We start from the raw sequence: 223,613 nt of genomic DNA, 5'->3' as shown, positions 1-223,613 counted from the left end.
AGTAGCGCTCGCATGGTCGTGCCTCGTCCGAGTGCAAGTTGAGAAACCTCCCGTGCGGTACCCCTCTCCCGCAAGGGGAGAGGGAACCCTTCCGCCGATGCGTCCCTCACGCGAGGGCAAGAACAACGCCTGCCGATTGGGTGAGGTGAGCACGCTAGTCAGGCTCCCTCCCCCCTTGGGGGGGAGGGCTGGGGAGAGGGGTAAGCCCCGGGCGGATTGATCGATGTGTGCGTCGTTCTCGCAACTCCGGTCATGCCTGCGAAAAATCTTGTCGCGATCTGTCGGCCCCGTACTCCGCCGTTCGTCATGAAGGCAGAGAGCATCACCAAGCGATACGGAGCCTGTCATGCCGACGATCGTCGACACCGAAGTCTCAAAGCCCGCCTGCATCACCGGTCGCGTCATGAGCGGCGTGGTCGTCCTGTTCCTGCTGTTCGACGGCGCGATCAAGCTGGTGCCGCTGTCGGTCGTCACCGAGACCATGGACAGGATGGGCTTCGGCGCGAGCGATGCGCTGGCGCGCAGCCTCGGCATCATCACCATCGTCTGCACGCTGCTCTACTCGGTGCCGCCGACCTCGATCCTCGGCGCCATCCTGCTCACCGGCTATCTCGGCGGCGCGATCGCATCGCATGTGCGGATCGGCAGCCCGCTGTTCACCCACACGCTGTTCGGGCTCTATCTCGGGCTGATGCTGTGGGGCGGGCTCTATCTGCGCGACGGCAATCTGCGCGCAATGCTTCCGTTTCGCCGGTGAGGTATTGTTCAATCCATTCTTGTGGAGACCGTCATGTTGGAGACCATTGCCGTCATCGCGATTGTCCTCGTCGTCGCGATTGCCGTCATCCTTGTCCTCGCGGCGACCAAGCCGGGCACGTTCCGCGTCACGCGTGCGACCAGCATCAACGCGCCGGCCGAGCGGATCTTTCCATTGATCGACGATTTCCATCAGTGGACGGCCTGGTCGCCCTACGAGAACCGGGATCCGGCCATGAAGCGGATCTATGGCGGCGCCGGGCGCGGCCAGGGTGCGGTCTATGCCTGGGACGGCAACAAGAATGTCGGCGCCGGCCGCATGGAGATCCTGCAATCCTCCGCGCCGTCGAAGGTCGTCATCAAGCTCGACTTCATCAAGCCGTTCGAGGGTCACAACACCGCCGAGTTCACAATGCTGCCGCAGGGAGATGCGACCAGCGTCACATGGACCATGTATGGTCCGGCCGTCTTCATGTCGAAGGTGATGCAGGTGTTCATGAACCTGGATCACATGATCGGCAAGGATTTCGAGGCCGGTCTCGCCAATCTGAAGAAGCTGACGGAAAAATAGCGCGTTTTCGCGCGAAGTGGTTTAACGGATCGCGCCGAGAAAACGTGTCAAGATAACAATCCAGAGCCCTCGCTCCGATACCACCGGGACGAGGCTCGAATGACCCAAGGGAGCATGCGATGCAGGTCAACCCCTATCTCTCCTACGACGGAAATTGCGGCGCCGCGCTGAACTTCTACCAGAAGGTTCTCGGTGCGCGAATCGAGGAAACCTTCCCCTACGGCGAGGGCAGTGCGGAGATGCAGACGCCGCCCGGCTGGAAAGACAAGATCATGCACGCCCGTCTCGCGATCGACGGCGAGATCATCATGGCCTCCGACGCCCCGCCCGGCCACTTTCAGAAGCCGCAGGGTTTTCACGTCGCGCTGCAGGTCGAGGATCCCACGGAGGCCGAACGCCGCTTCAAGGCGTTGTCCGAAGGCGGCACGGTGACGATGCCGTTCGGCAAGACCTTTTTCTCCAACGGCTTCGGCATGTGCGTCGATCAGTTCGGCATCCCCTGGATGGTGAACTGTCCGCAGGGGATGTAGGTTGGCGGCCTATTCCGCCGAACTCATTCCCTACCCGTCATGCTGAGGAGGCCGCGTAGCGGCGGTCGCGAAGCACGACGGCCCGGCTGGTGGCCGTTGATCCTTCGAGGCTCGCCCAGCGGCGCAAATGCGCCGCAAGACTCGCACCGCGGAATGACGGGATGGGAGCCGTAGTCCGGATGGAGCGCAGCGAAATCCGGGGCACCCAATCCGCGCAAGGAGTCCCCCGGATTGCGCTTCGCATCATCCGGGCTACGACACTCTACAGACTGCAAATCTCACCTGCACCGCGGATAGATCGCCGCGAGCTCGCGGCCGCGCAGCAGCAGCAGGCGCGAGGTCAGGCCGCCGCGGCGGACGATCCAGCCGCGCACCGGTGCCGGATAGGCTTGCAACACCGCCACGGACGCTTCCGGCTCTGCATAGGTGCGGCCGCGCTGGTCGATCGAGCGTGCGGCGTGGAAGCCGAGCACGGCGCGCCGCGTCACGCAGATGCGGTCGCCCGGCACCATCGACAGCACCAGGGTGCAGGCCGACAGGCAGGGCCCGTCGATCACGACGCGCTCGCCCGATTCGCGCACCTTGTCGAACAGTTCGATGAACGGGCCGACCTGCCCGCCGGGGCTGGCGAGGATACGAACATCGGCCTCGGCGCTGGAGATATTGGCGCAAAGCGCCGCCGCCAATCCCAAGATCGTCCAAATCGCCCCGATGCGCATGCGGCGGTTCCTTCGGTTGATGGCGTCCCGGTATGTGCCAAACGCTAGTTAGGCTAGCGCATGCGGCGACAGTTTGTCAGTCCGCGCCGGAGACGCCGGCCTCGGCAAAGGTCGCCATGCCGCCATGACAGGCGAGTGCCGCGCGCAACAAAAGGATCGCGACCCCCGCGCCGGAGCCTTCGCCGAGCCGCATGTTAAGATCGAGCAAGGGGGCGAGTTCGAGCTCGCGCAGCAATTCGCGGTGGCCGAGCTCGGCCGACACATGTCCGGCGCGGCAATGCGCGAGGCTGTTGGGTTGAAGGCGCGCCAGCGGCAGCACCGCTGCGGTCGCCACGAAGCCGTCGAGCAGCACCGGAATGCAGCGTGCGCGCGCCGCCAGCACAGCGCCCGCGATCGCCGCGAGCTCGCGTCCGCCGAGCGACGTCGCGGTGACGAGCGGATCGTCGATCACGCCGCGATGCAGCTTGAGCGCCGCATCGATCGTCGTGCGCTTGCGTATAAGGCCGGCATCGTCGACGCCGGTGCCGCGGCCGGCCCAGCGTACGCCGCGCCCGCCCATCAAGGCCGCGCACAGCGTCGCGGCGACCGTGGTGTTGGCGATGCCCATCTCGCCGACCACGAGCAAATCGCATTGCTCGGGCACCGCGCGCCAGCCGGTATCGAGCGCGACGAGGAAATCGGCGGCGTCCATCGCCGGCCCGGTCGTGAAATCGCGGGTCGGGCGCGCCAGCTCGAGCGGCTCGACGCGCAGCTCCGCACCGGCAAGCTTGGCGATCTGGTTGATCGCAGCGCCGCCGGCGGCGAAGTTCGCCACCATCTGCGCGGTGACCTCGGAGGGATAGGCTGAAACGCCGCGCTCGGCGATGCCGTGATTGCCGGCGAACACGGCGATCGTGACGTGGTCGAGCCGGGGCATCTCGCGCCGCTGCCAGCGCGCCAGCCAGATCGCAACCTCCTCCAGGCGGCCGAGGCTGCCCGGCGGCTTGGTCAGGTTCTGCTGGCGCTGCGCGGCGGCCGCGGCACTGGCCGCGTCGCCCTGCGGCAGGTCGCGACAAAAGCCGCGGATGTCGTCTAGAGTACTGAACTGCATGCGATTCCCTCGTCGAGCGGGCCGCAAGCTAGTGCATGATCCGGAAAAGTGTGAAGCGGTTTTCCCTCGCGACAAATGCGTAGCATTTGCGCGGAGATCATGCCCTAACAAGAAGCCAAAGCGCGATGAGATCGAGCCCGATCCCGTCGCGCTTTAGCCCAATTTCCAGGCCTTCACCATGAATCAATGGCTCGACGATCTCCGGACCGCGACCGCCTTCCTGACCCGCCTGCCGATGCCGCATCCGGACGGCGCGCGGACGGAGAGCTTTGCCCGGGCGCAGCGGCTGTTTCCCCTGGTCGGGGCCGCCATCGGGGCGGCGATCGGCCTGTTTTGCCTGCTGCTGCGGGCGATCGGTGTGCCGGATCTCGCCGCCGCCGCGCTCGCGCTCGGCGGCAGCGCGCTGCTCACCGGCGCGCTGCATGAGGACGGGCTCGCCGATGTCGCCGACGGGTTCGGTGGCGGCCGCGATATCGCGGCCAAGCTCGAGATCATGCGCGACAGCCGGCTCGGCACCTATGGCGCGCTGGCGCTGGTGGTGAGCTTTGCCGCCAAGCTTGGGGCTCTCGCGACAATTCCGAGTGGTCTTGTGGTGCAGAGCCTGATATCTGCGCACGCGCTGGGCCGCGGCGTGCTGCCATGGATCGCGATCAGCCTGCCCTATGCGCGCAAGGATGGGCTCGCCGCCAATGCCGGAAAGCCCGATGGTGCGATCGCGGCGGTCGCGGCCGGCCTGGCGCTGCTGATCGCAGTCCTCGCCTTGCCGTTCGGCAGCGCGCTGCTTGCGGCGATTGCGGCCGGTGCGAGCGCACTGATCATGGCGCTCGTGGCAAAGCGGCAGATCGGCGGCCAGACCGGCGACGTGCTGGGCGGCGCCGAACAGGTCGCGGAAACCGCGATCCTGGTGCTGCTCGCGGCGCGGTTGGGTTAGAGCGAGCGCTTTCGAGCGAAGTGGATACCGGTTCGGGTGAAGAAAACGCGTCAAAATGAAAGCGTGAGCGGAACATGGATCGCGAAACGCGTCTCTGGCTAATCCGTCATGCGCCGGTGGACGATCCGCGCAGCGTGATCCACGCGCCGGATGCGCCCGCCGACCTCAGCGATGCCGCGGCATTCGCGTCGTTGCAGGTGAGGCTGCCGGCTCACGCTCGCGCGGTCTGCAGTCCGGCGCGGCGCACCCGCGAGACCGCAGCAAAGCTTGGCCTGACGGCAGCGGAGGACGACGCCTTTCGCGAGCAGGATTTTGGCGATTGGACCGGCCGGCGCCACAGCGAGATCGAAGCCGAACTCGGCGCAGCCTATCGCGCATTCTGGCAATCGCCGGGCAACAACCGGCCGCCGGGCGGCGAAAGCTTTGCCGATCAGATCGCTCGGGCGCGGGCAGGGCTCGCGCGTCTGCCGGTCGGCGACGTCGTGCTGGTGGTGCATTCCGGCACTATCCGCGCGATCCTTGCCATCGCCCTCGAGCTTGCGCCGGAGCTCGCGCTGCGCTTCGTCATCGATCCGCTGTCGCTGACGCGGATCGACCGGCTGCCGAATGCCTGGCGCGTGGTCGCGGTGAACGGGCGGTAGACTTGTTTCGCCGAGTTTGAACCCGTCACCCTCTCAGGGTGACGGTGAAGGAGCAAGGCGGCTTCTGCAAAAATGCTCTACCCATTCCGCCGCGCGCCGCGCAGGGTCGGCAGGCCGATGCCGGCGGCGTCGAAGCCGCCGTCGACGGCGAGGATCTGTCCGGTGATGTAGCTGGCGCGATCCGAGCACAGGAAGAAGATCGCTTCCGCCAGCTCTTCCTCCAGCCCATAGCGGTTGAGCGGGATGGCGTCGTGATAGTCGGCGCGGATCTCCGGCGTGTGGACGGCCTTGGCCATCGCGGTGTCGACCGGGCCGGGCGCGACGCCGTTGACGCGGACGCCGAGCGAGGCGAGCTCGACCGCGAGCTGCTTGGTCAGATGCGCAAGCCCGGCCTTGCTGGTGCCGTAGGCCGAGCGCAGCGTCGAGGCACGCACCGCCGAGATCGAGGTGATGTTGACGATCGCACCGCCGCCATGCTCGCGCATCAGGGGCGCGGCCGCCTTGGTGCACAGGAACGGCCCGGTCAGGTTGACCGCCATGATCCGGCTCCAGTCGGCGTCCGAGGTCTCCAGCACCGGCGTGAACACGGCAATGCCGGCATTGTTGACCAGCGCGTCGAGCCGGCCGAACCGGTCCGTGATCGCAGAGATCGCGGCCGCTACACCAGCGGCGTCCGATACGTCGCAGGTGAGTGCCAGCGTGTCGTCGGGCTGCTTCAGCGCCGCAACCACCGCGTGCAGCAATTCGCCCTCGATATCGAGCAGCGCGACGCGCCAACCGTCGGCGAGAAAGCGTTTCGCCGCGGCAAGCCCGATGCCGCGCGCGGCGCCGGTCACGAGTGCGACTTTGGGGGAAGCGGAATTCATCGGATGGTCCGTCGGTTCGGGCAGGAAGTCCCGACCGTCTGCGACCTTTGTCTTGCGGTGTCAACCGCTGATGTGCGGCTTGCCCTCTCACCGTCATCCCGAGGTGCGAGCGGAGCGAGACCCCCGGGCCACTTGCCGCGTCGTGAAGAGCACGGGGCGCGTCTCGAAGGATGCACGGCCCCCAGCCCGGGCCGCCCATCCTTCGAGGATCGCACCGTGGCTTACGCTGCGAGTTCGGCAGAGGCGCGCTGCATGTTGGTGGACATGTCCTGCGTCACGATGCTCTGCTCCTCGACCGCGGCGGCGGTTGAGGTGATGTATTCGTTGACGCCGGCGATCGCCGCTTTGATTTCGGACAGCGAGCTCACCACTTCGGCGGCGATCGAGTTCAGCGCGTCGATTTCAGAGGAGATCGTGTCGGTCGCCTGCTTGGCCTGATTGGCGAGGCTCTTCACCTCGGAGGCGACCACCGCGAAGCCGCGGCCGGCTTCGCCGGCGCGCGCCGACTCGATCGTGGCGTTGAGCGCCAGCAGGTTGATCTGTCCGGTGATGCTCGAGATCATCTCGACGATGCCGCTCATCGCTTGAGCTGCGGCATTGAGCTTCTGCGCCTGCCCGTCCGCAGCCTCGACCCGGCCGGTGGCGACCGCGGCGTTCTGCTTCGACTTGGTCATGGTTTCCGAGATCTCTCGGATCGAGGCGCTCATCTCCTCGCTGCCGGCGGCGACCGCCTCGATCAGGCCGCGCGCGCTGTCGGCCTTCTTGCGGCCGATCGCCTGCGCGGTGATGTCGGTGGCGTACTTCACCACCTTGTAGGGCTTGCCGTTGAGATCGAGGATCGGGTTGTAGGAGGCCTGGATCCAGATCTCGCGGCCGCCCTTGGCGATGCGCTTGTATTCGGCGGCCTGGAATTCGCCGCGGTTCAGCGCCCCCCAGAACTCGCGGTAGCCGGCCGCGCCCGCTTCGGCGGGCTCGACGAACATGCTGTGATGCTTGCCCTGGATTTCGGCAAGCGAATAGCCCATCGCGGCGAGGAAGTTCGGGTTCGCGGTGCGGATCGTGCCGTCCATGTTGAACTCGATCACCGCCTGCGACTTGCCGATCGCATCGATCTGGCCGTCATTGTCGGCGGTTTTCACCTTCTGCTGCGTGATGTCGGTGGCGAACTTGACGATCTTGAACGGCTTGCCGCGGTCGTCGAGGATCGGGTTGTAAGTGGCGAGGATCCAGATTTCCTTGCCGCCCTTGCCGAGCCGCTTGAATTCGCCTGCCTCGAACGCGCCCCGGTTCAGCCGTGCCCAGAAGTCGCGATAGGCCACGCTGTCGCGGTCGGCCGGCGGCACGAACATGCTGTGGTGCTTGCCCTGGATCTCGGCGAGCGAATAGCCCAGCGCGCTTAGAAAATTCTCGTTGGCATTGACGATGGTGCCGTCCATGTTGAACTCGATCACCGCCTGCGCCCGGCCGATCGCGGCGATCTTGCCGGCATCCTCCATGCTGTGGATCTTCTGCGCGGTGATGTCGGTGGCGAACTTGATCACGCCGACCGGCTTGCCACCCTTGTCCAGGATCGGGTTGTAGGAGGCCTGGATCCAGATCTCGCGGCCGCCCTTGGCGATGCGCCTGTATTGCGCGGCCTGGAATTCGCCGCGGTTCAGGTTGGCCCAGAACGCGCGATAGTCCTGGCTGTCGCGAATGGCCGGATCGACGAACATGCTGTGGTGCTTGCCCTTGATCTCGTCGAGCGTGTAGCCCATCGCATTGAGGAAGTTCTCGTTGGCGTCGACGATGGTGCCGTCGAGCTTGAACTCGATCACCGCCTGCGACTTGCAGATCGCGGCAGTCTGTGCCAGCGCATTCTCGATCTTGGCCTTGTTGCTGAAACTGAACATCAGGGCTCCGTGAAGGTCCAAATGAAAGGGATGGGGAAAAGTGGATCGCGGCAACTCACGGAAAGGTTGCAGCGAGCCGTTTAGCATCGGTAAAGCTTGTTGCTCGCGCGCGCCTGGCACGAACTGCATAATGCGTCGATGCGCCCGCGCATCTATTTCAACTTGCGGCGTATTTTTTCAGTATGCACGTTATCATCCGTAGTCCGCATGCGATGTTCACCGTAATCTTACGGGCGAAAATCGAGGGCGACTTTGGTCTGATGCGGATGATCGCATCGCGTCCACTTCAGCAACGCTGATAGGCTCATTACGAAGTCTGATATCGCTGGCCGCTTCACCGATCGATCCCGCCCCTTTGATTCGTCTCCTCGATGAAGGCGCGTCACCTTCGATGCTTAAGCATCCGCTCACCGCGGTTGCAAAATAATCGTGGCACGAGATGTCGGGCGGGGCGTCTGCGCTTCGTCCTCCGTGCACTGGTTCCCATGATGGAGTTCCGATGTCGCTTACCCTGTATTACCACCCGCTGTCCTCGTTCTGCTGGAAGGCGCTGATTGCGCTCTACGAGAACGGCGCGCCTTTCAAGCCGAACATGGTCAATCTCGGCGATCCCGCCGAGCGCGCGGCGGTGCTCGCGCTGTCGCCGATCGGCCGCTTTCCCGTGCTCCGCGACGAGACGCGGGGTGAGACGGTGCCGGAATCGAGCATCGTCATCGAATATCTCGACCGGCACTATCCCGGTGCCGTCAGGCTGATCCCCGAGGATCCCGACTTCGCGCTCCAGACCCGGCTGCGCGACCGCTTCCTCGATCTCTATGTCCACCTGCCGATGCAGAAGGTCGTCGGCGACCGGTTGCGGCCTGCGGACAGCAAGGATCCGCATGGCGTCGCCGAGGCGCGGGCGCAGCTCCGCACCTCCTATGCGATCCTGGATCAGCAACTAATCCTGAATCAGCAACGCGCGCATGGCGGCTGGATGATGGGCGAGCATTTCTCGTTGGCCGATTGCGCGGCCGCGCCGACGATGTTCTACGGCAACAAGGTCGAGCCGTTCGCAGAAGACCATCGGCATCTGGCCGCCTATCTCGAGCGGCTGATGGCGCGACCGTCCTTCGCGCGCGTCCTGAGGGAGGCCGAGCCCTATTTCGGCATGTTCCCGCAGGAAACCTGAAGCAAGCCGGCCTCCGATCCGGTTCCAAAAAAATTGTGGCGTGATGTCGCTTTTGCGCCGTCCCGTTCGTCATCTCCTTGAGGCCCGGGTTCCCGGAGCGCTGGTCGCTCCGGAGGCCCGGCGATACGTATGGGAGACGACATGGCTGCAACTGGCCACAGGGCGGAGATCATCCGCTCCCTCTTCGCCGCATATCTCGCCAATGACCGCGCGAGCGTCGAGGCGGCGTTCGCGGAGGATTTCCGCTTCTCGACGCCCTATGGCGAGAACATCGACAAGCCGACCTATTTCGCGGAGTGCTGGCGCGACTCCGGCTGGATCGGCCGCCACGAGATCGAGCGCATCATGGTCGACGGCCTCGAGGCCTTCGTCACTTATCGCTGCGTCGCGCGCGACGGCAAGAGCTTTCGCAACACCGAGTTCTTCGTGTTCGACGGCGACAAGGTATCGCGCATCGACGTTTATTTCGGCCCGTCGCACCAGGACGGCGAGCTCATCAGGCAGGAGCGCTGAGGGGTGTGGCACGCGATCCAATGACCTCCGGAATAATTTCGCCTGGCCTGTCGGCGTGGCAAGCCCCGCGTCGTCCTTGAGACGAGCACCGGAGATACCGGCAAGGCAGCTGAGCAAACAACGGAGCAGGATGATGAAGTTCATGGTGATCGTGAAGGCGAGCAGGGATACCGAGGCCGGCGTGACGCCGAGCACCGAACTGCTCGCCGCGATGAGCAAGTTCAACGAGGAGATGGTCAAGGCCGGCGTGATGCAGGCCGGCGAGGGCCTGCACCCGACCAGCAAGGGCGCCCGGGTCAAATATGCCGGCGGGCAGAGCACCGTGTCGCGCGGCCCGTTCAGCCTGACCGGCGATCTCGTCTGCGGCTTCTGGCTGATCGAGACCAAGTCGCTCGATGAAGCGATCGACTGGATGAAGCGCGCGCCGTTCGACGGCGGCTCCGAGATCGAGATCCGCCAGGTGTTTGCCGCGGAGGATTTCGGCGAGGCGCTGACGCCCGAGCTGCGCGAGCGGGGAGAGCGCCTGCGCGCGCAGGTGGGCAGGAAATGACACCCGACGTCATTCCGCGATATCGCGCCGGCGATGCGCCCGGGATACATGATCACCGTCGCAAGTCGTGGATTCCGGGCCGGCGCCGTGTGGGGCTTCCCGGCATGACGAGGGGGAAGATTGTGAGTGATTCAACAGGCAAGGAAATCCGACCAATGCGTTTCATGATGCTGATGATCCCGCTCGGCTACGAGTCCGCGCCGGCCAAGCTCGAGCTCGACCCCGAACGGGTCGCCGCGATGATGCGGTACAATCAGGCGCTGAAGGACGCCGGCGTGCTGATCACGCTGGAAGGCTTGCATCCGCCGGCTACCGGCGCGCGGGTCAAGTTCGACACCGGCGTGCCGGTCGTGATCGACGGCCCGTTCACCGAGGCCAAGGAAGTGATCGGCGGCTTCTGGATGATCGAGGTCGCCTCGCGCGCCGAGGCAATCGAATGGGCCAGGAAGTGCCCGGCCACCGCGAACGAGATGATCGAGATCCGCCAGGTGCAGGAGATGGCCGATTTTTCCGAAGAGGTGCAGCAGGCGGCCGCCACCTTCGAGCATCCGCAGGGTGGCTGGGGCAAGGCGCTGCGCTGACACCGCATGACGGCGTCATCGCGCCAGCAAACGATCGTCAAACCAGCAACGACCACAATGGAGACGCAACATGAGCACCAACACCTTCCTCGCCGTCTATCTCGGCGGCGGCAAAACCGGCTCGCGGATGGCCGCCTGGAACGCGCTGCCCGAGGCCGAACGGCGCGCCAAGGAGCAGCAGGGCATGGCGGCCTGGGGCGCCTGGGTCGAGAAGCACCATGACGTGATCGTCGAGATGGGCGGACCGCTCGGCAAGACCAAGAAGGTCGGGCAAGGCGGCGTCACCGACATCGCCAATCTGATGACCGGCTTCACCGTGGTACGTGCGCCCTCGCATGAGGCTGCGGCAAAGCTGTTTGAGAACCACCCGCACTTTTCAATCTTCCCGGGCGAGGCCGTGGAGATCATGCCTGTGCTGCCGATCCCGGGGCGATAGTCAATCGTTTCGGGCCGCGGGCTCCCTGAACCTCTCTTGCTTGCGGGGGAGGTCGACGCGCGACGAGCGACGCGAAGCGTCGTCCGGAGCGAGGCGGGTGGGGGCTTTCTCAACGATACGACTCGCGGAGAGAGCCCCCATCGCAGCCCTTCCCCGCAAGCGGGAAAGGGGGCGCACCTCCTTCACGGCCATCGATGGCGCACAATTGTAGAGGCGGGAGCAGTCCGTTAATCTTGATTATCGCGCCGTCGCCGCGCTAGTGACCTTTACTGCCGGCTCATGTAAAAGCCGTTCACATGAGCTGGCGCAAGGACCAAGGCCGCGCCGAGCGCGGCTATCATCACGGCAATCTCAAAGAGGCGTTGCTGCAGGCAGCCCTCGACCTGATCTCGAAGAAGGGGCCGGCCGGCTTCACCTTCGCCGATGCCGCGCGGATGGCCGGCGTCAGCCCCGCCGCGCCGTACCGCCACTTCCGCGACCGCGACGAGCTGATCGCCAGCATTGCGCAGCGCGGCTTCGAGCAGTTCGAATCGCTGCTGACGCAGGCCTGGGACGACGGCCGTCCCGATACCGTCACGGCGTTCGAGCGGGTCGGCAAGGCCTATCTCGCGTTCGCCCGCGAGGAGCCGGCGTTCTATTCGGCGATGTTCGAATCCGGCCTGCCGATCGATTCCAATCCGACCCTGATGGCTGCAAGCGAGCGCGCCTTCGCGATCATCCGCGCCGCCGCCGAGCGGCTCGCCGCACTGGCGCCGCCCGGCATGCCGCGTCCGCCGGCGATGATGATGGCGTTGCACATCTGGGCGATGTCGCACGGCGTCGCCTCGCTGTTCGGCCGCGGCGATGCCGCGCGGCGCAAGCTGCCGATGTCGCCGGAGGACCTGCTCGAGGCCGAAGTGCTGATCTATCTGCGCGGCCTGGGCTTCCCGACCGATCGCAGGCCTGGAACCGCGGCCGCCGACGAAAAGCCGGCCGGTGACAGAACTGGTCCGTGGGGCAAGCCGAAATAAGGTTCAACGGCCAAGCCAAAAATAATCCGACGGGTGCGTCATCCGCGCTGCTTGACTTTCCCAAGGGATCGGCTACTCATGTAAATGTTATTTACATTCACAACGGCGTGATGCCGTGATGGAGAAGGAAATGGCCTACACCGCTGATGTCAATCGCTGGCGCGGCCCCGTCGAAGAGCCCTACCGTCCCTACTTCTACGCGACGCCGTGGCATCCCCTGAAGATCGCCGGGATCATCCTCGGCTTCATGATCTGGTGGCCGATCGGCCTCGCCCTTCTCTTTTTCACACTCGGGAGCAGAAAGATGGCCTGTTGGAGTCACAACGACATGGATCGCTGGCAGAACAAGATGGAGCGGATGCAGGACAAGATGGAGCGGATGAAGAGCCGCATGGAGCGCCGCGGCTTCCCGTTCGGCGGCTTCGGTCCGCCCTCCAGCGGCAACCGGGCCTTCGACGAGTACCGCCAGGATACGCTGCGCCGTCTCGAGGAGGAGCAGGTCGAGTTCAAGAACTTTCTCGATCGCCTGCGTCACGCCAAGGACAAGGAAGAGTTCGACGCCTTCATGGCGCAGCACAAGACCCGTCCGACCCCGCCGACCGACCAGCCGCCGCAGAGCTGATCACGCGAGGCAAGCACTGAGCCTTCAGGCGATGTGCCCCCATAGAACCTGATGGCCCTGAGCCGCCCGTTTGCGATGAGCAAGCGGGCGGTTTGCATTTTGGCCGGGCCGCGCCCACTCTATGGTTTGGGATCCGGACGATGAGGTGAAGACCATGGCGGGATCAGCGACTGTGACGGCTGGCGATCTCTGGCTTGCGATCCGGCGCGAAGCGGCAGCCGCGATCGCGGCTGATCCCTTCCTCGAAGCGTCGGCTGCCTTCATCCTCGATCAGGGCGACCTTGGCGGTGCGCTCGCCTTCCTGATCGGCCGGCATATCGGCCGCGCGGAAGAGGATCGCGCGCAGTTCATGCGCGCGGCCCGCGAAGCCTATGCGGCCGAGCCCGCATTGGTCGATGCCGCGGCCACTGATCTCACAGCCATCGTGCGCCGCGACCCGGCGATCACGGGCTTCCTGCCGCCCCTGCTCAACTTCAAGGGCTTCGTTGCGCTGGAAGCCTGGCGGGTGTCGAACTGGCTGTGGCGCGAGGACCGCCCCGACCTTGCGCTCATGATGCAAAGCGCGACGGCGGACCAGTTGCAGATCAGCATTCACCCGTCGGCCCGGATCGGAACCGCTGTTTTCCTCGATCACGGCACCGGCATCATCATCGGCGCGCTCGCCTCGGTCGGCGACGAGGTCACGATTTTGCAGAACGTCACCATCGCGCGGCATCAGGACGATCCGCGCCACGCGCCGACAATCGGCCACGGCGTGCTGCTCAGTGCCGGCGCCACGGTGATCGGACATCTTTCGATCGGCGATTTCGCCAGGATCGGTGCCGGGGCGCTGGTCACGACAGATGTGCCCGCCGGCTGCACCGCCGTCGGCGTTCCGGCGCGGCTGACGAATTGCGCGGTGGGAGCGTCAACGCTCTCGTGAGGTCAGCACTTTTGACCGCGTGAGGTGAGCACCGTCTCAGGCTCCCTCTCCCCTTGCGGGAGAGGGTGGGGAGAGGGGTGGCCCCGGGAGTGATGTCAGAAATTGGATGATGCTGTTGCATCAGCGCGCAAGAGGTGTCGCCGATTAAACTGAGAGCGGAGCAAGCGGTATCCCTCTCCCCCAACCCTCCCCCGCAAGGGGGAAGGGAGCTCGCGCGGGGTGCTCACCTCATTGCATGCGGCGACTGGACACCGTCTCACACATTCGACCCATGGATCGCGTCGATCACCGCGTCGGTGACTTCCTTGGTCGTCGCTTTGCCGCCGACGTCGGGCGTCAGCACGCCGGCCGCGCACACCTTCTCGACCGCGGCCATCAGGCGCGCCGCTGCGTCCTTCTCGCCGAGATGCTCCAGCATCTGCGCGCCGGTCCAGAAGGTTGCGACCGGGTTGGCGATGCCCTTGCCGGTGATGTCGAAGGCCGAGCCGTGGATCGGCTCGAACATCGAGGGGTAGCGGCGCTGCGGGTCGATGTTGCCGGTCGGCGCGACGCCGAGGCTGCCGGCCAGCGCGCCCGCGAGATCGGACAGGATGTCGGCGTGCAGGTTGGTCGCCACAATGGTGTCGAGGCTCTTCGGATTGAGCGTCATCCGCACCGTCATGGCGTCGACCAGCATCTTGTCCCAGGTGACATCGGGGAAGTCCTTCGCCACCTCGGCCGCGATCTCGTCCCACATCACCATGCCGTGGCGCTGCGCGTTCGACTTGGTCACCACGGTGAGGAATTTGCGCGGCCGCGACTGCGCCAGCTGGAACGCATAGCGCATGATCCGCGTGACGCCGACGCGGGTGAAGACAGCGACCTCGGTGCCGACTTCTTCCGGCAGGCCCCTGTGTGCGCGGCCGCCCATGCCGGCATATTCGCCTTCGGAATTCTCGCGCACGATCACCCAGTCGAGATCGCCGACGCCGACATTGCGCAGCGGCGAGGCGACGCCGGGCAGGATCTTTGTCGGCCGCACATTGGCGTACTGGTCAAAGCCCTGGCAGATCGGCAGCCGAAGGCCCCACAGCGTGATGTGGTCGGGCACATCGGGCGCGCCGACCGCGCCGAAATAGATCGCGTCGAAGTTCTTCAGCTCCGCGAGGCCGTCGGCCGGCATCATCACGCCGTGCTTCTTGTAATAGGCCGAGCCCCAGTCGAAGGTCTTGACATTGAAGCCGATGTCGCCGCTGCGCTTGGCCAGCGCCTCCAGTACGCGGACGCCCGCGGAGATCACTTCGGGGCCGATGCCGTCGGCGGGGATGGCGGCGATGGAATGGGTACGCATGGGTTGTCTCCGGATGAGTGATTAGCGGGTTCGCACGGGATTGGGTTGCGGTTCGGTTTGCGCGGGCGCGCTCTGCGCGCGCGACAGCAGCAGCGTGAGCACGGCCGAGAGCACCAGGAGGCCGGCGACGAAATAAAGGCCGCCGTCGAAACTGCCGGTGCGTTCCTTGATCCAGCCGATCACGGCAGGCCCGACGAAGCCGCCGAGATTGCCGATCGAGTTGATGGTGGCGATGCCGGCCGCCGCGGCCGAGCCGGACAGGAACATGGTCGGCATGCTCCACAGCGGCGGCTTCGATGAGGAGATGCCGATATTGACCAGCGTCAGCGCCGCGATCACGGCGGCAAGGCCGGTCCACAGCCCGGCAAGCGCAAGTCCCGCCGCGGCCATCAGGCAGGCCAGCACCACGTGCCAGGTGCGCTCGCCGGTGCGGTCGGAATGCCGCGCCCACAACACCATCGCGATCACGGCGATGGTCGCCGGTACCGCGTTGAGGAAGCCAACCTGGATTGACGACAGGCCGAACTGCTTGATGATCTGCGGCGCCCACACCCCAAGTGTGTAGAGCCCGGCCGAGGTGCCGAAATAGACCAGCGCCAGCGCCAGCACCCGCGGGTCGGCGAGGCCGCGCCAGATGCTGTGGCTTGCGGTCGTGGCCTTGCCGTCGTTCTCCGCCTTCATGGTCTTGACCAGCCAGGCGCGCTCGTCGTCGGCAAGCCATCTGGCCTGCTCCGGACGGTCGGTCAGGAAGCCCAGCACGACGAAGCCAAGCAGCACGGCGGGCACCGCCTCCAGCACGAACAGCCATTGCCAGCCTTTGAAGCCGAGCATTCCGTTCATCTCCAGCAGCGCGCCCGACACCGGCGAGCCGAGCACGGTCGACAGCGGCGCCGCGGCCATGAACAGCGCGGTGACGGCGGCGCGCTGCCGCGCCGGGAACCAGTAGGACAGATAGAGGATGATGCCGGGGAAGAAGCCGGCCTCCGCGGCGCCGAGCAGGAAGCGCAGCACGTAGAAGCTGGTCGCGCCCTGCACCAGCGCCATTGCCGCCGAGACCAGGCCCCAGGTGATCATCACCCGCGCGATCCAGATCCGCGCGCCGATCTTGTGCAGGATGATGTTGGAGGGCACCTCGAACAGGAAGTAGCCCCAGAAAAAGATACCGGCGCCGAAGCCATAGACGGTCGGCGACAGGCCGATGTCCTTGTTCATGGTCAGCGAGGCGAAGCCGATATTGACGCGGTCGATGAAGGCCACAAAGTACAGCAGCATGATGAACGGCACGATGCGCAGTGAGATCTTGCGCAATACGCGCGTGCCAAGCTGGCTTTCCATGGGCTTCTTCCCCGGGTTCGTCTTGTTTGTTGGGACGGCGCCTGTCGCGCGCCATCGGAAAGCCTAGAAGCTCGCGCCCTTTCGCTTCAACCCGCGCCGGTTTATACAAAAAAATGATATAATTGGACCCGGCCGCGTCATGCCCGGCCTTGTGCCGGGCATCCACGCCGTGGCGAAGGAAAAGACGTTTTGGCCGGGACAAGCCCGGCCTTGACGAACGCGGGCATAAGGAAGCGACGTCTTGGAACTGCACCAGCTTCGCTGCTTCGTCGCGGCTGCCGAGGAACTGCATTTCGGCCGCGCGGCGCAGCGCCTGCAGATGATGCCGTCGGCGCTGGGCCGCCACATCAAGCTCCTGGAAGAGGATCTCGGGGTGCGGCTGTTCGCGCGCACCACGCGCGCGGTGTCGTTGACCGAGGACGGCTCTGTGCTGCTGCGCGAGGGCCGCGCGCTGCTCGGCCGTGCCGAGGCGATCGAGAACGGCTTTCGCCGCCGGCTGCGCAAGCCACAGGCGCGGCGCTTCCGGATCGGCGCGATCGACAGCGCCGCGGCCGGTCTGCTGCCGCCGCTGCTGCGCGCCGTTCGCGCCGCCCATCCGGACGTCGCGGTGCAACTGCTCGAGGAGAAGACCATCCGCCTGCTGCCGAAGCTCTTGTCGGGCGCGCTCGACCTTGCGTTCGTGCGCCCGCCGGAGCGGCCCGACCGCCGCATCGAGTTTGTCCCGCTATTGCAGGAGACCGCCGTGGTGGCGTTGTCGCACAAGCATGCGCTGGCGCGGCGCAAGCAGATCGTGCTGCCTGACATCGCGGATCAGCCCTTGATCGTGCCGGAGCGCCGTTCGCGGCCGCACAGCCACGATCTGACGACAAAACTGTTCGACGAGGCCGGGCTGACGCCGCGTATCCAGGAGATCGCCGACGAGAAGCAGACCATCGTCAACATGGTGGCAGCGCGGCTCGGTGTTGCCATCGTGCCGCGCTGGACCGCGCGGATGGCGATCCCCGGCGTCCGCTTTGTGCCGCTCCGCCTGAAGCGCGGCAGCAGCGCCGGCCGCCTGCCGCTCGCCGCCGCCTGGCTGAAAGGCTCCCGCGATCCGGTCCGCGACCAGGTGATCGCGGTGCTCGAGGCAAGGTTGAAGAGTTACGCGCGCGAGGCGTGAGGCTGCCTCGTTGCGTGATGCCTCGACGGCCGACGAATGATTTTGGCCGGTTGACCTAAGTCAACGCGGCCCGCGCCGACCAGATGAGCCTGTCCGGCATGGCGAAGCGTCAGGACTGGGTCATGATCGCAGGGTGCGTGGCTACCGCTTTGGCGGTGGTGGCGCTCGTCGCCCTTTTCTCTGCCTGAGCCATGCCTCGTAGTGTTACGGGGATGCCGGGCTAGGGCCTGAGATAGCTCGCTAATTCCCAAAGCTCACATACCGCTGGCACAAACTGCACTGGCCTGCCGAGTTCCTCCCGGCATAGCTTCCCGTTCCAACGTAGGGCGGCGTTATGGGCAACCTACTTTACAGCGTGTTTGTCGTGCTGATGGGGCTAAGCCCGGTCATCCTCATGGCGATTGCCATGTTCATGTATTGAGGGCCGGAGCTGTGTCTTTCGGCGTGCCAACCACCAATCCATTCCGCTGGCGTGCCTAGTGGATAAATCCGCGATGCCTTAACTTGGTGAAAGGTTGGCGTCGGCGCGGACGTGTACGCTCGCGCCCATGAATCGGGACCTGCTGTATTTCCGTCTCTCGCTCGTCTGGATGGCGATCACCGCTGCCGTGCTGGTCTATGTGCTGGTCGCATAGGGCCTGTCTCTCCGTCGCCGAAGCCCTTCCGCCGGTATTTTCCTCACGCGCCAATCGAAAACATGCCGCGAGAATGCGAAGCTACGTCACCGCTAAAGCTGTCGTCGCCCGGCTCGATGTTTAGACCGGACAGATCACTGACAGGTGTTCGGAGACATAGCTAGCACGTCAAGATTGGCAGCTTTGGGTCTAGCTAGCTCACATAGACAAGCTGGTAGACAAACGACTTGCCCCCCCCCAATCCCCCGGTTTTGCGGATCGGCCATGAGTTCCTCGTTTGTAGACTCGCGTTATGTTATAATATAACAATCGTTCCATGGCGCATACGCACACCCACGACCACCACCATCGCGGCCACGCCCCCCACGGGCACGGCCACGGCCCGCACGCGCATCCGGCGCAGGCCGCGCACTGGTCGATCCTGCGCATGCCCGTGCCGGCCCGTCTGCTCGCGGCGCTCGCGGTCAGCGCCGGCCTGTGGGCGGTCGTCTGGCTGGCGATGAGGTGAGACCCGTGGCTGCTCTTGTTACCTTCCGCGACGTGACGCTCGGCTATGACCGCCACCCGGCGGTGCATCATCTCAATGGTGCCGTCGAGGCTGGTGCGCTGCTCGCCGTGATCGGCCCGAACGGCGCCGGCAAGTCGACCCTGCTGCGCGGCATCGCCGGCGTGCTCAAGCCGCTGTCCGGTGTGATCGATCTCGACGGGCTGGATCACCGCGACATCGCCTATCTGCCGCAGTCCGCCGACATCGACCGCAGCTTCCCGATCTCGGTGTTCGATTTCGTCGGCACCGGGCTGTGGCGCTCGACCGGCTTCTTCGGCGGCATCGGCAGGGCCGCGCGCAAGAAGATTTTGGCGGCGCTCGCTGCGGTCGGCCTCAACGGCTTCGAGAACCGCCCGATCGGCACGCTGTCCGGCGGCCAGACCCAGCGCATGCTGTTCGCACGCGTGCTGTTGCAGGACGCCCGCCTGATCGTGCTCGACGAGCCGTTCAACGCCATCGACGCCAAGACGTCAGCCGATTTGCTGGCGCTGGTGAAGCGCTGGAACGGCGAGGGGCGCACCGTGCTGGCGGCGCTGCACGACCTCGACATGGTGCGCAACAATTTCCCGGAGACGCTGCTGCTGGCACGCGGCCCGGTGGAATGGGGACCGACCGCCGAGGCGCTGACGGCCGACAATCTGATGGTCGCGATGCGGATGTGCGAGGCGTTCGACGACAGCGCCGCGGCTTGCGCCTCCGATCCACGCTCGCGGGCCGCCTGACGCCGATGCTATCCGACGCGCTGGTCACGCCCTTCACCGAATTCGAGTTCATGCGCCGCGCGCTGGCGGCGGTGATCGCACTGTCGCTCGGCGGTGCGCCGATCGGCGTGTTCCTGATGCTGCGGCGGATGAGCCTGGTCGGCGACGCCATGGCGCATGCGATCCTGCCGGGAGCGGCGATCGGCTTCTTGCTGTCCGGGCTCAACTTGTTCGCGATGACGACCGGCGGCCTGATCGCTGGCTTTGCCGTGGCGCTGCTCGCCGGCCTCGTCGCCCGCACCACCGAGCTGAAGGAGGACGCCTCGCTCGCGACCTTCTATCTGGTCTCGCTCGCGCTCGGCGTCACGATTATTTCGATCAAGGGCACCAATATCGACCTGCTGCATGTGCTGTTCGGCAACATCCTGGCGATGGACGACCAGACGCTGCTGGTGATCGCGTTCAACGCCACCCTCACGCTCTTGGTGCTCGCGGTGATCTATCGCCCGCTAGTGATCGAATGTGTCGATCCGGTCTTTTTGCGCACCGTGAGCCGGGCCGGCGCGCCGGCCCATCTCGCCTTCCTCGCGCTGGTCGTGGTCAACCTCGTCAACGGCTTCCACGCGCTCGGCACGCTGCTCGGCGTCGGGCTGATGATCCTGCCCGCGGGCATCGCGCGGTTCTGGTCGCGCGACATCACCACCATGATCTGCATCGCGGTGGCGAGCGCGATTGTGTCGGGCTATGCCGGGCTGGTGCTGTCGTACCAGACCCGGATTCCCTCCGGTCCCGCGATCATCCTGGTCGCGGCGGGGCTCTATATTGTGTCGCTGCTGTTCGGCAATGTCAGCGGCCTGGTGCGGCAGCTGTTTCCCGGCCGCCATCTCGAGGCGTGAGTACGATGCGGCGGTTGTTCGGCTTGATTGGTCTGGCGCTGCTGCTGGCGAGCGGACCGGCGCGCGCCGCGGAGCGCATCAACGTCGTCGCGAGCTTCTCGATCCTCGCCGACATGGTGCGCAATGTCGGCGGTAGTGATGTCGGCGTGACGGCGCTGGTCGGGCCCGACGGCGATGCGCATGTCTACGCGCCGACGCCGGCTGATGCCAGGAAGGTCGCCGACGCCAAGCTCGTGGTCATCAACGGCCTCGGCTTCGAAGGCTGGATGCCGCGGCTGCTGCAGGCCTCGGGCAGCAAGGCGTTGGTCGCGGTGGCGACCAAGGGGATCATGCCACGGAAAATGGGCGGCCATGACGACCCGCATGCCTGGCAATCCGTGGCCAATGCGAAGATCTATGTCGTCAATATTCGCGACGGTTTGATCGCCGCGGCCCCCGACCAGGCAGCCGTCTTCAAGGCCAATGCCGACGCCTATCTGGCCAAGCTCGAGGCGCTCGACCGCGAGGTGCACGAGGCGGTGGCGAAAGTGCCGGAGGCGCGGCGCAAGCTAATCTCGACCCATGGCGCCTTCGGTTATTTCGCCGATGCCTACGGGGTCACGTTCTTCTCGCCGCTCAGCGTGTCCACCGATTCCGAGCCCAGCGCGCGCGATATCGCCGCGATCATCGCCCAGATCAAGCTTGCGAAAATTCCGGCAGTTTTTCTCGAAAATATCAGCGATCCCCGCCTGATCGAGCGGATCGCGGCCGAGACCGGCGCCCGGGTCGGCGGCACCCTGTATTCGGACGGTTTGACGGCCGAAAAGGGCGATGCACCCACTTACATTGATATGGTCAGGCACAATATAAAGGCCCTGACCAGCGCGCTCGCCGAGTAGGGCAGGGGCCTCCCTGCCGGGATTGAGCGCGGACCTAAGTTCCTTCGGAGTTGTTATGGCTGAAGCTTCGCAAAAAATTCCTGTGACCGTGCTGACAGGCTATCTCGGCGCCGGCAAGACCACGCTGTTGAACCGCATCCTGTCGGAAAACCACGGCAAGAAATACGCCGTCATCGTCAACGAATTCGGCGAGATCGGCATCGACAACGACCTCATCATCGGCGCCGATGAGGAAGTGTTCGAGATGAACAATGGCTGCGTCTGCTGCACGGTGCGCGGCGACCTTGTCCGCATCATGGACGGCCTGATGAAGCGCAAGGGCAAGTTCGACGCCATCATCGTCGAGACCACCGGCCTTGCCGATCCGGCGCCGGTCGCGCAGACCTTCTTCGTCGACGAGGACGTGCAGAAGAACGCCCGGCTCGACGCGGTCGTGACCGTCGCCGACGCCAAATGGCTGAGCGACCGCCTCAAGGACGCGCCGGAAGCCAAGAACCAGATCGCGTTCGCCGACGTCATCGTGTTGAACAAGACCGACCTGGTCTCCAAGCCCGAGCTCGCCGAGGTCGAAGCCCGCATCCGCGGCATCAATCCCTATGCCAAGCTGCACCGCACCGAGCGTTGCCAGGTCGGGCTGACCGATGTGCTGGAGCGCGGCGCGTTCGATCTCGACCGCATCCTGGAGATCGAGCCCGATTTCCTCGAGGCCGCCGACGATCACGACCATGATCACGATCATCATCACCATGATCATGATCATCACCACCATGATCACGACAATGGCCATGGCGGGTTGAAGCATTATCACGACGAGGACATGCAGTCGCTGTCGCTGCGTTCGGACAAGCCGCTCGACCCGACCAAGTTCATGCCCTGGCTGCAGCAGCTCGTCGCTACCGAGGGCCAGAAGATCCTGCGCTCGAAGGGCATTCTCGCCTTCACCGGTGATGACGACCGCTATGTGTTCCAGGGCGTCCACATGATGCTGGAGGGCGACCATCAGCGGAAATGGAAGGATGGCGAGAAGCGCGAGAGCCGCGTCGTGTTCATCGGTCGCGAACTGCCCGAGCAGGCGATCCGCGACGGCTTCGAGCAGTGCATCACCACGTGATGAAAGAGTTCGATCCGGGCGAGGCCCCTTCTTCCATCGTTTCGATCACCGACCGCGTCAAGCCGCTGCCGCTCGGCGCGGCGGTGGGGTCGGTGCATTTCCTCGGCGACCGCGCGTTCTTCGTCGGCGCCGAGGAGGGTGTTGCGATCGCGACCGCCGACGGCGAAATCACACGGACGGAGACGCATTTCGGCGCCATCCTGTGCGCCGCCTCCGACGGCAAGCGGCTCGTCACCGGCGGTGACGACGGCAAGCTGATCGCGATCGACGCCAAGGGCGAGACCTCTGTCATTGCGACCGACGCCAAGCGGCGTTGGATCGACAATGTCGCGCTGCATGGCGACGGCACCGTGGCATGGTCGGCGGGCAAGACCGCCTTTGTGCGCAATCCCAAGGGCGAAGAGAAAACCTTCGAGGTGCCGTCGACCGTCGGCGGACTTGCCTTTGCGCCGAAGGGCCTTCGGCTTGCGATCGCGCATTACAATGGCGTGACCTTGTGGTTTCCCAACATGGCGGCCAATCCGGAGTTTCTGGAATGGGCCGGCTCGCATCTCGCCGTCATGTTCAGCCCGGACAACAAATTCCTCGTCACCGCGATGCACGAGCCGGCGATGCATGGCTGGCGGCTCGCCGACAACAGGCACATGCGGATGAGCGGCTATCCCGGCCGCGTCCGCTCGATGTCATGGAGCGTCGGCGGCAAGGGGCTCGCAACCTCGGGCGCCGATACCGTGATCGTCTGGCCGTTCACCAGCAAGGACGGTCCGATGGGCAAGGAGCCGGCGATGCTGGCGCCGATGCCGGCGCGGGTCGCGGTGGTCGCCTGCCATCCGAAGAACGACATTATGGCGGTCGGCTATGCCGACGGCACCGTGCTGATGGTCCGGCTCGAGGACGGCGCCGAGATCCTGGTTCGCCGGAACGCCGGCACGGCGGTGTCCGCGCTCGGATGGAATGCCAAGGGCACGTTGCTCGCCTTCGGCACGGAAGATGGTGACGCGGGCATCGTGGAAATGTAAGAGATCGCGGCAGACGAAGCGTTTTCGAGCGAAGTGGTTACCGGTTCGCGTGAAGAAAACGCGTCAAAAGACGAAGCTCGCGCCGGGGCCGCAGCGTCATGCGATTTCTCACCACGTTCCAGCTCGCCGACTTCATCGACACGCTGGTCAGCCTGACCACGGCCTTTGTGTTCGGCACCCTGATCGGCGCCGAGCGGCAGTACCGGCAGCGCACCGCGGGCCTGCGCACCAATGTGCTGGTCGCGGTCGGCGCTGCCGCCTTCGTCGACCTCGCGATGCATCTGGCCGGCGCCGACGGCGCGGTGCGGGTGATCGCCTATGTCGTGTCGGGGATCGGCTTCCTCGGCGCCGGCGTCATCATGAAGCAGGGGATGGACGTGCGCGGACTCAACACCGCGGCGACGCTGTGGGCCTCGGCCGCGGTCGGCTCCTGCGCCGGTGCTGACCTCGCGGCGCAGGCGGCGGCGCTGACCGTGTTCGTGATCGCCGGCAACACGCTGCTGCGTCCGCTGGTCAACGCCATCAACCGCATCCCGCTGAACGAGAAGGCCTCGGAGGCGACCTACTATTTCAAGCTCGCGGTGACTCCCGAGGCATTGCCCGGCATGCGCGACCGCTTGGTCGAGAAGCTGGAAGCAGCGAACTATCCGGTCGCCGATGTCGACGTGGTCGAGGCCGGCGACGACTTTCTCGAGATCGTGGCGACGCTGGTCTCGACCGCGGTCGAGCCCAACGAATTGAACGCGGTGGTGGTCGATCTGCAGCATCAACCCGGCGTGCGGCACGCGACCTGGGAGGTCAGCACCACCGATTGAACCGGGGTTCCCGCAGGCGCCGCTTCGGAACCATGCCGTGGCAGGATCGTTGACCTCGCGGACAAGGCGCAGGTGAACGAGATGGCTGCGGATCGGACCAGGCTGCGAATCGACATACTGATCGCCTCGACGCTGGTAGCAGCGGGCGTTGCGATCGCAGCGCTTTCGCTGCACGCGATCAATGCGACGCCGCCGCAGGAGATCGCGCAGGCGACCCAGCCGCTGCAACCGACGCCGACGCCCGAGCCGCAGAAGACGGCGCCGCCGGCCGAGTCGAAGCCGGGCGGCGAGCGGCCGACCACGCCGGCGCCACAGCCCGCGCGTCCCGACGACGAGGCTCAGAAGGCCGGCGCCAAGCCAATGCTGCCGCCCGCGCCCGCGGAGAAGACCGCGCCGCCGATCGAGAAAAAGTAAGCACGCCGCAGGCTCGCATTGTGACGCGGATTTGACGGACGCTGCCGATTATACGGTCTCGCCTCCGCCGCCGACGCCCTCCATAATCGGTCGTCTTGCCAACGACAGATGGGGCCTGCCATGAAGATCGAGGATATCAGGCGCACCGCCTATTCGATGCCGCTCACCAACCCGTCGTTTCCGCCGGGGCCCTACCGGTTCTTCGACCGCGAATATTTCATCATCACCTACAAGACCGACCCGGAAGCGCTTGCCGCCGTGGTGCCGGAGCCGCTCGAGGTCGCCGAGCCGGTGGTGAAGTACGAGTTCATCCGCATGCCGGACTCGACCGGCTTCGGCGACTACACCGAGACCGGGCAGGTGATCCCGGTTCGCTTCAGGGGCGAGGAGGGGGCCTACACCCACGCGATGTATCTCGACGACGAGGGTCCGATCGCCGGCGGCCGCGAGCTGTGGGGATTTCCGAAGAAGCTGGCAAGGCCCAGGATCGAGGTCGAGAGCGACGTGCTGGTCGGCTCGCTGCATTACGGCTCGGTGCTCTGCGCCTCCGCCACCATGGGCTACAAGCACCGCAAGGTCGATCACGACGCCGTCTTGAAGTCGATGACGGCGCCGAACTTCATTCTGAAAATCATCCCGCATGTCGACGGCGGCCCGCGGATCTGCGAGCTGGTGCGGTTTCATCTGGAAGACATCACGCTGAAGGAAGCCTGGACCGGTCCCGCCGCGCTCGGGCTGTTTCCGCACGCGCTGTGCGACGTCGCCCGCCTGCCGGTGCGCGAGGTGGTCTCGGCGCTGCATTTCAAGGCGGACCTGACGCTCGGCCTCGGCTCGGTCGCGTTCGACTACATGGCGAGATGACGAGTCAACCCGGGGAATCCCGCGCAACAATTTCGAGATCCCGGGTCCGCGCGCCTGGAGCATTTTCGGTTCTGATTGAATCAGAACCGAAGCTCTAGATTCTTGTTTTGAAGCGTTTTCTTCACGCGAACCGGTGTCCACTTCGCTCGAAAACGCTCTAAGCGCGCATCGGGATGACCCTTCGGGTCAGCGCACCAGAATATTCTTGAACTGCCAGGGATCGCTGGTGTCGATATCTTCCGGAAACAGTCCCGGACGATCCGTCAGCGGGGTCCAGTCGGTGTAGAAACCTTTCACCGGGCCGAGATACGGCAGCTGGATTTCCAAGAGACGATCGAAGTCCATCTCGTCGGCCTCGACGATACCTTCGTTCGGGTTTTCCAACGCCCACACCATGCCGCCGAGCACGGCGGACGTCACCTGCAGGCCGGTGGCGTTCTGATAGGGCGCGAGCTTGCGGGTCTCCTCGATGGAGAGCTGCGAGCCGTACCAGTAGGCATTGTTGTCATGGCCGAACAGCAGGACGCCGAGCTCGTCGATGCCATCGACGATCTCGTTCTCGTCGAGGATGTGATGCTTTTCCTGCATCTTCGCTGCGCGGCCGAACATTTCATGCAGCGACAGCACGGCGTCGTCGGCCGGGTGATAGGCATAGTGGCAGGTCGGCCGATAGATCGCCGTGCCCGATGCGTCACGCACCGTGAAGTAATCGGCGATCGAGATCGACTCGTTGTGGGTGACGAGGAAGCCATACTGCGCGCCGCGGGTCGGGCACCAGGTGCGCACGCGCGTGTTGGCGCCGGGCTGCATCAGATAGATGGCTGCGCCGCAGCCGGCTTCGTGGGTATGCGCATTCTCGGGCATCCATTTCTCATGGGTGCCCCAACCGAGTTCGGACGGCTGCACGCCTTCCGACAGGAAACCTTCCACCGACCAGGTGTTGACGAAGACGTCAGGCTCTTTCGGCGACTTGGAGCGCTGGGTGTCGCGTTCGGCGATGTGGATGCCCTTCACGCCGGCCTGCCGCATCAGGTCCGCCCATTCGGCCTTGGTCTTCGGCTTCGGGGCATTGAGCTTGAGATCCGCGGCGACATTGAGCAGCGCCTGCTTGACGAAGAACGAGACCATGCCGGGATTGGCGCCACAGCAGGAGACGGCGGTCGTCGAGCCCGCGGGGCGCGCCTTCTTGGCGGCCAGCGTCACTTCGCGAAGGGCGTAGTTGGAGCGCGCTTCCGGGCCCTTCGAGGAATCGAAATAGAAGCCGAGCCAGGGTTCGTTGACGGTGTCGATATAGAGAGCGCCGAGTTCGTTGCAGAGCTCCATGATGTCGGTCGAGCCGGTATCGACCGACAGATTGACGCAAAAGCCCTGGCCGCCGCCTTCAGTGAGCAGCGGGCTCAGCAGGTCGCGATAATTGTCCTTGGTCACCGCCTTCTGGATGAATTTGACGTTGTGCTTCTCGCAATGCGCCTTGCGGCCCTCGTCCTTCGGGTCGATCACGGTGACGCGCGACTTGTCGTAATCGAGATGCCGCTCGATCAAAGGCAGCGTGCCTTTGCCGATCGAGCCGAAGCCGATCATGACAATGGGACCTGTGATCTTCGCGTAGATCTGCGAGGCGGGGCTCATCATTTTCTCCAGGAGAGTGCCTAGCGGCGGATAGGGTGGATCAGGGGTTGCGACGCTTCGCGGTGACTTCGATCTCGACCTTCATCTCGGGCTTGTAGAGCCCCGCGACGATCAACATCGTTGCGGCCGGGCGGATGTCGCCGAGGACCTCGCCGCAGACCGCGAAATGGGCATCCACGTCACGGGCATCGGTGAGGTAGTAGGTCGCGCGGACGATGTCGGCCATCGCAAAGCCTCCCTCCTTGAGGGCGGCGTCGATGGTCTTGAAGCAGTTCCGTGACTGGCTCGTGACATCTGCCGGCATGGTCATCGTGGCGTAGTCATAACCGGTGGTTCCCGCGACGAAGGCGAAGTCGCCGTCAATCACGGCGCGGCTGTAACCGGCGGTCTTCTCGAAGGGCGAGCCGGTGGAAATCAGGCGGCGGGACATCTGGACCTCGACTGAAAATGGCTTTGCGCGGGGTTTACGGGCATTTTTGCCGCCCGCGCAACCCCTTGGTTCAGGCCTGGCGCGGCCGGCGTTAGTGGGACTGCAGCGTGGTGTCCGGCGGCGATGGCGGCGTGCCGGTCCAGCGCCGGACCAGGATATCCCTGACGATCATCACCGAGATCAGGATCAGCATGACCGTGGTGACGAGGCCGCGCCAACGCGGGCGCGCGCCATCGGTGATGGGAAGGTGCTCCGACATGACGACCCGCCTTACGCCGCGTGCGGCACGGCGAGCGGTGCCTTCCGGGTCCGGGACCGCGTCCGCGATGCCTTGGCCTCGGGCAGCGGCGCGCCGGTCGGCGTGATCATGCCCCAGGTGCCGTCGAGCGCGCCGGCGACAAGCTCGAGGCCGAGCAGCCGCTCGCGCTCGAACGTGCCCGGCAGCGACAGCTCGCCGGTCTTGGCGGCGGTGAAGCCGAAGCGGGCGTAGTAGGGCGCATCGCCAAGCAGGATCACGGCGCCGTGGCCGCGCGCCTTGGCGACCGCCAGCGCACGCTGCATCAGCGCGGCGCCGACGCCGAGGCCGCGGCAGTCGTCGTCGACTGCCAGCGGCCCCAGCATCAGCGCGCTGCGGCCCGCCGCGCTGACGTGCCACAACCGCACGGTTCCAACCAGCCGGCCGTCCTGGCGCACCGCCGCAAGGCTCAGGCCTGCGGCGGGCGCGCGTCCGTCGCGCAGGCGCTGGCAGGTGCGCGTATGGCGATTCGGGCCAAAGCAGGCATCCAGCAGCGCTTCGCGTGCGACGACGTCCGAGCCACGCTCCGCACGGATCGCGAACGGGGCGGCATCTCGGATGAGGGCAACGGGGGTGTTCCGTTTTGCAGTCATGGCACGTCAGTCCCCGCTTGCAACGGCATGTCGTACGCCGCGGCAAGCGTCATTCAGAAAACCAAAAATGATCGGGAAGGAGCCGGCGGGGCCGGCTCCCGGTTTATCAGGCCTCGAAAAGGAGGCGGGTCAGATGTGGTAAGTCTTCAGCGGCGGAATGCCGTTGAACGCCACCGACGAGTAGGTCGACGTATAGGCGCCGGTGCCTTCGATCAGCAGCTTGTCGCCGATCTCGAGCGTCACCGGGAGCGGATACGGCAGCTTCTCGTACAGCACGTCGGCGCTGTCGCAGGTCGGGCCCGCGAGCACGCACGGCGTCATGTCCGCCCCGTCATGCGGGGTGCGGATGGCGTAGCGGATCGACTCGTCCATCGTCTCGGCGAGACCGCCGAACTTGCCGATGTCGAGATAGACCCAGCGCACCTCGTCCTCGTCGCTCTTCTTCGAGATCAGAACGACTTCGGTCTCGATGATTCCGGCATTGCCGACCATGCCGCGGCCCGGCTCGATGATCGTCTCCGGGATCTGGTTGCCGAAATGCTTGCGCAGCGCGCGGAAGATCGACCGGCCATATTGCAGGACCGGCGGAACGTCCTTGAGATACTTGGTCGGGAAGCCGCCGCCCATGTTGACCATGGTGAGGTTGATCCCGCGCTCGGCGCAGTCACGGAACACGGTCGACGCCATCGCGAGCGCGCGGTCCCACGCCTTCACCTTGCGCTGCTGCGAACCGACATGGAACGAGATGCCGCACGGCTCCAGACCCAGGCGCTTGGCGAGGTCGAGCACCTCGACCGCCATCTCCGGGTCGCAGCCGAACTTGCGCGACAGCGGCCACTCGGCGCCGGCACAGTCATAGAGGATGCGGCAGAACACCTTGGCGCCGGGGGCGGCACGGGCGACCTTCTCGACCTCGGCGGCGCAGTCGACCGCGAACAGGCGAATGCCGAGCGCGAAGGCACGCGCGATGTCGCGCTCCTTCTTGATCGTGTTGCCATAGGAGATGCGGTCCGGCGTCGCACCGGCGGCCAGCGCCATCTCGATCTCCGCGACGGTCGCGGTGTCGAAGCAGGAGCCGAGCGAGGCCAGCAGCGACAGCACTTCGGGCGCAGGATTGGCCTTCACCGCGTAGAACACGCGGCTGTCCGGCAGCGCCTTCGCGAAGGTCTGGTAGTTGTCGCGCACGACTTCGAGGTCGACGACGAGGCACGGCTCGGTGTCGAGACCATCCTGGCGGCGGTTGCGCAGGAATTCCTGGATACGTTCAGTCATGGCACTCTCCAACGGCCCCAGCGACGGGATCCGCATCAACGTGACGTCGGGTAAGAGCGCTTCGGCCACATCGCGCGATGGAGGCGCGTTGAGGCCAAGAGACTCAAACCAGACTGTGCTGCCGTGGATTGGTTGGGAGAGTTTCCCGCCCGCTCACCTGGCAATGAAGGACAAGCCTTTTCAGTAGCCCGGGCCGGCGTTGGACCGCCGGTAGAGACCAAAAAAGCCCGATCCGTCGTTGCTTTAAGTCGCGTCCCCCGTTGAGAGCGGGGTGCGCCGGTTCGCCTCCGGCTGCCAGTCACGGTTGCAAAGAGTGGCGAGACCTTCAACGGCATCCCTGGAGAGAGATGCTGGCCGCCTCGTGTCCTGATGGACGTAAGCGACCCTCGGTTCTTCCACCCCTTGGCGGCTGTCCGGCCTCTTGTCCGGATACCTACCGACTGACACACGACCACAGGCACGTGCGAAATTGGGCAAGGCAGGAAATAAATCTTTTGACTTCGCGGCGCAAGAATTTTTTTGCGATAGCGACAAATTTCCCTAACGCGTGCCTGCGATGTCGCGCGCAGCAAGCGTCGGAGGCGCTGAAGATGAACGGCTGTTAAGAATGACTAACGAAGCGTGTGTGCGTTTTAGCCCTGTGCCGCAGTGCTTTCTTGAATCGCTCAAACTCACGCGCGACGCGTGAACGGCTCGACGCGTTGAGCTGCGCGGATGAAGGCGATCATGATCAAGACGCCGATGCCGAACAGCACCGCCTGCAGGATGTGCGCGGCGACATCGTCGAGCCCGAGCAGGATCGCGAGCGCCCAGCCGCCGGCGAACGCCGCGCCGAACACTTCCGCGCCGATCAGGATCGCCGCCGAGATCACGGTGATGACGCTCGGCCAGGCGATGGTGCGGTTGCCTGAGGTGGAGGGCTGCATGGTCATGGAATAGGTCCTGTTCAAGGGGCGCAATCTCTCCGAAAAGTGCCCATCTATCAAGCGCAAAAGGCCCAAAAATGCCGTATCGCGTGATATAGATTGGGCAGCATTTTCAAGGCGAAAAACGGGATATTCGATGTCAGGAACCAGCGCAGACGCTCACGCCAACCCCCTTCTGAAGGCATGGCAGACGCCGCTCGAGACGCCGCCCTTCGCCGAGATCAAGCCGGAGCATTTCCTGCCCGCCTTCGAGCAGGCGTTCGCCGACCATTCCGCGGAAGTGACTGCGATCACCCATGATCCGGCGCTGCCCGACTTCGACAACACCATCACGGCGCTGGAGCGCTCCGGCAAGCTGCTGTCGAAGGTCTCGGCGGTGTTCTACGACCTGGTCTCGGCGCATTCGAGCCCGGCGATCCTGGAGATCGACAAGGAAGTGTCGCCCCGGATGGCGCGGCACTGGAATCCGATCATGATGAACGCTGTGCTGTTTGGCCGCATCGCCATGCTGCACGAGAAGCGCGCCTCGCTCGGCCTGACCGGCGAGCAAATGCGGCTGTTGGAGCGCACCTACACCCGCTTCCGCCGCTCCGGCGCCGGGCTCGACGATGCGGCGAAGGCCCGCATGGCCGAGATCAACGAGCGCCTCGCCCATCTCGGCACCTCGTTCAGCCACCATCTGCTCGGCGACGAGCAGGAGTGGTTCATGGAGCTCGGCGAGGGAGACCGCGCCGGTCTCTCCGACACATTTGTGGCGGCTGCCAAGGCCGCAGCGGAAGAGCGCGGCATGCCCGGCAAGGCGATCGTGACGCTGTCGCGCTCCTCGGTCGAACCGTTCCTGCAGAGCTCGTCGCGGCGCGACCTGCGCGAGAAGGTCTACAAGGCCTTCACGGCGCGCGGCGACAATGGCAACGCCAACGACAACAACGCGACCATCGTGGAGATCCTCAGGCTGCGCGAGGAGACCGCCAAGATCCTGGGCTTCCCGACCTACGCCGCCTACCGCCTCGAGGATTCCATGGCGAAGACGCCGGAGGCCGTGCGAGGCCTGTTGGAGCGGGTCTGGAAGCCGGCGCGGGCCCGGGCGCTCGCCGACCGCGATGCGCTGCAGGCGCTGATCGCGGAGGAGGGCGGCAATTTCACCCTGGCGTCCTGGGACTGGCGCTACTACGCCGAGAAGCTGCGCCAGCGCCGCGCCAATTTCGACGATTCCGCAATCAAGCCCTATCTGGTGCTCGACCACATGATCGAGGCCGCGTTCGACTGCGCCACCCGCCTGTTCGGCGTCACCTTCGAGGAACGCAAGGACGTCCCGGTGTGGCATCCGGACGTCCGGGTCTGGGAGGTCAAGGGCCGCGACGGCCGGCACAAGGCGCTGTTCTACGGCGACTACTTCGCGCGGCCGTCAAAACGTTCCGGCGCCTGGATGACCTCGCTGCGCGACCAGCAGAAGCTCGACGGCGACGTCGCGCCGCTGGTCATCAATGTCTGTAACTTCGCCAAGGGCGCCGACGGCGCGCCGTCGCTGCTGTCGCCCGACGATGCGCGAACCCTGTTCCACGAGTTCGGCCATGGCCTGCACGGCATGCTGTCCAACGTGACCTATCCGTCGCTGTCCGGAACCAGCGTGTTCACCGACTTCGTCGAGCTGCCCTCGCAGCTCTATGAGCACTGGCAGGAGCGGCCCGAGGTGCTGCAGCGCTTCGCCCGCCACTACCAGACCGGGGAGGCGCTGCCGGACGATCTGCTCAAGCGCTTCCTCGCCGCGCGCAAGTTCAACCAGGGCTTTGCCACCGTGGAGTTCGTCTCCTCGGCGCTGGTCGACCTCGAATTCCACACCCAGCCGGCGGCGGCGAGCTGGGACGTCCGCGCCTTCGAACAGAAGGAGCTGGAGAAGATCGGCATGCCCGCCGAAATCTCGCTGCGGCACCGGCCGACCCAGTTCGGCCATATCTTCTCCGGCGACCACTATGCCTCCGGCTACTACAGCTACATGTGGTCGGAGGTGATGGACGCCGATGCCTTCGGCGCCTTCGAGGAGGCCGGCGACATCTTCGATCCGGCAACCGCCAAGCGGCTGCATGACGACATCTATTCGTCGGGCGGCTCGCGCGATCCGGAGGAGGCCTATGTCGCCTTCCGCGGCCGCGAGCCCGAGCCGGACGCGCTTTTGCGCCGTCGCGGCCTGCTCGAGACGCCTGAGGCGGCCTGAAGGTGCGGCCGTCGTTGAAGCGCCTGATCGGCTGGCTCGTGCTTGCGGTGTCCGTCGTGCTCGGCACGGCGGCCGCCGAGGCCCATCCGCATGTCTGGATCGTCGCCAAGAGCGAATTGATCTACGCGCGCGACGGCACCATCACCGGGGTCCGCCACGCCTGGACCTTTGACGACATGTTCTCGACCTATGCGCTGCAGGGTATCGAGACCAAGGTGAAGGGCGCCTACAGCCGCGAGGAGCTGGCGCCGCTGGCGCAGACCAATGTCGAGTCGCTGAAGGAATACGCCTACTTCACCTTCGCCAAGGGCGACGGCAAGAAGCAGAAGTTCACCGAGCCGGTCGACTACTTCCTCGAATACAAGGATTCGGCGCTGACGCTGCACTTCACTTTGCCGCTGAAGACGCCGTTCAAGGCGAGGCAGCTCTCGCTCGAAGTGTTCGATCCGACCTATTTCATCGACTTCCAGTATGCCGAGAAGGAGCCGGTCAAGCTGGTCGGCGCCGCGGCGGACTGCAAGATGCAGTTCGAACGGCCGAACAGTGACGGCACCGCCGCCGCGCAGAAGCTCGGCGAGCAGAACTTTCTCGACGGTGGCAACGGCAATTTCGGCATGATGTTCGCCAACAAGGTCTCGGTGGAGTGCCCATGACGCCGATCGCCTCCCGCATGATGCGCGGCCTCGCCGTGTCCGCTGCCGTGCTGGCGGCATTTGCGCTGCTCGACGGCGCCGTTCATGCGCTGCTGGCGCAGAATCCGTTCGGCGCGCCGCGCGCTCCCGAACCGCAGGGCGGGCTGGTCGGCTGGCTGTTGGCCAAACAGTCGGAGTTTTATCGCGAGATTTCCCAGACCATCCGCGCCGCGAAATCCGACGGCTCGGCGGTCTGGACGCTGCTTGTGATCTCCTTTGCCTACGGGATTTTCCATGCCGCCGGCCCCGGCCACGGCAAGGCGGTGATCTCATCCTACATGGTCGCCAACCGAGAGACCGCGCGGCGCGGCATCGTGCTGTCGTTCGCCTCCGCGCTGCTGCAGTCGCTGGTCGCGGTTCTCATCGTCGGCGTCTGCGCCTGGCTGCTCAACGCGACGGCGAAGACCATGTGCGGGGCGGAGAAGGCGATCGAGATCGCAAGCTACGCGCTGATCGCGGCGTTCGGCGCCCGGCTGGTCTGGGTCAAGGGCGGTGGCTTCTTCCGCGCGCTGCAGATGCCGCGCCCGGCGCTGGCGATGGCCGGCGCGCATCAGCACGATCACGACCATCATGATCACGATCACCATGACCACGGCCATGATCACCATGATCGTCACGCGCATGACGATCACGGGCATCATCATGACCATGGCCACGAGCACGGTCATGACGCGCATCACGTTCATGACGAGCATTGCGGCCATTCGCACGGGCCGACGCCGGCCGAGCTCGCCGGTCCTGGCGGCTGGCGGCGGGGGCTCGGCGCGATCCTCACGGTCGGGATCCGGCCCTGCTCGGGCGCGATCCTGGTGCTGGTGTTCGCGCTGGCGCAGGGCCTGTTCTGGGCCGGCATCGCCGCGACCTTCGTGATGGGGCTCGGCACCGCCATCACGGTGGCGGCGATCGCGCTCGTCGCGGTATCGGCGCGCGGCGTCGCGGAGCGGCTGAGCGCGGCGCGCGACGGCGGCGGCATGGCCATCATGCGCGGCCTGGAGTTCGCCGCCGCGGGCCTCGTGCTGCTGTTCGGGCTCGGGCTGCTGTTCGGCTACGTCGCGGCCGAGCGGGCGACGTGTTTGTAGGGCTCCCATTCCACGTGATCCGTCATCCCCGCACAAAGGCTTCGCCTTTGCGTGGGGATGACGGATCAGGGAGCAAACCGACGCTCAGCTCGTCAGATAACCCCTGATTGCCGGCAGCAGGAAGATCGCGATGTTGATCGCAAAGCCGATGCTCCAGAGGATCGAGCGCAGCGTCGGGCGGTTGCCGATATAGGTGAAGACGTAGGCGATCCGCACGATCAGGAACAGCACCGCGAGCTCGTCGATCAGCCGCAGCGGGCCGACGCGGAATTCGGCGAGCAGCACGGCGAAGGCGAAGAACGGAAAGGCCTCGATGCCGTTCTGGTGCGCGCCGAGCGCCCGCGAGCGGATCGGATCGTCGTAGAAGTCGGGATCGCGCGGCCTGGCATTGTCGAAGCTGCGGAAGCCGGTCCACTTCACAGATACGATCGTCAGCAGCGAGAGCATCAGCGTCCCGAAGACGCACCATTCGGCGATCGTCATGGTTCCCCCTTATTCCGCACGGGAACGTAGCCAACCCGCACTCGGCTTGACAAGGTTGGAGCAACGCGCGAAGCCCAAGAGCCCAAGCGAGGCACCCCAAGCGAAGGACGCAAGCGCAAGGCCATCATGAGCACGGTGATCCCCTTCGAGAGCGCGAAGCCTGCCGCGGCGCTGAAGCCGGAACGCGTCGGCGTGCTCCTGGTCAATCTCGGCACGCCCGATACGGCGGATGCCGCCGGCGTGCGGGTCTATCTCAAGGAATTCCTGTCCGATCCGCGGGTGATCGAGGACCAGGGCCTGCTCTGGAAGCTGATCCTCAACGGCATCATCCTGCGCGTCCGTCCGGCCCGCAAGGCGCGCGACTATCTGAAGATCTGGAACACCGAGAAGAACGAGTCGCCGCTGAAGACCATCACGCGCTCGCAGGCCGACAAGCTGGCGGAGGCGATCGCCGATCACGACCACGTCGTGGTCGACTGGGCGATGCGCTACGGCAACCCTTCGATCAAGGAGCGCATCGAGGCGCTGGCGGCGCAGGGCTGCGGCCGGCTCCTGGTGGTGCCGCTCTATCCGCAATATTCCGCCGCGACGTCCGCGACCGTCTGCGACGAGGCGTTTCGCGTGCTGGCCGGCATGCGCGCGCAGCCGATCCTGCGGGTGACGCCGCCTTACTACGACGACCCCGATTACATCGAGGCGCTCGCGGTCTCGATCAATGCGCATCTTGCGACCTTGCCGTTCCAGCCCGAGATCATCGTCGCCTCGTTCCACGGGATGCCGAAGGAATATGTCGACAAGGGCGATCCGTATCAGGCGCAATGCATCGCCACGACCAATGCGTTGCGCAAGCGGCTCGGGCTCGATGCCAACGAGCTGATCCTCACCTTCCAGTCGCGCTTCGGCAATGCCGAGTGGCTGCAGCCCTATACCGACAAGACGGTCGAGAAGCTGGCCAGGGACGGCGTGCGGCGCATTGCCGTGGTTACGCCCGGCTTCTCCGCCGATTGCCTGGAGACACTGGAGGAGATCGCGCAGGAGAATGCCGAGATATTCCGGCACAATGGCGGCGAACAGTTCACGGCGATCCCCTGCCTCAACGACAGCGACGGCGGCATGGACGTGATCCGCCAGCTCGTGCTGCGCGAGCTTCAGGGCTGGATCTGATTGTTAACGATCCGTGACGCCGGGTACAGGCATTCGTTGACATCTGGTCATCCGACAGCAGCTTCCTATGTGCTAGGGAGAACAACAGCCGGCTGAACCGGCGGAGCGGTCCTGCCGACCAATGCACGACCGTGACTGGCGACGGTCTCGCCGGCCCTGGAGGACTTTATGACTGGCTTCGACGTTTTCGCGATCGCGTTTGTTCTTCTCGTCATCGTTACGCTGTTCGCCGGGATCAAGACCGTTCCGCAGGGGTTTGACTGGACCATCGAGCGGTTCGGCAAATACACCCGCACGCTGTCGCCCGGCCTCAATCTGATCGTGCCCTACTTCGATCGCATCGGTCGCAAGATCAACATGATGGAGCAGGTGATCAACATCCCCGAGCAGGAGGTGATCACCAAGGACAACGCCACCGTGACGGTGGACGGCGTCGCGTTCTACCAGGTGTTCGATGCCGCCAAGGCGAGCTACGAGGTCGCCAATCTCAACCAGGCGATCACCGTCCTGACCATGACCAACATCCGCTCGGTGATGGGCTCGATGGATCTCGACCAGGTGCTGTCGCATCGCGACGAGATCAACGAGCGGCTGCTGCGCGTGGTCGACGCCGCGGTGTCGCCCTGGGGCGTCAAGGTCAACCGCATCGAGATCAAGGACATCGTGCCGCCGGCCGACCTCGTCGAGGCGATGGGCCGGCAGATGAAGGCCGAGCGCGTCAAGCGCGCCGACATCCTGCAGGCGGAGGGCCAGCGGCAATCCGAGATCCTGCGCGCCGAGGGCGCCAAGCAGGGGCAGATTCTGCAGGCCGAGGGCCGCCGCGAGGCCGCCTTCCGCGACGCAGAAGCGCGCGAGCGGCTCGCCGAGGCCGAGGCCAAGGCGACCCAGATGGTGTCGGAATCGATCGCCAAGGGCGACGTCGCCGCGCTGAACTATTTCATCGCCGACAAGTACATCAAGGCGTTCGGCCAGCTCGCGGAATCGCCGAACCAGAAGGTCTTGATGCTGCCGATCGAGACCTCCAGCGTGCTGGGTTCGCTGGCCGGCATCGGCGAGATCGCCCGCGCCACCTTTGGCGAGAGTGCGGCGTCCGCTACGGCCGCGGCGCGGCGTGGCGGCTCGGTCCCGCCGGCCGGCCCGACTGCGCCGCCGCCGGTGCCGCCGCAGCGGTGAGGGCGTGACGGCGTCGCGCCCGCAATGGTAGAGGTCGTGTCATGGCCGAGATGTTTTCGACATTGGGTACCTGGAACTGGCTGATCTTCGGCTTCATCCTGATGGCGCTGGAGCTTGCCGCGCCCGGGGTATTCCTGTTCTGGCTCGGGCTCGCGGCGCTCCTTGTGGGCCTGCTGTCGTTCGCTTTCACGCCGTCCTGGCAGATGCAGCTCTTGATGTTCGCAGTGTTCGCCGCGTTGGCGGTGCCGGCGTGGCGGCATTTTGCCAAGGGCGCGACGGCGGCAAGCAAGACCAATCCCTTCCTCAACCGCCGCAACGAAGCCCTGGTCGGCCGCGAATTCACGCTGGAGAGGCCGATCGTCGACGGATCGGGAACGGTGCGGATCGACGATACGGTGTGGCGCGTCGCCGGCCCCGATGCGCCGGCCGGCAGTCGGGTGAAGGTGGTCCGCGCCGATGGCGCCAGCCTGACGGTGGCCGCGGTCTAGCCGGCGTGCTGCTTGCTCCAGCGCTCGGCGAAGCGATGGAGTGGCGTGAAGGTCTGGAACAGCTCCCTCCCGAGCGCGGTGAGGCCGTAACCATCCTCCGATAGTTCGACGAAGCCGGCCTCGCGCAGCTCCGTCAATCTCGTCTGCAGGATCGTTGGCGAGGCCTCGTCGCACGCGGTGCGCAGCGCGCGCGAGGTCAGCGCGCCCTCGCGCAGCTCCCAGATGATGCGCAAGGTCCAGCGCCGTCCCAACAGATCGAGCAGCGCCATGATCGGGCGGCCGGTCCGCGAGCCGCGGACGCCGGGTCTTGTGACTGGGCCCTGCTTCGGCATGTCGCGAATTCCCATCGAATCCCTCTTGCGAGTCGCTACAGATATTGTAGCGTGTTGCTACATTAAATGTAGCAACGGGATCAGGCCATGTCACGCCTCGCGCCGCTCGATCCGCCCTATCCGGCGGACGTTCAACAGCATTTCGATCGCATCATGCGCGGCAAGCCGCCGCTGGTGCTGTTCCGCGTGATGGCGGGCCATCCGCGCGCCTGGGAAAAATTCCGCGGCGGCAGCCTGCTGGACCGCGGGCCGTTGTCGCTCAGGGAGCGGGAGATCGTGATCGACCGCACCTGCGCACTCAACGCCTGCGAATATGAATGGGGCGTCCATGTCACGGCGTTCGGCGCGGCCGCCGAGCTGACGGAGCAGCAGGTCGACGCCACCGTGCGCGGTGCGGCCGATGCCGCTTGCTGGTCGCCGGCCGAACAGGCGATGATCGCGGCGGTCGACGCGCTGCATGCGCGGGCGACGCTGGATGACGCGGAATTCGCGGCGCTGTCGGCGCATTACGATGAGGACCAGATCCTGGAGATCATCCTGCTGTGCGGCTTCTACCGAACGGTCTCCTACCTCGCCAACGCGCTGGCCCTGCCGCTGGAGGAAACGGCGGCGCGGTTTCCCCGTCAGCCACAGTCATTCCGGGGCGATGCGTAGCATCGAGCTATGGTGCGCAATTGCGCACCTGAGAATCTTGAGATTCCGGGTTCGCCGCTTCGCGGCGCCCCGGAATGACGGAAATTACGCTACACCCGCCCGCAGCAGATCGTGCAGATGGATGATGCCGACCGGCTTCTTGGCGTCGGTCACGATCAGCGTCGTGATCTTCGAGGCGTTGAGCAGCTCCAGCACCTCGCCGGCCAGCGTGTCGCGGCTGATCGTCTTCGGTGTCCTGGTCATGACCTCGTCGACCGACAGCGTCAAAAGGTCGGGACGCATCTGCCGGCGCAGATCGCCGTCGGTGACGATGCCGACGAGATGGCCGTGGCGGTCGACGATGCCGACGCAGCCAAAACCCTTCGAGGTCATCTCGACCAGCGCATCCGACATCTTGGTGCCGAGCGGCTTCAGCGGCAGTGCGTCGCCGCCATGCATCAGGTCGCGGGCATATTTCAGCAGCGCGCCGAGCTTGCCGCCCGGATGCAGCACGCTGAAATCGGTCGAGGTGAAACCGCGGCCCTCGAGCAGCGCGATCGCCAGCGCATCGCCGAGCGCCAGCATCATCAGCGAGGAAGTGGTCGGCGCCAGATTGTGCGGGCAGGCCTCGCGGGCCTTCGGCAGCGTCAGCTGCACGTCGGCGGCCTTGCTCAGCGTCGAATCCTTGTCGGCCGTCATCGCGATCAGCGGAATGCCGAAGCGGGCGGCATAGGCGATCAGATTGCGCATCTCCGGCTGCTCGCCGGACCATGACAGCGCCAGGATCACGTCGTCGATCGTGATCATGCCGAGGTCGCCATGGCTCGCTTCGGCGGCGTGCACGAAGAACGCCGGCGTGCCGGTCGAGGCAAAGGTCGCTGCGATCTTGCGCCCGACATGGCCGGACTTGCCGAGCCCGGTGACGATCAGCCGTCCCTTGGCGTTGCCGATCAGCTCGGACGCTGCCGCGAACGGCGCGCCGAGGTCGGCCTTCAGTGCGGCGGAAAGGGCTGCGACGCCGCTTGCTTCGGCATCGAGGGTGCGGAGCGCCGATTGAACGGCGCCGTCATCGGGGCCGGATGATTTGGTCATCAGCGGTTTCGGTTTGGCCATTTCGGATTCCAGGGGAGGGGTTTTGCACCCGGGCGTCTCCCTTAGCACGTTCGATTCCGCGATGCGACGCGCGGCGGCCGATCCTCAACGGCTCATTAACCATAATTGTTTTAACTCCATTAACGACGTTTTCCGCCGCCCGGCGGAGTGCGTCCGACAAGTGTATGAATTCGTTGGAGTATTTCCATCGTGTTGCGGCGGCCAGCAAGCGGCCCAGACCGGCGTGGATGCATTGTCCGCGCGGTCTTGCCATGCCTTGCCATGACTGCTGTGGCGCTGACCGCGGCCATCGGGCTCGCCGAGGCCCAGACCGTGACGCCCGATCTGTTCAGCCCTAATCGCCAGAGCCAGGTGATCACCCAGGATTCGCCGCTGCGCCGGACCACGGCCGACGCCATGGATCCGCTGAACGGCCTGAAGCTGCCCGACGCCGATCGCGATCGCCGTTCCTCCTCGTCGTCATCGACATCAACGACGACGCGGATCGGCCAGGTCCCGACCTACGGGCTCCCCGCGGCGAATGGCGCCTCGACGGCGGGCTATGACTCGCTGAACCGCAAACGCCAGAAGCCGAAATACTACCCGGGCCAGGCCAGGCCGAAGCCGCCGGCGGGACCCGGCTCGCCGCCGCCGACACCGCCGCCGCTGACCGCGACGGGCGAGTTACGGCTGTCGATCCCGCCGTCTGCGACCGCCAACAAGACGCCGCTGCCGCCGGCGATGGCCGGCACCATCGTCGGCCAGCCGCCGCGCAAGCGGCTCAAGATCGACGACGATCCGTTCGGCGCGGTCGGCGACTACGCCGGCTCGTTCATGGTCAAGACCGCGGTCGAGGTGATGGCCGGCTACGACACCAATCCGGGCCGGCTCTACTCGCCGCAGGGCAGGGCGTTCTACATGGTCGCGCCGGAATTCCTCGCGGTCTCCGACTGGGAGCGTCATGCCGTCGTCGCCGACCTGCGCGGCTCCTTCACCGGCTACGGCTCCGGGCTGACGCCGAATGCCGACGGCACGCCGCTGTCGGCGCCGCTCGACATCGACCGTCCGAACTTCACCGGTCATATCGACGGCCGTCTCGACGTCACGCGCGACACACGCCTGCTGGGCCAGGCTCGCCTGCTGGTCTCGACCGACAATCCCGGCAGCCCGAACGTGCAGGCCGGCCTCGCCAGATATCCGATCTACACAACGGTCGGCGGTACCTTCGGCGTCGACCAGAACTTCAACCGTCTGCAGGTCTCGCTCGGCGCCACCGTCGACCGCACCGATTATCAATGGTCGAAGCTGACCGACGGCACCTCGTCGTCGAACGACGACCGCAACTTCACGCAATATGGCGGCGTCGGCCGCGTCAGCTACGAGCTGAACCCGGCGGTGAAGCCGTTCGTCGAAGTGCAGGGCGACAGCCGCTTCCACGATCTCTATCTCGACCGCAATGGTTACGCGCGCAACTCCTCGGGCGGTTATGCCAAGGTCGGTACGTCGTTCGAGTTCACGCGGATTCTGTTCGGTGAAATCTCGATCGGCTACGCGGCGCGCGATTACGTCGACCCACGGCTCAACCGGCTGGAGGGGCTGCTCACCACGGCCTCGCTGACCTGGAATGCGACGCCGCTGACCACGGCCAAATTCTATTCCGACACCCAGATCGGCGAGACCACGCTGCCCGGCACCTCGGGCGTGCTGTCGCGCACTTACACCGTCGAGGTCGACCACGACTTCCGCCGCTGGCTGACCGGCATCGGCAAGTTCACCTACGGCACGCTCGATTACCAGGGCGACAACCGCAACGACACGATCTACTCGGTGTCTGCCGACCTGATCTACAAGATGACCCGCAGCCTCTGGATCAAGGGCACCGTGCGCCGCGACTGGCTGGATTCGAATTTGGCCGGACAGAGCTCGGCGTCCACGGTCGTGATGCTGGGTGTGCGGGTGCAGAATTAGTGATCAGACAGTGACGACGGCGAGCGGCGAAATTGTTTGCCGCGACTAAAGTAGTACCGGCTATCCCGCTAATTGCGCGGCGAGAAGAATCTACCTAGGATAATCAAAAGCTAACGGGGAACGGATGGCTCTGGAGAAAGAAATAGAAGATCTCTATTCACCGGTCGCTCGCAAGGCCGCACTTGCGTTACTGTACGCGCATTGGGAAGGACACGTTCTCTTCGTTGCAGAAACTTATCTACGGTTCATTGCAAAGAAGAAGCAGAAGTTCTCGCAGTTGATGCCAAGTCTGCAGGCGGTTAAACTTGCATCCTTCATTCAGGGTTGGCAGACGCAGCGCGATTCCATTTTATTGCGGCTGAAGATCGTCGATACCATCCGCGATATGGAAGTTGAGCAATTTAGGACTGTGCCGCCGAGCGCGATCAGTACAGGCGGAAATCTAAACTCGGACCGCTTCGAGAATATCTGCCAGATATTAATGCTCGACCACGATAAGATAGTTCCGGATCGAGATTACCTCGATGAATCGATTGTTGGCGCTAGAAATCGGATTGCTCACGGTGATTACTTTACAGTCTCAGACGACTACCTAATCAGAGCGATTGATTACGTATTGGAGATAATGAGGCAGTTCAGGACCGAGGTAGAAAACAGTGTCGCGACAAAGAAGTACCTTCGCGGCCTCCAATAGCCCTCGCTCCGCCTGAACGTAGCTGGACCGTCCGGCTGGATCCGCAAGGCGCGCGCCTTGTTCCCCATTGCTGTGCGCTCCTACGCCACATCATCTTTGATGAATCATCGCCCGCTTTCGCGGGCGATGACAGCTGAGTTTGTGTGATGCAGCGCGGCGTGCGGCCGGGGTCTCACCCCGGCAGGTCGGTCTTCCCCATCAGGAAGGTGTCGATCGAGCGCGCGCACTGGCGGCCTTCGCGGATCGCCCAGACCACGAGCGACTGGCCGCGGCGCATGTCGCCGGCGGAGAAAATCTTCGCGCGCGAGGTCTGGTAGTCGTGCAGGGAGGCGCGGACATTGCCGCGCTGGTCGAGCTCGACGCCCAGCGTCTTGAGCAGGCCCTCGTGCACCGGATGGACGAAGCCCATCGCCAGCAGCACGAGCTCGGCGTCGAGTGTGAACTCGGTGCCGGGCAGCGGCTTGAACTTGTCGTCGACCTTGACGCAATGCAGCTTCGTCACCTTGCCGTCGACGCCTTCGAACTTCGTCGTCAGCACCGCGAATTCGCGCACCGCGCCTTCGGCCTGGCTCGACGACGTGCGCATCTTCAGCGGCCAGTTCGGCCAGGTGACGCCCTTGTTCTCGTGCTCGGGCGGCGCCGGCATGATCTCGAGCTGGGTCACCGACTTTGCACCTTGCCGGAACGAGGTGCCGATGCAATCCGAACCGGTGTCGCCGCCGCCGATCACGACGACATGCTTGCCGCCGGCGAGGATGTCGGCGGCGCCGTTCAGCGGCTCGCCGGAGACGCGGCGGTTCTGCTGCGGCAGGAAGTCCATCGCGAAGTGGATGCCGGAGAGCTCGCGGCCGGGGATCGGCAGGTCGCGCGGGGCTTCCGCGCCGCCGGTCAGCGCCACGGCGTCGTACTGCTTGGCGAGCTCCTGCGGATCGATCGCGCCCGGCGTCGAGCCGCCGACGGCCTTGCCGCAATGGAAGGTGACGCCCTCGGCTTCCATCTGCGCCACGCGGCGGTCGATGACGCCCTTCTCCATCTTGAAGTCGGGAATGCCGTAGCGCAGCAGGCCGCCGGCCTTGGCGAACTTCTCGTAGACATGCACCTCGTGGCCGGCGCGCGCGAGCTGCTGCGCGGCGGCCATGCCGGCGGGACCCGAACCGATCACGGCGACCTTCTTGCCGGTCTTAACGGCTGCGATCTCCGGCTTCACCCAGCCATTGTCCCAGGCGCGGTCGACGATCGCGCATTCGATGGTCTTGATGGTGACCGGGTTGTCGTCGATGTTGAGCGTGCAGGACGCCTCGCACGGCGCCGGGCAGATGCGGCCGGTGAATTCGGGGAAATTGTTGGTCGAGTGCAGGTTGCGCGAGGCTTCTTCCCAGTTGCCCTGATAGACGAGGTCATTGAAATCGGGGATCTGGTTGTTGACCGGGCAGCCCGGTGTGCCCGGCGCGGTCGAGCCGGTGCCGTGGCAATAGGGGATGCCGCAGTTCATGCAGCGCGCAGCCTGGTCGCGCGTGTCCTTCTCGCTCAGCGGAATGACGAATTCCTTGAAGTTCTTGAGTCGATCGGCGACCGGCTCGTACTTGCGGTCATGCCGCTCGATCTCGAGAAAACCTGTGATCTTACCCATTGAAACCCGATGCCCCTGCATCATGTGTTCGTCTGTTCTGTTCGACCCTCATCCTGAGGAGCGGCGCGTGCGCCGCGTCTCGAAGGATGGAGGCCCGTGTGGCGGCCTCATGGTTCGAGACGGCGCTGCGCGCCTCCTCACCATGAGGGTCTTTCAGGCTTACGCGCCGATCGCGATCTTCGGCTCGGCGTCGGCGTTCGCCTTCATTTCCTTCAGCGCGCGGCGGTACTCCACCGGCATCACCTTGCGGAATTTCGGCAGCCAGCTCTTCCAGTCGGCGAGGATCTCCGCCGCCTTCTTCGAACCCGTCAGCTTGGCGTGACGCGTGATCAGGACGTGCAGCCGCTCCACATCGGAGTCGAGCAGGTTCTGGAACACGTCGACCCGGCCATGCGCCTCGAGATCGCCGGAGTGGTGGTAGGTGTCGGCGTTGATCATCTCCTCCGACAGCACCGGCTCGAGCTCGACCATCGAAAGGTTGCAGAGCTTGTCGAAGTCGCCGGCCTCGTCCAGCACATAGGCGATGCCGCCGGACATGCCGGCCGCGAAGTTGCGTCCGGTCTTGCCGAGCACCACGACGATGCCGCCGGTCATGTATTCGCAGCAATGATCGCCGGCGCCTTCGACGACCGCGACCGCCCCCGAGTTGCGCACCGCGAAGCGCTCGCCGGCGATGCCGCGGAAGTAGCACTCGCCCGCGATCGCGCCGTACATCACGGTGTTGCCGACGATGATCGACTCTTCCGGCACGATGCCTGAGATCTTCGGCGGCTTGACGATGATGCAGCCGCCCGAGAGGCCCTTGCCGACATAGTCGTTGCCTTCACCCTCGAGCTCGAAAGTGACGCCCTTGGCGAGCCAGGCCCCGAACGCCTGTCCTGCCGTGCCCTTCAGGCCGACATGGATGGTGTCGAGCGGCAGGCCGGCATGGCCGTAGATCTTGGCCACCGCGCCCGACAGCATCGCGCCGGCGGAACGGTCGGTGTTGTTGATCTCTTCCTCGATCTTGACCGGGGCGCCGCGATCGAGCGCGGCCTGCGCCTTCCCGATCAGCCGGCGGTCGAGCACGGCTTCCAGATGGTGGTTCTGGCTCTCCGAGTGATAGATCGTCTGGCCCTTCTCCTCCTTCTGCCGCACGAACAGCTTGGAGAAATCGAGGCCCTTGGCCTTCCAGTGCGAGACCAGCGCGGTCTGGTCCAGCATCTGGACCTGGCCGACCATCTCGTCGAACGTCTTGTAGCCGAGCTGCGCCATGATTTCGCGGACTTCCTCGGCGACGAAGAAGAAGTAGTTGATGACGTGCTCGGGCTGACCGGTGAAGCGCTTGCGCAGCACCGGATCCTGGGTCGCGACGCCGACCGGGCAGGTGTTGAGGTGGCACTTGCGCATCATGATGCAGCCCGCCGCGATCAGCGGGGCGGTGGCGAAGCCGAACTCGTCGGCCCCGAGCAGCGCGCCGATCACGACGTCACGGCCGGTGCGGAAGCCGCCGTCGACCTGAACCGCGATGCGGCTGCGCAGCCGCTGGCGCACCAGCGTCTGATGGGTCTCGGCAAGACCGATCTCCCACGGCGAGCCGGCATGCTTGATCGAGGTCAGCGGCGAGGCACCGGTGCCGCCCTCGAAGCCCGCGATGGTCACATGGTCGGCGCGCGCCTTGGCGACGCCGGCGGCAACCGTGCCGACGCCGACTTCGGACACCAGCTTCACCGAGACCTGGCCGTCCGGATTGACGTTCTTGAGATCGTAGATCAGCTGGGCGAGGTCTTCGATCGAGTAGATGTCGTGGTGCGGCGGCGGCGAGATCAGGCCGACGCCCGGCGTCGAATGCCGGACGCGGGCGATCGTCGCGTCGACCTTGTGGCCGGGCAGCTGGCCGCCTTCGCCGGGCTTGGCGCCCTGCGCCATCTTAATCTGCATCATATCGGAGTTGACGAGGTATTCCGTCGTCACGCCGAACCGGCCCGAGGCGACCTGCTTGATCGCCGAGCGCATGCTGTCGCCGTTGGGCAGCGGCTTGAAGCGGTCGGATTCCTCGCCGCCTTCGCCGGTGTTGGACTTGCCGCCGATCCGGTTCATCGCGATCGCGAGCGTGGTGTGCGCCTCGCGCGAGATCGATCCGAACGACATCGCGCCGGTCGAGAACCGCTTGACGATCTCCTTGGCCGGCTCGACATCCTCGAGCTTGACCGGCTTGCGCTTGTCGTCCTCGGCGCTCTTGATCCGGAACAGGCCGCGCAGCGTCAAGAGACGCTCGGACTGCTCGTTGAGGATCTTGGCGAACGCCCGGTAGCGCTCCTGCGAATTGCCGCGCACGGCATGCTGCAGCGTCGAGACCGATTCCGCGGTCCAGGCGTGGTCCTCGCCGCGGGTGCGGTAGGCATATTCGCCGCCGACGTCGAGCGCGCTCTTGTAGATCTGGCCGTCGCCGAACGCGTCGGTGTGGCGCCGTACGGTCTCCTCGGCGATCTCGCCGAGGCCGACGCCCTCGATCCTTGTGTGGGTGCCGGCGAAATACTTGGCGACGAAGTCAGCCTTCAGGCCGACCGCGTCGAAGATCTGCGCGCCGCAATAGGACTGGTAGGTCGAGATGCCCATCTTGGACATCACCTTGAGCAAGCCCTTGCCGATCGACTTGATGTAGCGCTTGACGATCTCGTAGTCGTCGAGCGCGCCGGGCAGCCGGTCCTTCATCGCGAGGATGGTTTCGAACGCGAGATAGGGGTTGATCGCTTCGGCGCCGTAGCCGGCGAGGCAGGCGAAGTGATGCACCTCGCGCGGCTCGCCGGATTCCACGACGAGACCGACCGAGGTGCGCAGGCCGGTGCGGATCAGGTGATGATGCACGGCGGCGCAGGCCAGCAGCGACGGGATCGGAATCCGGTCGGTGCCGGTCATGCGGTCCGACAGGATGATGATGTTGATGCCCTCGCGCACCGCGCCCTCGGCGCGCGCGCAGAGCTCGTCGAGCACCTGCTCCATGCCTGCCGCGCCGAAGCCGGCGTGGAAGGTTGTGTCGAGCGTGCGCGACTTGAAGTGGGTCTCGGCGACGTCGGAGATCGAGCGGATCTTTTCCAGATCCGCGTCGGTCAGGATCGGCTGCCGCACCTCGAGGCGCTTGGTCGAGGCGACGCCCTGCAGGTCGAACAGGTTCGGCCGCGGCCCGATGATCGAGACAAGGCTCATGACGATTTCCTCGCGGATCGGATCGATCGGCGGGTTCGTCACCTGCGCGAAGTTCTGCTTGAAGTAGGTGAACAGCTGCTTCGGCTTGTCGGACAGCGCCGAGATCGGCGTGTCGTTGCCCATCGAGCCGGCGGCTTCCTCGCCGGTGGCGGCCATCGGCGTCATCAGGACCGCGATGTCTTCCTGGCTGTAGCCGAACGCCTGCTGGCGATCGAGCAGCGGCAGGTTGGAGCGCACGCCCTTGGCCGGCGCATCCGGCAGCTCCTCGAGCTGGATCTGGGTGCGATGCAGCCAGTCGCTGTAGGGATGGCTCTTGGCGAGGTCGGCCTTGATCTCGTCGTCGGGAATCAGGCGGCCCTGCTCGAGGTCGACGAGCAGCATCTTGCCGGGCTGCAGCCGCCACTTGGTGACGATCTGGTCCTCCGGAATCTTCAGCACGCCCATTTCGGACGCCATCACGATGCGGTCGTCCTTGGTGACGAGGTAGCGCGCCGGGCGCAGGCCGTTGCGATCGAGCGTGGCGCCGATCTTGCGGCCGTCGGTGAAGGCGATCGCGGCCGGGCCGTCCCACGGCTCCATCAGCGCGGCGTGATATTCGTAGAAGGCGCGGCGCTGCTCATCCATCAGAGGATTGCCGGCCCACGCTTCCGGAATCATCATCATCACGGCGTGGGGCAGCGAGTAACCGCCCTGCACCAGGAATTCGAGCGCGTTGTCGAAGCAGGCGGTGTCGCTCTGGCCTTCATAGGAGATCGGCCAGAGGCGGCTGATGTCCTTGCCGTAGAGCTCCGAATGCACGGAAGCCTGCCGCGCCGCCATCCAGTTGACGTTGCCGCGCAGCGTGTTGATTTCGCCGTTATGGGCGATCATCCGGTAGGGATGCGCCAGCGACCAGGTCGGGAAGGTGTTGGTCGAGAAGCGTTGATGCACCAGCGCCAGCGCGCTGTCGAAGTCGGCCTCGTGCAGGTCGGGATAGTACTTGCCGAGCTGGTCGGCCAGGAACATGCCCTTGTAGATCACGGTGCGGCACGACAGCGAGCACGGATAGTAGCCGGCCATGCCGCGGTCCCGGCGCTGATAGATCGCCTGCGAGATCGACTTGCGCAGGATGTAGAGGTGGCGCTCGAAATCGTCCTCGGTCTTGGCCGCACCATTGCGGCCGATGAAGACCTGCATGTGGTAGGGCTCGGTCGGCTTCACGGTGACGCCGAGCGAGGAATTGTCACTGGGCACGTCGCGCCAGCCGAGCAGCTTGAAGCCCTCGTTCTTGATCTCGTCGGCGATGATGCTCTTGATCACGTTACGCCATGCGGCATCGCGCGGCATGAACAGCGCGCCGATGGCGTATTCGCCGGGCTGCGGCAGCTTGAAGCCGAGCTCCGCGGTCTTGCGCGCGAAGAAGGCGTGCGGGATCTGCACCAGGATGCCGGCGCCGTCACCGGCGCGCGGGTCGGCGCCGACGGCGCCGCGATGCTCGAGGTTGCACAGGATGTTCAGCGCGTCGGAGACGATCTGGTGCGACTTCTGGCCCTTGATGTTGGCGATGAAGCCGACGCCGCAGGAATCCTTTTCCAGGCTCGGATCAAACAGGCCTTCGGCTTGCGGGCGCCAAGTATGCAGTTCGGGCGTGTGCAACTCACGCGCGGGCTCGGCGGCTTTCGAGTCCGCGGTCGCCGACAGCGTTCCTGCCACGATGTTTTCGCGCTCGAATTCCGACCCGCTCATGTGTCCTCTCCCTTTCGTAAGGGCCCCACCATATTTGGCGCACCTTGGACGTTGCGGCACCCACCGGGCCACCGCTCGTCCGCCGCGAGCCGCATTTTCCTAAATTCAGACGACGGGCGTTTCAACGTCCCCTGAGGGACGGCCCTGCCTGCAGCATTCTCGGAGCTCGGGGCGCCGAGGTCTCGTTGCAATCCCTATGCCGGGATGGCCGCGAAATTGAGACAGCTTTGCTGTCCTAACTACGACCTTGCCAAATTTTTGTCTATCACACAAGCGCGAGGAAGTCCTCGCCCGCATGCTCGGATCGAACGGCTCGGCGGGCCGCGCCGCGCCCCTGATTCGAAGCAAACACGCCGTGATCTGGCCCAAGGAGCGACCAAGGACCGCCGAATTTGAAACTGAAATTTTGCTCCGGGGCAAGCCGGGAAGAGAGCGGGAACGCTCCCAAGGGCGGGGCAGACAGGAGTTACGGCGATGAAGTTGTTCACAGGTTCGGTTGCGGCCGCGGCCCTCGCGCTCAGCGCAGCCGCGGCCGAGGCCCAGCTGGCGACGCCCGCCCGGATCGGCAGCCCGCTTTTGGTCAGGGTATCCGACATGGACGGGCCCTATGCCGCCATGCCCGAGGTTCCGCCGCCGCCGCGCTACGGCCGTGTGCCGAGCCTGTTGCCGCCGGTCGAGGTCTACACCGTGCTCCGCGAGAACGGCTATCTGCCGCTTGGCGCGCCCCGGCAGCGCGGGTTCGTCTACACGATCTCGGTGATCGACCAGGGCGGCGACGATGGCCGGCTGGTGATCGATGCCCGCGACGGCCACATCATCCGCTTCACGCCGGCCTCTCGACTCGGCGACAATTATGAAGAGGAAATGAGCGCGACCGACGGTCCCATCGGGCCGATGCCGCGGCCGATCCAGGCCCGGGTGCCGCGCCCGCCACTCCCGATCCCGCATGTCGCCAGCCGCGTGCCGGTGCCCAAACGCAGCCCGCTCTCGGCCAAGGCCCAGGCTCCGGCCCCGGCCGCCCAGGCTCCGGCGACCCAGGCTCCCGCCCCGGCGGCTCAGGCCGCCGTCCCGCAGGCGGCCACCCCGCAGCCTGCCCAGGCAGCTGCACCCGCGCCGGCCGAGCAAGCCACAGCCGCCCCGAAGCCGGCCGAGGCACAGGCTGCGCCGCAAGCCGTCCAGCAAGCCGCGGCTCCGACCGTCGGTCAGGGGGCTCCGCCGCCGGCGCCCGCGATCCTGCCGACCCAGGCAATGCCCAAGGTGCAGGGATTGGAGTGACCCGCATCGCTCGATAGCCCGTAGCCCGGATGGAGCGCAGCGAAATCCGGGAACCTTTCTTCGTCGGCGAAGGCCCCCGGATTGCGCTGCGCTCCATCCGGGTTACGAAGGCTTGATCTGGGCCACGGCCCGCCGCACAAAAAACGCCCCGGTTTCCCGGGGCGTTTTCGCAATCAGCCAATATCTGCTGACGCGGGGCTTGTTGCTTAGGCGGCGACCTTGCCGGCCGAGCCGTCAACGACCTGCGGGGCCTTCTCGCCGCCGCCGATCGGAATGCTGCGGGGCTTCTTGGCCTCGGGAATCTCGCGGACGAGATCGACGTGGAGCAGACCGTTCTCGAGCGAAGCGTTCTTCACCTGCACGAAGTCGGCAAGCTGGAAGACGCGCTCGAAGGCGCGGGAGGCGATGCCGCGATAGAGCACTTCGGAGCCGTTGCCGGAGTTCTCGTTGGCGCTCTTCTCGCCCTTGATCGTCAGCGTGTTTTCCTTCGCGACGATCGAAAGCTCGGCCTGCGAGAAGCCGGAGACCGCAACGCTGATCCGGTAAGCATTCTCGCCGGTGCGCTCGATGTTGTAGGGGGGATAGCCGGGGCTGCCGTCCGAGGTCACCTGATCGAGCAGGTTGAAGAGGCGGTCGAAGCCGACGGTGGAACGATAAAACGGAGTGAGGTCGTAGCTACGCATAGGAATAGTCCTCCAATGAGCGACTGTTTCAGTTACCCGCCCGCCATCGGGCCGGGCTTAGATGTGTGCAGCCTGATGTTTCGGTTCCGAAACACTGGTAGCGGCCTGCACGGAGATGATATGGGAGGGGTCACGTCGCGTTCAAGAGGCGGAAACCGCGTCGCATTTTTTGGCGCCGGCGTCCTTGATCTCCACCCTGTCTCACCACTCCGGTCCCCTTCATGACGCTCGTCTCGATTCCCGCCAACCCGGTTCCGGACGACGTTGTCAGTGGCACCATCAAGACACCAGACGGCGCCGAGCTGCGCTTTGCGCGCTGGGCGCCGCCGCCCGGCCGCAAGGGCACGGTCTGCGTGTTCGGCGGGCGCGGGGAGATGATCGAAAAATATTTCGAGACCGTGCGCGATCTGCGCGACCGCGGCTTTGCGGTGGCGATGATCGACTGGCGCGGGCAGGGCCATTCGTCGCGACGGCTGCGCGATCCCCGCAAGGGCTATGTGCGCGACTTCGCCGACTACGAGGTCGATGTCGAGACCTTCGTGCAGCAGGTGGTGCTGCCGGATTGTCCGCCGCCTTATTTCGCGCTGGCGCATTCGATGGGCGGCGCGGTGATGCTGCGCCTCGCACATGCCGGCAAGCGCTGGTTCGACCGCATGGTGCTGTCGGCGCCGATGATCGATCTGCCGCGCCGTCGCGTGTCGTTCTTCCCGAGTGCGCTGCTTCGGATCATGCGGCTGGCCGGGCAGGGCGGCCGCTATGTACCCGGCGGCAGCGACGAACTGGTCGGCCTCGCGCCCTTCATCGGCAATCCCGTGACCAGCGATCCGGTGCGCCACGCACGCAACGCGGCGATCCTGGAAGAAGACCCGACGCTCGGCATCGCGGCGCCGACGATCGCCTGGGCCGACACCGCGTTCACCGCGATGCGCACCTTCCGCGGCATGTCGTATCCGTCCGAAATCCGCCAGCCGATCCTGATGCTGGCGGCGAGCAGTGACGAGGTGGTGTCGACGGCCGCGATCGAGGAGTTCGCCTATCACTTACGCGCTGGCTCGCATCTCGTGATCGCCGGCTCCAAGCACGAGATCCTGCAGGAGCAGGACCGCTACCGCGGCCAGTTCTGGGCGGCGTTCGACGCGTTCGTGCCGGGCACGCCGCTGTTCAAGTAATCGGCGACTCAGCCGTTCAACAGCGCGACGATCCGATCGGGAAAGCGCTTGTCCACGAACAGCGTCCTGACCTCGGCGACGCTGAGATAGCGGTCCTTGCCTTCGCCCTTGCCCATGATGTCGAGCAGAACCGGCCACTCGCCGAGCATCAGGAGCGGATAGTAGCAGTGCAGGATGCCGTAGGACGGCGGATGCTCGTCCTTGGCGCGCTGGAAATTAGCCGCCATGAAGGTCTTGATCTCGGCGGCCGACAGCCCGCGTTCGACGCTGCCGTCGGGGGCCTTGTAGTCCTTGCCGAAGGTCGCGAGCCGCGCGATCTCGTCCTCATGGACCACCGCGTGCTGGTCGAGGATGCGCGAGCCGGCGCCGTGCTTGTCGAGCGGGCCGTTGCGCAACGCGTCGAGAATGGCGCCCTGGAACAGGCTGCGCAGCTGGCTGAAAGGACCGAGGCCGTTGGCGATCTGCGCCACCAAGAAGATCTTCGCCCGTGCCGTGAACCCCTCGAACCCGGTCTTGCCGGTTGCGCGCCCGATGGTGCCGGTCAGTTCAGGCAGCGGCACGATATGGCCGCCGACATAGTTGCCGGCGACGAGCGCCCGCAGGAACGGGCAGGGGTTGTCAGGAGAAATCTGCGGGGCGGGCGCCGCGCGTGCAGCCGTATCGGACATCAAACCACATCCTGAAAAGCGTCAGCTTAAAAAACATCCATTACCGGTGGATGAATTCGCTCAGGAATCGACGGCGAATTTCGAGGTGGACGCAACCAGAGCGAGTTTGCCGAACGGCAGGCCGGCTTTCAAGAGGCCGTCGCGATAATGCGCGATGTCGGCCGGGTTCTTCCAGTGGAAATTGCGCAAGTGACGCTCGACCGTCAGCTCGGGATGGTTGGCGAGCAGGGCCTCGGCTGCCTGCGCCGCCTCGTCGGCGCGGCCGAGCTGGGCGAGCGCTGCGGTGCGCACCGCAAGGCACTGCAGATGGTTCGGGTTCAGATACAGCCCCTCGCGCGACCATGACAGCGACGCGTCATATTGCCCGAGCAGATAATGGCTGAACGCGTTCAGCGCCGCCCATTGGTAGCGCGGGTCGCTGTTGCCGCGCTGGACCGCCGTCGAGAACAGATCGACCGCCTTGCGATGGTCGCCGATCACCATGTGGCAGATTCCCAGCACGCCGCGCGCGCCCATGTCGTAGGGGTTGAGCTCGATCGCCCGCTTGATGGCGTCCATTGCGGCTTCGTAATGGCCCTGCATCGCATGCAGATAGGCCAGCAGCGAAAACGCGAACGAGGAGCGCGGGTCGAGCCGCACGCTGCTCTCGGCCAGGCTGACCGACGAGGCCCACAATTCGCGCGTGCTCGGAATCCAGCCGAACTGGATGCTCTGGATCTGGATCAGCGCGAGATAGGCGCGCGCGATCGACAGCGCGGGGTCGAGCTCGATCGCCTCCTTGAACAGCGCGATCGCGGTTTCGCAATCGTCCTTGGTCTGCTGATAGTAGTGCGATAGACCCTTCAGGAAGCGATCCCACGCCGTCAGTTCGGCGTTCGGCGAGCGCGCCGGCGCCGAGGCCTCGGCGCGATAGATCTCCTGCGCGACGGCGGCGGAGAGATTTGCGGTGATCTCGTCCTGCATCGCGAACAGGTCGCCCATGTCGCGGTCGTAGCGGCCGGTCCACAGCTGCTCGCCCTTCTCGGGTGCGATCAGTTCGGCGGAGACGCGGATCTTGTTGCCGGCGCGCCGTACCGAACCCTGGATCAGATAGGTTGCGTCGATCTCGCGCGCGATCAGCCGCGTCGAGACGTTCTTGCCCTTGTAGGCGAAGGTCGAGTTGCGGCTCAGCACGCGATAGAAGGATTGCAGCGACAGCGCGTGGATCAGGTCCTCGGTCAGACCGTCCGAGAAGTATTCGTCGGCGCCGCCGCTCAGATTGTCGAACGGCAGCACGCCGACGATCGCGGTCCGGTATTGCCCCGGCAGATGCGGCCCGTCTTCCGGCACCTGCTCCTGGGCATCGGATCCGGCCGGTGCCCAGGTCCAGACATTGACAGGCTCGGCGATGTTCTTGAAGCGATGCGGGCCGGCGTCGACGAGAGTGACGGCAAGCCGCCGTCCCGCTTCGGTGCGGGCCTTGTCCGACACCGCGATGCCGCCGGGCGTTGCGACCGTCTCGAGACGGACGGCGATGTTGACGTCGTCGCCGAACACCTCGTCCTCGTCAGCCATGACGTCGCCCATGTGGACGCCCATCCGGAAGTGCATGGCGCGGTCGGCCGGCAGATGTTCGTTGCGCTCGGCCATCAGGGTCTGCATCGCGACTGCGGCCTCGATCGCGCCGATGATGCTCGGAAATTCCAGCAGGAAGCCGTCGCCGGTGTTTTTGACGATTCGGCCGCCATGGTTGAGGATGATCGGGTAGATCGCGCTACGGTGCGCCTTGAACGAGGCATGCGTCCCCGCCTCGTCGGCCCCCATCATGCGGGAATAGCCGGCGATGTCAGCGCAAAGAATGGCAGCGAGCCGTCTTTCCATGTCTCCTGTGCCCTGGAACGGCCACTTAGCCGAGGTGACCGAATCCGATACTTACAAGACAGGCCGGGTCCGGCGGAAGCCCGGTTTGCAGGCACCTATAATGCATAGTAGCAAGAATTGGCATGCGACCAACGGATCGTACAGTCGTTTCTCTACTGAATTCGTGTGTCGCTGGGATGGCGCCGGCTGGCTGATCATCCCTTCCGGGCGGTTACTTGCATAGGTTAACGTCGCTGACATGCTGGGAATTCACGAACTTTGGCTGTTTGTCCTGTCCGGGCTGCTGCTCAACGTCACACCGGGGCCGGATACCGCCTATATCATCGGGCGCACGATTCAGCTCGGATGGCGCGGCGGAGCCGCTGCGGCGATCGGAATCAGCTGCGGCTGCCTGGTTCATGTGCTGGGCGCGGCGATCGGGCTGTCGGCGCTGCTGATGGCCTCGTCGGCCGCGTTCCTGGCCGTCAAACTGGTCGGCGCGGCCTATCTGGTGCTGACCGGTCTGCAGATGCTGCTGGCGCGCGCCAAGCCGGTCGCTGACATCACCGGGCAGGGCGGCGAGACCTCGATTTCGCGCGTGTTCTGGCAGGGGGCGCTGACCAATATCCTCAACCCCAAGGTGGCGCTGTTCTTCCTGGCGTTCCTGCCGCAATTCGTGGCGGCCGATTCGCCGCACAAGACGCTCGCCTTCCTGGTGCTCGGGCTGATCTTCATCACCGGCGGCACGCTCTGGTGCCTTGGTCTTGCGGCGTTCGCGGCGCGGGCTGCCGGCCGCATCAGGCGATCGGCCGGCGTGATTGCCTGGATCAACCGCTCGCTTGGCGCGCTGTTCATCTATCTCGGCGTCCGCGTCGCGACGCTGGAGGCGCGCTAGCTTGCGCCTTGGCGCTCTGGCTGTGCCGCTCTAAAGCGCGATGTGATTAGGTTGAATCGTCATCGCGCTTTAGCTCTTTGTTTGAGCATGATCTTTTCGGAAAATCGCTTCGCGCTTTTCCGGATCATGCTTTAGCCGTGGATCTTGAGCAGCGCGCTGCCGGCAAGATAGATGCCGAGCAGGATCATCGAGATCAGGAACCAGCGGCGGAACGCCTCCGGCTGCATCCGCGTGCGAACCGCCTGTCCGATGAACATGCCCGTGAACGATGCCGCCATCGCGACCGCGCCCGGCAGCGCGGTGGTCGCCGTCAGCAGGCCCGAGGCCGTGAGATTGAAGGCGAGCGCGACGGTCGCGGTGGTGAAGAACACGCCGAGCGCCTGCACCAGTTCGTCCTTCTCCATGCCGATCGCCTGCATGAATGGCATCGAGGGGATGACCTGAACGCCGGTCGCCGCCGAGATCAGCCCGGTGATGACGCCGACGATGCCGCCGATCCATTTCTCGTCGCGACGCGCGACCTTGAAGCTGAACCGGCTCAGGCCGACGATCGCGTAGATTACCAGCAGCACGCCCAGCACGACGGTGCCGTAGGCAGCGTAAGGCCCGGTCAGCAGCCCGGCATTGATCCAGATCCCGGCCACGGTGCCGAGCATCAGCGGCCACAGCCGCTTGATAATGTCGCGCAGATAGGGGCCGACGAAGGTCTGCCAGACATTGGTGACGATCGCCGGCACGATCACGATCGCGATCGCCTGGCCCGGCGCCATCGTGGTTGCGAGCAGCCCCATCGCGACCGTCGGCAAGCCGAGGCCGAGCGTACCCTTGACGAAGCCGGCGAGCAAAAAGGCGAAGGCGATGAAGATCAGGAGATGGTCGACCATGGCGGCACATTGACCGATCGATGCGAACGGCACAATCTGGAGGTTACGGAGTTAGCCTTCGGGCAGCCCGAAGGCGGGAAACGTCATGCGGTTCGACCTGACCGATTTGCAATTGTTCATCGCGGTTGCCGATGCGCGCAGCATCACCCAGGGCGCGGCGCGCGCGAACCTTGCGCTGGCTTCGGCCAGCGAGCGGATCAAGGGCCTCGAGGAGGCGCTTGGCGTCGCACTGCTCAAGCGCGGCCGCCGCGGCGTCGAACTGACGGCGGCGGGCGAGAGCCTGCTCGGCCACGCCCGCATCGTGATCCACAATGTCGAGGCGCTGCAAAGCGATCTCGCCGCCTATGCCAGCGGCGTGCGCGCCAACGTGCTGCTGCTCGCCAACACCTCGGGCCTGTCGGAACATCTGCCGCGCGCGCTCGCGGCCTTCCTGCACGAGCATCCCGATATCAGCGTCGACGTCGAGGAGCGCGAGAGCACCGATATCGCGACCGCGATCGCCAGCGGCGCCGCCGATCTCGGCTTCGCCGCGGAACACGCGCTGCCCGACAGCGTCGAGCGCTTTCTGTTCAGCGAGGACCGCTTGATGCTGGTGGCGTCGCGGCGCAGCGACCTCGGCGGCCGCCGTCAGATCGACTTCCAGGAAGTGGTCGGCCGCGATTTCGTCGGCCTCACGGCAGCGTCGGCGCTGCAGGTCCATATCTCGCGGCACGCCGCAAAGCTCGGTGCGCGGCTGCGCTTTCGCGCCCGCCTGCGCGGCTTCGACGCGATCTGCCAGATGGTCGCCGCCGATGTCGGCATCGCCGTGATCCCGGAGACCGCGGCGCGGCGCTGCGCGGCGTCGATGCCGATCACGACGATAAGGATCCGCGACGCCTGGGCCAACCGCCGGCTGACGATCTGCGCGCGCAGCTTCAAGGCGCTGCCGCGGGCGGCCAAGCAGCTCGTGGACTATCTGCGCGCCGAGGCGCAACGCTGACGGCAGGCTCATTTCGTCGTCACCACGCCGGCGTCCTGGATCACCTTCGCCCACTTCCTGATGTCGGCGGCGATGAAGTCGCGGAAATGCTCCGGCGTATCGCCGGCCAGTGTCAAACCTTGCTCGGCGAGCTTTTGCTTGACGATCGGATCGGCCATCGCCGCGGTGGCGAGCTGGTTCAGCCTGGCGACGATCGCTGGCGGCGTTCCGGCCGGCGCGACCATGCCGTACCAGTTCTCGATGATCAGGTCGGGCATGCCGGTTTCCGCCGTGGTCGGCACATCGGGCGCGGTCGGCGCGCGTTCGCGCCCGCCGAGCGCGATCGGCCGCAGCGCGCCCGCCTTGATCTGCGGCAGGATCACCGGCAGGTCGAGGAAGGTCATCTGCACCTGCTGGCCCAACAGGTCGTTCACCGCCGGCGCGGCACCGCCATAGGGCACGTGCACGATGTCGACCTTCGCCGTCAGCTTGAACAATTCGCAGGCGAGATGCGGCAGGCTGCCGGGGCCGGAGGAGGCGAAGTTGAGCTTGCCCGGTTGCGCTTTGGCGAGCGCGACCAGTTCGTTCATGTTCTTCGCCGGCACGTCGGCGGCGACCACCAGCATCTCCGGCACCGTCGCGACCAGCGTCACCGGCGCGAGGTCCTGCAGCGTGTCGTAGGCGACCTTCTCCATGCTCGGGCTGATCGCCAGCGCGCCCGCGCTCGCGATCGCGACCGTGTAGCCGTCGGGCGCACCCTTCGCGACCGCGTCGGTGCCGAGCACGCCGCCCTGGCCGGCGCGGTTGTCGACGATGACGGGTTGCCTTGCGAGCTCCGAGATCTTCTGCCCGATCACCCGTGCGATGATGTCGTTCGGCCCGCCGGGCGGGAACGGCACGATCAGCCGGAGCGGCTTGGTCGGGAAATCCTGGGCGAAAGCCGTGACGGGGGCGAGAATCAGGAGAAGGGCTGCGAGCAGCCTGCCGCACATCGTCATGTCGCCCATCCCTGACTTTTCTGGTTGCGGTCAGGATGGGCGCAGATCAGGCGCCCGGCAACTCAAGAATCAGGCCAGGAACTCAGGCGTTCAGCAGCTTCATCGCCGTTTCGTGCACGCGCGGGTCGCCGGCCGCGATGATCCGGCCGCCGCCTTGTGCCGGCCTGCCGTCCCAGGTGGTGACGACGCCGCCGGCGCCGGTGACGATCGGGATCAGGCCGGCAATGTCGTAGGGCTTCAGCTCGGTCTCGACCACGAGGTCAAGATGGCCGGCGGCGAGCATGCAATAAGAGTAGCAGTCGCCGCCGTAGCGCGACAGGCGTGCCGCGTTCTCGATGCGGCCGAAGCGGGCGCGGTCATCCGGATTCATCAGTAGCGGGCTCGTGGTGAAGACGGTCGCTTCCTTCAGCGAGGCGCAGCGCCGCACCGAGAGCCGCCGCTCGCCCGACGGGCCGGAGTAATGCGCCGAGCCGTTGTCGCCGGAGAAACGCTCGCCGATATAGGGCTGGTGCATCATGCCGAATACCGGCGTACCTTTGTGCAGCAGCGCGATCAACGTGCCCCAGATCGGAAAGCCGGCGATGAAGGATTTCGTGCCGTCGATCGGATCCAGCACCCAGACATAGTCGGCGTCCTCGCGCTCATTGCCGAACTCCTCGCCGACGATGCCGTGCTGGGGGAAGTTCGACTTGATCAGCCGCCGCATCACGGCTTCCGCTGCGCGGTCGGCCTCGGTGACCGGATCGAAATCATTCGAACTCTTGTTGTCGACCGAGAGCGAGGTGCGGAAGAAGGGCAGGATGGTTTCGCCGGATGCGGTCGCGAGGCGGCCGATGAAGGCGGTAAAGTCGATGACCGTCACGGCATGTCCCTGAACTGCGCAAACGACGCGGTAGAAATCGGATGCGTTCTTGCCTAGCTCAATCCGGCGCGGCGCGCACGATTAACGGAGTGTTATCCAGCCCCCGATGACGCGGTTCCGGACTTTCGATTTGGCTTCGGATTCGAAAGCGCCCCAGGTCTCGGCCTCGATCACGAAGTTGCGAATTCTGGTATACAAGCTATGCGCAAAGCGCCGACCGCTCGGGGCTTCCCTTGTAAGGTATTGATCCTAAATACGGAAAGCCGCTCCTGCCGGCCTGTTGCAGTTTCGCCAGACTTTCCAACATTACCCAAGAAATGTTTCGAAAGTTCTTGCGTTTTGTGCAGCGCGGTCGCATATTGTTGCGGTGCGGTAGCGCCTCGCGCTATCGCTGCCCTCCTTGGGCGTTTCCTCCCTAGACTTGGGCCGCTTGTTCATTCAAGCGGCCCTTTTTTCTTGGGCCGTCGTTTCCGCAAGTGAACTGAGAATCCAGTTCGGCGCTTGTCGCGCCGCCGGCGTGAATTCGTGGTTCATGACTTCGTCGGGATCGCAGTGCCCGACGAAGGATTGTTTACTCCGCGGCCGCCTGGAACGGGCCGAGATCGCCGAACGGGATTTTCGCCAGCGCATCCGCCAGGCTGGCGAAGTCGGCGGCCACCTGCGCGAAGCGCGGCCCGCGCTCGCGGCGCCGCTCATCCATATAGACCGCGCGGTTGAGCTCGATCTGCACGGTGTGCAGGCCGCTCGCCGGGTTGCCGTAATGCTCGGTGATGAAGCCGCCGGCATAGGGCTTGTTGCGGCCGATCGAATAGCCGAGCGAGCTCATGATCTCCTCGACGAGGTCGGGCAACAGCGGCGCGCAACTCGTGCCGTAGCGGTCGCCGATCACGACGTCGGGCCGGCGCGGCTCGTCGCGCGACACACCGACCGAAGGCATCGAGTGGCAGTCGACCACGATCACCGCGCCGAACGCCTGGTGCGCCTTGTTGATCAGCCGGCGCAGCGCGCGGTGATAGGGCTTGTAGAGCACCTCGATCCGGCGCAGTGCCTCGTCGACGTCGAGCCGCTCGCGATAGATCTCCTGGCCGTCGCCGACCACGCGCGGGATGGTGCCGAGGCCGCCGGCCACCCGCATCGAGCGCGTATTGGCGAAAGTCGGCAGCCGCCCGGTGAACATCCGCGGGTCGAGCTCGTAGGGCTCTCGGTTCACGTCGACATAGGAGCGCGGGAAATTGACCCGTACGATCGGAAAGCCGCGATCGCTGAGGCCCGCGATCAGCTCGTCCATGAACGAGTCTTCGGAGCGGCGCAGCGACACCACATCGATTCGCGACGCCTCGATGAATTCGGCCGGATAGACCGAGCCCGAATGCGGGGAATTGAAGATGATCGGCGCGCGCCAGGCCTGCGGCTCAACGATCTCGAACGGGGGCGACAACTCGCCAGCAAATTCGGTCATTCCCTTGGCGCCGTCCCTTGCGTCCGCCTCGCCCGTAACAACTGAGTGTGCCGGAAAAGCGGAGATTTATGGGCACACATTGTCGGTAATCGCGATCATTCTGCCAAGTGAAAAGAGCGTGGTTTCAGCTGGAACGCGTCTTAAAAGCAGCGGAAGCGGCACCTGGTTGATTCGATGTCCGGTTCGGTCCACAAATGGGTGGCGCGCATTTGCCGCTGGCTTGACGCAAATTTCACCCGAAATTTACCGTCTGTCGGGCTAACTGTTCGGACTGCTCCTCAAGCCGGATTCGACGATTCCTGCCATGCCGAAAATACTTCTCGCCGAAGACGACACCGATATGCGCCGCTTCCTGGTCAAGGCGCTCGAAAACGCGGGTTTCAAGGTCTCGCCGCACGACAACGGCATGTCGGCCTACCAGCGGCTGCGCGAGGAGCCGTTCGAAATGCTGCTCACGGACATCGTGATGCCCGAGATGGACGGCATCGAGCTGGCGCGCCGGGCCTCGGAACTCGATCCCGATATCAAGATCATGTTCATCACCGGCTTCGCCGCGGTGGCCCTCAATTCCGATTCGGAGGCGCCGAAAAACGCCAAGGTGCTGGCCAAGCCGGTGCACCTTAGGGAATTGGTCAGCGAAGTGAACAAGTTGCTGGCGGCCTGATTCGCCAAAAAACCTTCACTTTGTATCCTTGCCTGCCCCGCCGCCGTCCGTTATAGGGACCCGATCCAAATACGCTTTGGGTGCGTAGCTCAGCGGGAGAGCACTACCTTGACATGGTAGGGGTCACAGGTTCGATCCCTGTCGCACCCACCACGCTTCGCCCTGACGGGCTTCGCGTGGTGCAGCCACGCGGAGACCTTCAGGGCGAAGCGTGTCCGGGCGTAGCTTGAACGCAGTGAAAGCGAAGACGGAGGACGGCGCCGAAGCCCAACGGGCGGAGGCGGGCCTGCGGCCGCGAGCTACGGCTCGGCCATCCACGCTTCACAACGATGAAGTCGTGGTTTCCGTTCAACCTGCCAAACAGCTTGTCGATGTCATCACCCGGCATGCGGTGATCCAGTATTCCAGAGACGCCGGTGCTTGAGCGAGAAGCCGCTGCGTACTCCATGTCCGCATCCGCAGGCACGGCAAGTGGATGCGAGCACATGACTCTTCCCACGGGTCGTCCCTGACGACACTGAGTGGGTGCCTCGACCGTTGAGTCATACGCCGGCATTCGCGTGACCTCGTCTTGTCCAAGCTTTGCCGTCGCTATGGGGGGCGGTCGGACGGAAGCCGGTAGCGCCAGGTTTCGCCGGCGAGAACTGCGCGCTGTCGATGCACAACGGAGGGCCATTCGGAGCGAACCATGCTCAGGACCGCAGCATCGGCGGACGGATCTTCATCGGCTGCGAAATATGCGCGAAGCCTTCCCTCGCAGCGGAAGCCGAGGTCGACGTAGAGATCAAGCATGTGCCTCAGGCGCCAGTCCAGATGCAACTCGGTCCGCTCGACCCCGAGCACCTCGAACGCATACCGCGTCATGAGATGTGCAACGTGACTGACGAGCACGACCTCGTCCAGTCGTCCGATGGTCCAGATGGGGGCGAACGTAGCCCGCTTCTCGTGCCGGTCGATCGCGCCGAACCCTGAAACGCCGAGAAGGTCTCCCGATCCCGCGGCCTCGATTGCGAACGCGGCCGCGGTGTCGACCTCGTCCCGTGCCGCCGCCAGGCATGCGGTATTCGGCCGGTCAGATGTGCCGCGATCGAGCCGCCGCAACATGGCTGCCTCGCGAAGCTGCGCTGCGCGCGAAGACTCCGGGCCGGTGATCCTGGTCAACAGGATAAGGTCGGTGGCGAAGCTTGCATGGTTGCTCGACGGGTGCATGCCCTATTGACGCACTCGATGCGCATGCCGTCAAATGACCGGAACGCCAGATCATATGCAAATTGGTCATGCCCCTCAATCCAAGACATGTCGACCTGTTTCGAGAGGTCGTGCGCCACAACGGAATCACGAAGGCCGCCTTGAGCCTTCGGGTGGGGCAGCCTTTCATCAGCCGCGCGATCGCACGTCTCGAGCGCGAGATCGGTTTTGCGTTGTTCGAACGCGGGCGAGGCGGCGTTACGCTGACGCCGGAAGGCGAGATATTCCTGCGCGAGGTCGAGAGAAACCAGGCTGGCCTCGAGTATCTGGCGCGCGCCGCGCGGGGCATTCGCGAGCGCGGCAGCGGGACGCTCAGGATCGCATGTCTTCCGGCGTTCACCTATTCGTTGATGCCGCAGATCGTCAGCAGCTTCCTGCGGAAGAATCCCGACATCGTCGTATCCGTGGCTGTCCACAGCCCCGAGCGGGTCTGGAGTCTGGTGGCGTCGGGACAATGTGACGTCGGACTGGCGCGGCCGCAGGCCGGGTTTGCCGCGGTCGACGACGAACTCCTCATGACAACGGAGGCGGTCTGCGTCCTGCCCCGCCAGCACCGGTTGCGCTCGAAGCGATCGATCGCAGCGCAAGATCTGCGAGGAGAGCCCATGATCGCAGCTTCCCCGAGCGCACCGCATCGATCCCGCTTTGAACGGATCCTCGACGAGGCCAAGGTCGAGATCAAGACGGTCGCGGAGATCCAGTACAGCATGCAGCGTTGTGCTCTGGTCGCGCAGGGACTGGGTTTCTCGATCGTCGACCCGATCGTGGCTCGGGATTTTGCAAGCTCCAGAATCGTGCTCAAGCCGTTCGTGCCACGGCTGGAGATCGCCACCATGTTGCTGCTTCCTTCGCAGCGGCCGCGAAGCCGTCTTGCGCTGCAATTCTGCGACCTGCTGCGCACCGAAACCGCGGAGTACAGGAAGTCCGCGCGTGTGCGGGCTTGAGCAACAGCGGCCGGGTCTTCTCTCGCGTTGCGCGCGCCGAAAAAATTGACGAGCTCCTGTGACTTTCGTCATCTCGACGCTCATGTGTGAATGCCGCAGCGTGCCCGCGCATGTACGCCGTGCGCCGCATGCGCGCGTACGCGCTAGATTGCCGCATCATTGGGCAAGAGTGTTCGCAATGCGATCGTTCGCTCGGAATCAATATGTCACCTACCGTGCTTAGCTCGCGCCTCTCATGCGACATGCGCCTGATCTCGGCGCGGAGATCGGGAAAATTTTCTGAAGAATCCGCGATGATGCGTTGCCCGATCGCATCGCATGAACGCAATCTTGGATTTCTGCACGAGGCGCGTTGCCGCCCCTCTGGTTCTCGCGCAGATTGTTCTCTAGATCAGTCGAGCCGGCTCGTGACGGAGCATCCGAGCTTGATACGGCAATGACGCGACAATGATGAACGCCATGTGCGAGCACGACTGCCAGAGGAACCTGCGTCAACCCTATCGGGAGCGGCCGGCTTAAGCCGTCGATGTCCGCATCCCAAAATGCCTCTTCCTTGTCTCCCCGAAATTCGCCTGTCTGTGAGCGGCCGGCGACGCAACCTTGGGAATGCGCTTCCGTTGAGCCAACGTTCGTCGTTCGCGCCAACGGGGCACGAAAGTACATGCAACCAGACGACAAGACGCCGGCACATGGAGCGCAGCTCCTGGAATACGTTCCCTTGCCGCGCGAGCCGCGGAACATCAGGGATATAACCCCCGCCCCGCCGCGGCTGTTCTCGACACGACACTATCCGCCCTCGGAGCAGTTCGAGGTCTGGAAGACGCGGATGGCTTCGCTGGTCGACGTTGCGCCACCCGAAGGTCATAGCCCTGCGCACGGGTTCCTGGTGGAGTACCTGACCTGCAACATGGCCGATGTCGTCTTCACGTCGGGGCGATTCGCCGCGCAATCATTCGCCCGCGTCATCAAACCGTCGCATGGCGCACCCGTCGATATCTGGTGGCTGTACCGGGTACGCTCCGGCGAAGCCCGCTTCGAGACCGCAGAGCGGCGGATTCACGCCGGGCCGGGCGCCTTGTTCCTGATCTCGCTCGACGAGGATTTCCGCGGCAGCATCACGGACTATGACGGCCTGGTGCTGGGCTTGCCGCGCCAGTCGTTCGCTGATGTGGCCGATCAGCTCGACGGTGTCTGCAATATTCTACTCGAAGGCAATCTGATCGAATTGCTGGCCGATTACCTCGACCGGCTCGAAACGCGCATCACCCTCATGTCCTCGGAGGAGTTGAGGCAGGCGGGGCGGGCGACCGCGCAGATGATCGCCGCGTGCATCCAACTCTCCTCGGATCGGCTGGAGCAGGCGCGCGGCGCGATCGAGTCGGTGCTGTTCGAGCGTGCGCGTCTTTATATCGAGTCACATCTCGCCGACTTCGACCTGACGCCGGACCGCATCGCGCAGCAATTGCGGATCTCGCGTTCTGCCCTCTACCGTGCATTCGAGAGCGTCGGCGGCGTTGCCGGTTACATCCTGCGCAAGCGGTTGCGCGCGGCGCATGCAGAACTTGTCGGCAGTCCCGACCGGCAGGTGCAGGAGATCGCCTATCGCCACGGCTTCAAGCTGGCGTCGGATTTCACGCGCGCGTTCCGCCGCGAATTCGGCGTCAGCCCCCGCGAGATGCGCGAACGCGTGCGCCGCCGATCAATCGGAGGTTGAGAGATGTGCGAACATCTCCTGGTGTGTCAGACCAATCCTTCAACTTGTGAGACGATCTGCGCGCTATTTGGACGTGCTGCTGGGTGACGTCGCCAAATATGTGTCTATCATTTTCCTTATGACGACTCGGGGCACATTGGTGGGGCAGTCGAGCGAGCGCTGGATCGCAAGATGCGCTCGTTGAATTCGACACATCGTTGGCCAGGACGGGACGATGATCGTGTGCACGATCATCGTTATTTTTTCGCGTGTGCGGCCGGCGGGCCCGCGCGTCGGCCCGGTCCATGGCGCGTCGCCTCCGGCGTCTGGACCAGATGTCGCGAAAGGGGCGCACCATGGCTGTCGCACACAACTCACCAAGATCGCTGAAGCCTCGAGGCCGCGCCGGCTTCGTCCGAAGCTGGGTCGCATCGGGCGATGCGGGCAGCACTTCGCTGCGGCGACGGCTATTGGCCGTGCTGCGTCAGGCGCATCGGACGCTCGGGGTGAAGCGGGATCGGCTGGGACTTGGTGCGCTGGGGGTCGGGGGACCGGCGGTCGCGGCGACGCTCGGCGTGTTCGCCTTGATGGCGATCACCGCCTCGACTGCCAGCGCCGGAAGCGTGCAGCTTGGCGGCGGAAGTGCGACGGGCACCGATTCCGTGGCGATCGACACCGGCTCGTCGGCAAGCGGGCTGCGCGCCATCGCGATCGGAAGTGGAGCAAACGCGGCCGGATTGGATGCCGTTGCCCAAGGGACGGGCACCAGCGCAGGCGCCCAGAATGCCGTTGCGATCGGTTTCCAGTCGATCGCGTCACAGCTAAACTCCCTGTATCTTGGTTCGCGCACGGCTGCGGGAACCGGTGCGCTTGCCGTGAGCGCCATCGGCATCGGCACGGATGTGACCGCATCGCAGGCCGACGCGATCGCAGTTGGGCGTGCATCCGTTGCGTCGGCACAATACTCGGTGGCGCTCGGCCTGAACGCCAAGGCAACGGGCACTGGCGGCGCGATGGCGCTGGGCCAGGGCACGGTCTCGAGTGGGGTCAACTCGGTCGCGCTCGGCGTTCAATCCGTCGCTACCGGCGCCGGCGCGAGCGCCTTGGGCACGTTCGCCAATGCCACGGGAGGCAATGCTACTGCGGTCGGCGTCAGCTCCTTGGCGAGCGCCAACTATTCGTGGGCCGGAGGCTGGGCATCTGTTGCCTCGGCGGACAGCGCGACTGCTCTTGGCAAGCAGGCGACCGCGTCGGGGATCAACTCATTCGCCGGAGGCAGCTCCAGCAACGCAGGCGCAGATTTTGCCGTGGCTGTGGGCAACCAGGCGCAGGCGCTCTCTACCGGCGGCTCGGTCGCAATCGGATCGGGCGCAATCGTCAACAATGCAGCGACGGGCGGCATCGCGATCGGCAACAATGCGGCATCCGCCGGCATCAATTCGCTCGCGACCGGCGTTGGGGCCAGTGCCGCCGGCACAAGTTCGCTGGCGATCGGCACTGCCTCAAATGCGAGTGCCGCCGCCAGTACTGCGGTTGGCAACACGGCCGTTGCCAGCGGCCAAAACGCCTCCTCATTCGGGTCTGGAGCGCACGCGACTGGGGACAATTCTCTCGCGGCCGGCGTCAGCGCCAGCGCCAGCGGAATCGCCAGTACCGCACTCGGCATCGGCGCCAATGCGTCGGCTACGAGCGCCATCGCCGTCGGTAACAATGCCGCGGCCAGTTCCGCCAATGCTGTCGCCGTGGGCACCAACGCGACGGCTTCCGGCGGACAGGCCGTGTCCATCGGCGCGAACAACGTCGCCTTTGGCAACGGCGCGGTGGCGATCGGTGATCCGAGCTACGCCAGCGGCACCGGCGCTTTCACCGGCGGCGCGAACAACATCGCCAACAGTGACGGCACGGCCAGCGCCACCGCCGCCAACCAGGCCGCCGGCGCAGTCGCGATCGGCAACAATAATAAGGCGATCGGGCAGGGCTCCGTGGCGCTCGGCAATGGCTCGACCGCGGGCGCCGCCGGTCTAGCGGGCAATGTCGCGCTGGGCAACGGCGCCACCGCGGCGGCAAGCTCCGGCGATGTCGCGCTCGGCTCCGGCAGCGTCACCGCTACGGCTGTCAACACGCCGAACACGGTGATCAACGGCACCACCTACAGCTTTGCGGGGACGACGGCGACCTCGACCGTCAGCGTCGGTGCGCTCGGCGCCGAGCGCACCGTCACCAATGTCGCGGCGGGGCGGATCAGCGGCTCTTCGACGGACGCGATCAACGGCTCGCAGCTCTGGGCCACCAACCAGGCGGTCGACGGCCTCGCGACCACCGTCAACAACATCAACACCGGCGGCGGCATCAAATATTTCCACGCCAACTCGACGCTGGCCGATTCCTCCGCCGCGGGCACCGACTCGGTTGCGATCGGACCGGTGTCGACCGCGACCGGAAGCGGCTCGGTGTCGATCGGCAACGGCGCGACCGCCGCGAACGCCAACGATATTGCGCTCGGCTCGGGCAGCGTGACCACCACGGCGGTCGGCACGCCGGGCGTCACGATCGGCACCACCAACTACGCCTTCGCCGGCACGACCCCGCTCTCGACCGTCAGCGTCGGCTCGGTCGGCAACGAGCGCACCATCACCAATGTCGCGGCGGGACGGATCGGCATCGGTTCGACCGATGCGATCAACGGCTCGCAGCTGTTCGCCGCCACTTCGGCGATCGACAGCCTCTCGACCGTCGTCAGCAACGGCCTGACGCATTATTACGGCGTCAACGACGGCGGTACCCAGCAGGCCAACTACAACAACAACGGCGCGACCGGCGTGAACTCGATGGCCGCCGGCGTTGCTGCGTCGGCGACTGCGGCAAATTCCTCCGCGCTCGGCTTCAACACCCAGGCGACGGTGGATGGCGGCGTCGCGATCGGCTCGGGGTCGATCTCCAACCGCGCGCTCGCGCCGGCGTCCGGCACGATCGGCGGGACCATCATCCCCTACAACACCACTGATCTCGCGCTGCTCGGCGCGGTGTCGGTCGGCAATGCGACGAGCTATCGGCAGATCACCAACGTGGCCGACGGCACCCAGGACAGCGACGCGGTCACCGTGCGGCAGCTGACCGGCGCACTGACGTCGTTCGCGACCACGACGACGAAATACTTCCACGCCAACTCGACGCTCGCCGACTCGCTCGCGGTCGGCAACAACTCGGTCGCGGTGGGCCCCGCGACCGTGGTCAATGGCGACAACGGCATCGGCATGGGCTTTGGCGCGACGGTGCAGCAGACCGCGCCCGGAGGCATCGCGATCGGCCAGAACTCGGTGTCCAACTTTGCCGATTCGATCGCGTTCGGAACCAGCGCACAGGCGAACGGCGTCCAGTCGGTGTCGATCGGCGCCGGATCCCAGACCACCAACCCGACCAGCGTCGCACTCGGTCCGAACGCCAAGGCGACGGCGCAGGCCGGCGACGTCGCGCTCGGCGCCAATTCGACCACCTCCACGGTGGTCAAGACCGCAAGCACCACGATCGCCGGCACTACCTACAATTTCGCCGGCACTGACCCGACCTCGACGGTCAGCGTCGGCAGCGCCGGGGCGGAGCGCACCATCACCAACGTGGCCGCAGGCCAGATCTCCTCGACCTCGACCGACGCGATCAACGGCTCGCAGCTCTGGGCCACCAACACCTCGCTCGCGGCTCTCTATACCACCGTCAGCAACATCTCGACCGGCGGTGGCGGCGTCAAATACTTCCACGCCAACTCGACCGCGGCGGATTCCATTGCGACCGGTGCGGAGAGCGTCGCGATCGGACCGCAATCGGTGGCGAGCGGGGCGAACGCGGTGTCGATGGGCAACGGCTCGGCGGCGTCGGCCGATAACTCGGTTGCGATCGGCGCCGGCGCCAAGGCGACCCAGGCCAACTCGCTGGCATTGGGCGCCAACTCGACCACGACGGCGAATCTCAGCGATGCGGCCTATACGCCGGTCGTCGGCAAAAGTGTCGCAGGCGTAGCGACCGGCGAAGTGTCGGTCGGCTCGTCCGGCGCCGAGCGGCGCGTCACCAATGTCGCCGCGGGCTCGGCCGCGACCGATGCGGTCAACGTCAGCCAGCTCCAGGCGGTGGCGAACAGCTCGATCCGCTACGACAGCGATGGCGCAGGCGGCACCACCAACAAGCTGACGCTGAACAGCGGCAATGGCGCGCCGGTGACCATCAGCAATGTGGCGGCGGGTGTCGCCGGCACCGATGCGGTCAACGTCAACCAACTCAATAGCGCGTTCCAGCAACTCAATGGCCAGATCGGCGAGGTGCGGCAGGACGCCTGGCGCGCCGCCGCGATCGGCATGGCCGCAGCGTCGCTGCGCTATGACGACCGGCCTGGCAAGCTCAGCGCCTCGGCGGGCGGCGGCGTCTGGCGCAGCCAGGGCGCGCTCGCCTTCGGCATCGGCTACACCAGCGAGAACGGCAAGCTGCGCACCAACGCGGCGGCGACCAGCGCCGGCGGCGACTGGGGCGTCAGCGCCGGCGTGAGCCTGACGCTCAATTGACCCTGACGGCGACGAGGCGGCTGGCGTGTCTGGCGGCGGCGATCTGGCTCTGCGCGGCGGCGGATGCGGCCGCGCAGGGCGCGCCGCCACCTGCCTACGCCGTGAAGCCGTCGGACGTCGTGGTGCCGGAAGGCGAGACGCTCGGCGAGTTCAGGCGGATGATCCAGCCGTTCAAGAACTGGACCTTGATCTGCGACGAGAGTCTCAAATCGAAGCGCCGGGTCTGCAACGTCACGCAGTCGATCGTCAACGCGCAGGGCGCAGTCGCCTTCAACTGGTCGCTGATCGCGACCGCCGACGGCAAGCCGCTGATGGCGATGCGGATCCCCGCGGCCGCCGGCGTCGGTGCGCGAATCGAGCTCGCGATGGGCGACAGTCCGGACCACATCGTCGCGCAGACCGATCGCTGCGACCCCAATTTCTGCTTCGCCACGATTGCGATCGGCAACGTGCTGCGGCGGCACATCCGCGCGGCGACGCCGTGCCTGGTGTCATACCAGCTTCCGCAAGGACCGATCGTGCTGGAGGCGCCGCTCGACGGACTGTCCGGCGTGCTGGCGAAACTGAAATGAGCCGAGGTCGGACATGCGGATGTGGCGATCGGGTATCCGGCTCGAGACTGACACGCGAAGTGAAAAGGACGAATGGTCGATGCGGCGCACCCTTGGATTGATCTTTGTTGCGGTCGTCGTGGCCGCACTCGGTGCTGCCGGCGTCGTGGTCTACGCGCAGCAGAGCCTGCCGGTACCATTGCAGCCGGCGACGCCGGCGCCGGCCAAGAAGCCCGCCGCTGCCGCGAAGCCGCAGCCGCACAAGCCGCGTCCGCAGGAGACGCAGACGCCGCCGGCCGCCGCGGCATCCGTGCCGCCGCAGCAGGCGGGGCAGCAACCGACCGTGTTCGAGGAGCATGCGCGGCAGGGCAACATTGTGGCCTGCGCCAATCTGTTCGGGACGCTCGGCCGCGGTCTCGCGATGAACTCCACCTACACCGCGCAGTCGCAGTGGGACGCCAAGGCCGGCAATTCGCATTCGGTGCAGTCGCTGGTCGCGCTCGCACCTAACCAGCCCAGCCAAGCCACCCCCGCCGCCAATCAGCAGGCCGCCGGCATCGTGTTTGCCGCGCCGGTCGGATCGTCCTGCGAAGGCAATCTGGTGCGGGTGACGCCGCGGACGGAGAATTGCTCCACGGTTGCCGCCGAGCTCGCGAAGCTCAACGGACAAACCGGCGCGCTCGGCGACCTCGCAACGATCGCACTGCCGAACGGTGCACAGGTGGTGCTGATTCCGCTAGGCAATGCCTGCGTCGCGGTGACGGCGCTGCGGGTCGCCGGGTAACGCTGCTGGTCGGCTGGCCCGCCGCGTCGCGTCGATTCGGCCGATCTCACCAATGACGCCAGCGATGATGCCAGCGCGGGTAGCCGCCGCGATAGTAGGCATATGCTGGGCGCACCACGTGACGATAGCGGTAGCCGTAATAGGCCGGCCGGTATCCGCTGTAATATGTCGTGGTGTAGCCGCCGCCCCAACGATACGGCGCAGCGTAATAGCCGTCGTCATAGGCATAGCCGCCGTAGCCGTAATAGGCGGGCGAATAGCCGTAACCGTAGCCGTAGCCGGGGTAGCCGTAACCATAGGCATAGCCCGGATAACCATAGGCTGACGAGGCGAGGCCGCCGACGACTGCGCCGGCGATCAATCCGCCTGCGACCGCGGGACCCCACCCCCACCCGCCGTGTCCCCACCGTGCTTCGGCGGGCGCCGGGGCTGCGATGGCGCTCACCCCAAGCACACCGACTGTTGCAAGAACAAGGCCTGTCGTCCTCATGGGATCCTCCTCGATGATGTTTGCCCTGCCGGTCAACGGGGCAGGGGGGCATTGGTTGCGAATGGCGGCCCGCCTGCGACGAACCGGGCCTGCAACAAGCCCTGGTGACGAGATAGCCACAGTGGTGCTGCCGTTGACGGCGACGCAAATGTTCAAGGCCGAACGGAACCTGTTCCGATCCTCCGCCGGTCGCAGCGGATGATCCGCGCGAGCTTGCTGAACATCGACGTGACGGCGAACCCACGCCTCATTTCAAAACGGCAAAGCGCGGCCATCGGTTCCTGAAGGATGATCGCGTGGCAGTTCCCTTGGTGAGAAATGTCGCGTCGCTGCGGCATCTAGGAACGGTGCGGGCGGCGACGCTGTTTTCTCAGAGTTCACCGGTGAGAAGCGCACACGGCTGTGCCGCGTCCTCGCCGGCTTTGTTGGAATGCGGCCGCGGTGCGGAGCGCGCCGGCCATTGGCGCCAGCTTCGCAATCCGGGTAGCCGCCAAGCTCCAGGAGGAATTGGTAATGCAGAGCAAGATCATGAAGAGCAAATTTCTGCTGACGACGGCCGTGCTGTTGGCCGGCGTCAGCCTCGCATCGGCGCAGGGCATGCGCGAGGGCGGCGGCGGGGGCGGCATGGGTGGTGGCAGCGTGGGTGGCGGCGGAAGCGTCGGCACAGGCGGTGGCGAACACGGCCGATCCGCAGGCCCGTCGGCCGGCAGCTCCGGCGGTGCAATGCATGGCAGTCCCGGGACGTCTCGAAGCGAAGGCACGACGGTCGGTCGCGGCCAAGGCGGCACACGAGAAAGCCAAGGCGCGCGAGAGGGCGGTCGGGCCGAAGGTCAGATGGGCCGCGGTGCGGCCGAGCGCGGCCAGACCACCGGCCAGGCCCGCGAGAGCGGCCGGGCCGAGCAGGGCCAGCGCGGCCAGAGCAAGCAGGAGCAGACCGTCGGCCAGAGCCGAAACCAGCGCGAGCAGATGGGCCGATCTGAATCCCGCGAACGCGGTGGCACCACGACGCGGCAAAGCCAGCAGCAGCAGGAGAACCGCGCCAACACAGTGAACCGCGGCCAGGGGACCACGACCGGCCAAGGGACGGCTCAAGGGACGGCTCAGGACAAGGCTCAAGGCAAGACTGAAGGCAAGACGACCGGCCAGAGCACGACCACGGGCCAGGCAAAGGGTGCGAACACGACCACCGGCCAGAGCCCGACGGCAGCCCCGAATACGCGAGCCGGCCAGACCACGGGCGCGGCCGCTCCGCAGTCCGGTACGACGCAAAACCGGATGAACCCCGGACAGACCACCGGTCAGGCTCAGGGACAAGCCGGGACAACCGCTCAGACCCAGGCCCAGTCGAACGCCACGGTCCAGACCGAGGCTGGGCGCACCGTGACCGCGCAGCAGCAGAGCACGATCCAGCGCTCGGTGCTGTCGGCGCGCAACGCGCCGCGCGTCAATGTCAGTACGATCAACTTCGCGGTCAATCCGGGCGTGGTGGTGCCGCGGAGGTTCAACGTGGTGTCGGTCGCCGCCTTCCCGGCGCTGATCGATGCGTTCCCGTATTATCGCGACGACAGCTTCTTCGTCGTCGAGGATGAAGTCGTGTTCCTCGATCGCGAGCGCCGTGTCGTCGACGTCGTCCCGGTCGGACCGCGGACGCGCTTCAGCCATCGCGGCGGTGGTGGTGGCGGTAGCGTTGCGATGATGGACCTGAACCCGCAGCAGATCCGCGAGGTGCAGCAGCTGCTGATCGACCGCGGCCTGCTGGTCGGCGAGGCTGACGGCGTATTGGGATCGCGGACCCGCGAGGCGCTGATCACCTTCCAGCGTCAGGAGGGCATCACGACCAGCGGCAGCATCGACACGCGCACGGTGACTGCGCTGGGCCTGTCGGATCGGATCGGTCAGGGCGCGGGCGCGTCGTCGACGGTCGGCCAGAGTCGCACCCAGCAGAACACGACTGGACAGACGACTGGTCAGATTAACAACGCGCCGCAGAACCAGTCGACCGGCCAGACCGGCGCCCAGCAGCCTGCCCAGCAGAACACGACCGGGCAGACCACGGGTCAGGCGAACTCGCCGCAGAACCAGTCGACAACCGGCCAGAGCGGAAATCAGCCGTCCGCTCAGCAGCAGGCCCCGCAGCAGAATACGACGGGCCAGGCTGCGCCGCAGAACCAGTCGACCGTCGGTCAGGGCAGCGGCAACCAGCCAAATGCCGGCCGGGATGCGCAGTCCAGCCAGCCCAACCAGAACAACAATCCGCCGTCGTCAGGCTCAGGCCAGAGCCCGCAGACGCCGGCGCAAAACTCCGATCGGAAATAGAATCCGTGGACAGGGGCCCCGCTGCAGAGCGGGGCTCTTTTCTTGCGATCTTGCGATCAGCCTTTCACGCCGGACTTCGGCACCAAACCGAACCGGCCGTGCAGCCCGCGCCACAGGCCGGCGCACAGAACGCTCAGAAGCTTGCGCATCGAACTCCCCTCGACATCAGCCATCGTGCGATCCTGCTGATGCGGGCGGCGAAAGGACAGAGCCAATTCTGAGCAGGTCTGCGCAATCTTTAAGCAAGGCACCGTCGCGGCGCCGCGGTGCGCGCCGAAAAATCTCATGAGATTCAACTGCCGGCCCGCTGGCACGCCTCGTGCATCAATGGCGCTGAGTTGGCCGCTAGGGTTCCGATCTTGCCAAGCAAGGTGCTGGTCCGAGAGCAGCCGCTTGCGGGGGAGACATCCCCGCAGGTGCACGGCGGGATAAAAGCCCGGGAGACCTCGTCAGCCAAGGGATTGGCGGAGCGATGGTCTTTTCGCCAGTCCCTTTTTGTGAAATTTCGCAAGAGGGATCGGCAATGAACAAATTCGTTTTCTTCCTTCGCTCTGTTGTCATCGGCTGCGCGGTCGTGCTCGCGGCTGCGCCTGCGGCCGACGCTGCGCCGAAGAAAAGCTTCAAGGTCGCCTGGTCGATCTATGTCGGGTGGATGCCGTGGGGCTATGCGGCCGACACCGGCATCGTCAAGAAGTGGGCCGACAAATACGGCATCGCGATCGAGGTCAAGCAATTCAACGATTACGTCGAATCGATCAACCAGTACACCGCCGGCGGCTATGACGCCGTCACCATCACCAACATGGACGCGTTGTCGATTCCGGCCGCTGGCGGCGTCGACACGACAGCGGTCGTGATGGGCGATTTCTCCAACGGCAACGACGCGGTGATCCTGAAGAACAAGGCCGATCTCGCCGCGATCAAGGGGCAGACGGTCAACCTGGTCGAGTTCTCGGTGTCGCATTATCTGCTGGCGCGCGCGCTCGAGACCAGCAAGCTGAGCGAGAAGGACGTCAAGGTCGTCAACACCTCCGACGCCGATATCGCGGCCGCCTACAAGACGCCTGACGTCAGCGCGGTGGTGACCTGGAATCCGATCGTGACCGAAATCCTCGGCTCGCCCGACGCGAAAAAGGTGTTCGATTCCTCGCAGATTCCCGGCGAGATCATGGACCTGATGGTGGTGAACACCGCGGTCGCCAAGGACAATCCGGATTTCGCCAAGGCGCTGGTCGGCATCTGGTACGAGACGCTGTCCAAGATGACGGCGAACGATGCCGCGGCGAAGGCCGCCAAGGAAGCGATGGCCAAGGCCTCCGGCACCGACCTTGCCGGTTTCGACAGCCAGCTCTCGACCACAAAACTGTTCGACAAGGCGACCGATGCCGAAGCCTTCACGCGCAGCCAGACGGTCGGCGCGACCATGGATCGGGTCCGGAAATTCCTGTTCGAGAAGGACCTGCTCGGCAAGGGCGCAAAATCGGTCGACGCGGTCGGGATCGAGCTCGCCGACAAGTCGGTGCTCGGCGACAAGTCGAACGTCAAGCTGCGCTTCGACCCGACCTACATGGACGAAGCCGCCAAGGGCAAGCTGTGACCATGTAGTGCGCATCAGGCAGGAGCCGACCATGCGACTTGTGAACATACGGCCGGGACGGCAGACGCGGTTCTATCTGCTCGCGCTGCCGTTCCTGTTGGTCGCAATCGCCTACTTCGCCGGCTCCAGCGCGCGGCTCGCGCAGAACCCCAACGACAAGCTGCTGCCGGCGCTGCCGAGCATGGTGCAGGCGGTCAAGCAGATGGCGTTCGAGGTCGATCCGCGCACCGGCAGCTATCTGATGGCCTCCGACACTGTCGCCAGCCTGGGGCGGCTGGGCTCGGCGCTGGCGATCTCGACGGTGGCGGCGCTGGTGCTCGGCATCGTGATCGGGCTGTTGCCGGGCGCCAACGCCCTGCTCGGGCCGTTCGTGTCTGTCACGTCGATGGTGCCGCCGCTGGCGCTGTTGCCGATCCTGTTCATCGTGATGGGGCTCGGGGAGAATTCCAAGATCGCGCTGATCGTGATCGGGACGCTGCCCTGCATGATCCGCGATCTCGCCATGAAGGTGCAGGAGCTGCCGCGCGAGCAGATCGTCAAGGCACAGACGCTCGGCGCCTCGACCTGGCAGATCGCGCTGCGGGTCGCGATGCCGCAAACCCTGCCGCGGCTGATCGATGTGCTGCGCCTGCAGCTCGGGCCGGCGTGGCTGTTCCTGATCGCGGCCGAGGCGATCGCCTCCGATTCCGGGCTCGGCTACCGGATCTTCCTGGTCCGGCGCTATCTCGCGATGGACGTCATCATCCCCTACGTCGCCTGGATCACGCTGCTGGCGTTCCTGATCGATGTCGGCCTGCGTGTCATGCAGCGCAAGCTGTTTCCCTGGTTTGCGTCGGTGAGGGCGGAATGAGCGCGATCCGTTTCGACGACGTGTGGAAGGAATATGGCGACCACATCGTGCTCGAGCGCATCACGATGGAGGTCGAGCCGCGCGCCTTCATCGCGCTGGTCGGCCCGTCCGGCTGCGGCAAGACCACGCTGCTGCGCATGCTGCTCGGCGAGGAGCAGCCGACCCGCGGGCAGATCCTGGTCGACGGCAAGCCGTTGGCCGGCGAGCCGGACGCCGACCGCGGCGTGGTGTTCCAGCGCTACTCGGTGTTTCCGCATCTGACGGTCTTGCAGAATGTCATGCTCGGCCGCGAACTGCGCGACGCCAAATTCACCGGCCGGCTGTTCGGCGCCGCGCGGCGCGCCGCCGCCGACGAAGCGATGAAGCTGCTCGCCGAGGTCGGGCTTGCCGGTCAGGAGAGCAAATATCCGTCCGCTTTGTCGGGCGGCATGCAGCAGCGCCTCGCGCTGGCGCAGGCGATCATGCGCGGCCCGAAGATCCTGCTGCTCGACGAGCCGTTCGGCGCGCTCGATCCGGGTATTCGTGCCGACATTCACCTTCTGATGAAGCGGCTCTGGAACGAGACCCATCTCACCGTCGTGATGGTGACGCATGACCTCAGCGAGGCCTTCGGGCTCGCGACGCGCGTGATCGCGCTGGAGCGGCAACGCAACCGGCCCGAGGAGCGCGAGCGCTACGGCGCCACCGTGTCGCGCGACCTGGAGATCTTTCCGCGCCGCAGCGCGGAGCCGCGGTCCATCACTCAACCAGCTCCGACCGGGACGACCCGGTCAGGCAAGGAGCATCAGCCGGGACGGCCCGGCGCTCTCGTCTTGAAGGAGCAACCATGATCCTGTCAGAGGAACAAAAGGCCGAGATCGCCGCGCATACCCGGCGGTATAACGAGCTGAAGGCGGCGGGGCAGGAGCACGCGCCGCGGGCACTGCCGGCGCCGACTGCGCGCGACGCCGCGCCGATCGATGCCGACACGGTCATTCACCGTGAGACGATCCCGTCCGGCTGGTACTGGACCACGCGGCTGAACCGCGGCGACACCCTGCGCATCGTCAACACGTCGGGGGCGTCGACCGTCAGCCTGCTCGCCTGGAACAGCGCCGACACCACCGAGCGGCTCAACCACGCCGACACCATCAAGGTGCAGTGGGCGGCGCGGCTGCAGAAGGGGCGGGTGCTGCTGTCCGACATGGGGCGCGCGCTGCTCGGCATCACCGAGGACAGCAGCGCCGCGCATGATGCCGTGGTCGGCGGCTCGACCGCGGCGACCAACCTGGCCAAATACGGCGACGGCAATTTCCGCAACACGCGCGACAATTTCATTCTCGCCACGGCCAAGCTTGGCCTTGATCGCCGCGACGTCCATCCCTGTGTCAGCTTCTTCGCACCGGTCGCGATCGACGCCGACGGCAAGTTTGTCTGGTCGGAGCAGCGGCGGCAGCAGGGCGATTTCGTCGATCTGCGCGCGGAGATGGAGCTTCTGATTGCGCTGTCGAACTGCCCGCATCCGCTCGATCCCGCGAAAATCTATCCGCAGGCGAGTGTGGAGATCGTGCGCTATCGCGCGGCCGCGCCCATGGCCGACGATCTGTGCCGGACCGCCACCGCGGAAGCGGTCCGCGCCTATCAGAACAATGCGCTGTATCTCGGCGAAACCCTGGAAGGAGCCGTGCGATGACCACGCAATCTGTTCGCACCGGCGGCCGCATCGTTCTCGATGTCGAAATTCCCGCGCGCAAGCCGTGGTCGGCGATCATCCGCAAGGGTCAGACGCTGCGGATCACCGATAGCCATGGCCAGCAGGCGGTCGACACGCTGTTCTATTGCGCCAGTGATTTCGGCGAGCGCTACAGCGGCCAGGACACGCTGCGCGCGCAGGGCTCGGCCTATGTCGGGCTCGGCACCAGGATCATGTCCAACGAAGGCCGCGTGATGCTGCGCGTGACAGCGGACAGTTGCGGCCTGCACGATACGTCGGCGGGCGCCTGCTCCTGCGAGAGCAACACCGTACGGTTCGGGCACCAGACCCGCTACCAGCACGCCTGCCGCGAGAATTTCGTGATCGAAGCCGCGAAATACGGCATGTCGAAACGCGACATCGTGCCGAACCTGAACTTCTTCATGAACGTGCCGATCGATCCCGCTGGCAATTTCACTGTGGTCGACGGCGTCTCCAGGCCCGGCGACGCCATCGAGCTGGTGGCCGAGATGGACGTGCTGTGCCTGATCTCGAACTGTCCGCAGATCAACAATCCCTGCAACGGGTTCTTCCCGACGCCGGTTCAGGTCACGATCTTCGACGTCGCGATCTTCGAGCCGGAGGCGTGAGGCATGTTCAGCAAGGTCTTGATTGCCAACCGCGGCGAGATCGCCGGGCGGATCGGCAGAACATTGCGCCGCATGGGCATCGGCTCGGTCGCGGTCTATTCCGACGCCGACCGCTTTACCCGGCCGGTGCTCGACGCCGACGAGGCGGTGCGGATCGGTCCTGCGCCCGCCGCGGAGAGCTATCTCAATGTCGATGCGATCATGGCGGCGTGCCTTGCCACCGGTGCGCAGGCGGTCCATCCCGGCTACGGCTTCCTGTCGGAGAACCGCCGCTTCGCCGAGCGGCTCGCCGAGCATGGCATCAAATTCATCGGGCCACGGCCTGAACATCTCGACGCCTTCGGCCTCAAGCACCGCGCGCGTGAGATCGCCGAGCGCAGCGGCGTGCCGCTGCTGCCGGGCTCCGGGCTGCTCGAGACCATCGACGAGGCGATGCTGCAGGCGGAAGCGATCGGCTTTCCGGTGATGCTGAAGAGCACGGCGGGCGGCGGCGGCATCGGCATGCAGCTTTGCCACGACATGGCGACGCTGCGCGAGCGCTTCGAATCGGTGCAGCGCACCGCGCGGGCAAGCTTCGGCGACGCCCGGGTCTATCTCGAACGGTTCGTCGCCCGTGCCCGCCATATCGAGGTGCAGATCTTCGGCAATGGCAAGGGCGACGTGGTCGCGCTCGGCGAACGCGATTGCTCGCTGCAGCGGCGCAACCAGAAAGTCTTTGAGGAGACGCCCGCGCCGGGGCTGTCCGCCGACATCCGCCGGCGGCTGCATGCGGCCGCGGTGTCGCTCGGCAAGACCGTGTCTTATGAATCTGCCGGCACGGTGGAGTTCATCTACGACGTCGAGCGTGAGGATTTCTACTTCCTCGAGGTCAACACCCGCCTGCAGGTCGAGCATCCCGTCACCGAGCAGGTCACCGGCGTCGACCTCGTCGAATGGATGATCCGGCAGGCGGCCGGCGACGACGTGCTCGGCCAGGCGGGCGCGCTCGCGCCAAAGGGAGCTGCGATCGAGGTCCGGCTCTATGCCGAGAATCCGGGCGCCGGCTTTCGTCCGAGCGCGGGCCGCCTGACGCAGGTCAGCTTTTCGCCGGATGCGCGGATCGACGGCTGGATCGAGACCGGCACCGAAGTGTCGCCGTTCTACGATCCGATGCTGGCCAAGATCATCGTTTCAGCCGAGACCCGCGAGGCCGCGATCGCGCGGCTTTCACAGGCGCTGGACGATACGGTCGTCGCCGGCATCGAGACCAATCTCGACTATCTGCGCGCGATTGCAGCCTCCGACGTGTTCCGCGGCGGCCAGGTGGCGACGAGCGTGCTCGGCGCCTTCGCCTATCGGCCGCGCACCATCGACGTCGTCGCGCCGGGGGCGCAGAGCGGGGTGCAGGAATTGCCCGGCCGCTTGCATCTCTGGCATGTCGGCGTGCCACCGAGCGGGCCGATGGATGAACGGTCGTTTCGCCTCGCCAATCGCGTGGTCGGCAATCCGGAGACCACGACGGCGCTGGAGCTGACGGTCAACGGACCGACCTTGCGCTTCAACACCGATGCGATCGTCGCGCTCTCGGGCGCGCAGATGAAGGCATCGCTCGACGGCACCGATGTCGCGTATGACGAACCGCTCGCCGTGCGCGCGGGCCAGACGCTCGCCATCGGCAGCATCAAGGGCCCGGGCCAGCGCAGCTATCTCGCCGTGCGCGGCGGCATCGACGTGCCCGAAATTCTCGGGTCGCGTGCCGTGTTTGCGCTCGGCGCCTTCGGCGGCCATGCGACGGGTTCGCTGAAGGCCGGCGACGTCTTGCATGTCGGCGCCGAGCCATCGGGCCTTGCGGCGCCGCGGCCCGCCACGGAGGACGAGCGGCCGCAACTCACGTCGGCCTGGCAGATCGGCGTGGTCTACGGCCCGCACGGCGCGCCGGACTTCTTCCTCGACGAGGATATCGAAACGCTGTTCGCGGCGAGCTATGAGGTGCATTTCAACAGCGCGCGCACCGGCGTGCGGCTGATCGGGCCGAAGCCGCGCTGGGCCCGTGCCGATGGCGGCGAGGCCGGGCTGCATCCGTCGAACATCCACGACAACGCCTACGCGGTCGGCTCGATCGACTTCACCGGCGACATGCCGATCATCCTCGGCCCCGATGGACCGAGCCTCGGCGGCTTCGTCTGTCCGGCAGTGGTCGCGCGCGACGAGCTCTGGAAGGTTGGCCAGCTCCGGCCCGGTGACACCGTCCGCTTCGTGCCGGTGAAACGCGACGATCCGGTCGCCGGCCCCACGGTGCTGCGCGCGCCCGAACTTGGATCGGCGATCGTCGGTCGCAATGATGACGGCCCGATCCCGGTGGTCTATCGCCGCGCCGGCGACGACAATCTCCTGGTCGAATATGGCCCAATGGAGCTCGACATCGCGCTGCGGCTGCGGGTGCATGTGCTGGCGCAGGCGCTGGAGGAGGCGAAGCTCGCCAGCCTGATTGATCTGACGCCCGGCATCCGCTCGCTGCAGATTCACTATGACGGCACCGCGTTGTCGCGCGGAAAATTGCTCGACGTGCTGCGGCGGATCGAACGCGAATTGCCGCCGGTCGATGCGATGCGGGTGCCGAGCCGCACCGTGCATCTGCCGCTGTCGTGGCGCGATCCGCAGGCCGAGCTCGCGATGCGCAAATATCAGGAGCTGGTGCGCGCGGATGCGCCGTGGTGTCCGTCGAATGTCGAGTTCATCCGGCGCATCAACGGACTTGCGAGCGAGGACGATGTCCGCCGCATCGTGTTCGACGCCGATTACTTCGTGCTCGGCCTCGGCGACGTCTATCTCGGCGCACCGGTGGCGACGCCGCTCGATCCGCGGCATCGGCTGGTGACCACGAAGTACAACCCGGCGCGGACCTGGACGCCGGAGAACGCGGTCGGGATCGGCGGCGCCTATATGTGCATCTACGGCATGGAAGGGCCGGGCGGCTACCAGCTGTTCGGCCGCACCATCCAGGTCTGGAACACCTGGCGCACCACGCGGGTGTTCGAGCCCAATCATCCCTGGCTGCTGCGGTTCTTCGACAAGATCCGCTTCTTCCCGGTCGACGCCGATGAACTGCTCGACGCCCGCGCCGCGTTCCCGCACGGCCAATACGACATCCGGATCGAAGAGCGCGAATTCTCCTACGCTGACTACGCCAGGTCGCTGGCCGAGGCGCGGCCGTCGATCGCGGCGTTCAAGGCAACGCAGCAGTCAGCGTTCGATGCCGAGCGCCAGCGCTGGCGCGAGATGAAGCTCGACGAGGCACCGGCGGAGTCGGTCGATGCGGGTGTCACGGCGACGGGGATTCCCGACGGTCAGATCGGCGCGTTTTCCGAAGTACCCGGCAACGTCTGGAAGGTCCTGGTCGAGGAGGGCGCCAAGGTCGCGGCCGGCGACGTGCTGGCCATCATCGAATCCATGAAGATGGAGATCTCGGTGCACGCGCCCGCGGCGGGCCGCATTGCGTCGGTGCCGGTGAAGCCCGGCCAGACGCTGCGCGCGGGCGATGTCGTGGCGTTGCTCCGGCCGGGCTAGCACGGCTACACGGCCGCGCCGAAGCATGATCCGGAAAAGTGCGAATGCGAAGCGATTTTCCGAAAAGATCATGCTCAAACAAAGAGCCAAAGCGCGATGACGATTCAACCTGATCACATCGCGCTTTAGTCCTTGGGATCGGCCGGTGGGACGCGCGGAGGGGGCGTCCCGCCCTCTTTCTCCGGCCGCTGCGAGCGTTGATCATCAATTGACGCGTTTTGCCTTAACACCCGATCGATCTTCATCCTTACGCGGCGTGCCGCCAGCAATCCCAGGACCGCCTGAACCGTTCCCGAGAAGTTGCGATCGCCGATGGAAAACGAGTAACGCCAGGTGCCCGCAGCCTCGCCTTCAATGATCGTGTAATGAATTGAACGATGAATGCCGCTATACTGGGCACGTGTTTCTTCAACCACGACCTAACTCATATGGCCGTTCGCTTCGGCGCCAATCGTCTGCCCCAGCGAATTTGCATGCTTGACCAAGCCCATGACGAGTTCGCCCCGCGCGGGCCCGATTGGAAGCCGACTGCCGTCGTTTCAAGGCAGCAGTAGAGTGGCCGCGAAGCAATCGGCTAGACGATTTGCGTCCGTTGCGTCTTGCGATCCCGGGTCATTAAATTGCGAGATGGTGTCAGACCGGATGCCTCGAACCCATGAGCCCGTTTGACATAGGTCAAAATCCGATCCCGGAAGCTCCCGACGCTGAGCCACGAACACAGTTCGGTGCCGAATGAAAACCGCGACACGCCGTGCAAGCGCCTTGCCGTCGATACCGAGCTCTGCCGGGGGGATCGCGCGTCTCGCATGTGCCCGGCTGCGGGATGCGCAGATTGATCCGGCCCCGATCGTGTCAGCTGCAGGCCTGGCAATCGACGACGTCGAGGACCGCAAGCGCCGCATCGATGCGCGAGCGCAGGTCAGGCTGCTCGAACTCGCCGCAAGGGAATTGCAGGACGACTGCTTTGGATTCCATCTGGCTCAAGGCTTCGAGCTGGGGGAGATCGGGCTTCTGTACTACGTCATGGCTTCATCGGAGCATCTCGTTGATGCCTTGCAAATCGGCGGACGCTACTGCGCGATCAACAACGAGGGTGTGCGGTTGCGGAGCTCGCTGGATCGCGGCTTCGCCATCGGCTTCGAATATGTCAACATCGATCGGTCGTCGGATCGTCACCATGCGGAGTTCTGGCTGGTTGCGCTGATCCGTATTTGCCGCGCGCTGACTGACGGCAGGCTGGTCCCGAAGCAAATCAAGTTGAGGCACTCCAGACGAGAAACGCCGTTGGATGTGCGATCCCTTCTCGGATGCGAGATCGAATTTGCGGCGGACAGGGACGAGCTCTTGTTTCCGTCCCGGATCGGCGCATTGCCTGTCGTGGGTGCTGATCTGCATCTCAACAGGATGTTGCTCCAATATGCCGACGAAGCGCTTCGTAACCGGGCACCAAGACGAAGCAGCGTGCGATCTCGCGTCGAAGGCCATATCGCCCAGCTGCTTCCGCACGGCAAAGCCAATGCCGAGGCGGTCGCGCGTCGTCTTGGCATGAGCCGGAGGACGCTCGCTCGAGCGTTGTCGTCGGAGGGGGCGGACTTCTCAGACGTTCTCAAGGCGTTTCGAATTGCCCTTGCCCGCCGAAGATGAGGAACTGCCGATTTCCAAAATCGCGTGGCTATTGGGCTACGGCGAGGTCTCTTCCTTCACACATGCGTTCGTCCGTTGGACCGGCTTGACGCCAAGGGCCTATCGCAGTTCGAATGGCGATCGGTGATGGGCTGACACGAGCTCTCAAGTAGCTGGCACAGACTAGCAAGACCTGGCGGAGCGCACTCCGCTAGGGCAGTCCCATGCGGTCGAGCCTCTTTTCCCAACTCGCGTGTCGCTGTCGCCGCGCTTCGGCCGCGGTTTTCGGCCCCATGACCAGGGACGACTGGCTATTCCTGGCTTCGATAATTTGTTTCCACAGTCTCTTGGTCGTGCTGGTCTGGGTCGTGTTCGCGAACTGAACTGACGGCGCCGCTCTACGCCGACGTTCGATCGCTTCGTCTATTCGCCGGTGTCCCGCCTCAAACCTCGAGCCATTCCTCGCGGACGGCGGCATTCGACTTGAGCTGGTCGGGGGTGCCTTCGAACACGACGCGGCCGTGGCCCATGATGTAGACCCGGTTCGAGATCTTCATCGCGATCGACAGCTTCTGCTCGACCAAGAGGATGGCGACGCCGGCCTTGGCGATCCGCGCGATCAACTCGCCGACCTGCTGCACGATCAACGGCGCCAGGCCTTCGGTCGGCTCGTCGATCATCATCAATTCGGGGTCGCCGAGCAGCGTGCGGCAGGTGGTCAGCATCTGCTTCTCGCCGCCCGACAGCACGCCCGCCGGCGTATCGGCGCGCGCGGCGAGGTTCGGGAACATGTCGAGCATCTCCTGCAGCCGCCACTTGCCGGGGCGGCGCGGGTCCTTGATGCCGAGGATCAGGTTCTGGCGCACCGTCAATCCGGGGAAGATGTCGCGATGCTCCGGCACGTAGCCGAGCCCGAGGCGGGCGATCTTGTGGCTCGGCAACCCGGCGATGTCCTGGCCCTTGAAGCGGATGGTGCCTTGCGGCGGCACCTCGCCCATGATCGCCTTGACCGTGGTGGAGCGGCCGACGCCGTTGCGCCCCAGCAGGCTGACCACCTCGCCGGCCGCGATATCGAGATCGACGCCCTGCAGGATGTGGCTCTTGCCGTAATAGGCGTGAAGATTCCTGACCTCGAGCATCAGTCGATCTCCTCGCCGAGATAGGCTTCCTTGACCTTCGGGTTGCCGCGGATCTCCTCCGGGGTGCCGGAGGCGATGATGTGACCGTAGACCAAGACCGAGATGCGGTCGGCGAGGCCGAACACCACGCTCATGTCGTGCTCGACGATGACCAGCGTGCGTCCCTCGGTGAGGCGGCGGATCAGCGCGACGGCGCGCTCGGTCTCGGCGTGGCTCATGCCCGCGGTCGGCTCGTCCAGCATGATGACGCTGGCGCCGCCCGCGATCGTGATGCCGATCTCGAGCTCGCGCTGCTCGGCATAGGTCAAAAGGCCCGCCGGCACGTCGCGGCGGTGGCTGAGATGGATGTCGTCGAGGATCTGCGCGGTGCGCTGCTTCACCTCGGGCAGATTGTCGACGTTCTTCCAGAACGCGTAGCGGTGGCCGGTCGCCCACAGCACGGCGCAGCGGACGTTCTCCCACACCGTCATGCGGGCGAACACGTTGGTGACCTGGAACGAGCGCGACAGCCCGCGCCGGTTGATCTCGAACGGCCGCAAGCCCGAGGTCACCTCGCCGTTGAGGCGGATCTCGCCCGAGGTCGGCTTGATGTGGCCAGAGATCAGGTTGAACGTCGTCGACTTGCCGGCGCCGTTGGGGCCGATGATGGCGTGACGCTCGCCCTTGGCGACGCTGAGGTTGAGGTCGCGGATGATCTGGACATTGCCGAAGATCTTCTCGACGGCGTTGACTTGAATGGCAGCGGTCATGCGAGATACCCCCGGTCACGGGCCACCGTCGCGGCGCGGTCCCAGGCTTCCGCAACGCGCCGCCAGGTGATGCGCGCGACCAGGAAGCCGCCGACGAGCAGAACCGCCGCGGCCGCCCAGGTCGTCGGCGCCGTCGCGACGAAGGGAACGCCGAGCAGGTTGATCGCATCGCCGCCCGAGAAGCGCGCAACGGTTTCGATGGTCAAGATGATGCCGAGCGCCAGCGCCAGCGTCGGGATCGCCGCGACCAGATAGGACGGGATCACGGTGCCTAGCGTTCCGGCGCGGATCAGCGGACGGTGCTTCATCAGGATGCCGGCGATGCCGCCGGGTGCGAACATCACGATGCCGATGAAGATGATGCCGAAATAGAGCTGCCAGACCGAGGTGACGCTGGTCAGCCCGAGCTGCAGATAGGTCACCAGAATGGCGCCGAGGACCGGCCCGAAGAAATAGGCGGTGCCGCCGATGAACGCGGAGAACAGCACGAGGCCCGATTGCGTCGCGCCGAGATAGGCCGAGTTGGCGATCTCGAAATTGATCGCGGTCAGCCCGCCGGCGATGCCGGCAAAGAAGCCGGCGAACATGTAGGCGAGATAGCGCACCACATGCGGATCGTAGCCGATGAACTCGACCCGTTCCGGATTGTCGCGCACCGCGTTGCAGATCCGCCCGAGCGGCGTGCGGGTCAGCGCATACATCGCGATCGCCGACACCATCACCCAGAACGCGATCAGGTAATAGACCTGGATCTGCGGCCCGAAGGTCCAGCCGAACATCGGCATCAGCGAGGTGCGGTCGGTGGTGATGCCGGACTCGCCGCCGAACACGCTGCGCAGGATCAGCGACGACGAGGCGACCAGTTCGCCGATGCCGAGCGAGATCATCGCGAACACGGTGCCGGCGCGCTTGGTCATCACCCAGCCGACGAGGAGGGCGAACGCCATGCCGCCGATGCCGCCGACCAGCGGGATCACCGGCAGCGGGATCGGCCAGTTGTGGCTCGCGACCGCATTCATGACATGCACGGCGAGGAAACCGCCAAGGCCGTACTGCACCGCGTGTCCGAACGACAGCAGCCCGGTCTGGCCGAGCAGGATGTTGTAGGACAGCGCGAAGATGATCGCGATGCCGATCAGGCTGAACGAGGTCAGCGAGCCGCCGGCGCCGAACACCAGCGGCAGCGCGACGAGCGCGACCGCGGCGAGCAGCCAGACGGCATAGAAGCTCAGGGCGCTGCCGGGCTCCTGCTTGGCCGCAGCGATGGAGGGCGTGGAAGCGTTGGTCATGACTCGCGCGTCCCCAGCAGGCCCATGGGGCGGAAGATCAGGACCAGCACCAGCAGCACATAAGGCAGGATCGGCGCGATCTGCGCGATCGTGACGTTCCAGATGTCGGTGAGCGGCGAGGGACCGAGGCTCGGATCGAGCGGGCCGAACACGCTGGCGAGCGACCCGTTCAGCGCGACCGCGAAGGTCTGGATCAGGCCGATCAGGAGCGAGGCGATGAAGGCGCCGGGCAGCGAGCCGAGGCCGCCGAACACGATGACGACGAACAGGATCGGGCCGAGCAGCGCGGCCATGTCGGACTGCGTCACCAGCGACGGGCCGGCGATGACGCCGGCGAGGCCCGCGAGCGCGCTGCCGACGCCGAACACCAGCATGAAGACGCGGCCGACATTGTGGCCGAGATGGCCGACCATGCTCGGATGGGTCAGCGCGGCTTGCACGATCAGTCCGACGCGCGTCTTCTTCAAGGTGACCAGCAGCGCGATGAAGATCACGACCGACACGACAAGCATGAAGATCTTGTAGGCGGGGTAGTTGGTCGAGAACACGGTGAAGGCGGGGAAGTCGAGTGCCGCCGGGACGCGGTAGTCGACCGGGCTCTTGCCCCAGATCATCGAGACGATCTCTTCGATCGCGAACGCCAGTCCGAAGGTCAGCAGCAGTTCGGCGACATGGCCGTGCTTGTGGGTGTTGCGCAGGCCGTAGCGCTCGACCGCCATTCCGACCGCGCCGACCAGCAGCGGCGCCAGCACCAGGGCCGGCCAGAATCCGATCCAGCGGGTGAGCTGAAAGCCGAAGAACGCGCCGAGCATGTAGAAGCTGGCATGCGCGAAGTTCAGCACGCCCATCATGCTGAAGATGACGGTGAGCCCGCTGGACAACAGGAACAGCAGCATGCCGAACAGGACGCCGTTGAGCGTCGAGATGACGATCAGCTCAGCCACGGCGCACTCGCTTGAGACTGGAACGGTTCACGTGATCAAAGACCTGTCGGTGAAATGAACTGCTTGTCATTCCGGGATGGTGCGCAAGCACCAGACCCGGAATCTCGAGATTCCGGGCTCGATGCTTGCGCATCGCCCCGGAATGACTGAGGCGGCCGATCAGGGCCGCTTCATGTTGCAGGTGGTCGGAAGCATCGTTTGCGCGGTGTCGATCTTGGACACGATACGCCAGCCCCAGCCGGTGTTTTCCTCGTCGAACGGCTCCTTGGTCTTGTCGGCCAGCGAGCCGAACGAGGAGATGTAGATCGGCTGGAAGAACTGGTGGTCGTCCTTGCGGATGAAGCCCTCGCCGCCGTCGAACACTTCGAACTTCATGCCTTCGAGCGCGGCCGCGACCTTCACCGGATCGATCGAATTGGCCTTCTCGGCGGCCGCCTTGAACATCCGCATCTCGTTGACCGCGCGCGGATACCACACGGAAATGCCGGTCTTGGCGCGGAAGTCCTTCTCGAAATCCATCGCCGCCTTGTTGCCGGAGTTCGGGACGCCTTCGCTGATCTGGAACACCTGGCTCTCGAGGCCGGCCTGCTTGATCGCGGTCGGTCCACCGGCGCCGCCGGCATAATAGGTGTACCAGTTGACCTTGAGGCCGGCGTCGGCCGCCGCCTTCAGCAACAGCGCGAAGTCCTGGCCCCAATTGCCGGTCACGACGGTGTCGGCGCCGGACGCCTTGATCTTGGCGATGTAGGGCGAGAAGTCGGTGACCTTGAGCATCGGGTGCAGTTCGTCGCCGACGACCTGGATATCCGGCCGCTTTTCGCCCAGCATCTTGCGCGCCGTTGATCGCACCGACTGGCCGAACGAATAGTCCATGTTGATCAGATAGACCTTCTTGATGGACGGCTGGCCCTTCATGTAGTTGGTCAGCGCTTCCATCTTGATGTCCGAGTTCGCATCCCAGCGGAAATGCCAGTAGCTGCACTTCTCGTTGGTCATCGCCGGATCGACCGCGGCGTAGTTGAAGTAGAGCACTTCCTTGCCGGGGTTGCGCGAATTGTGCTTGGTGACGAAGTCTTCCAGCGCCGCTCCGACCGATGAGCCGTTGCCCTGGGTGATGTAGTGGACGCCGGCGTCGACCGCCTTCTGCGCCTGCACCAGGCTTTCCTGCGGATTGGTCTTGTTGTCGAGCGGGACGATCTCGACCTTGTGGCCGAGGATGCCGCCCTTGGCGTTCAACTCGTCGGCGAGATACTGAAACGTCTTCAGGCCGCCTTCGCCCACGCTGGCGCCGCCGCCGGAGAGCGGATCGATATAGCCGATCTTGATGGATTCCTGCGCGGACGCCGCGCCTCCCAACACCGTCAGCGCTGCCGCGGCGGCAACGATCAGCCTATGCATCCTGCGTTCTCCCTTGCTCGAGTTTCTTGATCTTTAGCGATCGAGGCCGTCTCATAACCCCAATCGCCGAACCTTCGCAACTTTCGCTTTGAATACCGCGTCAAGTTTTAGCGTGAAGGTATGAAGGTATCATGATGTTATAGGCTATATGCCGTCGGAATCGGGCACCGCTTTGAATTACAGGTAAACTTTTGGGTGGGGCTCACGCTGGTTTCGGGTTCGGAACCGGCGCCGACCGTGGTCCTGCTCCAAACCTCCCCTTGAAAAGGGGAGGTCGCTTTGCTCGTCAGAGCAAAGCGGGTGGGGATCTAGTCTCACCATAAACACCGGCGTCTGCGGCTGACCCCCAGCCCGACCTTCCCCCCTTCAGGGGGAAGGAGAACTGAGATCGTTGACGTCGAAGCTCAGGCCGGATGTCGCCGCGGCTTGAGGCCCGCGAGGAATAGCCGCGCGAAATGATCGGCGATCTCGGCTGGAGACCAGTCACGCCGGGTCTTGAACCAGATCGGATACCAGTGGCCCATTCCGGTGAGAATGCGCTCCGCGAAATAGGTATCGATGCGGCGGAAACGGCCCTCGTCGATCCAGCGCTGATAGCTGTTCTGGTCTTGCCGGATCGTCGCCAGCACGTCTCCGACATAGGCTTTCCGGTCGGCGTCGTTGAGATAGTTGATGTTGTGGTAGGTCGCTTTTGGGCCGCAGGGCGTGTCGTGCAGCATCAACAGCAGGCGGATTCGCTGCACGATGTGATCGAACGCCCCAAGGCTGTGCTCTTGCAGATGCTCGCGAATGCTGACCTCGCCGGCGAGCCCGCGTCGCAGGCAGGCCAGCAGCAGGCTCTCTTTTTCGCTGAAATGATAGTAGATGCCGGCGCGGGTCATGCCCGCATCCACGGCGATGCTCTCGAGCGACGTGCCCGACGCGCCCCTGCGATTGAAGCTGTCGGAGGCAATCGACAGCATCCGGTCGAACTTTGCGGCCCGCTTGTTCAATGCTGCGCGAGCCTCGAGGAACGGGGCGAGGCTGAGCGCCTCGGGCATTTTGGGAAGCGCGATCTCGCGCCGGTAGACTCCGTGCGTGATGATGTCGTCGATGGCATCGATCGCCTGTTGCCGCGTGTAGTAGTCGCGTTCGGACAGCCAGAACGGAACCCAGTCCAGGACGGAGATCAGCGCCACCGCCGTGAGCAGCGGCTCGTCGCAGGCGATCGAGCCGTCCGCCACGCCCCGATCGAGGATGTCCGCGAGCAGCGCGGCATTCTGCCAGCGCCTGGCATGGACCTCGCTGCTGTAGGGCGCGGCCAGCGCGTCGATATCGCTGAACAGGATCATGCGCTGGCCCTCGGGCCTCAGCCTGCCGCGCACGAAACGCCTGACGATCTCGAGCCCGTCGATGCCGGGCTCGGCGGCCGCCTCGATTTCGTGGCGATAGATCGCAAGGCCGCGCAGATAGCAGTGGAAGATCAGATCTTCCTTGTCGCGGAAATAGTGGTACAGCGCGCCCGGCACGGCCTGCACCGATGCTGCGACCTGCTCCATCGTCACGTTGGCATAGGAGTGCCGGGCAAACAGCCGGGAAGCTGAGACGAGGATTTCTTCAGCCCGATCCGTCGGGTCGGCGGCGATTTGCAAGCTCGAATGCCCTTCCTGATCGCGGAACGAAAGTGCGTACGCGAGATAATCCCCTTGGCAGCCGCTTGTCGATCTGCGATAGACGTTGGCATACCATACACCAGATGGCCTTGATTGTCTGGTGATTTGGCGATCGCCGGCCCGTGGATGCGGGGCGGCCAATATCGACCGGGCATCGGTTCGGCAGCAGCTTCGGACAGGATTTTGGAGAGCAAGCCTTTCGTGAGGAGGGCTGTTGGAGAGAGCATGGCGCGCAACATTCTGATTTTGGGAGCTTCTTACGGCTCCCTGCTGGGGACCAAGCTGCTGATGGCGGGTCACAACGTGTCACTGGTGTGCCGCAAGAACACCGCCGACCTGATCAACCGCGAAGGTACCGAGGTGCGGATCAAGCTGCGCGACGAGAAGGAGCACCGCTCGATCTTCTCGCGCGATCTGCCGGGCAAGCTGGACGCCGTCACGCCCGCCGACGTCGACGTGTCGCGCTACGACATGGTCGGCCTTGCGATGCAGGAGCCGCAATACACCAACCACACGGTCCGCGTGCTGATGATCAAGATCGCGGCGGCGAAGCTGCCCTGTCTGTCGATCATGAACATGCCGCCCTTGCCGTATCTGAAGCGGATCCCCGCGCTCGCCGGCATGGACCTCGAGGAGGCCTACACCAACGCGCAGGTGTGGGAGCGCTTCGAGCCGGGCCTCGTCACGCTGTGCTCGCCCGACCCGCAGGCCTTCCGTCCGCCGGAGGAGAAGGCCAATGTGCTGCATGTCGGCCTGCCGACCAACTTCAAGGCCTCCGCCTTCGCCGACGACAAGCACAACAAGGTGCTGCGCGAGCTCGAAGCCGACATCGACGCCGTGACGCTCGACGGCCAGGACGTTCCGGTGAAGCTGAAGGTGTTCGATTCGCTGTTCGTGCCGCTGGCGAAGTGGTCGATGCTGCTGACCGGCAACTACCGCTGCATTACGCCATCGGAGCCGCAATCGATCCGCGACGCCGTGCATGGCGACCTCAAGCGCTCGCAGGCGATCTATGATCACGTCGACGCCATCGCGCGCAAGCTCGGCGCCGATCCCGCGGACCAGGTGCCGTTCGCGAAATACGCCAAGGCCGCGGAAAGCCTGCTCAAGCCGTCATCGGCGGCCCGTGCGGTCGCCGCCGGCGCGCCCTTCATCGAGCGCGTCGACCTGCTGGTGAAGCTGATCTCGCACCAGCTCGGTACGCCGAGCGCCGAGATCGACCGCACGGTCGAGACGGTCGATCAGAAGCTGAACGAGAAGATCGTGCAGGGCGGCTCCGGCGCGGAGTGACAGAATGGCTGGCGAGGGCATGCGTGTCCTCGCCATGCATCGGCGATCGGCAAGGCCGGCAATTGCGGCTACCGAACGCATGGCTCGGCGCTGTCCGGCTGAGGTAGGCTCGCGCAGCTGCGGTTGGGAGCAACGGACATGCCGAGCAAATCGCTTCCTCTCCTTGCAATCTACGGCGACCTCGATCGCGCACGCGACATCATGCGCGCCTGGCAGCCGCTCGATCATCTCGCCCCCGAAGACGCCGAGATCGTCGTGAAGGCGATCGCCGAAGGCATCGCGCGCGGGCGCCGGCACGGGCTCGAGATGGGGCAGTGTCATCAGGCGGCATAGGTGCGCTTGCGTATCGCGACGTGTTTCTTGTGAGGTGAGCACGCTCGTCAGGCTCCCTCTCCCCTTGCGGGAGAGGGTGGGGAGAGGGGTGGCTCCGGGCGAGAGGGTCGACGTGAAGTCAGCGCTCGCAATCTCGGCTACTCGTCGTGTGTGCTCGACTGAATGGGAGAAAGCGCGCCGTGTGGCACCCCTCTCCCCAGCCCTGCCCCGCAAGGAGGGGCGGGAGCCCTTCCGCCAGTGACTCCCTTACGAGAAGTTAGTCACCAACGCGAAGCGACCGCTAGCCCTGATGCGTCACGGCCAAAACCGTCACCGAACGCGTCTGCTGGCTCGGTGTCTGAAAATCGATCGTCTGGCCGACCGACAATCCGATCAGCGCCGCGCCGACCGGCGTCAGCACCGAGATGCGCCGCAGCGCGATGTCGGCTTCGTGCGGGTAGACGAGCACGACCTCCCTGACGTCGCCGGTCTCGTCGTCGCGGTAGCGCACAAGCGAGCCCATGCGGACTACGTCATGCAAATCGGCATCGTCGGCGACGAGCTGGGCGCGGTCCGTCTCGCGTGCGAGGAACTGGGCGACGCGGGGAAACACAGCCATGCTGGAATCGGCCAGCGCGCTGAGGCGATGCGCCTCGCTCGCGGTGATGACGATCGGCGGCAATGCCGGGGCGGTAAAGCTGCTCTGAATGGTTCGGGTCATGTCGGTTGATCTTTGTGGTTGATCGGAGGCGCACGAGCGCCGGCGCGCGGATATCTCGCGACGCGACGGACTGAAATGATTTGATGGCGTCGAGGAATCCGGACGGCGTGCGATCGCCGGCCGGCTAATTGCCTGCGTGCAAACGTCCGGCGCGCAATTCGCGGCGCGCAATACGGGTGTCGATGCGGAGCGTGTCGATCATGGCACCATCAACATAGCCGCTGGCGACGGCGCATCCATTGCGGCGAAAGCGCGCACGCGGCCGCGTGGAACGATGCGCCATCGCCGACGGACCGAGCGTCAGGGCTGTCCAATGCCGGACAGGCCGAGCACTGCGCCGGCAGCAAGCGCGACAAGCGGATGGATGCGGGTCGTGGTGGTAGCGATCGCGACCATTGCCGCGATCAGGATCGTGCCCCAGCTCGAGGCCGATGCGTGGGTAATGACGATGGCGCTGGCGGTGACGAGCCCGGCGGTGACCGGAACCAAACCGGCCTGCACGGTGCGGCGCCAGGGCCGGTCCTTGAAGCGTTCCCAGAGCCGAAGCGCGAAGCCTGTCACCAGCGACGACGGACCGAACTTGGCGAGCGACGTCACCAGCACGCCGGAGAAGCCCGCGACGTGCCAGCCGACCAGCGGCACCACCATCATGTTCGGCCCGGGTGCGGCCTGCGCCAGCGCGAACAGCGCGCCGAATTCCTGCGCCGTCATCCAGTGATGGACGTCGACCACCTGACGCTGCATCTCCGGCAGGATGGTGTTGCCGCCGCCAAAGGCGAGCAGCGAGAGCTCGGCGAAGATCAGCGCGAGCGTGACGAGGGTTGCGCTCATGACGCCTGCCGCGACCTGAGGACAATGCTGAGCGGCGCCAGCGTCAGCAGGGTCGGCAGCAGCGGCAAGCGAAACACGGCGATCGCCAGCACGCAGAGCGCGCCGATGAACAGGCCGACCACATCCCGCCGCAGCGGCCAGGCGATCTTGATTGCGGTGGAAATCAGCAGCCCGGCTGCCGCGGCGGCGAGACCGCCGAACAGATGACGGACGACCGGGTCGTCGGCGAAGCGGCCATAGATCACGCCAAGGCCGATCACGACCGCGGTCGGCACCGCGATCAGGCCGAGGATCGCCGCGAACGCGCCGGGAATGCCGCGAAACTTCAGCCCGACCGCAACCGACATGTTGATGATGTTGCCGCCGGGCAGAAACTGGCACAGCCCGAGCAGGTCGGTGAACTCCGCGCCGGTGAGCCAGCCGCGCTTCTCCACCATCATGTGGCGTGCCAGCGGCAGCACGCCGCCGAAACCGGTCAGTCCGAGAATGAAGAAGCCCGTGAACAACTCGCCGACATCGGGTGCGACATGCTTGGTGGTTTGCGCGGCGGGGATGGCGTCCATCGGCGGGGCGGCTCCGGTTCGATTGTTCTTCGAGCGGACTCTAGTTGGCCGCGTGCCAAATATCCAATATATGGATAAGGGAATTTGCATATCCATTGCATATGGATTGCCTGCCCATGATCGAGCTGCGCCATCTCCGCTATGCCGTCGCGGTCGCCGAGGAAGGCCATATCACCCGCGCCGCCGCGCGACTCGGCATCCAGCAGCCGCCGCTGAGCCAGCAGATCCGCGCGCTGGAGGCCGCGATCGGCGCGCCGCTGTTTCGCCGGCAGCCGCGCGGGGTCGAACTGACCGCCGCCGGCCGTGCCTTCGTCGGCAAGGCGCGCGCGATCCTGCGCGACGCCGACCTTGCCGTCGAGGCCGCGCGCCGCGCGAGCCGCGGCCAGGAAGGCCAGCTGGCCATCGGCTTCACCTCTTCGGCCGCTTTCCATCCCTTCGTCACCGGCGTGATGCGCGAAATGCGCGAGCGCGCGCCGGCGATCACGCTGTCGCTCGAGGAGGCCTCGACCGGCGAGTTGATCGCAGCCGTCGAGGCCGATCGGCTCGATGCCGCATTCGTGCGCGCACCAAGCGAGCGGCTGGAGACCCTCACGATCACGCATCTGCTCGACGAGGAGATGGTGGTTGCACTGCCGGACCATCATCCGCGCGCCCGCAAGGACACGCGGCGGCGGATTTCGCTGGCGTCGCTCGCCGACGAGCCGCTGATCCTCTACCGCCGTCCGACCGGGCCGGGCCTCTATGACAGCATCATCGCCGCCTGTCGTGCCGCGGGCTTCAGCCCGAAGGTGGCGCAGGAGGCGACGCGGATGGTGTCGACGCTCAGCCTGGTCGCGGCGGGGCTCGGCATTTCGATCGTGCCGGAATCGATGGCGCGGCTCGAGACCGCCGGCGTGTCCTATCTTCGCCTCGACCGCGCCACGGGCCTCGTCGCGCCGCTCGCGCTGGCCCGCAAGAAGGGCCCCGCCGGCGGCACGCTCGGCCGCCTGCTCGGGATTGTGACGCGGCGGGTAAAGGACCGCGCCGGCGATTAGTGGAGCCTGCGCGACGTAGCAGAATGTCGCCGCTGCCGCCGATGGCGTGGAATGTGGGGAGTTTGGCGAACGCGCGCGTTCGGGCGCGGCTAGACAGCTCCATCGAATCCGGTTGCCCGCGCGCGGATCGCAACAGCTCGGTTGCGATCGGAGGCTTCGGGCTCAATCAACACCGCGAAAGGCATTCCCCGATGGCGCGTTTTCCTGTCCATACGCTCGAGTCCGCCCCTGAAGCCTCGAGGCCTGCTTTGCGCGAGGTCGAGGCGCGGTTTGGCATGATCCCGAACCTTGCGGCGGCGATGGCGACGTCACCCGTGCTGATCCAGAGCTTCATCGGCATCTTCGACAAGGTTCACGGCGGCAGCTTCACCGAGCAGCAGATCCAGACCGTGCTGCTCACCGACGCGGTAACCAATGGCTGCGCCTGGGCGGTCGCGCTGCATTCCGCGCTCGGCTTGCAGGCCGGCCTCGATCCGGCCGATGTCGATGCGATGCGCGCCGGCCGCTCGCCTGCCGACAGGACGCTCGGCGCGCTCTCGACGCTGGCGCGGTCGCTGATCGAGAAGCGCGGGCGGCTCGACGATGAGGAGATCGAACGATTCCTGGCGGCCGGGTTCTACAAGGACCTCGTGCTCGAGGTGATCACCATCGTGGCGGCGTCGACCATCACCAACTACACCGGCAGCGTCACCAATCCGCCGCTTGAGGCGGCGTTGCAGGAATATGCCTGGAAAGGCTGAGACGGTCGCGCTCCAGGGTCTTTACTGCACGCTGGCTGCGGATCGAAGCGCATTCTAGCCCGCAAATCTGGCGCGGTAGTCTTGCGGCGTGGTCGACAGCAGGCGCAGGAAGCTGCGGCGCATCGTTTCCTCGGACCCGAAGCCGCAGCGCTGCGAGATGCGTTTGATCGGCAGGCGCGTTTCCGAGAGCAGATGCCGCGCGCCCTCGACCCGGAGCCGCTCGATCGCGCGCGCCGGCGTCAAGCCGGTCGCTTCGGCGTAATGGCGGCTGAAGCTGCGCTCGCTCATACCGGCCTGTTTCGCCAGCGTCGACAGCGAGAGGTCGCCGGCCAGATGGTTGCTGATCCAGTCGTGCAGCGCGCTGAACCTGTCGTCGGTTGCCTGTAGCGACAGGATTTCGCTGAATTGCGCCTGTCCGCCCGGCCGCTTGAAAAACACCACGAGATAACGGGCGACGGCAAGCGCCGCGGTGCGGCCGAGATCCTCCTCCACCAGCGCCAGCGCTAGATCGATGCCGGAGGTGACGCCGGCTGACGTCCAGAACGAACCATCGCGCACGAAGATCGGATCGGGTTCGACGCGGACATCGGGAAAGCGCTCGGCGAGCTCTGCGCAAAATCCCCAATGGGTCGCGGCACGCCGGCCATCGAGGGCGCCGGATGCGGCGAGCAGGAACGCGCCGGTGCAGACCGATGCGGTGCGGCGCGCCTGCCCGGCGCGTTCGCGCACCCAGTCCACCAGGACGGCGTCGGCCGCCGCGGCGTTGACGCCGTCGCCGCCCGGAATCACCAGCGTGTCGACCGCGCTGTCGATGGCGGGCAGTGGATACACCGCGAGCCCGACGCCGGCGGACGACTCGACGCTCGGGCCATTCTTTGCAACGACGCGGACTTCATATGGCTCGGCGTTGCCAGCCTTGGCCGCCAGCGCATTGGCGGATGCGAACACCTGCAATGGCCCGGTGACGTCGAGCAACTGCACAGCCGGATAGGCCAGCACCTCGATCGAGCGGCGGCGATTTGGCGAAAAACGTGGGCTGGTTGGCGTCATCGCCGAAACCTGCCGCGCTAGATTCGCTTTGTCCATAGCGTAAGGAAAGTTCGATGATTGCTCACGATGTTCATCTGCGGATCGGTTCGCTGCTGTTCGAAGGCGTCGATCAAATCGATTTGACCGGGCCGTTCGAGGTGCTGTCACGGATTCCGAATTCGACCTGCCGCATCTACGGCAAGACCGCCGAGCCGGTCCGCGACATCAAGGGATTGCGGCTGACACCGGACGCAACGCTGGCCGATGCGCCGCCGCTCGATGTGTTGCATGTGCCGGGCGGCTTCGGTCAGGAAGCCTTGATGGAAGACGCGGAGGTGCTCGGCTGGATCAGCCGGCAGGCAGCGGGCGGATGCCGCATCTTCTCGGTCTGTACCGGAGCCCTGCTGTGCGGAGCGGCCGGCCTGTTGAAGGGACGCAGGGCGACGACGCATTGGGCTTCGCTGCATCTGTTGCCGTTCTTCGGCGCTGTTCCCGTGAATGAGCGCGTGGTGATCGATGGCAGCTACATCTTTGCCGCCGGCGTGACCTCGGGCATCGACGGAGCGTTGCGGCTGGCGGCTGAATTGCGCGGCGACGATGCCGCGCGGTCGATCCAGCTCTATATGGCCTATGCACCGGAGCCGCCGTTCGACAGCGGCACGCCGGAGACGGCGCCGCCCGCGATCCTTCAGCAGGCCCGGCAAGCCGTGCGCGCGATCACGGCGCAGCGGGAGGAGACCGCGCGCCGCGTGGCTGCGAAGCTGGGCGTCGTCGTGCAGGGAGTCTGAGCGTGGACTAGTTTCCCGGCGCGAAGCTGCAGTCGGCGCCGCCGCCGGCCTTGTCCTTGATCACCGTCGGATCGAGCGTGCAGGACAGTTTCGACAGCGCCTCGTAGATCGTACCGGCGGCGCCGTCGGGCGGCACGCCGGCGAGCGCTTCGGTGGCGAAGATCGCGTTGGCCTCGCGTCCCTTCACGGTACGGGTGTTGCCGCCGAACGTCAGCGCGCAGGAGCGCGAGGTGATGTCGACATTGCTGGCGCGGCAGACGACCTTGTCGGCGGTGACGACGATCTTCCTGGTGATGGGGACATTGCTGTCACCATTGAAGAACGCGGCGACCGCCTTCTTCTCCTTGGCCGGCAACGGCGCGTAGGGCGCCACCACGCCGGCGAGCGCCAGCGCGACCGAGCCCGAGGTGGTCGCGGGCGCGGCCCACGTGGCAGACGCGGCCAGCGACATTGAACATGCGAGGATCGTCAATCGGCCAAGCCTCATTCCAGGCCTCATTCCAGGCCTCATTCCAAGTCTCATTCCCGTCTCCTGTACCTGCGCTTTCCGCGGCGCGGAATCGCTAGCACGTCTCGCGGCCTGAACAGGTGACGCCATTCACAGGCGATCCCGCAACTTCGCGTGAGACGCGGATGCGCACAGGGCAGGGCGGCCCCGCGTGGACCGGCTTGCACGATCGCGCCATCGGCGGCACAGTCCGGTCCGTGGCAGCGATGCCGCCAACAACGACGACAAGAAGATCAATCCGGGGAACGCCATGGCGGCCACGCGCATCGACTGCGACATCCATCCCGCGGTGGGGGGAACGCGCACCACGCTGCTGCCTTATCTGAGCGATCACTGGAAGGAACAGGTGGTCAGCCGCGCCATCGACGGGCTCGATCTCAATTCCTATCCGCCGTCGATGCCGCTGTCCGGCCGCGCCGACTGGCGGCCGGCCGACGGCAGCAAGCCCGGCAGCGATCTTGCCATGGTGCAGCGCGGCGCATTCGACCAGCTCGGCGCCAGCCACGCGATCTGCAACGTCGTCTATGGCGCGCAGGCGGTGTTCGATTCGTACATGGCGGCGGACTTCTGCAAGGCGATCAACGACTGGATCGCGGCCGAGTGGCTCGCCAGGGACAAGCGGCTGCGCGCCTCGATCGTGGTGCCGATCCAGGCGCCGGATCTCGCGGTCGAGGAGATCGAGCGCAGGGCCGGCGACAACAGGTTCGTCTCGGTGCTGGTGCCCTCGCAAGGCGAGACGCTGCTCGGGCGGCGGCATTACTGGCCGATCTACCAGGCCGCGGAGAAGCACAAGCTGCCGATCGCGATTCACGCCGGCAGCGCCTACCGCGGCGCGCCGAGCTCGATCGGCTGGCCGTCCTACCGCTACGAATATTATCTCGCCGAGGCGCAGGCGTTCCAGGCACAGACGTTAAGCCTGATCTATGAGGGCGTGTTCGGGAAGTATCCCGGATTGACCGTCGTGCTGATGGAGTCGGGCGTCAGCTGGCTGCCGGCCTTCATGTGGCGCGCCAACAAGACCTGGCGCGGCGTGCGCGTCGAGGTGCCGTGGGTGGAGCGCGAGCCGGCCGCGATCATCCGCGATCATTTCCGCGTCACCATGCAGCCGTTCGACGCGCCGCTGGATGCAACCGGCGTCGCCGACATCATCGACCAGATCGGCTCCGACAAGATGTTCCTGTTCGCATCCGACTATCCGCATTGGCAGTTCGACGGTGACGATCCGATCCCGCCGCATCTGCCGAAAAGTCTTGTCGAGCGGATGTGCGAGGACAATCCGATTGAAACGTTCCCGCGTCTGAAGCTCGACGCTGACCAATTTCAAAGGAGGATCGCATGAGTGACGTCATCGACCGCCCGATGCTCGACCAGGAGAAGGCCGCCGCAACGCGGCTCAGAATTATCGATTGCGACATCCATCCGAGCATTCACGCGCACAGCGACCTCAACGAGTTCCTGCCGAAACGCTGGCAGCAGCATCTGAAGGAATATGGCAGCCATCTGCGCACGCCCTATATCGGCACCACGCCGTATCCGCGTTCCTCGCCGCTGATCGCGCGGCGCGATGCTTGGCCGCCGACCGGCGGCGTACCCGGCTCCGATCTCGATTTCATGCGCAAGCAGCATCTCGATCCCTTCGACGTCGAGTTCGGCATCCTGCAGGTGCTCGACCTCTTCATCTTCTCGCAGCAGAATCTGGAATTCGGCGCCGCGATCCAGCGCGCCATCAACGACTGGCAACTGGCGTTCTGGGCGCATCGCGATCCGCGCCTGAAGGCCTCGATCCTGGTCGGGCAGGACGGCTCGGACCTCGGCCTCGCCGAGATCGAGCGCTGCGCCAGATCAGGCGAATACATCCAGATCAACGTCTCGCCGCGCGCCAACGAACCGCTCGGCCGCCGCCGCTACTGGCCGATCTATGAACGCGCGCAGGAGCTCGATCTGCCGCTCGGCATCCATGTCGGCGGCTATGGCGGGCATGCGCCGACCGGCGGCGGCTGGCCGTCCTATTATTGCGAGGAGCATCAGTCGAACGCGCACACGGTGGCCTCGAATCTCACCAGCCTGGTACTGGAAGGTGTTCCCGAGCGCTTCCCGAAACTGAAGATCGTGTTCATCGAGGGTGGCTTCGGCTGGATCCCCGCGACGATGTGGCGGATGGATCAGCACTTTGAGCGCTTCCGCAGCGAGGTGCCGCATCTGAAGCGCAGGCCGAGCGAATATGTGAAGCAGCATTTCTGGTTCACGACTCAGCCGATCGACGAGCCTGATGAAGCCAGGCATCTGCGCCAGCTGATCGAATGGGTCGGCATCGACCGGCTGTTGTTCTCGTCGGACTATCCGCATTGGGACTATGACGACGCTCGCTACGCCTTCAAGACACCGCTGACGGAAGCCGAGCGTCGCAAGATCTTCAATGCCAACGCCCGCGCGGTTTACAAGTTCTAGAGCAGATGACTTTACTCGGAACCGAGCAGCGGACCCCACTTCACCTCGCCCCGCGTGCGGGGAGAGGCATAGGCCGCCTTCGGCGGCCGTTCTCAAGAACGCCGAAGCGGAGCTTCGGCTATGACGCATCGTCAGATGCGTTCCGGGTGAGGGGGAATCTCCGCGGACGCAGCTATCGCCGGACACGCGTAGACAGCCCCTCACCCCAACCCTCTCCCCGCAAGAACGGGGCGAGGGAGCGCGCCGCCGTCGCGGTCGCTATCCGACCCAATCTCATTGTCCTCTAGGATTCCGATGACCCGTCACATCGTCGCGCGCACCAGTGAGATTCCGACCGGCGGCAACAAGGTGTTCGGCCTCGAGGGCCGCGACATCGTCGTGTTCCACGTCAATGGCGAGTTCTTCGCGCTGCTCAATCGCTGTCCGCATGAGGGCGCGCCGCTGGAGAAGGCGGCCTGCGTCGCGCGCCTGACCTCGCCGGAGCCCGGCGTCTATCAGCGCGATCGGGTCGGCGAGATGCTGCGCTGTCCGTGGCACGGCTGGGAATTCGACATCCGCAACGGGCAGTCCTGGTTCGATCCCAAACGGTTCAGGATCCGCTCCTATCCTGTCGCGGTCGAGAGCGGCGCCGAGTTGCAGAAGGGGCCGTATGTCGCCGAGACGTTCCCGGTGCACATCGAGGACAATTACGTGATCGTCGAAGTTTAACGGACGCTATACGCACCTTCGTCATGGCCGGGAGCCCGGCCATGACGTTCTGCGCAAATCATCTGTTGCAATTATTGCAATAATGAAGTGTCGTCGACGACAATTATAATAATCGCCGCAATGGGCCACCTTGAGCTGGCGGTCGGGAATGGACCCGTCCACCACATCAGGAACGGCACATGAAGCTCTACTACTTCGCTCTCTCCGGCCACGCGCATCGCGCGCGCCTGTTTTTGTCCCTGCTGGGCATTCCGCACGAACTGGTCGACGTCGACCTCAAGTCCGCCGCGCAGAAGCGGCCGGAGTTTCTCGCGCTCAACCCGTTCGGCCAGGTGCCGGTGCTGGACGATGACGGCACCATCATCTCCGACTCCAACGCGATCCTGGTCTATCTCGCGACCAAGCTCGGCCGGACCGACTGGCTGCCGCAGGATGCCAAGGGCGCTGCCGCGGTCCAGCGCTGGCTGTCGGTTGCTGCCGGCGATCTCGCGTTTGGGCCCGCAGCGGCACGGCTCATCACGGTGTTCGGCGCGAAGCGCGATCCAGAAGAAGTGATCGCGCGGGCGCATGCTCTGCTGAAGCGGCTCGAAGCCCATCTCGCCGGTCGCGACTGGCTGGTCGGTACGGCGCCGACGGTCGCAGACGTCGCGCTCTACAGCTATTTGTCGAGCGCGCCCGAAGGCAATGTCGATCTCTCCGCCTATGCGCGCGTCAACGCGTGGCTGCGCCGGATCGAGGCGCTGCCGGGCTTCGTGGCCTTCGCCAGGACTCCCGTCGGTCTGGCGGCTGCGTGACGTGCTGACCGGGCGTGCCGTCAGGCGCGCCCGTCCAACCCCGAAGGGGAGGGCGATACGATGAGCGACAGACGAACCAAGAGCAAGCTCGCGACCTGGCACGCCGGCGAAAAGGCGATCCAGCAGCAGGTCGGCGTCGCCGAGAAGATGGAGGCCGTCGGCCAGCGCGCGGTGCGCGACTTCATGCCCGACCAGCACCGCGATTTCTTCGCGCAGATTCCCTTCATCGTCGTCGGCAGCGTGGACCGAAGCGGCGACGCCTGGGCTTCGCTGCTGGCCGGCAGGCCCGGCTTCATCGCCTCGCCGACATCGCGCAGCCTCGAGATCGATGCGCGGCCTGACGCCAGCGATCCCGTCAGCGCAGGCATGCGCGAGGGCGATGCGATCGGACTGCTCGGAATCGAACTGCACACGCGGCGCCGCAACCGTGCCAACGGGCTACTGCGCGCAGCATCAGGCAAGGCGCTCAGCTTCGAGCTCGATCAGAGCTTCGGCAATTGCGCGCAGTATATCCAGCTCCGCGATTTCGCCTTCGTGCGCGCGCCGGATGAATCTTTCGCGGGAGAGATCGAGGCGAGCACGACGCTCGATCAGGCCGCGCGCGACATGATCAAGGCGGCCGACACGTTCTTCGTGGCGTCCTATGCCGAGCGCGAGGACCGTCGCCAGGTCGACGTCTCGCATCGCGGCGGCCGGGCGGGCTTCGTCCGCGTCGCCGACGACGGCACGCTGACGATTCCCGATTTCGCCGGCAATCTGTTCTTCAGCACGCTCGGCAACATCCTCGTCAACGGCAAGGCCGGGCTGGTGTTTGTCGATTTCGAAACCGGCGACTTGCTGCAGCTGAGCGGCGATGCCGAGGTGATGCTGGACTCGCCGGAGATCGCGGCGTTTCAGGGCGCCGAACGGTTCTGGAGTTTCCGTGCCCGCCGTGTGGTGCGCAGGCGCGGCGCGCTGCCGCTGCGCTGGGCGTTCCGGGCCGAAGGCTGGTCGCCGAATTCGCTGATGACCGGCGACTGGGCGCAGGCCGCCGAGCGGATCCGCGCGGCCGAGCGCGCGACGCAGTGGCGGCCGTTCAAGGTCACCAGGATCGTCGACGAGAGCCGATCGATGCGCTCGCTTCATTTGCAGCCTGACGACGGCGCGGGGTTGCTTCCGCACCGGGCGGGACAGCACTTACCGATTCGTCTCTCGTTGCCCGGTATCGACAAGCCCGTCATCCGCACCTACACGCTGTCGGTCGCGCCGTCGGACGGCATGTACCGCATCAGCGTGAAGCGCGACGGTGTCGTATCGCAACATCTCCACGACAGCATCCATGTCGGCGACATCATCGAAGCGCGCGCGCCGGCCGGCGGCTTCACGATCGATGCGCGCGAGAAGCGGCCCGCGGTGCTGCTCGCCGGCGGTGTCGGCATCACGCCGCTGCTCGCGATGCTGCGCCACGTGGTCTATGAAGGGCTGCGCACCCGCAGCATCCGGCCGACATTCCTGTTTCAGGCCGCGCATGCGAAACAGGACCGCGCGTTCGGCGACGAATTGCAGCAGCTGGTGGATGCCGCCGGCGGCGCCGTGCGGATCATCCGCGTCCTCGGCGATGTCGACGGCGCCGAGCAGGGCACAGACTACGACGCTGCGGGACGGATCGACATGGCGCTGTTGTCGCGCGTCCTGCCGTTCAATGACTACGACTTCTATCTGTGCGGACCGCCGCAGTTCACCCAATCGCTCTATGACGCCCTGCGCGGCTACAACATTGCCGACGGCAGGATTCACGCCGAAGCCTTCGGTCCTTCATCGCTGGTCCGGAAGCCCGACCTCGTCACCGCAACGCCGCCGCGCCGGCCGCCGGCGACGACGCCGATCCCGGTCGCCTTCACCGCATCGCTGAAGGAGGCGCGCTGGACGCCGGAGGCGGGGACGCTGCTCGAACTGGCCGAAGCGCGCGGCCTCAGCCCCGCCTTCAGCTGCCGGGAAGGCAATTGCGGAACCTGCCGAACCCGATTGCTGGCTGGCGCCGTGACCTATGTGAAGCAGCCCGCCGCCGAGGTGGCCGATGACGAGGTGCTGATCTGCTGCGCCGTCCCGGCGAAGCCGGAGGCCGACGGCGAGGGGCGGATCCAGCTCGCGCTGTGACCGAACCGCGCCTGCCGATGGTTCGGGTGCATGGCGCCTTCGCGGCCGCTCAGCCCATGCTGCCCGGCATGAAGCAGCGCGGCCTCGGGTGCCCGTCCAGATAATACGGCCAGACCATGGTGCGGCCGGCGCGGTTCGGTCCGGCGACGACGGCGTCATCGGGAACGTCGACCCACTCACCCTCGAGGCGAACACGATAGTGGCCGTCCTTGGTGTCCCAATCGGCGTCATCGACACGCTTCGCGTCACTGCCGTCGCAGCAGGGGCCCTTGACGCTGCGCAGGCTCTCATACCAGCCGTTCAATTCGGGTTGCTGGTGATCATGGGCCTGCGCCGGGCCGATCGCCGGCTTCGCCAGCAGGGCCGTGACTGCAACGAGCGTCGCACGCCAAAACCGTTTGTTCATCTGATCCTCGAATCCGGAAAGCCCATGACAGCCAATCCGGACATGGTCATCGGGATCAGGACATCAATTAGATGATGATCGACATATCATCACATTCGTGCGAGCGCAGCGGGGCGCTGCGGAAGGCCGGGTGCTGACCAACTCAGGCGAACAGGCTCATCACCTGGTCGATCACGGCCTTCACCTGCTTCGAGTCCGGCCTCTGGTGCGCGAGCGCCAGCAGTCCGGCATTCACCACCATGATGGTGTGGGCGGTGACGTCAGGGTCAAAGCCCTTGCTGAACTGGGCGCGGTCAGTGCGTAGCCGCGTGCGCAGCAGCTCTTCAAGCCGCCGGTTGTAGCGCTCGATGCTCTTGCGGAGCTCGACCTGGTCGAGCGAACCGTCGGTCGCGGAATTGATCGACAGGCAGCCGCGCTGTCCCTTCTCACCCGAGCAATAGGGAATGAATCCGGTGAGCCATTGCTTGATGACGTCCCGCGCGGGCCCCGGCTGCGCCAGCACGCGCTCGGCCCAGCCAAGGATGCCGTCATGATAGCGGTCTAGCACTTTCAGGAACAACGCGTTCTTGTCGCCGAACGCCGCGTACAGGCTGGGCTTGGCGACGCCGCTCGCCGCCGTGATCTCGTCGAGCGAGGTCGCCTGAAAGCCCTTCTGCCAGAACATCTGGCGGGCGATTTCCAGGACATCGTCAGGATCGAAGCTGCGCGGTCTTGCCATATCCGTCTTTTATGTACTCTCGCGTTGGATGGGAAGCCCTCAGCTCATCCTGGAAGCTTTTCGGCCTGTTGACGTTCGGCTCATTCAATACTATTAAGTACAGAATGAAATACGGAGAGGTGCCATGAAGGCTGTTCAGGTCGTTGCGTTTGGACGTGCCGCGGAGGTGGTCAAGCTCAACGAGGTGCCGGACGTGGGCAGCCCCGGCCCCGACGAAGTCGTGGTCGCGGTGGAGGCCGCGCCGATCAACAATTCGGATTTCATGATCATCGCCGGGCGCTATGGCTATCTGCCGTCGCCGCCGGCCACGCTCGGGATCGAGGGCGTTGGAAGGGTCGTGGCCAGAGGAGCGCAGGTGAAGAACCTGAAGGAGGGCGACCGCACGCTGATTCCATTCACAGTCCCGACCTGGACCGAGCGGGTCAAATTCACGGCGTCATGGCAGCGTCCACTGCCCGAGACTGCGGATGTCCGGCAGCTCTCAATGATCGGGGTCAACCCGGCCACTGCCTATTTGCTGCTGACCGATTTCGTGAAAGTTGCGCCCGGTGGCTGGGTGATCCAGAACGGCGCCAACTCGGCGACGGCCCGCGCGGTGATGGCCATCGCCAAGTCGCTCGGGCTCAAGACCGTCAACATCGTCCGGCGCGAGGAGGTCGTGGATGAGGTCAAGGCGATCGGCGGCGATATCGTGCTGCTCGACGGGCCGGATCTCGCCAAGCGCGTCGCCAGGGAAACGGGTCGGGCGCCGATCCAGCTGGCGCTTGACGTCGTTGGCGGCTCATCCGCCTTGAACCTGATGAACTGCCTCGCGCCAAAAGGCGTGCTGGTGATCTACAGCGCGATGAGCGGCCAGCCGTTCTCCGGCTCGGCCTTGAGCGTGATCTTCAACGAGGTGTCGGTGCGCGGCTTCTGGCTCGGCCATTGGGGCAAGACCGCGACGGACGAAGCGTTGGCCGGAATGTACGACCATCTGGTGCCGATGGTCGCATCCGGCGCGATCAGCGCGCCGGTGGTCGGGACCTATCGCCTGGAGGATTTTTCGCAGGCGATCGCGCAGGCGTCGGCATTCAAGGGCAAGGTGGTCTTCACGCCAAGCTAGGCCGCGCGTCCGGAAATTCGCCGGCGTGACGCGGCGCCGCCATGTTCGCCTTCGCCGACATGTGTCCGCACGTCACGCCGGAGCAGCTAGACGATGGTCGAGAGCGTGAACGCGTGCCACGCACTCCAGTCAATGCCATCGTACGCGCGCACATACATTGTTTCAGTGCCGGTGGTGGCGCCGCCACGCATCCAGACATCATCGAGGTCGGCGGCATTGACGTCGATCACCGTGCTGGCTGCCCAATGGGAATTCGCAGAGGTCCAGAAGTAGCCGCTGTCGGCGTTGCCGCCGCCATCCCAAAATTGATAGGCGGCCGCGGGATTTGCGTCAGCGTCGGGATAGGACACCAGGTTGCCGACCTGGCTCCACTCGTTGACGTGCAAGGTCTGGTTGCTGATCGAGGCATCGGGGGCGTGGTTTGCCAGACTGGTCACGGTAAAGCTGTCCCAGGCACTCCAGCTCGTTCCGTCGAAAGCGCGTACAAACATGGAATCGGTACCGGCCGCGGTGCCACCTCGCACCCATACATTGGCGAGGTCGGACGCCGAGACGTCGATGACTGTGCTGGACGCCCAGTGCGAATTGTCGGGCGTCCAGAAATAGGCGCTGGTCGCAGCCCCGCCACCGTCCCAGAACTGGTATTGGGTGATTGCATCGCCGTCGGCGTCGGATGCCGTCGTCCAGTTGACGAGCTGCGCCCATTGCGCGGCGTTCAGCGTATGATCGTTGATCGTCGCGGTCGGAGCCGTATTGGTCGACGTCAGATTAAAGCTGTCCCAATTGCTCCAGGCGGTGCCGTCGAATGCCCTTACCCACATCGTCTCGGAACCGGTTGTCGAGCCGCCACGGATCCAAACATTGGCGAGATCGGCAGCCGAAACGTCGATCGTCGTGTTGGCGGCCCAGTGTGAATTGTCGGGCGTCCAGAAATAGGCGCTGGTCGCGCCCGCGCCGCCGTCCCAGAACTGGTATTTGGTGATCGTGTCACTTTCGGCATCGGTGGCAGTGAGCCAGCCTTGCGGTTTGACCCATTGATTGACGTGCAGCGACTGGTCGTTGATCGTCGCGACCGGCACCGTGTTCGGCGTCGACGTCACGGTGAATGTGTCCCAATTGCTCCACTCCGTTCCGTCGAATCCCCTTACCCACATCGTCTCGGAACCGGTTGTCGAGCCGCCATGAATCCAGACATTGGCGAGGTCCGCAGCCGAAACGTCGATCGTCGTGTTGGCAGCCCAGTGGGAATTGTCGGGGGTCCAGAAATAGCCGCTGGTTGCGGCGGTGCCGCTATCCCAGAATTGGTACTTCGTGATCGCGTCGCCATCGGCATCGGTCGTGGTCAACCAGTTGTCGACGGTGACCCATTGATCGATATGTACGGAATGATCGTTGGCTGTCACGACGGGCGGGGTGTTGGCCGACGTCAGCGTGAAGCTGTCCCAGTTGCTCCAGTTCGTTCCGTCGAACGCTCTGACCCAGAACGTCTCGGAACCGGTTGTCGAGCCGCCCTTGATCCAGACATCGGCCAGATCGGCGGCCGCAACTTCGATCGTCGTGTTGGCAGCCCAATGGTCATTGGTGGAAGTCCAGAAATAGGCGCTGGTCGCGGAGGTGCCGGCGTCCCAGAACTGGTATTTGGTGGCTGCATCCCCATTGGCATCGGAGTAGGTCAGCCAGTTCGTGGCTTGCGTCCATGTATTGGTGTGCAGCTGCACGTCGGGGACCGTGACGACCGGCGCAGTGTTTGGAATCGTCGTGAGCGTGAAAGACGTCCAGTTGCCCCAATCGGTCCCGTCGAAGGCGCGTACCCACAGTGTCTCTGTGCCGCCGACTGCACCGGCACGCACCCACACATCGGAGAGGTCGGACGCCGCAACTTCGATCGTCGTGTTGGCGGCCCAATGGTCGTTGGTGGAAGTCCAGAAATAGGCGCTGTTCGCAGCCGAGCCGCCATCCCAGAACTGAAATTTCTGCGCGGGATTGCCGTCGGAGTCGGCATAAGTGAGCCACGGCTGCATCTTTTGCCACTGATTGTACAACAGGCTGTGGTTGCCAATCGTGACGACCGGTGCGGAATTGGCCATGGTTTGCGTCCTCGTGGGGTGCGCCGGTCGAAACCGGCTAATTTGCAAGGTGCAAGGCAATCAATTTGGCCCGTGAGGCGGGCCGGTCCTGGTCAAGTGTCGTTCGGCTGAGATCAGCGCTAAAGAAATCGTTAATATCAAATTCAGGATCGCAGAATTTGAATGCAGCATCTATGATGGGTGTCACGCCCATCGGTTTAGTCGCCTGCGGCAAAGTGTCCTAGACCCCGGTTGCGAACGGCCTCGCATCGCGTGTCGCGACACGCACTCCCCGGCACCATTGGCGATGGTCTCTGCCGAGGCGCCGCGGAAGACCAAAGGGACAATGCGCGGCACATTGGAAATAAGGAACGTTCTCATGGCGAACACGACGGCGTAGCTTGAGGCGCTGCTGATGCAGCGATCGTTGACCGATCCTACGGCCTCTGGATGCGACCGGCAGCCGAGGGCATGATCCCGCCCTATCGCACCGACGCCGGATGCTTCCTGGTCGCCGAACAGTTCGGCTGCAAGGCGATGCTCTATGCCAAGGACGAGTACGGTCTCTACACCGCGAATCCGAAGACCTCGAAGGACGCGACCTTCATTCCGAAGATCTCGGTCGCCGAGATGAAGGCCAAGGGATTGCAGGATTCGATCCTCGAATTCCCGATGCTCGATCTGCTCGCCACCGCGCGCCATGTCCGCCAGGTGCAGGTCATCAATGGCCTCGTCCCCGGTAATCTCACCCGCGCGCTTGCGGGCGAGCATGTCGGCACCATCATCACCGCGAACTGAGCAGGGACACGACCATGGATGACACCATCAAGCACGTCGCTTCGCCGCTTGCGCGCCAGACCCTGCTCGACAGCGATCTCACCCGTCCCGTTGCCGGCGGCCGCCCGATCCCGCTGCTGCCCTGGGTGCAGGTGGTGAAGATCGGCGGCCGCTCCATCATGGATCGCGGCCATGAAGCGATCCTGCCGATCGTCGCCGAGTTGCGTTCACTGCTGCCCGAGCACCGCCTGCTGATTCTGACCGGCGCCGGCATCCGCGCCCGCCATCTCTACAGCGTCGGCCTCGATCTCGGCCTGCCGGTCGGCTCGCTCGCGCCGGAGGGCGTGTCCTATATCGAGCATCCGACCATCGCGAGCCAGCTTGCGATCCATCTCTCCGCGGCCCGCGCTGTCGTGGGCAGCGCGTTTCCGCCCTATCACCATCGTGAATTCCCGGTCTCGCGCATCCCGTTGCATCGCGCCGACACCGGCGCGTTCCGGATTGCCGATGCGCTCGGCGCCGCCGGCCTGACGATCGTCGAGGACGTCGACGGCGTCTACACCGACGATCCAAACGGTCCCGAGGGCAAGGAGGCACAGCTGCTGCGCGAGGCCAGCCTCGCCGACCTTGCGAAGCTGAAGGGCACGCTGCCGTTCGATCCCGCGCCGCTCGAGGTGATGGCCAATGCGCGGCATATCGAACGCGTGCAGGTCGTGAACGGCCTCGTTCCCGGCCGGCTCACCGCGGCGCTGCGCGGCCAGCATGTCGGGTCGATCATCCGCATCGGCGCGCGGCCGGCCTGATACCGCTGCAGTGGCCGCGCGCCCTGTTGTGCGGCGCGCGCCACTCCACTGCGATGATGCGCCGGCGGTTACTTGATCGTCGCGTGCACGGTGATGACCGAGGTTCCGGATGCCTTCGGCCCCTGGCCCGTTGCCTTGATGGCAAAGGTGTCGCTGCCCTTGTATTTGGCCTTCGCCTTGTATTCGAAGGTCGATGCGTTGATCTTCTTCAGCTTGCCGTAGGCCGGCTTTTGCGAGATCGACGAGTCCGTCACCGTGCCGCGGATTCCGATCGGGATCTGGCAGCTTTGGCCTGACGCGACGTCGATATCGCCGGTCGAATTCTCGCCCCAATCCGCCAACGTCACCGACATCGAGCATTCCGGCACGGGCTGCGCCAAAGACGCTGGCACGACACTTGATGCCGCAAGGATGAACGCCAAAGCGGCTGCCGTCGACAACCGTGTCGTGACGATACTCGTTTTCATGCAAGGCCCATTGCTGAAGGTTCTCGGCCCGGGAATCCTGCAACGTCGGGGGAGGGGTGGCAAGGACTTCGGCTCATGTGCACGGCGGGGCGTTGAATCGGCGATCCGACATCTTGTTGCCTCGGCGAGGCGCCCATAGTCGTCGGCACGACGGCTCGCGTGGCAGACAAGAGGTTCCAATGGCTGAAAGCAGCGACGGTCAGGCAAACGCTCAACAAGCCGGATTTGCCGGCGTCACCCGCAGGACCCTCGAGCGTCTCGCTTTGCCCGGCGATGATCGCGAGCTTGTCGTTGCCGAGGTGACCTATCCGCCCGGCGGGGTCGCTCCGCTGCACCGCCACCCCGTTGGCGGCGTGGTCTTCATCGTCGAAGGCGTTGCCGAGTCCGCCTATGGCGATGAGGCGCCGCGCCAATATCGGGCAGGCGAGACCTTGCAGGATCGACCGGACGTTCCGCACACGCTGTTTCGCAATTGCGATCCGGACCGGCCGCTGCGCTTCCTGACCATCTACGCACTCGAGCCCGGGCGCGCCTACACGATGGAGCCGTGAAGCGAGGGGCGCATCCGGAAATCCTATTCCTTCCTCGCCGTCAGCCCGTCGACCATCGCGCGCGTCAACGTTGCGATCTCGCTGCGCAATGCGCCGATCGGCACCGCGATCAGCTTGTGCTCGAGCCCGAGCGCGACCATGCCATGCACCGCGGAGAACAGGCTGCGCGCGGTGACGCCGAGTTGCGCCGGCGAACGCTGCGGAAACAGCACGGCGAGCGGCTTGTAGATGTGGCGGAACAATTCCATCTGCTCGGTGATCGCCCATTCCGGCACCGGCTTGCCGGGCTGCATGCGATGCTCGAACAGCGCGCGCCACAGTTCGAGATTGTCGGCGGCGAAGTCGCAATAGGCGACCGCGATCCGCACCAGCATCTCGCGCGGCGCCGCGGCCCCGCCGATTTCGGCCAGCGACAGCGACGCATCGAGCCGCGCCAGCGTGCGCGAGCCGACGCGCAGGATCAGCTCGTCGACATCCTCGACCAGGTTGTAGACGCCGCCATTGGCGACGCCGATTTCCTGGGCCAGTTCGCGGGTTTTCAGGCCGCCGAGACCCTTTGCCGCAATCGCCCGTTCCGCCGCCTCGATCAGCGCTTCCCGCAGTTTTGCTCGTCGTTCCAATGCCTTGGACATCTTTGATCCTTCGTTAACCATCGTCTTGAGCAATGCTCAAATAATTCTTGAGCGTTGCTCATTATGTGGTACAAGAGATTCATGAGCGATGCTCATAACAGGGAGTGACCAAATGTTCAAAACTGTTTTGACGCTTTTCCGCGGCAGCGTGGCAGCAGCGGAGGAGGAACTGCAAGACCGGACAGCGCTGGTCATCCTCGACCAGCAGGTGCGCGATGCCGCCGCCGCCGTCGACCGCTCGAAGCGGACACTGGCGCTGGCGATCGCCGGCGACCAGCAGGAGGGCCGGCGGCTCGACGCCACCAACGCCCGGATCGCCGATCTCGAACAGCGCGCGTCGGCGGCACTCGAGGGCGGCCGGGAAGACCTCGCCCGCGAAGCCGCGCAGGCGATCGCCAATCTCGAAGCCGAGCGCGACGCCGCAATGACCGCACGCGCGCTGTTCGCCTCCGAGATCACCCGGCTGAAGCGCCATGTCGGCAACGCCGAGGCGCGCATCGCCGAGCTCGATCGCGGCCGCCGCCTCGCCCGCGCATCGGAAGCGGTGCGTTCGCTGCGCCGGAGCGGCATCGAGGCGGCGCGCCCCTACGAGTCGACGCTGCCGGAAGCGGAGGCGACGCTGAAGCGGCTGCGCGAGCGGCAGATGGAGATCCAGGCCGCCGACGAGGCGTTGATCGAGATCGACGCCGCCGCGGGACCGCTGGCCACCGCCGAGAAGCTCGCCGAGCAGGGCTTCGGCCCGCGCATGAAATCGACCGCCGACGACGTGCTGGCGCGGCTGAAAGCCAAGCGCCCGCCCCCAGCCTGAAATCCCAAGCCTGAAACCTCAAGCCTGAAACCAAGCCAACTTCAAACCAATTATCGTCAAGGAGATTACCATGAACCAGACCATCCAACCCCACAGCGGCAGCTGGGTTACCTTCACCTACGCGTCCTTCGCGGCTTCCGCCTTCCTCGTCGCCGTCGGCGTGTTCTTCCTGCCGATCGATCTCTGGATGAAGGGCTATCTCGCGATGGGCATCGTGATGCTGGTCCAGACCTGCGTCACGCTGACCAAGACAGTGCGCGACAATTACGAGAGCAGCAAGTTCGTGAACCGCATCGAGGACGCCAAGGCCGAGCGCCTGCTGATGGAAGTCTCCAAGGCGGCGTGAGAGGGACCCGAGCCGGAGCCCGAACCAAGCGGCGGGTGCGTTTCACCCGCCGCTTTCGTCGTCCGGACCAACTTTGTTCCGTTTCCGGAAGGCCTTGTTTACCCTGCGGCCAACAGCGTCAGGTTGCGCTCATGGCTCCTTAACAGGGGCGAGTGCAGAGATCGCGCCCGAGGGACAGAGAAATGGCGTCCACGGACAATCCCACGCCGGCTTCGCGCGGCAGCAAGAGCCTTGCCAAGAGCCTTGCCAAGCACCTTGCCAAGCACCTTGGCAGGGCGCGCGCCGCCTTTGACGGTCTGCGCAGCCATGGCGGCTTCTGGCTGAAGGCGCTGTCGCAGCCGACCATCGATCTTAGCTTGCGCACCCAGGCCGGCCAGCGCACCCGCATCGTCGAATCGCCGGGCCTGTCGCTGCCGAGGGACGAGCTCGACGCGCTGGTCGAGCAGCTGCGCATCGTCGCCGCCAAGACGCTACCCGAGGAAAGCCTGACCTACGGCATCTTCTCCGGCGAACCCGAGCGGCTGTCGCGCGCCGTCGTCACGCTGATCTCGGAGGAAGACACCGGGCGGCCGATCGCCTTCAACGCGCTGTCGGTGATGGACGTGCCGCTCGACGGCGAGCCGGCCGAGGTCACCCATCTCGGCCTCGTCATGGTCGATCCCGACGTGCGTGGGCAGGGGCTCTCCTGGGTGCTCTACGGCCTGACCGCGCTGGTGCTGTTCGCCCGCGACGGGCTGCGGCCGAAATGGATCTCCAACGTCACCCAGGTGCCGGCAGTGGTCGGCATGGTCGGCGACACCTTCTCGGACGTCTACCCGTCGCCGCTGCCGGGCGCGCGACAGAGCTTTGCGCATCTCCAGCTGGCGCGCGGCATCATGGCAAGGCATCGCGCGGTGTTCGGCGTCGGCGAGGAGGCCGGCTTCGACGAGGCGCGCTCGGTCATCACCAACGCCTATACCGGCGGCTCGGACGCGCTGAAGAAGACCTTCGAGATCGCTCCGAAACATCGCAACGCTATCTACAACGAATTCTGCGAGCGCGAGCTGGATTACGGCCGGGGCGACGACGTGCTGCAGATCGGCCGCATCGATCTCGCCGGCGCGCGCCGCTACATCATGAGCGAGGTGCCCTCGGGCTCGCTGCCGGCGCTGCTCGCGGCATCCGCGATGCTGGCGCTGCAGCGGCTGGTGCTGCCGATGGTCTACTGGATGGACGACAGCCGCGCCTTCGGCACGCTGCGTCCGCGCAAGCAGGATGGCGGGGCCGCGCGATGAATTTCGACTACTACTCCTTCACCGGCCGCAATATCGGCTTCATCGACGAGCACGAGCAGCAGCTGCTGCGTCAGGCGCGGGTGTTCGTCTGCGGTGTCGGCGGCATGGGCGGCGCGGCCTTCATGGCGCTGGCGCGCGCCGGCGTCGGCAAATTCGTGATCGCCGACATCGACCGCTTCGAGGTTTCCAACCTCAATCGCCAGGTGTTCGCCTTCGCCGACGAGGTCGGGCGCGAAAAGGCGGCGGTTGCCGCCGAAGCCGCAAGGCGCATCAATCCGACCATCGAGATCGAGGTGCTTGGCGAGAACTGGACCAGCGAGCTGGCCGGGATCGCCGCGCAGTGTCCGGTCATCGTCAACGGCATGGACGATATCGCCGCCGGCGTTCATCTGTACCGGACCGCGAAGCGCGCCGATGCAACCGTGATCGACGCCTACATGTCGCCGCTGCCGTCGGTGATCGTGGTGCGCCCGCACGATCCGCGGCCCGAGCAGCGCCTCGGCTTTCCCACGCTCGGCAAGGACTGGACCGACATCACCGAGGACGACCGCCGCGCCGCGATGCGTGCCGAGATCGAGCACGTGATGCTGCACTCCTCCTCGCGCAATTATGTCGACCTCGCCATCGCCGGCGAAGTCGCCGCCGGCCGCCGCAGCCGGATGTCGTTCGCGCCGATGGTGATCTCGACCGGCATGCTGATGGCCTATGAGGCGGTCGCGCTGATCCTCGGCCGCACCTCGGGCACCGATTGCCGCGGCTGGTTCCTCAACCCGCATCGGCCCGCGATCGAGAAGCCGCGCAATGCGCTCGTCGCCGCCCTGATGCGTCCGCTGGTGCGGCGGGCGATCGATGAGTTGACGGGCGGCAAATGACCTCCGGGGTGATCGCCGATTCCATCGTCAATCTGTGCGGCGCCATCGGGCTCGCCGTGGCGATGATGACGTTCTACCGGCGCGATCCGAGGAGCCCGCTGACGCGCCGCCTGCTGCTCGCGCTCGGCGTGATCGCGATCCTGTTCCTCGACCGCGGTCTTGCCTGGTGGACCGGAAGCCGCCTGCTCGACCGCCTCTCGGTGATCCCGGCCTCGCTGGTCCCGCTCGGCGCCCTGATCGTCACCGAAGGCATCCTGCGGCGCCACGCGCCGCGCGCGGTCAAGATGGCGGCGCTCGCAGGCGCCATCCTGCTCGGCCTCGGTGGCCTGTTCGGGCTGCAACGGCTGGCGATGCCTTACGCGATCGCGCTGGCGCTGTTCCAGCTCCTGGGCTTCGCCACTTGCGCCCTGCTGCTGGCGACGCGGGATCGCGCCGCGCTGATGGCTGCGGAGAACCGCAGCATCGGCCGCATGGCGGTCGGCGCGCTGGTCGTGATCCCGTTCATCCTGACCGATTTCCGCACGCTGTTTCCCGATATCCCTCTGCGGCTCGGCGCGCTGGGCGCGCTGCTCACCGTGACCGTGATGCTGATCGCCGGCGGCGGCGCCGAGACGCGCCGGCACGGCCTTGCGATGATGGCGCTGCGGTTGATCTCTTCGGGCCTGCTCGGCCTCGCCGCCGCCTTCATGGCGCCCGACGTCGACGCCGCGCAGATGGTCCGGTTCGTCGCGGTTGCGATCGCCGGCGTGCTGACCATCGGATTGATGACGGACGCGCTGCGGGCGCTGTTCGAATCGCAGGAGCCGGGCGTGCTCAATTCGGTCGCGGCATCGCCGGCGCAGACCCGCGAGCAGTTGATCGCCGAGCTGGCGCGGCATCCGATCTTCGAAAGCGCGCGGCGCTTTCGCGAGAACGAGCTCGCGCTCTACGATCCGCCGCTGCTGCACGACTTCCTGTCGACGCGGCGCGTGCTGCGGCGGTCGGATGCGCCATGGGGACTGGCGCCGACCGCTCCCGCGGCCGAGCGCATGGTCTCGCTGATCTCGGCCAACAACGCCTCCCATGTCATCGTGCTCGGACATGATCCGCTCGACCTGATCGTGCTCGCGGTGCCCGTCACCGCGGCCGATCCCGCCACTGAGACCGCGCTGGCGCTGGTACGCCGGCTGCTGGCGTTGACCCCGGAGGCCAAATGACATCAGAGATCCGCGAGGGCGACCGCAGGGCGGCATTCGACGCCGCGCTCAACGCCTATGGACCCGACAGCCTCTACGTGCCGCCGCTGTGGAGCGATTTCGACCGGATGTTCGATTCCGCAAGGAACCCGTTCGTCACCGAAGGCCATGGCCGCTATGCGCTATTTTCAGCGCATCGCGATGGCCGGCCGGTCGGCCGCATCGCCGCCTCGATCCACGACGCGTCCAACCGCAAACACGGCACCCGCCACGGTGCATTCGGCTTCTTCGATTGCATCGACGACGTCGAGGTGGCCGATGCGCTGCTGCGCGCCGCCGAGCAATGGCTATCGGCGCGCGGCATGAGCCGCGTCGCCGGCAATTTCAATCTGACGGCGATGCAGCAGATCGGCGTGATGACCGACGGGTTCGACCATGCGCCGTTCACCGACATGATGTGGTCGCCGCCGCACATTGCGAAGCATCTCGAACGCGCCGGCTATGCCGCGACCTTCCCGATGACGACGTTCGAGATCGCGCTCGACGGCGGCAAGCCGGAGCAATTGCTCGGCGACAAGCAGCGCGCGGTGCTCGCTGACCCGGATTTCGTCTGGCAGCCGATCGAGCGTTCCGCCTTCAAGGTGCGGCTGGAGGACGCGCGGCTGATCCTCAATGACGGCTTTGCGGACAATCCGATGTTCGTGCCGCCAACCGCCGCCGAATATCTGTTCCAGGCCGGCGACATGATGTGGATCATCGACAAGCGGATTTCGACCGTGGTCTATCACCGCGGCCGGCCCGCCGGCGCGATCATCGCGATCCCCGACCTCAATCCGCTGATCAAGGCGATCGGCGGCCGGGTCGGGCTGACGGCGCCGTTCAAATTCGTGCAGCACCGCATCATGAACAGGCGCGCGGTGCTGATCTATCAGTCGGTCTGCCGCGACCTGCACAATCGCGGCCTCAACGGCGCGATGCTCTACCGCACCGCGCTGGCGTTGCAGGACGCCGGCTACCGCACGCTGGGCGGCACCTGGATCGCCGACATCAACGGTCCCTCGCTGCGCCAGGTCGAGAAGGCCGGCGCAACGCCGCTGCACCGGCTGCATCTGTTCAGCAAGCGGCTGGCCGCGGCATGAGCGAGCTGACGCCGGATTTGCTGCGCGAACTGGTCGCGGAGGCGCGGCTGGCGCCGAGCGTCCACAACATCCAGCCGACCCGCTGGCGCCTGCTCGGCGATGGGCGGCTGGCACTGGTCGACGCGACCGGCGTGCGCGCGCCGGTCGCCGACCCCGCGGGGCATGACGTTCGGGTGTCGCACGGCGCGGCGCTGGAGGGCATGAGCCTCGCGCTCAACCGCCGTGGCCTTGCAATCACGGGCATGACCACGATCGAGCAGCCGCTGTCGCCGCAACTCTCCGTGCTCTGTTCGTTTGCGATCAGGCAAGGAGCCGAGCCCGATCCGCTGGCGGATTTCGTGGCACGCCGCGTGTCGTGGCGCGGCAAGTTCGCGGCGTCGGCTGACGATGCGGCGGCGCTGGCGCAGCTGGCAGCCGCGCGCGACGATGTGATCTGCATTGCCGATCGCCGGAAGATTGCCGATATCGTCGGCTGGGCCGACTGCGCCGAATTCTCCTTTGTTCGCGGCGACGACTACCGGGCCGAGCTGCTCGCATGGATGCGGCTGTCGCCCGGCCATCCGCATTATCTGCTGGACGGGCTCAATCGCGACGCGCTCGCCATGAATGCGCTCGAGGCCGCCGCCGCGCGCTACGTGCTCGGCGCCCTGTTCAAGCCGCTCGATCGTCTCGGCCTCGCCGCCTCGTTGCTTGCCGACGCCGCCAAGACCGCGTCGGCATCGGCGATCGTGCTGTTTTGCCGCCCCGTCGGTGAGGATCCACTCACGACCGGTCGGCATTTCTACCGCGTCTGGCTGGAGATCGATCGCGCCGGTTTCGCGGCGTGCCCGATTTCGGCGCTGGCCGATCACCCTGATTTCAACGACCGGCTGCGAAAGCTCGGCAACATCGGCGCTGATCTGCGCCTCGTCAACGTGTTCCGCATCGGCCGGCCATCAAAACCGTTGAAATCGCGGCATTTCCGGTTGCCGGTTGACCGGCTCATTGTCTGAAAATTAAGCTGCAATCCCCGCTGTCAAAACTTCACGCGGTCGTGCTATGACGCCGCCCGCTAACCAACGACCGGTGGAGATGATGTCGAAGCAATCGCTGCGCGAGGAGGCTGAACGCCTTATCCGCGAGACCATGGAAAAGCGGAACCTCGTCATCAAGCAGGGCATGACCCGGATCGAGGCCGTTTGCGGGAAATGCGGAGCGCCGAATCGGGTGCAGGCGGAAAAGGGCCAGTCCCGCGTCAAGTTCACCTGCAAGAATTGCGACCACAAGCAGGAAACGCTGTAACCGAGCCCCTAACGCGTCCGGTTCTGTTATCCCGTCATCCCCGCGCAAAGGCGAAGCTTTTGCGCGGGGATGACGGTGATAGCTTTGTGTAGGGTGGGTGAGCGAAGCATAACCCGCCTTTGTACAGCGTTGGGAGAAGAGGTGGGTTACGCCTTCCGCCTTCGCTCGCTGAGCTACGGCGGACATAGTCGGCTAACCCATCCTACGAAACAACTCTACTTGAACGCCTCGCAGACCGTGATGTGATCCGGCGCGATCCTGGCCGCGGTCCGCAGCGAGACGTTGTGCTACCACGCATCCAGCGCGTGGCGGTCGCAGGCGAGCTTCACGCTCATCCCGCCGGCGAACTTGATCAAGTCCGCAAAGCTCGCGCGCGACACCGCGATCACGACCGGAATGTCGGCGCCGAGCGCGCGCTCGATCAGGAAGCCGAGGCCCTTGCCTGGTCAAATGGGCCCTTCGCGGACCTCGCTATATTATATTGTATATCACGACTGCGGCGTGGACGCCACGGCCATTCAGGGCACGCGCGCGCACTGCCGAACCGAATGAATTCTCTGGAAAATCGCGAAGAAAAATCAGCCTTGGCCTTGTGCTGATTTATTCGCGGTCGCCCGCCCGGCGTCAATCAGGGGGCGGCGGGCTTCAATCAATTCTAATGCCGCGCGCGCTTCTGCCGATGGCTGCCGCGACTATACTTTTAAGGGCTGGACGCTGGTCGTCTTCGCGATATATTGAATGGAATATAACGATGATCCGGAGTGCCGGCATGCAGATCGAAACCCAGGAGCTCACCAGCTGCGAAGTCGCGTCCGACGGCTGCGCCATTTCGCTGGGCTTCGTGGACGGCAAGGGCGAGCCCGCAACCATCCGCCTGTCGATCAACCAGGTCGGCGCGCTGGTCATGACTTTGCCCGGGCTGATCAGCAAGGCGCTGCAGACCCGCTTCGGCGACCAGACCTTGCGCTACGCCTATCCGCTGGATTCCTGGGTGATCGAACAGTCGACCGATCCGGCGCAGGGCATGATGACGCTGAAGACCTCGGACGGCTTCAGCGTCTGCTTCTCGATCCCGCGCGCCCAGCAGAGCGAGCTCGGCGAGGCGCTGGTGGCGCAGCCAGAGGCGCCGGTGCGCGTGCGGGCGAATTGAGGAGGTGCGCAGGATGGGTGGAGCGAAGCGATACCCATCGCATCAGCCGCGACATGATGGGTATCGCTGCGCTTCACCCATCCCACGAAATCACTTCCCCTTCACGAACGCCGCGAATGCATCGCCGTAATCCGGATGCCAGCGCGACAGCGGCGGGCGGTTCTCGACGATGTCGCCGGCGGCCCACAGGATGCGGCGTTCGTCGAGCGCGCGCGGCACGTCGTTATCGGGGCAGAGGATATAGAAATCGCCGGCTTCGAGGCGCTCGATCATGAAGTCGACGGTCTGCTCCGCCGTCCAGGCGCCGGCCGGCTTCTCGGTGCGGCCGCGCGCGGTCAGCCCGGTGAAGACGAAGCCCGGGATCAAGAGATGCGCCGATATCTTGCAGCCGTCGGTGTTGCGCAGTTCGTGCTGCAGCGCCTCGGTGAATGCCTTCACGCCGGCCTTGGAGACGTTGTAGGCGGGATCGCCCGGCGGTGTGGTGATGCCCTGCTTGGAGCCGGTGTTGATGATCAGCCCCGGCCGGCCGCGTTTGATCATGTCAGGCGCGAACGCCTGGGTGCCGTTGATCACGCCCCACAGATTGACGCCAAGGATGCGCTGCCAATTGTCCGCGGGTCCGAACATCGCACTGCCGGGCTGGATGCCGGCATTGTTCATCAGGATGTCGGTGCCGCCGAATTGTTTCGCGACCGCGGCTTCGAGCTTTGCCACCTCGTCCGCGCGGCTGACGTCGATCGCCGCCGTCATGATATCAGCCGCGCCGCCCGGCGCCGCAGATGACAGTTTTGTCGCAGCCGCCTTCAGCCGGTCGTCGCCGAGGTCTGCGATGCAGACCTTCATGCCGGCCTGCGCGAACCGCAATGCGGCGGCAAGTCCGATGCCGGAGGCACCGCCGGTGATCACGGCAACATGATTGGCTGACATCACAGGGTGGGGCATCGGTGGTCTCCGGACACATATGTGGCTGAGGTTCAGTCGCTATCGTACCATGCACGCGGGCGCATGGGAGGTTTTCATGCGCGACACACTGTTCAACGACCGCGCGACTTTACGGTTTCGCGCCTGCGCTGTAGAATTCGGCATATAACGCTTCCAAAAGACCTCAGCCGACAATTTGACAGGGAGTGCAAACATGGCTGTTTCGCAGGCTATTCCGATCACGCGCCATCCTTATGCCGATGGTTCCTACAAGAGGATGCTGATCGACGGCAAATGGGTCGACGCCGCCTCCGGCAAGAAATTCGAGACGCACAATCCCGCGACCGGCGAGTTGCTCGCATCGGTCGCCGAGGGTGATGCCGAGGACATCAACCGCGCGGTCGCGGCGGCGCGCCGCGCGTTCGAAGGGCCCTGGAGCAAGGTGAAGCCGTTCGAGCGGCAGAACATGCTGCTCAAGCTCGCCGAACTCGTCGAAGCCAATTTCGAGGAACTGTCCCAGCTCGACACGCTCGACATGGGCGCACCGATCAGCCGCACCCGCGGCAACCGCCTGCGCGCGCTCGGCATGTTGCGCTACTATGCGGGACAGGCGACCGCGATCCACGGCGAGACCATCGAGAACTCGCTGCCCGGCGAAATCTTCTCCTACACGCTGAAGGAGCCGATCGGCGTGGTCGGCGCCATCATCCCCTGGAACGGGCCGTTGACGGCCTCGATCTGGAAGATCGGTCCGGCGATCGCGACCGGCTGCACCGTGGTGCTGAAGCCGGCCGAGGAATCGCCGCTGACCTCCCTGCGCATCGGCGAGCTCTGCATGGAGGCCGGCATTCCGCCCGGCGTCGTCAACGTGGTGCCGGGCTATGGCGAGACCGCGGGCGCCGCGCTCGCCTCGCATCCGGATGTCGACAAGGTCGCCTTCACCGGCTCGCACGTCACCGGCCAGTCGATCATCCGCGCCTCGGCCGGCAACCTCAAGCGCGTCTCGCTCGAGCTCGGCGGCAAATCGCCGGACATCGTGTTCGCCGACGCCGATCTCGACGCCGCGGTGCCGGGTGCGGCGATGGCGGTGTTCGCCAATTCCGGCCAGATCTGCAGCGCCGGCACGCGGCTGTTCGTCGAGCAGAAGGTCTATGACGAATTCGTCGGCCGCGTCGCCGAGTTCGGCAAGAAGCTGCAGGTCGGCAACGGCCTCGATCCCAACACCCAGATTGGCCCCCTGGTGTCGCAGCAGCAGATGGACCGGGTGTCGAGCTATCTCGACATTGGCCAGAAGGAAGGCGCCAAGGCGCTTGCCGGCGGCGGTCGCCTCACCGAGGGCGCGCTGTCGAAGGGCTATTTCGTGCAGCCGACCGTGTTTGCCAACGTGCAGGACAACATGCGCATCGCGCAGGAGGAGATCTTCGGCCCGGTGATCTCTGCGATCTCGTTCAGGGATCCGGACGAGCTGATCAAGCGCGCCAACGCCACCACCTTCGGCCTCGGCTCGGGTGTCTGGACCACCAATGTCAGCAAGGCGCACCAGGTCGCCAAGGCCCTGCGCGCCGGCTCGGTCTGGGTCAATTGCTACCAGGCGATGGATCCCGCGGTGCCGTTCGGCGGCTACAAGATGAGCGGCTACGGCCGCGAGTCCGGCAAGCAGCACGTCGAGGAATATCTCAACGTCAAGGCGGTCTGGATCAAGACCGGCTAGGGCTCGCTTTCACCTCTCCTCGCCTGCGGCAGGGCAATCGCATATGGATTGGAGTGATATGGGCAGTGACGCTGGGCGCCCGAGCCCGCTTGCGGGGGAGGGCGGGGTGGGGGTGCTTCCACATCGGGATTCCCTGCGTGGAGAGAGCCCCCACCCGCCGCGCTCTTCTAGCGCGTCGGCCTAAGAGCGAGCTTCGCTCGTCTCGACCCCGCAAGCGGGAGAGGCGAAGTAAGCCAGCCGATAAGCTCGTCCGCACCATATGCGATCGCCCCGCCGCCTGCCGGGTGAGGGGTACAGGTCTCGACGCGCGGTTTGCCCGCGGAGGGAAGCCGCTCGTCGCAACGCCTGCATGATTTCGGAATATTAGAAGATTATCCCTGAGTTGCCCGACATGTCAAGTTGCGTTGTCGAGTGCCGGCCGGCTGCCGGCTCCTTTGCATGGGGTTGTTTTCGATATTTTCGCAACGCGCCCCTGGCCGCCGTCTTTGCCTTACCGCCCCGCGGCCTTCTTCGGCTTGCCGATATCGCTGCGCAGCGCCTCGAGATCCTTGCGCACGGCGCTCGCCGCGTCGCGCTCGATCTTGCGGTAGCGTGCCACCAAGGAGAGGCCGAACGGGGTGAGCACCGCGCCGCCGCCATTCTTGCCGCCGGTCTGCCGTTCCACCGCCGCCTGCCGGCAGATGCGGTTGATCTCGTCGACCAGGTCCCACGCACGCTTGTAGCTCATGTCCATGGCGCGGCCGGCGGCGGAGATCGAGCCGCATTCCTTGATCCGCTCAAGCAGCAGGATCTTGCCCGGCCCGATCCGGTCCTCGGCATCGAGGTCGATGCGGACGCTGAGGGAGGGGAGCGATGAGGCGCTCGATTTCGACATGGGAGACCTGTTCTCGTGGCAACAGATTGCCACTACCCGCTTTCATGAACAAGATGAACCCGTTAGATAACGGGCATGATCCGCAAAAGTGGTAACCGGATTTCTGGGCCGATCGTGCCCACACTACAACGGAAACCACATAAGAATATTTGGGGCAGGCATGAATCCTCCGTCGCTGTTCTCTCCGCTCAAGATCGGTCCTTACCAGCTCGAACATCGCGTCGTGATGGCGCCGCTGACGCGGATGCGGGCGGCGCGGCCGAGCCTCGCGCCGCGGCCGATGAACGCGGAATATTATGCGCAGCGCGCCACGCCGGGCGGCCTGCTGATCGCGGAGGCCTCGCCGGTGGTCGCGACCGGCTTCGGCAATCCCGGTGTTCCCGGCATCTACAGCGAGGCCCAGATCGCGGGCTGGCGCGAGGTGGTGGATGCCGTGCATGCCAAGGGCGGCTTCATCTTCCTGCAGCTCTGGCACGTCGGCCGCGTCTCGCATTCCTCGTTCCAGCCGGGTGGCGCGCTGCCGGTGGCGCCGTCGGCGGTCGCGATCCCGTCCGAGTTCAAGTGCATGACGGCGGACGGCAAGGTGGTCGACTACGAGACGCCGCGCGCGCTCGAGACCCGTGAGGTCGCCCTGATGGTCGAGGCCTACCGGCAAGGCGCGAAGAACGCGCTCGCCGCCGGCTTCGACGGCGTCGAGATCCACGGCGCCAATGGCTATCTGATCGAGCAGTTCCTGCAGTCGCGCAGCAATCTGCGCACCGACCGGTATGGCGGGTCGATCGAGAACCGCGTCCGCTTCCTGATGGAGGTGACGCAGGCGGTGACCGAGGTCTGGGGCGCCGACCGCGTCGGCGTGCGGCTCTCGCCCTACGGCATCGCCAATGGCAGCGGCGAGGCCGACCCGATGCCGCTCTACAGCCACGCCATCACGGCGCTGGACAAGCTCGGGCTCGCCTATCTGCATTTCATCGAGCCGCGCGCCTCGGGCACCGGCCGCGCCGAGGTCGACTGGCAGAACGTGCCGTCCGCGATGGTGCTGTACCGCCCGATGTGGAGCGGCGTGCTGATCACCGCCGGCAATTTCGTCGGCGACACCGCACAGAGCGCGGTCGCCGAAGGCCATGCCGATGCGATCGCGTTCGGCCGCTACTTCATCTCCAACCCGGACCTGCCGCGCCGCCTGCAGCGCGGCTATCCGCTGACCAAATACAACCGCGCCACCTTCTATGCCGGCGAGGAGAAGGGCTATACGGATTATCCGGTGCACGACGAACTGGCGCAGGCGTAACTCTTCGTAGCCCGGATATCGCTTCGCTCGTCCGGGCTACGGTGCCTTGATGGGAGACCGCGATGTTTCCGGACGACGAGTTCGAGCCGACCAAAAAAACAAAGCCCGTGACGCTGGCGAAGCCCGCGGCCGGCCAATGCCTGTGCGGCAAGGTGAGGTTCGAGATCGATGTGCCGGCGCGCTGGGCCTGGCATGATCACACCGCCGCCAGCCGCCGCGCCCATGGTGCGGTTTATGCGACCTATGTCGGCAGCTGGAAGAAGCGCTTCCGCATCACGCAAGGCGACAGCGAGCTGTCGCGTTACGAGGACGCGAAAAGCAAGACCGCGCGCAGCTTCTGCGCCAATTGCGGCACGCCCATCATCTACGAACGCGCGCGGTCGCCGCACATGGTCAACATCCCGCGCGCGCTGTTCTCGGGACGCACCGGCCGACAGCCGCTCTATCACATCGCGATCGAGGAACTGCAGGAATGGGCCTATACCGGCGAGCCGCTGGTGCCGCTGAAAGGCTATCCCGGCGTGGTCTGGCAGCGCTCGAAAAAGAAGAAGCGCAGCGAGCGCGAGGGGATGTTCTAGCGAGCATCTTGCTTCAGGCGCGCGCCTGCGGAATGCGGCCATGACCGCTCGCTCGATTGCTCCAGCTGCGCAAGTTTGGTCATCTCCCTCGACCCCCGTCGGCCAACGCGCCGACAGGCCTGGAGGGAACATGAAAAATCGCATTACCGGCCGCTCGGCATTTCTGGCGCTGTTGAAGGATGAGGGCGTCACCCATCTGTTCGGCAATCCCGGCACCACCGAACTGCCGATCATGCACGCGCTGAAGGATCATCCCGATCTCACCTATGTGATGGCGATGCAGGAGAGCCTGGTGGTCGCGATGGCCGACGGCTTCAGCCGCGCCTCCGGCAAGCTCGTCGCCTGCAACGTCCATGTCGCGCCGGGACTCGGCAATGCGATGGGCTCGCTCTACAACGCAAGCTTCACCGGCACGCCGCTGATCCTGACCGCCGGGCAGCAGGAACAGGGCCATGGTCTGACCGAACCGGTGCTCTATGGCCCGCTGGTGCAGATGGCGACGCCGCTGGTGAAATGGGCGGTCGAGGTGACGCGGCTCGAAGACCTGCCGCGGATCGTGCGCCGCGCCGCCAAGATCGCGACCACGCCGCCGACCGGGCCGGTGTTCATCTCGTTGCCCGGCGATATCCTCAATTCCGAGGCCGGCATCGAGCTCGGCCGCTCCACCCGGATCGACACGCGGGTGAGGCCGTCGGAGGATGCGCTCAAGGCGCTGGCGGCGCGCATCCTGAAAGCGGAGCGACCGGTGATCGTCGTCGGCGACGAGATCGTCAAAAGCGATGCGCTGCGCGAGGCGGCCGATCTTGCCGAGGCGCTGGGCTGCCCGGCCTGGCAATCGCCGACGCCCTATGGTTCGCACTTCCTGTCCGAAAGCCCGAGCTTCATGGGCGCGATCGCGCGGCTGCAGAAGGTCGCGCGCGACGTGCTGGCGCCGCATGATCTGTTGATCGCACTCGGCGGCGATCCCTTGCGGATGTCGGTCTACAGCGAGGTCGATCCGCTACCGGACGGGCTCTCGATCGTGCAGGTCGGCCTGGTCGACAGCGACCTCGCCAGGAACTACGGCGCAGAGATCGCGGTGAAGGCGGACGTCAAGGAAACGCTGCGCGCGCTAGTCCCGGCGTTGAAGGAGGCCGGCGGCGGCGCGCTGGAGACGCGTGCCAGGCAGGGGCTCGCGGCGTTGTCGACCAAGAACTGGGCGGCGAAGCGCAAGGCGCTGGTCGAGCAGATCTCGAAGGCGAGCCAGACCTCGCCGATCGATCCGGACTGGCTCGCGTTGCAGGTCGTGGAGGCGATGCCCGACAATGCGATCCTGGTCGACGAGGGCCTGACCTCGTCGCGCCAGATCATTGGCTTGCGGCCGCATCGCGACCGCTACGGCTACCACGCGCTGGCCTCCGGCGGCATCGGCTGGGGCCTGCCGGCCGCGGTCGGCGTCAGCCTCGCCAATCCGCAGCGGCCGGTGGTGTGCTATTCCGGCGACGGCTCGTCGATGTACTCGATCCAGTCGCTGTGGACCGCAGCCAATCACAAGCTGCCGCTGACTTTCGTCATCGTCAACAACGGCGGCTACCGCATCATCAAGCAGCGCCTGCTCGCCTTCCATGGCGACGATCATTATGTCGGCATGGACTTCATCGACCCGCCGGTCGATTTCACCGGCGTCGCACGCTCGCTCGGGCTCGAGGCGATCAGGATCACCGACCCGCAGGAGCTGAAGGGCGCGATGAAGTCGGCATTCAGCCGTCCGGGCGCGAAGCTGATCGAGGTGGTGGTGAGCAATTCGGTGAATTGAAGGAGAGCCGCGCTCAATCCGTCACCGTCACCCTGAGACGCCCGCAAGAGCGCGCTCCTCAGGATGACGGGATCGTGAGCTGCGCTTAACCTGGTCCTTGCGAGGCGCGAAGCGACGAAGCAATCCATGATCCCGCATATGCGGAACGATGGATTGCTTCGCTTCGTTCCTCGCAATGACGGCGCGGATCACTCCGCCGCAGCGCTACGCTTCACGCGGTACCGGGTCGCCGGATGTGTCGCATCGAGCCTCGCCCGTCCTGCGCCGAACAGCTTCTCGCGCAAGGTGCCCTTTGCATACTCTCGCTTGTAGCGGCCGCGCTTGACGAGCTCCGGCACCAGCATGTCGGCGATATCCTCGAAATCGCCGGGCGAGATCGCAAACGCGACATTGAGGCCGTCGACGTCGGTGTCCTCGAACCATTGCTCGATCTTGTCGGCGACCTGCTCCGGCGAGCCGACCACCACGGGGCCGGCGCCGCCGATGCCGACATGCTCGGCGACCTCGCGCACGGTCCAGACCCGGTCGGGATCGGCGCGGGTGACATTGTCCATCGCGGAGCGGCCGGCGTCGTTCTGCACGTGCCGCACCTCCTGGTCGAGCGAATAGGTCGAGAAGTCGACGCCGGTCCAGCCCGACATCAGCGCCAGCGCGCCCTCATGGCTGATATGGCTGCGATACTCGGCATACTTCGCTTTCGCCTCCGCCTCGGTCGGCGCCACCACGACGCACATCATCGAGAACATCAGGATCTCGGCCGGGTTGCGGCCCTTCGCGGCGGCAAGCTCGCGGATCGCCGAGACGCGCGGGCCGATCACTTTCGCCGACGGTCCCGACATGAACACGCATTCGGCGTGCTCGGCGGCGAACTGCCGGCCGCGCGGCGAGGTGCCGGCCTGATAGAGCACCGGCGTGCGCTGTGGCGACGGCTCCGACAGGTGGATCGCGTTGAGCCGGTAATTGTTGCCGTCATGGTGTACCGGATGCACCTTGCTCGGATCGGTGAAGATGCCGCGTGCGACGTCGCGGATCGCGGCGTCGTCCTCCCAGCTGCCTTCCCAGAGCTTGTAGACCAGCTCCATATACTCGTCGGCGAGCTCGTAGCGGTCGTCATGCGCGGTCTGCTTGTCCTTGCCGGCGCCGCGCGCGGCGGAATCGAGATAGCCGGTGACTACGTTCCAGCCGACCCGGCCGCCGGTCAGATGGTCGAGCGTCGACATCCGCCGCGCGAACGGGTAGGGCGGCTCGAAGGACAGATTGCTGGTGACGCCGAAGCCGAGATTTTCCGTCACCGCGGCCATCGCCGGGATCAGCATCAACGGTTCGTTGGCCGGGGTCTGCGCCGCGTTGCGCAGCGCCGCATCCGGATTGCCGGCATAGACGTCGTAGACGCCGAGCACGTCGGCGAGGAACAACCCGTCGAACCGGCCGCGCTCCAGCGTCTTCGCCAGATCGATCCAGTAGGACAGCTTGTTGTAGTCCTTGGTGCGGTCGCGCGGATGGGTCCACAGCCCCGGCGACTGATGCGCCACGCAGTTCATGGCAAAGGCGTTGAGCCGGATTTGTTTTGTCATTGTCGAAAACCTTGGTCGAAACCTTGCGCGCCGCTTCGATTGCTGCCCGGTCGATGCCGGGCGTCCCGCATCAACTTGTTGCGACTTCCCACGTTTTGGCAAGGCCCATTCGCATTTCGCGCCCTTCCGGTCGCGATCCGATCCCGATAGGTTGCGCCCCTCCAGAAGCATGATCGGGACGCAAAGCGTGGCGTTCCGGTGCGATCATGCCAAGACGCGACCGGACGAAGGAACAATCATGCCGACACGGGCCGACGCAATCGCAAAGGTGCGAGAGCATTTTCAATCGGGAGAGTTCTTGAAGGAACTGGACCGCAGGGTCGGCTACCAGACCGAGAGCCTGAATGCCGACAAGGCCGATGCGCTGCGCGCCTATCTGGTGGAGAATCTGCAACCGGCCTTCGCCGAGCTCGATTTCAAGACCCGGCTGATCGAGTCGCCGACCGGCCGCGGGCCCTATCTGATCGCCGAGTACCAGGAGGGTGCCGCGCGGCCGACCCTGCTGACCTACGGCCACGGCGACGTCGTCGACGGCATGGTCGGCGAATGGCGCGACGGGCTCAATCCCTGGCAGACCACGGTCAAGGGCGAGCGCGTCTATGGCCGCGGCACCGCCGACAACAAGGGCCAGCACTCGATCAACATGGCCGCGCTACGCGCGGTGAAGCAGGCGCGCGGCGGCAAGCTCGGCTTCAACGCCAAATTCATCATCGAGACCGGCGAGGAGATCGGCTCACCCGATCTGCGTGAGGTCTGCGAGGCGCATCGCGAGGAGCTGAAGGCCGACCTGTTCATTGCCTCCGACGGGCCGCGGCTGTCGGCGGAGCGGCCGACCATCTTCCTCGGCTGCCGCGGCGGCAACCGCATCCATCTCGACGTCAATCTGCGTGAGGGCGGCAATCATTCCGGCAATTGGGGCGGCGTGCTCGCCAATCCGGCCACGATCCTGGCGAGCGCGATCGCGGGCCTGGTCGACGGCAAGGGCCGCATGAAGCTCGAGATCCTGAAGCCCCCGCCGATCTCCAACCGCGTCCGCGCCGCGCTCGCCGACGTCGAGGTCAAGCCGACCGCGGACGAACCGGCGCTGGCGGAAGACTGGGGCGAGGAGGGCCTGACCGCGGCGGAGCGGCTCTATGCCTGGAACACGCTCGAAGTGCTGGCGATGTCGTCGGGCAATATCGACAAGCCCGCCAACGCGATTCCCGGCAAGGCCAATGCGGTGCTGCAGCTTCGCTTCGTCGTCGGCACCAGGCATCTCGAGGTGATCGACGCGGTGCGGGACTATCTGCACAACAACGGTTTCCCGATGGTCGAGGTCTCCGGCACGCAGCGCTTTGCCGCCTCGCGCACCGACATGGACAGCCCGTGGATCGACTGGGCGGCGAACTCGATCCGCGCAACCACCGGCAAGGCGCCGGCGGTGCTGCCGAACTTCGGCGGCTCGCTGCCGAACGACGTGTTCTCCGAAGGCCTCGGCCTGCCGACGATCTGGGTGCCGCATTCCTATCCGGGCTGCTCGCAGCACGCCCCCGACGAGCACATCCTGCTGCCGGTGACCGAAGAGGCGCTGACCATCATGGCCGGCCTGTTCTGGGACCTCGGCGAGGCAAAGCACAAGGGGTGAGGAGCTAGGCTCGCTTGTTCCCCGTCATCCTGAGGTGGCCGCTTCTTCAGCGGCCCTCGAAGGATCGACGGCCACCAGCGGGGCCGTGCATCCTTCGAGGCCCGCAAGAGCTCGCACCTCCAGCGACAAAGGCGAAGCCTTTGCGCGGGGATGACGGGGAAGACGTGGATGGCCGGGTCAAGCCGGCCATTTCGAGTTGAAAAGCTGGTGCCTTCACCGGCAAGGAAAATGTAATGACACTATCGACTTCGGCCGACGCTCAGCACACGACAGCGGTCGACAAGAAAAACATCACCCGCCTGATCGTCGCGACCTCGGTCGGCAATGCGCTCGAATGGTACGACATCTCGGTCTATGCCTATTTCGCGGTGTATCTCTCCAAGGCGTTCTTCCCGGCCAATGATCCGACCACCTCGCTGCTCCTGACCTTCGGCAGCTTCGGCCTGTCGTTTCTGATCCGCCCGATCGGCGGCGTCGTGCTCGGCGCCTATGCCGACCGGCACGGCCGCAAGGCCTCGCTGATGCTGTCGATCGTGCTGATGACGTTTGGCACGCTGGTGCTGGCGCTGATGCCGACCTATCAGACCATCGGCGTTCTGGCGCCGATCGCGGTGCTGCTGGCGCGGCTGGTGCAGGGCTTTTCCGCCGGCGGCGAGTTCGGCTCCTCGACCGCGTTCCTGGTCGAGCACATGCCGGAGCGGCGCGGCTTCGTGGCGAGCTGGCAGTTCGCGAGCCAGGGCGTCAGCGGCCTGCTCGGCGCAGGCTTCGGTGCGCTCCTGACCTCCCTGATGAGCCCGGAGGATTTGCAGTCCTGGGGCTGGCGGCTGCCGTTCCTGTTCGGCGTCTTGATCGGCCCGGTCGGCATCTACATCCGCAACCATGTCGACGATGCAACGCCGCCGCCGGCCGCGAAGCAGGAATCGCCGGTCACCGAGCTGTTCACGCGGCAGATGCTGCCCACTATTCTGGCGATCGGCGCGCTCGCGGTGTCGACCGCGGTCAACTATCTGATCGTCTACATGCCGACCTATGTGGTGAAGACGCTCAACCTCGCGCCATCGGTCGGCTTCATCGCCTCGTTCGCCGCGCAGACCGCGGTTGCGCTGCTGGCGCCGATCGCAGGCATGGTCTCCGACAAGATCGGACGCACCACCCACATGATCCTGTTCGCGCTGCTGCTGCTGGTGTCGATCTTCCCGGCCTTCCTCTTGCTCACCGGCAAGCCGACGCCTGTGATCATTCTGATCGGTGTGCTCTGGCTCGGCGTCCTCAAGTCGCTATATTACGGGCCGCTCGCCGCGCTGATGTCGGAACTGTTTCCGGCGGCGACGCGTGCGACCGGGCTCGGTCTCAGCTACAATATCGGTGTCACATTGTTCGGCGGCATGGGACCGGCGATCATGACCTGGCTCGGCGGCTTCGCGCCGATCGGCGAGCTCGCGCCGGGTTACTATCTCACCGCGGTCTGCATCCTCAGCCTCTGTGCGCTGTTCACGATCCGCAGGATGCGGTTGGCGTAGCGCATGATCCGAAAAAGTGCGAAGCGGTTTTTCGAAAAGATCATGCGCAAGCGGCATCAGATTTCGTGATGCGAAATTCAAATCTCCTTATTGTTGCACAGCAGCGTAGATAGTCGAAATCAAAGTTTCATCTGACGAAAGTATACGGTGTCCGGCGCGCGTCATCCGTCCTAGGATGATGTCCGCCGGGCGCGTCTCTTCGTCGTGCCCGTTCAGGATTTGGAATTGACGGCAAGGAAGGCCAGGGCATGAACGCCTCAACGACTGCGACCGCACGGACCAGCCGCAAGAGGCCACTGCCGGAGCCGGGCCAACCCGACAAGTTCAACGCGATCCAGAAGGTCTGCGCGATCCTGCGCGTGCTGGCACAGCGCTCGCCGCTGCGGCTCACCGACATCGCCGACACCACCTCGCTGAACAAGGCGACCGCGCTGCGCATCCTCAACTCGCTGATCGAGGAAGGCTTCGTCAGCCGGGTCGCCGGCGCCAAGACCTATGAGCTCGGCCAGGAGGCGCGGGTGATGGCGGTCGGCGCGCGCCGTTCGGTCGACATCGCCGAACTGGCGCAGCCGAGCCTGCTCCGGCTGTCGGAGCGCTCGGCCGATACGGCGCTGCTGTCGGTGCGATCCGGCGTCGAGGCGCTCTATCTGGCGCGCTCGGTCGGCAACCATCCGCTGCAGCCGAACTATCTGCAGATCGGCAGCCGCCGTCCGCTCGGCGTCGGCGCCGGCGCGCTGGCGCTGCTGGTCTGGCTGCCGGATGCCGAGATCGAGGCTGTGATCGAGGTGATTGTCCCGCGGCTGGCGAAATCGCCGCGCATCACGCCAAAGTTCCTGCGCGAGCGGATCGCCATGGCGCGCAAGGCCGGCCACACCGTGCTGATCGACGCCGCGTTCCCCGGCATGGGCGGCGTCGGCGTGCCGGTCCGCGACGATGCCGGCGAGGTGGTGGCCGCGCTCTCGATCGGCGCCGCGTCCGACCGCATCCGCCGCCGCGAAGGCGAACTCGCCGACATGCTGAAGAAGGAAGCCCAGGTGCTGGCCCGCGCGCTGGCCCAGCCGCCGAAGAACGGACGGGCGGCGAAGATGGGTTGAGGTGGGTTGTTTCCGCGGACTGGCTTCACCTCTCCCGCTTTGCGGGGTCGAGACGAGCGAAGCTCGCTCTTAGGTCGTATTGCATCGAAGATGCAATCCGGGTGGGGGCTCTTTCCGCGATGTGACTCGTGGAGATACCCCCACCCCACCCCAGCCCTCCCCCGCAAGCGGGAGAGGGGGCGCGCTGCCGGCGCGGCTGAAGTCGGGCTCGCTCTCCTAAGCCCCCTCATCCAGCGCCACCAGCTCGCGCTTCTTGCGCAGCGAGGGCAGCAGCGGGCCGACCAGCAGCAGCAGCGCGAAGGCGAGGCAGATCGCCGAGATCGGCCGCTCCACGAAGGTCATGAGATTGCCCTGCGAGAGGATCAGCGACTTGCGCAGGTTGTTCTCCAGCATCGGCCCGAGCACGAAGGCCAGCACCAGCGGCGCCGGCTCGTAGCCGAGCTTGCGCATGAAATAGCCGATCACACCGAATGCGATCATGACGTGGACGTCGAACACGTTGTTGCTGGAGCAGTAGACGCCGATGATCGTGAACAGGATGATCAGCGGGAACAGCACGTTGTAGGGCAGCCGCAGCAGCTGCACCCACATGCCGATCATCGGCAGGTTGAGCACCAAGAGCATCAGGTTGCCGATATACATGCTGGCGACGATGCCCCAGAACAGCGTCGGGTTCTGCGAGATCATCAGCGGTCCCGGCTGCAGGCCGTGGATCACGAAGGCGCCGAGCAGCAGCGCCATCACCACGTTCGGCGGGACGCCGAGCGTCATCAGCGGAATGAAGGCGCCGCCGGCCGCGGAATTGTTCGCCGATTCCGGCCCCGCGACGCCCTCGATGGCGCCGTGGCCGAACCGCTCCGGATGCTTCGAGAGCCGCTTCTCCAGCGCGTAGGACGCGAACGATGCCACCACGGCGCCGCCGCCGGGCAGGATGCCGAGGAAGAAGCCGAGCACTGTGCCGCGCGCCACCGGCCCGGCGCTGGCTTTCCAGTCCTCCTTGCTCGGCAGCAATTGGTTGATCCTGGTCTTGATGATGTCACGCTTGATCGCCTGCTCGGTGTTGAGCAGCACCTCGGCGACGCCGAACAGGCCCATCACGACCGGCACAAGGCCGATGCCGTCGATCAACTCGAGGCGGCCGAAGGTCAGTCGCGGCTGCGCCGTGATGCTGTCGAGCCCGACCAGGCCGAGCACGACGCCGATGCAGGCCATCAACAGCGCCTTGGCCATCGAGCCCTGGGTGAGGAAGGTCAGCACCACGAGGCCGAGCACCATCAGGCTGAAATATTCGGCCGGCCCGAATGCGATCGCGACGCTGGCAAGCGAGGGCGCCACCAGCATCAGGGCGATCAGCGCGAAGGTGCCGGCGATGAACGAGCCGAAGGCGGAGATGCCGAGCGCGGGGCCGGCGCGGCCCTGCTTGGCCATCTGGTGGCCGTCGATGCAGGTGACGACGGAGGCGGCTTCGCCGGGGATGTTGACCAGGATCGAGGTGGTCGAGCCGCCATACATCGAGCCGTAATAGATGCCGGCCATCATGATGATGCCGGATTCCGGCGTGCCGGACAGCGTCACCGGCAGCAGCAATGACATCGCCGAGATCGGGCCGATGCCGGGCAGCACGCCGACCAGCGTGCCGATGAACACGCCGATGAAGCAGTAGAGCAGGTTGATCGGCAGCAGCGCGACGCCGAGGCCGTGGGCGACGTTGACGAGAGTATCCATGGGCGCGCTCAACCGATCTCGAAGATGCCGCTCGGCAGCTGGATCGCGAGCAGGTGCTTCAGCACCCACCACATCCCGAGCGGGGCAAGGATGGACAGCGGGATCGCCAGCGACCAGCGCACAGGATCGATCACGCGGAGCAGCAACAGCATCAGGGGGATCGCCGACAGCAGGAAGCCGAGCGGCTCCAGCGCAAAGGCGAACGCCGTGAGGCAGACGATGACCAGCACCGGCTTGCCCCAGCGCGCATTCTCCCAGCGCGAGGCGAAGGTCGGGCCGCCCTCGGTCACCGCCGCGATCATGATCGAGGCCGCGAACACGCACATCAGGATGCCGGTGTAGAACAGCACGTAGCCGGAGCCGGGATCGTTGATGGTGCCGAGCTTGAGCTTGAGGCCCGACCAGATCACGAAGGCGCCGAGCCCGAGCCCGATCAGCCCGCCCCAAAGCTCGGAGTTGTTGAGGCGGAATTTGACGTTGGTTTGGTCTGTCATGTGTTGTGTTGCTCTCAATCACCGTCAGCGAAGCGACGCCCTCGAAGGGCGGCGGTGCCCCGCTCCATCCTTCGAGGCGAGCCGCAAGGGCGGCTCGCACCTCAGGATGACGACGGCGCTTGTGGCGACTTAAACTCTACTTCTTCGCCAGCCCGAGCGTGTCGATCACCTTGCGCTCGGACTCGGTGACCTCGCCCACGAACTTCTTGTAGTCCTCGGTGTTCTTGTAGTTCGGCACCATGTCGTATTTGGCGAGGGTCGCGATCACCGCCGGGTCCTCGATCGCCTTCTTGAAGGCATCGTGCAGCTTGGCGACGATCTTGGGGTCCATGCCCTTGGGGCCGGCGATGCCGAACGGCGAGTCATAGACCATGGGGTAGCCGAGTTCCTTCAGCGTCGGCACGTCGGGATAGTTCGGCGAGCGCGCGCCGGTCCACACCATCAACAGGCGGAGCTTGCCGGCATCGACCAGCGGCCGCCAGCCGGTGGAATCCGCCTGCAGCATGGTGTGCTGGCCGAGCACGGCGGCATTGGTCTCGGCGCCGCCCTTGAACGGCACCTGGGTCAGCTTGATCCCGGCCATCAGGGCGATCTGCTCCATGCCGACATGCAGCGAGGTGCCGGTGCCAGGCGTCGCATAGGTCACCTTGCCCGGGTTCTTCTTGGCGAAATCGACCACGTCCTGCCAGGTCTTGAACTGCGACTCCGCGTTGGTGGTGACGCCGAAGGTGTAGCCGGTGAGATGGATGATGTAGGAGAAATCCTTCGCCGGATCCCACGACACTTCCTGCATCAGGGGCAGGCGGAACACGGTGATCGGGATCTGGGCGATGGTGTAGCCGTCAGGCTTGGCGCCGGCGGCCATCGTCGCCGGGCCCACGGTGCCGCCGCCACCCGCCTTGTTGTCGACCGCGATCGGCTGGCCCAGCACCTTGGAGGCGCTCTCGGCGATCGCGCGCATCGAGATATCGGTGGAGCCGCCCGCCGGCCACGGCACGATCAGCGTGATCGGCTTGGTCGGATAATCCTGCGCCTGCGCCGCTGTTGACACCAGCATGCCGGCGGCGGCGAGCAGGACCATCAAGCGATTGCGGTGCGACATCTCGATCTCTCCCTTGTGGCCGCGTTCGATCGCGGCCGCGTCTTGTTCGGTGTTGGCAATGATCGTCCCTGTCATTCCGGGACCGAGGCGCATTGGACAGAACGGGGCGGGCAACGGAAGCGCGAATTGCGCTCGAAGCGCCGGCTGCGACAATTGGTCTGCCGCGACCTGCCGAGCGGCGGAATTCAATCGGCATTTGGTCGGACGGATCGGCCGTTCCCGGCAACATGCGGGAGGGCGCGGGATGTGCGCCCTGACCGGCAAGCCGGGTCTGGTCAAGCTAATAATCCAGGGAACCCAAGGGTATCGAAGGGTATCGGCGCCTTGCGGGATTGCGCGCTTGCCGTCATCATGGCGCCGCCCGCTGCAGGAACGCCGCCCGACAGATGACGCCATCGCCTGACGCCACCGACGACGCTGTGACGAGGGCGTTTGCCGGCCTTCCCGCATTGCTCGACGAAGCCCCTCGGCTGGTTGCGCGCGGGAGGCTGCTCGATTGCGACTGCCTGATCGGCCCGATGGCGCGGCCGTTTCATGCCGCGATCCGCAGCGGGCGTATCGTCGAGCTCGCGCCGTCGCCGGTCCTGATGCGCTCCTGGCGCTTTTCCTATCGCGCGACGCCGCAGGCCTGGGCCGCCTATTGGCAGGCCGAGCCGAAGCCCGGCTGGCACGATCTGCTGGCGCTGACCAAGCGCGGCGAGGCGGTGCTGGAAGGCGACCTGCATCCCTTCATGGCGCATCTTCAATACTTCAAGGACCTCTTGGCGCTGCCGCGGCAGCATTTCGCGGCGGCGGTGTCATGAGCGGCGCGATCATGAACGGTCATATCGAGCCGATGGTCGGCCGCTACGTGCACGTCGAGATCGGCAGCGAGCTGCACCGCATCTATTTCGAGGAAAACGGCACGGGCATTCCGCTGGTCTGCCTGCATACCGCGGGATCAGATGCGCGGCAGTGGCGCCATCTGCTCGCGGACGCGCAATTTGCCGAAAATTTCCGCATCATTGCCTTCGATATGCCCTGGCATGGCAAGTCGAATCCGCCGATGAGCTGGACCGGCGATGAATACCAACTCACCACTGCGCGCTACACCGAGACCATCCGCGCCTTCTGTCGGGCATTGGGGCTGGAGAAGCCCGTCGTGATGGGCTGCTCGATCGGCGGCCGCATCGTGCTTAACCTTGCGATCGAATATGCCGCCGAGTTCCGCGCGCTGATCGGGCTCGAGGCTGCCGATTTCCAGGCGCCGTGGTATGACACCAACTGGCTGAACCGGCCGGACGTTCACGGCGGCGAAGTCTGCGCCGCGCTGGTGTCCGGGCTGATCGCGCCGCAAAGCCCTGAGCCTGCGCGGATGGAAACGCTGTGGGCCTACAAGCAGGGCGGCCCCGGCGTGTTCAAGGGCGATCTGTATTTCTACCGTGTCGATGGCGACCTGCGAGGCCGGGTCGCGTCAATCGAGACTAAAGTATGCAAGCTCTATCTCCTCACGGGCGAGTATGATTTCTCCTGCACGCCCGAGGACACGAGGCGGACCGCAGCGGCAATAGGGGGCGCCAGCGTCACGATCATGGAGAAGCTCGGTCATTTTCCGATGAGCGAGAATCCGGAACAGTTTCGCCGCTACATCGCACCCGTCCTCGCCGATATTCTCACACAGTAAATCGACCGTTTCCACGCAAGGAGTAGACGTATGACACGCAAGTATCTCATCGGCCTCGCGCTCGCCGCCGCGGTCGGCGCGAGCCAGGCGCAAGCCCAGGAGCTGACCGGCACGCTGAAGAACATCAAGGACACCGGCGCGATCACGCTCGGCTACCGCGATTCCTCGATCCCGTTCTCCTATCTCGACGACAACCAGAAGCCCATCGGCTACGCCATGGACATCTGCTACAAGATCGTCGATGCCGTGAAGAAGGAGCTGAAGCTCGACAAGCTCGAGGTCAAGCTCAACCCGGTGACCTCGGCGACGCGTATTCCGCTGATGGCCAACGGCACCGTCGACCTCGAATGCGGCTCGACCACCAACAATGCCGAGCGCCAGAAGCAGGTCTCCTTCACCAACAGCCACTTCCTGACCGCCAGCCGCTACGTCACCAAGAAGGCGAGCAAGATCAATTCGATCGACGATCTGAAGGGCAAGACGGTGGTCTCGACCGCCGGCACCACCAACATCAAGCAGCTCACCGAGGCCAATCTCGCGCGCGGGCTGAGCGTCAACATCATCCCGGCCAAGGATCATGCCGAGGCCTTCCTGATGGTCGAGACCGATCGCGCGGTCGCCTTCGTGATGGACGACATCCTGCTCGCGAGCCTCGTCGCCGGCTCGAAGTCGCCGGATGACTACGTGATCTCCAAGGATGCATTCTCCAAGCCCGAGCCCTACGGCATCATGCTGCGCAAGGATGACGCGCCTTTCAAGAAGGTCGTCGACGCTGCCACCGCCGCGCTCTACACCAGCGGCGAGGGCCAGAAGATCTACGACAAGTGGTTCACCCAGAAGATCCCACCGAAGGGCCTCAATCTCAACTCGCCGGCTGGACCGGAGATGAAGAAGCAGTTTGCAAAGCCGTCGGACTCGCCGGATCCGGATGCGTATCTGGTCAACTGACCGCATTGCTGCGTATGACCTGCCGCCTCGCGGCGGCGGGTCCTGAGAGTTTGCATGTCCGGCCATTTTTGGAGGAGAATGGCCGGACATTTGCATGGACGCCGCGCGCGATGCCGGCGTAATGCCGTGACTGGCGCGGCCGCGTGGGGGACCTGTGAACTACAATTGGAACTGGCACATCTTCCTTGAGCCGAACCCGATGGGGACCGGCACCTATCTCGACCTGTTGTTGGCGGGACTGGTGGTCACCATCAAGGTGTCGGTGCTGGCCTGGATCATCGCGCTGGTGTCCGGCTCGGTGATCGGCGTACTGCGCACGCTGCCGTCGCGGACCGCGTCGTGGATCGGCTTCTGCTGGGTCGAGTTCTTCCGCAACATGCCGCTGCTGGTGCAGCTTTTCCTGTGGTTCTTCGTGCTGCCCGAACTGTTGCCGCGGTCGGCCGGGCTGTGGCTGAAGCAACTGCCGAACGCGCCGTTCTGGACCGCTGCGATCGGCGTCGGCTTCTTCATGTCGGCGCGCGTCGCCGTGCAATTGCAGGCCGGCATCACCTCGCTGCCGCGCGGGCAGAAGCAGGCCTCGACCGCGCTCGGCCTCACCACGGTGCAGACCTATCGCTACGTGCTGCTGCCGATGGCATTCCGCATCATCCTGCCGCCGCTGACCTCCGAATTCCTCAACACCATCAAGAACAGCGCGGTCGCCATCACCATCGGCCTGATCGAATTGACCGGCCAGGCGCGCTCGATGCAGGAGTTCTCGTTCCAGGTGTTCGAGGCGTTCACGGCGGCAACCGTGCTCTACCTGCTCCTCAATTTCGTCGTGGTGACCGCGATGCGCTTCCTCGAGCGCTATGTCGCGATCCCCGGCTACATCACGGGCAAATGACGATGATCGGCAGTTTCGATTTCGACGTCATCCGCCGCTCACTGCCCTACCTGTTCCTGGAGGGCATGCGCTTCACGCTGACCTTGACCGCGCTCGCCGCGTTCGGCGGCCTGGTGTTCGGCACGCTGATCGCCCTGATGCGGCTGTCGAGCTACAAGGTGCTCGGGCGCATCGCGGGCTTCTATGTCGACTTCATCCGTTCGCTGCCGCTGGTGCTGGTGATCTTCTGGTTCTACTTCCTGGTGCCGTATATCGGGCAGTGGCTGACCGGCGCGTCGCGGCCGATCACGGTCGGCGCCTTCGCCTCCTCGCTGATCACCTTTATCGCGTTCGAGGCGGCGTATTTCTCCGAGATCATGCGCGCCGGCATCCAGTCGATCTCGAAGGGCCAGCCGGCCGCGGCCAGCGCGCTCGGCCTGACCTATGCACAGTCGATGCGCTACGTCGTGCTGCCGCAGGCGTTCCGCAACATGCTGCCGGTGCTGCTGACGCAGACGATCGTGCTGTTCCAGGACACCTCGCTGGTCTATGTGCTGTCGATCCCGGATTTCCTCGGCGCCGCCAGCAAGGTCGCGCAGCGCGACGGCCGCCTGGTCGAAATGTACCTGTTCGCCGCGCTGGTCTACTTCGTCATTTCCTGTGTCGCGTCCTACGGCGTTCGCCGCCTGCAGGCGCGGATCGCCATTGTTCGCTGAACAACAAGCTGAGCCATCATGATCGAGATCAACCACGTCAATAAATGGTACGGACCGTCCTTCCAGGTGCTGAAGGACTGCACCACCAGCGTCGCCAAGGGCGAGGTGGTGGTGGTCTGCGGCCCGTCCGGCTCGGGCAAGTCGACCCTGATCAAATGCGTCAACGCGCTGGAGCCGATCCAGGGCGGCGACATCACGCTCGACGGCGTCAAGGTCAACGATCCCAAGACCGATTTGCCGAAGCTGCGCTCGCGCGTCGGCATGGTGTTCCAGCACTTCGAACTGTTCCCGCACCTGCGGATCATCGACAATCTCCGCCTCGCGCAGGAGAAGGTGCTCGGCCGCAAGGCTGAGGACGCCACCGCCAAGGGCATGAAGCTTTTGGAGCGCGTCGGGCTGAAGGATCATGCCAAGAAGTTTCCGGCGGAGTTGTCCGGCGGCCAGCAGCAGCGTGTCGCGATCGCGCGGGCGCTGGCGATGGATCCGATCGCGATGCTGTTCGACGAGCCGACCTCGGCGCTCGACCCGGAAATGATCAGCGAGGTGCTCGACGTGATGGTCGACCTCGCCCGCGAGGGCATGACCATGATGGTCGTGACCCACGAAATGGGCTTCGCCAACAAGGTCGCCGACCGCGTCATCTTCATGGACCGCGGCGAGATTGTCGAGGACGCCAAGAAGGCCGACTTCTTCGGCACGCCCCGCAGCGACCGCGCGCAGAAGTTTTTGTCGAAGATCCTGCAGCACTGAGGCAGAGGGCGCCTCTCCGCCTGTCATTCCGGGGCGCCTCGAAGAGGCGAACCCGGAATCTCGAGATTCCGGGTTCGATGCTGCGCATCGCGCCGGAATGACGGCGGCTACAGGGTTTTCCCCCGTTAACAATTTGCGTATACGAAGGCCTGAAACCCCCTTCGTCCGCAGGAGAACTCGCGTGGAAAAGATCGCTTACGTCAACGGCTCGTTCGTGCCGCATTCGGAGGCCAAGGTCTCGGTGTTCGACCGCGGATTCCTGTTCGCCGACGGCATCTACGAGGTGGCGGCGGTGCTCGAGGGCAAGCTGATCGACAACGCCTCGCATCTGGCGCGGCTCAAGCGTTCGGTCGGCGAGATCCAGCTCGCGTTGCCGGAGACGCTGGAGCGGATCGAGGAGATCCAGAAGGAGCTGGTTGCGCGCAACGACCTCGTCAACGGCATGGTCTATCTCGAGGTCACCCGTGGCGCCGACAAGGGCCGCGACTTCGCCTTCCCGAAGGCCGACGTCAAGCCGACGCTGGTGATGTTCACCTCGGAAAAGGACATCATCAACGCACCCTCGGCGAAGACCGGCATCAACGTCATCACGGTGCCCGACATCCGCTGGGAACGGCGCGACATCAAGAGCGTGGCGCTGCTCGCGCAGGTGCTGGCCAAGCAGGCGGCCGCCGCGGCCGGCGCCGGCGAAGCCTGGATGATCGAGGACGGCAAGGTCACCGAGGGCGGCTCGTCCTCGTCCTTCATCGTCACCCAGGACGATGTCATCGTGACCCGGCAGAACGGCAACGAGATTCTGCCCGGCTGCACCCGCAAGGCGGTGGTCAAGCTCGCCGAGGAGCGCCAGCTGCGCATCGAGGAACGCGCCTTCACGGTCGAGGAAGCGCTCGCCGCCAAGGAAGCCTTCATCACCAGCGCCTCGGTGTTCGTGCAGGGCGTGGTCGCGATCGACGGCAAGAAGCTCGGAGGCGGCAAGGTCGGCCCGATCACCGACCGCCTGCGCGAGATCTACATCGAGTTCGCGAAGGCCACGGCGGTCTAAGCGTCGTTCTTTCCCAGTACTCCGGTGTCATCGTCCGGCTCGACCGGACGATCCAGTATTCCAGAGGCCGCCGTGCTTGAGCCGAGGCGCTGCGGCGTACTGGATGCCCCGTATGAAGCGGGGCATGACAGCGGAATAGATGGCGGACAGGATTGCCCTCACGCTGCGACCTTCACCTTTACCGGATGCACCGCGCGGAAGCCGATGGCGATCCGGTTCCAGGCGTTGATCGTGCCGATCAGCGTGGTCAGGTTGACCAGCTCGCTGTCCGAGAACTGGGCGCGCACGACTTCATAGTCGGCGTCGGGCGCATGCGTTTCTGACACCAGCGTCAACGCTTCGGTCCAGGCCAGCGCCGCGCGCTCGCGCTCGCTGTAGAGCGGGGATTCGCGCCAGGCGTTGAGCAGATAGAGCCGCTGCTCGGTCTCGCCATGCTTGCGGGCATTCTCGGTGTGCATGTTGATGCAGTAGGCGCAGCCGTTGATCTGCGAGGCGCGGGTCTTGACCAGCTCGATCAGCGATTGCTCGAGGCCGCTGGCAGCGATCTGGTTTTCGACCGCGACCAGCGCTTTGATGGTCTCGGGTGCGGCCTGGTAGAAATTCATGCGGGGCTTCATGGTCGTTCTCCTTGGTCGTGGTTTGGGTTAGTGCGCACCGCCGCCAGCGAGCTGGCCCGGCTTCTTCAGGAACAGTGTCGCCGCCAGTGCGATGATCAGCGCGACGCCGAGCAGATAGAAGGTATCACTGAAGGCGAGGATGTAGGCCTGCTTCTGCACGACCTTGCCGATCGCCGCGATAGCGCGGTGGGCGGCCGCGGCCTGGTCGGCGACGCCGTGATTCATGAAATACTGCGTCAGCTGCTCAATCCGGTTGCGCGTGGCCTGTTCCAGCAGCGAGACCGGCTGCATCAGCACGTTGGAATGATATTGCTCGCGCTTGGTCAGCAGCGTCTGCAGCACGGCGATGCCGACGGCGCCGCCGAGGTTGCGCATCATGTTGAACAGCGCGGAGGCCGAGCCCGCGTTCTCCAGCTCGATGCCCGCGGTCGCAACCGCCGACAGCGGCGCCATCACCAGCGCCTGGCCGATCGCACGGACGATGTTGGGCCAGAACAGCTGGTCGGTGGCATAGTCGTTGGTCATGAAGATGTTCATGAAGTTGGAGCCGGCGAACAGCGCGAAGCCGACGCTGATGATGATGCGCGGGTCGAAGCGCTGCATCAGCCGCGGCACCAGCGGGATCAGCACGAGCTGCGGCAGGCCGGTCCATGCCAGCACCATGCCGATCTGCTCGGCGTTGTAGCCCTGGATGCGCGCAAGGTATTGCGGCAGGATGAACACCGAGCCGTATAGCGCAATGCCGAGCAGGAAGTTGGCCAGCATGCCGAAGCCGAAATTGCGGCGGGCGAGCAGGCGCAGATTGAGCAGCGGCTTCTCCACGGTGAACTCGACGATCAGGAACGCGACCAGCGCGACCGCCGCGATAACCGACAGGCGGACGATGAAGGGCGAGCCGAACCAGTCGTCCTTGTTGCCTTCTTCCAGCACGGTCTGCAGCGCGGCGAGGCCGATCGCCATGGCGATGATGCCGAGCCAGTCGCCCTGGCGGATCAGCGACAGCTTCATCGGGCTCGGATCGAGCGAGACGTAGAGCATCGCGATCATCACGGCGCCCGGCACCAGGTTGACGTAGAAGATGTACTGCCAGCCCCAGTTCTCGGTGAGATAGCCGCCGATGGTCGGGCCGATCGCCGGCGCGAACGTCGCCGACAGCGCGAACAGCGCGAGCCCGATCGGCTGCTTGGCCTTGGGCAGCAGCGTGATGATCAGCGTGAACGCCATCGGGATCAGCACGCCGCCGGTGAAACCCTGCACCGCGCGCAGCGCGATCATCTGCGGCAGGTCCTGCGCCAGTGCGCATGCCGCCGAGAACACCAGGAACAGGGCGGCATTGGTGAGCAGATAGATGCGCACCGAGAACACCTGTGCGAGCCAGCCGGAGAGCGGGATCACCACGATCTCGGCGATCAGATAGGACGTCGAGATCCAGCCGCCGTCGTCGATCCCGGCGCCGATCGCGCCCTGCACATCGGCGAGCGAGGCGTTGACGATCTGGATGTTGAGCACCGCCATGAATGCGCCGAGCGTGGCGCCGATCACCGCGATCCAGGTCTTCGTGGGGATCGCAGGCACCGCCGGTGTGGCGGGGGCGGTGAGGTTTGCAGCGTCGGCTGCATTGGCGGTGGGCTGGAGCGCGGTCATCGGGATCGTCCTTGCTGGCCGACGCAAGATGTATTAGGCGGCGCCTTTCGATAATCCGGGAAAGAGTGGAAGGATTGTCCCGTTGAGATTGATAATCGATGCCGCGGCCGTTGAGAGAGCGACTGCGGCGATAACCGCGTTGCGGCCAGCGGCACGACATTGGGTTTTGGTCTGCGTGGTATCGACGAGTGAGGTGAGCACATCTCTCAGGCACCCTCCCCCCTTGCGGGGGAGGGTGGGGAGAGGGGTAAGCCCGGGGCGTTGGGGTCAAAGAGTACGCGAACCGTTTCAACACCGCTGTGCGCGTGACCAGCGACAATGGCGTCGTCGCAAACCAACAAACGTCAGCGCAAGCGGCACCCTTCTCCCCAACCCAAGGGGGAGGGAGCCCTTCCGCCTGTGATTGCGGAACGAAGAACGCGATCGATCACCGAGTGGGTGATCGATCGCGCGAGGCCAGTCGTAATAGCTCTCGGCGTTACCCGCCGTGCGGCCGCGTCGCCTGTGCCAGCCGCCGCTTCTCTTCGCGCTCGGCCAGCACCGTCGCCTTGGTGTTGACGGTCGGGATTGCCGACATGCCCGGGCGTAGCAGGCCGGTGAGGCTGTGGTCGTCGAGCACGATCTTCACCGGCACGCGCTGCACGATCTTGGTGAAGTTGCCGGTGGCGTTGTCGGGCGGCAGCAGCGCGAATTCGAGGCCGCTGGCCGGCGACAGGCTGTCGACATGGCCCTTCAGCGTGGTGCCGCGAAAACTGTCGATGGTGAGCTCGACCGGCTGACCGTTGCGCACATGGGTCAGCTGCGTCTCCTTGAAATTGGCGACCACATAGACCGCATCGAGCGGCACCACCGCCATCAGCTGGGTGCCGGCCTGTACATATTGCCCGACGCGCAGCGTGCGGGCGCCGACCGTGCCATCGACCGGCGCGGTGATCCGCGCGTAGGACAGGTTGAGCTCGGCCTGCTGCTCGACCGCGCGAGCCCTGTCGGCTTGGGCAACCGCCTGGGCGCGCTGCGTCGTCAACACGTCGACCTTGCGCCGGGCCGCCGACAGCGCCGACTTCGCGTGCTGCAATTGCGCGGTGTTGGCGCGCAGCGCCGCATCGGTCTGCTGCGCGCGCTGAATGGTACCGGAGCCGGACTTCATCAGCCCGTCGTAGCGGGTCTGCTCTTCCTGGGCGAATTTCAGGTTGGCCTCGGCGGCGGTGACGTCGGCCGTGCTCAGGTCGATGATCGGCTGCTGCAGTTCGAGCTGGGCATCGAGGTTGCGAACCGAGGCTGTGGCGGCGTCGACATCGGCCTTGGCTTGGCCGAGCGCGGTGCGGTAATCGCGGTCGTCGATCTCGGCCAGCAACTGGCCGGCCTTCACCGGCTGGTTGTCGGTGACGAGCACGCGGGCGATGTAGCCCGAGACCTTCGGGGCGATGATCGTGGAGTCCGCCTTCACATAGGCGTCGTCGGTGGTTTCGAGGTAGCGGCCGGTGGTGACGTAGTCGTAGCCGAAGTCGGCTGCCACGGCGCCGCCGATGATCGCGACGAGCCCGAGCGCCACCCGCTTGACCGTTTTCCGCGACGGGCGGAGACCGATTTTGGCCGCTTCTTCAGGGACATAAGTGGTAGTCGACATGACATCCTCCGGGTCGAACATTCGCGTCCTTCCAGAAAGGGCGCCCAGCATGGCCCGTTAGATGCAATGTCCTCCCCGCTGTGATAATCCCGATAAAACTGGAAGCATTATCAAGCCAGCGCTGATAATCCGGACCTTGCCGTATGGATCGCCTGACCAGCCTGACCGCCTTCGTCCGGGTCGTGGATTCCGGCGGCTTCTCCGCCGCCGGCCGCAAGCTCAACATGTCCACCACCATGGTGAGCAACCACGTGCAGTCGCTGGAGGACCGGCTCGGCGCCCGGCTGCTCAACCGCACCACGCGCAAGGTCAGCCTCACCGAGGTCGGCCAGGCCTATTACGACCGCTGCGTCCAGATCCTCGCCGATATCGAGCAGGCCGACGACATCGCGGGCGCCCAGCAATCGGTGCCGCGTGGCACGCTGCGCATCTTCACCAACACCCATCTGGTGCAGTTCCTGTCGTCGACGGTCGCCGAGTTCCTGGCGACCTATCCCGAGGTCAAGATTGACCTGATGATCGGCGAACGCTCGGCCGACCTGCTCGACGAAAATTTCGATCTCGCCGTGCAGATGATCCAGCCGCGCGACTCCGCGCTGATCGTGCGCCGCATCGCCACGTGGCGGCACGTGCTGTGCTGCTCGCACGACTACATCGAAGCGCACGGCAAGCCGGAGCAGCTCGCCGACCTCGCGACCCGCAACTGCGTTCGCCATATCAACTACCCGTTCGGCGACGAGTGGCGCTTCGTCGACCGCAAGGGCGCACCGGCAGCGGTAAAGGTGGCGGGCAATCTCGTCTCCAACAGCGGCGAGACGCTGAAGCTCGCGGCGCTTGCCGGCGTCGGCGTGTTCCTCGCGGCCGGCTTCCTGGTCCGGGACGAACTCGAATCGGGGAAGCTGGTTCGGCTGCTGCCCGAGTACCGGCCGGTCGAGCTCACCATGAACGCAATCTATCCGCACCGCCATCACCTCTCGGCGAAGGTACGCGTCTTCATCGATCTCCTGGTGCATCACGCCACCGAGCAGCAGAAGCTGATCAATCCGTATTCGTGAGGCGGTGCGCGATACTTCAAGTCCGTCATCCTGAGGTGCGAGTCTCGCGGCGCAATTGCACCGCTGGGCGAGCCTCGAAGGATGAATCGGCCAGAGAATGGGCCGTGCATCCTTCGAGACGCGCTACGCGCTCCTCAGGATGACGGGACCAATAGCACAGCGCATCTTCTGTGCGTCATGACGGCCCGGCATCCCTTGCATGGCGTTCGCGTGTATGAAGACGGCACCGTCTGCCGCCGAGGCCTGCCATGCCGCTTCGTCTTCTCGCATCACTCTTGTTCGCGCTCGCAGCAAATGTCCTGCTGCACGTGCCGGCGCGCGCCGCCTATCCCGATCACATCGTCAAGATCGTGGTGCCGTTCGCGCCGGGCGGCGGCACCGATGTCGTCGCGCGGACGCTGGCGCAGGAGATGCAGAAGGATCTCGGCGTCACCGTCATCATCGAGAACAAGCCGGGGGCGGGCACCATCATCGGAACACAGAGTGTCGCGACGAGTCCGCCCGACGGCTACACGCTGCTGATGGCGACCTTCGCCAACGCGGTCAATCCGAGCCTCTACAGCAAGCTGCCCTATGACGCGCACAAGGATTTTGCGCCCGTGGCGCTCGTGGCGCGCTCGTTCAACGTCGTCGTGGTCAATCCGGCTTCGCCGATCAAGTCGATTGCCGATCTGATCGCGGCCGCGAAGGCCGATCCGGAGAAGCTGTCCTACGGCACTTATGGCACCGGCACCTCGGCGCATCTCGCCGGCGAGCTGTTCAAGCACATGGCCGGGGTCAATCTCACCACCGTTCCCTACAAGGGCGCGGCGCCCGCCATCACCGACCTGATGGGCGGTCAGATTCAGGTGATGTTCACCACGGTGGCAAGCTGCGCCTCGCTGGTCGAGGCCGGGCAGCTGCGCGCGATCGGGGTGACATCGGCTGAGCGCTCGGCCGCGTTCCCGCAATTGCCGACGGTGTCGGAAGCCGGTGCATCCGGCTATGTCGCGGAATCCTGGTACGCCCTCTATGCGCCGGCCAACACGCCGCCGGACATCATCGATCGCCTCAACAAGTCGGCAGCCAAGGCGGTGCAGGCGGAGGCCTTCAAGAAGCTCAGCGTCAATGAAGGCCTCGCGATGGTGGCCTCACCGCCGGCCGAGCTCGACCGCTACTTTGCCGGCGAGGAGGCGCGCTGGCGCAAGGTGATAAAGGACGCCGGCATCAAGGCGGAATAGGCGGCATGCGCCAGGTGACGATCACATCTTTTTGCGTCGCATTGCCGTAACCGTGATTCTAGACGCAACGAACCGGTTCCTGGATCGCTGCCAAGATCAGCGGAACCTCCCGCCTTGAGCTGTGTCTTGCGTCAAAGAGTAGGCCATGTGGATTTTGTTGCTGCTGCCGTTCATCGGCTTGCTGTGGGTGCCGTTCTATAATTTCGTCGAGCCCTCCCTGTTCGGCTTTCCCTTCTTCTACTGGTACCAGCTCGCCTGGGTGCCGATCTCCTCGCTCCTGATCTGGCTGGTCTATCGCAGCCGCCGGCCTGATGCCGACGAGACGCGGTGAGGGGACAGCCATGGCCGATCATATCGCCTGGGTGGCGCTCTGCGTCTTCATTTTCTTCTTCGCGCTCGTCACCGTGATGGGCTTCTTCGCGGCGCGCTGGAAATCCGGCCCGGTCAGCGAGCATCTCGACGAATGGGGCCTCGGCGGCCGCCAGTTCGGCACCTGGATCACCTGGTTCCTGGTCGGCGGCGATTTCTACACTGCCTACACCGTGATCGCGGTGCCGGCGCTGGTCTATGCGGTCGGCGCCTATGGCTTCTTCGCGCTGCCCTACACCATCATCGTCTATCCCTTCGTGTTCGCGGTCATGCCGGTGCTGTGGAAGAAGGCGCATGCGAACGGCTACGTCACCGCTGCGGATGTCGTCCACGGCGCCTATGGCTCGCGCGCGCTCGAGCTCGCGGTGGCGCTGACCGGCCTGGTCGCGACCATGCCCTACATCGCGCTGCAGCTGATCGGCATGGAGGTTGTGATCAAGGCGATGGGGCTGTCAGGCGAACTGCCGATCATCGCCGCCTTCGTCATCCTTGCACTCTATACCTATAGCTCCGGCCTGCGGGCGCCGGCGCTGATCGCCTTCGTCAAGGATATCATGATCTACATCGTGGTGCTGACCGCCGTGGTCGTGGTGCCGGCAAAGCTCGGCGGCTACGGCGCGGTGTTCGCGGCGGCCAACGACGCCTTCACGGCGAAGGGCGGCGCCACCGGCCTGACGCTGAAGCCTTCGCAGTATCTGCCCTATGCGACGCTGGCGCTCGGCTCGGCGCTCGCGGCCTTCATGTATCCGCACACGCTGACTGGCATCTTCGCCTCGAAGTCGGCGGATACCATCCGCAAGAATGCGATCCTGCTGCCGGCCTATACGCTCTTGCTCGGCCTGATCGCGCTGCTCGGCTACATGGCCTATGCCGCCAATATCAAGGTGACCTCGCCGAACGACGTGGTGCCGATGCTGTTCAAGACGCTGTTCCCCGAGTGGTTCGCGGGCTTTGCGTTCTCCGCGATCGCGATCGGCGCCTTGGTGCCGGCGGCGGTGATGAGCATAGGCGCCGCCAATCTGTTCACGCGCAATGTCTGGAAGTCCTACGTCAATCCGGACATCTCGCATGCGGGCGAGGCGTCGGTGGCGAAGATCACCTCGCTGGTGGTCAAGGTCGGCGCGCTCGCCTTCATCCTGTTCCTGCCGACGCAATATGCGCTCGACCTGCAACTGCTCGGCGGCCTGTGGATCGTGCAGACGCTGCCGGCGCTGGTGTTCGGGCTGTTCACTGTCTGGTTCCGTGCCGAAGGCCTGCTGCTCGGCTGGGCGGTCGGTATCGGCTGGGGCACGTACACGGCGTGGAGCAACGGGCTGAAGCCGCTCGCCACCATCTCGCTCGGCGATTCCAGCTACAGCTTCTATGTCGGGCTCGGCGCGCTGCTGCTCAACATCGTCGTGGCGGTGCTCGCGACCGTCGTGGTCGGCCTGATATCACCCGCCAAGCGCCGCGCGGCGGCCTGAGCCGTCGCCTTGCTCTGACGGGGCGGAGGCAAGTCGCGCGGTGAGCCGCGCGACCTCCGCCCTGGTCTTTTCGATCGCAACGTCCTTTACCGGCCCATAGCCGCGGATCTCCATCGGCGCCTTCGCCAGCGCGACGAGATCGGGCAGCCGTCCCTTGTCGAGCTTGCCGAGCATGGTCTCGATCAGCGCCTCATACCAGGGGATCAGCTCGCGCTCGGCGCGGCGCTCCGCGGTGTAACCGAACACGTCGAACGCCGTACCGCGCAGCGCCTTGAGCCGCGCGAGCAACCGCAGCGGCGTCTGGATCCATTGGCCGAACGCAAGCTTCTTCGGCCGTCCCCGTGCGTCGCGTCGCGCCGGGAGGAACGGCGGCGCAAGGTGATATTGCACCGTGAAGTCGCCATCGAACTCCTGGCTGAGCGCGTCGAGGAAGCCCGACTGCATATGCAGCCGCGCCACCTCATATTCGTCCTTGTAGGCCATCAGCTTGAACAGCGAGCGCGCCACGGCGTCGGTCAAGGTCTCGCTGCCCAGCGCCGCTTCTGCGCGACGCACGCGGTCGATTGTCGCCCGATAGCGCGCGGCATAGGCTTCGTCCTGATAATCACGAAGGAAGTCGGCGCGCCGCGCGATCATCTGCTCCAGCGTTTCGGGTACGTTGGCCGCAGCACCGTCGGCCCTCGGCAAAAACTCCGGATCGGCGAAGGCGAGCCGGCCCCACGCCAGCGCCTGCTTGTTGCGCTCGATCGCGACGCCGTTGAGCTCGATCGCGCGGGTCAGCGCCTCCAGCGAGACCGGCACCAGGCCCTGCTGCCAGGCAAAGCCGAGCATCATGATGTTGGCAAAGACGCTGTCGCCGAGCAGCCGCTCGGCCAACGCGTTGGCGTCGATCATGCTGAGGTTGCCCGACCCGATCACCCGCTCGATCGCGCGCAAGCGAACCGGCGAGGCGAGGTCGGCATCGCGAAACCGAACCACGTCGCCGGTCGGCATCTCGGCGATGTTGACTGCAGCGCGCATCCCCATGCGATAGGTGCCGGACGCCTTTGCCGACGAGCTCACCACGAGGTCGCAACCGATCAGCGCGTCGGCCGCACCCTGGTCGATCCGCACCTGGTGCAGCGCGTCGGGCGCAGCCGCCAGCCGCAAATAGCTCAGCACGGGGCCGAACTTCTGCGCAAAGCCGGTGAAGTCGAGCACCGAGACGCCGCGGCCCTCGAGATGTGCGGCCATCGCGATCAGTGCGCCGACAGTGATGACGCCGGTGCCGCCGACGCCGGTAACGAGGAGATCGTAGGGCCGCTCCAGTCTCGCGAGCTCCGGCACCGGTAGTGCCGCCGCCCGCGCGAGCGGATCGATCGCGCTTGCCGTCTTCGCCCGCCGCTTGCCGGCTTCGATCGTCACAAAACTCGGGCAGAAGCCGTTGAGGCAGGAAAAATCCTTGTTGCAGGTCGAGAGGTTGATCCGGCGCTTGCGGCCGAACGGCGTCTCCTTCGGCTCGACGCTGAGGCAGTTCGATTCCACCGAGCAGTCGCCGCAGCCTTCGCAGACGAGGTCGTTGATGAAGGCGAAGCGCGCGGGATCCTCGATCATGCTGCGCTTGCGCCGTCGCCGCTTCTCGGTGGCGCAGGTCTGCTGATAGATCAGCACGGTGACGCCGGAAATCGCGCGCAGCTCGCGCTGCACGGCGTCCATCTCCTCGCGCGGATGGATGGTGACGCCGGAGGGCAGATCCGCCGGCGAGAAATGCGCGGGGTCATCCGACACCAGCGCGATCCGCGACACGCCCTCGGCGCGGACAGAGTGCGCGATCGCCTGCACGCTGACCGGGCCGTCGACCGGCTGGCCGCCGGTCATCGCCACCGCGTCGTTGAACAGGATCTTGTAGGTGATGTTGGCTTTCGCGGCGATCGCCTGCCGGATCGCCATCGAGCCGGAGTGATAATACGTGCCTTCGCCGAGATTCTGGAACACGTGGCTGTTGCCGGTGAATTTCGACGACGCCGCCCAGTTGACGCCCTCGCCGCCCATCTGGATCAGCGACGAGGTCTCGCGGTCCATCCAGCTTGCCATGAAATGGCAGCCGATGCCGGCCAGCGCCTTGGAGCCCTCGGGCACTTTCGTCGAGGTGTTGTGCGGGCAGCCCGAGCAGAAATACGGCGTCCGCGTCGCGCCCGGCACCGCGATCATGCGCTCGCTCTCGGGCACCAGCGCGGCGACGCGGCGGGCGAGCTGCAATTCCGGAAACATCGGGTCGAGCCGCCGCGCCAGCACGTCGGCGAGCATGCGCGGCGACAATTCACCGGTCCAGGAGATCAGCCGCGCGCCGCTCTCGTCATGCTTGCCGACCATTCGCTCCGGCTTGGCGCCGGGATAGTCGTAGAAATACTCCTTGAACTGGCTCTCGATGATGCCGCGCTTCTCCTCGACCACGAGGATCTCGCGCTTGCCCTTCACGAACTCCATCGCATCATGCAGCGCCAGCGGCCACACCATGCCGACCTTGTAGATGTCGATGCCGAAGCGGCGGCAGGCCGCCTCGTCGAGCCCGACCAGCCGCAGCGCCTCCATCAGATCGAGATGCGCCTTGCCCGTGGTGACGATGCCGTAGCTCGCATCCTTGATATCGTAGATGTGGCGGTCGATCGGATTGGCTTTCGCGAATGCGTAAACCGCATGCTTCTTCGCCTCCAGCCGTTCCTCGATCTGCGGGCCCGGCAGATCCGGCCAGCGATAATGCAAGCCGCCGGGCGGCGGCACGAAATCCGGCTGCACGAAACGGCGCGGGGCGGGCAGTCCGACCGAGGCGCCGGATTCCACGATCTCCGAGATCGCCTTGAAGCCGACCCACATGCCGGAGAACCGGCTCAGCGCGTAGCCATATTCGCCGAACGCGAGATATTCTCCGACATCGGCCGGATGCAGCGTCGGCATGAACCAGCTCATGAAGGCGACGTCGGACTGATGCGGCATCGAGGACGACACGCAGCCATGGTCGTCGCCGGCGACGACCAGCACGCCGCCATGCGGCGAGGAGCCATAGGCATTGCCGTGCTTCAGCGCATCGCCGGAGCGATCGACGCCGGGGCCCTTGCCGTACCACAGAGCGAACACGCCATCGACCTCGCGATCTCTCTGCGTTTCGACCTGCTGCGAGCCGAGCACGGCGGTCGCGGCGAGGTCCTCGTTGACCGCGGGCAGGAATTCGATGCGGCTGTCCTTGAGCTGCTCGCCGATCTTCCACAACTCGAGATCGACGCCGCCGAGCGGCGAACCGCGATAACCGGAGATGAAGCCCGCGGTGTTGAGCCCGGCGGCGCGGTCGCGCCGCGCCTGGTCGAGCGCGATGCGCACGATCGCCTGCGTGCCGGTGAGGAAAACTCGGCCGCGGTCGCGGCTGTAGCGCTCGGACAACTGGTAGGCGTCGAGCAACGGCATCTGGCCCATGACTGACCCCTCCGGGAAACGCGATGTCTGATCCGGCAAGGCTACGCCTGCGGGCCTGGTAGGTCTTGCCTATCTGTTCATTTTGCGAGCCAAGATCGGCATAAGATTGCTACAAGGAGCGCAATCCGGTAGAATCTACCAATTCGGAGGCCTCACTATGGTCGAAGAGCAGGACCAGAAAATCCTCGCCGAACTGCAGAAGGATGGCCGCGCCACCAACCAGCGGCTTGCGGAAACCGTCGGAATGTCGACCTCCGCCTGCTGGCGCCGGGTCCGCGCGCTGGAAGAGGCCGGCGTCATCTCGGGCTATTCGGCGCTGGTCGCGCGCGAGCGCGCAGGCTTTGCGACCTCGGCGATCCTGCACGTCTCGCTGGAGCGGCACGACGTGAAGTTCGTCGACGAGTTCGTCGCGCGGGTGATGAAGCGCCGCGAGGTGCTGGAATGCTTCGCGACCACCGGCGATGCCGACTATCATCTGCGCGTCGTGGTGCGCCACATGGACGCCTACAACAAATTCCTCGACGAGTTCATGTTCCGCATCCCCGGCATCCGTCACGTCCGCACCAACGTGATCCTGAAGGAGATCAAGAGCGGCGTGGCGTTGCCGTTTTAGGGTGTGTGGCGATGGCCGCGCCACATTTGCGCTGTCGTCCCGGCCTTCGCCCCGACGACGATGTTTGATGCAGCAGCTACGCTTCCACCGACTTCGCCCGCGTCAGCAGCATGAACACCATGACATGGCTGACCAGCAGCAGCGGCACGTAGAGCGCGGGAATGTAGATGCCGGCGCCGAACAGGCCGGGGTCGCCGATCTTCACGCCGTTGTAATAGGCATTGAGCAGATCCAGCGTGCCCCAGACGTTGAAGAGCCAGACGATCGGAATCGCGATCGCCCAGCGCCAGGACAGCGCCGCCATGGCAACGAGCGCGAGACCGGCGGCGGTGAGATCGCCCCATCCGACCTCGCTGGCGAAATCCGCGCTCAACTGCGGTGACACGAACCCGACGACCATGAAGTTCATGCCCAGAAACCTGAACGCATGGAACGCTGCGAGCAGTCTGAGCGCGTTGTCACGTGGCATCGCGCGGACCGCCGGCCAAACGTAGGTGACGGCCACGACAGCACTTGTCAGGAAGGCGCCGGCGACGCTGAGGACGAATGGAAGATTGAAGCCCGGTGGCATCGGCGCATTCCCTTGTGGTTGTCGATCGGTTGGCTTGCGTTCAGGACCTTGACGCTCAGGGCCTGGCGACGAGCAGGCGGAGCGGCAGCAGCGGGCCGACCCCGATGTACTCGTGATCCATCAGATCGAGCTTGGACAACGGCAGACCCTCCATGATCGCGTGCGCCTCGGATGCATCCTTGGCGTCGAGCAGCAGGACCACGCCGCGCCCGTCGGACCGCGAATACCATTCGCGAATCTTGCCGTTGAGATAGAGCTGCACGGTCTGCCGGATTTCGTCCGGCATCACGGCCATCACCTGATCGCGGGTGACGCCGGCTTTCGCGGTGAGGATAACCATCACGCCGGTGGTGACGGTGGAGGTGACTTGGGCTTGTGCTTGAGCAGGGGAGGGAGCGGTCATGGAAGTGGTGCCTGTCAAAGTGAGGGTGAGAGCCAGGATTGTGTGACGGATTGCTTGCATTGGTCGCAGGTCTCCGCTCGCGACGGATGTCGTGATGTCGTGATGTCGCGTGAGCAGCGCGCGTCGCGCTGACGCTGCCTGTGGCTCCGATATAGGGCCGCTTTCCGCGAGCGACTATTCGCGATAATGTTCACAGGCTATGAAGCAGAACTTCACAGTCCGGCAGGGCGCGCTCGACGGCGTCGAGGCATTCCTGGCCGTCGCCCAGCACCGCAGCTTCCGCCGCGCGGCGGCCGAGCTCGGCGTCACGCCGTCGGCGATCAGCCAGGCGGTGCGCGCGCTCGAGGCGCGCCTCGGCGCCGTACTGTTCATCCGCACCACCCGCAGCGTCGGGCTGACCGACGCCGGCGAACGATTCCTGGCGCGCGCAAGACCGGCATTCGAGGAGCTGGTCGCTGCGAGCGGGGCGGCGCGCGCGCTCGGGCAGAAGCCCGCCGGGCTGTTGCGCCTCACCGTGCCGCGCTCGGTGGTGCCGATCCTGCTGGAGCCGCTGATCGCCTCGTTCTGCAAGGCCTATCCCGAGATCGAAATCGAGCTCGCCGCCAGCGAGGAACTGGTCGACCTCGCCGCCGGCGGCTTCGATGCCGGCATCCGCATGGGCCAGTTCATCAACCCGGACATGGTCGCGGTGCGCCTGACCAAGCCGTTCCCGTTCGCCATCGTCGGCAGCCCGGACTATCTCGCGCGCCGCGGCCGGCCCAAGTGTCCGGACGATCTGCGCGCGCATGCGTGCCTGCGGCTCCGGCGATCGAACGGTGGCTTCGCGCCATGGTCGCTGAACGACAACGGCCGTTCGATCGAGCTTGCCGTGTCGGGATCGTTCATCGGCCATGACTTCCCGACGCTGGTCGGCGCCGCCATCGAAGGTGTCGGATTGGCGCAAGTGCCGGCGCCGCTGATATCAGGCGCGGTGAAGGAGAAGAAGCTCGTCCGTGTGCTGGATGCATTCGCGTCGACGACGCCGGGCGTGTTTCTCTACTATCCCGGCCACCGCCAGATCATGCCGAAGCTGCGCGCCTTCATCGATCATGTGAAGAGCAGGTCGGTGGCGGCGCGGTGAGCTGAATCCGGAATGATGGTGAGGTGCAAAGTTCGGGCCCATCACGTCGCGAGAATGCGGCATGTGACCCGCAGGCCGTGCAACACTCTCAGTGTCGTCCCGGCGAAGGCCGGGACCCATTACCACGAATGCGATTTGTGATGCGACGCTCGGGCCACAGCCTTCTTCAACAACTCAATCCTGTGGTTGTGGGTCGCGGCCTTCGCCGGGACGACACTGGGGAATAAGGCACGCCCCCCTCACACCTTCTCCCTCACGAACCTGTTGCGCAATGTCCCGATCCCGGTGATGTCGATCTCGACGACGTCGCCGTCCTTCAAGTCCGGCGAGGCGCCGTCGGTGCCCATCCAGATCACATCGCCGGGCGACAGCGTGAAGTATTTCGAAAGCTCGACGAGGAACGGCACGATGCCGAAGATCATCTCGTTGGTACGGAAGCGGCCGGTCTCCTTGCCGTTGACGCGGATCGCGGTCTCCATGCGGTCGAGGTCGACGTCGGTCTCGATCCACGGGCCCATCGGCTTGAAGGTGTCGGCGTTCTTGGCACGCCACAGCCCGCGATCGGCCTTTTGCCAGCTACGTTCGGAGACGTCGTTGCCGATGGTGTAGCCGAACACGCAGTCCATCGCGTTGGCCTCGGTCAGGTATTTGGCTTTCTTGCCGATCACGACGACGAGCTCGCCCTCGTAATGGATCTTCTCGGTGGCACCAGCCGGGATCACGACATCCTCGTCATGGGCGATCAGCGCGTTCTGCGCGCGGTAGCCGATCTCGGGACGGTCAGGCACGTTCGGCACGGTGCCGGCCTTGTCGGCGGCCTCTTTAAGGTGCTTCAAATAATTCAGCCCGACGCAATAGAAGGTGCGCGGGATCAGCGGCAGCTCGATCTTGACGTCCTTCAATGCGTGGGTCTTCGACGTCTTGCTCCATTCGCCGAACGGATCGCCATTGATGGCCGTAACGGTGTCGCCCTCGACGAGGCCCCAAGAAGTAGTACCCGCAGTCGTGGCCTCGGCGGTGAATTTCAGCCAGCGCATGATGATGTCCTTCTATTCCGCGGCTTGCGCGCGGGTCTTCCAGGCGCCCGCGGCGGGGCGCTTGAGCCCGAGATTTTCGCGCAGCGTCGTGCCGGCGTAGTCCTTGTGGAATAGCCCGCGCTTCTGCAGCTCGGGCACCACGTGGTTTACGAAGTCGGCATAGGAGCCCGGCACGTAGCTCGCCGCTACGACGAAGCCGTCGCAGCCGCGACCTTCGAACATCTCCTCCAGCCGGTCGGCGATCTCCTTCGGGCCGCCGACCATCGCGTCCTGCACCTGGCCGCGGCCGGAGAAGGTGATGAAGTCGCGGGTCGAGGGATTAGTCTTGCCGGAGGTGCGCAGCACGCCGTCACGGATGCCGAGCATGCCTTGCATGCCCTGCAGCTCCTCTGATGTCAGCGGCTCGTCGATCCCCTTGGCGCCGAAATCGAAGTTGAGGCCTTCGGCGAGCAGCGACAGCGCGTCGATCTCGAGCGGCAGCTTCTGGATCACCGCCATCCGGTCCTCGGCCTCGGCCTTGGTCGCGCCGGTGACCGGCGTGATCAGATTGCAGAGGAACATCTGGTCGGGATCGCGCCCGGCCTTGGCGGCTTCGCCCCGGATCGCGTCATAGCCCTGCTTGGCATTGGCGAGGTTGCGCGCCGCGGTGAAGATCACCTCGCCCCAGCGTCCGGCAAAGCGCTGGCCGCGGCCGGAGGCGCCGGCCTGGATCACGACGGGATGGCCCTGCGGCGAGCGCGGCACCGTGAAGGGGCCGCGCGAGGTGAAGAACGCGCCCTTGTGGTCGAGCCGCTTCACCTTGGTCGGATCGGCGAAGCGGCCGCTTGTCTTGTCGATCAGCAGCGAACCGTCTTCCCAGGCGTCCCAGTGGCCGAGCACCACCTCCATGAACTCGTCGGCGCGGTCATAGCGGTGATCGTGCTCGAGATGCTGCTCGCGGCCCATGTTGAGCGCTTCGCCGTCATTGACCGAGGTCACCACGTTCCAGGCGGCGCGGCCACCCGTCATCAGGTCGAGCGTGGCGAAGCGGCGGGCGACGTCGAACGGCTCGAAATAGGTGGTGGAGGCGGTGGAGGCGAGGCCGAGCTTGGTGGTGACCATGCCCATCGTGGTCAGCACCACGATCGGGTCCATCTTCACGCAGCGGATGCCGTATTCGACGGTGTGGGCGTGATCGTTGCCGTAGCGATCGGGCATTGCGAGACGATCGTCGAAGAACGCCATGTGGAACTTGCCGCGCTCCAGGATGCGCGCGATCTCCTGATAGTAATCCGCGGACATCGAATCGTCGCGCGACTCCGGGTGGCGCCAGGAGCCCGGCAGGTTGGTGCAGTTCTGCGCCTGCAAAAAGCCAACCAGCGCCATTTGCCGTGTCATGTCGTTCTCCTGTGTCCGGAACTATCAGCGAAGGTCGAGCTGCTCGGTGAGCTTGTAATCGGCGGCGAGCGCCTTGAGCTTGTCCCAGGTCGCATCCTCGATCTCGATGCCGTCCCTGCGCCGCTGCTGCTCGCGCAGATATTCGATCTCGCCCGGATAGAACACGCCGCGGCTCCCTTCCGACGGCGGCGTCGATTTCAAATAGCGGGCGAAGTCGGCGACTTCCTTCCTGAAGTCCGTGAGCGGACGGAATGCGGCGACGTTGAACACCGCCATGAAGCAGCCGTCGTTGTGCCGGCCGGTCGGCTCGACGCCGAAGCCGAGCCCGGTCAACAGGCCGCACAGCACCTCGACCATCGCGGCAAGGCCCGAGCCCTTGTAACCTTCGCTGCCGCCGAGCGGCAGCAGCGCGCCGCCCTTGCGATAGTCCGCAGGGTCGGTGGTGTCGCGTCCCTCGGCATCGATGATCCATCCCTTCGGGATGCTCTCGCCGCGCGCCACCGCGAGCTGGATCTTGCCGGCGGCGACTGCCGAGGTCGCCATATCGAGGTAGAACGGCGCCTCGAGGTCGGACGGCACCGCGATCGAGAGCGGGTTGGTGCCGAGCCGCGCCTCGCGGCCGCCGAACGGCGCCACATGTTTCGGCGAGCGGCCGGAATCGGCGGCCGCAATCCCGATCATGCCTTCGCGCATCGCCATCATCGGGTAATGCGCGAGCCGTCCGACATGGCTCTGCCGGAACACGGTGCAGGCCGCGACATTGGCGGTCTTCGCCTTGTTGATGGTCATCTCCATCGCCTTGGCGTTGACGTGGAAGCCGAAGCCCCAATGACCGTCGATCACGGTCGTGGTCGGCGTCTCCTGCACGATGGTCCATTTCGCGCCGGGCACGATGTGGCCGGCCTTGATGCGGTCGATATAGGTCGGGATTGCGATCACGCCGTGAGAGTCGTGGCCGGCGAGGTTGGCATTGACGCAGCCGGAGGCGACGGCGCTCGCCTCCTCCTCCGATGCGCCGGCGCCCCTGAGGAGTGCCGCGCCGATGCGCGTGAGACGGTCGGCCTGGACGATCGGCATGGGATTTTCCTCGTGGTCTGCCCGCGTGCTGCGCGGGTCTTGCTTGCTGTTGTCGGCGTCATGCTCTCAAAGCGCCGAGGGGCGAGCAAGTGCAGAAAATCCGGGCGGCCATACCGCCAGCAGGGTGCTCACCGTCGCGATTTCACATAGTGGAACGGGCGCGGTCGCGATGCGGAATTTGGTCGCTCCGGCGGCACCGGCAGGGCGCAGGTCCCGGCATTACGGCCCTCCGCCTCAGGCTGGCACACCGGTGTCCGTAATATCCCGGAAAACCGCTACCGGCATTCGTCAGCCGTTTACTTTGTCGGGCAACTTGCCGGATACGCTAACCACCACTTAGGCCTATCGCGGGCAATGTTCCCCGCCAGATTGGAGGGGTTGGCCCCGGGGCCTTCAGGAATCGTGCAGTCGAGCATCGGGCGTACATTCGCGGCGTTGAGTGCCACCAACGAAGCGATTCTGTACGCGAAATCACCAGAAGAATTGTACGGCAAGGTCTGTGAAGCCGCGTTCTCGAGCGGGAGCTTCCTGGCCGCGACCGTGTTTTTGCTGGAGCCGGATACCGGTCTCTTGAAGTTCGCGGCCGGCTTCGGCGACGATGTCGCGCGACTACGCAGCATCACCATTTCCGCGATCGCCAATACGCCGGAGGGAGAAGGCGTCGCCGGCCGGGCGTTCCGCGACCAGAACGCCTGCGTCGCCAACGACTATGTCAACGACGCCCGTTCGGCCGCCTGGCGCAGCGGTGCCGCGGCGGCCGGCGTCGGCGCGGCGGCGGCCCTGCCGCTGGTCTGCAACCGGCGCAGCGTCGGCGTCTTCATGGTGACGCGGCGGGAGGCCCAGTCGCTGGGCGAAGAGATCGTTTCGCTGCTGGAGCGCATGGCCGCGAACGTGTCCTTCGCGCTCGATAATTTCGACCACGAAGCTTCGCGCAAGAGCGGCGAGCGGGCGATGCGCCGGCTCAACCGCATGTTCGGTGCCATCAGCGCAACCAACGAGGCGATCCTTCGCGCCAAGACCGAGCACGATCTCTATCAGCGGGTCTGCGATGCCGCCGTGTTCAGCGGAAAGTCCTTCGCCACGGTGGTGCTGCTGGCCGAACCCGATACGCACTGGTTCGAGCCGGTCGCCGGCACCGGCGAGGCGCTCGACCTGATCACGCAGACGCGCTTCTCGACCGATCCGGACAACGTCTACGGCAAGGGGATTTGCGGCGAGGCGTTCCGGACCCAGCGGCCCTGCGTCGAGCACGATATCCCGATCTCGATGAGCCCGTCGCATATGCCGGTCGGCGGCAGCGGCCTGATGGCCTGCGTCGCGCTGCCGCTCACCCGGTTCGGCAAGAGCGTCGGCGTCCTGATCTTCTTCACCGGCAATTCCTGGGCGCGCGACGAGGAGATCATCGCGCTGCTCGCGGGGATCGCCGAGAATGTCTCGGTCGCGCTCGACAATTTCGGCCGTGCCACCGAGAAGGCCAAGGCCGACGCCGAGCGCGAGCGGCTGTCGCGGATGTTCGCGGCACTGAGTGCGACCAACGAGGCGATCATGCGCGCGAGGTCGCGGCTCGAGATGTTCGAGCTGGTCTGCGCGGCCGCGGCCCATGGCGGCGGGTTCAACTCCACCAGCATCCTGATCGCCAAGCCCGGCGACGATTTCCTGGAGATGATGGCGGTCGCTGGGCCCACCGCAGCCAATGCGCGCCGCCTCAACGTCTCGCGCAGCGAGGCACGCCCCGAAGGGCGCGGCGTCTGCGGCCGGGCGTTCCGCTCCCGCCGCGCCTGCATCAACAATGATTTTCTGGGTGACGTCGCCAACAATCCGTTCCGCGACGTCATCGACCGCGAGGATGCGCGATCCGGCGCGGCGTTTCCGTTAATCGTCGACGACGAGCCGGTCGGCGTGATGCTGTTCATCTCCGCCAAGCGCAACACCTTCTCGGCCGAATTCGCCGAGCTGCTGCAGCGCCTCGCCGACAACGTCTCCTATGCGCTCGGCAGTTTCGACCGCGCCGACGAGAAGGCGCGGACCGAAGAGCAGAAGGAGCGGCTGCGGCGGATGTTCGCGGCGCTGAGCGCGACCAACGAGGCGATCATGCGGGCAAAATCCCGCGGCGAGCTGTTCGATCTGGTCTGCGATGCCGCGGCGGTCGGCGGCCAGTTCGTCTCGGCCACAATCAGGCTCGTGCGCCCCGGCGAGGTTTTCCTGGACAATGTGGCCGCCTCGGGCCCCGATCGGGTGCGGGCCCGCGAGGTTCAGCTGTCGGCCGACGCGACGCGTCCGGAGGGGCAGACGCTGACCGGCGTCGCGATCCGTACGCGCCGGCCCTGCATCAGCAACGACTATCTCAGCGACTTCGGCCCCGAATCGCACGTCTATCCGGCCGTGCGCGACAGCGGCAGCAAATCAGGCGCAGCCCTGCCGCTGCTCAAGAACGGCGAGGCGATCGGCGCGCTGGTGTTTCTCTCGAGCGAGTTCGGCACCTTCAGCCCGGAGATGATGGCGCTGTTGCAGCGGCTTGCCGAGAACGTCTCGTTTGCGCTGGCCAATTTCGACCGTGCCGACGAGAAGGCGCGGGACGACGAGCAGAAGGAGCGGCTGTCGCGGATGTTCGCGGCGCTGAGCGCGACCAATGAGGCGATCATGCGGGCGAAGTCCCGCGCCGAATTGTATCGACTGGTCTGCGCGGCGGCGGCGACCGGCGGCAAGTTCACCTCGACCACGATCGCGCTGGCGCAGAGCGGAAGCGACTATCTGCGGATCGCCGCGATTGCGGGGCCGGCGGCCGAGGGCGCGCGCCAAGTGACGCTCTCGACCAGCGAGGCGCACCCCGAGGGCCGCGGCGCCTGCGGCCGAGCGTTCCGCTCCGGCAAGGCGTGCATCATCAACGACTATTTTGCCGACACCGAGACCGCCGCCTTCCATGAGCGCGCCCGGCTCGATGGAACGCAGTCCAGCGCCTCGTTTCCGCTTGTTGTCAGCGGGCGGGTGGTCGGGGTCATGATCTTCGTCGCGCTCGACAAGGACACCTTCACGCCGGAGTTCGCCGAGCTGCTGCAGCGCCTCGCCGACAATCTGGCGTTCGCGCTCGAGAGCTTCGATCGCGCCGATGAGAAGCACAAGGCCGACGAGCGCATCGAATACCTTGCCTCGCACGACAGCCTGACCAGTCTGCCCAACCGCGAGACGTTCAACGAGTTGCTGCATCACGCGATCTCGGCGGCGGATCGCCATCGCCGGCAGCTCGCGGTGCTGTTTATCGATCTCGACCGTTTCAAGGTGATCAACGACTCGCTCGGCCACGACGCCGGCGATATGCTGCTGGTGGCGATCGCCGAGCGGCTGCAAGGATCGTTGCGCGCGAGCGACGTGGTGGCGCGGCTCGGCGGCGACGAGTTCGTGGTCATCCTCGAGGAGACCACCGAACGGAACGACGTCGAGCGCATCGCCGGCGATCTGCTGATCTCGCTCAGCCAGCCGCTGACGATCAGCGGACACGAGTGCCATACCACGGCCTCGATCGGCATCGCGATGTATCCGGCCGACGGCTCGGACGTGCAGACGCTGACCAAGAATGCCGACATGGCGATGTATCTCGCCAAGGAAGACGGCAAGAACGGCTTCCGCTTCTTCTCCAACGAGATCAGGGCGCAGTCGATCGAGCGCCTGACGATGGAGAGCGCATTGCGCCGCGCGCTGGACCGCAACCAGTTCTCGCTCGACTATCAGCCCAAGGTCGACATGGCGAGTGGAGCGATCAGCGGCGTCGAGGCGCTGCTGCGCTGGACCCATCCGGAGCTCGGCAAGGTCTCGCCCGGCCAGTTCATTCCGCTCGCCGAGGAGATCGGCCTGATCGTGCCGATCGGCCGCTGGGTGCTGAAGGAAGCCTGTGCGCAGAACATGGCATGGCAGCGCCGCGGCCTCAGGGCCGTGACGATGGCGGTCAACCTTTCTCCGCGGCAGTTCGGCGATCCGAATCTACTCGACGACATCGACGCGGCGCTGGAGGAGAGCGGCATGTCACCGGCGCTGCTGCAGCTCGAGGTCACCGAGAGCATGGTGATGCGCAACGTGACGCGCGCGGTGCGCGTGCTCGACGCGATCCAGAATCGCGGCATTCGGCTCGCGATCGACGATTTCGGCACCGGCTATTCGTCGATGTCGCTGATGAAGCAGTTCCCGATCGACACCATCAAGATCGATCGATCCTTCGTGCGCGACCTGCCCAATGATTCCGAGGACGTCGCGATCGCGCAGGCGATTATCAGCATGGGCAAGGCGCTCGGCATGACCATCGTCGCCGAGGGTGTCGAGACCTCCGAGCAGCAGGAGTTCCTGCGCGCCCATGCCTGCGACGAGATGCAGGGCTTCCTGTTCAGCCGGCCGCTGCCGCCGCGCGATCTCGCCGAGCTGTTGAAGCCGTCGCAGGCAGAGGCGTCGCCGCCGCTGCAGCCGTTGCTGGATGGCGAGGCGACCGGCGAGGCCGCGCCGGATCTAAGGCGGAAACGCGCTGTCGTCTGACGGCTGCACGGGCAGGTCGCGAACGTCGGAATCGGTCGATGCGACCTTGCGCGAGAAATCATAGGGCCACGGCAGGATGTCCTGGCCGGCCAAAGTCTGGCGCAACACAAGGGCAGCCTCCGCAAAGCGCGCACCGTCAGGCAGCCGCAGCCGACGGCTCCAGGCGGCCGGAAGCGGTTCGGCGGCATCGCGCATCTCGAATGCCGGCCCCCACCACCAAGCCGGCGCGGGCGGCCGTTCCGGTTCCGGAATGGCGCGCCAGCGCGCGAACTCATCGACGATGCGGGCAAATTGCAGCTTGGCGGCGGGATGCATCGAAGGCCCTTCCTTGGGCCGGGATGATAGCATCGCTCCCACCTCGCGCAACGCGGCTATTGGCGGCCGTGCTGCCAATGCGCCGTCACGTCGGAGCCCGATTTATTGAGGTGGACGTGCTGGTCGACATGGTCGACCCAGGACAGTGGAATGAAGTGATGGTGCTGACCGTCAGGCGAGCTTTGCTTGGTCAGCTTGATCTTGTCGGTGCCTTCCATGTGGTCGACCTTGCCGACCGTCTTCTTGTCCGACGAGATCACATCCATATGTTCCCGAATGTCGGCAGCGTTCGCCATGCGTCATCTCCTCGTCATGATGATGAGGGGAGGAAACGCCGCGTGGATGCAAAGGTTGCTAGCCGGTTCCGGCTACTTCTGCTCGACCTCGGTCGCAGTGGCCGGACCTTCGCCCATGATCAGCAGCACGGCGTCCTCGTCCTTGGCGCCGTCCCAGTGCACCTCTTTGCCAAAATGGGTGACGAAGCTGCCGGCCGGCATCGCCACGGTGCCGTGATCGGGATCGAATTTCGGACCCGAGCCGACGCACCAGGTGCCCTTGAGCACCACGATGTAGCGGTCGTTGGGATGGAAGTGCGGACGGCTGAAGTGATTGCCCTTGGTCCATTTGGTGTAGACCATGTAGAAGCCGGGCTTCGAGGGATCGCCGACCACGACCGCGTTCTGCGCGCCGCGCGCATCGACCGAGCTCCAGGGAATCTGATCCGGCAGCTTGTAGGTGACGGCGGCCGGATTGAGCTCGGCCGCCGAGCCGACGCTCAGCATGCCGGCGAAGGCCAGCGGCATCATCAGGTATCGCCAGGATCGTTTCGACGCCCTCATCGGTGTGCTCCCAGATCGGATTTCCCGGGCGACTGCCGCGCCCGTATGCCGCGCGATGCTAGTTGTCCTCGCTTCCGCCCGGCAAGACGCAGCCGTGCATGTCTGACCTCAGGATTGCGACAGCGATCCGTGACACAACGCAGTTGCAATATGAAAAAGCATTTACGTCGCTGCGGACGATGATAGGTTGCGCGCCAACCAAAAGACGGGAGGATAACCTTGAAGAAGCATCTGTCGATACTGGCGGCGGGACTTGTGATCGGTGCGGCCGCGCTGCAATTTTCCACCACCGCCTCGGGGGACGACGGCTGGGTCACGCTGCTCGACAGCTCCAAGAAGGGTGACTGGGACGAGGTCGGCAAGGCCAATTGGGCGATGAAGGACGGCGCGCTGGTCGCCGACAAGCTCGACGGCAAGGATCTCTCCTATCTCGTCAGCAAAAACCAATACAAGGATTTCCAGATCCGGGCCGAGTTCTGGACCGACGAGGATGCCAACAGCGGCATCTTCATCCGCTGCGAAGGCAACAAGGTGATCGACTCCAAGGTCTGCTACGAGGTCAACATCTTCGACAAGCGGCCGGACCCGACCTACGGCACCGGCGCGATTGTCGACGTCGGCAAGGTCGATCCGATGCCGAAGGCGGCCGGCAAGTGGAACGTCTACGAGATCACGGCGCAGGGGCCGCATTTCATCGTGACGCTGAACGGCCAGAAGACCGTCGACGCCCAGGACTCCAAGCACGCCAACGGCTACATCGCGCTCCAGTATGGTTCGGGCGTGGTCAAGTTCCGCAAGGTGCAGATCAAGCCGCTCTGACGGCATCGGTTGAGCGGGGCCTCGGTCGCAATGCGATCGGGCCCCTCTTCATTGAGGAGCACTGTCGGTCGTAGAGACCTTACGATCGTCGCCTTGCTTGCGCAGATGATGGCCGATCACGAGCCCGGTCAGGCACAGCAACAGCCCAAGTGCCGGCGGCGCAAACAGCGCCTCTTCCTGGAAGATGCCGTTCACCAGCACGACCATCGTGCCGAAGGCGGCGAGGCCCTGGATGAGGATTCCCGACGAGGCGTAGAGGCGCCAAGCCTTTAGTGCCATCGCGAGGAAGTAGCCAAGCGGCACCAGTGAGCCGATCCCCATCTGGTAGAGCAACACGCCGACGGCGCTCTCCACCGCGCCGTCCATCGTGCCGGCCGCCTGCGCGGCGTTCCAGTCAATCGAGAAGTAGCCCTCGGAGAGGTTGCCGCCGACGCCAAGTCCGCGGCCGACGGGATTCTGCCGAAAGCCGTCCCAGCCGCCTATGAAGCCGATCACGTGGAAGTCGCCGATCTGGAGTCCGATATAGATCGCCGCGATGGCGTACAGCACGAGGCCGATCAGCGCCACGGCAAGGGTGATGGTGGCGCCGAGCAGCCAGGTTGCCGTCCAGGCCAGGGCCACGAAGATGACCAGGATGAGCGCGCCCTTCACGCTACAGCAAATCAGCAGCGGGATCGCAGCCAGCGCCAGCCAGCGATATCCGACCGCGAACAGGAACAGGACGGAGAAGGCGATCCCGTAGCCGAAGCTGATCGGGCTCATATTCGGTCCGAAGATACGCAGCAAGGACGAAAGTCCGAGGTCCTCGAACAACGGGCTGTTGAGAAAGCTGAAACGGAAGCGATCGATCAGATCCACCGGTACCCTGCCGGTTGCGCGCATCTCGGCCTCCCAGGATCCGGAGCGGGTCGCCTTCAGCTCGTCGAAGTGCCAGAAGGTGTAGCCGTTGGTGATGGAGAGCCAGAAATCGCGAAACAGCAGTTCGACATATCCGCAGACGATCAGCAGCGTGGCAACGGTCACCAGGAAGGACGTGATGCGGATCTCGAAGGTTGCGGCCGTCAGCAGCGAGAGCTGAAACAGAAACAGCGGCAGCGCGATGTTGCGCAGATAGACCAGGGCGGCGTGCGAATCCTGCGTGGCGCCGAGCAGGAAATACGCCGTCACGGTTGCGAGCGTGATCAATCCCCATTTCATGATCCGGTCGATCTCGGCGGAATGTTTCCGCTCGTGCAGCGCATAGAGCGCCAGCGTGACCAGCCACATCACCGCGCAGACCAGAAAATTGTAGCCCTTGACGAAATCCATCTCCTGCTCGGTCGTCATATAGGACGACAGAATCGAGACGAAGAGATTTTGGAAGAAGATGATGAAGATGGCGATCGACGGCGCGTAGGCCGGCACCGCGAGTACGATGGCGCAGCCGATCAGGCTTTCGACGACAATCGCGAGCCCGGCGTTGGCCGCCTGCATGATCGGTGCGAATGCGATCGATGCCACGGCGATGCCGAGTGCAGGAATCAGGTCGCCGGCCAACAGCGGCCGCGGGGCTATCTCTGCTCGCACAGGCTCTGACCTAACGTGACCGGACGTGTGGCGTGCCACACCAGCATCGTCGATCTAGCCGCGCATTGTGTAAGAACCGGTTAACCAGACGGGTCAGCGGGTGCCGAGCAGGGCTCGCAGCGCATCGCGGTCGACCTTGCCGGTGACCGGGTCGGCGAGGCCGAAGCCCTGCGACAGCTCCCAATGGGTCCAGCCCCAGCACTGTTGCCGGGCGTAGGCCGTAACGCCGGCAAGCCAGCGCAGCCGGCTGTCGCGCGGCGCTCCGGCCTTGAGCACGCCGAATTCGTTGATGATGATCGGCCGCGAATATTGCCGCTGCCAGGCGGCGCCAGGCTCGAGCCATGTGTCGATGCCGCGGTCGGGAATGGCGCGGTCCACCATCGCCAGTGCCTTGCGCTTGTCGAGCGCGGTGAGCCGCTCCCGCAGCTGTTGAACCCCCGGATCGTCGGCGCGGACCGGATAGGGTAATCCGGTGACGTCATGCAGCGGCTCATTCGGATCCCAATGGGCCTGATGGGTGAACACCATCGGATCGTAGAAGTGGATGGCATAGACGACGTTCGGATCGTCGAGCGGCACAAAGCCCGGCAGCGCATCCGCGCGCTGCCAGTTCACCGGCCCGGTGACCAGCGTGGTTTGCGGCAGCAGGCCGCGAATGAAGGCCGCCAGCTCCCGGACTTCGCCGTGCCATTGCGCGGCCTCGACATCCGGCTCGTTCAACAGTTCGGCAAAGACACGGTCGGACGGATAGCGCTGCATGACCGTTGCGAGCTCGGTCCAGGCGCGCTTCAGTTCGGTCATCGCGCCGGGCGGATCGTCCTTGTGCAGCGCGTTGAAGCGCTCGCCGGAATGCAGGTCGATCGACACCGCATAGCCTAGGCCGAGCAGGATCTTGAGTGCCGCATCGACGGTGCGCAGGCGGCTGTCGATCTCCGCTTTCGTGGCGAAGCGCGGCATGACGAAGTCGGCTGGCACCGGCAGCCGGATGTGGGTCATGCCGGCCTTGCGCAGCTCGAGCAGCAGGCTGTGGGGCGGCGCCGACCGCGGATCGGCGATCCAGCCGTCGGCATTGACGCCGCGTGACAGCGCCTTGAGCCGGTCGGCCGGCACGCCTTCGATCAAGGCGGGGCAGGCCCGCGCGGCGACCGACAGCAGAATGGACACGCTGACCGCGAGGGCAAGGATCGATGGCCGCGTCATGACCGATCGGCGTGCGATGGTTGTCGCGGGATCGTGACGGGTTGCGGGGCGCTCACGAATATACTGCCTGTTGTGTTCGAGCCGGCCGGGGTCGCCGGGCGTCGTCCGAAAGGTAGCTCGGCCAAGCAACGATGCGGTAAAGGCGTAACACGAAAATTTAACTTATCCGCCTTCGTCGACTGTCCGCGAGAATCGCAAACGAAGCGTTTGGTCACGACCGCGCCGTGCTGGCGCTGCGTCAGTGTCCGAAACTCTCGGCGCGGCTGAACTAGATCCCTCGGACCACGCCCGGCTGGCCCGGTGCGCATTCCAGCGCAGCACGGTCCCAGTTCGCATTGATGGCCGCGGCCTCATAGCTCGATTGCAGGAATTCGAGCAGCGCCATGTCGGGGTCGGCAGCCGTCCGCACGGCATCGTAAGGCAGGATGAATTCACCGAGCGCCTCGCTGAAGAAGGCGGCGTCGGGCCGCACCGGCGTGCCGCGATAGCCCGCGGGCTCCGGATAGGCGTAGGAATAGAACGCGGGATAATCGATCGCGCCGCCGCCCGGCCAGAAGCCGGCGCTGCTCACTTCGTGCGAATAGGCCTCGTGCGCCACCTCGTCGGGCAAATGGGGCACGCCGCCGGGATGCCGCGGTGCGGTCCTGCCGGAAAACCGCGTCACGGCGAGATCGAAGCTGCCCCAGAAGAAATGCACCGGGCTCGCCTTGCCGAGGAAGCCGGTCCGGAATTGCTTGAACACGCGGTCGCAGTTCACAAGGATCTGGTGAAACCGGCGCACGGCATCGGCGTCGTACGACGCATGCTGCGTATCCTGCGAAAACCGGATCGGATCGGCGACTTCGTTCGGTATCTCGTCAATGGCGACGTCGATGCCGAGGTCCTTCAGATTGGTCATGACCGCCGCGTAGAAGCTCGCGACCGATTGACCGGCCAATGCGAATTGCCGTTCGGTGCCGTCGCTGGTCGAGATGCGGAGCGTGTGATCGATGAAATCGAAGTCGATCTGGAACGTGCGATCGCCATCGGGGATCGGCGAGGTGGTCAGTCCGCGCGCCGTGACATAGAGCGTGACGTGCCAGGAGTGATTGAGCCAGGGCGACTTCGCCAGCCGGATCTTGCCGGCGATCTGGGTGAAGAGCTGGAGCGTGGCACAGCTGTCGCGCCACGCCGCGGTCGGCAGTTCCGGCCAGCGGGTCTTCTGTGTGTTGGTCATGACAAACCTCTGGGCTGCGCCGACAAGCTGCCTTGCGGCATACCACGAAAGCGGCCCCGATGATTTCGGGAACCGGCGCTTTCAAGAAAAACAGCGGACAGGGCGGCAATCGTCAGGGAGAGTGCCGTCCTGTCGCGCAAGAGTCCGGCCGGGTGTGAAACCCAGCCGGTTTCACCGTGCGGCTCAGCCGTGAAGTTTCCTCGCGGTCTCCGCGATCGCACGGCCCTGGTAACGCGCGCCGGCGAGTTCGTTCTCGCTGGGCTGGCGGCTGCCGTCGCCGCCGGTGATCGTGGTGGCGCCGTAGGGCGCGCCGCCGGTGACCTCGTCGAGCTTCATCTGTCCGGCAAAGCCATAGTTCAGCCCGACCACCGTCAAGCCGAAATGCAGGAGGTTGGTGATGATCGAGAACAGCGTGGTCTCCTGGCCGCCATGCTGGGTCGCGCTCGAGGTGAAGGCGCCGCCGACCTTGCCGTTCAGCGCGCCCTTGGCCCAGAGGCCGCCGGCCTGGTCGAGGAAGTTGGCCATCTGCGAGGCCATGCGGCCGAAGCGGGTGCCGGTACCGACGATGATCGCATCGTAGTTGGCGAGATCGTCGATCTTGGCGACCGGCGCGGCCTGGTCGAGCTTATAGTGCGAGGCCTTGGCGACTTCGGCCGGTACCAGCTCGGGCACGCGCTTGATGTCGACGGTGGCGCCGGCTTCGCGCGCGCCTTGCGCGACGGCATTCGCCATGGCTTCGATGTGACCGTAGGCGGAATAATAGAGAACGAGAACCTTGGCCATGATGGCCTCCTTTGGTTGGGGGAGAGATTTTGGGTTTGCGGGGCTGTCATTGCCGGGCTTGACCCGGCAATCCATCGTTCTCGGAGACTCTTCCGAAGGGGATGGATGCCGGGTCAAGCCCGGGCATGACGCGTGGGGGTTGGGTTAAGCCGCGTCGACGAGCACGAGCTCGGCGTCCTCGAGCGCGGTGATCTTCAGCTTGGCTTCATCGCGGATCGCGGCGCCGTCGCGCGCATTGACGCGCACGCCGTTGACCTCGATGCTGCCGGCCGCCGGCACCAGATAGAGGTGACGGGCCTTGTCGGCGGCGTATTCCGCGCTCTCACCGGCCTTCAGCGTGGTGGCGAGCACCCGCGCATTGGCACGGATCGGCAGCGCGTCGTCGTCGCCCTCGATACCTGAGGCGATGGTGACGAGCCTGCCGGAGCGATCCGCCTTCGGGAACGGCTTCGAGCCCCAGGTCGGGTGGCCGCCCGTCGTCGTCGGCTCGATCCAGATCTGGAAGATCTTGGTCTTCGCCGGCTCCAGATTGTACTCGGAGTGACGGATGCCGCTGCCGGCGCTCATCACCTGGACGTCGCCGGCTTCGGTCCGTCCCTTGTTACCAAGCGAATCCTGGTGCGTGATCGCGCCTTCACGAACATAGGTGATGATCTCCATGTTCGCGTGCGGATGCGCCGGGAAGCCGGAATTGGGCGCGATCTCATCGTCATTCCACACGCGCAGTGAGCCGTGGCTGACATTGTCGGGATCGTAGTAGCTCGCGAACGAGAAGTGGTGCTTGGCCTTCAGCCAGCCGTGGTCGGCGCCGCCAAGCTTTGCGAATGGTCTGAGTTCGATCATGGTCATTCCCCTTGATGTCGATGTTGAGGAGCGGGCCTGGCGTTCTGCGCCCGGCGTCTCCAGAAAATTTGTGATCAGGCGCCGAAGCCGCCGTCGACGTTGAGCACGGTGCCGGTCACGAACGAGGCTTCCGGGCTTGCCAGGAACACGACGCCCGCCGCGACCTCCTCGGGGCGGCCGAAGCGCTGCAGCGCGTGCTGCACGCGTTGCGTCTCGGCAAACTCGCCGCCGTCCTTCGGGTTCATGTCGGTGTCGATCGAGCCGGGCTGCACCACGTTCACCGTGATGCCGCGCGGTCCGAGGTCGCGCGCCGCGCCCTTGGTGTATCCGACGACGGCCGCCTTGGTGGCGACGTAGTCGGCAAGGCCCGGGAACGAGGCGCGGTCCGCCAGCATGGAACCGACGGTGACGATGCGACCGCCTTCACCCATCAGCTTGGAGGCGGCGCGGATCGCGGTGATCACGCCGTCGATGTTGATCGCCTCCTGCCGGGCGAGTGTAGCGGTGTCGGCCTTAGGATCGTCGACCGCGCCGCCCGATGCGACACCGGCGTTGTTGACCAGGATGTCGAGCCGGCCAAAATCCTTGGCGACGGTCTTCACCAGCTGATCGACATCCGAAGACGAGGCTTGGTCGGCCTTGTAGGCGCGGGCGTTGACGCCCTTGCCCTTCAACTCGGCGACGACGGCCTCGGCCTTCTCGGGAGAGGCGACGTAGCTGATCGCGACGTTGGCGCCTTCCGCGGCGAGTGCACGGGCGCTGGCCGCGCCGATGCCGCGCGAACCGCCGGTAACGAGAGCGACCTTGCCTGAGAGCTTCTTGGTCATTGGATTTCTCCATCGGTTGAATTTGATGCCACTTGGATATGCCTCCGGCTGTGGTATAGAAATAGAAACTATTGAAACTCATTGTTTCCAATATTGAGCAATCAGGACAGCGGCCCATGTCGAAACTGCCGGACTTCGAGGCGCTCGCGATCTTCGCAAAAGTCGTGGAATTACGGTCGTTTGCGGCGGCTGCGACCGAGCTCTCGCTGTCCAAGGCGACGGTGTCCAAGGCGGTCAGCCGACTGGAGGAGCGGCTTGGCGCCCGGCTGTTCAACCGCACCTCGCGGCGGCTGGCGCTGACCGATGCCGGCCAGAAGTTGTCAGAGCGCGCCGCGCGGCTGCTCGCCGACGGCGAGGCCGCCGAGAACGAGGCGTTGGCGCAATCGACCACGCCGCGCGGCCTGGTGCGGCTCGCGGTGCCGATGAGTTTCGGCATCAAGACGGTGGCGCCGTTGCTGCCGGAATTCATGGAGGCCTATCCGGAGGTTTCGATCGACCTGCATTTGAGCGACGCCACGGTCGACCTGATCGGCGAGGGCTTTGATGCCGGCCTGCGCATCGCGCGGCTGCCGGATTCCTCGCTGATCGCGCGGCGGCTGTGCGGCATGCCGCGCTACACGGTGGCCGCGCCGTCCTATCTGAAGCGCCACGGCCGGCCGACCCATCCGATGCATCTCGCCGAGCACAAATGCTTCGGCTACGCCTATCTCTCGACCCAGGGCGTCTGGCACTACACCAACGCGTCGGGCGAGCAGGCGAGCGTGCGTCCCGCCGGCCAGCTCCGGGTCAACAATGGCGAGGCGGTGATGCCCGCGCTGCTCGCGGGACTCGGCATCGCCGATCTGCCCGACTTCATCGTCGGCGATGCGATCGCGCGCGGCGAGGTCGAGGTGATCCTGAAAGGCTGGAAGCAGCCCGAGGGCGCCGTGCATCTCGTCACCCCGCCCGGCGGACCGCGTCCCGCGCGCGTCGAGGTGCTGGCGGATTTCCTGGCCAAGCATTTCGCCAAAGGGCGCGCGCAACGGAAATAGAAACTTGCGGGGACGAGGTTGAACGCCGGCGCACCCCGTCACATTCGTGTCATCCCTTTTAAATTGTATAACTTATGTGAACTAACCCATGATCGTGGGCTGCCGCGATCGTCTATTTCTGCGTCCTGAACCGGTGTTGCCGCAAAGCGCATATTCGGAGGAACCAGATGATTGATCTGACCAAGCATGATTTCACGTCATTATCGGTGAAGGACCTGCTCGATGCCCGCGAGGCCTATCACGTGCATCTGGCCCATCTGCAATCGGTCTACGCCACGGCGATTGGGCGCTATCTGATCCGGGACAACGATCGCAACGCGACGGAAAGAAAGGCGCACTCCAAGCCGCAGGCGCTCGGTCCGCGCACGCTGTTCAATTCGTCGGTCAAGGACTGGTCGTGGCCCTGCATCCTCGTCTTTGTCCGCGACTGGATGAAGCGCTCCGAGCTGAAGAACCATCCCGAGAAGCAGGATCAGCTGGTGCCTCCGTTCCTCTATCTGCCCGACGGTCGTGTCGTGCCCACCTGCGTCGTCAAGGTCGATCCGAACGAGGGCAGCCCCGGCACCGTCGACCCGCCGGTGTTCAAGAGCGATCTGGTCGGCGGCGGCTTTCCGGTGCAGACAATGATCCAGGGCAAGATCCACCGTGGCTCGATCGGCTGTCTCGTCACCAATGGCGAGACGGTGTTCGCGCTCTCCAACCGTCACGTGGTCGGCGCCGCCGGACGCGAGATCTTTGCCGGCTTCAAGAACACCGACCGCCGCCTCGGCGTCAGCGATGCGCTGCAACTCGGCAAGCGCGCCTTCAGCGAGGTCTATCCCGGCTGGCCGGGCTCGCGCGTGGTGGCCAATCTCGATGCCGGCCTGATCCGCGTCGATGACGTCAAGGGCTGGACCGCACAGGTTTACGGCGTCGGCCAGGTCGGCGACGTCGTCGACCTCAATGTCGGCACCTTCCGTCTCGACATCATCAACCAGCCGCTGATCGCGTTCGGTGCGACCAGCGGATTGATGAAGGGCAAGATCCTCGGCCTGTTCTATCGCTACAAGACCGTCGGCGGCATGGAATATGTCAGCGATTTCGTGATCGGCCCGCGCGACGGCGACACGCCGCTCAACAATTATCCGGGCGACTCCGGCACGATGTGGTTCGTCGACGATCCGGACGCCAAGAAGAACGCCAGCGGCGCGCGGATCCTCAGTCCGCTGGCGCTCGAATGGGGCGGCCAGGAATTATTCGGATCGAGCGGCAAGGTCCCGATGCAGGTTGCGCTCGGCATCTGCATGGCGACGCTGTGCCGCGAGCTCGATGTCGAGTTGATCGGCGACTGGAACGCCGGCCACACCGAGTATTGGGGCGAATGGGGCCACGTCAAGATCGGCGCCTACGCGACCGGTCTGATCGATGCGAAGCTGCCCAAGCTCGCGACCATGATGGACGCCAATTCCGACAATATCGGCCTCGACGACAAGCTGCTCGCCGACCTCAAGCCGCATCAGCGAGGCACGTTCTCGCCGCTGGCCGATGTCGCCGACCTGGTCTGGCGCTTCACCCGGCACACTGACGAAAGCAACCATTTCGCCGACATGGACAAGCCGGGCAGGGACGGCAAGACGCTGCTCGATCTTTGCGCGGAGTCGACGCGCAACGTCGATCCGAAGGTCTGGAACGACTATTACGAGGGGATCGGCGAGGACCGGCGCGGTGCGCTGCCGTTCCGGGTCTGGCAGATTTTCGACGAGATGGTGGAGTACGCCGCCGCCAACAAGAAGCTGGAGTTCGTCTGCGCTGCGGGCATTGTCGCGCATTACATCGGCGATGCCTGCCAGCCACTGCACATCTCGCAGTTCCACCATGGCCTCGATCCGAACGACAAGGCGCATGCCAAGGTGCACAGCGTGTACGAGACCACGATGATCGGCCGGCACGGCAAGGATCTCATCAAGATGATCCCTGACGCCCGGACCAGCGACGTTGCCGAGATCGTCCCTGGCGGCACGCCGACCGGCCGCGACGCCGCCGTTGCCGTGGTCGCGCTGATGCAGCGGACCGTGAAGCGGCTGCCGCCGATGACCATCGTCAACCTGTTCAATTCGCATATGGGCAGCGGCCAGGTCGAGGCGCTGTGGTCGAAGCTGAAGGACGCCACCGCGGCCTGTATGCAGGACGGTGCCAAGACCCTGGCCCGGGTCTGGGAAGCGGCCTGGCGCGCCGGTGCGGGCGAGGACCGCGGGCAGGGCGGCAAGTTCGATCAGGACAGTTTGAGCAAGCTCTACAACGACCCAAGCTTCCTGCCGGCGTTTCCGCTGCAGCAGCTCACGCTGGATGCTGACGACCACCTCGTTCCGATCGGAGGCAGCAGCACGCGGCGCCGCAGCGCGACAACGGCGCGACGCGCGCGTCCGCAAGCAGCGAAGAAGGCCGCCAAGAAAGCTGCGAGGGAAACGGCCAGGAAGGCGCCGAAGAAGGCGGTGGCGCGCAAGCGGCCGGCCGCAGCAGCTCCAGTCCGCCGCGCGGCCGCCAGCAAGAAGACCGCGACCAAGCGCGGCGCGGCCGGCAAGCGGTCGGTCGGAAAGACCCGCAAGGCGGCGCGCAAGGGCTAGCATGATGGGCTGAATCGGCTGCGAACCGGCCAACCTCTCCCGCTTGCGGGGGAGGTCCCATCGCATCGAAAGATGCGATGCGGGTGGGGGCTTTCTCCACCACGCCACTCGTGGAGAGTGCCCCCACCCCCGCCCTCCCCCGCTTGCGGAAGAGGGGACGCCCGCCTTTGCGAATACCACTTAACCTGATCACATCAGGCCTCGATCTTCCTCGTCGGTGAGGCCGCATTGGATGCGGCAGCGGGACGCTTGAGATCAGCGCTCCGCTCCTGCACGATGCGCGCAAGCCGCGGCTCTGACCGCGGCATCGCGATCGGCTGCGGTCGCCAAAAAAGATGACTGGGGAGAAACTTTCGATGAATCGCCGCGAACTCCTGCGCGCCGCCGCTGCATTGCCGCTTGCGCAGACGGCGCTCGCCAACTCCGCGTTTGCGCAAGGCGCCTATCCCAACCGCAACATCACCATGATCGTGCCGTTTCCGGCCGGCGGCCAGGCCGACCTTGCGGCGCGGCCGGTGGCGCTCGCGCTGGAGCGCATCCTCGGCAAGCCCGTGATCGTCGACAATCGCGCCGGCGGCGCAGGCGGATCGATCGGCAATGCACAGGCCGCGCGCGCCGAGCCCGACGGCTATACGCTGCTGATGACGCTGTCCTCGCTCGCAGTGCTGCCGGAGGCCGACCGGCTGTTCGATCGTCCGGTGGCTTATGAGGTGTCGCAGTTCGCGCCGATCGCGCGCGTGCTCGCCGACCCGACGCTGCTGGCGGTGCCGGCCTCGGCGCCGTGGAAGTCGCTGCAGGAATTCGTCGACGACGCGAAGAAGCGCCCGGGACAGATCCCCTATGGCTCGTCCGGTCCGTACGGCACCCTGCATGTCGCGATGGAGATGTTCGCGGCGAGCGCGGGAATAAAACTGCTGCACGTGCCGTTCCGCGGTGCAGGCCCGGCGCTCACCGCGCTGCTTTCCGGCACGGTGCAGGCGTTGGCGTCGGCGCCGGGTACGCTCAAGCAGCAGGTCGAGGACGGCAAGATGCGCGTGCTCGCCAATTGGGGCGCCGAGCGGATCGCGAGCTTCCCCGATCTGCCGACCTTCAAGGAACTCGGTTACAAGGACGTCGAGTTCTACATCTGGGCGGGACTGTTCGCGCAGTCAGCGCTGCCGGTGCCGATCATGGACCGGTTGCGCGCCGCGATGGCCGATGCCGTGAAGGCGCCGGAGGTGATCAAGACCTTCGAAACCGCGGGCAGTCCGGTCGCCTATATGGACGCGCCGGCATTCTCAAAATTTATTGCAGACGACAGCGCGCGGTTGATCGCGGCGGTAAAAAAGATCGGCAAGGTCGAATAGGGATCTCCCCAGCGGGCAGACCCTCTTCACTTTTAGTTGTCCGCGCGAACGATCCTTGGCCGCATTCATTGGGCAGCTTTGGAGTAAATCGCGGCGCGGGAACCTGCGCGCGCGGGCCAGTATCTGGAACAACGGGAGCCCGACATGCGATCGCAGCGGATCGTCCTGAGCCTTGCCATAGCGATCGGCGGAGCTGCCACGGCAACGGCCGCGATCGCCGAGGAGTATCGGGGAACCTGGGAACAGCAGATGGCGTGCACACCGGACGTGTGGCGGCTCTGCAGCGACCAGGTGCCCGACGTGCAGCGCATCGTGGCTTGCCTGCGGCAGAACACGCCGCAACTTTCCAACAATTGTCGTGCCGTGTTCGAATCGAACGCGCAACAGCAGCAGACACAAGGCCGGGCCCAACAGCCGCAAATGCAGGGTCGTGCGCCGCAGCCGCAGATGCAGCAGCGGCCGCGCGCACCACAGCCGGTGCAGCCGGCGCCATCGCGGCCGCCGTTCGACGATGAGGATTAGTTCTCAGGTCTGACTTCGCAGACGTCGACCCATTCGGCCGCGGTCAGCTCCGCCATCCTGTCGGGCGTGATGCGGACCGCGCTGTGGGTCGAGCCTGCGGCCGGCACCACGACGTCGAATGCCTTCAGCGATACGTCGCAATAGACTGGCAGCGGCGTCTTCAGCCCGAACGGACAGACGCCGCCGACCTCGTGACCGGTGATGTCGGCGACCTCGTCGACGCCGAGCATCTTCGGCTTGCCGCCGAACGCCGCCTTGACCTTCTTGTTGTCCATCCGCGATGTCCCGGCGGCCACGATCAGCACCACGCGGTCGCCGACCCGCAGGCTCAACGTCTTGGCGATCCGCGCCGGCTCGACGCCATAGGCTTCCGCCGCCAGCACGACGGTCGCGGAACTCGTGGCGGATTCGATCACGGAGATTTCGGGCGCCTTCTCGGCGAAGAAGGCGCGGACGGACTCGAGGCTCATGCTGTTCAGGACCTTGCAGACACCAGGGCGGGAAGTTCGGAGAGACCGTGGATCCGGTAATCGGGCACGACACCGAGCTCGTCCATCTGGGTACGCAGCGCCTTGAACATCGTCAATGGGGCGACCGTCTCGCTTTCGACGCAGGCCAGCGCCATCGCTTCCGGCGTCACCCGCTCGATCCATGCGACGTTGAGGCCGAACGACTTGGCACCGCAGGCGTCCCACGGATTGGAGGAAATGAACAGCACCTCCGCCGGCGGTACCTTCAGCACCTCCTCGATCAGCGTGTAGGCCTCGGGCGCCGGCTTGAACACCTTGTGGGCATCGACGCTGATGGTCGCGTCGAGCACGCGGTCGAGACCTGAGTTGCGCACCAGCGCGTTCAGCATGTCGGGGCTGCCGTTGGAGAGGATCGCGAGCTTCTTGTCCTTCATCGCCTCGAGCGCGGCGACCGCATCCGGATACAGCGCCAGATGTTGATATTTGTCGATGATGCGGGCGAAGGTCGCCGCGTCATATTGCAGGCCGAGGCAGCGCAGCGTGTAGGCGAGGGAGTCGCGCGTTACGACGGCGAAATCCTGGTAGCGCCGCATCAGCGAACGCAGCCAGCTATATTCGAGCTGCTTGATGCGCCAGACCTGCGTGATGATGTCACCGTAGCCGGGGAACGCATCCTCGGTGACGTCGGCCACCGACTGGACGTCGTAGAGTGTGCCGTAGGCGTCGAAGACGATTGCCTTGATGGTCATTGTGATCTCTCTTGCCCGCCGATTGTCGCATACAGGAATTTCCTGAGTGCGTCGATGGATTGATCCCTGGCCACCTCGTTGAATTCGAGGTGATGACCGAGCATCTGCACCGGCGTGCTGTAACGCGGCACGTCGAAACCGTGATAGGCGCCGGGATAGACGATCAGCTCGATCGGATGTCCCGCACGATTTTGCCGGGAGATGCCGTAGTCGTCGCGGCCTTCGGCCAGGGTCCGGCACTCCTTGGCCGGCGTCCAGTCGTCGAGCTCGCCGACCATGATCAGCGTCGGCACCGTCATGTCGCCCTTGATGCTGAGGCAGGGCGGGTAGAACGCGACGGCCGCGCGGAATTTCTCTGCCGCGTTATGTTCGATCGCGCCACGCTCGACCGAGAGCAGGGCGAGCCAGGCGCCTTGCGAGAACCCCACCACCGCGACGCGATCGGGATCGACCGCCGATTGCCGCGCGAGATAGCTCAGCGCACGATAGGCGTCATGGACGGTTGCGGCCGGCGCGGCGCCCGTGCAGGCGCTGGTGATGCCGCGCGGCCCGAACCGGTCGACCGTGAGCGTGACGTAGCCCCAGGCCGCCAGCCGCTTGCCCCAGCGCTCGTCGAGTTGCTTGAAGAAGCCGCTGCAGCCGTGCAGCAGCACCACGGCGGGCGAGGGGCCCGGTCCATCGGGTGTTCGCAGATAACCTTGCAGTGGCTGCGCACTTGCAAGCGGGCTCTCGAATTCGACGAAGGCGGGCGGTGGCTCGGCGCCGGCCGCGCAGGCGAGCTCCGCGCTTCCGATCAGAAGTGTGGCGAGGGATGCGGCAAGTCCGGTGAAGTTCGTCATGAACCACCTCCGAAGCTTGCCGCCGACAATACTCCCTTAGACGCCTAAAATCTTCCGCGCGTTGGCCTTCATGACCTTCGGCCGGATCTCCTCGCGGATGTCGAGCTTGGCGAAGTCGGCGAGCCAGCGGTCCGGCGTGATCACCGGCCAGTCGGAGCCGAACAGCATCTTGTCCTGCAGGATCGAGTTGATGTAGCGCACCAGGATCGGCGGGAAGTATTTCGGCGACCAGCCGGAGAGGTCGATATAGACGTTCGGCTTGTGGGTCGCGACCGACAGCGCCTCTTCCTGCCACGGGAAGGAGGGATGCGCGAGGATGATCTTGAGGTCGGGGAAATCGGCCGCGACGTCGTCCATGTACATCGGGTTGGAATATTTCAGCCGCATCCCCATGCCGCCCGGCATGCCGGAGCCGACGCCGGTCTGGCCGGTGTGGAACAGCGCGATCGCGCCGCCGTCATTGATGGCTTCATAGAGCGGGTAGGCCATGCGGTCGTTGGCGTAGAAGCCCTGCATGGTCGGGTGGAATTTGAAGCCGCGGACGCCGTATTCCTCGATCAGCTTGCGCGCCTCGCGGACGCCGAGTTTGCCCTTGTGCGGATCGATCGAGACGAACGGGATCAGCACGTCGAGATGGTCGGAGGCGACCTCGAGCATTTCGTAATTGTTGTAGCGGCGGAAGCCGGTCTCGCGCTCGGCGTCGACCGGGAAGATCACCGCGGCGATGTTCTTGGCGCGGTAATAGGTCGCGGTCTCCGGCACGGTCGGCGGATGCTTGTGCGGCGACTTGAAATAGTCGGCCATCTGCGCCTGGAAGTCGTCATAGCCGTCGTCGCCATGCATGCCGCACGGCTCCTCGGCATGGGTGTGGATGTCGATCGCTGTGACCTTTTCGATGTCGGGCAGTTTGAGCTTGGGCATTCGGCTTCCCCGGCGGCGTGTTCATTGGTGATGGAAAATAATTATATGATATAACGATTTTCGCAAGCGCCGTGGAGTTGATGGCTGGGCGCCGAGCTCAATCCGGTGCGAGGTCCGGTCGGGGCGGGCGCGAGGAGGACGAAAACGCGATTCGGCCGCCGTGGTGCCGTCGTCAAAGGGAGACGTCGGGTCCCCTCGATGGCCTGGATAGTTACGGCCGTCGTCGTTTCCGAAGCGATCTCAAGGGCGTGGCGCGGTGCCTCGCGCCGGTTCCAGGCCAGCTTAGGTCCGAAAATCGGTCCGTCTCGGTTGACATTTAACGGTCCGATGGCTTAGAACCCGGCCGTCCCGGGCGGCAGGCCGCTTGTCGGGATAAATCCCATTTTGCCAACTATTGGCATTGATCAGGTACGGCCTCCAACACGGGCCTTTCGAAGTAACAGGATTGTCCCATGAAGGTCCGTAACTCGCTGAAGTCGCTGCGCGGCCGCCATCGCAACAACCGTCTGGTCCGCCGCAAGGGCCGCGTCTACGTGATCAACAAGGTCCAGCGCCGCTTCAAGGCGCGCCAGGGTTGATCCGACAAATCTGATCGACAAGGCTGATCCTGCCCGGATCGCCGGCCGATTCCGATCCTTCCTTCACAGGTCTTTGACGCCGCGCTGCTTTGCAGTGCGGCGTTGTGCGTCTAGACTTCGGCCATGGGATTAAAGCTCGGATTCAAGTTCCTGGGGCCCGCCAACCGCCGGCTGGCGATCCTGATCGGCGCGTTTCTGGCCATGCCGGTTGCGGCCGTCGCGCAGGATGATCCGCGGGTGGTCCCGCCGCCCAGGGCCCAGAAAAAACTACCTGAAGCTCCGAGCAAGCTGCCGAAGGTGCCGGCCGACCGCACCCGCGGGCTGGATTTCCTGTTCGGCGCCCTGAAGGCCGCGCCCGACGAGGACAGTGCCCGCCATGTCGAGGCGCGGATCTGGGCGCTGTGGCTGCAAACCCCGAGCGATACCGCGGCGCTGTTGATGGTGCGCGCCAAGGCGGCGATCGACGCCCAGAATGTCGATGTCGCGCTGAAGCTGCTGGACGCGGTGATCAAGCTCCGCCCCGACTATGTCGAGGCCTGGAACCGGCGTGCGACGATCTACTATTTGAAGAACGACTACGTTCGTTCGCTGGGAGACCTGCAGCAGGTGCTGACCCGTGAACCGCGCCATTTCGGCGCGCTGGCGGGCGTCGGGATGATCATGCAGGAGATGGGTGACGACAAGCGTGCGCTCGACGCCTTCCGCAAGGCGCTGGCTGTCGATCCCTACCTCGAGAAGGTGCCGCAGATCGTCAAGCAGCTGACCGAAAAGGTCGAGGGCCGCGATATCTGATTGCGTGCGATTGATCGCGATCGTGGGGCGATGGCCGCGAATGGGCACGTTGCTCGCGAGCCTGATGCTTGCTCGCGATACGGTCCGGCGCAGGAGGCTAGTGCAAGAACTTGCCGCGGGACGCGGTGTCCCGGGCTACGGCAGCATAGAATTGCTGAAGCTCCGCCTCCAGGTGCTCATTCACGAGCAACAGTGCCTTCAGGGCGCCGCGCAGGTCGCCATTGCAGCTCGCCACGATCTGATCGATGGCCGCATCGCTAGGGTCGGAAATCATGGTACTCCTCCGATTACTTCCCGTTGAACTCGTCATGCGGACGCGGGTTCCTGTGGATACTGTGTACAAGCCAGGAAGCGCTCCAGTCGCGTCCCGGTTTCGAATGAAGCCTCGCACCTGATGGCGAAAATGCCACCGCCAATCTATGAAATTACTAATGACGCAGGTATGAACCCGCTATCCACAGGCTGGGCGCATTGTGGACAACTCCGCGCCGGGGCGTGAGCCGGAAAATCGACAATTGGCTTTTCGAACAAGAGCATGCCCGGACAGGGGGCACATCCGCGCGAAACCTGATTTCGGCTTCGTCGTAATTGTCAGGTGCCCAATCAGGTGCCTGAGACCTTTCGGATCCCCTCGATGTTGACCGCAATCATTGCGCTGGCGGTAGCCGGGCTGGCCCTGGCGCTGACGACGCAAATCGGCACCCTGCTGATCCAGCGTGCCTTCCTACCGCAGGGGCGAATGATCGATGTGGCCGGGGCGCGGCTGCATGTGGTCGAACTCGGCCCGCGCGATGCGGTCGGGCCGCCGGTCGTGATGCTGCATGGTGCGAGCTCCAATCTGCGCGCGATGCAGCCGCTCGGCGATCGCATTGCCAAAGCGCGCCGGGTGATCCTGATCGACCGGCCGGGCCACGGCTGGAGCAGGCGCGCGCGTGTCGCGGATTCGACGCCCGCGATCCAGAGCCGGATGGTCGTGGAGGCGCTGACCAGGCTCGGCGCCGAGCGGGCGATCGTGGTGGCGCATTCCTGGGCCGGCGCGCTCGCCTTGCGCATTGCGCTGGATCATCCGGATCGCGTCGCCGGCCTCGTGCTGCTCGCCCCTGTCGCCTATCCGTGGCGCGGCGGCGCCGGACGCTACAATGACGTGATCGCGACGCCGCTGATCGGGCCGTTGCTTGCGCACACGATCACGCTGCCGCTCGGTCTCCTCATTGCCACTTCGGCGGCGCGCGGCGTGTTCGCGCCGCAGCCGATACCGGCTGATTTTGTCCGCGACAGCGAGTCATTGCTCCTGCTGCGTCCGCGCGAGTTCATCGCCAATGCGCGCGACCTCGTCACGCTGAAGGCCTCCGTCGTCGAACAGGCCCCGCGCTATGCGGAGATCAGGGCGCCGCTGTCGATCATTTCGGGCGACGTCGACAAGACGGTCTCGACCGGCATCCATTCGCGGCCGCTCGCCGCGTCAGTGCCGAACGCGAAGCTGATCGTGCTGCCGGGCACAGGCCACATGGTGCAGTACGTCGCGCCCGATCTCGTGGCGTCCGAGATCGAGATGATGGCCGGCCTGATGGTGCCGGACGTGGTGACGGCGCAATAGCTGCCGCGCCTTTGCGCCGCGCGAATGTGATCCGGCAAGGCTTGCGTGGCGGTATCGCGCCGAACATCATGTCGTCGCGCGGTTTTCCGATTTTATCAAAGGACACGTCTCATGCGGATCGACAACATCGCCGACCTCATCGCCGAAACCCTTGCCCAGGCCGGCGTGAAGCGCATCTACGGCGTCGTCGGCGACAGCCTCAACGGCCTGACCGAGGCGTTGCGCAAGCGCGGCACGATCGATTGGCTGCATGTGCGTCACGAGGAGGTCGCCGCGTTCGCCGCCGCCGCCGAATCCCAGATCACGGGCGCGCTCGCGGTGTGCGCGGGCTCCTGCGGCCCGGGCAATCTGCATCTCATCAACGGCCTGTTCGACGCGCATCGCAGCCGCACCCCGGTGCTGGCGCTGGCGGCGCAGATCCCGTCGGCCGAGATCGGCGGCGGCTATTTCCAGGAAACCCACCCGCAGGACCTGTTTCGCGAATGCAGCCATTATTGCGAACTGGTGTCGGATCCGGCGCAACTGCCCTACATGCTGGAGAACGCGATCCGCGCCGCGGTCGGCAAGCGCGGCGTCGCCGTATTGGTGCTGCCCGGCGACGTCGCGATGCGGACCGCGCCGAAGCGCGACATTGCGCCGAATGCCGGCCTGCTGCCGCCGGCCCCGGTCGTGCGTCCGGCCGAACCTGAGTTGAATGCGCTGGCGGCGCTGCTCAATGGCGCGCGGCGCGTCACGCTGTTCTGCGGCCGCGGCTGCGCGGGCGCGCATGACGGCTTGATCAAGCTTGCCGAGACGCTGAAGAGCCCGATCGTGCACGCGCTCGGCGGCAAGGAATATGTCGAATACGACAACCCCTATGACGTCGGCATGACCGGCTTCATCGGCTTCTCCTCCGGCTATGCCGCCATGCACGGCTGCGACGTGCTGCTGATGCTGGGGACCGATTTTCCCTACAAGCAGTTCTTCCCGACCGGCATCAACATCGCGCAGGTCGATATCCGCCCCGAAAATCTCGGCCGCCGCTGCAAGCTCGATCTCGGCATCGTCGGCGACGTCGGCGAGACCATCGCCGCGCTGTTGCCGAAGCTCCATGTCAAGACCGACCGCAAGCATCTCGATGCCAGCCTCGCGCATTACAGGGATGCCCGCGCCGGGCTCGACGATCTCGCCCGCGGCAAGCCGGGCCAAAAGCCGATCCATCCGCAATATCTGGCGCGCCTGCTCAGCGAGCAGGCGAGCGAGGATGCGGTGTTCACCGCCGACGTCGGCACGCCGACGATCTGGGCCGCGCGTTATCTGAAAATGAATGGCCGTCGCCGTCTGGTCGGCTCCTGGGTGCACGGCTCGATGGCCAATGCGATGGCGCATGCGATCGGGGCGCAGGCGGCGCAGCCCGGCCGCCAGGTGGTGTCGATGTCCGGCGACGGCGGCTTTGCCATGCTGATGGGGGATTTGATCACGCTGACGCAGGCGAAGCTGCCGGTGAAGGTCGTGATCTTCAACAACAGCGTGCTCGGCTTCGTCGCGCTGGAGATGAAGGCCGCCGGCTTTATCGAGACCGGGGTCGATCTGAAGAATCCCGATTTCGCGGCGATGGCCCGCGCCATGGGCATTCATGGCGTCAGGGTGGAGGATCCAGGCGAGCTTGAGGGCGCGATCCGCGACGTGCTCGCGCATGACGGCCCAGCCGTGCTCGACGTCGTGACCGCGACGCAGGAGCTGTCGATGCCGCCGACCATCACGCTGGAGCAGGTGAAGGGATTCAGCCTTTGGGTGCTGCGCGCGGTGATGAGCGGCCGCGGCGACGAGGTGGTCGATCTCGCCAAGACCAATCTGTTGCCGCGCTGATTGCGGCGGCCCGGCATGATCCGGAAAAGTGCGTGGCGCTTTTCCCTCGCGATAAACGCGGGACGCATCTGCGCGGAGATCATGCTCAAATCAGAGAGCCAGAAGGGGATGGCGTTTCGAAGAAAAGCCATCCCGTTCCAACGTCCGCCCCGGCATTGGCGCCGGGCGGACGGCGACCGATACCGCCGATTACTTCTGCTTGCCGTCCTTGTCGAACGACGAGACGTAGGCCCAGAGGTTGTTGGCCTCGGTCTCGTTCTTGATGCCGGCGAAGGCCATCTTGGTGCCGGGGATCTTGGCCTTCGGATCCTTGATGTATTCGAGGAAGGTGGCCTTGTTCCAGGTGATGCCGGAATTCTTGTTGGCGTCGGAATAATTGTAGTCCGGCGCGGAACCGGAATGGCGGCCGTCGAGGCCGTTGAGCTCGGGGCCGACCTTGTTCTTGGCGCCTTCGCCGATTGCGTGGCAGGCGAGGCATTTATTGAACGAGGTCTTGCCGGCGGCGGCATCCTGCGCCAGCGCGGAGGATGCGGAAGCCAGCGATGTGACGACCGCCAGCGCGCTCAAGGTCTTTAGGTTCATGGGGTTCTCTTCGTTTCGTCCCGGGAGGTAGTGATCGTTTGTGGCATGTCCGGCTTGGACAGGACAAGCCACGAAACTTTGACAGGTTTCGAGGCCGCCCGCTTGTCCGAGAGAGAACTCGCCATTGCGGGGTGGGGCAATCCGACCTTCGGCCGGTCCGCTGAAACAGGTGCAGACGTGATTGATTTGTCGTAACAAATCGGCGAAGGGCAAAAGCTCAGCCGAGGGAACAACGATGTCCATCATGATGCCGGCGGCCGACCAGGCCGTCCTCGCTCGCCGCGCCGAAATCGTGGCCGCCTTGCGCGCGATCGTCCCGGGCGAGGGCGTGATCGACAGTGCCGCCGAGATGCTGGCTTATGAATCCGACGGCCTGACCGCCTATCGGCAGCCGCCGATGGTCGTGGTGCTGCCCGATACCACCGAGCAGGTGTCGAAGGTCCTCAAATATTGCCAGGGCCAGGGCATCAAGGTGGTGCCGCGCGGCTCCGGCACCTCGCTGTCCGGCGGCGCGCTGCCGCTTGCCGACGGCGTGCTGCTCGGACTCGGCAAGTTCAAGCGGATTCGCGAGATCGACTTCGACAACCGCGTCGTCGTCACCGAGCCCGGCGTCACCAACCTCGCGATCAGCCAGGCGGTCGCCCATGCCGGCTTCTACTACGCGCCCGATCCGTCGTCGCAGATCGCCTGCTCGATCGGCGGAAATGTCGCGGAGAATTCCGGCGGCGTGCACTGCCTGAAATACGGCATGACCACCAACAACGTGCTCGGCTGCGAGATCGTCCTGATGTCGGGCGAGATCCTGCGCATTGGCGGCAAGTCGGCCGAGAACGCCGGCTATGATCTGATGGGCATCATCACCGGCTCGGAGGGGCTGCTCGGCGTCATCACCGAGATCACCGTGCGCATCCTGCAGAAGCCGGAGACGGCGCGCGCGCTGATGGTCGGCTTCGCGGAGGTCGAGGCGGCCGGCGAATGCGTGGCCCGGATCATCGGCGCCGGCATCATCCCCGGCGGCATGGAGATGATGGACAAGCCCGCGATCCACGCCGCGGAGGCGTTCGTCCATGCCGGTTATCCGCTGGACGTCGAGGCGCTGTTGATCATCGAGCTCGACGGCCCTCAGGTCGAGGTCGACGAGTTGATCAAGCGGGTCGAGGCGATCGCGCAAGGCTGCGGCTCGACCTCCTGCCAGATCTCGACCTCGGAGGCCGAGCGCAATCTGTTCTGGGCCGGCCGCAAGGCGGCGTTCCCCGCGGTCGGGCGCATCTCGCCGGACTATCTCTGCATGGACGGCACCATCCCGCGCGGCGCCTTGCCGAAGGCCCTGGCGCGGATCCGCGAGCTCTCCGAGAAATACGGCCTCGGCGTCGCCAACGTGTTCCACGCCGGCGACGGCAATCTGCACCCCTTGATCCTCTACGATGCCAACAAGCCGGGCGAGATCGAGAAGGCGGAGGCGTTCGGCGCCGACATCCTGCGCTGCTGCGTCGAGCTCGGCGGCGTGCTCACCGGCGAGCACGGCGTCGGCATCGAGAAGCGCGACCTGATGCCCGATATGTTCACCGAGATCGACCTCAACCAGCAGCAGCGGCTGAAATGCGCCTTCGATGCGGAGGGCCTGCTCAACCCCGGCAAGGTGTTTCCGACCCTGCACCGCTGCGCCGAGCTCGGCCGCGTCCATGTCCACGCCGGCAAGCTGGCGTTCCCGGATATCCCGCGGTTCTAGTACCGTCTGAGCAGCCCCGACGCCGCGCCGCTCTCGCCATAGGCGGCGCAGGCCCCTTCCGGGTCTGTGATCAACGCCGCCCGGACGCCCTTGAAGGTCTTGCCGGCTGCTTCGGACACCTCGGGGCGGAATTTGCGCGGATCGTAGTCATTGCCGTCGTGAGCCTTGATGGCCGCGTCGAACGCATTGATCATGGCCATCGCGGCGTCGGGGCTGCCGAGAAGTCTGGCGCCCGTTTGAACGCCGCCGGCACCATTGGCCTCATAGCCGGTGCATCGTTGTTCGAGCACCGCGGCTGCGGTTGCGAGCTGGTCGAGGAACGTCGCCTCGGCGTCGGTGAGCATGGCGGCGCGCGCCTGTCCTGGCGCGATCATCGCGAGCAGCGCGATGGCTATCGGTTTGATGTGCATCGTGGTGGTTCTCCTGGCGGAGCCGCGATCAAATCAACGGTTGCCGAATGACGATAACAAGCCTGCTTCCAGGGCATCAGGAGCCACGCCAGCTATTGGCCTCCGAGGCCAATATGCGTGAGCGTGCGCCCAACGCGTGAGGGCCGGTCGATACAATTCGACGGATCGCCCTAGCCATTCGATAACCTTAACCGATCCTTGCCGCGGTGGCCGTCGTCGCGCGTCGCTGCGATTACAGCGCGGACCCATTTACACGGCCTTAGACTGTTGCTCGGTATTTTCCGCAGATGCATGTCTTCGGGAGCACATCGATGCCCAGCCTGGCCGATCAGCTGGCGCTTTCGCGCAATCGGCCCGCGGGTTTCGATTACATGCGGATCGCGCTGGCGGCGTCGATCATTGGCCTGCACAGCACGAACGTGACGCTCGGGCTCGGCCGCGCGCTGGAAATCCAGAGCACGCTGCGCATCGCCGTCGCGATGATCCTCGCGCTGTTCTTTGCCTTGAGCGGTTTCCTGGTGACCGCAAGCCTGCTCCGGTGCAGGAGCCTGATTTCCTTCCTCGGCCTGCGCGTGCTGCGGATCGGGCCGGCGCTCGCGGTCGAAACCACTCTATCGGCAATCATCATCGGCTCGGTCTTCACCGAGCTGCCGTTGGCGCAATATGTCGCCGATCCGAAATTCCACGCCTATTTTCTCAATATCGTCGGCGACATCCATTACGAGCTGCCGGGCGTATTCCTGCACAATCCGCTGCCGGATCTGGTGAACGCCCAGCTCTGGACCGTGCCGTACGAGCTGTGGTGCTACGTCATCCTGGCGTTGCTCGCCGTGCTCACGATTTGCTTCAACCGGGTGGCGTTCCTGGGGTTCATGGTGATCGCCCAGATCGGGCTCATCGGCTACGACATCTACCGCTGGGACGAGGTGCCGATCCAGCTTCGCCCGCACCTTCTGGTGTTCTGCTTTCTTGCCGGCGTCGGCTTCTACCTCTGGCGCGACAAGGTGCCGTTCAACCGCACTGTGTGCCTGCTGGCGCTGGTGCTGTGCGCCGCCGGCATGGCGACCGGACGCGGCGACGCGCTGGCTCCCGTGCCGGCCGCCTATGTCGCATGCTATCTCGGCCTGATGAACCCGCCGCGGAGCTGGATCGTGTCATCAGGCGATTACTCCTACGGGCTTTATCTCTACGGCTTCGTCATCCAGCAATGCGTCGCCACCTTCGGCCCGCCGGTTCAGTACTGGTATCTGAACCTCGTGATCAGCCTGCCGCTCGCCTTCGGAGTCGCCGTCGCGTCCTGGCATCTCGTCGAGAAACGCGCGCTTCGGCTCCGAACCCGGGTCGAGAGCCTTGAGGTCGCGGTACTGTCGCGGATCTCGATCGTCGGCTTCTGGCGCAGGCCGCCCGAGCGGGCCGGCTTGCGCGCAACGCTCGGCAACAGCGGCGCGTCGATCTGACCCGCGCCGGCGGGAAAGACGAGCTTCGGTTCTGATTGAATCAGAACCGAAGCTCTCGCTTCTTGTTTTGACGCGTTTTCTTCACGCGAACCGGGTCCACGTCGCTCGAAAACGCTCTACCATCCTCCCCGCGGCGCTTTTCTTCACAGCAGCGCGTATTGCGACCGCTCGCGCTTGGCGAGCAGCGGCAGCGCTTGCTCCGCGATGTAGGTCTTGAAGGCCGCGCTGTCCTGATGTGCCTTGAACGCGGCTTCGTCCTGGAACAATTCGTAGAACAGGAATTGCGCCGGATTGTCCTTGCCGCGGCCGATCAGGAACAGCTTGGTGCCGGGGTCCTTCTGCGCCTCGGGAAGGAAGCCGTCGAGGATTTCCGCGACCTTGTCGGCCTGTCCCTCCTTGGCTTCCCATTGCGCCACGACCAAAAGGCCTGACGTGTTGATCGCATCGCTGATGGTTCGTGTGCTCATCGCATAGTGCTTCATTGGCAGTCCTCCGTTGCTGGGCTCCGATCGAGCTTGCGATCCGGCCCAAGGCGAGACGCCGGCGACCGCCATGATCGCAAACGAGCCGATGGCCGATCGCCGGGTGAGCATCATCGTCGTGGTCGAAACTTCCGAACGTGTCATGTTCGCCTCCAGATGATTTGCGCCAACCGTCCTGCCGGCCGAACCGCAACGCGAGAGATAGTCGATCGTTCGGCGAACCCGGTTCGGTGATGGTCGAATTGTCGATGTCGTGAACATTTCGATCATGATCGAAGCGTTGCGGCGGCATGACGTGCGACGAACAGATGACTTCGATCGATGCGGAGCCGGCCATGGAGACCATCGCACCAGAGCTTGCCGAACTCGCCGGGCTGATCGCCGATCCCGGCCGCGCCAGCATCCTGTCGCGGCTGATGGACGGGCGCCCGCAGACTGCGAGCGAGCTGGCGCTGGTCGCGGGCGTGACGCCCCAGACCGCGAGCTGGCACCTTTCGCGGCTGGTCGAGCGCGCGCTGCTCAAGGTCGAGCGGCGTGGTCCGCGCCGCTTCTACCGGCTGGCCACGCCGCTGGTTGCGCAGATGCTTGAGGGCATGATGACGGTTGCCGCGATCGATCCGCATCCGTCCCGGCCACCGCCGCGCATCGATCCCGAGATGCGCCGGGCCCGGACCTGCTACGACCACCTTGCCGGCGAGCTCGGCGTCGCCGTCACCGATGCGATGCGGGACCGCGGCCACCTCAATCTGGACCAGGAGGCCGGCGAGCTGACTGCTTCCGGCCGAGCATTTCTCGGCGATTTCGGCATCGACCTGCATGCGCCGGCGCGGGGGCGGCGGATCTTGTGCCGGCCCTGTCTCGACTGGAGCGAGCGGCGTCCGCATCTGGCCGGGCGGGCAGGGGCTGCGGTTGCCGACCTTGCGTTGCAACGGGACTGGATCCGGCGCCGGCCGCAGGGCCGCTCCGTCGAAATCACCGACGCCGGACTCCTCGCATTCAGAAATTTGTTCGGCGCGCGCATTTGATTTCGGAGCCGAATTTGGTTACCGGCTAGGGCGTGGATACGCTCAAGGTCAGAGACGCAAAAGACGTCGAGGAAGTGGTGCGCGCGGCGGTCGCCAGCGAGCAGCCGCTTGAGGTCATTGGACATGGATCGAAGCGCGCCATCGGCCATCCGATGGCGACCAATGCGCTGCTCGACGTCTCGGCGCTGAATGCGGTCAGTTCCTACGAGCCGAACGAACTGATCATCACCGTGCAGGCCGGCGCGCCGCTCGCCGACGTGCAATCCCTGATCGACGCCAGGAACCAGCAATTCGCCTTCGAGCCGATGGACATTTCGGTGCTGCTCGGCACTGCGGGCGCCGGCACGATCGGCGGCATGATCGGCGCGGGCCTTGCCGGTCCCCGCCGCATCATGGCCGGCGGTATCAGGGATCATCTGCTCGGGGCGCACGCGGTGTCCGGGTTCGGCGACAGCTTCAAGACCGGCGGGCGGGTGGTGAAGAACGTCACCGGCTACGACCTCTGCAAGCTGCTGACCGGCTCCTGGGGCACGCTCGCGGTCATGACCGAGCTGACGCTTAAGGTCATGCCGAAGCCGGAAGCCGAGCGGACGCTGGTGCTGCGCGGGCTCGACGACGTCACCGCCAACAAGGCGATGACGGCGGCGCTGGGCTCGCCTTTCGACGTCTCCGGCGCGGCGCATCTGCCGGGTTCGGCGCTGCGGTCCGGTGGCGGTGCGCTCGCCGGCCTCGCCTCCGGCCAGCCGGTCACGCTGGTGCGGCTCGAGGGGATTTCGGCGTCGGCGGCACACCGGGCGGCCTCGCTGAGCCAGACACTCTCGGCTTATGGCACGGTCGACAGCCTCGCCGACGATGCGTCCGCCGCAATCTGGAGCGCGCTGCGCGACGTGGTGCCGTTCGCGGCGAACGGCGCGCTCGGGGCCTGGCCGGTGTGGCGTATCGTTTGCCCGCCGGCCTCCGGCGGCGCGCTGGGCCAGGCGTTGTCGCGCGCCACCGGCGGCGACGTGATCTACGACTGGGGCGGCGGGCTGATCTGGGCCGCGGTGCCGCCGGGCGCCGATGCCCAGGCCACGCTGGTTCGCGGCCAGGTCGAGGCGATCGGCGGACACGCCACTCTGATCCGCGCCACCGAGGATGTGCGCCGGGCGGTCGATGTGTTCCAGCCGCAGGCGGCCGGGCTTGCCGCGCTCGGTGAACGGGTCCGGGCGAGCTTCGATCCGAGGTCCGTCCTCAACCGCGGCCGGATGATGCGAGGCGGGGCTGCATGAAGACCGAGTTTTCCCTGGCGCAGCTCGCCGATCCCGACATCAAGGAAGCCGACAAGATTCTGCGCGCCTGCGTGCATTGCGGCTTCTGCACCGCGACCTGTCCGACCTATGTGCTGCTCGGCGACGAGCTCGATAGCCCGCGCGGGCGCATCTACCTGATCAAGGAGATGCTGGAGAAGGACAAGCCGCCGACGGCCGACGTGGTCAAGCATATCGACCGCTGCCTGTCGTGCCTCGCCTGCATGACCACCTGTCCGTCGGGCGTGAACTACATGCACCTCGTCGACCAGGCCCGGGTCCGGATCGAGCGGGATTACCAGAGACCGCTGACCGAGCGGCTGCTGCGGTCGGTGCTCGCCCTCGTGCTGCCGCGGCCGGGCCTGTTCCGGATCAGCATGATCCTGGCCGGGTTCGTCCGTCCGTTCGCCGCATTGCTGCCGACGCCATCGGTCGGTGCGTCGAACCCGGGCCTGCTGCGGCGGATCAAGGCGATGCTGGCGCTCGCGCCACGCGGCCTGCCGCAGCCGGGGCCGGCTGCGGGAACCGTGTTTGCGCCGATCGGCCGGCGGCGCGGCCGGGTCGCGCTGCTGCAGGGCTGCGCCCAGCAGGTGCTGGCGCCACGCATCAATCAGGCCGCGATCAATGTGCTGACCCGGCACGGCGTCGAGGTGGTGCTGGTCAAGGACGAGCAATGCTGCGGCGCGTTGACCCATCACATGGGACAGGACGGCGACGCGCTGGCGCGTGCGCGGGCCAACGTCACCGTGTGGCAAAGGGAAGCGGACCAGAACGGGCTCGACGCCATCCTGGTGACGACCTCGGGCTGTGGGACGGTTGTCAAAGACTACGGCTACCTGCTGCGCGAGGACAAAACATTCGCGGAGCCGGCCAAGCGAATCTCGGCGCTGGCAAAGGATATCACCGAGTATCTCGCTGGCCTCGAGCTCGCGCCTTCAACGCAAAAAGGCGACATCACCGTCGCCTATCACTCCGCTTGTTCGTTGCAGCATGGACAGAAAATCACTCAACTTCCGAAAGAATTGCTTTCCAAGAATGGATTCGTGGTGAAAGATGTGCCCGAGAGCCATTTGTGTTGCGGTTCGGCGGGGACCTACAACATTCTCCAGCCCGACATTGCGAGCAGATTGCGCGATCGCAAGGTCGCCAATATTGCGCTTGTCAAACCGGACATGATCGCTGCGGGCAATATTGGCTGCATGGTTCAGATTGCCGGCGGTACGTCAGTTCCTGTGGTGCACACGATTGAGCTTCTCGATTGGGCGACAGGAGGTCCCCGGCCAGGATTGAATTGATCGACTGCCACTCGAGCATGATCCGGACCTCAGCCTTGCCCTGACGCAACGTGAAGGACCGGCGCTTCCTTGCCACAGACGCGAAGCGATCGCGCGGCCATCATGCCCGACAAGCGAAGTGGAGAGTGCCTCTCCTCGAGGTGCAGCCAACGTCCGGCAAGCGATCACTTCAATACGCCCGGTGGACTCAGATAGCGGCAACAGGAGGACCACGATGGCGAAGTCGAAGAAGGCGAAGAAAAGCAAGAAGGCCAAAAAGGCCAAGAAGGTGGTAGCGGCGAAGAAGAGGTCCGCGAAGAAGTCGGCCAAGAAGGCTGCGAAGAAATCCGCCAGGAAGACCGCAAAGAAATCGGCGAAGAAGTCGGCCAAGAAAGCTGCAAAGAAAACGGCAAAGAAAGCTGCCAAGAAGGCTGCGCCGAAGAAGGCCGCGAAGAAAGCCGCTGCCAAGAAGAGCGCGCCGAAGAAGGCCGCTGCTCCGAAGAAGGCTGCCGCGCCGAAGCCGGCCACCCCGGTCGCAGCACCCCCGGCGCCCGAGCCCGAGCCGCAGCCGGCTCCGAGCTGGGCCACACCGAGCCACGAACCGGCGCCGGGCTGGATTGCCGGGTCGGCCGACGGGGGCGAGCACCACTAAGCCGCTGCCGCATTGCCGAGGTTCAACTGATCGAAGCCGCAGCGCGCCACGCTGCGGCTTCTTCCGTAGGTGCGGTGACAATCCGTACTTTTGCGGGCGCGGCGATTCGTTCCAATGCTCTCGCGCCGGGCCGACTGTTGCCGTTTCCCCGCCCGGATGATCCGTTCAACCGCCGCGGGAGGCTGCGGGAGCCACAGTCTTGTGGTGCAAATGCAACACCCGCAAATCAACATGCGGCGAAATGGCTAGAACGCCTAAAAAGGCGGCACATGCATGTCTTTTTGGCTTCACGGTACCGTGCACGAGCCTCAGATTGGCCACACGCGATTTAGTTGCAGTCCGTTATCGCGCGCCCTGGGGGCCACCGGAGCCGGGCTGTCTGGACAGGTAGATGGGGATCGTCATGAAGAAACTGGCTTTGTTAGCAACGGCGCTAGCAATGATTTCGAGCTCGGCAATGGCAGCTGACATGGCGGTGAAGGCCGTCAAGGCGCCGCCGCCGGCTCCGTTCGACCCGTGGGACATCGCCTTTGGCGCTGGCATCATGAGCGACTACATCTTCCGCGGCGTCACCCAGTCCAACCACAATCCGTCGGTCACCGCCTATTTCGAGCCGCGCTACAACGTCAGCAAGGACCTGCAGCTCTACGTCGGTACGTCGACCGAAAGCATTTCCTTCGCCAACCGCGCCGCGGCTGAAGTCGACGTCTACGGCGGTATCCGCCCAACCTTCGGCGCGTTCGCCTTCGACATCGGTGTCTGGGGTTACCTGTATCCGGGCGGGACCTGCTACTACGGCGGCGGTGCGGTGGCCGACTTCGCAGGCAATCCGCTGAGCGCCGATTGCCAGGCCAACACCCTCACCAACCTCGCCGTCATGAAGAAGGACGTCTCGTTCTTCGAAGTCTACGGCAAGGCGACCTGGACCATCAACGACAACTGGGCGTTCACCATCAACGAATACTACTCGCCGAACTTCCTCAACACCGGCGCCTGGGGCAACTACTCCTCGATCATCGGCAAGTACACTGCGCCGAGCACCGTGTTCGGCACCAGCGGCGTCGGCATGTACGTGTCGGGTGAGTTCGGTCGGCAGTGGCTCGGCACCTCGGACAGCTTCTACGGCGTCCCGGCGTTCCCGAACGGCATCAAGTATGCCGACTACAACACCTGGAACATCGGCATCGGCTTCACCTATAAGGTGTTCACGCTCGATCTGCGCTACTCCGACACCGACATGTCGAAGGGTGATTGCAGCGCTTTCACCAGCGACTTCACTGCGGGCGGAACCACTGCCGTCACCCCGATCAATCCGGGTGGCACGAGCTCCAACTGGTGCGGCGCGGCGGGTATCGCCAAGCTTTCGGTCGACCTGACCGCGATGTCCAACCTGAAGTAATCTTCCCTTCCGGGGATCGAGGGGCGGCAGAGCAATCTGCCGCCCCTTTTGTTTTGCGCGGCCTGCGGTGGCCGCGTCGCCGTCGAGCCGCTAAGGCATGAATGAACTTAACTTGAGCCGCCGGAGTTCACCTCTCCCCGACGGGGGAGAGGTGAACCGAGCCCACGGCCGGACCGCTTCAATCCAAATTCGCGCGCCTACGACGCGGCGACCTTGACCGCGTCGCGCAGGGTGAAGCGGTCGCCGTCGCGGACCAGCGTGACATTGCGCTGATGGAAGGCGTCGAGCGTCGAGCGGTGGCCGATCGAAACCACCGTGGTGCCGGGCAGCCTTTCGGCGATCAGCCTGTACAGCGCGGCTTCCGCCGGCTCGTCGAGCGAGGCCGTCGCCTCGTCCAGGAACAGGAATTGCGGCGCATGCAGCAGCGCCCGCGCGATGCCGAGCCGCTGCTGCTCGCCGAGCGACAGCATCCGGTTCCAGTGCGCGTGTTCCTCGAGCCGCGCCGCAAGCTGCGGCAGCCCGACGGCGGTGAGGACCTCGCGGACCCGGCCCGCGTCGAATTGCGTGGCCTCGCCCGGATAGACGACGGCGTCATGCAGCGAGCCGATCGGCAGATAGGGACGTTGCGGCAGCATCATCAGGCTGGCATTGGCCGGGATCTCGACCGCGCCATCGCCGAACGGCCAGATGCCGGCCACGGCGCGGAACAGCGTCGACTTGCCGGCGCCGGAGGGGCCGGTCATCAGCGTGCGCTCGCCCTTGCGGAAGTCGAACCGGTCCGCGTTCAGCAGCGGCGTTCCGTCGGGCAGCCGCAGCACCAGGTCCTGCAGGCTGACGGCGCCGCCGCCCGGCGTTGCCGTGACATGAATTCGGTCGTCGCGCTTGGTGAGGTTTGATGCCGCCACGATCCCCGCCTCGAATCCATCGAGGCGGTTCACCACGGCCTGCCATTCGGCCAGTTGACGATAGATGGTGACGAAGTACGAGAACGCGCCCTGGACGTTCGAAAACGCCGATGCGGTCTGCATCATGCCGCCGAGCTGGATCTTTTGCGCAAAGTAGGCCGGCGCCACCAGCACATAGGGGAAGATCACCGAGGCCTGATTATAGCTCGCCGTGAACGCGGTGATCTTCTTGGTCCGGTTCATCAGGGCGATCCAGTTCTCCACCACGCGTCCGAAGCGAACGCGCAGGCGTTCGCGCTCGGCCTGTTCGCCCTGCAGCAGCGCGATCTGCTCGGAGTTCTCCCGCACGCGCACCAGGTTGAAGCGGAAATCGGCTTCATATTGCTGCTGCTTGAAATCGATGCCGACCAGCGGCCAGCCGATCAGATGGGTCAGCACGGTGCCGAGCGCCGAATAGATCAGCGCGCACCAGACAAGATAGCCGGGAATTGAATATTCCGTACCGAACAGGTGCAGCGGTGCCTCATTGGAAAGGCCCCACAGCAGTGTGAGAAAGGACGCCAGCGTGACGACCGAGTTCAACAGGCCAAGGCCGAGCGTGAGCGTGCGATCGACGAACAGCTTGACGTCGTCGGTCATGCGCTGGTCGGGGTTGTCGGCAGCGTCGCCCTGCAGCTGCATCCGGTAGTGACTGGCCTGGCGCAGCCAGTCCCCGAGATAGTGTGTCGTCATCCATTGCCGCCAGCGGATCTGCAGCCATTGATTGAGGTAGAGCTGGTAGACCGCCAGCAGGATGAAGAACGCGACGACGACGCAGAAATAGATGATCTCGCTGACGAAGGAGTCCCAATTGCGTTCCTGCAGCGCGTTATAGAAGCGGTTGTTCCACTGCGTGATCAGGACGTTGATGCCCACGATCGCCAGTTCGATCGCGATCACCGCCGCAAGCAGCCCGCGGCCCGCCCATTTGTCCTCGGAGTTGAAATAAGGCGAGGCGATGCGCCACACCGTCGCGAGCGTCGAGCGAATGTTGTTCACAGATTATCGTCTCCGGGGAAGCGGCCGCAAAGGCCTGAAGAATCGGGACAATCGGGGTAATCCTCGACTAAAGTCGCAGGTCTGGCATGCAAGCGTTGGCTTGTCCCGGCAATCGAGTCAACCCTAGCATGACGACAACGGCGAGGGGCGGGGGACCTTCGATTTTTCGCGAGGATGTGAGCGATCCTTACCGATCGTTCATTCGCGGGCCGGGGCTGCAGCTTTTCCGACGGACTCCCGCAATCGCACCAGTCGCGCCTGCCCCGCGTGCAGGCCGGCGCGCTGCATAAAAATGTGGGAAGGATCCCGAGATGAACACCTGGAATCAAATCTACAACCCGCTGGGCAATGCGGCGCTGTCGACGGTCGCGGCCGCCATTCCCGTGGTCACGCTGCTGGTCCTGATCGCCAGCGGCAAGGTGAAGGCGCACATTGCCGCCATCATCGCCGTGATCGTGACCAACCTGATCACGATCTTCGTCTTCACCATGCCGGCCAACATGTCGATCCGCGCCACGCTGCTCGGCGTGATCACCGGGTTCTTCCCGATCGGCTGGATCGTGCTCAACGTCATCTTCCTCTACCAGGTCACGGTGAGGTGCGGGAAGTTCGAGCTGCTCAAGCGCGCGGTCGGCGGCGTCACCGAGGACCGGCGGTTGCAGCTGCTGTTGATCGCGTTCTCGTTCGGCGCCTTCTTCGAGGGCGCGTCCGGGTTCGGCACGCCGGTCGCAATCACCGGCGCGGTGCTGATCGGGCTCGGTTTCTCGCCGCTCGCCGCGTCCGGCCTGTCGCTGATCGCCAACACGGCACCCGTTGCCTACGGTGCGCTCGGCACGCCGATCCAGGGCCTCGCCTCGGTCACCGGGCTCGACCCCTACATCCTCGGCGCGATGGTCGGCCGGCAGCTGCCGCTGTTCTCGCTGATCGTGCCGTTCTGGGTGGTGTGGGCGTTTGCCGGCTGGCGCGGCATGAAGGAGGTGTGGCCGGCGATCCTGGTCACCGGCGTGTCGTTTGCGGTCCCGCAATTCGTGATCTCGAACTACATCAACCCCTGGATCGTCGACATCGGCGCCTCGCTGATCTCGATGGGCGCGCTGATCCTGTTCCTGAAGGTCTGGCAGCCGCGGCAGTTGTGGCTGTCGCCGGCGCTGCGCGGCCGCGATGAATCGGCGGCGACGATGGCCGCCGCGCCGCCGCTCGACAAGACGCCGCTGACCCAGGGCGAAATGTGGAGTGCGCTGCTGCCGTGGATCATCGTCTGCATCCTGATGCTGATCTGGGGCAACGGTGCCTTCAAGGCCTGGGCGAACGCCAACTTCGTCTGGAACTATCCGGTCCCCGAGCTCGACAAGCTGATCTTCAAGGTGCCGCCGGTGGCTGCCAAGCCGACGCCGGAAGGTGCCGTGTTCGGCTTCACCTATCTGTCGTTCACCGGCACCGGCATGCTGATCGCCGCGATCATCTCGGGTCTGTTGATGGGCTTCTCGCCGCTCAAGCTGATCGCCGAGTATGGCCGCACCATCCGCATCTGTGCGATCTCGCTGATCACGATCTCGGCGATGCTGGCGATCGGCACGCTGACCCGGCTGTCCGGCGTCGACGCCACGCTCGGCCTCGCCTTCGCGGCGACCGGCGTGCTCTATCCCTTCTTCGGCACCTTGCTCGGCTGGCTGGGCGTGGCGCTGACCGGATCGGATACCGCGTCGAACGTGCTGTTCGGCAATCTGCAGAAGATCACCTCCGAGCAGCTCGGCCTGTCGCCGATCCTGATGGCGGCGGCGAACTCCTCGGGCGGCGTGATGGGCAAGATGATCGACGCGCAATCGATCGTGGTCGCCTCGACCGCGACCAACTGGTACGGCCACGAGGGCTCGATCCTGCGCTACGTGTTCCTGCACTCGATCGTGCTGGCGTGCCTGGTCGGTCTGTTCGTGACCCTGCAGGCCTATGTCTATCCGTTCACGATGCTGGTGCTGAAATAGCGCCACGACGCGTCCGTCGAACCACAAATCCCCGCGACCGGACGGCTCGCGGGGATTTGCTTTTCAAGCACATTTTCCGGCGATGCCAATCTGGCCAATCGCGTTCTGCTCCCATAGAAGGGGCGCGCAGTTGCGCGTCGCATTTCGAGGATTGGCATGATTTCGATGAGGCGAAGTTTGAACGGCGGCATCGCTGCGTTGGCGCTGGTTGCCGCGGCTCTCGGTGCGGGTCCGGCGCGGGCCCAGGAGGAGTTCCCGTTCGGCTTCGTGATGACGCTCGATGCCGCGCGCATGCCGGGCTCCAAGCGGATTCCCTCGATCGAGGTCGGCGACAATGGCGAGGTGATCCTCGAGCTGTGGTGCGACGGCGGCAAGGGCCAGTTCTCGGTGGCCGGCAACACCATCGTCTTCGTTCCCGGCGCGATGGAGAACCGCACCTGCACGCCGGAGCGGGCGCAGGCGGACAAGGATCTGCTGGCTGCGCTCGGCGACATGACGGGCTGGCGGCGGCACGGTGACGAGGTGACCTTCACCGGCAGCAAGTCGCTGCGTTTCGTGATCAACAGCAACTGAAGCGTTTTCGAGCGAAGTGGACGCCGGTTCGCGAAACGCGTCAAGACAAGACGCTCAGGGCGTTGCGATCAGTCCGCTTGCGGTGGCGACGATCCAGCGGTTGCCCCAGCGCACGATGGAATCGACCCGTCCAAGGCCAGGGACGACGTCGCCGCGCGCGGCCATCTTGACGCCCTCGGGCCCCTCGAGCACGGCGGTGCCGTCGCGGACTTCGACCACCGACCATCCCGGGATGGTGCTCGGCCGCGTCTCCGGCGCCGTCGCCTGCGGCTGCTTCGGCCCCAATGCGGCGGCCTGTGCATTCAATGTCGTCGGCGCGGCGCCCAAGGCGAGCGGGCGCGGGCTGGCCGGCGTGGTCCTCGGAATGCTGCCGGTGGCGACGGGGTCGGCGTTGGACGCGGCCCGGCGCGGGCCCTCGTTCTTTCGGCTCGGCGCCACCTCCGCGATGTGCGGGGCCGGCGCTTCCTTCTGGGCCACCGGGACCGGGGCGGGAGCCGCGAGGTCGTGCCAGTTCGCCCCGCCGGTCCATCCCAGCACGAAGCTTGCGGCGAGCGCGGTCGCCGCCAGTAGCGCGGTGCCGATGCGGTCGGCAAACGGCTCTCGCAGCAGCAGGGCGGCGTCGTGGTTCTCGCCGGTGACATCCCAGAGGTCCGCCGTCTGTGCCGGCGAATGACCCTCCGGCACATCTGTCGGCCAGATGCTCGCAACGCTGATCGGCTCGCGGTCTTGCATGGCGTGACCTGTGTTCGATGGCGCGAAGCATGATCCTCGAAACTAAATCGAGCCTTAATTTTCGGTGACCGAACTGCGGCAGCACGAAGTCTTTTGGTCGCAGGCCCCGTAGTCGCCCGGGTTTCTTCCGCGCACACCGGTCGATTCCGGACGTCGTCTCCGCAAAGCGGGTCGTCGCGGCGCGCGGGCGGCGCTATAGCGGTCGCATGCTCGATTTCGCCGCACAATATGCTGCCTTTCAGCGCCGCGACCCGGCCTGGGACGGCATCGTGTTCGTCGCGGTCAAGACCACCGGCGTGTATTGCCGCCCGGTCTGCCGGGCGCGCACGCCGCTCGCCCGCAACGTGCGGTTCTATGGCAGTGCCGCGTCGGCCGAGCGTGCCGGCTTCCGGCCCTGCCTGCGCTGCCGTCCCGAGGCGGCGCCGTTCTGCCCGGCATGGAAGGGCACCAGGACCACGGTCGAGCGCGCGCTGGCGCTGATCGAAGCGGGCGCGCTCGACCGCGGCAATGTCGCTGCACTGGCCGATCGGCTCGGCATCGGCGCACGGCATCTGTCGCGTCTGTTTGACGAGCATCTCGATGCATCGCCGCTGCTGGTCGCGCTCTCGCTGCGCGTGCAGCGCGCCAAGCGCCTGATCGACGGCAGCAATCTCCCGATCCGTCTGGTGGCGCAGCGCGCCGGCTTCTCCAGCGCGCGTCGCATGAACGCCGCATTCGCAAAACTCTACGGCCGCTCGCCCGCCTCGCTGCGACGGAAGCCGCCGCCAAACATCACGATGCCATGAACCTCGATGGAGATCTGCAATGGGCAAGACCTACGGCACCGTCAGCTCCGAACAGAAACTCAAGATGAGCGGCCTCGAGATCGTGCAAGGGCTCGCCTCTGGCGCGTTGCCGCTCAACACGATCGCGCGGACGCTCGGCTATGACGTCACCGAGGCCGAGCGCGGTCGCGTCGTCGTTACGCTGCTGCCGACGGACGCGCATCTCAATCCGGCCGGCACCGTGCATGGCGGGCTCACCGCGACACTGCTCGACAGCTGCATGGGCCTGGCCGTACAGTCGACGCTCGATGCCGGTACGAGTCAGACCACGCTGGAATTCAAGATCTCGCTGCTGCGGTCGATCACGCCGGACACCGGTTCGATCCGGGCCGAGGGCCGAGTGCTCAATTGCGGTCGCCGCATCGGCACCGCGGAAGGCAGGGTCACCGACGAGAAAGGGCGATTGCTCGCGCATGGCACGACCACGTGCCTGATCTTTCCGGCCTGATGAAGAGCGCTGCGGAGAGCATGCGCCGGCGCTGCCGAGCCGATCGCTTGCGCTACCCGAATGCATGGAATGTGCGTTCGGGTAGCCGCGATGCGATCGTCGATGAAACGCCGGCTCACCCGGCGTAACCATTCTGTTCAGGCAAGCGAATGAGGCCGAGCTGCAGCATGGCGGTCAGCGCATCCTCCTGTCCGAGCTCCTCGGCGATCCGTCCGTCCCGCACGCGCAGCACGGTTGTGCCGGCGAACGTCATCTTGCGGCCGGAGCCCGCGGGCAGCGAGCCGAGGCGGAAGTCGCTGAAGGCAGGTCCAGTGTGCGTACCGCCACCTTCCCAGCGGCCGACGACGAGATCGCCCTCCGCGATGAGATCGCCGACGCCCCAGAAATTCAGATCCGGAAACGCTTCACGAAACTCGGTGATGAATTGCGTCACCGCAGCGCGGCCCTTTTTCGGTTCGTGCATCGGGTAGTGCACGACGATGTCTGGGGTCGCGAGCTCATCGATGATGCGCGGATCCCACGGGTTTCCCCAAAAGCCTTTGAACCAGCGGCCGACCACGTTCTTGTTTTCCTCTGACATCGGATCGTCTCCATGTGCGCGTTGCCGGCATCGCGGCCGGCGCTGTGTCGATGCGCGCATTAGACAATTTGAGACGTGTGCCGTGCCACCCGATTCCAGATCGGACGTCTTGTCAGACTTCAGGAGAAATTCCGCTGTGTCGATATGACGTTTGGCGCTGCTTGCCGAACTCCGTCGAGCAATCCGGAAGCGGGTGGATCACCGCCACACCGACTTGTCGGCGTCCCAGCGCTGGCCTTTGAACTCCTTGAGCAGCGCATCGATCGCGCCGTTGTCGTCCCTGGTCTCGCTGCCTTCCTCGTCGCTGCTGGAATCATCGGACAGATTGAGCCTGGGGCCGGCGCTGTCGTCCGATGTCGAGACGGTGGGGCTCGAGACCCACAGCATCAGCCGGTCGGAGCTTCCGGGCTTGTCGGGCGAGACCAGGGCAGTGACCTCGTAATTCTGGGTGAGGCCGAGTACCGGGTAAACCGTGCTGGGCCGCTTCAGCACCAGCTTGAGCTTGCCGGTGTTCGCGTTCCACGTCGCCGAGGCGGGCTTTGCGGCGAGCGTCTTCGCCAGCACGCCCGCGATCGCGGTTGCCAGCTTGTCACGGTTGAGCTTGTCGCCGTCGCGCCAGTCGGCGGCGGCAAAACGGATGGTGCGGTCCATCTCGACGACGCCGCTGGTCCAGCCGGCCGCGGTCACGCCGGGCGCCGATTTTGCCTTGGCGAGCAGCGCGCCGGCGTGCTCGGGGTCGACGGTGAGGTTGATGGTCTGCTCGCCGGAGCGCATCGCATCGCAGGTCACCGCGAGGCTGGAGGTGCCGACCTCGACGGCCTCGCCCTTCAGGCTCTTGAGGAAATCCGCCGCCGCATCGAGCTTCACCCGCACACCGATCGATTCCGGCGAAACGTCGGTGAAATCCTTCGGCTGCGGCGTGATGCCGTCCTCGGTGGCCTGGTTGTCCTGGAATTCCTTCTCGCTGAGATCGGAATTGTCCGTCGAGGCGACCTCGGTCACGGTCTGGCCGATCGTGATCTGGCCGCGGAACTCAAAACCGTCGCCGGTCTGCTTGCGGTTCAGCTTGACGGTGACCGGCTGCTTGTCGGCGACGCTCTGGGCGGTCCCGGAAAGCGTCTGGCCGCTGACGGTCAGGTTGGCGACGAAGCGGTCCTTGCGGTCGGAGCTCTTGTCGGCGGGATAGCAGACGTCGAGCACGGCCGCGGTCACGGTCTTGCCCTGGCGGGTTTCCTTCAGGACGACGTCGGCATTGCCGTCCATCAGGCCGTCGATCGAGGTGAAATAGCGCGTCTCGGGGCCATTGGCGGGCGGCGCCTTCGATTGCAGCTTCATCTGGGCGAGAGCAGGCGCCGAGGTGACGGCAAGACCGAGCAGCAGGAGCGGGAGCGCGCGCATACGATAAGTCCTCGAAGGGCAGAATCGGTTCCATCGTAACTAGCAAACCTCCATGTCATTGGCCAAAAAAGAAGGCCGCCTAACGGCGGCCTCGCGCCGCGATCGCGGTCATGTGCGCTTGTCAGGTTCCTCGCCGCTCTCCAGCCGACCGCGCAGCACCGTCACGACGCGACCCACGGTCTCGAGGTCCTTCATCGACAGCCCGTCGGCGAGGCCGTTCACCCAGGGCAGCTGCAGGCGTATGGCCGCGTCGAAGCTTTGCCGCCCCTTGGCGGTCAGCACGACGAGCTGGGCGCGGCGATGATGCGGGTTGGCTTCAAAGACCACCAGCCCGTCCCGTTCTAGGTCGTTGACGATCCGCTGCACGTTCTGTCTGGCAGCACTGAGGTCGCGCGCCAGCCACGCGACCGGCTGCGGGCGCTCGGCGGCGACGATGGCGCCGAGGATCTGCCAGCGCGCGCTGGTCAGCCCGACCCCGGCCACCAGCCGGTCGCCTGACGTGAACAGCAGGCTGTTGAGCCTGAACAGGTCCGGAATCAGCGTGCTCAGGGCTTCGCCCGCCGCCGTTCGTTTTGCATTCGGCATTTGTCACCATATGAGCGTATTGACATCATAATGTCAATTGCGATATGTATCCATCATAACGGAATGACATCATAACACCATATCGAACGAGCCAACCATGCCGCAGATGCGCCCCCTGGATCCCGCTTTCCCGATCGACCGCCAGCTCGCGGTCGATGCCACCAATGTGGTGCTCGTCAACCTCTTCACGCTCGATGCGGCCGACGAGGACACCTTCCTGAAAGCCTGGCAGGACGACGCCGCCATCATGAAGCGGCAGCCGGGTTTCATCTCGACCCAGCTGCACCGCGCGATCGGCGAGAGCCCGGCCTATCTGAACTACGCGGTGTGGGAATCGACTGCGGCCTTCCGCGCCGCGTTCATGAACCCCGAGTTCAGGGCCAAGCTTTCGGCTTATCCGGCCTCGGCGGTGGCTTCGCCGCATCTGTTCCAGAAGGTGGCGATCCCGGGCGCGTGCGTCGCGTAACGGACTGTCAGGCCGTCGCGTCAAACGCTCAGCTGTGCACCAGCATGCCGACACCGAGCGTGGCAGCAGCGGCCAGAAACGATATGTCCAGAAATCGCAGCGGCGCTTTTGGACGATGACCGGCAGAACCGGAAATGACGTAATAGAGGCCATAGCCCGCGGCGAGGACGACGAACGTCAGCGTTTGCTTGAGCCAGAACGTCAAGACGATCGCAAGATCATTGATGCTGTCCAGGGCATAGGCGCCGACCGCGAGCAACGCGCCGATCGCGTAGAACAGCGCGAGCGTTGACGTCAGCGATTTGCCGTCCCGGGACATGAAATGATCCTTGCATCCCGATCGTAATCAAACTGCAAAACAGAAGGCCGCCCGGAGGCGGCCTTCGATCTCGATGCGAATGTGCGGAGGGGGCTCAGAAGCCGCCCATGCCGCCCATTCCACCCATGCCGCCGCCGCCCGGCATCGCCGGCGCCGCATCCTTCGGCACTTCGGCGACCATGGCCTCGGTGGTTACCAAGAGGCCGGCGACCGACGAGGCGTCCTGCAGCGCGGTGCGCACCACCTTGGCGGGGTCGATGATGCCCTTGTCGACCATGTCGACATAGTCCTCGGTCTGGGCGTCGAAGCCGAAGGTCTCCGACTTGTTCTCGAGGATCTTGCCGACCACGATCGAGCCTTCGACACCGGCGTTCTCGGAGATCTGGCGGACCGGAGCTTCGAGCGCCTTGAGCACGATGTTGATGCCGGCCTGGACGTCGGCATTGGGGTTGGTGAGCCGGCCGACCGCCTTCTTGGCGCGCAGCAGCGCGACGCCGCCGCCCGGCACGATGCCTTCCTGCACCGCGGCGCGGGTCGCGTTCAGCGCGTCCTCGACACGGTCCTTCTTCTCCTTGACCTCGACCTCGGTCGCGCCGCCGACCTTGATGACGGCAACGCCGCCGGCGAGCTTGGCAAGGCGCTCCTGCAGCTTCTCACGGTCGTAGTCCGAGGTGGTCTCCTCGATCTGCGCCTTGATCTGGCCAACGCGGGCGTCGATGTCCTTCTTCTTGCCGGCGCCCTTGACGATCGTGGTGTTCTCCTTGTCGATCACGATCTTGCCGGCGCGGCCGAGCATGTTGATCGTGACGCTCTCGAGCTTCATGCCGAGGTCGTCGGAGATCAGCTGACCGCCGGTCAGGATCGCGATGTCTTCCAGCATCGCCTTGCGGCGATCGCCGAAGCCCGGCGCCTTGACGGCGGCGACCTTGAGCCCGCCGCGCAGGCGGTTGACCACCAGGGTCGCCAGCGCCTCGCCCTCGACGTCCTCGGCGAGGATCAAGAGCGGACGGCCCGACTGCACCACGGCTTCCAGCACCGGCAGCATGGACTGCAGGCCGGACAGCTTCTTCTCGTGCAGCAGGATGTAGGCATCCTCGAGCTCGGCGGTCATCTTCTCGGCGTTGGTGATGAAGTAGGGGCTGAGGTAGCCGCGGTCGAACTTCATGCCCTCGACGATATCGACCTCGGTCTCGAGCGACTTGTTCTCCTCGACGGTGATCACGCCCTCGTTGCCGACCTTCTGCATCGCCTGCGCGATCATCTTGCCGATCGCGGCATCGCCATTGGCCGAGATGGTGCCGACCTGGGCGACTTCGGACGAGGAGGCGACCGGCTTGGCGCGCTTCTCGATGTCCTTGATCACGGCCGCGACCGCGGTGTCGATACCGCGCTTCAGGTCCATCGGGTTCATGCCGGCGGCGACCGACTTGGCGCCCTCGCGCACGATGGCCTGCGCCAGCACGGTCGCGGTGGTGGTGCCGTCACCGGCGGTGTCGTTGGTCTTGGAAGCGACCTCGCGCAGCATCTGCGCGCCCATGTTCTCGAACTTGTCGTCCAGCTCGATCTCCTTGGCGACGGTGACGCCGTCCTTGGTGATGCGGGGAGCGCCGAAGCTCTTCTCGATGACGACGTTGCGGCCTTTCGGGCCGAGCGTCACCTTTACGGCGTTGGCGAGCACGTCGACACCGCGCAGCATGCGGTCGCGGGCCTCTCCGGCGAATTTTACGTCTTTGGCAGCCATAGTTTGAACTCCTGGAATGATTGGATGCGGTCGCCCGGCATCTGCGCCCGTCATTGCCGGGCGAAAGCACGAAGTGCGTCTTCGTGCAGATGACCCGGCAATCCATCGTCCTTGCGAGAATCTTGCGAAGATTGATCGATGCCCGGATCAAGTCCGGGCATGACGGCGGAGAGAGTGGGCGCTCTCGAATTGGTTGTGGCGATTACGCCAGCACGCCCATGATGTCGGACTCCTTCATGATCAGGAGTTCCTGGTTGTCGAGCTTGACCTCGGTGCCCGACCATTTGCCGAACAGCACGCGGTCGCCGACCTTGAGGTCGATCGGGATCAGCTTGCCCGCCTCGTCGCGGCCACCCGGTCCGACGGCGACGATCTCGCCCTGGGACGGCTTCTCCTTGGCCGAGTCCGGAATGATGATGCCGCCCTTGGACTTCTCCTCGGCATCGATACGCTTGACCACGACGCGGTCGTGCAGGGGGCGGAAGGTGGATTTAGCCATGACGTTCCCTCTTGGAGGCTCGGTTTCAGGTCCGGTTCATCGGGACCGGCGTTGGATGCCGGCTCGGTCGGCGCTGGGCAGGATGCCCGGCGCTTTTAGCAATCGTGGTGCGAGAGTGCTAATTGTGGGCCGGGAAATATGGCTTGGCGCAGTTTCTGTCAAGCAAACGGGTTAAGGCCTTGGTGAGGCCAATATAGGATGGTGGACCAGAAACCAAATCGTAGCGATGACGTAATTTTGTCAGACGTCATTGCTCCGCCTTAAGTTTTACGCTTGGCTGCAGGACGGGTGCGGCCGGGACATAGTCGGGGGATGCATATGATCAGGTCATTCAACGCGCGATTGGTCGCACGGTTCGCGGCTGTTTCGGCGCTGACGACACTCTTGGGGGCCTGTGGCAGCATGAGCCTGCCGTCGTTGTCGTCGAACCCTGAGCCGGCGCCGGCCGAGCCGGGCGTAGCCCCCGAAATGCCCGCAAGCATTCGCGCCGACGAGATCGTCGGCCGCTGGGGTCTCGCCTCGTTCCAGAATCCCGCCGACCGCGCCCGCACCGAGGCCGCCGCGCGCGGCCAGTGCAAGCAGCCTTACGTGATCGGCGCCGGCCAGAACGGCGGCGTCATCATGCATCTGGCCGACCAGGCCACCCCGCAGGAACTGCGGCTGAAGGGTTCCCCGAGCGGCAAGAACTATATCGGCCCGCCAGGACCGACGCCCGGCGAGCAGGACCGCGAGATCGTCTCGTTCGACGGCCGCGTCATGATCACCCGCTTCGTCGACAAGGACGCCGGGGTCCGCTACGGCAACATGGTCTACGTGCGCTGCGCCCCGAGGGCGTAACGGCGGGACTTCGAGCCATCTGCCGACATAGCGCCGCATAGTCGGCGCACCTCTCCCCCTGTGGGAGAGGTCGGATTGCATCGCCAGATGCAATCCGGGTGAGGGGTCTCTCTCCGCGAATGACCTATCGCGATCCGCGTGTGCGGCGACACCCTTTCATCCGGCGCGCCATAGCTGATGCGAAGCATCGGCCCACGACAAGACAGCGGCCGCGAGGTCGTCTCCCGTTTAAAAGTCGTGACCCGCAAACAACTGTCTTACCGTCGCACGCCAACCCGATTGACGCCGCCATTCAAATTGCCACCCGCATTGTGACGGACCGCGGCACGCGCCACTGGACGAGGCCTGAGCACGACGCCCGCCCTCGCCACGCAACCCTGCGGGTAACCGACATACGTGCAGTAAACCACGGCCTTGGCCGGCGCTGGCGTGAGAGCGACAGCTGCAAACCCCAATATGAGGCTGGTCGCAATTCCCGCAGCCGTTACGGACTTGATCGAAAGAATGTTCGTCCGATGCATGGTGATCCTCCTCATCGCAGGCGAACCAAAAGCTGATCGCGCCGCTTCCGATGCGGCGCAAGCTATCGTCAGCGGGCAAGGGATAGGTGACGTTGATGTAAATCAACGCCGGGCGCGACTTGTCGCCGCGTGAGATCGATCTGCTTCATCATGAAAGAGGGCGGCTCGTTGAGCCGCCCATCAAGAGATGCCGTTGTGCCGACGTCACTGACAGACGTACATGCGGCCGTCGGCCATCTTGGTCATCGTGCCGGGCTCGCAGCCGATACCATTGGCTGCCTTGTAGTCCGTCCATCCGGCATATCCGTAATACGGACTGATCCTTTGGTAGGCTCGTGCCGGATAATAGGGCTGGCCAAAGTAGGGATCCGTCCGGGCGGCATACGAATTGGTCCAATCGTTTGTGCCCCAGCCGGAATAGGCCGGCGCAGTAGCGGCAGCCGCAGCGACCGCCGCCGTAGCGGCGATCCCCGCGCCGTATCCGTACGCGGCGCGCCGGGTCTGGCGACGCGCAACGCCCGCGACGCTCACGGGCGTCAGCGGCCGGCCCACACGCGCCTGGGCGCTTTCGACCGAAGCCGAAATGCCGCCCTGCTCGGACCAGGTGATGGAGAACAGTGCCGCACAAGCGAAAGTCGACAGCGCAATTGCAGTATTCCTGACAATTCCTTGCGTCATGTTCAAATCTCCAGTGTTGAGTACTCCGGTGGCTCCCCCCCAATCAGTGATCCGATAACAAGGCGGACGCGATCAGTGCGAATGAAAGAAACCCGCCGCTGATCGTCACAGCTACAAAGGCGGCCTCGCGCTTCGGCAGCGTGCGAGGGATGGCAGTCTGCGTTCGTCGGATACGCGCGGCGAGCGGCCGCGAACCTGCGATGGTGTGATGAGTGGACGTGCAAGCCCCGCGCGGGGACGACCGGATTTACTCCGGAAGTCCCATGCAACCGGCACCCAATGTTGGCTCCCGGCATACGCATGAGAATTTCCCCTCACCCACAGTATGCGTCAGCGATGCCAAAGCTGCCAGTAAATTTGCAATTGTCGCAATTGGCACAAACTGCATGTGCGGTTGCGACTTAGGCGTCCATCTCCGGTGACCCGCTGCGAGCGTGAGGCCATGGCTCAAACAAAAACGCCGGCCTTCGCGGCCGGCGCTTTGTATTCTGCCGATGCGATCGCTCAGTTGAACATCGCGTCGATGTCGTCTTGCGAGGCGTGGCCGGCGTCGCCGTCGAGCTTCGGGCCGTTGAGCAGGCGGGCATCGCCCTCGCGGGTGTCGACGATCGCCGGGACGTGCGACTTGATGGCGTCGACGCCGCCCCAGATGTTCATCATCTCGTTGATGTGCTGTTCGATGAACTTCATCGTCTGCATCACCTTGCTGATGCGCTGGCCGGTGAGGTCCTGGAAGTTGCAGGCCTCGAAGATCGAGACCACGCGCTCCTGAATATCTTCGCTGAGCCGCTTCTGCTGGTCGGGCGTGACGTTGTTCGCGAGCGCGGTCGCGGCCTGGTCGATCGCCTCCACCGCCTCGAGGATCTGCTGGGTGGCCTGTTCGGTGCCGCCGACCACGGCGCCGAGCTCGCCATTGACCTTGGCCATCTCCTCGCCGTTGAAGCTCTTGCCGTGCAGCACGGCGATCTCGCGCTTGGTGCGGCTGATCGCGTCGTGGATCAGGTCGAGCTCGACCTTGAGCTTCTCGCACTGTTCGACCTGCGCGCGGTAGGTCTCGAGCAGCGCGTGGGTCTCGGCGACTTCGCGGGCGACCGCGGCATCGACGCTGTCGCCGCTGCGCTGCGCCGGCGCTGCGGCCATCTGGGCGCGGATCGAGCGAAGCTCGGCCATGATCTCGCGATGCATCGGACCGAGATCGGCAGCGCTGGAAACCTCCGGCCCCGGCATCACAACCTCGCCCATCGCCTGCTCGACACGAAAACGCTTGCGCTTCACTGACATGATTTTCATTCCCGCCCCTTCACTGAACTCCGTTCTAGACAGAGCGGATTTAACGTCAGGTTCACGCCGGAACTGTTTGCGCGGATCGCGCGCAAGCGCGGCGATACCGGCGATTAACCATGTCGCCGCGCCGTTCACGCAAAATAAACGCTGTCAGGGAAAACCGCGCTCCATTGCCGACGTGGTGAATCGAAACGGCCGATCCGTTTACCAAACCGATGCGGTTTTCATTGCTTATTGACCACGTGCAACGGCGCAAAGTCGGCGCCCTCGCGCATCACGTCACGACGAAACCAGTACAGAGTACGTCGATGTTCAGGAAAACCACGCTTGCGCTGCTCGCCGGCGCGTCTTCTCTTATTGCCGTTCCCCATCACGCCATGGCGATCGACGCGGCAGCGCCCACCGGGCCCGCCGTCATCTATGCCAATCAGGGCGCTCCGCAGCCGCCGATGCGCGCCGCCTATGTGCAGCCGCAGCGCTCCAACATGGGCGGCGGCTTCATCGAATTCCTGTTCGGCGATGCGCCGTCGTCGCAGGGGTATTCGCCGCAGCCGATGTATCAGCAGCAGCCCGCCTATTACGGCAACCGTCAGCTGCCGCCGATGGATCCGCAGCAGCAGATGCTCCGGCAGCAGGAGGAGGCCGCGGGCGATCCGGCGCAGCGTCCGTTCGATCCGAGATACGAAAAGCAGCTGGTCGACTATAGCGGCAAGGAAAGCGCCGGCACCATCGTCGTCGATACGCCGAACAAGTTTCTCTATCTGGTGCAGGGCGACGGCCGCGCGCTGCGCTACGGCATCGGCGTCGGCCGGCCCGGTTTCACCTGGGCCGGCGTGAAGACGATCTCGGCCAAGAAGGAGTGGCCGGCCTGGACGCCGCCGCCGGAAATGCTGGCGCGCCGTCCCGACCTGCCGCGGCACATGGAAGGCGGCCCGGAAAATCCGCTCGGCGCCCGCGCGATGTATCTCGGCTCCTCGCTCTACCGCATCCACGGCTCCAACGAGCCCTGGACGATCGGCACCAACGTCTCGTCCGGCTGCATCCGGATGCGCAACGAGGACGTCATCGACCTCTACGGCCGCGTCAATGTCGGGGCCAGGGTCGTCGTGATGTGAGATTGCAGTCCGGATTGATCAAAATAAAACGGCCGCTCGATCGAGCGGCCGTTTGTTTTTCAGAAGACACGCTTACGCGTAATTGCTGTCGTCGCCGTCGCCGCCACCATCGAAGCCGTCGTCGTCATTGTCGAAGTCGTCGGCGTCTTGATCATCGTCACTGTCCCGGTCGGCCTGCGCCTGGTCGAACGCGCCGGCGCGCGAGCCGCTGTCGCGGTTGGAGCCGATGTCGTTGACCCCGGCGTCGCGCGCGAGGTCGCTCGACGACTGATCGCCGCCCCAGGGACGCGATCCGCCACCAAGGCTGCCCGAATCGGCCAGCGACTGGTGGCTGCCGCCACCCATCATGCCGCGGATGCTGGAGAGCAACAGTCCGCCGCCGACCACGCCGGCCGCGGCCGCGGCAGCCGTGCCGAGGAACGAGCCGCCTCCGCCACCCGGCGCGCCGCCGAACGCCGGCGGCTGCGGGCCGCCGTAAGGCTGACCGTATTGCTGTGGCGGCTGGCCGTAGTTCTGGCCATAGCCGCCGCCCGCCTGCTGCATCGCCTGGCCCGAGTTCCAGACCGGGCGGTTGCCCGGATCGCGGCCGCCCATATCGGGCGCCCGCACCGGCGGCACCGAACCATGCTGCTGGCCCTGTCCGCCGAAGATCGCGTCGCGCATCGAATCGAGGAAACCGCCGCCCTGCTGCTGGGCTCCCTGCTGCTGGCCGACCGCAGCCTCGAGTTCCTGGATCCGGTCATGGGCGCGCTTCAGCGCCTCGTCCTGGACCAGCGCGGTCTGCACCAGCGCGTAGACCGCATTCGGCGCGCTGCGCAGGCCCTGCACGATCGCGGACATGGCCTCGCCGTCGCGCGGGGCATTCTCCAGCTTGGCGAGCCGGTCGAAGAGATCGTCGATCAGTTGGCGTTCTTGCGGTGTCATGGCGTTCTCCATCGCGCCGATCGAATCGGCGCGTCCGAGATGTAGGACGGGGTTTGTGGCGCAAGGAGTGGGGGCCAGAATTAAATTTATGTATGCGACAATACGACCGGATGAACCTTGTCAGGCCGATGTAACTTTATTTGAGTGTAACTTTATTCAGGGCCAGCAGCGCGGGGAAATCGTCGCCTGCCAGATAGGCATGCTCGATCTCGCGCTGCGTCGTCAGCGGATCGAGGCTCTTCAGCGTTTCGTCGACGAAACCGGGATGGCACATCACGAGCCCGTCCTCCGGTAGGCCGTCGAGGAAGCCCTGCATCAGCGCCGCGAAATCATTGCCGCGCGTGAAATCATAGGCGCCGGCGAAGGCCGGGTTGAAGCGCAGGCCCGACCGCTGGGCCTTGATCCGGAATTGCGTGCTGAGCACGTTCAGCACCAGCGCCTTCGGCGCCGCCAGCTGGCGCGCCAGCGGGCCTTCGCGACCGCACTGCCGCACCCAGGCATCGGGCGCGCGCTCCTTCACGGCGCGCAGGAAGCCGTCGCGCACCTGCGGGAACAGCTGCGCGTGCTGATGACCGTCGACGAAGTCGGGTGCGCGGCCGAACAGATCATGGAAGGCGTCGAGCTGCGCCAGCACCTCGGCATGGACCAGTTCGGCGTCGAGCCGGTGCATCAGCCCGGCGCGCAGCAGCCGCGGGAAGGGCAGGAACATGTCGCCGTCGAGCGGGCGGAAATGCATCGTCAGCGGACGGAACGGCGCGGTCAGCGTCACATGCAGCCCGATCGCGCAGCGCGGGCTGTTCGCCACCGACGCCGTGAGCGCGCTGGCCGCATCGCGGCCGATCGCCGGCGTCACCATCATCACCGACGTCGCATTGAGGCGGCCGCGCTCGATCAGATCGCGGATCGCGCGGTTGACGCCGTCGCTCAAGCCATAATCGTCAGCACACAGCCAGATCCGGCGCGGCGTATCGGTGTTCATTCCGCGGCGGTCCGCTCGGAGGCGTTTTGCGCCGCGCCGCCGTCGGCGTGCTTCTCGGTGTGCTCGGCGACGAAGTAGATCGGCCGCGCCTTCAGCTCGGAGAGGATCTTGCCGATATATTCGCCGACGATGCCGATCATGATCAGCTGCACGCCGCCGATCGTCATCATGCCGATCATCAGCGACGGATAGCCGGGAACCTGCTTGCCGGTCGTCAGCACTTCCCAGAGAATCGAGAGGCCGAACAGGAACGCCGCGCCGGCGAGCAGCGCGCCGAGCAGGCTGGCAAAGCGCAGCGGCGCCACCGAGAACGAGGTCAGGCCCTCGATCGACAGGCCGATCAGCCGGCCGGCATTGAAGGTGGTGACGCCATGCGCGCGCGGCGCCGGCTCGTAGTCGACGCGGATCTGCCGGAAGCCGATCCAGCTGGCGAGGCCCTTGAAGAAGCGGTTGCGCTCCGGCAATTGCCGCAGGGCCGCGGCCGCGCGCGGCGACAGCAGGCGAAAGTCGCCGGCATCCTCCGGGATCTGCTGCCGGGCGCCCCAGTTGATCAGCGCGTAGAAGCCGCGCACGGCCAGCCGCCGCGCGGCCGATTCATTGTCGCGATGCGCCTTCGCCGTGTAGACCACGTCGTAGCCGTCATCGATCCAGTGCGCGACCAGTTGCTCGACGAGCGTCGGCGGATGCTGGCCGTCGCCGTCCATGAACAGCACCGCGCCGCGGCGGGCGTGGTCGAGGCCGGCCATCAGCGCTGCCTCCTTGCCGAAATTGCGCGACAGCGACACCACCTGCAGGTCGAGCCCGTCGGCGGGCAGGCCGCGCGCGATCGTCAGCGTGTTGTCCGCGCTGCCGTCATCGACATAGACCACCTCGCAGGCGAGGCCGTAGCGGGCGCGCAGCGTCCTGGCGAGGTTGATCAGCCGCTCATGCAGCGCCGCAAGCCCGGCCGCCTCGTTGTAGACGGGCACGACGATCGACAGACCCTGCCCGGCGGCGGTCTTGGCGGTCGTGGTCAGGCTGGAAACGTCAGAGCCCAGCATCATCGGTCAGGTTCCAGAACTAGAGCGTTTTCGAGCGAAGCGGCCTTCCGCCTCGCGCAAGGAAAACGCGTCAAAACGAGAGATCCCTTGAACACAATATGGTACCGCAGGGCAGCTGTCGCCAACATGAACGGCGAGGCCGCCTCATTGTCGCAGGAACGCCTCAAGCCTGGCGAACAGCGGGTTCTCGCGGTCGAACACATAGTCCAGCGACACCACCGACACGGTTTCGGCGCCGTGCTCGCGCAGGAAGCTGCCGAGTGCGTAGAGCTTGCCCGGTGGGCAGTGCAGCGTAAGCATGCCCGACGAGGTCGGGCCGCCGAACGGGGCGACCACGCCGAAACGGTTGTGCGCCTCGGAGAGCAACGCATCGTTGCAGCCGGCGAAACGGGTGCGGACCTCGCGATACTTGCTGGCGCGGGCGCGCGCCGCGATGTGGTCGAGGATGACGCGCGCGGTTTCGCGGGCGCCGGTCGACCAGTCGGCATCCCGCGACGCAACGAGGTTGGCCTGGCTGCGCAGCATGACGCCGTCGTCGAGCACCTTGAGCCCGTTGGCGGCGAGTGTCGCCCCTGTCGTCGTGATGTCGACGATCAGCTCGGCGGTGCCGGCCGCGGGCGCGCCCTCGGTGGCGCCGGCGCTTTCGACGATGCGATAGTCGCCGACGCCATGTTTGGCAAAGAAGCCGCGCGTCAGATTGATGTATTTGGTCGCCACCCGCATGCGGTGATTGTGCTGCTCGCGGAAGCCGCTTGCGACGTCGTCGAGATCGGCCATGGTGCGGACGTCGATCCAGGCCTGCGGCACCGCGACCACGACATTGGCATAGCCGAAGCCGAGGCCTTCGATCATCAGCACGCGCTTGTCGGCATCGGGAATGCTCTCGCGCACCAGGTCCTCGCCGGTGACGCCGAGATGCACCGAGCCGCGGGCCAGATTGGCCGCGATCTCGCTCGCCGAGAGATAGGCGATCTCGACATTGTCGACGCCGGCGATGGTGCCGCGATAGTCGCGGGCGCCGCCGGCTTTCGACAAGGTCAGCCCGGCGCGGGCGAAGAAGCCCTCGGCGTTTTCCTGCAGCCGCCCCTTGGAGGGAACGGCGACGACGAAGGGCATGCTCATTGGGCGCCTCCGAAGGAGGTGGCCTGGCCATGCCGGGTCATCGCCTCGATCCAGACCGAGAAGCCGACCGCGGGGATCGGGCTCGCCGAGCCGAGCTGCGTCATCAGCCCGTCATAGCGCCCGCCGGCGACCAGCGGCTCGGCGCCGTTGCCCTTGGCGTGCAGCTCGAACTCGAAGCCGGTGTAGTAGTCGAGGCCGCGGCCGAACGCGGTGGAGAACCGGGTCTTGCGGATGTCGATGCCGCGCGCGGCCATGAAGCCGATCCGGCTCTCGAGCTGGTCGATCGCGGCGGCAAGGTTCAGCTTGGCGTCGGAGGCCAGCGCGCGCAATTGCGCGACCGCGTCGTCGGGATCGCCCGCGATCGCCAGGAAGCGCTTGATGGTCGCGACCGCGTCGCGCGGCAGCGCGCCGCCCTTCAGCGTCGATTGCTCGAGGAAACGATCGGCGATCTCGGCCACCGTGCGGCCGCCGACATTGGTGGTGCCGGCGATCGACATCAGATCGGTGACCAGCGCCAGCGCCGCCTTGCGGTCGGAGCCGGCCAGCGCAGCGAGCACGCCCTCATATTCGTGGCGGCCCGGCGCGGTCTTGAGCGTCAGCTGCTCGATGTCGTCGGTCAGCGAGACCTTGCGGTTGAAGTCCTTGATCAGCCGGCGCCGCCACACCGGATAGAGGTCGAGCGCATCGATCAGCGCGTTGAACAGCGCGACGTCGCCGGTGCGGATCTCGACGTCCTTCAACCCGAACGCCGTGGTCGCCTCCAGCGCCAGCGCCAGCATCTCGGCATCGGCCGCGGCGCGGTCCTGCCGCCCGAACGATTCGATGCCGGCCTGCAGGAACTGGCTCGGCGCACCGCCGCGATAACGGAACACCGGACCGAGATAGCTGAAGCCGGCGGGCTGGCCGGCGCGCGGCGAGGCGAGGTAATCGCGCGCCACCGGGATCGTGAGGTCCGGGCGCAGGCAGAGCTCCTCGCCGCTCGGGTCCGTCGTCAGGTACAGGCTCTTGCGGATGTCCTCGCCGGAGAGGTCGAGGAACGGCTCGGCCGGCTGCAGGATCGCGGGCTCGGACCTCTGATAGCCGGCCTGCGCGAACGAGGCCAGCAGCGCATCCGCCCAGACGGCGGATCCGGCGGCGGATCGTGGTGCGGCAGCTTCGGTCATCTGGACGTCCAATTCGCTCCGAAATCGCGTTCCGGAGCGGGTTCCATGGGTGGTGTTTGCGGAGCCCTTAGCACGGTCGGCCCGTGCTTTCGACAGGGATCGGCCAAGTGGCTTAATGATTGGGTTCGTTAACGATTTTGCGACGCCTTGGCTAGGGAAAGATGTTCCTCACAATCGGTGGCGTAGCCCGGGTGGAGCGCAGCGAAATCCGGGGCGTCTCGCGCCGTCGAAAAGGTTTCCCGGATTGCGCTGCGCTTGATCCGGGCTATGCGCGCCAGTCCCCCAGTGCGGCTTGCACCAGCGCCAGCGCGGCGACTGCGGCGGTGTCGGCGCGCAGGATGCGCGGGCCGAGCGCGAGGCGGAGGATGGCGGGCTGGCGCAGCAGCAGCGTGCGCTCCTCTTCGGCGAAGCCGCCTTCCGGGCCGATCAGGACATCGATGCCGGTGTTCGCGGCCTGTGCGGTTTGCAGCGCCTGGATCGGATTGGCGACCTCGGCGGCCTCGTCGCAGAACACCAGCAGCCGCGCCGGATCGCGCCCCGCCAGGAAGCGTTCGAGGGGGACGGGATCGGCGACCTCGGCGAGCGAGATGATGCCGCATTGCTCGGCCGCCTCGACCACATTGGCGCGCATCCGCTCGCTATTGACCCGCGACACCTGGGTGAAGCGTGTCAGCACCGGCACGAGCCGTGCGGCGCCCATCTCGACGGCTTTCTGCACCATGTAATCGAGCCGCGCATGCTTCAGCGGCGCGAACACGCAAGCGACATCGGGCAGGCGATCCTGCGCGCGGGTCTGTGCTGATACCGTCAGCATGTCGGCCCGCTTGCGGCCGGAAATCTCCGCGCGCCATTCGCCGTCGCGGCCGTTGAACACCAGCACGCTGTCGCCGGCGTTAAGCCGCAGCACGTTGCCGAGATAGTTGCTCTGGTCGCGTTCGAGCGGAACGGTGGCGCCGGCGCCGAGCGGAGCATCGACAAACAGGCGGGGGCTGCGGAAATCGTGTTCAGGCATATCCGAGGCGGCTTCATTGCGGTGTGGCAAGTTTACCAAACCATGCGACACCGTAGTCCCGCGGACTCGTCAGGAACTCGCCGGCCGGGTAGTAAGGAAGCGTCGATATATTGCTTCTGTCACCAAGTCATTTCTTTAGTCCAAGGGGCCGCTTGCACGCAGCCCCTTTTGTTTTTCGGTCGCCCGTGCGCGGCATCGGGCCGTTAATCCAAACCGAGGCCTTGCCGAAAATCGCGTTCAGGCAAATTTGATGGTCCGGTTTTACCTCCGTTCGTAGCCTAAAGGCTTAGAATCGGGGAACAATTTAATGTGGCCGGTGTGGCCCTACGCCGCGCTGTCGCCCAAATCCACGGGTTGTTAAGGCCTCACAGGAATCGTAAAACGCCCCCAAAATTCGTTGCTTCGTTTTTGTTGCGCTGGGGTTGCCTGGACCTTTTGCCGGAGAAACACCCTCGATGATCCGCCGACTGATCGTGCTGACCGTTGCCGCGACCGCCCTGTCCCTGGGGCAAGCCGCCGCGCAGAGCGCCTTTCCGGCCCCGTTGCCCAATCAGGCCGGTAAGGTCGGCACCGCGTCCGACCCGGCGTTTCCGCCGGTCAATGGCATGCGTCCGAGCCAGGCCGGTACCGCCTCGGATTCCGCATTCCCGCCGGTCAACGGCGCGCCGGCCGCCAGGGTCGGTGCCACGCCGTCGGCATTTCCGAGCAATGGCGCGGCCCCCATCGCCGGTGGCGGGCTGTCATCGCCGCCGCCGCCGGGTGCGGGTGGTGGTGCCGCCGACGCCTGCATGAAGAATTTCACTCCGCTGCGTGAGGATGCGGAGAAGCGCGGCAAGGCGATCAAGGCGGCGAGCGATCGCCACGCCAGCCCCCAGGAGGCCTGCAAGCTGATCGGCAATTACAGCCAGGCCGAGATCAAGATGATCAAATATGTCGACACCAACGCGCAGAAGTGCGGAATTCCGCCGCAGATCGCCGACCAGCTCAAGGCCGGACACAAGAATACCGAAGCGCTGCTGAAGAAGGTCTGCAATGTCGCGGAGCAGGCGGCGGCGCAGCCGCGTGGGCCTGCCGGGCCGACCTTGAGCGACGTGCTCGGCTCGTCCGCCTCGCTGCCGGAAGCGACGCCGACCAAGAAGGGCGGCAGCACCTTCGATACGTTGAACGGCAACGTCCTCACCCGTTGATGGATCACCCATGAGCGATGTCTCCACCCGCGTTGCCGATTCCACAGGCAACTGGGTGGATACCCATGCGCCGGTCTGGACGCGGCCCTATCTGCGGCTTGCGCGCTACGACCGGCCGATCGGCTCCTGGCTGCTGTTGATGCCGTGCTGGTGGTCGGCGGCGCTTGCCGCCGGCGTCGCGCATGACGTGCGCTCGCTGCCGCTTGTGGTCCTGCTGTTCTTCGTCGGCGCCTTCGTGATGCGCGGTGCCGGCTGCACCTGGAACGACATCACCGATCGCGATCTCGACGCCAAGGTCGAACGCACGCGGTCGCGGCCGATCCCCGCCGGGCAGGTCACGGTGACGCAGGCGGTGGTCTTCATGGTCCTGCAGGCGCTGATCGGGCTTCTCGTGCTGCTGCAGTTCAACCGTTTCGCGGTCATGACCGGCATCGCCTCGCTTCTGATTGTCGCGATCTACCCGTTCATGAAGCGGATCACCTGGTGGCCGCAGGTCGTGCTCGGCCTCGCCTTCTCCTACGGCGCGCTGATGGGATTTGCGGTGACGCTCGCGCGCATCGATCTGGCCGCGATTGCGCTCTACGCCGGATCGATCGCCTGGGTGATCGCCTACGACACCATCTACGCCCATCAGGACGCCGAGGATGATGCGCTGATCGGCGTCAAATCCACCGCGCGCCTGTTCGGTGCCCGCACCCATCGTGCGCTGGTGATCTTCTATGGTCTCGCCGTGGTCCTGATCGGCGTGGCGTTCGCACTCGCGGGGTCGCGCTGGCCGGCCTGGATTGGGCTAGCGGCGTTCGCGGTGCATCTCGCCTGGCAGGTCCGTCGGCTCGACATCAGCGATGGCGCGCTCTGCCTGCGCATCTTCAAGTCCAACCGCGACGCCGGCTTCATCCTGTTCGCGAGCCTGGTCGTCGACGCGGTGCTGCGCGCGGCGTGACGGCTGCGACAATGCATCCAGTACGCCGCGGCCTCTCGGCTCAAGCACCGGCGCCTCTGGAATACCGGATCACGCGATGCGCGGGTGATGACACCGCGTGATGTGAGACGATAAATCGAAACCCATCCTCATCGTCGTCCCTGCGAAGCAGGGACCCATAACCACAAATGGTGATTGGTTGACGATGCCGGAACGACGAGTCCCGCTCACAATATCCGCCGCGGCGTATGGGTCCCTGCTTTCGCAGGACGACAGCCGTTGTGAGGCAAGCTGTGTGCGAAGAAACGCCGAACTCAATCCCGTGCGATGATCTCGCGTTCGCCGCGATGCACGCTGGTGCCGTGGAGCCGGAAGCCCGCGCGGCGGCGGACCAGGAATTTCGGCCTCCGCGCGCGGATCGCGTTGCGGCGACGGCGGCGCGGGGAGGGCGTCCGCGGTGCCGGCTCGGTCAGTTGCGGGAGACGGAAGATGTCGCTCCACATCTGCCAGGCGGAGCTGATCTCCTCGGCATCCGAACTGGAGCCGAGCGGAATGCTGAGCGCGGGATCGCGATGAACCAGCACCAGCATCTGCGCGTCGTCGATCCCGCGCAGCGCGACGCCGAGAAAGTCGCTGACGCGAACATTGACCGCCATCCGCATGCCGAGAACGGCACGGCGCAACACGACATGTTCGCGATGAAGCTCGACCTGCCGCATGCCGCCATCCGCGCGCGCATCCTGCGCGTGGAAGCTGAGCGGAAGGGAAAGAGGGTCGAGCCGCAATGCGCAGCTCGACCCGGCGGAATTGATTCCGCTTGTTGGTGTTTGACGCCTCAAAGCTCTGTCTCCCCGCCGGGATTATGTTCCCGGTCGATGGGTGAGAGCCTAGCCGAGCGATGTCCGTTCCCCCTTAAAAAGCCTGGTTAACCCCTCCTCACCTCGTGCCATGATTGACAAGAGGTTGGCCCGCATGATTGACGAAGCCTTGCCCCGATCACTCAAATCTTTGTTGTCTGCCGACGCAAAGTGCTTGAAATCCCTGTGAAACCGGCACATCTGGTGGGTCTGTCGACCTCGTTCCGGGCCCCCCTCAATCCGCAGGAATTCGTTCGTGAACTCTTCACCATCTGCATCGCGACACGGCGATAGCTCCGATCTGTTCGACCAATCGGGCCTGAGCGACCTCGCGCAGCGCCTGGTCGATGCCGCAAAGCGCGCGGGCGCCGATGCGGCCGATGCCATCGCGGTGCGCGGCGTCTCGCAGGGCGTCGAGGTGCGCGACGGCCGCGTCGAGGAAACCGAACGCTCCGAAGGCGATGACGTCGGCCTGCGGGTGTTCGTCGGCCAGCGCCAGGCGGTGGTGTCGACCAATGACGTCAGCGGCGACGGGGTCGCCAAGCTTGCCGAGCGCGCGGTCGCGATGGCGCGCGTGGCGCCGGACGACAAATATGTCGGTCTGGCCGATCCGGTGCTCCACGCACACGATTTCCCCGATCTCGATCTGCTCGATCGCAAGGTTCCGAGCACGGCCGAACTGGAGCAGCGCGCGATCGAAGCGGAGGCCGCGGCGCTCGCGGTCAAGGGTGTCA

At 65.3% G+C, this 223,613-nt stretch carries 214 protein-coding genes, 1 tRNA gene, 2 pseudogenes and 1 riboswitch (2 of these 218 only partly in view); of the genes and pseudogenes, 123 read left to right on the top strand and 94 right to left on the bottom strand.

Features of this window, described 5'->3' with window-relative positions; translation table 11 throughout:
• The 4 genes from E2I15_RS25695 to E2I15_RS25680 all read left to right on the top strand — a co-directional run.
• Positions 1-5, top strand: partial view of an RNA polymerase sigma factor gene (locus E2I15_RS25695; RefSeq protein ID WP_137476871.1) — the final stretch only. It extends 1,273 nt beyond the left edge of the window; 5 of the gene's 1,278 nt are visible here — the last part of the coding sequence; its start codon lies off the left edge, out of view; it ends in the stop codon at positions 3-5.
• Positions 6-346: 341 nt separating this feature from the next.
• Positions 347-757, top strand: a complete 411-nt coding sequence (locus E2I15_RS25690; protein ID WP_137476872.1) for a DoxX family protein — start codon at positions 347-349, stop codon at positions 755-757.
• Positions 758-790: 33 nt separating this feature from the next.
• Entirely contained in the window at positions 791-1,327 is a 537-nt protein-coding gene (locus E2I15_RS25685) for an SRPBCC family protein (protein WP_155262563.1), read from the top strand.
• 119 nt (positions 1,328-1,446) lie between these two features.
• Positions 1,447-1,857, top strand: a complete 411-nt coding sequence (locus E2I15_RS25680; protein WP_137476874.1) for a VOC family protein — start codon at positions 1,447-1,449, stop codon at positions 1,855-1,857.
• Positions 1,858-2,135: 278 nt separating this feature from the next.
• Here E2I15_RS25680 and E2I15_RS25675 read toward each other — a convergent pair whose 3' ends face one another.
• Positions 2,136-2,576 carry a hypothetical protein gene (locus E2I15_RS25675; protein ID WP_137476875.1) on the bottom strand — a complete coding sequence of 147 codons (441 nt, stop codon included), beginning with the start codon at positions 2,574-2,576 and terminating at the stop codon, positions 2,136-2,138.
• A gap of 76 nt (positions 2,577-2,652) precedes the next feature.
• Positions 2,653-3,666, bottom strand: a complete 1,014-nt coding sequence (gene cobT, locus E2I15_RS25670; protein WP_137476876.1) for a nicotinate-nucleotide--dimethylbenzimidazole phosphoribosyltransferase — start codon at positions 3,664-3,666, stop codon at positions 2,653-2,655.
• 178 nt (positions 3,667-3,844) lie between these two features.
• Here cobT and cobS point away from each other — a divergent pair, with 178 nt between their 5' ends.
• Both cobS and E2I15_RS25660 read left to right on the top strand, forming a co-directional pair.
• On the top strand, positions 3,845-4,597 hold the full coding sequence (gene cobS, locus E2I15_RS25665; protein WP_137476877.1) for an adenosylcobinamide-GDP ribazoletransferase: 753 nt from the start codon (positions 3,845-3,847) through the stop codon (positions 4,595-4,597).
• Between the two features lie 74 nt (positions 4,598-4,671).
• The gene (locus tag E2I15_RS25660; protein ID WP_137476878.1) at positions 4,672-5,238 is read left to right on the top strand and encodes a histidine phosphatase family protein; all 567 of its coding nucleotides are present in this window, start codon (positions 4,672-4,674) and stop codon (positions 5,236-5,238) included.
• A gap of 77 nt (positions 5,239-5,315) precedes the next feature.
• Here the strand turns inward: E2I15_RS25660 and E2I15_RS25655 are convergent, their stop codons facing one another.
• Positions 5,316-6,104 carry an SDR family NAD(P)-dependent oxidoreductase gene (locus E2I15_RS25655; RefSeq protein ID WP_137476879.1) on the bottom strand — a complete coding sequence of 263 codons (789 nt, stop codon included), beginning with the start codon at positions 6,102-6,104 and terminating at the stop codon, positions 5,316-5,318.
• A 221-nt stretch (positions 6,105-6,325) separates the two neighbouring features.
• A complete protein-coding gene (locus tag E2I15_RS25650) occupies positions 6,326-7,996 on the bottom strand; it encodes a methyl-accepting chemotaxis protein (protein ID WP_137476880.1) in 1,671 nt (556 codons plus the stop codon).
• Between the two features lie 499 nt (positions 7,997-8,495).
• Here E2I15_RS25650 and E2I15_RS25645 point away from each other — a divergent pair, with 499 nt between their 5' ends.
• The 8 genes from E2I15_RS25645 (at position 8,496) to E2I15_RS25610 (ending at position 13,801) form a co-directional block, all read left to right on the top strand.
• Complete coding sequence (locus E2I15_RS25645) at positions 8,496-9,167, top strand: glutathione S-transferase family protein (RefSeq protein WP_137476881.1); 672 nt, start codon at positions 8,496-8,498, stop codon at positions 9,165-9,167.
• 141 nt (positions 9,168-9,308) lie between these two features.
• Positions 9,309-9,680 (top strand): nuclear transport factor 2 family protein, encoded by a 372-nt coding sequence (locus E2I15_RS25640; RefSeq protein WP_137476882.1) that lies wholly within the window; start codon positions 9,309-9,311, stop codon positions 9,678-9,680.
• 133 nt (positions 9,681-9,813) lie between these two features.
• Positions 9,814-10,230 carry a YciI family protein gene (locus E2I15_RS25635; protein ID WP_137476883.1) on the top strand — a complete coding sequence of 139 codons (417 nt, stop codon included), beginning with the start codon at positions 9,814-9,816 and terminating at the stop codon, positions 10,228-10,230.
• Between the two features lie 155 nt (positions 10,231-10,385).
• Positions 10,386-10,811: a YciI family protein gene (locus tag E2I15_RS25630; protein ID WP_016842527.1), complete on the top strand. Its 426-nt coding sequence runs from the start codon at positions 10,386-10,388 to the stop codon at positions 10,809-10,811.
• A gap of 70 nt (positions 10,812-10,881) precedes the next feature.
• Complete coding sequence (locus E2I15_RS25625; RefSeq protein WP_137476884.1) at positions 10,882-11,247, top strand: YciI family protein; 366 nt, start codon at positions 10,882-10,884, stop codon at positions 11,245-11,247.
• Between the two features lie 296 nt (positions 11,248-11,543).
• Positions 11,544-12,257 carry a TetR/AcrR family transcriptional regulator gene (locus E2I15_RS25620; protein ID WP_137476885.1) on the top strand — a complete coding sequence of 238 codons (714 nt, stop codon included), beginning with the start codon at positions 11,544-11,546 and terminating at the stop codon, positions 12,255-12,257.
• A 130-nt stretch (positions 12,258-12,387) separates the two neighbouring features.
• A complete protein-coding gene (locus E2I15_RS25615) occupies positions 12,388-12,879 on the top strand; it encodes a DUF2852 domain-containing protein (RefSeq protein WP_076827785.1) in 492 nt (163 codons plus the stop codon).
• A 154-nt stretch (positions 12,880-13,033) separates the two neighbouring features.
• Positions 13,034-13,801, top strand: coding sequence for a serine acetyltransferase domain-containing protein (locus E2I15_RS25610; RefSeq protein ID WP_155262562.1), 768 nt, complete (start codon positions 13,034-13,036; stop codon positions 13,799-13,801).
• Positions 13,802-14,057: 256 nt separating this feature from the next.
• Here E2I15_RS25610 and E2I15_RS25605 read toward each other — a convergent pair whose 3' ends face one another.
• Complete coding sequence (locus E2I15_RS25605) at positions 14,058-15,131, bottom strand: tartrate dehydrogenase (protein ID WP_137476886.1); 1,074 nt, start codon at positions 15,129-15,131, stop codon at positions 14,058-14,060.
• A gap of 21 nt (positions 15,132-15,152) precedes the next feature.
• Positions 15,153-16,466, bottom strand: a complete 1,314-nt coding sequence (locus E2I15_RS25600) for an MFS transporter (protein ID WP_137476887.1) — start codon at positions 16,464-16,466, stop codon at positions 15,153-15,155.
• 241 nt (positions 16,467-16,707) lie between these two features.
• Here E2I15_RS25600 and E2I15_RS25595 point away from each other — a divergent pair, with 241 nt between their 5' ends.
• The 10 genes from E2I15_RS25595 (at position 16,708) to E2I15_RS25550 (ending at position 25,502) form a co-directional block, all read left to right on the top strand.
• Positions 16,708-17,625 (top strand): LysR family transcriptional regulator, encoded by a 918-nt coding sequence (locus E2I15_RS25595; protein WP_137476888.1) that lies wholly within the window; start codon positions 16,708-16,710, stop codon positions 17,623-17,625.
• 951 nt (positions 17,626-18,576) lie between these two features.
• The gene (locus tag E2I15_RS25590; RefSeq protein ID WP_137476889.1) at positions 18,577-18,768 is read left to right on the top strand and encodes a hypothetical protein; all 192 of its coding nucleotides are present in this window, start codon (positions 18,577-18,579) and stop codon (positions 18,766-18,768) included.
• A gap of 5 nt (positions 18,769-18,773) precedes the next feature.
• Positions 18,774-19,529, top strand: coding sequence for a metal ABC transporter ATP-binding protein (locus tag E2I15_RS25585; RefSeq protein WP_137476890.1), 756 nt, complete (start codon positions 18,774-18,776; stop codon positions 19,527-19,529).
• A gap of 5 nt (positions 19,530-19,534) precedes the next feature.
• Positions 19,535-20,404 carry a metal ABC transporter permease gene (locus E2I15_RS25580; RefSeq protein WP_137476997.1) on the top strand — a complete coding sequence of 290 codons (870 nt, stop codon included), beginning with the start codon at positions 19,535-19,537 and terminating at the stop codon, positions 20,402-20,404.
• A 5-nt stretch (positions 20,405-20,409) separates the two neighbouring features.
• Positions 20,410-21,282: a metal ABC transporter substrate-binding protein gene (locus E2I15_RS25575; RefSeq protein WP_137476891.1), complete on the top strand. Its 873-nt coding sequence runs from the start codon at positions 20,410-20,412 to the stop codon at positions 21,280-21,282.
• Between the two features lie 55 nt (positions 21,283-21,337).
• Positions 21,338-22,393, top strand: a complete 1,056-nt coding sequence (locus E2I15_RS25570) for a CobW family GTP-binding protein (RefSeq protein ID WP_137476892.1) — start codon at positions 21,338-21,340, stop codon at positions 22,391-22,393.
• The gene (locus tag E2I15_RS25565; protein ID WP_155262561.1) at positions 22,393-23,412 is read left to right on the top strand and encodes a WD40 repeat domain-containing protein; all 1,020 of its coding nucleotides are present in this window, start codon (positions 22,393-22,395) and stop codon (positions 23,410-23,412) included. The genes E2I15_RS25570 and E2I15_RS25565 overlap by 1 nt, the downstream gene beginning before the upstream one ends.
• A gap of 98 nt (positions 23,413-23,510) precedes the next feature.
• Positions 23,511-24,227 carry an MgtC/SapB family protein gene (locus E2I15_RS25560; RefSeq protein ID WP_137476894.1) on the top strand — a complete coding sequence of 239 codons (717 nt, stop codon included), beginning with the start codon at positions 23,511-23,513 and terminating at the stop codon, positions 24,225-24,227.
• Positions 24,228-24,308: 81 nt separating this feature from the next.
• On the top strand, positions 24,309-24,641 hold the full coding sequence (locus tag E2I15_RS25555) for a hypothetical protein (RefSeq protein WP_137476895.1): 333 nt from the start codon (positions 24,309-24,311) through the stop codon (positions 24,639-24,641).
• 120 nt (positions 24,642-24,761) lie between these two features.
• On the top strand, positions 24,762-25,502 hold the full coding sequence (locus tag E2I15_RS25550) for an acetoacetate decarboxylase (protein WP_170991403.1): 741 nt from the start codon (positions 24,762-24,764) through the stop codon (positions 25,500-25,502).
• Positions 25,503-25,688: 186 nt separating this feature from the next.
• Here E2I15_RS25550 and E2I15_RS25545 read toward each other — a convergent pair whose 3' ends face one another.
• The 6 genes from E2I15_RS25545 to E2I15_RS25520 all read right to left on the bottom strand — a co-directional run bounded on the left by E2I15_RS25545 (position 25,689) and on the right by E2I15_RS25520 (position 30,653).
• The gene (locus E2I15_RS25545) at positions 25,689-27,131 is read right to left on the bottom strand and encodes a homospermidine synthase (protein WP_028341360.1); all 1,443 of its coding nucleotides are present in this window, start codon (positions 27,129-27,131) and stop codon (positions 25,689-25,691) included.
• A gap of 40 nt (positions 27,132-27,171) precedes the next feature.
• The gene (locus E2I15_RS25540) at positions 27,172-27,561 is read right to left on the bottom strand and encodes a RidA family protein (RefSeq protein ID WP_137476897.1); all 390 of its coding nucleotides are present in this window, start codon (positions 27,559-27,561) and stop codon (positions 27,172-27,174) included.
• A gap of 91 nt (positions 27,562-27,652) precedes the next feature.
• Positions 27,653-27,820 carry a hypothetical protein gene (locus E2I15_RS38870; RefSeq protein ID WP_162832417.1) on the bottom strand — a complete coding sequence of 56 codons (168 nt, stop codon included), beginning with the start codon at positions 27,818-27,820 and terminating at the stop codon, positions 27,653-27,655.
• Positions 27,821-27,831: 11 nt separating this feature from the next.
• Positions 27,832-28,449, bottom strand: coding sequence for a GNAT family N-acetyltransferase (locus E2I15_RS25535; protein ID WP_137476898.1), 618 nt, complete (start codon positions 28,447-28,449; stop codon positions 27,832-27,834).
• A gap of 129 nt (positions 28,450-28,578) precedes the next feature.
• Positions 28,579-29,721: a type III PLP-dependent enzyme gene (locus E2I15_RS25530; RefSeq protein ID WP_016842601.1), complete on the bottom strand. Its 1,143-nt coding sequence runs from the start codon at positions 29,719-29,721 to the stop codon at positions 28,579-28,581.
• Positions 29,722-30,392: 671 nt separating this feature from the next.
• On the bottom strand, positions 30,393-30,653 hold the full coding sequence (locus tag E2I15_RS25520; RefSeq protein WP_028332864.1) for a hypothetical protein: 261 nt from the start codon (positions 30,651-30,653) through the stop codon (positions 30,393-30,395).
• Between the two features lie 130 nt (positions 30,654-30,783).
• Here E2I15_RS25520 and E2I15_RS25515 point away from each other — a divergent pair, with 130 nt between their 5' ends.
• Genes E2I15_RS25515 through E2I15_RS25505 form a run of 3 tightly spaced genes read left to right on the top strand, consistent with a single transcriptional unit; the run spans position 30,784 to position 34,630 of the window.
• The gene (locus E2I15_RS25515) at positions 30,784-32,859 is read left to right on the top strand and encodes a M3 family metallopeptidase (RefSeq protein ID WP_137476899.1); all 2,076 of its coding nucleotides are present in this window, start codon (positions 30,784-30,786) and stop codon (positions 32,857-32,859) included.
• Positions 32,860-32,873: 14 nt separating this feature from the next.
• Positions 32,874-33,512, top strand: a complete 639-nt coding sequence (locus tag E2I15_RS25510) for a DUF1007 family protein (RefSeq protein ID WP_137476998.1) — start codon at positions 32,874-32,876, stop codon at positions 33,510-33,512.
• Positions 33,509-34,630 (top strand): nickel/cobalt transporter, encoded by a 1,122-nt coding sequence (locus tag E2I15_RS25505; protein WP_155262560.1) that lies wholly within the window; start codon positions 33,509-33,511, stop codon positions 34,628-34,630. The genes E2I15_RS25510 and E2I15_RS25505 overlap by 4 nt, the downstream gene beginning before the upstream one ends.
• A gap of 84 nt (positions 34,631-34,714) precedes the next feature.
• Here the strand turns inward: E2I15_RS25505 and E2I15_RS25500 are convergent, their stop codons facing one another.
• On the bottom strand, positions 34,715-35,113 hold the full coding sequence (locus E2I15_RS25500; protein WP_016842609.1) for an MAPEG family protein: 399 nt from the start codon (positions 35,111-35,113) through the stop codon (positions 34,715-34,717).
• 126 nt (positions 35,114-35,239) lie between these two features.
• Between E2I15_RS25500 and hemH the strand changes: the two genes are divergently transcribed.
• The 3 genes from hemH (at position 35,240) to E2I15_RS25485 (ending at position 37,938) form a co-directional block, all read left to right on the top strand.
• Positions 35,240-36,277 carry a ferrochelatase gene (gene hemH, locus E2I15_RS25495; protein WP_137476901.1) on the top strand — a complete coding sequence of 346 codons (1,038 nt, stop codon included), beginning with the start codon at positions 35,240-35,242 and terminating at the stop codon, positions 36,275-36,277.
• Between the two features lie 168 nt (positions 36,278-36,445).
• Positions 36,446-37,450, top strand: a complete 1,005-nt coding sequence (locus tag E2I15_RS25490) for an SPFH domain-containing protein (protein ID WP_018269705.1) — start codon at positions 36,446-36,448, stop codon at positions 37,448-37,450.
• A gap of 41 nt (positions 37,451-37,491) precedes the next feature.
• Entirely contained in the window at positions 37,492-37,938 is a 447-nt protein-coding gene (locus E2I15_RS25485) for an NfeD family protein (protein ID WP_137476902.1), read from the top strand.
• Here the strand turns inward: E2I15_RS25485 and E2I15_RS25480 are convergent.
• Complete coding sequence (locus E2I15_RS25480) at positions 37,935-38,270, bottom strand: winged helix-turn-helix transcriptional regulator (RefSeq protein WP_137476999.1); 336 nt, start codon at positions 38,268-38,270, stop codon at positions 37,935-37,937. The two genes, E2I15_RS25485 and E2I15_RS25480, sit on opposite strands and share 4 nt — an antisense overlap.
• Positions 38,271-38,357: 87 nt before the next feature.
• Here E2I15_RS25480 and E2I15_RS25475 point away from each other — a divergent pair, with 87 nt between their 5' ends.
• A complete protein-coding gene (locus tag E2I15_RS25475; protein WP_137476903.1) occupies positions 38,358-38,924 on the top strand; it encodes a carboxymuconolactone decarboxylase family protein in 567 nt (188 codons plus the stop codon).
• Between the two features lie 84 nt (positions 38,925-39,008).
• On the opposite strand, the gene E2I15_RS25470 is transcribed toward E2I15_RS25475, so the two are convergent.
• Positions 39,009-40,016, bottom strand: coding sequence for a KpsF/GutQ family sugar-phosphate isomerase (locus E2I15_RS25470; protein ID WP_137476904.1), 1,008 nt, complete (start codon positions 40,014-40,016; stop codon positions 39,009-39,011).
• Between the two features lie 261 nt (positions 40,017-40,277).
• On the opposite strand from E2I15_RS25470, the gene E2I15_RS25465 reads away from it, so the two are divergent.
• Both E2I15_RS25465 and E2I15_RS25460 read left to right on the top strand, forming a co-directional pair.
• Positions 40,278-41,963, top strand: a complete 1,686-nt coding sequence (locus tag E2I15_RS25465; RefSeq protein ID WP_137476905.1) for an outer membrane beta-barrel protein — start codon at positions 40,278-40,280, stop codon at positions 41,961-41,963.
• Between the two features lie 124 nt (positions 41,964-42,087).
• Positions 42,088-42,657 carry an MAE_28990/MAE_18760 family HEPN-like nuclease gene (locus tag E2I15_RS25460; protein WP_137476906.1) on the top strand — a complete coding sequence of 190 codons (570 nt, stop codon included), beginning with the start codon at positions 42,088-42,090 and terminating at the stop codon, positions 42,655-42,657.
• 172 nt (positions 42,658-42,829) lie between these two features.
• Here E2I15_RS25460 and E2I15_RS25455 read toward each other — a convergent pair whose 3' ends face one another.
• Positions 42,830-44,287 (bottom strand): glutamate synthase subunit beta, encoded by a 1,458-nt coding sequence (locus E2I15_RS25455; protein WP_137476907.1) that lies wholly within the window; start codon positions 44,285-44,287, stop codon positions 42,830-42,832.
• A gap of 159 nt (positions 44,288-44,446) precedes the next feature.
• Positions 44,447-49,198, bottom strand: a complete 4,752-nt coding sequence (gltB, locus tag E2I15_RS25450; protein ID WP_137476908.1) for a glutamate synthase large subunit — start codon at positions 49,196-49,198, stop codon at positions 44,447-44,449.
• A 474-nt stretch (positions 49,199-49,672) separates the two neighbouring features.
• Between gltB and E2I15_RS25445 the strand changes: the two genes are divergently transcribed.
• Positions 49,673-50,473, top strand: coding sequence for a hypothetical protein (locus E2I15_RS25445; protein ID WP_137476909.1), 801 nt, complete (start codon positions 49,673-49,675; stop codon positions 50,471-50,473).
• Between the two features lie 206 nt (positions 50,474-50,679).
• Here E2I15_RS25445 and E2I15_RS25440 read toward each other — a convergent pair whose 3' ends face one another.
• Positions 50,680-51,156 (bottom strand): Hsp20 family protein, encoded by a 477-nt coding sequence (locus E2I15_RS25440; protein WP_038384347.1) that lies wholly within the window; start codon positions 51,154-51,156, stop codon positions 50,680-50,682.
• 221 nt (positions 51,157-51,377) lie between these two features.
• Here E2I15_RS25440 and E2I15_RS25435 point away from each other — a divergent pair, with 221 nt between their 5' ends.
• The gene (locus E2I15_RS25435; RefSeq protein ID WP_155262559.1) at positions 51,378-52,325 is read left to right on the top strand and encodes an alpha/beta fold hydrolase; all 948 of its coding nucleotides are present in this window, start codon (positions 51,378-51,380) and stop codon (positions 52,323-52,325) included.
• Positions 52,326-52,333: 8 nt separating this feature from the next.
• Here the strand turns inward: E2I15_RS25435 and E2I15_RS25430 are convergent, their stop codons facing one another.
• Together E2I15_RS25430 and E2I15_RS25425 are read right to left on the bottom strand one after the other, a co-directional pair.
• Positions 52,334-52,993: a hypothetical protein gene (locus tag E2I15_RS25430; protein ID WP_137476910.1), complete on the bottom strand. Its 660-nt coding sequence runs from the start codon at positions 52,991-52,993 to the stop codon at positions 52,334-52,336.
• 60 nt (positions 52,994-53,053) lie between these two features.
• On the bottom strand, positions 53,054-54,853 hold the full coding sequence (locus E2I15_RS25425) for an adenylate/guanylate cyclase domain-containing protein (RefSeq protein WP_028332882.1): 1,800 nt from the start codon (positions 54,851-54,853) through the stop codon (positions 53,054-53,056).
• 238 nt (positions 54,854-55,091) lie between these two features.
• Here E2I15_RS25425 and E2I15_RS25420 point away from each other — a divergent pair, with 238 nt between their 5' ends.
• A complete protein-coding gene (locus tag E2I15_RS25420) occupies positions 55,092-55,727 on the top strand; it encodes a LysE family translocator (protein ID WP_137476911.1) in 636 nt (211 codons plus the stop codon).
• Positions 55,728-55,858: 131 nt separating this feature from the next.
• Here E2I15_RS25420 and E2I15_RS25415 read toward each other — a convergent pair whose 3' ends face one another.
• The gene (locus tag E2I15_RS25415) at positions 55,859-56,611 is read right to left on the bottom strand and encodes a sulfite exporter TauE/SafE family protein (RefSeq protein WP_137476912.1); all 753 of its coding nucleotides are present in this window, start codon (positions 56,609-56,611) and stop codon (positions 55,859-55,861) included.
• Between the two features lie 85 nt (positions 56,612-56,696).
• Here E2I15_RS25415 and E2I15_RS25410 point away from each other — a divergent pair, with 85 nt between their 5' ends.
• A complete protein-coding gene (locus E2I15_RS25410) occupies positions 56,697-57,590 on the top strand; it encodes a LysR family transcriptional regulator (protein WP_137476913.1) in 894 nt (297 codons plus the stop codon).
• An 8-nt stretch (positions 57,591-57,598) separates the two neighbouring features.
• Here the strand turns inward: E2I15_RS25410 and E2I15_RS25405 are convergent, their stop codons facing one another.
• The 3 genes from E2I15_RS25405 to E2I15_RS25395 all read right to left on the bottom strand — a co-directional run bounded on the left by E2I15_RS25405 (position 57,599) and on the right by E2I15_RS25395 (position 60,888).
• On the bottom strand, positions 57,599-58,576 hold the full coding sequence (locus tag E2I15_RS25405) for a tripartite tricarboxylate transporter substrate binding protein (RefSeq protein WP_170991405.1): 978 nt from the start codon (positions 58,574-58,576) through the stop codon (positions 57,599-57,601).
• Positions 58,577-58,649: 73 nt separating this feature from the next.
• Positions 58,650-59,429: a histidinol-phosphatase gene (gene hisN, locus E2I15_RS25400; RefSeq protein WP_137476914.1), complete on the bottom strand. Its 780-nt coding sequence runs from the start codon at positions 59,427-59,429 to the stop codon at positions 58,650-58,652.
• 571 nt (positions 59,430-60,000) lie between these two features.
• Positions 60,001-60,888: an N-formylglutamate amidohydrolase gene (locus E2I15_RS25395; RefSeq protein WP_137476915.1), complete on the bottom strand. Its 888-nt coding sequence runs from the start codon at positions 60,886-60,888 to the stop codon at positions 60,001-60,003.
• Between the two features lie 304 nt (positions 60,889-61,192).
• Between E2I15_RS25395 and cpdR the strand changes: the two genes are divergently transcribed.
• Entirely contained in the window at positions 61,193-61,552 is a 360-nt protein-coding gene (cpdR, locus tag E2I15_RS25390; RefSeq protein ID WP_016843340.1) for a cell cycle two-component system response regulator CpdR, read from the top strand.
• 78 nt (positions 61,553-61,630) lie between these two features.
• Positions 61,631-61,705 (top strand) — tRNA-Val (locus E2I15_RS25385).
• Between the two features lie 438 nt (positions 61,706-62,143).
• Here E2I15_RS25385 and E2I15_RS25380 read toward each other — a convergent pair.
• Positions 62,144-62,761, bottom strand: a complete 618-nt coding sequence (locus E2I15_RS25380) for a GNAT family N-acetyltransferase (protein ID WP_137476916.1) — start codon at positions 62,759-62,761, stop codon at positions 62,144-62,146.
• Positions 62,762-62,829: 68 nt separating this feature from the next.
• Here E2I15_RS25380 and E2I15_RS25375 point away from each other — a divergent pair, with 68 nt between their 5' ends.
• The 5 genes from E2I15_RS25375 (at position 62,830) to E2I15_RS25355 (ending at position 71,322) form a co-directional block, all read left to right on the top strand.
• Positions 62,830-63,744 (top strand): LysR substrate-binding domain-containing protein, encoded by a 915-nt coding sequence (locus E2I15_RS25375; protein ID WP_137476917.1) that lies wholly within the window; start codon positions 62,830-62,832, stop codon positions 63,742-63,744.
• Between the two features lie 826 nt (positions 63,745-64,570).
• Positions 64,571-65,458, top strand: coding sequence for an AraC family transcriptional regulator (locus tag E2I15_RS25370; protein WP_246667914.1), 888 nt, complete (start codon positions 64,571-64,573; stop codon positions 65,456-65,458).
• A gap of 335 nt (positions 65,459-65,793) precedes the next feature.
• The gene (locus E2I15_RS25365) at positions 65,794-69,987 is read left to right on the top strand and encodes a beta strand repeat-containing protein (protein WP_137476919.1); all 4,194 of its coding nucleotides are present in this window, start codon (positions 65,794-65,796) and stop codon (positions 69,985-69,987) included.
• Positions 69,984-70,559, top strand: coding sequence for an invasion associated locus B family protein (locus E2I15_RS25360; protein ID WP_137476920.1), 576 nt, complete (start codon positions 69,984-69,986; stop codon positions 70,557-70,559). The genes E2I15_RS25365 and E2I15_RS25360 overlap by 4 nt, the downstream gene beginning before the upstream one ends.
• 79 nt (positions 70,560-70,638) lie before the next feature.
• Positions 70,639-71,322, top strand: coding sequence for a hypothetical protein (locus E2I15_RS25355; protein ID WP_137476921.1), 684 nt, complete (start codon positions 70,639-70,641; stop codon positions 71,320-71,322).
• A 46-nt stretch (positions 71,323-71,368) separates the two neighbouring features.
• On the opposite strand, the gene E2I15_RS25350 is transcribed toward E2I15_RS25355, so the two are convergent.
• Positions 71,369-71,812, bottom strand: a complete 444-nt coding sequence (locus E2I15_RS25350; protein ID WP_137476922.1) for a hypothetical protein — start codon at positions 71,810-71,812, stop codon at positions 71,369-71,371.
• Between the two features lie 528 nt (positions 71,813-72,340).
• On the opposite strand from E2I15_RS25350, the gene E2I15_RS25345 reads away from it, so the two are divergent.
• From E2I15_RS25345 to uca, 7 genes are all read left to right on the top strand, one after another.
• Positions 72,341-74,128 carry a peptidoglycan-binding domain-containing protein gene (locus E2I15_RS25345; RefSeq protein ID WP_137477001.1) on the top strand — a complete coding sequence of 596 codons (1,788 nt, stop codon included), beginning with the start codon at positions 72,341-72,343 and terminating at the stop codon, positions 74,126-74,128.
• A 334-nt stretch (positions 74,129-74,462) separates the two neighbouring features.
• Positions 74,463-74,573, top strand: a riboswitch (guanidine-I (ykkC/yxkD leader).
• Positions 74,574-74,651: 78 nt separating this feature from the next.
• Positions 74,652-75,725, top strand: coding sequence for a putative urea ABC transporter substrate-binding protein (locus tag E2I15_RS25340; RefSeq protein ID WP_137476923.1), 1,074 nt, complete (start codon positions 74,652-74,654; stop codon positions 75,723-75,725).
• Positions 75,726-75,756: 31 nt separating this feature from the next.
• On the top strand, positions 75,757-76,575 hold the full coding sequence (locus E2I15_RS25335) for an ABC transporter permease (RefSeq protein ID WP_137476924.1): 819 nt from the start codon (positions 75,757-75,759) through the stop codon (positions 76,573-76,575).
• The gene (locus tag E2I15_RS25330) at positions 76,572-77,405 is read left to right on the top strand and encodes an ABC transporter ATP-binding protein (RefSeq protein ID WP_137476925.1); all 834 of its coding nucleotides are present in this window, start codon (positions 76,572-76,574) and stop codon (positions 77,403-77,405) included. Before E2I15_RS25335 ends, E2I15_RS25330 begins: the two co-directional genes overlap by 4 nt.
• Complete coding sequence (locus E2I15_RS25325; RefSeq protein WP_137476926.1) at positions 77,402-78,247, top strand: urea amidolyase associated protein UAAP1; 846 nt, start codon at positions 77,402-77,404, stop codon at positions 78,245-78,247. The genes E2I15_RS25330 and E2I15_RS25325 overlap by 4 nt, the downstream gene beginning before the upstream one ends.
• Complete coding sequence (locus tag E2I15_RS25320) at positions 78,244-78,897, top strand: urea amidolyase associated protein UAAP2 (protein WP_137476927.1); 654 nt, start codon at positions 78,244-78,246, stop codon at positions 78,895-78,897. Before E2I15_RS25325 ends, E2I15_RS25320 begins: the two co-directional genes overlap by 4 nt.
• A 3-nt stretch (positions 78,898-78,900) precedes the next feature.
• A complete protein-coding gene (gene uca, locus E2I15_RS25315; protein ID WP_137476928.1) occupies positions 78,901-82,443 on the top strand; it encodes an urea carboxylase in 3,543 nt (1,180 codons plus the stop codon).
• Positions 82,444-82,568: 125 nt separating this feature from the next.
• Here uca and E2I15_RS25310 read toward each other — a convergent pair whose 3' ends face one another.
• Entirely contained in the window at positions 82,569-82,859 is a 291-nt protein-coding gene (locus tag E2I15_RS25310; RefSeq protein ID WP_196238938.1) for a hypothetical protein, read from the bottom strand.
• Positions 82,860-83,175: 316 nt separating this feature from the next.
• On the opposite strand from E2I15_RS25310, the gene E2I15_RS25305 reads away from it, so the two are divergent.
• Together E2I15_RS25305 and E2I15_RS39730 are read left to right on the top strand one after the other, a co-directional pair.
• Positions 83,176-84,087, top strand: coding sequence for an AraC family transcriptional regulator ligand-binding domain-containing protein (locus tag E2I15_RS25305; RefSeq protein ID WP_246667916.1), 912 nt, complete (start codon positions 83,176-83,178; stop codon positions 84,085-84,087).
• Entirely contained in the window at positions 84,065-84,214 is a 150-nt protein-coding gene (locus tag E2I15_RS39730; RefSeq protein ID WP_349629414.1) for a helix-turn-helix domain-containing protein, read from the top strand. The genes E2I15_RS25305 and E2I15_RS39730 overlap by 23 nt, the downstream gene beginning before the upstream one ends.
• Positions 84,215-84,509: 295 nt before the next feature.
• Here E2I15_RS39730 and E2I15_RS25300 read toward each other — a convergent pair whose 3' ends face one another.
• The 6 genes from E2I15_RS25300 to E2I15_RS25275 form a co-directional block, all read right to left on the bottom strand.
• Positions 84,510-85,205, bottom strand: coding sequence for an ABC transporter ATP-binding protein (locus E2I15_RS25300; protein WP_016847028.1), 696 nt, complete (start codon positions 85,203-85,205; stop codon positions 84,510-84,512).
• Positions 85,205-85,954, bottom strand: coding sequence for an ABC transporter ATP-binding protein (locus E2I15_RS25295; protein ID WP_137476929.1), 750 nt, complete (start codon positions 85,952-85,954; stop codon positions 85,205-85,207). The genes E2I15_RS25300 and E2I15_RS25295 overlap by 1 nt, the downstream gene beginning before the upstream one ends.
• A complete protein-coding gene (locus E2I15_RS25290; RefSeq protein WP_137476930.1) occupies positions 85,951-87,243 on the bottom strand; it encodes a branched-chain amino acid ABC transporter permease in 1,293 nt (430 codons plus the stop codon). Before E2I15_RS25290 ends, E2I15_RS25295 begins: the two co-directional genes overlap by 4 nt.
• Complete coding sequence (locus E2I15_RS25285) at positions 87,240-88,187, bottom strand: branched-chain amino acid ABC transporter permease (RefSeq protein WP_137476931.1); 948 nt, start codon at positions 88,185-88,187, stop codon at positions 87,240-87,242. Before E2I15_RS25285 ends, E2I15_RS25290 begins: the two co-directional genes overlap by 4 nt.
• Positions 88,188-88,346: 159 nt before the next feature.
• The gene (locus E2I15_RS25280) at positions 88,347-89,585 is read right to left on the bottom strand and encodes a branched-chain amino acid ABC transporter substrate-binding protein (protein ID WP_028341314.1); all 1,239 of its coding nucleotides are present in this window, start codon (positions 89,583-89,585) and stop codon (positions 88,347-88,349) included.
• A gap of 404 nt (positions 89,586-89,989) precedes the next feature.
• On the bottom strand, positions 89,990-91,537 hold the full coding sequence (locus E2I15_RS25275) for a TetR/AcrR family transcriptional regulator (protein WP_155262558.1): 1,548 nt from the start codon (positions 91,535-91,537) through the stop codon (positions 89,990-89,992).
• On the opposite strand from E2I15_RS25275, the gene E2I15_RS25270 reads away from it, so the two are divergent.
• Both E2I15_RS25270 and E2I15_RS25265 read left to right on the top strand, forming a co-directional pair.
• Positions 91,463-92,527 carry a ketopantoate reductase family protein gene (locus E2I15_RS25270; protein ID WP_137476932.1) on the top strand — a complete coding sequence of 355 codons (1,065 nt, stop codon included), beginning with the start codon at positions 91,463-91,465 and terminating at the stop codon, positions 92,525-92,527. The two genes, E2I15_RS25275 and E2I15_RS25270, sit on opposite strands and share 75 nt — an antisense overlap.
• A gap of 138 nt (positions 92,528-92,665) precedes the next feature.
• Positions 92,666-92,860 carry a hypothetical protein gene (locus E2I15_RS25265; RefSeq protein WP_137476933.1) on the top strand — a complete coding sequence of 65 codons (195 nt, stop codon included), beginning with the start codon at positions 92,666-92,668 and terminating at the stop codon, positions 92,858-92,860.
• 280 nt (positions 92,861-93,140) lie between these two features.
• Here E2I15_RS25265 and rnk read toward each other — a convergent pair whose 3' ends face one another.
• From rnk to E2I15_RS25250, 3 genes are all read right to left on the bottom strand, one after another.
• Positions 93,141-93,560 (bottom strand): nucleoside diphosphate kinase regulator, encoded by a 420-nt coding sequence (gene rnk, locus E2I15_RS25260; protein WP_244980786.1) that lies wholly within the window; start codon positions 93,558-93,560, stop codon positions 93,141-93,143.
• Positions 93,561-93,860: 300 nt separating this feature from the next.
• Positions 93,861-94,391, bottom strand: a complete 531-nt coding sequence (locus tag E2I15_RS25255) for a chromate transporter (RefSeq protein WP_038384313.1) — start codon at positions 94,389-94,391, stop codon at positions 93,861-93,863.
• On the bottom strand, positions 94,388-94,954 hold the full coding sequence (locus E2I15_RS25250) for a chromate transporter (protein ID WP_137476934.1): 567 nt from the start codon (positions 94,952-94,954) through the stop codon (positions 94,388-94,390). Before E2I15_RS25250 ends, E2I15_RS25255 begins: the two co-directional genes overlap by 4 nt.
• Positions 94,955-95,070: 116 nt before the next feature.
• Between E2I15_RS25250 and E2I15_RS25245 the strand changes: the two genes are divergently transcribed.
• Together E2I15_RS25245 and E2I15_RS25240 are read left to right on the top strand one after the other, a co-directional pair.
• The gene (locus E2I15_RS25245; RefSeq protein ID WP_196238937.1) at positions 95,071-95,988 is read left to right on the top strand and encodes a LysR family transcriptional regulator; all 918 of its coding nucleotides are present in this window, start codon (positions 95,071-95,073) and stop codon (positions 95,986-95,988) included.
• A 191-nt stretch (positions 95,989-96,179) separates the two neighbouring features.
• Positions 96,180-96,728, top strand: a complete 549-nt coding sequence (locus E2I15_RS25240) for a carboxymuconolactone decarboxylase family protein (protein ID WP_137476936.1) — start codon at positions 96,180-96,182, stop codon at positions 96,726-96,728.
• 54 nt (positions 96,729-96,782) lie between these two features.
• Here the strand turns inward: E2I15_RS25240 and E2I15_RS25235 are convergent, their stop codons facing one another.
• Positions 96,783-97,778 (bottom strand): GlxA family transcriptional regulator, encoded by a 996-nt coding sequence (locus E2I15_RS25235; RefSeq protein WP_137476937.1) that lies wholly within the window; start codon positions 97,776-97,778, stop codon positions 96,783-96,785.
• Positions 97,779-97,831: 53 nt separating this feature from the next.
• Here E2I15_RS25235 and E2I15_RS25230 point away from each other — a divergent pair, with 53 nt between their 5' ends.
• Positions 97,832-98,545, top strand: a complete 714-nt coding sequence (locus E2I15_RS25230) for a DJ-1/PfpI family protein (protein WP_137476938.1) — start codon at positions 97,832-97,834, stop codon at positions 98,543-98,545.
• A gap of 7 nt (positions 98,546-98,552) precedes the next feature.
• On the opposite strand, the gene E2I15_RS25225 is transcribed toward E2I15_RS25230, so the two are convergent.
• The gene (locus E2I15_RS25225) at positions 98,553-99,032 is read right to left on the bottom strand and encodes a hypothetical protein (protein WP_246667917.1); all 480 of its coding nucleotides are present in this window, start codon (positions 99,030-99,032) and stop codon (positions 98,553-98,555) included.
• A 271-nt stretch (positions 99,033-99,303) separates the two neighbouring features.
• Here E2I15_RS25225 and E2I15_RS25220 point away from each other — a divergent pair, with 271 nt between their 5' ends.
• The 5 genes from E2I15_RS25220 (at position 99,304) to E2I15_RS25200 (ending at position 105,139) form a co-directional block, all read left to right on the top strand.
• Positions 99,304-100,392: an amidohydrolase family protein gene (locus E2I15_RS25220; protein WP_137477005.1), complete on the top strand. Its 1,089-nt coding sequence runs from the start codon at positions 99,304-99,306 to the stop codon at positions 100,390-100,392.
• Entirely contained in the window at positions 100,389-101,501 is a 1,113-nt protein-coding gene (locus E2I15_RS25215) for an amidohydrolase family protein (RefSeq protein WP_137476939.1), read from the top strand. The genes E2I15_RS25220 and E2I15_RS25215 overlap by 4 nt, the downstream gene beginning before the upstream one ends.
• Positions 101,502-101,795: 294 nt before the next feature.
• Positions 101,796-102,209, top strand: a complete 414-nt coding sequence (locus E2I15_RS25210) for a Rieske (2Fe-2S) protein (protein WP_137476940.1) — start codon at positions 101,796-101,798, stop codon at positions 102,207-102,209.
• Between the two features lie 179 nt (positions 102,210-102,388).
• The gene (locus E2I15_RS25205) at positions 102,389-103,003 is read left to right on the top strand and encodes a glutathione S-transferase family protein (RefSeq protein WP_137476941.1); all 615 of its coding nucleotides are present in this window, start codon (positions 102,389-102,391) and stop codon (positions 103,001-103,003) included.
• 60 nt (positions 103,004-103,063) lie between these two features.
• Entirely contained in the window at positions 103,064-105,139 is a 2,076-nt protein-coding gene (locus E2I15_RS25200) for a 2Fe-2S iron-sulfur cluster-binding protein (protein WP_137476942.1), read from the top strand.
• Positions 105,140-105,188: 49 nt separating this feature from the next.
• Here the strand turns inward: E2I15_RS25200 and E2I15_RS25195 are convergent, their stop codons facing one another.
• Positions 105,189-105,545 (bottom strand): hypothetical protein, encoded by a 357-nt coding sequence (locus E2I15_RS25195; protein ID WP_137476943.1) that lies wholly within the window; start codon positions 105,543-105,545, stop codon positions 105,189-105,191.
• A 142-nt stretch (positions 105,546-105,687) separates the two neighbouring features.
• Complete coding sequence (locus E2I15_RS25190; RefSeq protein WP_137476944.1) at positions 105,688-106,263, bottom strand: TetR/AcrR family transcriptional regulator; 576 nt, start codon at positions 106,261-106,263, stop codon at positions 105,688-105,690.
• A gap of 124 nt (positions 106,264-106,387) precedes the next feature.
• Here E2I15_RS25190 and E2I15_RS25185 point away from each other — a divergent pair, with 124 nt between their 5' ends.
• Positions 106,388-107,365, top strand: coding sequence for a zinc-dependent alcohol dehydrogenase family protein (locus E2I15_RS25185; RefSeq protein ID WP_137476945.1), 978 nt, complete (start codon positions 106,388-106,390; stop codon positions 107,363-107,365).
• Between the two features lie 86 nt (positions 107,366-107,451).
• Here E2I15_RS25185 and E2I15_RS25180 read toward each other — a convergent pair whose 3' ends face one another.
• Positions 107,452-109,452, bottom strand: a complete 2,001-nt coding sequence (locus E2I15_RS25180) for a hypothetical protein (RefSeq protein ID WP_246667918.1) — start codon at positions 109,450-109,452, stop codon at positions 107,452-107,454.
• Positions 109,453-109,869: 417 nt separating this feature from the next.
• Between E2I15_RS25180 and E2I15_RS25175 the strand changes: the two are divergent.
• Together E2I15_RS25175 and E2I15_RS25170 are read left to right on the top strand one after the other, a co-directional pair.
• Positions 109,870-110,229: pseudogene (locus E2I15_RS25175) on the top strand (amino acid kinase family protein); the annotation flags it as partial.
• Positions 110,230-110,243: 14 nt separating this feature from the next.
• On the top strand, positions 110,244-111,011 hold the full coding sequence (locus E2I15_RS25170) for an amino acid kinase family protein (protein ID WP_137476946.1): 768 nt from the start codon (positions 110,244-110,246) through the stop codon (positions 111,009-111,011).
• Positions 111,012-111,079: 68 nt separating this feature from the next.
• On the opposite strand, the gene E2I15_RS25165 is transcribed toward E2I15_RS25170, so the two are convergent.
• Positions 111,080-111,364 (bottom strand): hypothetical protein, encoded by a 285-nt coding sequence (locus E2I15_RS25165; RefSeq protein ID WP_137476947.1) that lies wholly within the window; start codon positions 111,362-111,364, stop codon positions 111,080-111,082.
• 293 nt (positions 111,365-111,657) lie between these two features.
• On the opposite strand from E2I15_RS25165, the gene E2I15_RS25160 reads away from it, so the two are divergent.
• Entirely contained in the window at positions 111,658-112,029 is a 372-nt protein-coding gene (locus tag E2I15_RS25160; RefSeq protein ID WP_137476948.1) for a cupin domain-containing protein, read from the top strand.
• A 23-nt stretch (positions 112,030-112,052) separates the two neighbouring features.
• Here the strand turns inward: E2I15_RS25160 and E2I15_RS25155 are convergent, their stop codons facing one another.
• Positions 112,053-112,661: a TetR/AcrR family transcriptional regulator gene (locus E2I15_RS25155; protein WP_137476949.1), complete on the bottom strand. Its 609-nt coding sequence runs from the start codon at positions 112,659-112,661 to the stop codon at positions 112,053-112,055.
• A 112-nt stretch (positions 112,662-112,773) separates the two neighbouring features.
• Between E2I15_RS25155 and E2I15_RS25150 the strand changes: the two genes are divergently transcribed.
• The 8 genes from E2I15_RS25150 (at position 112,774) to E2I15_RS25115 (ending at position 119,556) form a co-directional block, all read left to right on the top strand.
• Positions 112,774-113,469 carry a PspA/IM30 family protein gene (locus tag E2I15_RS25150; protein ID WP_137476950.1) on the top strand — a complete coding sequence of 232 codons (696 nt, stop codon included), beginning with the start codon at positions 112,774-112,776 and terminating at the stop codon, positions 113,467-113,469.
• 70 nt (positions 113,470-113,539) lie between these two features.
• Entirely contained in the window at positions 113,540-113,815 is a 276-nt protein-coding gene (locus E2I15_RS25145) for a YiaA/YiaB family inner membrane protein (protein ID WP_137476951.1), read from the top strand.
• Positions 113,816-113,997: 182 nt separating this feature from the next.
• Positions 113,998-115,089 (top strand): GNAT family N-acetyltransferase, encoded by a 1,092-nt coding sequence (locus E2I15_RS25140; protein WP_210241862.1) that lies wholly within the window; start codon positions 113,998-114,000, stop codon positions 115,087-115,089.
• Positions 115,086-115,961 (top strand): HesA/MoeB/ThiF family protein, encoded by an 876-nt coding sequence (locus tag E2I15_RS25135; protein ID WP_137476952.1) that lies wholly within the window; start codon positions 115,086-115,088, stop codon positions 115,959-115,961. The genes E2I15_RS25140 and E2I15_RS25135 overlap by 4 nt, the downstream gene beginning before the upstream one ends.
• On the top strand, positions 115,958-117,157 hold the full coding sequence (locus E2I15_RS25130) for a hypothetical protein (RefSeq protein WP_137476953.1): 1,200 nt from the start codon (positions 115,958-115,960) through the stop codon (positions 117,155-117,157). The genes E2I15_RS25135 and E2I15_RS25130 overlap by 4 nt, the downstream gene beginning before the upstream one ends.
• On the top strand, positions 117,154-118,275 hold the full coding sequence (locus E2I15_RS25125; RefSeq protein ID WP_137476954.1) for a GNAT family N-acetyltransferase: 1,122 nt from the start codon (positions 117,154-117,156) through the stop codon (positions 118,273-118,275). Before E2I15_RS25130 ends, E2I15_RS25125 begins: the two co-directional genes overlap by 4 nt.
• Entirely contained in the window at positions 118,272-119,267 is a 996-nt protein-coding gene (locus E2I15_RS25120) for a nitroreductase family protein (protein WP_137476955.1), read from the top strand. The genes E2I15_RS25125 and E2I15_RS25120 overlap by 4 nt, the downstream gene beginning before the upstream one ends.
• Before the next feature lie 82 nt (positions 119,268-119,349).
• Positions 119,350-119,556 (top strand): hypothetical protein, encoded by a 207-nt coding sequence (locus E2I15_RS25115; protein WP_038376311.1) that lies wholly within the window; start codon positions 119,350-119,352, stop codon positions 119,554-119,556.
• A 287-nt stretch (positions 119,557-119,843) separates the two neighbouring features.
• On the opposite strand, the pseudogene E2I15_RS39725 reads toward E2I15_RS25115, so the two are convergent.
• Positions 119,844-119,987: pseudogene (locus tag E2I15_RS39725) on the bottom strand (DUF2478 domain-containing protein); the annotation flags it as partial.
• Positions 119,988-120,325: 338 nt separating this feature from the next.
• Between E2I15_RS39725 and E2I15_RS25105 the strand changes: the two are divergent.
• On the top strand, positions 120,326-120,706 hold the full coding sequence (locus E2I15_RS25105) for a hypothetical protein (RefSeq protein WP_137476956.1): 381 nt from the start codon (positions 120,326-120,328) through the stop codon (positions 120,704-120,706).
• Between the two features lie 90 nt (positions 120,707-120,796).
• On the opposite strand, the gene E2I15_RS25100 is transcribed toward E2I15_RS25105, so the two are convergent.
• Positions 120,797-121,648, bottom strand: coding sequence for an SDR family NAD(P)-dependent oxidoreductase (locus E2I15_RS25100; RefSeq protein WP_137476957.1), 852 nt, complete (start codon positions 121,646-121,648; stop codon positions 120,797-120,799).
• 193 nt (positions 121,649-121,841) lie between these two features.
• Here E2I15_RS25100 and E2I15_RS25095 point away from each other — a divergent pair, with 193 nt between their 5' ends.
• Positions 121,842-123,338: an aldehyde dehydrogenase family protein gene (locus E2I15_RS25095; protein WP_137476958.1), complete on the top strand. Its 1,497-nt coding sequence runs from the start codon at positions 121,842-121,844 to the stop codon at positions 123,336-123,338.
• A 490-nt stretch (positions 123,339-123,828) separates the two neighbouring features.
• Here E2I15_RS25095 and E2I15_RS25090 read toward each other — a convergent pair whose 3' ends face one another.
• Positions 123,829-124,212 carry a winged helix-turn-helix domain-containing protein gene (locus E2I15_RS25090; RefSeq protein WP_016846469.1) on the bottom strand — a complete coding sequence of 128 codons (384 nt, stop codon included), beginning with the start codon at positions 124,210-124,212 and terminating at the stop codon, positions 123,829-123,831.
• 160 nt (positions 124,213-124,372) lie between these two features.
• On the opposite strand from E2I15_RS25090, the gene E2I15_RS25085 reads away from it, so the two are divergent.
• The 3 genes from E2I15_RS25085 (at position 124,373) to E2I15_RS25075 (ending at position 127,873) form a co-directional block, all read left to right on the top strand.
• Positions 124,373-125,500, top strand: a complete 1,128-nt coding sequence (locus E2I15_RS25085; protein WP_137476959.1) for an alkene reductase — start codon at positions 124,373-124,375, stop codon at positions 125,498-125,500.
• Positions 125,501-125,562: 62 nt separating this feature from the next.
• Positions 125,563-126,078, top strand: a complete 516-nt coding sequence (locus E2I15_RS25080; protein ID WP_246667919.1) for a GFA family protein — start codon at positions 125,563-125,565, stop codon at positions 126,076-126,078.
• 130 nt (positions 126,079-126,208) lie between these two features.
• Positions 126,209-127,873 (top strand): thiamine pyrophosphate-binding protein, encoded by a 1,665-nt coding sequence (locus E2I15_RS25075; protein ID WP_137476960.1) that lies wholly within the window; start codon positions 126,209-126,211, stop codon positions 127,871-127,873.
• Between the two features lie 188 nt (positions 127,874-128,061).
• Here E2I15_RS25075 and E2I15_RS25070 read toward each other — a convergent pair whose 3' ends face one another.
• Positions 128,062-129,447 (bottom strand): LLM class flavin-dependent oxidoreductase, encoded by a 1,386-nt coding sequence (locus tag E2I15_RS25070; RefSeq protein WP_137476961.1) that lies wholly within the window; start codon positions 129,445-129,447, stop codon positions 128,062-128,064.
• Between the two features lie 238 nt (positions 129,448-129,685).
• Between E2I15_RS25070 and E2I15_RS25065 the strand changes: the two genes are divergently transcribed.
• From E2I15_RS25065 to E2I15_RS25055, 3 genes are all read left to right on the top strand, one after another.
• Positions 129,686-131,071: a M20 family metallopeptidase gene (locus E2I15_RS25065; RefSeq protein WP_137476962.1), complete on the top strand. Its 1,386-nt coding sequence runs from the start codon at positions 129,686-129,688 to the stop codon at positions 131,069-131,071.
• Between the two features lie 233 nt (positions 131,072-131,304).
• Positions 131,305-132,591 (top strand): MFS transporter, encoded by a 1,287-nt coding sequence (locus tag E2I15_RS25060; protein ID WP_137476963.1) that lies wholly within the window; start codon positions 131,305-131,307, stop codon positions 132,589-132,591.
• A gap of 248 nt (positions 132,592-132,839) precedes the next feature.
• Positions 132,840-133,685 (top strand): IclR family transcriptional regulator, encoded by an 846-nt coding sequence (locus tag E2I15_RS25055; RefSeq protein ID WP_137476964.1) that lies wholly within the window; start codon positions 132,840-132,842, stop codon positions 133,683-133,685.
• A 216-nt stretch (positions 133,686-133,901) separates the two neighbouring features.
• Here the strand turns inward: E2I15_RS25055 and E2I15_RS25050 are convergent, their stop codons facing one another.
• From E2I15_RS25050 to E2I15_RS25040, 3 genes are all read right to left on the bottom strand, one after another.
• Positions 133,902-135,410 (bottom strand): tripartite tricarboxylate transporter permease, encoded by a 1,509-nt coding sequence (locus E2I15_RS25050; RefSeq protein WP_137476965.1) that lies wholly within the window; start codon positions 135,408-135,410, stop codon positions 133,902-133,904.
• A gap of 8 nt (positions 135,411-135,418) precedes the next feature.
• Complete coding sequence (locus E2I15_RS25045; RefSeq protein ID WP_016845625.1) at positions 135,419-135,904, bottom strand: tripartite tricarboxylate transporter TctB family protein; 486 nt, start codon at positions 135,902-135,904, stop codon at positions 135,419-135,421.
• Positions 135,905-136,040: 136 nt separating this feature from the next.
• Positions 136,041-137,006, bottom strand: coding sequence for a Bug family tripartite tricarboxylate transporter substrate binding protein (locus E2I15_RS25040; RefSeq protein WP_137477009.1), 966 nt, complete (start codon positions 137,004-137,006; stop codon positions 136,041-136,043).
• 386 nt (positions 137,007-137,392) lie between these two features.
• On the opposite strand from E2I15_RS25040, the gene E2I15_RS25035 reads away from it, so the two are divergent.
• The 7 genes from E2I15_RS25035 (at position 137,393) to E2I15_RS25005 (ending at position 142,990) form a co-directional block, all read left to right on the top strand.
• Entirely contained in the window at positions 137,393-137,809 is a 417-nt protein-coding gene (locus E2I15_RS25035) for a hypothetical protein (RefSeq protein WP_137476966.1), read from the top strand.
• Entirely contained in the window at positions 137,806-138,669 is an 864-nt protein-coding gene (locus E2I15_RS25030) for an alpha/beta fold hydrolase (RefSeq protein ID WP_210241863.1), read from the top strand. The genes E2I15_RS25035 and E2I15_RS25030 overlap by 4 nt, the downstream gene beginning before the upstream one ends.
• A 30-nt stretch (positions 138,670-138,699) precedes the next feature.
• Positions 138,700-139,617, top strand: coding sequence for an amino acid ABC transporter substrate-binding protein (locus tag E2I15_RS25025; RefSeq protein WP_137476967.1), 918 nt, complete (start codon positions 138,700-138,702; stop codon positions 139,615-139,617).
• A 154-nt stretch (positions 139,618-139,771) separates the two neighbouring features.
• Positions 139,772-140,503, top strand: coding sequence for an amino acid ABC transporter permease (locus E2I15_RS25020; protein WP_016845630.1), 732 nt, complete (start codon positions 139,772-139,774; stop codon positions 140,501-140,503).
• Positions 140,504-140,505: 2 nt separating this feature from the next.
• Entirely contained in the window at positions 140,506-141,198 is a 693-nt protein-coding gene (locus E2I15_RS25015) for an amino acid ABC transporter permease (RefSeq protein ID WP_026192237.1), read from the top strand.
• An 18-nt stretch (positions 141,199-141,216) separates the two neighbouring features.
• On the top strand, positions 141,217-141,948 hold the full coding sequence (locus E2I15_RS25010; RefSeq protein ID WP_016845632.1) for an amino acid ABC transporter ATP-binding protein: 732 nt from the start codon (positions 141,217-141,219) through the stop codon (positions 141,946-141,948).
• 181 nt (positions 141,949-142,129) lie between these two features.
• Positions 142,130-142,990, top strand: a complete 861-nt coding sequence (locus E2I15_RS25005) for a D-amino-acid transaminase (RefSeq protein WP_137476968.1) — start codon at positions 142,130-142,132, stop codon at positions 142,988-142,990.
• Between the two features lie 158 nt (positions 142,991-143,148).
• Here the strand turns inward: E2I15_RS25005 and E2I15_RS25000 are convergent, their stop codons facing one another.
• From E2I15_RS25000 to E2I15_RS24990, 3 genes are all read right to left on the bottom strand, one after another.
• Entirely contained in the window at positions 143,149-143,607 is a 459-nt protein-coding gene (locus tag E2I15_RS25000; protein ID WP_137476969.1) for a carboxymuconolactone decarboxylase family protein, read from the bottom strand.
• A 27-nt stretch (positions 143,608-143,634) separates the two neighbouring features.
• Positions 143,635-145,251 (bottom strand): MDR family MFS transporter, encoded by a 1,617-nt coding sequence (locus E2I15_RS24995; RefSeq protein ID WP_137476970.1) that lies wholly within the window; start codon positions 145,249-145,251, stop codon positions 143,635-143,637.
• Positions 145,252-145,729: 478 nt separating this feature from the next.
• Entirely contained in the window at positions 145,730-146,878 is a 1,149-nt protein-coding gene (locus E2I15_RS24990; protein WP_137482586.1) for an HlyD family secretion protein, read from the bottom strand.
• Positions 146,879-147,021: 143 nt separating this feature from the next.
• Here E2I15_RS24990 and E2I15_RS24985 point away from each other — a divergent pair, with 143 nt between their 5' ends.
• The 4 genes from E2I15_RS24985 (at position 147,022) to mctP (ending at position 150,985) form a co-directional block, all read left to right on the top strand.
• Positions 147,022-147,933, top strand: a complete 912-nt coding sequence (locus E2I15_RS24985; protein WP_137482587.1) for a LysR family transcriptional regulator — start codon at positions 147,022-147,024, stop codon at positions 147,931-147,933.
• 248 nt (positions 147,934-148,181) lie between these two features.
• Positions 148,182-149,153 (top strand): tripartite tricarboxylate transporter substrate binding protein, encoded by a 972-nt coding sequence (locus E2I15_RS24980; RefSeq protein WP_137482588.1) that lies wholly within the window; start codon positions 148,182-148,184, stop codon positions 149,151-149,153.
• Positions 149,154-149,298: 145 nt separating this feature from the next.
• The gene (locus E2I15_RS24975; protein ID WP_018269750.1) at positions 149,299-149,484 is read left to right on the top strand and encodes a DUF3311 domain-containing protein; all 186 of its coding nucleotides are present in this window, start codon (positions 149,299-149,301) and stop codon (positions 149,482-149,484) included.
• 10 nt (positions 149,485-149,494) lie between these two features.
• Positions 149,495-150,985, top strand: coding sequence for a monocarboxylate uptake permease MctP (gene mctP / locus E2I15_RS24970; RefSeq protein WP_137482589.1), 1,491 nt, complete (start codon positions 149,495-149,497; stop codon positions 150,983-150,985).
• Here mctP and E2I15_RS24965 read toward each other — a convergent pair.
• Positions 150,956-154,432: an indolepyruvate ferredoxin oxidoreductase family protein gene (locus E2I15_RS24965; protein WP_137482590.1), complete on the bottom strand. Its 3,477-nt coding sequence runs from the start codon at positions 154,430-154,432 to the stop codon at positions 150,956-150,958. The two genes, mctP and E2I15_RS24965, sit on opposite strands and share 30 nt — an antisense overlap.
• 157 nt (positions 154,433-154,589) lie before the next feature.
• Here E2I15_RS24965 and E2I15_RS24960 point away from each other — a divergent pair, with 157 nt between their 5' ends.
• Complete coding sequence (locus E2I15_RS24960) at positions 154,590-155,045, top strand: Lrp/AsnC family transcriptional regulator (RefSeq protein ID WP_137482591.1); 456 nt, start codon at positions 154,590-154,592, stop codon at positions 155,043-155,045.
• A gap of 76 nt (positions 155,046-155,121) precedes the next feature.
• Here E2I15_RS24960 and E2I15_RS24955 read toward each other — a convergent pair whose 3' ends face one another.
• Positions 155,122-155,616, bottom strand: a complete 495-nt coding sequence (locus tag E2I15_RS24955) for a DUF8737 domain-containing protein (protein ID WP_137482592.1) — start codon at positions 155,614-155,616, stop codon at positions 155,122-155,124.
• A gap of 55 nt (positions 155,617-155,671) precedes the next feature.
• Positions 155,672-156,019: a hypothetical protein gene (locus E2I15_RS24950; RefSeq protein ID WP_246668329.1), complete on the bottom strand. Its 348-nt coding sequence runs from the start codon at positions 156,017-156,019 to the stop codon at positions 155,672-155,674.
• A 199-nt stretch (positions 156,020-156,218) separates the two neighbouring features.
• Between E2I15_RS24950 and E2I15_RS24945 the strand changes: the two genes are divergently transcribed.
• A complete protein-coding gene (locus E2I15_RS24945) occupies positions 156,219-157,139 on the top strand; it encodes a LysR family transcriptional regulator (RefSeq protein WP_137482593.1) in 921 nt (306 codons plus the stop codon).
• Between the two features lie 239 nt (positions 157,140-157,378).
• Here E2I15_RS24945 and E2I15_RS24940 read toward each other — a convergent pair whose 3' ends face one another.
• From E2I15_RS24940 to E2I15_RS24930, 3 genes are read right to left on the bottom strand one after another with little or no spacing between them, the layout of a single operon-like run.
• Complete coding sequence (locus tag E2I15_RS24940; protein WP_137482594.1) at positions 157,379-158,176, bottom strand: fumarylacetoacetate hydrolase family protein; 798 nt, start codon at positions 158,174-158,176, stop codon at positions 157,379-157,381.
• Between the two features lie 12 nt (positions 158,177-158,188).
• Positions 158,189-159,553 (bottom strand): LLM class flavin-dependent oxidoreductase, encoded by a 1,365-nt coding sequence (locus E2I15_RS24935; protein WP_137482595.1) that lies wholly within the window; start codon positions 159,551-159,553, stop codon positions 158,189-158,191.
• A 24-nt stretch (positions 159,554-159,577) separates the two neighbouring features.
• Entirely contained in the window at positions 159,578-160,630 is a 1,053-nt protein-coding gene (locus E2I15_RS24930) for an Ldh family oxidoreductase (RefSeq protein ID WP_137482596.1), read from the bottom strand.
• Between the two features lie 402 nt (positions 160,631-161,032).
• On the opposite strand from E2I15_RS24930, the gene E2I15_RS24925 reads away from it, so the two are divergent.
• The gene (locus E2I15_RS24925) at positions 161,033-165,148 is read left to right on the top strand and encodes a bifunctional diguanylate cyclase/phosphodiesterase (protein ID WP_137482597.1); all 4,116 of its coding nucleotides are present in this window, start codon (positions 161,033-161,035) and stop codon (positions 165,146-165,148) included.
• Here E2I15_RS24925 and E2I15_RS24920 read toward each other — a convergent pair.
• From E2I15_RS24920 to E2I15_RS24910, 3 genes are all read right to left on the bottom strand, one after another.
• The gene (locus E2I15_RS24920) at positions 165,122-165,463 is read right to left on the bottom strand and encodes a hypothetical protein (RefSeq protein WP_016846165.1); all 342 of its coding nucleotides are present in this window, start codon (positions 165,461-165,463) and stop codon (positions 165,122-165,124) included. The two genes, E2I15_RS24925 and E2I15_RS24920, sit on opposite strands and share 27 nt — an antisense overlap.
• A gap of 56 nt (positions 165,464-165,519) precedes the next feature.
• Positions 165,520-165,759: a DUF2171 domain-containing protein gene (locus tag E2I15_RS24915; RefSeq protein WP_016846164.1), complete on the bottom strand. Its 240-nt coding sequence runs from the start codon at positions 165,757-165,759 to the stop codon at positions 165,520-165,522.
• Between the two features lie 72 nt (positions 165,760-165,831).
• Positions 165,832-166,302: a cupin domain-containing protein gene (locus E2I15_RS24910; RefSeq protein WP_246668330.1), complete on the bottom strand. Its 471-nt coding sequence runs from the start codon at positions 166,300-166,302 to the stop codon at positions 165,832-165,834.
• A gap of 219 nt (positions 166,303-166,521) precedes the next feature.
• Here E2I15_RS24910 and E2I15_RS24905 point away from each other — a divergent pair, with 219 nt between their 5' ends.
• Positions 166,522-167,121 carry a 3-keto-disaccharide hydrolase gene (locus E2I15_RS24905; protein ID WP_137482598.1) on the top strand — a complete coding sequence of 200 codons (600 nt, stop codon included), beginning with the start codon at positions 166,522-166,524 and terminating at the stop codon, positions 167,119-167,121.
• A 48-nt stretch (positions 167,122-167,169) separates the two neighbouring features.
• On the opposite strand, the gene E2I15_RS24900 is transcribed toward E2I15_RS24905, so the two are convergent.
• From E2I15_RS24900 to E2I15_RS24875, 6 genes are all read right to left on the bottom strand, one after another.
• Positions 167,170-168,687 carry a hypothetical protein gene (locus tag E2I15_RS24900; RefSeq protein ID WP_349629413.1) on the bottom strand — a complete coding sequence of 506 codons (1,518 nt, stop codon included), beginning with the start codon at positions 168,685-168,687 and terminating at the stop codon, positions 167,170-167,172.
• Between the two features lie 93 nt (positions 168,688-168,780).
• Positions 168,781-169,887, bottom strand: coding sequence for a glycoside hydrolase family 5 protein (locus E2I15_RS24895; RefSeq protein ID WP_137482599.1), 1,107 nt, complete (start codon positions 169,885-169,887; stop codon positions 168,781-168,783).
• Positions 169,888-170,155: 268 nt separating this feature from the next.
• Positions 170,156-171,103: a DUF5996 family protein gene (locus tag E2I15_RS24890; protein ID WP_137482600.1), complete on the bottom strand. Its 948-nt coding sequence runs from the start codon at positions 171,101-171,103 to the stop codon at positions 170,156-170,158.
• A gap of 183 nt (positions 171,104-171,286) precedes the next feature.
• Positions 171,287-171,886, bottom strand: a complete 600-nt coding sequence (gene wrbA, locus E2I15_RS24885) for an NAD(P)H:quinone oxidoreductase (protein WP_137482601.1) — start codon at positions 171,884-171,886, stop codon at positions 171,287-171,289.
• Positions 171,887-172,030: 144 nt separating this feature from the next.
• Positions 172,031-172,729: a pirin family protein gene (locus E2I15_RS24880; protein ID WP_137482602.1), complete on the bottom strand. Its 699-nt coding sequence runs from the start codon at positions 172,727-172,729 to the stop codon at positions 172,031-172,033.
• 74 nt (positions 172,730-172,803) lie between these two features.
• Positions 172,804-173,556: an SDR family NAD(P)-dependent oxidoreductase gene (locus tag E2I15_RS24875; protein WP_137482603.1), complete on the bottom strand. Its 753-nt coding sequence runs from the start codon at positions 173,554-173,556 to the stop codon at positions 172,804-172,806.
• 116 nt (positions 173,557-173,672) lie between these two features.
• Between E2I15_RS24875 and E2I15_RS24870 the strand changes: the two genes are divergently transcribed.
• The 4 genes from E2I15_RS24870 to E2I15_RS24855 all read left to right on the top strand — a co-directional run bounded on the left by E2I15_RS24870 (position 173,673) and on the right by E2I15_RS24855 (position 179,058).
• Entirely contained in the window at positions 173,673-174,587 is a 915-nt protein-coding gene (locus E2I15_RS24870; RefSeq protein WP_016846155.1) for a LysR family transcriptional regulator, read from the top strand.
• Positions 174,588-174,754: 167 nt separating this feature from the next.
• On the top strand, positions 174,755-177,190 hold the full coding sequence (locus E2I15_RS24865) for a Nal1-like putative serine protease (protein ID WP_137482604.1): 2,436 nt from the start codon (positions 174,755-174,757) through the stop codon (positions 177,188-177,190).
• Between the two features lie 356 nt (positions 177,191-177,546).
• A complete protein-coding gene (locus E2I15_RS24860) occupies positions 177,547-178,536 on the top strand; it encodes a tripartite tricarboxylate transporter substrate binding protein (RefSeq protein ID WP_137482605.1) in 990 nt (329 codons plus the stop codon).
• Positions 178,537-178,680: 144 nt separating this feature from the next.
• Positions 178,681-179,058 carry a hypothetical protein gene (locus tag E2I15_RS24855; protein WP_170991731.1) on the top strand — a complete coding sequence of 126 codons (378 nt, stop codon included), beginning with the start codon at positions 178,681-178,683 and terminating at the stop codon, positions 179,056-179,058.
• Here the strand turns inward: E2I15_RS24855 and E2I15_RS24850 are convergent.
• From E2I15_RS24850 to E2I15_RS24835, 4 genes are read right to left on the bottom strand one after another with little or no spacing between them, the layout of a single operon-like run.
• Entirely contained in the window at positions 179,055-179,528 is a 474-nt protein-coding gene (locus E2I15_RS24850) for a YbaK/EbsC family protein (protein WP_137482606.1), read from the bottom strand. The genes E2I15_RS24855 and E2I15_RS24850 overlap by 4 nt on opposite strands.
• A gap of 5 nt (positions 179,529-179,533) precedes the next feature.
• Positions 179,534-180,277, bottom strand: coding sequence for a haloacid dehalogenase type II (locus E2I15_RS24845; RefSeq protein WP_137482607.1), 744 nt, complete (start codon positions 180,275-180,277; stop codon positions 179,534-179,536).
• A complete protein-coding gene (locus tag E2I15_RS24840) occupies positions 180,274-181,116 on the bottom strand; it encodes a dienelactone hydrolase family protein (RefSeq protein WP_137482608.1) in 843 nt (280 codons plus the stop codon). Before E2I15_RS24840 ends, E2I15_RS24845 begins: the two co-directional genes overlap by 4 nt.
• Before the next feature lie 36 nt (positions 181,117-181,152).
• The gene (locus E2I15_RS24835) at positions 181,153-182,037 is read right to left on the bottom strand and encodes an amidohydrolase family protein (RefSeq protein ID WP_137482609.1); all 885 of its coding nucleotides are present in this window, start codon (positions 182,035-182,037) and stop codon (positions 181,153-181,155) included.
• A 452-nt stretch (positions 182,038-182,489) separates the two neighbouring features.
• Between E2I15_RS24835 and ykgO the strand changes: the two genes are divergently transcribed.
• Together ykgO and E2I15_RS24825 are read left to right on the top strand one after the other, a co-directional pair.
• The gene (gene ykgO, locus E2I15_RS24830; RefSeq protein ID WP_002718645.1) at positions 182,490-182,615 is read left to right on the top strand and encodes a type B 50S ribosomal protein L36; all 126 of its coding nucleotides are present in this window, start codon (positions 182,490-182,492) and stop codon (positions 182,613-182,615) included.
• Positions 182,616-182,738: 123 nt separating this feature from the next.
• A complete protein-coding gene (locus E2I15_RS24825; RefSeq protein WP_137482610.1) occupies positions 182,739-183,407 on the top strand; it encodes a tetratricopeptide repeat protein in 669 nt (222 codons plus the stop codon).
• Positions 183,408-183,504: 97 nt separating this feature from the next.
• Here the strand turns inward: E2I15_RS24825 and E2I15_RS38865 are convergent, their stop codons facing one another.
• A complete protein-coding gene (locus E2I15_RS38865; protein WP_170991732.1) occupies positions 183,505-183,681 on the bottom strand; it encodes a hypothetical protein in 177 nt (58 codons plus the stop codon).
• 360 nt (positions 183,682-184,041) lie between these two features.
• On the opposite strand from E2I15_RS38865, the gene E2I15_RS24820 reads away from it, so the two are divergent.
• Both E2I15_RS24820 and poxB read left to right on the top strand, forming a co-directional pair.
• On the top strand, positions 184,042-185,004 hold the full coding sequence (locus tag E2I15_RS24820; RefSeq protein WP_137482611.1) for an alpha/beta fold hydrolase: 963 nt from the start codon (positions 184,042-184,044) through the stop codon (positions 185,002-185,004).
• A 111-nt stretch (positions 185,005-185,115) separates the two neighbouring features.
• The gene (gene poxB / locus E2I15_RS24815) at positions 185,116-186,852 is read left to right on the top strand and encodes a ubiquinone-dependent pyruvate dehydrogenase (protein ID WP_137482612.1); all 1,737 of its coding nucleotides are present in this window, start codon (positions 185,116-185,118) and stop codon (positions 186,850-186,852) included.
• A 189-nt stretch (positions 186,853-187,041) separates the two neighbouring features.
• Here poxB and cycA read toward each other — a convergent pair whose 3' ends face one another.
• Positions 187,042-187,434, bottom strand: a complete 393-nt coding sequence (gene cycA, locus E2I15_RS24810; RefSeq protein ID WP_137482613.1) for a cytochrome c-550 CycA — start codon at positions 187,432-187,434, stop codon at positions 187,042-187,044.
• 235 nt (positions 187,435-187,669) lie between these two features.
• Between cycA and E2I15_RS24805 the strand changes: the two genes are divergently transcribed.
• A complete protein-coding gene (locus E2I15_RS24805) occupies positions 187,670-189,163 on the top strand; it encodes an FAD-linked oxidase C-terminal domain-containing protein (RefSeq protein WP_137482614.1) in 1,494 nt (497 codons plus the stop codon).
• Here the strand turns inward: E2I15_RS24805 and E2I15_RS24800 are convergent.
• Positions 189,160-189,573 carry a hypothetical protein gene (locus tag E2I15_RS24800; RefSeq protein ID WP_137482615.1) on the bottom strand — a complete coding sequence of 138 codons (414 nt, stop codon included), beginning with the start codon at positions 189,571-189,573 and terminating at the stop codon, positions 189,160-189,162. The two genes, E2I15_RS24805 and E2I15_RS24800, sit on opposite strands and share 4 nt — an antisense overlap.
• Positions 189,574-189,884: 311 nt before the next feature.
• Between E2I15_RS24800 and E2I15_RS24795 the strand changes: the two genes are divergently transcribed.
• On the top strand, positions 189,885-191,030 hold the full coding sequence (locus E2I15_RS24795; RefSeq protein WP_246668331.1) for an acyltransferase family protein: 1,146 nt from the start codon (positions 189,885-189,887) through the stop codon (positions 191,028-191,030).
• A 143-nt stretch (positions 191,031-191,173) separates the two neighbouring features.
• On the opposite strand, the gene E2I15_RS24790 is transcribed toward E2I15_RS24795, so the two are convergent.
• Positions 191,174-191,656, bottom strand: coding sequence for a putative quinol monooxygenase (locus E2I15_RS24790; protein WP_246668332.1), 483 nt, complete (start codon positions 191,654-191,656; stop codon positions 191,174-191,176).
• A 164-nt stretch (positions 191,657-191,820) separates the two neighbouring features.
• Here E2I15_RS24790 and E2I15_RS24785 point away from each other — a divergent pair, with 164 nt between their 5' ends.
• The 5 genes from E2I15_RS24785 (at position 191,821) to E2I15_RS24765 (ending at position 197,148) form a co-directional block, all read left to right on the top strand.
• Positions 191,821-192,537, top strand: a complete 717-nt coding sequence (locus E2I15_RS24785) for an ArsR/SmtB family transcription factor (RefSeq protein WP_422109884.1) — start codon at positions 191,821-191,823, stop codon at positions 192,535-192,537.
• A gap of 32 nt (positions 192,538-192,569) precedes the next feature.
• On the top strand, positions 192,570-193,805 hold the full coding sequence (locus tag E2I15_RS24780) for an FAD-binding protein (RefSeq protein ID WP_137482618.1): 1,236 nt from the start codon (positions 192,570-192,572) through the stop codon (positions 193,803-193,805).
• Positions 193,802-195,118, top strand: a complete 1,317-nt coding sequence (gene glcF / locus E2I15_RS24775) for a glycolate oxidase subunit GlcF (protein ID WP_137482619.1) — start codon at positions 193,802-193,804, stop codon at positions 195,116-195,118. The genes E2I15_RS24780 and glcF overlap by 4 nt, the downstream gene beginning before the upstream one ends.
• A gap of 214 nt (positions 195,119-195,332) precedes the next feature.
• Positions 195,333-195,749 (top strand): histone, encoded by a 417-nt coding sequence (locus E2I15_RS24770; RefSeq protein ID WP_137482620.1) that lies wholly within the window; start codon positions 195,333-195,335, stop codon positions 195,747-195,749.
• Between the two features lie 403 nt (positions 195,750-196,152).
• Positions 196,153-197,148 (top strand): TorF family putative porin, encoded by a 996-nt coding sequence (locus E2I15_RS24765; RefSeq protein ID WP_137482621.1) that lies wholly within the window; start codon positions 196,153-196,155, stop codon positions 197,146-197,148.
• Positions 197,149-197,345: 197 nt separating this feature from the next.
• On the opposite strand, the gene E2I15_RS24760 is transcribed toward E2I15_RS24765, so the two are convergent.
• Entirely contained in the window at positions 197,346-199,091 is a 1,746-nt protein-coding gene (locus E2I15_RS24760) for an ABC transporter ATP-binding protein/permease (protein ID WP_137482622.1), read from the bottom strand.
• A gap of 311 nt (positions 199,092-199,402) precedes the next feature.
• Between E2I15_RS24760 and E2I15_RS24755 the strand changes: the two genes are divergently transcribed.
• Entirely contained in the window at positions 199,403-201,073 is a 1,671-nt protein-coding gene (locus E2I15_RS24755; protein WP_038380167.1) for an L-lactate permease, read from the top strand.
• A gap of 156 nt (positions 201,074-201,229) precedes the next feature.
• Positions 201,230-201,646 carry an META domain-containing protein gene (locus E2I15_RS24750; RefSeq protein ID WP_170991733.1) on the top strand — a complete coding sequence of 139 codons (417 nt, stop codon included), beginning with the start codon at positions 201,230-201,232 and terminating at the stop codon, positions 201,644-201,646.
• A 54-nt stretch (positions 201,647-201,700) separates the two neighbouring features.
• Here the strand turns inward: E2I15_RS24750 and E2I15_RS24745 are convergent, their stop codons facing one another.
• Complete coding sequence (locus E2I15_RS24745; RefSeq protein WP_137482623.1) at positions 201,701-202,378, bottom strand: hypothetical protein; 678 nt, start codon at positions 202,376-202,378, stop codon at positions 201,701-201,703.
• Positions 202,379-202,584: 206 nt separating this feature from the next.
• Here E2I15_RS24745 and E2I15_RS24740 point away from each other — a divergent pair, with 206 nt between their 5' ends.
• Both E2I15_RS24740 and E2I15_RS24735 read left to right on the top strand, forming a co-directional pair.
• Positions 202,585-203,163: a bifunctional transcriptional activator/DNA repair enzyme AdaA gene (locus tag E2I15_RS24740; protein ID WP_137482624.1), complete on the top strand. Its 579-nt coding sequence runs from the start codon at positions 202,585-202,587 to the stop codon at positions 203,161-203,163.
• A 19-nt stretch (positions 203,164-203,182) separates the two neighbouring features.
• Positions 203,183-203,650, top strand: coding sequence for a PaaI family thioesterase (locus E2I15_RS24735; protein WP_137482625.1), 468 nt, complete (start codon positions 203,183-203,185; stop codon positions 203,648-203,650).
• 115 nt (positions 203,651-203,765) lie between these two features.
• Here E2I15_RS24735 and E2I15_RS24730 read toward each other — a convergent pair whose 3' ends face one another.
• The 3 genes from E2I15_RS24730 to E2I15_RS24720 all read right to left on the bottom strand — a co-directional run bounded on the left by E2I15_RS24730 (position 203,766) and on the right by E2I15_RS24720 (position 206,213).
• Positions 203,766-204,209, bottom strand: a complete 444-nt coding sequence (locus E2I15_RS24730; protein ID WP_338134496.1) for an ester cyclase — start codon at positions 204,207-204,209, stop codon at positions 203,766-203,768.
• Between the two features lie 219 nt (positions 204,210-204,428).
• Positions 204,429-205,628, bottom strand: coding sequence for a hypothetical protein (locus E2I15_RS24725; RefSeq protein WP_137482627.1), 1,200 nt, complete (start codon positions 205,626-205,628; stop codon positions 204,429-204,431).
• Positions 205,629-205,736: 108 nt separating this feature from the next.
• Complete coding sequence (locus tag E2I15_RS24720; protein ID WP_137482628.1) at positions 205,737-206,213, bottom strand: MarR family winged helix-turn-helix transcriptional regulator; 477 nt, start codon at positions 206,211-206,213, stop codon at positions 205,737-205,739.
• Positions 206,214-206,310: 97 nt separating this feature from the next.
• Here E2I15_RS24720 and E2I15_RS24715 point away from each other — a divergent pair, with 97 nt between their 5' ends.
• On the top strand, positions 206,311-206,679 hold the full coding sequence (locus E2I15_RS24715) for an antibiotic biosynthesis monooxygenase family protein (RefSeq protein ID WP_137482629.1): 369 nt from the start codon (positions 206,311-206,313) through the stop codon (positions 206,677-206,679).
• A gap of 28 nt (positions 206,680-206,707) precedes the next feature.
• Here E2I15_RS24715 and E2I15_RS24710 read toward each other — a convergent pair whose 3' ends face one another.
• From E2I15_RS24710 to E2I15_RS24700, 3 genes are all read right to left on the bottom strand, one after another.
• Positions 206,708-206,998: a hypothetical protein gene (locus tag E2I15_RS24710; protein WP_137482630.1), complete on the bottom strand. Its 291-nt coding sequence runs from the start codon at positions 206,996-206,998 to the stop codon at positions 206,708-206,710.
• Between the two features lie 94 nt (positions 206,999-207,092).
• The gene (gene groL, locus E2I15_RS24705; RefSeq protein WP_018269779.1) at positions 207,093-208,739 is read right to left on the bottom strand and encodes a chaperonin GroEL; all 1,647 of its coding nucleotides are present in this window, start codon (positions 208,737-208,739) and stop codon (positions 207,093-207,095) included.
• A gap of 202 nt (positions 208,740-208,941) precedes the next feature.
• A complete protein-coding gene (locus E2I15_RS24700) occupies positions 208,942-209,238 on the bottom strand; it encodes a co-chaperone GroES (RefSeq protein ID WP_018269780.1) in 297 nt (98 codons plus the stop codon).
• 318 nt (positions 209,239-209,556) lie between these two features.
• On the opposite strand from E2I15_RS24700, the gene E2I15_RS24695 reads away from it, so the two are divergent.
• On the top strand, positions 209,557-210,075 hold the full coding sequence (locus E2I15_RS24695) for a hypothetical protein (RefSeq protein WP_026192247.1): 519 nt from the start codon (positions 209,557-209,559) through the stop codon (positions 210,073-210,075).
• Between the two features lie 257 nt (positions 210,076-210,332).
• Here the strand turns inward: E2I15_RS24695 and E2I15_RS39345 are convergent, their stop codons facing one another.
• The 3 genes from E2I15_RS39345 to E2I15_RS24685 all read right to left on the bottom strand — a co-directional run bounded on the left by E2I15_RS39345 (position 210,333) and on the right by E2I15_RS24685 (position 212,555).
• Positions 210,333-210,611, bottom strand: coding sequence for a hypothetical protein (locus E2I15_RS39345; protein WP_137482631.1), 279 nt, complete (start codon positions 210,609-210,611; stop codon positions 210,333-210,335).
• Between the two features lie 189 nt (positions 210,612-210,800).
• Positions 210,801-211,274 (bottom strand): hypothetical protein, encoded by a 474-nt coding sequence (locus E2I15_RS39340; protein WP_246668334.1) that lies wholly within the window; start codon positions 211,272-211,274, stop codon positions 210,801-210,803.
• A 504-nt stretch (positions 211,275-211,778) separates the two neighbouring features.
• Positions 211,779-212,555 (bottom strand): protein phosphatase CheZ, encoded by a 777-nt coding sequence (locus E2I15_RS24685; RefSeq protein ID WP_137482632.1) that lies wholly within the window; start codon positions 212,553-212,555, stop codon positions 211,779-211,781.
• 311 nt (positions 212,556-212,866) lie between these two features.
• Between E2I15_RS24685 and E2I15_RS24680 the strand changes: the two genes are divergently transcribed.
• Positions 212,867-213,673, top strand: coding sequence for a L,D-transpeptidase family protein (locus tag E2I15_RS24680; RefSeq protein WP_137482633.1), 807 nt, complete (start codon positions 212,867-212,869; stop codon positions 213,671-213,673).
• 72 nt (positions 213,674-213,745) lie between these two features.
• On the opposite strand, the gene E2I15_RS24675 is transcribed toward E2I15_RS24680, so the two are convergent.
• From E2I15_RS24675 to E2I15_RS24650, 6 genes are all read right to left on the bottom strand, one after another.
• Positions 213,746-214,597, bottom strand: coding sequence for a DUF2076 domain-containing protein (locus E2I15_RS24675; RefSeq protein ID WP_170991734.1), 852 nt, complete (start codon positions 214,595-214,597; stop codon positions 213,746-213,748).
• Between the two features lie 136 nt (positions 214,598-214,733).
• Positions 214,734-215,576, bottom strand: a complete 843-nt coding sequence (locus E2I15_RS24670; RefSeq protein ID WP_137482635.1) for a ChbG/HpnK family deacetylase — start codon at positions 215,574-215,576, stop codon at positions 214,734-214,736.
• Positions 215,573-216,619, bottom strand: a complete 1,047-nt coding sequence (locus E2I15_RS24665) for a glycosyltransferase family 2 protein (RefSeq protein WP_137482636.1) — start codon at positions 216,617-216,619, stop codon at positions 215,573-215,575. Before E2I15_RS24665 ends, E2I15_RS24670 begins: the two co-directional genes overlap by 4 nt.
• Positions 216,620-216,760: 141 nt before the next feature.
• Positions 216,761-217,738: an ATP phosphoribosyltransferase gene (gene hisG, locus E2I15_RS24660; protein ID WP_137482637.1), complete on the bottom strand. Its 978-nt coding sequence runs from the start codon at positions 217,736-217,738 to the stop codon at positions 216,761-216,763.
• A complete protein-coding gene (locus tag E2I15_RS24655) occupies positions 217,735-218,901 on the bottom strand; it encodes an ATP phosphoribosyltransferase regulatory subunit (RefSeq protein ID WP_137482638.1) in 1,167 nt (388 codons plus the stop codon). The genes hisG and E2I15_RS24655 overlap by 4 nt, the downstream gene beginning before the upstream one ends.
• 265 nt (positions 218,902-219,166) lie before the next feature.
• On the bottom strand, positions 219,167-219,913 hold the full coding sequence (locus tag E2I15_RS24650; RefSeq protein WP_137482639.1) for a 16S rRNA (uracil(1498)-N(3))-methyltransferase: 747 nt from the start codon (positions 219,911-219,913) through the stop codon (positions 219,167-219,169).
• 455 nt (positions 219,914-220,368) lie between these two features.
• Here E2I15_RS24650 and E2I15_RS24645 point away from each other — a divergent pair, with 455 nt between their 5' ends.
• A complete protein-coding gene (locus E2I15_RS24645; RefSeq protein ID WP_137482640.1) occupies positions 220,369-221,100 on the top strand; it encodes a hypothetical protein in 732 nt (243 codons plus the stop codon).
• Positions 221,101-221,110: 10 nt separating this feature from the next.
• Positions 221,111-222,043 carry a 4-hydroxybenzoate octaprenyltransferase gene (gene ubiA / locus E2I15_RS24640; RefSeq protein WP_137482641.1) on the top strand — a complete coding sequence of 311 codons (933 nt, stop codon included), beginning with the start codon at positions 221,111-221,113 and terminating at the stop codon, positions 222,041-222,043.
• A 293-nt stretch (positions 222,044-222,336) separates the two neighbouring features.
• Here the strand turns inward: ubiA and E2I15_RS24635 are convergent, their stop codons facing one another.
• Positions 222,337-222,861, bottom strand: coding sequence for a DUF6101 family protein (locus tag E2I15_RS24635; protein ID WP_137482642.1), 525 nt, complete (start codon positions 222,859-222,861; stop codon positions 222,337-222,339).
• Positions 222,862-223,135: 274 nt separating this feature from the next.
• On the opposite strand from E2I15_RS24635, the gene E2I15_RS24630 reads away from it, so the two are divergent.
• Positions 223,136-223,613 carry the start of a TldD/PmbA family protein gene (locus E2I15_RS24630; protein ID WP_137482643.1) on the top strand. 911 nt of this gene lie beyond the right edge of the window, so only the first 478 of its 1,389 coding nucleotides appear in the window; the start codon lies at positions 223,136-223,138; its stop codon lies off the right edge, out of view.

This window comes from Bradyrhizobium sp. BR2003 (assembly GCF_009720285.1).
Classification (GTDB): domain Bacteria; phylum Pseudomonadota; class Alphaproteobacteria; order Rhizobiales; family Xanthobacteraceae; genus Bradyrhizobium; species Bradyrhizobium elkanii.
This window is presented reverse-complemented; position numbering and strand designations above follow the sequence as displayed.

Bases quoted from the DNA above. Each gene is read 5' to 3' on its own strand.
- E2I15_RS25650 (WP_137476880.1), bottom strand. From the start codon at position 7,996: ATGTTCAGTTTCAGCAACAAGGCCAAGATCGAGAATGCGCTGGCACAG.
- E2I15_RS25430 (WP_137476910.1), bottom strand. From the start codon at position 52,993: ATGTCCGATACGGCTGCACGCGCGGCGCCCGCCCCGCAGATTTCTCCT.
- rnk (WP_244980786.1), bottom strand. From the start codon at position 93,560: ATGACCCGAACCATTCAGAGCAGCTTTACCGCCCCGGCATTGCCGCCG.
- mctP (WP_137482589.1), top strand. From the start codon at position 149,495: ATGGCCGATCATATCGCCTGGGTGGCGCTCTGCGTCTTCATTTTCTTC.
- E2I15_RS25050 (WP_137476965.1), bottom strand. From the start codon at position 135,410: ATGGATACTCTCGTCAACGTCGCCCACGGCCTCGGCGTCGCGCTGCTG.
- E2I15_RS25355 (WP_137476921.1), top strand. From the start codon at position 70,639: ATGCGGCGCACCCTTGGATTGATCTTTGTTGCGGTCGTCGTGGCCGCA.
- E2I15_RS25340 (WP_137476923.1), top strand. From the start codon at position 74,652: ATGAACAAATTCGTTTTCTTCCTTCGCTCTGTTGTCATCGGCTGCGCG.
- E2I15_RS25600 (WP_137476887.1), bottom strand. From the start codon at position 16,466: ATGGAAAGCCAGCTTGGCACGCGCGTATTGCGCAAGATCTCACTGCGC.
- E2I15_RS25405 (WP_170991405.1), bottom strand. From the start codon at position 58,576: ATGGGCGACATGACGATGTGCGGCAGGCTGCTCGCAGCCCTTCTCCTG.
- E2I15_RS25565 (WP_155262561.1), top strand. From the start codon at position 22,393: ATGAAAGAGTTCGATCCGGGCGAGGCCCCTTCTTCCATCGTTTCGATC.
- E2I15_RS24680 (WP_137482633.1), top strand. From the start codon at position 212,867: ATGTTCAGGAAAACCACGCTTGCGCTGCTCGCCGGCGCGTCTTCTCTT.
- E2I15_RS24755 (WP_038380167.1), top strand. From the start codon at position 199,403: ATGAACACCTGGAATCAAATCTACAACCCGCTGGGCAATGCGGCGCTG.
- E2I15_RS24935 (WP_137482595.1), bottom strand. From the start codon at position 159,553: ATGACACGGCAAATGGCGCTGGTTGGCTTTTTGCAGGCGCAGAACTGC.
- groL (WP_018269779.1), bottom strand. From the start codon at position 208,739: ATGGCTGCCAAAGACGTAAAATTCGCCGGAGAGGCCCGCGACCGCATG.
- E2I15_RS25590 (WP_137476889.1), top strand. From the start codon at position 18,577: ATGGCGCATACGCACACCCACGACCACCACCATCGCGGCCACGCCCCC.
- E2I15_RS24735 (WP_137482625.1), top strand. From the start codon at position 203,183: ATGGGCAAGACCTACGGCACCGTCAGCTCCGAACAGAAACTCAAGATG.
- E2I15_RS25675 (WP_137476875.1), bottom strand. From the start codon at position 2,576: ATGCGCATCGGGGCGATTTGGACGATCTTGGGATTGGCGGCGGCGCTT.
- E2I15_RS24770 (WP_137482620.1), top strand. From the start codon at position 195,333: ATGGCGAAGTCGAAGAAGGCGAAGAAAAGCAAGAAGGCCAAAAAGGCC.
- E2I15_RS25685 (WP_155262563.1), top strand. From the start codon at position 791: ATGTTGGAGACCATTGCCGTCATCGCGATTGTCCTCGTCGTCGCGATT.
- E2I15_RS38870 (WP_162832417.1), bottom strand. From the start codon at position 27,820: ATGTCGGAGCACCTTCCCATCACCGATGGCGCGCGCCCGCGTTGGCGC.
- E2I15_RS25420 (WP_137476911.1), top strand. From the start codon at position 55,092: ATGCTGGGAATTCACGAACTTTGGCTGTTTGTCCTGTCCGGGCTGCTG.
- E2I15_RS25465 (WP_137476905.1), top strand. From the start codon at position 40,278: ATGACTGCTGTGGCGCTGACCGCGGCCATCGGGCTCGCCGAGGCCCAG.
- E2I15_RS25105 (WP_137476956.1), top strand. From the start codon at position 120,326: ATGCAGATCGAAACCCAGGAGCTCACCAGCTGCGAAGTCGCGTCCGAC.
- E2I15_RS25410 (WP_137476913.1), top strand. From the start codon at position 56,697: ATGCGGTTCGACCTGACCGATTTGCAATTGTTCATCGCGGTTGCCGAT.
- E2I15_RS38865 (WP_170991732.1), bottom strand. From the start codon at position 183,681: ATGATTTCCGACCCTAGCGATGCGGCCATCGATCAGATCGTGGCGAGC.
- E2I15_RS25520 (WP_028332864.1), bottom strand. From the start codon at position 30,653: ATGACCATGCAGCCCTCCACCTCAGGCAACCGCACCATCGCCTGGCCG.
- E2I15_RS25205 (WP_137476941.1), top strand. From the start codon at position 102,389: ATGAAGCTCTACTACTTCGCTCTCTCCGGCCACGCGCATCGCGCGCGC.
- E2I15_RS25245 (WP_196238937.1), top strand. From the start codon at position 95,071: ATGATCGAGCTGCGCCATCTCCGCTATGCCGTCGCGGTCGCCGAGGAA.
- E2I15_RS24995 (WP_137476970.1), bottom strand. From the start codon at position 145,251: ATGACCGCGCTCCAGCCCACCGCCAATGCAGCCGACGCTGCAAACCTC.
- E2I15_RS25055 (WP_137476964.1), top strand. From the start codon at position 132,840: ATGAACGCCTCAACGACTGCGACCGCACGGACCAGCCGCAAGAGGCCA.
- E2I15_RS25425 (WP_028332882.1), bottom strand. From the start codon at position 54,853: ATGGAAAGACGGCTCGCTGCCATTCTTTGCGCTGACATCGCCGGCTAT.
- E2I15_RS25490 (WP_018269705.1), top strand. From the start codon at position 36,446: ATGACTGGCTTCGACGTTTTCGCGATCGCGTTTGTTCTTCTCGTCATC.
- E2I15_RS24665 (WP_137482636.1), bottom strand. From the start codon at position 216,619: ATGATGCTGGGCTCTGACGTTTCCAGCCTGACCACGACCGCCAAGACC.
- E2I15_RS25065 (WP_137476962.1), top strand. From the start codon at position 129,686: ATGCCGACACGGGCCGACGCAATCGCAAAGGTGCGAGAGCATTTTCAA.
- E2I15_RS24795 (WP_246668331.1), top strand. From the start codon at position 189,885: ATGCCCAGCCTGGCCGATCAGCTGGCGCTTTCGCGCAATCGGCCCGCG.
- E2I15_RS25255 (WP_038384313.1), bottom strand. From the start codon at position 94,391: ATGAGCGCAACCCTCGTCACGCTCGCGCTGATCTTCGCCGAGCTCTCG.
- E2I15_RS25125 (WP_137476954.1), top strand. From the start codon at position 117,154: ATGACATCAGAGATCCGCGAGGGCGACCGCAGGGCGGCATTCGACGCC.
- gltB (WP_137476908.1), bottom strand. From the start codon at position 49,198: ATGAGCGGGTCGGAATTCGAGCGCGAAAACATCGTGGCAGGAACGCTG.
- E2I15_RS25395 (WP_137476915.1), bottom strand. From the start codon at position 60,888: ATGACCGAATTTGCTGGCGAGTTGTCGCCCCCGTTCGAGATCGTTGAG.
- E2I15_RS25300 (WP_016847028.1), bottom strand. From the start codon at position 85,205: ATGCTCGAGGTCAGGAATCTTCACGCCTATTACGGCAAGAGCCACATC.
- E2I15_RS24930 (WP_137482596.1), bottom strand. From the start codon at position 160,630: ATGCCGATCGTCCAGGCCGACCGTCTCACGCGCATCGGCGCGGCACTC.
- E2I15_RS25170 (WP_137476946.1), top strand. From the start codon at position 110,244: ATGGATGACACCATCAAGCACGTCGCTTCGCCGCTTGCGCGCCAGACC.
- uca (WP_137476928.1), top strand. From the start codon at position 78,901: ATGTTCAGCAAGGTCTTGATTGCCAACCGCGGCGAGATCGCCGGGCGG.
- E2I15_RS25660 (WP_137476878.1), top strand. From the start codon at position 4,672: ATGGATCGCGAAACGCGTCTCTGGCTAATCCGTCATGCGCCGGTGGAC.
- E2I15_RS24745 (WP_137482623.1), bottom strand. From the start codon at position 202,378: ATGCAAGACCGCGAGCCGATCAGCGTTGCGAGCATCTGGCCGACAGAT.
- E2I15_RS25165 (WP_137476947.1), bottom strand. From the start codon at position 111,364: ATGTCGGTGACGTTGGCGGATTGGGGCGAGAATTCGACCGGCGATATC.
- E2I15_RS25265 (WP_137476933.1), top strand. From the start codon at position 92,666: ATGCCGAGCAAATCGCTTCCTCTCCTTGCAATCTACGGCGACCTCGAT.
- E2I15_RS39345 (WP_137482631.1), bottom strand. From the start codon at position 210,611: ATGAGGAGGATCACCATGCATCGGACGAACATTCTTTCGATCAAGTCC.
- E2I15_RS25060 (WP_137476963.1), top strand. From the start codon at position 131,305: ATGACACTATCGACTTCGGCCGACGCTCAGCACACGACAGCGGTCGAC.
- E2I15_RS24895 (WP_137482599.1), bottom strand. From the start codon at position 169,887: ATGACGCGGCCATCGATCCTTGCCCTCGCGGTCAGCGTGTCCATTCTG.
- E2I15_RS24910 (WP_246668330.1), bottom strand. From the start codon at position 166,302: ATGAGGGCGTCGAAACGATCCTGGCGATACCTGATGATGCCGCTGGCC.
- E2I15_RS25505 (WP_155262560.1), top strand. From the start codon at position 33,509: ATGACGCCGATCGCCTCCCGCATGATGCGCGGCCTCGCCGTGTCCGCT.
- E2I15_RS25690 (WP_137476872.1), top strand. From the start codon at position 347: ATGCCGACGATCGTCGACACCGAAGTCTCAAAGCCCGCCTGCATCACC.
- E2I15_RS25035 (WP_137476966.1), top strand. From the start codon at position 137,393: ATGACGCCATCGCCTGACGCCACCGACGACGCTGTGACGAGGGCGTTT.
- E2I15_RS24820 (WP_137482611.1), top strand. From the start codon at position 184,042: ATGTTGACCGCAATCATTGCGCTGGCGGTAGCCGGGCTGGCCCTGGCG.
- E2I15_RS25375 (WP_137476917.1), top strand. From the start codon at position 62,830: ATGCCCCTCAATCCAAGACATGTCGACCTGTTTCGAGAGGTCGTGCGC.
- E2I15_RS25095 (WP_137476958.1), top strand. From the start codon at position 121,842: ATGGCTGTTTCGCAGGCTATTCCGATCACGCGCCATCCTTATGCCGAT.
- E2I15_RS24670 (WP_137482635.1), bottom strand. From the start codon at position 215,576: ATGAACACCGATACGCCGCGCCGGATCTGGCTGTGTGCTGACGATTAT.
- E2I15_RS25070 (WP_137476961.1), bottom strand. From the start codon at position 129,447: ATGACAAAACAAATCCGGCTCAACGCCTTTGCCATGAACTGCGTGGCG.
- E2I15_RS24645 (WP_137482640.1), top strand. From the start codon at position 220,369: ATGATCCGCCGACTGATCGTGCTGACCGTTGCCGCGACCGCCCTGTCC.
- E2I15_RS24985 (WP_137482587.1), top strand. From the start codon at position 147,022: ATGGATCGCCTGACCAGCCTGACCGCCTTCGTCCGGGTCGTGGATTCC.
- E2I15_RS25540 (WP_137476897.1), bottom strand. From the start codon at position 27,561: ATGTCCCGCCGCCTGATTTCCACCGGCTCGCCCTTCGAGAAGACCGCC.
- E2I15_RS25550 (WP_170991403.1), top strand. From the start codon at position 24,762: ATGAAGATCGAGGATATCAGGCGCACCGCCTATTCGATGCCGCTCACC.
- E2I15_RS25000 (WP_137476969.1), bottom strand. From the start codon at position 143,607: ATGAAGCCCCGCATGAATTTCTACCAGGCCGCACCCGAGACCATCAAA.
- E2I15_RS25475 (WP_137476903.1), top strand. From the start codon at position 38,358: ATGTCACGCCTCGCGCCGCTCGATCCGCCCTATCCGGCGGACGTTCAA.
- E2I15_RS25480 (WP_137476999.1), bottom strand. From the start codon at position 38,270: ATGCCGAAGCAGGGCCCAGTCACAAGACCCGGCGTCCGCGGCTCGCGG.
- E2I15_RS24865 (WP_137482604.1), top strand. From the start codon at position 174,755: ATGATTGATCTGACCAAGCATGATTTCACGTCATTATCGGTGAAGGAC.
- E2I15_RS25010 (WP_016845632.1), top strand. From the start codon at position 141,217: ATGATCGAGATCAACCACGTCAATAAATGGTACGGACCGTCCTTCCAG.
- E2I15_RS25635 (WP_137476883.1), top strand. From the start codon at position 9,814: ATGAAGTTCATGGTGATCGTGAAGGCGAGCAGGGATACCGAGGCCGGC.
- E2I15_RS25025 (WP_137476967.1), top strand. From the start codon at position 138,700: ATGACACGCAAGTATCTCATCGGCCTCGCGCTCGCCGCCGCGGTCGGC.
- E2I15_RS25335 (WP_137476924.1), top strand. From the start codon at position 75,757: ATGCGACTTGTGAACATACGGCCGGGACGGCAGACGCGGTTCTATCTG.
- E2I15_RS24805 (WP_137482614.1), top strand. From the start codon at position 187,670: ATGTCCATCATGATGCCGGCGGCCGACCAGGCCGTCCTCGCTCGCCGC.
- E2I15_RS25325 (WP_137476926.1), top strand. From the start codon at position 77,402: ATGATCCTGTCAGAGGAACAAAAGGCCGAGATCGCCGCGCATACCCGG.
- E2I15_RS24750 (WP_170991733.1), top strand. From the start codon at position 201,230: ATGATTTCGATGAGGCGAAGTTTGAACGGCGGCATCGCTGCGTTGGCG.
- E2I15_RS24990 (WP_137482586.1), bottom strand. From the start codon at position 146,878: ATGTCGACTACCACTTATGTCCCTGAAGAAGCGGCCAAAATCGGTCTC.
- E2I15_RS25535 (WP_137476898.1), bottom strand. From the start codon at position 28,449: ATGACTGCAAAACGGAACACCCCCGTTGCCCTCATCCGAGATGCCGCC.
- E2I15_RS25115 (WP_038376311.1), top strand. From the start codon at position 119,350: ATGTCGAAGCAATCGCTGCGCGAGGAGGCTGAACGCCTTATCCGCGAG.
- cycA (WP_137482613.1), bottom strand. From the start codon at position 187,434: ATGAACCTAAAGACCTTGAGCGCGCTGGCGGTCGTCACATCGCTGGCT.
- E2I15_RS25555 (WP_137476895.1), top strand. From the start codon at position 24,309: ATGGCTGCGGATCGGACCAGGCTGCGAATCGACATACTGATCGCCTCG.
- E2I15_RS24800 (WP_137482615.1), bottom strand. From the start codon at position 189,573: ATGCACATCAAACCGATAGCCATCGCGCTGCTCGCGATGATCGCGCCA.
- E2I15_RS25515 (WP_137476899.1), top strand. From the start codon at position 30,784: ATGTCAGGAACCAGCGCAGACGCTCACGCCAACCCCCTTCTGAAGGCA.
- E2I15_RS24965 (WP_137482590.1), bottom strand. From the start codon at position 154,432: ATGGGCCAGATGCCGTTGCTCGACGCCTACCAGTTGTCCGAGCGCTAC.
- E2I15_RS25445 (WP_137476909.1), top strand. From the start codon at position 49,673: ATGAAGTTGTTCACAGGTTCGGTTGCGGCCGCGGCCCTCGCGCTCAGC.
- E2I15_RS25235 (WP_137476937.1), bottom strand. From the start codon at position 97,778: ATGACGCCAACCAGCCCACGTTTTTCGCCAAATCGCCGCCGCTCGATC.
- E2I15_RS25120 (WP_137476955.1), top strand. From the start codon at position 118,272: ATGAGCGAGCTGACGCCGGATTTGCTGCGCGAACTGGTCGCGGAGGCG.
- E2I15_RS25100 (WP_137476957.1), bottom strand. From the start codon at position 121,648: ATGCCCCACCCTGTGATGTCAGCCAATCATGTTGCCGTGATCACCGGC.
- E2I15_RS25075 (WP_137476960.1), top strand. From the start codon at position 126,209: ATGAAAAATCGCATTACCGGCCGCTCGGCATTTCTGGCGCTGTTGAAG.
- E2I15_RS25305 (WP_246667916.1), top strand. From the start codon at position 83,176: ATGAAAACCGCGACACGCCGTGCAAGCGCCTTGCCGTCGATACCGAGC.
- E2I15_RS25605 (WP_137476886.1), bottom strand. From the start codon at position 15,131: ATGCGTACCCATTCCATCGCCGCCATCCCCGCCGACGGCATCGGCCCC.
- E2I15_RS25330 (WP_137476925.1), top strand. From the start codon at position 76,572: ATGAGCGCGATCCGTTTCGACGACGTGTGGAAGGAATATGGCGACCAC.
- E2I15_RS24945 (WP_137482593.1), top strand. From the start codon at position 156,219: ATGAAGCAGAACTTCACAGTCCGGCAGGGCGCGCTCGACGGCGTCGAG.
- E2I15_RS24790 (WP_246668332.1), bottom strand. From the start codon at position 191,656: ATGACACGTTCGGAAGTTTCGACCACGACGATGATGCTCACCCGGCGA.
- E2I15_RS24860 (WP_137482605.1), top strand. From the start codon at position 177,547: ATGAATCGCCGCGAACTCCTGCGCGCCGCCGCTGCATTGCCGCTTGCG.
- E2I15_RS25140 (WP_210241862.1), top strand. From the start codon at position 113,998: ATGGCGTCCACGGACAATCCCACGCCGGCTTCGCGCGGCAGCAAGAGC.
- E2I15_RS24955 (WP_137482592.1), bottom strand. From the start codon at position 155,616: ATGCCACCGGGCTTCAATCTTCCATTCGTCCTCAGCGTCGCCGGCGCC.
- E2I15_RS25030 (WP_210241863.1), top strand. From the start codon at position 137,806: ATGAGCGGCGCGATCATGAACGGTCATATCGAGCCGATGGTCGGCCGC.
- E2I15_RS24960 (WP_137482591.1), top strand. From the start codon at position 154,590: ATGGTCGAAGAGCAGGACCAGAAAATCCTCGCCGAACTGCAGAAGGAT.
- E2I15_RS25545 (WP_028341360.1), bottom strand. From the start codon at position 27,131: ATGAGCCCCGCCTCGCAGATCTACGCGAAGATCACAGGTCCCATTGTC.
- E2I15_RS24855 (WP_170991731.1), top strand. From the start codon at position 178,681: ATGCGATCGCAGCGGATCGTCCTGAGCCTTGCCATAGCGATCGGCGGA.
- E2I15_RS24835 (WP_137482609.1), bottom strand. From the start codon at position 182,037: ATGCCCAAGCTCAAACTGCCCGACATCGAAAAGGTCACAGCGATCGAC.
- E2I15_RS25085 (WP_137476959.1), top strand. From the start codon at position 124,373: ATGAATCCTCCGTCGCTGTTCTCTCCGCTCAAGATCGGTCCTTACCAG.
- E2I15_RS25460 (WP_137476906.1), top strand. From the start codon at position 42,088: ATGGCTCTGGAGAAAGAAATAGAAGATCTCTATTCACCGGTCGCTCGC.
- E2I15_RS25345 (WP_137477001.1), top strand. From the start codon at position 72,341: ATGAAGAGCAAATTTCTGCTGACGACGGCCGTGCTGTTGGCCGGCGTC.
- E2I15_RS25640 (WP_137476882.1), top strand. From the start codon at position 9,309: ATGGCTGCAACTGGCCACAGGGCGGAGATCATCCGCTCCCTCTTCGCC.
- E2I15_RS25500 (WP_016842609.1), bottom strand. From the start codon at position 35,113: ATGACGATCGCCGAATGGTGCGTCTTCGGGACGCTGATGCTCTCGCTG.
- E2I15_RS25435 (WP_155262559.1), top strand. From the start codon at position 51,378: ATGACGCTCGTCTCGATTCCCGCCAACCCGGTTCCGGACGACGTTGTC.
- E2I15_RS24720 (WP_137482628.1), bottom strand. From the start codon at position 206,213: ATGCCGAATGCAAAACGAACGGCGGCGGGCGAAGCCCTGAGCACGCTG.
- E2I15_RS25270 (WP_137476932.1), top strand. From the start codon at position 91,463: ATGGCGCGCAACATTCTGATTTTGGGAGCTTCTTACGGCTCCCTGCTG.
- E2I15_RS25230 (WP_137476938.1), top strand. From the start codon at position 97,832: ATGATTGCTCACGATGTTCATCTGCGGATCGGTTCGCTGCTGTTCGAA.
- E2I15_RS24940 (WP_137482594.1), bottom strand. From the start codon at position 158,176: ATGCGCTGGCTGAAATTCACCGCCGAGGCCACGACTGCGGGTACTACT.
- E2I15_RS25625 (WP_137476884.1), top strand. From the start codon at position 10,882: ATGAGCACCAACACCTTCCTCGCCGTCTATCTCGGCGGCGGCAAAACC.
- hemH (WP_137476901.1), top strand. From the start codon at position 35,240: ATGAGCACGGTGATCCCCTTCGAGAGCGCGAAGCCTGCCGCGGCGCTG.
- E2I15_RS25215 (WP_137476939.1), top strand. From the start codon at position 100,389: ATGAGTGACGTCATCGACCGCCCGATGCTCGACCAGGAGAAGGCCGCC.
- E2I15_RS25210 (WP_137476940.1), top strand. From the start codon at position 101,796: ATGACCCGTCACATCGTCGCGCGCACCAGTGAGATTCCGACCGGCGGC.
- E2I15_RS24765 (WP_137482621.1), top strand. From the start codon at position 196,153: ATGAAGAAACTGGCTTTGTTAGCAACGGCGCTAGCAATGATTTCGAGC.
- E2I15_RS25150 (WP_137476950.1), top strand. From the start codon at position 112,774: ATGTTCAAAACTGTTTTGACGCTTTTCCGCGGCAGCGTGGCAGCAGCG.
- E2I15_RS25365 (WP_137476919.1), top strand. From the start codon at position 65,794: ATGGCTGTCGCACACAACTCACCAAGATCGCTGAAGCCTCGAGGCCGC.
- E2I15_RS24915 (WP_016846164.1), bottom strand. From the start codon at position 165,759: ATGGCGAACGCTGCCGACATTCGGGAACATATGGATGTGATCTCGTCG.
- E2I15_RS24825 (WP_137482610.1), top strand. From the start codon at position 182,739: ATGGGATTAAAGCTCGGATTCAAGTTCCTGGGGCCCGCCAACCGCCGG.
- E2I15_RS25160 (WP_137476948.1), top strand. From the start codon at position 111,658: ATGGCTGAAAGCAGCGACGGTCAGGCAAACGCTCAACAAGCCGGATTT.
- E2I15_RS25130 (WP_137476953.1), top strand. From the start codon at position 115,958: ATGACCTCCGGGGTGATCGCCGATTCCATCGTCAATCTGTGCGGCGCC.
- E2I15_RS25415 (WP_137476912.1), bottom strand. From the start codon at position 56,611: ATGGTCGACCATCTCCTGATCTTCATCGCCTTCGCCTTTTTGCTCGCC.
- E2I15_RS24840 (WP_137482608.1), bottom strand. From the start codon at position 181,116: ATGACGAACTTCACCGGACTTGCCGCATCCCTCGCCACACTTCTGATC.
- E2I15_RS25180 (WP_246667918.1), bottom strand. From the start codon at position 109,452: ATGGCCAATTCCGCACCGGTCGTCACGATTGGCAACCACAGCCTGTTG.
- E2I15_RS25470 (WP_137476904.1), bottom strand. From the start codon at position 40,016: ATGGCCAAACCGAAACCGCTGATGACCAAATCATCCGGCCCCGATGAC.
- E2I15_RS24725 (WP_137482627.1), bottom strand. From the start codon at position 205,628: ATGCGCGCGCTCCCGCTCCTGCTGCTCGGTCTTGCCGTCACCTCGGCG.
- E2I15_RS24785 (WP_422109884.1), top strand. From the start codon at position 191,821: ATGACTTCGATCGATGCGGAGCCGGCCATGGAGACCATCGCACCAGAG.
- poxB (WP_137482612.1), top strand. From the start codon at position 185,116: ATGCGGATCGACAACATCGCCGACCTCATCGCCGAAACCCTTGCCCAG.
- ubiA (WP_137482641.1), top strand. From the start codon at position 221,111: ATGAGCGATGTCTCCACCCGCGTTGCCGATTCCACAGGCAACTGGGTG.
- E2I15_RS25135 (WP_137476952.1), top strand. From the start codon at position 115,086: ATGAATTTCGACTACTACTCCTTCACCGGCCGCAATATCGGCTTCATC.
- E2I15_RS25655 (WP_137476879.1), bottom strand. From the start codon at position 6,104: ATGAATTCCGCTTCCCCCAAAGTCGCACTCGTGACCGGCGCCGCGCGC.
- E2I15_RS25280 (WP_028341314.1), bottom strand. From the start codon at position 89,585: ATGCATAGGCTGATCGTTGCCGCCGCGGCAGCGCTGACGGTGTTGGGA.
- E2I15_RS25560 (WP_137476894.1), top strand. From the start codon at position 23,511: ATGCGATTTCTCACCACGTTCCAGCTCGCCGACTTCATCGACACGCTG.
- E2I15_RS24850 (WP_137482606.1), bottom strand. From the start codon at position 179,528: ATGAGCCTCGAGTCCGTCCGCGCCTTCTTCGCCGAGAAGGCGCCCGAA.
- E2I15_RS25485 (WP_137476902.1), top strand. From the start codon at position 37,492: ATGGCCGAGATGTTTTCGACATTGGGTACCTGGAACTGGCTGATCTTC.
- E2I15_RS25195 (WP_137476943.1), bottom strand. From the start codon at position 105,545: ATGAACAAACGGTTTTGGCGTGCGACGCTCGTTGCAGTCACGGCCCTG.
- E2I15_RS25220 (WP_137477005.1), top strand. From the start codon at position 99,304: ATGGCGGCCACGCGCATCGACTGCGACATCCATCCCGCGGTGGGGGGA.
- E2I15_RS25645 (WP_137476881.1), top strand. From the start codon at position 8,496: ATGTCGCTTACCCTGTATTACCACCCGCTGTCCTCGTTCTGCTGGAAG.
- E2I15_RS24870 (WP_016846155.1), top strand. From the start codon at position 173,673: ATGTCGAAACTGCCGGACTTCGAGGCGCTCGCGATCTTCGCAAAAGTC.
- E2I15_RS25610 (WP_155262562.1), top strand. From the start codon at position 13,034: ATGGCGGGATCAGCGACTGTGACGGCTGGCGATCTCTGGCTTGCGATC.
- E2I15_RS24875 (WP_137482603.1), bottom strand. From the start codon at position 173,556: ATGACCAAGAAGCTCTCAGGCAAGGTCGCTCTCGTTACCGGCGGTTCG.
- E2I15_RS25145 (WP_137476951.1), top strand. From the start codon at position 113,540: ATGAACCAGACCATCCAACCCCACAGCGGCAGCTGGGTTACCTTCACC.
- E2I15_RS25530 (WP_016842601.1), bottom strand. From the start codon at position 29,721: ATGACTGAACGTATCCAGGAATTCCTGCGCAACCGCCGCCAGGATGGT.
- E2I15_RS24880 (WP_137482602.1), bottom strand. From the start codon at position 172,729: ATGATCGAACTCAGACCATTCGCAAAGCTTGGCGGCGCCGACCACGGC.
- E2I15_RS24845 (WP_137482607.1), bottom strand. From the start codon at position 180,277: ATGACCATCAAGGCAATCGTCTTCGACGCCTACGGCACACTCTACGAC.
- E2I15_RS25580 (WP_137476997.1), top strand. From the start codon at position 19,535: ATGCTATCCGACGCGCTGGTCACGCCCTTCACCGAATTCGAGTTCATG.
- E2I15_RS25015 (WP_026192237.1), top strand. From the start codon at position 140,506: ATGATCGGCAGTTTCGATTTCGACGTCATCCGCCGCTCACTGCCCTAC.
- E2I15_RS25630 (WP_016842527.1), top strand. From the start codon at position 10,386: ATGCGTTTCATGATGCTGATGATCCCGCTCGGCTACGAGTCCGCGCCG.
- E2I15_RS24890 (WP_137482600.1), bottom strand. From the start codon at position 171,103: ATGACCAACACACAGAAGACCCGCTGGCCGGAACTGCCGACCGCGGCG.
- E2I15_RS39340 (WP_246668334.1), bottom strand. From the start codon at position 211,274: ATGACGCAAGGAATTGTCAGGAATACTGCAATTGCGCTGTCGACTTTC.
- E2I15_RS24650 (WP_137482639.1), bottom strand. From the start codon at position 219,913: ATGCCTGAACACGATTTCCGCAGCCCCCGCCTGTTTGTCGATGCTCCG.
- E2I15_RS24710 (WP_137482630.1), bottom strand. From the start codon at position 206,998: ATGTCCCGGGACGGCAAATCGCTGACGTCAACGCTCGCGCTGTTCTAC.
- wrbA (WP_137482601.1), bottom strand. From the start codon at position 171,886: ATGGCCAAGGTTCTCGTTCTCTATTATTCCGCCTACGGTCACATCGAA.
- E2I15_RS24695 (WP_026192247.1), top strand. From the start codon at position 209,557: ATGATCAGGTCATTCAACGCGCGATTGGTCGCACGGTTCGCGGCTGTT.
- E2I15_RS25575 (WP_137476891.1), top strand. From the start codon at position 20,410: ATGCGGCGGTTGTTCGGCTTGATTGGTCTGGCGCTGCTGCTGGCGAGC.
- E2I15_RS24700 (WP_018269780.1), bottom strand. From the start codon at position 209,238: ATGGCTAAATCCACCTTCCGCCCCCTGCACGACCGCGTCGTGGTCAAG.
- E2I15_RS24675 (WP_170991734.1), bottom strand. From the start codon at position 214,597: ATGACACCGCAAGAACGCCAACTGATCGACGATCTCTTCGACCGGCTC.
- E2I15_RS25040 (WP_137477009.1), bottom strand. From the start codon at position 137,006: ATGTCGCACCGCAATCGCTTGATGGTCCTGCTCGCCGCCGCCGGCATG.
- E2I15_RS25380 (WP_137476916.1), bottom strand. From the start codon at position 62,761: ATGCACCCGTCGAGCAACCATGCAAGCTTCGCCACCGACCTTATCCTG.
- E2I15_RS24920 (WP_016846165.1), bottom strand. From the start codon at position 165,463: ATGCATCCCGCCGCCAAGCTGCAATTTGCCCGCATCGTCGATGAGTTC.
- E2I15_RS25320 (WP_137476927.1), top strand. From the start codon at position 78,244: ATGACCACGCAATCTGTTCGCACCGGCGGCCGCATCGTTCTCGATGTC.
- E2I15_RS24980 (WP_137482588.1), top strand. From the start codon at position 148,182: ATGCCGCTTCGTCTTCTCGCATCACTCTTGTTCGCGCTCGCAGCAAAT.
- E2I15_RS25350 (WP_137476922.1), bottom strand. From the start codon at position 71,812: ATGAGGACGACAGGCCTTGTTCTTGCAACAGTCGGTGTGCTTGGGGTG.
- E2I15_RS25620 (WP_137476885.1), top strand. From the start codon at position 11,544: ATGAGCTGGCGCAAGGACCAAGGCCGCGCCGAGCGCGGCTATCATCAC.
- E2I15_RS25250 (WP_137476934.1), bottom strand. From the start codon at position 94,954: ATGGACGCCATCCCCGCCGCGCAAACCACCAAGCATGTCGCACCCGAT.
- E2I15_RS25190 (WP_137476944.1), bottom strand. From the start codon at position 106,263: ATGGCAAGACCGCGCAGCTTCGATCCTGACGATGTCCTGGAAATCGCC.
- E2I15_RS25155 (WP_137476949.1), bottom strand. From the start codon at position 112,661: ATGTCCAAGGCATTGGAACGACGAGCAAAACTGCGGGAAGCGCTGATC.
- hisG (WP_137482637.1), bottom strand. From the start codon at position 217,738: ATGAGCATGCCCTTCGTCGTCGCCGTTCCCTCCAAGGGGCGGCTGCAG.
- cobT (WP_137476876.1), bottom strand. From the start codon at position 3,666: ATGCAGTTCAGTACTCTAGACGACATCCGCGGCTTTTGTCGCGACCTG.
- glcF (WP_137482619.1), top strand. From the start codon at position 193,802: ATGAAGACCGAGTTTTCCCTGGCGCAGCTCGCCGATCCCGACATCAAG.
- E2I15_RS25290 (WP_137476930.1), bottom strand. From the start codon at position 87,243: ATGACCAACGCTTCCACGCCCTCCATCGCTGCGGCCAAGCAGGAGCCC.
- E2I15_RS24950 (WP_246668329.1), bottom strand. From the start codon at position 156,019: ATGACCGCTCCCTCCCCTGCTCAAGCACAAGCCCAAGTCACCTCCACC.
- E2I15_RS25080 (WP_246667919.1), top strand. From the start codon at position 125,563: ATGTTTCCGGACGACGAGTTCGAGCCGACCAAAAAAACAAAGCCCGTG.
- E2I15_RS25295 (WP_137476929.1), bottom strand. From the start codon at position 85,954: ATGACCGCTGCCATTCAAGTCAACGCCGTCGAGAAGATCTTCGGCAAT.
- E2I15_RS25570 (WP_137476892.1), top strand. From the start codon at position 21,338: ATGGCTGAAGCTTCGCAAAAAATTCCTGTGACCGTGCTGACAGGCTAT.
- E2I15_RS25045 (WP_016845625.1), bottom strand. From the start codon at position 135,904: ATGACAGACCAAACCAACGTCAAATTCCGCCTCAACAACTCCGAGCTT.
- E2I15_RS25090 (WP_016846469.1), bottom strand. From the start codon at position 124,212: ATGTCGAAATCGAGCGCCTCATCGCTCCCCTCCCTCAGCGTCCGCATC.
- E2I15_RS25240 (WP_137476936.1), top strand. From the start codon at position 96,180: ATGGCGCGTTTTCCTGTCCATACGCTCGAGTCCGCCCCTGAAGCCTCG.
- E2I15_RS25200 (WP_137476942.1), top strand. From the start codon at position 103,064: ATGAGCGACAGACGAACCAAGAGCAAGCTCGCGACCTGGCACGCCGGC.
- E2I15_RS24685 (WP_137482632.1), bottom strand. From the start codon at position 212,555: ATGTCAGTGAAGCGCAAGCGTTTTCGTGTCGAGCAGGCGATGGGCGAG.
- E2I15_RS24740 (WP_137482624.1), top strand. From the start codon at position 202,585: ATGCTCGATTTCGCCGCACAATATGCTGCCTTTCAGCGCCGCGACCCG.
- ykgO (WP_002718645.1), top strand. From the start codon at position 182,490: ATGAAGGTCCGTAACTCGCTGAAGTCGCTGCGCGGCCGCCATCGCAAC.
- cpdR (WP_016843340.1), top strand. From the start codon at position 61,193: ATGCCGAAAATACTTCTCGCCGAAGACGACACCGATATGCGCCGCTTC.
- E2I15_RS25225 (WP_246667917.1), bottom strand. From the start codon at position 99,032: ATGAGGCTTGGCCGATTGACGATCCTCGCATGTTCAATGTCGCTGGCC.
- E2I15_RS24655 (WP_137482638.1), bottom strand. From the start codon at position 218,901: ATGACCGAAGCTGCCGCACCACGATCCGCCGCCGGATCCGCCGTCTGG.
- E2I15_RS25440 (WP_038384347.1), bottom strand. From the start codon at position 51,156: ATGCGTAGCTACGACCTCACTCCGTTTTATCGTTCCACCGTCGGCTTC.
- E2I15_RS24975 (WP_018269750.1), top strand. From the start codon at position 149,299: ATGTGGATTTTGTTGCTGCTGCCGTTCATCGGCTTGCTGTGGGTGCCG.
- cobS (WP_137476877.1), top strand. From the start codon at position 3,845: ATGAATCAATGGCTCGACGATCTCCGGACCGCGACCGCCTTCCTGACC.
- E2I15_RS25455 (WP_137476907.1), bottom strand. From the start codon at position 44,287: ATGGGTAAGATCACAGGTTTTCTCGAGATCGAGCGGCATGACCGCAAG.
- E2I15_RS24715 (WP_137482629.1), top strand. From the start codon at position 206,311: ATGCCGCAGATGCGCCCCCTGGATCCCGCTTTCCCGATCGACCGCCAG.
- E2I15_RS25370 (WP_246667914.1), top strand. From the start codon at position 64,571: ATGGCTTCGCTGGTCGACGTTGCGCCACCCGAAGGTCATAGCCCTGCG.
- E2I15_RS25185 (WP_137476945.1), top strand. From the start codon at position 106,388: ATGAAGGCTGTTCAGGTCGTTGCGTTTGGACGTGCCGCGGAGGTGGTC.
- E2I15_RS25680 (WP_137476874.1), top strand. From the start codon at position 1,447: ATGCAGGTCAACCCCTATCTCTCCTACGACGGAAATTGCGGCGCCGCG.
- E2I15_RS25615 (WP_076827785.1), top strand. From the start codon at position 12,388: ATGGCCTACACCGCTGATGTCAATCGCTGGCGCGGCCCCGTCGAAGAG.